205 protein-coding genes and 6 tRNA genes (2 of these 211 only partly in view) are annotated in these 230686 nt (G+C 44.5%); 144 read left to right on the top strand and 67 right to left on the bottom strand.

All coding sequences use genetic code 11. The features are described 5' to 3' along the window. The 11 genes from alaS to BM099_RS04215 form a co-directional block, all read left to right on the top strand. Positions 1-1090 carry the 3' end of an alanine--tRNA ligase gene (gene alaS / locus BM099_RS04265; RefSeq protein WP_090724881.1) on the top strand. 1502 nt of this gene lie to the left of the window's left edge, so the window shows 1090 of its 2592 coding nt (coding positions 1503-2592); the start codon falls outside the window, past its left edge; it ends in the stop codon at positions 1088-1090. Positions 1091-1157: 67 nt separating this feature from the next. Beyond that, positions 1158-2393 (top strand): aspartate kinase, encoded by a 1236-nt coding sequence (locus BM099_RS04260; RefSeq protein ID WP_090724878.1) that lies wholly within the window; start codon positions 1158-1160, stop codon positions 2391-2393. A gap of 123 nt (positions 2394-2516) precedes the next feature. Then, positions 2517-2717: a carbon storage regulator CsrA gene (gene csrA / locus BM099_RS04255; protein WP_090724876.1), complete on the top strand. Its 201-nt coding sequence runs from the start codon at positions 2517-2519 to the stop codon at positions 2715-2717. Positions 2718-2779: 62 nt separating this feature from the next. After that, a tRNA-Ser gene (locus BM099_RS04250) sits at positions 2780-2869 on the top strand. Positions 2870-2872: 3 nt separating this feature from the next. Continuing rightward, positions 2873-2949: transfer RNA gene (locus BM099_RS04245), tRNA-Arg, on the top strand. Positions 2950-3035: 86 nt separating this feature from the next. After that, a tRNA-Arg gene (locus tag BM099_RS04240) sits at positions 3036-3112 on the top strand. A 44-nt stretch (positions 3113-3156) separates the two neighbouring features. Beyond that, positions 3157-3233: transfer RNA gene (locus BM099_RS04235), tRNA-Arg, on the top strand. A 95-nt stretch (positions 3234-3328) separates the two neighbouring features. Continuing rightward, the gene (gene thiI / locus BM099_RS04230) at positions 3329-4786 is read left to right on the top strand and encodes a tRNA uracil 4-sulfurtransferase ThiI (protein ID WP_090724875.1); all 1458 of its coding nucleotides are present in this window, start codon (positions 3329-3331) and stop codon (positions 4784-4786) included. A 259-nt stretch (positions 4787-5045) separates the two neighbouring features. Further along, positions 5046-5285, top strand: coding sequence for an OadG family protein (locus BM099_RS04225; RefSeq protein ID WP_090724874.1), 240 nt, complete (start codon positions 5046-5048; stop codon positions 5283-5285). 57 nt (positions 5286-5342) lie between these two features. Beyond that, a complete protein-coding gene (gene oadA / locus BM099_RS04220; protein ID WP_090724871.1) occupies positions 5343-7133 on the top strand; it encodes a sodium-extruding oxaloacetate decarboxylase subunit alpha in 1791 nt (596 codons plus the stop codon). A 13-nt stretch (positions 7134-7146) separates the two neighbouring features. Then, positions 7147-8448: a sodium ion-translocating decarboxylase subunit beta gene (locus BM099_RS04215; RefSeq protein ID WP_090724869.1), complete on the top strand. Its 1302-nt coding sequence runs from the start codon at positions 7147-7149 to the stop codon at positions 8446-8448. An 82-nt stretch (positions 8449-8530) separates the two neighbouring features. Here BM099_RS04215 and BM099_RS04210 read toward each other — a convergent pair whose 3' ends face one another. Continuing rightward, complete coding sequence (locus BM099_RS04210; RefSeq protein WP_090724866.1) at positions 8531-9454, bottom strand: histone deacetylase family protein; 924 nt, start codon at positions 9452-9454, stop codon at positions 8531-8533. 294 nt (positions 9455-9748) lie between these two features. Here BM099_RS04210 and BM099_RS04205 point away from each other — a divergent pair, with 294 nt between their 5' ends. Beyond that, a complete protein-coding gene (locus BM099_RS04205) occupies positions 9749-11356 on the top strand; it encodes a response regulator (protein ID WP_090724861.1) in 1608 nt (535 codons plus the stop codon). 473 nt (positions 11357-11829) lie between these two features. Here BM099_RS04205 and BM099_RS04200 read toward each other — a convergent pair whose 3' ends face one another. From BM099_RS04200 to BM099_RS20385, 6 genes are all read right to left on the bottom strand, one after another. Next, positions 11830-12336 carry a hypothetical protein gene (locus BM099_RS04200; protein WP_090724858.1) on the bottom strand — a complete coding sequence of 169 codons (507 nt, stop codon included), beginning with the start codon at positions 12334-12336 and terminating at the stop codon, positions 11830-11832. 546 nt (positions 12337-12882) lie between these two features. Then, positions 12883-12978: a carbon storage regulator gene (locus BM099_RS20875; protein WP_143083729.1), complete on the bottom strand. Its 96-nt coding sequence runs from the start codon at positions 12976-12978 to the stop codon at positions 12883-12885. Between the two features lie 194 nt (positions 12979-13172). Further along, positions 13173-13361 (bottom strand): hypothetical protein, encoded by a 189-nt coding sequence (locus BM099_RS04195; protein WP_090724855.1) that lies wholly within the window; start codon positions 13359-13361, stop codon positions 13173-13175. Between the two features lie 747 nt (positions 13362-14108). Continuing rightward, positions 14109-14600, bottom strand: a complete 492-nt coding sequence (locus BM099_RS04190; RefSeq protein ID WP_090724853.1) for a LexA family transcriptional regulator — start codon at positions 14598-14600, stop codon at positions 14109-14111. 212 nt (positions 14601-14812) lie between these two features. Beyond that, positions 14813-15475: a S24 family peptidase gene (locus BM099_RS04185; protein ID WP_090724850.1), complete on the bottom strand. Its 663-nt coding sequence runs from the start codon at positions 15473-15475 to the stop codon at positions 14813-14815. Between the two features lie 533 nt (positions 15476-16008). Further along, entirely contained in the window at positions 16009-16152 is a 144-nt protein-coding gene (locus tag BM099_RS20385) for a hypothetical protein (RefSeq protein ID WP_177201081.1), read from the bottom strand. Between the two features lie 259 nt (positions 16153-16411). On the opposite strand from BM099_RS20385, the gene BM099_RS04180 reads away from it, so the two are divergent. Next, positions 16412-17008: a hypothetical protein gene (locus BM099_RS04180; RefSeq protein WP_090724848.1), complete on the top strand. Its 597-nt coding sequence runs from the start codon at positions 16412-16414 to the stop codon at positions 17006-17008. 283 nt (positions 17009-17291) lie between these two features. On the opposite strand, the gene BM099_RS04175 is transcribed toward BM099_RS04180, so the two are convergent. From BM099_RS04175 to flgA, 11 genes are all read right to left on the bottom strand, one after another. Beyond that, positions 17292-17720: a hypothetical protein gene (locus BM099_RS04175; protein WP_090724845.1), complete on the bottom strand. Its 429-nt coding sequence runs from the start codon at positions 17718-17720 to the stop codon at positions 17292-17294. A 3-nt stretch (positions 17721-17723) separates the two neighbouring features. Continuing rightward, the gene (locus BM099_RS04170) at positions 17724-18104 is read right to left on the bottom strand and encodes a hypothetical protein (RefSeq protein WP_090724842.1); all 381 of its coding nucleotides are present in this window, start codon (positions 18102-18104) and stop codon (positions 17724-17726) included. After that, complete coding sequence (locus BM099_RS20260) at positions 18101-18370, bottom strand: hypothetical protein (protein ID WP_143083728.1); 270 nt, start codon at positions 18368-18370, stop codon at positions 18101-18103. The genes BM099_RS04170 and BM099_RS20260 overlap by 4 nt, the downstream gene beginning before the upstream one ends. A 170-nt stretch (positions 18371-18540) precedes the next feature. Continuing rightward, positions 18541-19176: a Rha family transcriptional regulator gene (locus BM099_RS04160; RefSeq protein ID WP_090724838.1), complete on the bottom strand. Its 636-nt coding sequence runs from the start codon at positions 19174-19176 to the stop codon at positions 18541-18543. Beyond that, complete coding sequence (locus BM099_RS04155; RefSeq protein WP_090724836.1) at positions 19173-19358, bottom strand: hypothetical protein; 186 nt, start codon at positions 19356-19358, stop codon at positions 19173-19175. Before BM099_RS04155 ends, BM099_RS04160 begins: the two co-directional genes overlap by 4 nt. A gap of 2 nt (positions 19359-19360) precedes the next feature. Then, positions 19361-19549 (bottom strand): helix-turn-helix transcriptional regulator, encoded by a 189-nt coding sequence (locus BM099_RS04150; RefSeq protein WP_232348859.1) that lies wholly within the window; start codon positions 19547-19549, stop codon positions 19361-19363. A gap of 278 nt (positions 19550-19827) precedes the next feature. Beyond that, positions 19828-21054 carry a tyrosine-type recombinase/integrase gene (locus BM099_RS04145; RefSeq protein WP_090724831.1) on the bottom strand — a complete coding sequence of 409 codons (1227 nt, stop codon included), beginning with the start codon at positions 21052-21054 and terminating at the stop codon, positions 19828-19830. 199 nt (positions 21055-21253) lie between these two features. Continuing rightward, positions 21254-21330: transfer RNA gene (locus BM099_RS04140), tRNA-Arg, on the bottom strand. A gap of 213 nt (positions 21331-21543) precedes the next feature. After that, positions 21544-22038, bottom strand: coding sequence for a flagella synthesis protein FlgN (locus BM099_RS04135; RefSeq protein WP_090724828.1), 495 nt, complete (start codon positions 22036-22038; stop codon positions 21544-21546). Between the two features lie 5 nt (positions 22039-22043). Beyond that, positions 22044-22355, bottom strand: a complete 312-nt coding sequence (gene flgM / locus BM099_RS04130) for a flagellar biosynthesis anti-sigma factor FlgM (RefSeq protein ID WP_090724824.1) — start codon at positions 22353-22355, stop codon at positions 22044-22046. Positions 22356-22483: 128 nt separating this feature from the next. After that, a complete protein-coding gene (gene flgA / locus BM099_RS04125; RefSeq protein WP_143083727.1) occupies positions 22484-23188 on the bottom strand; it encodes a flagellar basal body P-ring formation chaperone FlgA in 705 nt (234 codons plus the stop codon). A gap of 73 nt (positions 23189-23261) precedes the next feature. On the opposite strand from flgA, the gene BM099_RS04120 reads away from it, so the two are divergent. The 13 genes from BM099_RS04120 (at position 23262) to flgL (ending at position 36891) form a co-directional block, all read left to right on the top strand. Further along, positions 23262-24203: a chemotaxis protein CheV gene (locus BM099_RS04120; RefSeq protein ID WP_090724818.1), complete on the top strand. Its 942-nt coding sequence runs from the start codon at positions 23262-23264 to the stop codon at positions 24201-24203. A 15-nt stretch (positions 24204-24218) separates the two neighbouring features. Further along, positions 24219-25067 carry a CheR family methyltransferase gene (locus BM099_RS04115; RefSeq protein WP_090724815.1) on the top strand — a complete coding sequence of 283 codons (849 nt, stop codon included), beginning with the start codon at positions 24219-24221 and terminating at the stop codon, positions 25065-25067. 170 nt (positions 25068-25237) lie between these two features. After that, the gene (gene flgB, locus BM099_RS04110; protein ID WP_090724812.1) at positions 25238-25657 is read left to right on the top strand and encodes a flagellar basal body rod protein FlgB; all 420 of its coding nucleotides are present in this window, start codon (positions 25238-25240) and stop codon (positions 25655-25657) included. Between the two features lie 2 nt (positions 25658-25659). Next, positions 25660-26094 (top strand): flagellar basal body rod protein FlgC, encoded by a 435-nt coding sequence (gene flgC, locus BM099_RS04105; RefSeq protein ID WP_090724810.1) that lies wholly within the window; start codon positions 25660-25662, stop codon positions 26092-26094. A 34-nt stretch (positions 26095-26128) separates the two neighbouring features. Continuing rightward, complete coding sequence (locus tag BM099_RS04100; RefSeq protein ID WP_090724808.1) at positions 26129-26806, top strand: flagellar hook assembly protein FlgD; 678 nt, start codon at positions 26129-26131, stop codon at positions 26804-26806. Positions 26807-26821: 15 nt separating this feature from the next. Then, positions 26822-28855 (top strand): flagellar hook-basal body complex protein, encoded by a 2034-nt coding sequence (locus BM099_RS04095; RefSeq protein WP_090724805.1) that lies wholly within the window; start codon positions 26822-26824, stop codon positions 28853-28855. 117 nt (positions 28856-28972) lie between these two features. Further along, entirely contained in the window at positions 28973-29716 is a 744-nt protein-coding gene (flgF, locus tag BM099_RS04090) for a flagellar basal-body rod protein FlgF (RefSeq protein WP_090724804.1), read from the top strand. A gap of 19 nt (positions 29717-29735) precedes the next feature. Continuing rightward, positions 29736-30521, top strand: coding sequence for a flagellar basal-body rod protein FlgG (gene flgG, locus BM099_RS04085; RefSeq protein WP_090724801.1), 786 nt, complete (start codon positions 29736-29738; stop codon positions 30519-30521). Between the two features lie 87 nt (positions 30522-30608). Continuing rightward, the gene (gene flgH, locus BM099_RS04080; RefSeq protein WP_090725256.1) at positions 30609-31283 is read left to right on the top strand and encodes a flagellar basal body L-ring protein FlgH; all 675 of its coding nucleotides are present in this window, start codon (positions 30609-30611) and stop codon (positions 31281-31283) included. 52 nt (positions 31284-31335) lie between these two features. Further along, entirely contained in the window at positions 31336-32430 is a 1095-nt protein-coding gene (locus BM099_RS04075) for a flagellar basal body P-ring protein FlgI (RefSeq protein ID WP_090725254.1), read from the top strand. Positions 32431-32432: 2 nt separating this feature from the next. Then, on the top strand, positions 32433-33488 hold the full coding sequence (gene flgJ, locus BM099_RS04070; RefSeq protein ID WP_090724798.1) for a flagellar assembly peptidoglycan hydrolase FlgJ: 1056 nt from the start codon (positions 32433-32435) through the stop codon (positions 33486-33488). Between the two features lie 72 nt (positions 33489-33560). Continuing rightward, complete coding sequence (flgK, locus tag BM099_RS04065; protein WP_090724795.1) at positions 33561-35606, top strand: flagellar hook-associated protein FlgK; 2046 nt, start codon at positions 33561-33563, stop codon at positions 35604-35606. A 16-nt stretch (positions 35607-35622) separates the two neighbouring features. Continuing rightward, positions 35623-36891, top strand: coding sequence for a flagellar hook-associated protein FlgL (gene flgL / locus BM099_RS04060; RefSeq protein ID WP_232348858.1), 1269 nt, complete (start codon positions 35623-35625; stop codon positions 36889-36891). A gap of 115 nt (positions 36892-37006) precedes the next feature. Here flgL and BM099_RS04055 read toward each other — a convergent pair whose 3' ends face one another. Beyond that, complete coding sequence (locus tag BM099_RS04055; RefSeq protein ID WP_177201080.1) at positions 37007-37315, bottom strand: flagellar protein FliT; 309 nt, start codon at positions 37313-37315, stop codon at positions 37007-37009. Positions 37316-37598: 283 nt separating this feature from the next. Between BM099_RS04055 and BM099_RS04050 the strand changes: the two genes are divergently transcribed. The 9 genes from BM099_RS04050 to BM099_RS04010 all read left to right on the top strand — a co-directional run bounded on the left by BM099_RS04050 (position 37599) and on the right by BM099_RS04010 (position 50010). Next, positions 37599-39551 (top strand): flagellin N-terminal helical domain-containing protein, encoded by a 1953-nt coding sequence (locus tag BM099_RS04050; protein WP_090724785.1) that lies wholly within the window; start codon positions 37599-37601, stop codon positions 39549-39551. A gap of 167 nt (positions 39552-39718) precedes the next feature. Further along, a complete protein-coding gene (locus BM099_RS04045; protein WP_090724782.1) occupies positions 39719-40123 on the top strand; it encodes a flagellar protein FlaG in 405 nt (134 codons plus the stop codon). 20 nt (positions 40124-40143) lie between these two features. Continuing rightward, on the top strand, positions 40144-42186 hold the full coding sequence (fliD, locus tag BM099_RS04040) for a flagellar filament capping protein FliD (protein ID WP_090724779.1): 2043 nt from the start codon (positions 40144-40146) through the stop codon (positions 42184-42186). A 181-nt stretch (positions 42187-42367) separates the two neighbouring features. Further along, positions 42368-42760, top strand: a complete 393-nt coding sequence (fliS, locus tag BM099_RS04035) for a flagellar export chaperone FliS (protein ID WP_090724776.1) — start codon at positions 42368-42370, stop codon at positions 42758-42760. Between the two features lie 220 nt (positions 42761-42980). Further along, positions 42981-44471 (top strand): sigma-54 dependent transcriptional regulator, encoded by a 1491-nt coding sequence (locus tag BM099_RS04030; RefSeq protein WP_090725252.1) that lies wholly within the window; start codon positions 42981-42983, stop codon positions 44469-44471. Beyond that, on the top strand, positions 44468-45601 hold the full coding sequence (locus tag BM099_RS04025; RefSeq protein WP_090724773.1) for a sensor histidine kinase: 1134 nt from the start codon (positions 44468-44470) through the stop codon (positions 45599-45601). The genes BM099_RS04030 and BM099_RS04025 overlap by 4 nt, the downstream gene beginning before the upstream one ends. Further along, the gene (locus tag BM099_RS04020) at positions 45601-47031 is read left to right on the top strand and encodes a sigma-54-dependent transcriptional regulator (protein ID WP_090724770.1); all 1431 of its coding nucleotides are present in this window, start codon (positions 45601-45603) and stop codon (positions 47029-47031) included. The genes BM099_RS04025 and BM099_RS04020 overlap by 1 nt, the downstream gene beginning before the upstream one ends. A gap of 213 nt (positions 47032-47244) precedes the next feature. Further along, positions 47245-49203: an acetate--CoA ligase gene (gene acs, locus BM099_RS04015; RefSeq protein ID WP_415860139.1), complete on the top strand. Its 1959-nt coding sequence runs from the start codon at positions 47245-47247 to the stop codon at positions 49201-49203. A 138-nt stretch (positions 49204-49341) separates the two neighbouring features. Continuing rightward, positions 49342-50010, top strand: coding sequence for a response regulator (locus BM099_RS04010; RefSeq protein ID WP_090724765.1), 669 nt, complete (start codon positions 49342-49344; stop codon positions 50008-50010). A gap of 75 nt (positions 50011-50085) precedes the next feature. On the opposite strand, the gene BM099_RS04005 is transcribed toward BM099_RS04010, so the two are convergent. Continuing rightward, positions 50086-54021, bottom strand: a complete 3936-nt coding sequence (locus tag BM099_RS04005) for a hybrid sensor histidine kinase/response regulator (RefSeq protein WP_090724763.1) — start codon at positions 54019-54021, stop codon at positions 50086-50088. A gap of 280 nt (positions 54022-54301) precedes the next feature. Between BM099_RS04005 and BM099_RS04000 the strand changes: the two genes are divergently transcribed. The 33 genes from BM099_RS04000 (at position 54302) to BM099_RS03830 (ending at position 89528) form a co-directional block, all read left to right on the top strand. Then, positions 54302-54562 (top strand): DUF4212 domain-containing protein, encoded by a 261-nt coding sequence (locus tag BM099_RS04000; RefSeq protein ID WP_090724760.1) that lies wholly within the window; start codon positions 54302-54304, stop codon positions 54560-54562. A 28-nt stretch (positions 54563-54590) separates the two neighbouring features. Next, positions 54591-56402, top strand: coding sequence for a sodium:solute symporter family protein (locus BM099_RS03995; RefSeq protein ID WP_090724758.1), 1812 nt, complete (start codon positions 54591-54593; stop codon positions 56400-56402). Between the two features lie 84 nt (positions 56403-56486). Then, positions 56487-58316: a DUF294 nucleotidyltransferase-like domain-containing protein gene (locus BM099_RS03990; RefSeq protein WP_090724756.1), complete on the top strand. Its 1830-nt coding sequence runs from the start codon at positions 56487-56489 to the stop codon at positions 58314-58316. Between the two features lie 98 nt (positions 58317-58414). Beyond that, on the top strand, positions 58415-58612 hold the full coding sequence (locus tag BM099_RS03985) for a hypothetical protein (protein WP_090724753.1): 198 nt from the start codon (positions 58415-58417) through the stop codon (positions 58610-58612). A gap of 7 nt (positions 58613-58619) precedes the next feature. Continuing rightward, complete coding sequence (locus BM099_RS03980; RefSeq protein WP_090724751.1) at positions 58620-61364, top strand: sensor histidine kinase; 2745 nt, start codon at positions 58620-58622, stop codon at positions 61362-61364. Between the two features lie 8 nt (positions 61365-61372). Beyond that, complete coding sequence (locus BM099_RS03975; protein WP_090724748.1) at positions 61373-61747, top strand: response regulator transcription factor; 375 nt, start codon at positions 61373-61375, stop codon at positions 61745-61747. Then, positions 61744-63990 (top strand): 3'-5' exonuclease, encoded by a 2247-nt coding sequence (locus BM099_RS03970; protein WP_090724745.1) that lies wholly within the window; start codon positions 61744-61746, stop codon positions 63988-63990. Before BM099_RS03975 ends, BM099_RS03970 begins: the two co-directional genes overlap by 4 nt. 293 nt (positions 63991-64283) lie before the next feature. Further along, entirely contained in the window at positions 64284-64637 is a 354-nt protein-coding gene (gene fliE / locus BM099_RS03965; protein ID WP_090724742.1) for a flagellar hook-basal body complex protein FliE, read from the top strand. 30 nt (positions 64638-64667) lie between these two features. Then, positions 64668-66350 carry a flagellar basal-body MS-ring/collar protein FliF gene (gene fliF, locus BM099_RS03960; protein ID WP_090724738.1) on the top strand — a complete coding sequence of 561 codons (1683 nt, stop codon included), beginning with the start codon at positions 64668-64670 and terminating at the stop codon, positions 66348-66350. Next, complete coding sequence (gene fliG, locus BM099_RS03955) at positions 66340-67344, top strand: flagellar motor switch protein FliG (protein ID WP_090724735.1); 1005 nt, start codon at positions 66340-66342, stop codon at positions 67342-67344. Before fliF ends, fliG begins: the two co-directional genes overlap by 11 nt. A gap of 9 nt (positions 67345-67353) precedes the next feature. After that, positions 67354-68166 (top strand): FliH/SctL family protein, encoded by an 813-nt coding sequence (locus BM099_RS03950; RefSeq protein WP_090724732.1) that lies wholly within the window; start codon positions 67354-67356, stop codon positions 68164-68166. Between the two features lie 25 nt (positions 68167-68191). Beyond that, positions 68192-69499: a flagellar protein export ATPase FliI gene (gene fliI / locus BM099_RS03945; RefSeq protein WP_232348893.1), complete on the top strand. Its 1308-nt coding sequence runs from the start codon at positions 68192-68194 to the stop codon at positions 69497-69499. Next, positions 69496-69945, top strand: coding sequence for a flagellar export protein FliJ (gene fliJ / locus BM099_RS03940; RefSeq protein ID WP_090724726.1), 450 nt, complete (start codon positions 69496-69498; stop codon positions 69943-69945). The genes fliI and fliJ overlap by 4 nt, the downstream gene beginning before the upstream one ends. 150 nt (positions 69946-70095) lie before the next feature. Beyond that, positions 70096-71943, top strand: a complete 1848-nt coding sequence (locus BM099_RS20255) for a flagellar hook-length control protein FliK (RefSeq protein WP_143083726.1) — start codon at positions 70096-70098, stop codon at positions 71941-71943. A gap of 82 nt (positions 71944-72025) precedes the next feature. Then, complete coding sequence (locus tag BM099_RS03920; protein WP_090724719.1) at positions 72026-72538, top strand: flagellar basal body-associated FliL family protein; 513 nt, start codon at positions 72026-72028, stop codon at positions 72536-72538. A gap of 20 nt (positions 72539-72558) precedes the next feature. Then, complete coding sequence (gene fliM / locus BM099_RS03915) at positions 72559-73539, top strand: flagellar motor switch protein FliM (protein WP_090724718.1); 981 nt, start codon at positions 72559-72561, stop codon at positions 73537-73539. A gap of 25 nt (positions 73540-73564) precedes the next feature. After that, complete coding sequence (gene fliN, locus BM099_RS03910; RefSeq protein WP_090724716.1) at positions 73565-73969, top strand: flagellar motor switch protein FliN; 405 nt, start codon at positions 73565-73567, stop codon at positions 73967-73969. After that, positions 73969-74478 (top strand): flagellar biosynthetic protein FliO, encoded by a 510-nt coding sequence (gene fliO, locus BM099_RS03905; protein ID WP_090724713.1) that lies wholly within the window; start codon positions 73969-73971, stop codon positions 74476-74478. The genes fliN and fliO overlap by 1 nt, the downstream gene beginning before the upstream one ends. Then, positions 74475-75212 carry a flagellar type III secretion system pore protein FliP gene (gene fliP, locus BM099_RS03900; RefSeq protein ID WP_090724711.1) on the top strand — a complete coding sequence of 246 codons (738 nt, stop codon included), beginning with the start codon at positions 74475-74477 and terminating at the stop codon, positions 75210-75212. Before fliO ends, fliP begins: the two co-directional genes overlap by 4 nt. A gap of 9 nt (positions 75213-75221) precedes the next feature. Then, positions 75222-75491 carry a flagellar biosynthesis protein FliQ gene (gene fliQ, locus BM099_RS03895; RefSeq protein WP_090724709.1) on the top strand — a complete coding sequence of 90 codons (270 nt, stop codon included), beginning with the start codon at positions 75222-75224 and terminating at the stop codon, positions 75489-75491. A gap of 3 nt (positions 75492-75494) precedes the next feature. Further along, positions 75495-76280 (top strand): flagellar biosynthetic protein FliR, encoded by a 786-nt coding sequence (gene fliR / locus BM099_RS03890; protein WP_090724707.1) that lies wholly within the window; start codon positions 75495-75497, stop codon positions 76278-76280. Then, positions 76273-77409, top strand: coding sequence for a flagellar biosynthesis protein FlhB (flhB, locus tag BM099_RS03885; RefSeq protein WP_090724704.1), 1137 nt, complete (start codon positions 76273-76275; stop codon positions 77407-77409). The genes fliR and flhB overlap by 8 nt, the downstream gene beginning before the upstream one ends. A 121-nt stretch (positions 77410-77530) precedes the next feature. Then, positions 77531-79648, top strand: a complete 2118-nt coding sequence (flhA, locus tag BM099_RS03880) for a flagellar biosynthesis protein FlhA (RefSeq protein ID WP_090724702.1) — start codon at positions 77531-77533, stop codon at positions 79646-79648. A 38-nt stretch (positions 79649-79686) separates the two neighbouring features. After that, positions 79687-81135: a flagellar biosynthesis GTPase FlhF gene (gene flhF, locus BM099_RS03875; RefSeq protein WP_090724699.1), complete on the top strand. Its 1449-nt coding sequence runs from the start codon at positions 79687-79689 to the stop codon at positions 81133-81135. Between the two features lie 16 nt (positions 81136-81151). Then, the gene (locus BM099_RS03870) at positions 81152-81967 is read left to right on the top strand and encodes a MinD/ParA family protein (protein ID WP_090724696.1); all 816 of its coding nucleotides are present in this window, start codon (positions 81152-81154) and stop codon (positions 81965-81967) included. Between the two features lie 23 nt (positions 81968-81990). Then, the gene (locus BM099_RS03865; RefSeq protein WP_090724694.1) at positions 81991-82701 is read left to right on the top strand and encodes an RNA polymerase sigma factor FliA; all 711 of its coding nucleotides are present in this window, start codon (positions 81991-81993) and stop codon (positions 82699-82701) included. Between the two features lie 117 nt (positions 82702-82818). Beyond that, complete coding sequence (locus tag BM099_RS03860; protein ID WP_090725250.1) at positions 82819-83205, top strand: chemotaxis response regulator CheY; 387 nt, start codon at positions 82819-82821, stop codon at positions 83203-83205. Positions 83206-83228: 23 nt separating this feature from the next. Then, positions 83229-84041 (top strand): protein phosphatase CheZ, encoded by an 813-nt coding sequence (locus tag BM099_RS03855; protein WP_090724690.1) that lies wholly within the window; start codon positions 83229-83231, stop codon positions 84039-84041. Between the two features lie 13 nt (positions 84042-84054). Next, positions 84055-86157 carry a chemotaxis protein CheA gene (locus BM099_RS03850; RefSeq protein ID WP_090724686.1) on the top strand — a complete coding sequence of 701 codons (2103 nt, stop codon included), beginning with the start codon at positions 84055-84057 and terminating at the stop codon, positions 86155-86157. Positions 86158-86184: 27 nt separating this feature from the next. Beyond that, positions 86185-87429, top strand: coding sequence for a protein-glutamate methylesterase/protein-glutamine glutaminase (locus BM099_RS03845; RefSeq protein ID WP_090724683.1), 1245 nt, complete (start codon positions 86185-86187; stop codon positions 87427-87429). 96 nt (positions 87430-87525) lie between these two features. Further along, on the top strand, positions 87526-88299 hold the full coding sequence (locus BM099_RS03840; protein WP_090724681.1) for a ParA family protein: 774 nt from the start codon (positions 87526-87528) through the stop codon (positions 88297-88299). Positions 88300-88305: 6 nt separating this feature from the next. Beyond that, on the top strand, positions 88306-89037 hold the full coding sequence (locus tag BM099_RS20380; RefSeq protein ID WP_090724678.1) for a chemotaxis protein CheW: 732 nt from the start codon (positions 88306-88308) through the stop codon (positions 89035-89037). 83 nt (positions 89038-89120) lie between these two features. Beyond that, positions 89121-89528, top strand: coding sequence for a DUF2802 domain-containing protein (locus BM099_RS03830; RefSeq protein WP_232348857.1), 408 nt, complete (start codon positions 89121-89123; stop codon positions 89526-89528). Between the two features lie 28 nt (positions 89529-89556). Here BM099_RS03830 and BM099_RS03825 read toward each other — a convergent pair whose 3' ends face one another. Continuing rightward, positions 89557-89826 carry an EscU/YscU/HrcU family type III secretion system export apparatus switch protein gene (locus BM099_RS03825; protein WP_177201079.1) on the bottom strand — a complete coding sequence of 90 codons (270 nt, stop codon included), beginning with the start codon at positions 89824-89826 and terminating at the stop codon, positions 89557-89559. Next, a complete protein-coding gene (fliK, locus tag BM099_RS03820) occupies positions 89823-91838 on the bottom strand; it encodes a flagellar hook-length control protein FliK (protein WP_090724673.1) in 2016 nt (671 codons plus the stop codon). The genes BM099_RS03825 and fliK overlap by 4 nt, the downstream gene beginning before the upstream one ends. Positions 91839-92016: 178 nt before the next feature. On the opposite strand from fliK, the gene ccmA reads away from it, so the two are divergent. The 12 genes from ccmA to BM099_RS03760 all read left to right on the top strand — a co-directional run bounded on the left by ccmA (position 92017) and on the right by BM099_RS03760 (position 102988). Continuing rightward, entirely contained in the window at positions 92017-92652 is a 636-nt protein-coding gene (ccmA, locus tag BM099_RS03815; RefSeq protein ID WP_090724671.1) for a cytochrome c biogenesis heme-transporting ATPase CcmA, read from the top strand. Further along, the gene (ccmB, locus tag BM099_RS03810; protein ID WP_090724669.1) at positions 92652-93359 is read left to right on the top strand and encodes a heme exporter protein CcmB; all 708 of its coding nucleotides are present in this window, start codon (positions 92652-92654) and stop codon (positions 93357-93359) included. Before ccmA ends, ccmB begins: the two co-directional genes overlap by 1 nt. Before the next feature lie 13 nt (positions 93360-93372). Beyond that, positions 93373-94128 (top strand): heme ABC transporter permease, encoded by a 756-nt coding sequence (locus BM099_RS03805; protein ID WP_090724666.1) that lies wholly within the window; start codon positions 93373-93375, stop codon positions 94126-94128. Positions 94129-94135: 7 nt separating this feature from the next. Then, positions 94136-94315 (top strand): heme exporter protein CcmD, encoded by a 180-nt coding sequence (ccmD, locus tag BM099_RS03800; RefSeq protein ID WP_090724664.1) that lies wholly within the window; start codon positions 94136-94138, stop codon positions 94313-94315. Continuing rightward, positions 94312-94773 carry a cytochrome c maturation protein CcmE gene (gene ccmE / locus BM099_RS03795; RefSeq protein WP_090724661.1) on the top strand — a complete coding sequence of 154 codons (462 nt, stop codon included), beginning with the start codon at positions 94312-94314 and terminating at the stop codon, positions 94771-94773. The genes ccmD and ccmE overlap by 4 nt, the downstream gene beginning before the upstream one ends. Then, entirely contained in the window at positions 94770-96758 is a 1989-nt protein-coding gene (locus BM099_RS03790) for a heme lyase CcmF/NrfE family subunit (protein WP_090724659.1), read from the top strand. Before ccmE ends, BM099_RS03790 begins: the two co-directional genes overlap by 4 nt. An 11-nt stretch (positions 96759-96769) precedes the next feature. Further along, positions 96770-97309 (top strand): DsbE family thiol:disulfide interchange protein, encoded by a 540-nt coding sequence (locus BM099_RS03785; protein WP_090724656.1) that lies wholly within the window; start codon positions 96770-96772, stop codon positions 97307-97309. A 2-nt stretch (positions 97310-97311) separates the two neighbouring features. Continuing rightward, complete coding sequence (locus tag BM099_RS03780; RefSeq protein ID WP_090724653.1) at positions 97312-97779, top strand: cytochrome c-type biogenesis protein; 468 nt, start codon at positions 97312-97314, stop codon at positions 97777-97779. After that, on the top strand, positions 97776-99029 hold the full coding sequence (gene ccmI / locus BM099_RS03775) for a c-type cytochrome biogenesis protein CcmI (RefSeq protein WP_090724649.1): 1254 nt from the start codon (positions 97776-97778) through the stop codon (positions 99027-99029). The genes BM099_RS03780 and ccmI overlap by 4 nt, the downstream gene beginning before the upstream one ends. Positions 99030-99109: 80 nt before the next feature. Continuing rightward, the gene (gene zipA / locus BM099_RS03770) at positions 99110-100630 is read left to right on the top strand and encodes a cell division protein ZipA (RefSeq protein ID WP_090724646.1); all 1521 of its coding nucleotides are present in this window, start codon (positions 99110-99112) and stop codon (positions 100628-100630) included. A gap of 70 nt (positions 100631-100700) precedes the next feature. After that, positions 100701-102770, top strand: coding sequence for an NAD-dependent DNA ligase LigA (gene ligA / locus BM099_RS03765; RefSeq protein ID WP_090724644.1), 2070 nt, complete (start codon positions 100701-100703; stop codon positions 102768-102770). Continuing rightward, entirely contained in the window at positions 102767-102988 is a 222-nt protein-coding gene (locus BM099_RS03760) for a YheU family protein (RefSeq protein ID WP_090724641.1), read from the top strand. Before ligA ends, BM099_RS03760 begins: the two co-directional genes overlap by 4 nt. Positions 102989-103074: 86 nt before the next feature. On the opposite strand, the gene BM099_RS03755 is transcribed toward BM099_RS03760, so the two are convergent. Together BM099_RS03755 and mnmC are read right to left on the bottom strand one after the other, a co-directional pair. Continuing rightward, positions 103075-103752 (bottom strand): CBS domain-containing protein, encoded by a 678-nt coding sequence (locus BM099_RS03755; RefSeq protein WP_090724638.1) that lies wholly within the window; start codon positions 103750-103752, stop codon positions 103075-103077. Positions 103753-103893: 141 nt separating this feature from the next. After that, positions 103894-105906, bottom strand: coding sequence for a bifunctional tRNA (5-methylaminomethyl-2-thiouridine)(34)-methyltransferase MnmC2/FAD-dependent 5-carboxymethylaminomethyl-2-thiouridine(34) oxidoreductase MnmC1 (gene mnmC, locus BM099_RS03750; RefSeq protein WP_143083724.1), 2013 nt, complete (start codon positions 105904-105906; stop codon positions 103894-103896). Between the two features lie 255 nt (positions 105907-106161). Between mnmC and tviB the strand changes: the two genes are divergently transcribed. The 16 genes from tviB (at position 106162) to BM099_RS03670 (ending at position 124585) form a co-directional block, all read left to right on the top strand. Next, on the top strand, positions 106162-107442 hold the full coding sequence (gene tviB, locus BM099_RS03745; RefSeq protein ID WP_090724633.1) for a Vi polysaccharide biosynthesis UDP-N-acetylglucosamine C-6 dehydrogenase TviB: 1281 nt from the start codon (positions 106162-106164) through the stop codon (positions 107440-107442). 9 nt (positions 107443-107451) lie between these two features. After that, on the top strand, positions 107452-108474 hold the full coding sequence (locus tag BM099_RS03740; RefSeq protein ID WP_090724631.1) for an NAD-dependent epimerase/dehydratase family protein: 1023 nt from the start codon (positions 107452-107454) through the stop codon (positions 108472-108474). A 127-nt stretch (positions 108475-108601) separates the two neighbouring features. After that, on the top strand, positions 108602-110515 hold the full coding sequence (locus tag BM099_RS03735) for a polysaccharide biosynthesis protein (protein WP_198064058.1): 1914 nt from the start codon (positions 108602-108604) through the stop codon (positions 110513-110515). Between the two features lie 18 nt (positions 110516-110533). Continuing rightward, positions 110534-112021 (top strand): lipid II flippase MurJ, encoded by a 1488-nt coding sequence (locus tag BM099_RS03730; protein WP_090724625.1) that lies wholly within the window; start codon positions 110534-110536, stop codon positions 112019-112021. Further along, positions 112018-112842 carry an aldolase/citrate lyase family protein gene (locus BM099_RS03725; protein ID WP_090724623.1) on the top strand — a complete coding sequence of 275 codons (825 nt, stop codon included), beginning with the start codon at positions 112018-112020 and terminating at the stop codon, positions 112840-112842. The genes BM099_RS03730 and BM099_RS03725 overlap by 4 nt, the downstream gene beginning before the upstream one ends. After that, complete coding sequence (locus BM099_RS03720; protein ID WP_090724621.1) at positions 112839-113393, top strand: sugar transferase; 555 nt, start codon at positions 112839-112841, stop codon at positions 113391-113393. The genes BM099_RS03725 and BM099_RS03720 overlap by 4 nt, the downstream gene beginning before the upstream one ends. Positions 113394-113396: 3 nt before the next feature. Further along, positions 113397-115169 (top strand): asparagine synthase (glutamine-hydrolyzing), encoded by a 1773-nt coding sequence (gene asnB / locus BM099_RS03715; protein ID WP_090724618.1) that lies wholly within the window; start codon positions 113397-113399, stop codon positions 115167-115169. A 422-nt stretch (positions 115170-115591) separates the two neighbouring features. Further along, positions 115592-116848: a UDP-N-acetylglucosamine 2-epimerase gene (locus BM099_RS03710; RefSeq protein ID WP_090724615.1), complete on the top strand. Its 1257-nt coding sequence runs from the start codon at positions 115592-115594 to the stop codon at positions 116846-116848. Further along, positions 116845-117597: an imidazole glycerol phosphate synthase subunit HisF gene (gene hisF, locus BM099_RS03705; protein WP_090724612.1), complete on the top strand. Its 753-nt coding sequence runs from the start codon at positions 116845-116847 to the stop codon at positions 117595-117597. The genes BM099_RS03710 and hisF overlap by 4 nt, the downstream gene beginning before the upstream one ends. Then, positions 117597-118199 (top strand): imidazole glycerol phosphate synthase subunit HisH, encoded by a 603-nt coding sequence (hisH, locus tag BM099_RS03700; protein WP_090724608.1) that lies wholly within the window; start codon positions 117597-117599, stop codon positions 118197-118199. The genes hisF and hisH overlap by 1 nt, the downstream gene beginning before the upstream one ends. A 9-nt stretch (positions 118200-118208) precedes the next feature. Then, positions 118209-119426: an N-acetyl sugar amidotransferase gene (locus tag BM099_RS03695; protein WP_090724606.1), complete on the top strand. Its 1218-nt coding sequence runs from the start codon at positions 118209-118211 to the stop codon at positions 119424-119426. Positions 119427-119445: 19 nt separating this feature from the next. Beyond that, on the top strand, positions 119446-120141 hold the full coding sequence (locus BM099_RS03690) for an acylneuraminate cytidylyltransferase family protein (protein WP_090724603.1): 696 nt from the start codon (positions 119446-119448) through the stop codon (positions 120139-120141). Positions 120142-120323: 182 nt separating this feature from the next. Further along, positions 120324-121358 carry an N-acetylneuraminate synthase gene (neuB, locus tag BM099_RS03685; protein WP_090724601.1) on the top strand — a complete coding sequence of 345 codons (1035 nt, stop codon included), beginning with the start codon at positions 120324-120326 and terminating at the stop codon, positions 121356-121358. After that, a complete protein-coding gene (neuC, locus tag BM099_RS03680; RefSeq protein ID WP_090724598.1) occupies positions 121355-122488 on the top strand; it encodes a UDP-N-acetylglucosamine 2-epimerase in 1134 nt (377 codons plus the stop codon). Before neuB ends, neuC begins: the two co-directional genes overlap by 4 nt. Further along, positions 122478-123098 carry an acetyltransferase gene (locus BM099_RS03675; RefSeq protein ID WP_177201077.1) on the top strand — a complete coding sequence of 207 codons (621 nt, stop codon included), beginning with the start codon at positions 122478-122480 and terminating at the stop codon, positions 123096-123098. The genes neuC and BM099_RS03675 overlap by 11 nt, the downstream gene beginning before the upstream one ends. Next, the gene (locus tag BM099_RS03670; protein WP_090724593.1) at positions 123098-124585 is read left to right on the top strand and encodes an aminotransferase class I/II-fold pyridoxal phosphate-dependent enzyme; all 1488 of its coding nucleotides are present in this window, start codon (positions 123098-123100) and stop codon (positions 124583-124585) included. Before BM099_RS03675 ends, BM099_RS03670 begins: the two co-directional genes overlap by 1 nt. A 633-nt stretch (positions 124586-125218) precedes the next feature. Here the strand turns inward: BM099_RS03670 and BM099_RS20240 are convergent. Further along, positions 125219-125713 (bottom strand): hypothetical protein, encoded by a 495-nt coding sequence (locus tag BM099_RS20240; protein ID WP_143083723.1) that lies wholly within the window; start codon positions 125711-125713, stop codon positions 125219-125221. A gap of 691 nt (positions 125714-126404) precedes the next feature. Here BM099_RS20240 and BM099_RS03660 point away from each other — a divergent pair. From BM099_RS03660 to BM099_RS03645, 4 genes are all read left to right on the top strand, one after another. Then, the gene (locus BM099_RS03660) at positions 126405-127031 is read left to right on the top strand and encodes a hypothetical protein (RefSeq protein ID WP_090724588.1); all 627 of its coding nucleotides are present in this window, start codon (positions 126405-126407) and stop codon (positions 127029-127031) included. Continuing rightward, positions 127006-128376, top strand: coding sequence for a DNA polymerase (locus BM099_RS03655; RefSeq protein ID WP_090724586.1), 1371 nt, complete (start codon positions 127006-127008; stop codon positions 128374-128376). The genes BM099_RS03660 and BM099_RS03655 overlap by 26 nt, the downstream gene beginning before the upstream one ends. Further along, entirely contained in the window at positions 128373-129842 is a 1470-nt protein-coding gene (locus BM099_RS03650; protein ID WP_090724583.1) for a hypothetical protein, read from the top strand. Before BM099_RS03655 ends, BM099_RS03650 begins: the two co-directional genes overlap by 4 nt. Positions 129843-130083: 241 nt before the next feature. After that, positions 130084-133077, top strand: coding sequence for a TrlF family AAA-like ATPase (locus BM099_RS03645; protein ID WP_198064057.1), 2994 nt, complete (start codon positions 130084-130086; stop codon positions 133075-133077). A gap of 142 nt (positions 133078-133219) precedes the next feature. Here the strand turns inward: BM099_RS03645 and BM099_RS03640 are convergent, their stop codons facing one another. The 4 genes from BM099_RS03640 to BM099_RS03625 are packed head-to-tail and all read right to left on the bottom strand — an operon-like array spanning position 133220 to position 140295. After that, a complete protein-coding gene (locus tag BM099_RS03640; protein WP_090724578.1) occupies positions 133220-136318 on the bottom strand; it encodes a type I restriction endonuclease subunit R in 3099 nt (1032 codons plus the stop codon). Then, the gene (locus BM099_RS03635) at positions 136315-137616 is read right to left on the bottom strand and encodes an ATP-binding protein (protein WP_090724575.1); all 1302 of its coding nucleotides are present in this window, start codon (positions 137614-137616) and stop codon (positions 136315-136317) included. The genes BM099_RS03640 and BM099_RS03635 overlap by 4 nt, the downstream gene beginning before the upstream one ends. A gap of 1 nt (position 137617) precedes the next feature. Further along, positions 137618-138709 carry a restriction endonuclease subunit S gene (locus BM099_RS03630; RefSeq protein ID WP_177201076.1) on the bottom strand — a complete coding sequence of 364 codons (1092 nt, stop codon included), beginning with the start codon at positions 138707-138709 and terminating at the stop codon, positions 137618-137620. 32 nt (positions 138710-138741) lie between these two features. Next, positions 138742-140295, bottom strand: coding sequence for a type I restriction-modification system subunit M (locus BM099_RS03625; protein ID WP_090724569.1), 1554 nt, complete (start codon positions 140293-140295; stop codon positions 138742-138744). A gap of 567 nt (positions 140296-140862) precedes the next feature. Here BM099_RS03625 and BM099_RS03620 point away from each other — a divergent pair. Then, positions 140863-140939, top strand: a tRNA-Ile gene (locus BM099_RS03620). Between the two features lie 139 nt (positions 140940-141078). Here BM099_RS03620 and BM099_RS03615 read toward each other — a convergent pair. The 4 genes from BM099_RS03615 to BM099_RS03600 all read right to left on the bottom strand — a co-directional run bounded on the left by BM099_RS03615 (position 141079) and on the right by BM099_RS03600 (position 143542). After that, positions 141079-142269: a tyrosine-type recombinase/integrase gene (locus BM099_RS03615; protein ID WP_090724567.1), complete on the bottom strand. Its 1191-nt coding sequence runs from the start codon at positions 142267-142269 to the stop codon at positions 141079-141081. 196 nt (positions 142270-142465) lie between these two features. Further along, complete coding sequence (locus BM099_RS03610) at positions 142466-142927, bottom strand: hypothetical protein (RefSeq protein ID WP_090724566.1); 462 nt, start codon at positions 142925-142927, stop codon at positions 142466-142468. A 54-nt stretch (positions 142928-142981) separates the two neighbouring features. Then, positions 142982-143341: a hypothetical protein gene (locus BM099_RS03605; protein WP_090724564.1), complete on the bottom strand. Its 360-nt coding sequence runs from the start codon at positions 143339-143341 to the stop codon at positions 142982-142984. Between the two features lie 18 nt (positions 143342-143359). Continuing rightward, the gene (locus BM099_RS03600) at positions 143360-143542 is read right to left on the bottom strand and encodes a hypothetical protein (RefSeq protein WP_090724561.1); all 183 of its coding nucleotides are present in this window, start codon (positions 143540-143542) and stop codon (positions 143360-143362) included. 215 nt (positions 143543-143757) lie between these two features. On the opposite strand from BM099_RS03600, the gene BM099_RS20235 reads away from it, so the two are divergent. Beyond that, complete coding sequence (locus BM099_RS20235) at positions 143758-143937, top strand: hypothetical protein (RefSeq protein ID WP_143083722.1); 180 nt, start codon at positions 143758-143760, stop codon at positions 143935-143937. A gap of 412 nt (positions 143938-144349) precedes the next feature. Here the strand turns inward: BM099_RS20235 and rpoD are convergent, their stop codons facing one another. The 4 genes from rpoD to rpsU form a co-directional block, all read right to left on the bottom strand. Then, the gene (rpoD, locus tag BM099_RS03595; RefSeq protein WP_090724559.1) at positions 144350-146194 is read right to left on the bottom strand and encodes an RNA polymerase sigma factor RpoD; all 1845 of its coding nucleotides are present in this window, start codon (positions 146192-146194) and stop codon (positions 144350-144352) included. 161 nt (positions 146195-146355) lie between these two features. Continuing rightward, complete coding sequence (gene dnaG, locus BM099_RS03590) at positions 146356-148149, bottom strand: DNA primase (RefSeq protein ID WP_090724557.1); 1794 nt, start codon at positions 148147-148149, stop codon at positions 146356-146358. Positions 148150-148181: 32 nt separating this feature from the next. Next, the gene (locus BM099_RS03585) at positions 148182-148631 is read right to left on the bottom strand and encodes a GatB/YqeY domain-containing protein (protein WP_090724555.1); all 450 of its coding nucleotides are present in this window, start codon (positions 148629-148631) and stop codon (positions 148182-148184) included. Between the two features lie 63 nt (positions 148632-148694). Next, complete coding sequence (gene rpsU, locus BM099_RS03580; protein WP_028471240.1) at positions 148695-148910, bottom strand: 30S ribosomal protein S21; 216 nt, start codon at positions 148908-148910, stop codon at positions 148695-148697. 177 nt (positions 148911-149087) lie between these two features. Between rpsU and tsaD the strand changes: the two genes are divergently transcribed. From tsaD to folK, 3 genes are read left to right on the top strand one after another with little or no spacing between them, the layout of a single operon-like run. Then, positions 149088-150116: a tRNA (adenosine(37)-N6)-threonylcarbamoyltransferase complex transferase subunit TsaD gene (gene tsaD / locus BM099_RS03575; protein ID WP_090724552.1), complete on the top strand. Its 1029-nt coding sequence runs from the start codon at positions 149088-149090 to the stop codon at positions 150114-150116. A gap of 30 nt (positions 150117-150146) precedes the next feature. Next, positions 150147-150503: a dihydroneopterin aldolase gene (folB, locus tag BM099_RS03570; RefSeq protein WP_090724549.1), complete on the top strand. Its 357-nt coding sequence runs from the start codon at positions 150147-150149 to the stop codon at positions 150501-150503. Continuing rightward, entirely contained in the window at positions 150503-151018 is a 516-nt protein-coding gene (gene folK / locus BM099_RS03565) for a 2-amino-4-hydroxy-6-hydroxymethyldihydropteridine diphosphokinase (RefSeq protein WP_090724547.1), read from the top strand. Before folB ends, folK begins: the two co-directional genes overlap by 1 nt. A 70-nt stretch (positions 151019-151088) precedes the next feature. Here the strand turns inward: folK and BM099_RS03560 are convergent, their stop codons facing one another. The 8 genes from BM099_RS03560 to lptD all read right to left on the bottom strand — a co-directional run bounded on the left by BM099_RS03560 (position 151089) and on the right by lptD (position 159676). Then, complete coding sequence (locus BM099_RS03560) at positions 151089-152204, bottom strand: tRNA nucleotidyltransferase/poly(A) polymerase-related protein (RefSeq protein WP_090724544.1); 1116 nt, start codon at positions 152202-152204, stop codon at positions 151089-151091. Positions 152205-152223: 19 nt separating this feature from the next. Further along, positions 152224-152544 carry a thiosulfate sulfurtransferase GlpE gene (gene glpE / locus BM099_RS03555; protein WP_090724542.1) on the bottom strand — a complete coding sequence of 107 codons (321 nt, stop codon included), beginning with the start codon at positions 152542-152544 and terminating at the stop codon, positions 152224-152226. Between the two features lie 5 nt (positions 152545-152549). After that, positions 152550-153380 (bottom strand): symmetrical bis(5'-nucleosyl)-tetraphosphatase, encoded by an 831-nt coding sequence (locus BM099_RS03550; protein WP_090724539.1) that lies wholly within the window; start codon positions 153378-153380, stop codon positions 152550-152552. 69 nt (positions 153381-153449) lie between these two features. Then, complete coding sequence (gene apaG / locus BM099_RS03545) at positions 153450-153836, bottom strand: Co2+/Mg2+ efflux protein ApaG (RefSeq protein WP_090724536.1); 387 nt, start codon at positions 153834-153836, stop codon at positions 153450-153452. A gap of 19 nt (positions 153837-153855) precedes the next feature. Then, the gene (rsmA, locus tag BM099_RS03540; protein WP_090724534.1) at positions 153856-154656 is read right to left on the bottom strand and encodes a 16S rRNA (adenine(1518)-N(6)/adenine(1519)-N(6))-dimethyltransferase RsmA; all 801 of its coding nucleotides are present in this window, start codon (positions 154654-154656) and stop codon (positions 153856-153858) included. After that, a complete protein-coding gene (gene pdxA / locus BM099_RS03535) occupies positions 154646-155668 on the bottom strand; it encodes a 4-hydroxythreonine-4-phosphate dehydrogenase PdxA (RefSeq protein WP_090724529.1) in 1023 nt (340 codons plus the stop codon). Before pdxA ends, rsmA begins: the two co-directional genes overlap by 11 nt. Further along, the gene (locus BM099_RS03530; RefSeq protein ID WP_232348854.1) at positions 155668-156981 is read right to left on the bottom strand and encodes a peptidylprolyl isomerase; all 1314 of its coding nucleotides are present in this window, start codon (positions 156979-156981) and stop codon (positions 155668-155670) included. Before BM099_RS03530 ends, pdxA begins: the two co-directional genes overlap by 1 nt. Further along, a complete protein-coding gene (gene lptD / locus BM099_RS03525; RefSeq protein ID WP_177201075.1) occupies positions 156974-159676 on the bottom strand; it encodes an LPS assembly protein LptD in 2703 nt (900 codons plus the stop codon). The genes BM099_RS03530 and lptD overlap by 8 nt, the downstream gene beginning before the upstream one ends. A 137-nt stretch (positions 159677-159813) precedes the next feature. Between lptD and BM099_RS03520 the strand changes: the two genes are divergently transcribed. The 3 genes from BM099_RS03520 to djlA are packed head-to-tail and all read left to right on the top strand — an operon-like array spanning position 159814 to position 162381. Continuing rightward, positions 159814-160845, top strand: coding sequence for an aminoglycoside phosphotransferase family protein (locus BM099_RS03520; protein WP_090724523.1), 1032 nt, complete (start codon positions 159814-159816; stop codon positions 160843-160845). Then, positions 160842-161546, top strand: coding sequence for an N-acetylmuramate alpha-1-phosphate uridylyltransferase MurU (murU, locus tag BM099_RS03515; RefSeq protein ID WP_090724520.1), 705 nt, complete (start codon positions 160842-160844; stop codon positions 161544-161546). The genes BM099_RS03520 and murU overlap by 4 nt, the downstream gene beginning before the upstream one ends. Continuing rightward, a complete protein-coding gene (djlA, locus tag BM099_RS03510; protein ID WP_090724518.1) occupies positions 161536-162381 on the top strand; it encodes a co-chaperone DjlA in 846 nt (281 codons plus the stop codon). Before murU ends, djlA begins: the two co-directional genes overlap by 11 nt. Before the next feature lie 3 nt (positions 162382-162384). On the opposite strand, the gene BM099_RS03505 is transcribed toward djlA, so the two are convergent. Further along, positions 162385-163557 carry a DUF3530 family protein gene (locus BM099_RS03505; protein WP_090724515.1) on the bottom strand — a complete coding sequence of 391 codons (1173 nt, stop codon included), beginning with the start codon at positions 163555-163557 and terminating at the stop codon, positions 162385-162387. A gap of 105 nt (positions 163558-163662) precedes the next feature. Between BM099_RS03505 and rpe the strand changes: the two genes are divergently transcribed. From rpe to BM099_RS03425, 16 genes are all read left to right on the top strand, one after another. After that, the gene (gene rpe, locus BM099_RS03500; RefSeq protein ID WP_090724512.1) at positions 163663-164346 is read left to right on the top strand and encodes a ribulose-phosphate 3-epimerase; all 684 of its coding nucleotides are present in this window, start codon (positions 163663-163665) and stop codon (positions 164344-164346) included. Beyond that, positions 164346-165035 carry a phosphoglycolate phosphatase gene (locus BM099_RS03495; RefSeq protein WP_090724510.1) on the top strand — a complete coding sequence of 230 codons (690 nt, stop codon included), beginning with the start codon at positions 164346-164348 and terminating at the stop codon, positions 165033-165035. Before rpe ends, BM099_RS03495 begins: the two co-directional genes overlap by 1 nt. A 339-nt stretch (positions 165036-165374) precedes the next feature. Beyond that, positions 165375-166016, top strand: a complete 642-nt coding sequence (locus BM099_RS03490) for an XrtA/PEP-CTERM system exopolysaccharide export protein (RefSeq protein WP_232348853.1) — start codon at positions 165375-165377, stop codon at positions 166014-166016. A gap of 30 nt (positions 166017-166046) precedes the next feature. Next, positions 166047-167630, top strand: a complete 1584-nt coding sequence (locus BM099_RS03485; RefSeq protein WP_090724507.1) for an XrtA system polysaccharide chain length determinant — start codon at positions 166047-166049, stop codon at positions 167628-167630. After that, positions 167627-168601, top strand: a complete 975-nt coding sequence (locus BM099_RS03480) for an XrtA-associated tyrosine autokinase (protein WP_090724504.1) — start codon at positions 167627-167629, stop codon at positions 168599-168601. The genes BM099_RS03485 and BM099_RS03480 overlap by 4 nt, the downstream gene beginning before the upstream one ends. Positions 168602-168612: 11 nt before the next feature. Further along, positions 168613-170061: a TIGR03016 family PEP-CTERM system-associated outer membrane protein gene (locus tag BM099_RS03475; protein ID WP_090724501.1), complete on the top strand. Its 1449-nt coding sequence runs from the start codon at positions 168613-168615 to the stop codon at positions 170059-170061. A gap of 194 nt (positions 170062-170255) precedes the next feature. Beyond that, positions 170256-171116, top strand: a complete 861-nt coding sequence (locus tag BM099_RS03470) for an XrtA system polysaccharide deacetylase (protein WP_198064056.1) — start codon at positions 170256-170258, stop codon at positions 171114-171116. A 95-nt stretch (positions 171117-171211) separates the two neighbouring features. Beyond that, positions 171212-172240, top strand: a complete 1029-nt coding sequence (locus BM099_RS03465; RefSeq protein ID WP_090724498.1) for a FemAB family XrtA/PEP-CTERM system-associated protein — start codon at positions 171212-171214, stop codon at positions 172238-172240. Further along, entirely contained in the window at positions 172240-173460 is a 1221-nt protein-coding gene (locus tag BM099_RS03460; RefSeq protein WP_198064055.1) for a TIGR03087 family PEP-CTERM/XrtA system glycosyltransferase, read from the top strand. The genes BM099_RS03465 and BM099_RS03460 overlap by 1 nt, the downstream gene beginning before the upstream one ends. After that, positions 173457-175019, top strand: coding sequence for an exosortase A (gene xrtA, locus BM099_RS03455; protein WP_090724495.1), 1563 nt, complete (start codon positions 173457-173459; stop codon positions 175017-175019). Before BM099_RS03460 ends, xrtA begins: the two co-directional genes overlap by 4 nt. Next, complete coding sequence (locus BM099_RS03450) at positions 175019-176167, top strand: TIGR03088 family PEP-CTERM/XrtA system glycosyltransferase (protein ID WP_090724493.1); 1149 nt, start codon at positions 175019-175021, stop codon at positions 176165-176167. The genes xrtA and BM099_RS03450 overlap by 1 nt, the downstream gene beginning before the upstream one ends. A 50-nt stretch (positions 176168-176217) precedes the next feature. Beyond that, the gene (locus tag BM099_RS03445) at positions 176218-178119 is read left to right on the top strand and encodes an XrtA/PEP-CTERM system amidotransferase (protein WP_090724490.1); all 1902 of its coding nucleotides are present in this window, start codon (positions 176218-176220) and stop codon (positions 178117-178119) included. Between the two features lie 24 nt (positions 178120-178143). Beyond that, positions 178144-179352: a TIGR04063 family PEP-CTERM/XrtA system glycosyltransferase gene (locus BM099_RS03440; RefSeq protein WP_090724488.1), complete on the top strand. Its 1209-nt coding sequence runs from the start codon at positions 178144-178146 to the stop codon at positions 179350-179352. A gap of 49 nt (positions 179353-179401) precedes the next feature. Next, entirely contained in the window at positions 179402-180589 is a 1188-nt protein-coding gene (locus BM099_RS03435; protein WP_090724485.1) for a glycosyltransferase, read from the top strand. Positions 180590-180628: 39 nt separating this feature from the next. Next, positions 180629-181912: a putative O-glycosylation ligase, exosortase A system-associated gene (locus BM099_RS03430; RefSeq protein WP_090724482.1), complete on the top strand. Its 1284-nt coding sequence runs from the start codon at positions 180629-180631 to the stop codon at positions 181910-181912. A 5-nt stretch (positions 181913-181917) separates the two neighbouring features. Beyond that, positions 181918-182871, top strand: coding sequence for a polysaccharide deacetylase family protein (locus tag BM099_RS03425; protein WP_090725238.1), 954 nt, complete (start codon positions 181918-181920; stop codon positions 182869-182871). A gap of 2 nt (positions 182872-182873) precedes the next feature. Here the strand turns inward: BM099_RS03425 and BM099_RS03420 are convergent, their stop codons facing one another. Continuing rightward, on the bottom strand, positions 182874-183572 hold the full coding sequence (locus BM099_RS03420) for a tetratricopeptide repeat protein (RefSeq protein ID WP_090724480.1): 699 nt from the start codon (positions 183570-183572) through the stop codon (positions 182874-182876). Between the two features lie 104 nt (positions 183573-183676). Here BM099_RS03420 and BM099_RS03415 point away from each other — a divergent pair, with 104 nt between their 5' ends. Beyond that, the gene (locus BM099_RS03415) at positions 183677-184930 is read left to right on the top strand and encodes a 3-deoxy-D-manno-octulosonic acid transferase (RefSeq protein ID WP_090724477.1); all 1254 of its coding nucleotides are present in this window, start codon (positions 183677-183679) and stop codon (positions 184928-184930) included. A gap of 310 nt (positions 184931-185240) precedes the next feature. After that, complete coding sequence (locus BM099_RS03405) at positions 185241-186689, top strand: oligosaccharide flippase family protein (RefSeq protein ID WP_090724473.1); 1449 nt, start codon at positions 185241-185243, stop codon at positions 186687-186689. On the opposite strand, the gene BM099_RS03400 is transcribed toward BM099_RS03405, so the two are convergent. From BM099_RS03400 to asnB (BM099_RS03365), 8 genes are all read right to left on the bottom strand, one after another. Beyond that, on the bottom strand, positions 186664-187635 hold the full coding sequence (locus BM099_RS03400) for a glycosyltransferase family protein (protein WP_090724470.1): 972 nt from the start codon (positions 187633-187635) through the stop codon (positions 186664-186666). The genes BM099_RS03405 and BM099_RS03400 overlap by 26 nt on opposite strands. Before the next feature lie 16 nt (positions 187636-187651). Then, positions 187652-188638 (bottom strand): glycosyltransferase family A protein, encoded by a 987-nt coding sequence (locus tag BM099_RS03395; RefSeq protein ID WP_090724467.1) that lies wholly within the window; start codon positions 188636-188638, stop codon positions 187652-187654. 16 nt (positions 188639-188654) lie between these two features. Continuing rightward, positions 188655-189968 (bottom strand): glycosyltransferase family protein, encoded by a 1314-nt coding sequence (locus BM099_RS03390; protein ID WP_090724465.1) that lies wholly within the window; start codon positions 189966-189968, stop codon positions 188655-188657. 9 nt (positions 189969-189977) lie between these two features. Continuing rightward, positions 189978-191045, bottom strand: coding sequence for a glycosyltransferase family 4 protein (locus BM099_RS03385; RefSeq protein ID WP_090724462.1), 1068 nt, complete (start codon positions 191043-191045; stop codon positions 189978-189980). Between the two features lie 814 nt (positions 191046-191859). Beyond that, positions 191860-192879 (bottom strand): GNAT family N-acetyltransferase, encoded by a 1020-nt coding sequence (locus BM099_RS03380; protein WP_090724460.1) that lies wholly within the window; start codon positions 192877-192879, stop codon positions 191860-191862. A 12-nt stretch (positions 192880-192891) separates the two neighbouring features. Beyond that, positions 192892-194094: an aminotransferase class I/II-fold pyridoxal phosphate-dependent enzyme gene (locus BM099_RS03375; protein WP_090724456.1), complete on the bottom strand. Its 1203-nt coding sequence runs from the start codon at positions 194092-194094 to the stop codon at positions 192892-192894. A gap of 42 nt (positions 194095-194136) precedes the next feature. Further along, on the bottom strand, positions 194137-195288 hold the full coding sequence (locus BM099_RS03370) for a right-handed parallel beta-helix repeat-containing protein (RefSeq protein ID WP_090724453.1): 1152 nt from the start codon (positions 195286-195288) through the stop codon (positions 194137-194139). A 43-nt stretch (positions 195289-195331) separates the two neighbouring features. Then, positions 195332-197230, bottom strand: a complete 1899-nt coding sequence (gene asnB / locus BM099_RS03365) for an asparagine synthase (glutamine-hydrolyzing) (RefSeq protein ID WP_218150136.1) — start codon at positions 197228-197230, stop codon at positions 195332-195334. Between the two features lie 227 nt (positions 197231-197457). On the opposite strand from asnB (BM099_RS03365), the gene BM099_RS03360 reads away from it, so the two are divergent. The 7 genes from BM099_RS03360 to BM099_RS03340 all read left to right on the top strand — a co-directional run bounded on the left by BM099_RS03360 (position 197458) and on the right by BM099_RS03340 (position 203639). Then, positions 197458-197709, top strand: coding sequence for an acyl carrier protein (locus BM099_RS03360; protein WP_090724450.1), 252 nt, complete (start codon positions 197458-197460; stop codon positions 197707-197709). Between the two features lie 17 nt (positions 197710-197726). Next, entirely contained in the window at positions 197727-199490 is a 1764-nt protein-coding gene (locus tag BM099_RS03355; protein WP_090724448.1) for a hydrolase 1, exosortase A system-associated, read from the top strand. Then, positions 199460-200737 (top strand): glycosyltransferase, encoded by a 1278-nt coding sequence (locus BM099_RS03350; RefSeq protein ID WP_090724445.1) that lies wholly within the window; start codon positions 199460-199462, stop codon positions 200735-200737. The genes BM099_RS03355 and BM099_RS03350 overlap by 31 nt, the downstream gene beginning before the upstream one ends. 170 nt (positions 200738-200907) lie before the next feature. Further along, the gene (locus BM099_RS20540; RefSeq protein ID WP_198064052.1) at positions 200908-201294 is read left to right on the top strand and encodes an MBOAT family O-acyltransferase; all 387 of its coding nucleotides are present in this window, start codon (positions 200908-200910) and stop codon (positions 201292-201294) included. Positions 201295-201320: 26 nt separating this feature from the next. Continuing rightward, a complete protein-coding gene (locus BM099_RS20535) occupies positions 201321-202208 on the top strand; it encodes an MBOAT family O-acyltransferase (protein WP_198064089.1) in 888 nt (295 codons plus the stop codon). Further along, a complete protein-coding gene (locus tag BM099_RS20530; protein WP_218150135.1) occupies positions 202201-202464 on the top strand; it encodes a hypothetical protein in 264 nt (87 codons plus the stop codon). Before BM099_RS20535 ends, BM099_RS20530 begins: the two co-directional genes overlap by 8 nt. Positions 202465-202472: 8 nt before the next feature. Continuing rightward, positions 202473-203639, top strand: a complete 1167-nt coding sequence (locus BM099_RS03340) for a hypothetical protein (protein WP_090724443.1) — start codon at positions 202473-202475, stop codon at positions 203637-203639. 2 nt (positions 203640-203641) lie between these two features. On the opposite strand, the gene BM099_RS03335 is transcribed toward BM099_RS03340, so the two are convergent. Both BM099_RS03335 and BM099_RS03330 read right to left on the bottom strand, forming a co-directional pair. Next, positions 203642-204877: a pyridoxal-dependent decarboxylase, exosortase A system-associated gene (locus tag BM099_RS03335; protein WP_232348852.1), complete on the bottom strand. Its 1236-nt coding sequence runs from the start codon at positions 204875-204877 to the stop codon at positions 203642-203644. Beyond that, positions 204874-206460: an acyl-CoA ligase (AMP-forming), exosortase A system-associated gene (locus tag BM099_RS03330; protein WP_090724440.1), complete on the bottom strand. Its 1587-nt coding sequence runs from the start codon at positions 206458-206460 to the stop codon at positions 204874-204876. Before BM099_RS03330 ends, BM099_RS03335 begins: the two co-directional genes overlap by 4 nt. 133 nt (positions 206461-206593) lie before the next feature. Between BM099_RS03330 and BM099_RS03325 the strand changes: the two genes are divergently transcribed. The 4 genes from BM099_RS03325 to pepA all read left to right on the top strand — a co-directional run bounded on the left by BM099_RS03325 (position 206594) and on the right by pepA (position 211033). Beyond that, the gene (locus tag BM099_RS03325) at positions 206594-207376 is read left to right on the top strand and encodes a S1 family peptidase (RefSeq protein WP_090724438.1); all 783 of its coding nucleotides are present in this window, start codon (positions 206594-206596) and stop codon (positions 207374-207376) included. A 30-nt stretch (positions 207377-207406) separates the two neighbouring features. After that, positions 207407-207931: a low molecular weight protein-tyrosine-phosphatase gene (locus BM099_RS03320; protein ID WP_090724435.1), complete on the top strand. Its 525-nt coding sequence runs from the start codon at positions 207407-207409 to the stop codon at positions 207929-207931. 582 nt (positions 207932-208513) lie between these two features. Then, the gene (locus BM099_RS03315) at positions 208514-209419 is read left to right on the top strand and encodes an N-acyl amino acid synthase FeeM domain-containing protein (RefSeq protein ID WP_090724432.1); all 906 of its coding nucleotides are present in this window, start codon (positions 208514-208516) and stop codon (positions 209417-209419) included. 744 nt (positions 209420-210163) lie between these two features. Further along, positions 210164-211033 carry a flocculation-associated PEP-CTERM protein PepA gene (gene pepA / locus BM099_RS03305; protein ID WP_090724426.1) on the top strand — a complete coding sequence of 290 codons (870 nt, stop codon included), beginning with the start codon at positions 210164-210166 and terminating at the stop codon, positions 211031-211033. Between the two features lie 111 nt (positions 211034-211144). Here the strand turns inward: pepA and BM099_RS03300 are convergent, their stop codons facing one another. From BM099_RS03300 to BM099_RS03285, 4 genes are all read right to left on the bottom strand, one after another. After that, a complete protein-coding gene (locus tag BM099_RS03300) occupies positions 211145-212029 on the bottom strand; it encodes a ThiF family adenylyltransferase (RefSeq protein ID WP_090724423.1) in 885 nt (294 codons plus the stop codon). A gap of 38 nt (positions 212030-212067) precedes the next feature. Continuing rightward, the gene (locus BM099_RS03295; RefSeq protein ID WP_177201072.1) at positions 212068-212889 is read right to left on the bottom strand and encodes an N-acyl amino acid synthase FeeM domain-containing protein; all 822 of its coding nucleotides are present in this window, start codon (positions 212887-212889) and stop codon (positions 212068-212070) included. A 279-nt stretch (positions 212890-213168) separates the two neighbouring features. Then, positions 213169-216000, bottom strand: a complete 2832-nt coding sequence (gene prsT, locus BM099_RS03290) for an XrtA/PEP-CTERM system TPR-repeat protein PrsT (protein ID WP_143083719.1) — start codon at positions 215998-216000, stop codon at positions 213169-213171. 36 nt (positions 216001-216036) lie between these two features. Beyond that, positions 216037-217638 carry an FAD-binding oxidoreductase gene (locus BM099_RS03285; protein WP_090724415.1) on the bottom strand — a complete coding sequence of 534 codons (1602 nt, stop codon included), beginning with the start codon at positions 217636-217638 and terminating at the stop codon, positions 216037-216039. Between the two features lie 116 nt (positions 217639-217754). Between BM099_RS03285 and BM099_RS03280 the strand changes: the two genes are divergently transcribed. Then, a complete protein-coding gene (locus BM099_RS03280) occupies positions 217755-218513 on the top strand; it encodes a PEP-CTERM/exosortase system-associated acyltransferase (protein WP_090724412.1) in 759 nt (252 codons plus the stop codon). Positions 218514-218574: 61 nt separating this feature from the next. Here the strand turns inward: BM099_RS03280 and BM099_RS03275 are convergent, their stop codons facing one another. Beyond that, complete coding sequence (locus tag BM099_RS03275) at positions 218575-218973, bottom strand: VanZ family protein (RefSeq protein WP_090724409.1); 399 nt, start codon at positions 218971-218973, stop codon at positions 218575-218577. A 2-nt stretch (positions 218974-218975) separates the two neighbouring features. Next, positions 218976-219884, bottom strand: coding sequence for a hypothetical protein (locus BM099_RS03270; protein WP_090724407.1), 909 nt, complete (start codon positions 219882-219884; stop codon positions 218976-218978). Positions 219885-220129: 245 nt separating this feature from the next. Between BM099_RS03270 and BM099_RS03265 the strand changes: the two genes are divergently transcribed. Next, positions 220130-221608 (top strand): TIGR03013 family XrtA/PEP-CTERM system glycosyltransferase, encoded by a 1479-nt coding sequence (locus BM099_RS03265; protein ID WP_090724404.1) that lies wholly within the window; start codon positions 220130-220132, stop codon positions 221606-221608. A 117-nt stretch (positions 221609-221725) separates the two neighbouring features. Here the strand turns inward: BM099_RS03265 and prsR are convergent, their stop codons facing one another. Next, complete coding sequence (gene prsR, locus BM099_RS03260) at positions 221726-223090, bottom strand: PEP-CTERM-box response regulator transcription factor (protein ID WP_090724402.1); 1365 nt, start codon at positions 223088-223090, stop codon at positions 221726-221728. Positions 223091-223110: 20 nt separating this feature from the next. Further along, positions 223111-225219 (bottom strand): XrtA/PEP-CTERM system histidine kinase PrsK, encoded by a 2109-nt coding sequence (gene prsK / locus BM099_RS03255; protein WP_090724399.1) that lies wholly within the window; start codon positions 225217-225219, stop codon positions 223111-223113. A gap of 428 nt (positions 225220-225647) precedes the next feature. On the opposite strand from prsK, the gene BM099_RS03250 reads away from it, so the two are divergent. From BM099_RS03250 to BM099_RS03235, 4 genes are read left to right on the top strand one after another with little or no spacing between them, the layout of a single operon-like run. Beyond that, a complete protein-coding gene (locus tag BM099_RS03250; protein ID WP_090724397.1) occupies positions 225648-226430 on the top strand; it encodes a hypothetical protein in 783 nt (260 codons plus the stop codon). 59 nt (positions 226431-226489) lie between these two features. Next, positions 226490-226756, top strand: a complete 267-nt coding sequence (locus tag BM099_RS03245) for a hypothetical protein (RefSeq protein ID WP_143083718.1) — start codon at positions 226490-226492, stop codon at positions 226754-226756. After that, entirely contained in the window at positions 226743-227648 is a 906-nt protein-coding gene (locus BM099_RS03240; protein ID WP_090724392.1) for an HprK-related kinase A, read from the top strand. Before BM099_RS03245 ends, BM099_RS03240 begins: the two co-directional genes overlap by 14 nt. Further along, a complete protein-coding gene (locus BM099_RS03235; RefSeq protein WP_090724389.1) occupies positions 227645-228736 on the top strand; it encodes a nucleotidyltransferase domain-containing protein in 1092 nt (363 codons plus the stop codon). The genes BM099_RS03240 and BM099_RS03235 overlap by 4 nt, the downstream gene beginning before the upstream one ends. Positions 228737-228757: 21 nt before the next feature. On the opposite strand, the gene BM099_RS03230 is transcribed toward BM099_RS03235, so the two are convergent. Next, entirely contained in the window at positions 228758-229510 is a 753-nt protein-coding gene (locus BM099_RS03230) for a GAF domain-containing protein (RefSeq protein ID WP_090724387.1), read from the bottom strand. 35 nt (positions 229511-229545) lie between these two features. Next, on the bottom strand, positions 229546-230397 hold the full coding sequence (locus BM099_RS03225) for an ExeA family protein (protein WP_090724384.1): 852 nt from the start codon (positions 230395-230397) through the stop codon (positions 229546-229548). A gap of 276 nt (positions 230398-230673) precedes the next feature. On the opposite strand from BM099_RS03225, the gene BM099_RS03220 reads away from it, so the two are divergent. After that, positions 230674-230686, top strand: partial view of an ExeA family protein gene (locus BM099_RS03220; RefSeq protein WP_177201071.1) — the beginning only. 1406 nt of this gene lie beyond the right edge of the window; the window shows 13 of its 1419 coding nt (coding positions 1-13); it begins with the start codon at positions 230674-230676; its stop codon lies beyond the right edge, outside the window.

The following is a 230686-nucleotide window of genomic DNA, read 5'->3' as shown; positions in this document are numbered from 1 at the left end:
CTGGGATCAGGGGCAGTTCTTGGTAAAAGATTGCACCAAAGAAGCGAAAAGTCACTTGCATCATGGTGAGCTTGTTGAGGGTGTTTTATCTGTCGGCGATAAAGTTTTTGCGCAGATAGATGAGCAGGCAAGACGGGCTACGGCCTGCAACCATTCGGCAACGCATCTGTTGCATGCGGCATTGAGATCTGTACTTGGTGAGCACGTTCAGCAAAAGGGCTCTTTAGTAGATCCCGAGCGCCTTCGCTTTGACTTTGCGCACTTTGAAGCCCTGACGGCTGACGAGATAAAGCAGGTGGAGTCGATTGTAAATGCTCAGATATTGGCCAATGCCGAAATTAAAACGGATGTCATGGACATGGAGCAGGCCAAACAGAGTGGTGCGATGGCACTGTTTGGTGAGAAATACGACGATCAGGTACGTGTGCTCTCCATGGCTGATGGCTTCTCTATTGAGCTGTGCGGTGGTACTCATGCGCAGAGAGCCGGTGATATAGGCTTGATGCAGATCGTTTCGGAAGGCGGGATTGCTGCAGGAGTACGTCGTATTGAAGCGGTGACAGGGCAGGGCGCTCTGGCATATGTGGCGGCTAATGAGAGTAGTCTGGCAGAGATCTCTGCGTTGGTTAAAGGTTCACGTGATAGCGTTGTCGATAAAGTGCGCGCTTTATCTGAACGTAATCGCCAGCTCGAAAAAGAGATAGAACGTTTGGCAATGATGCTAACATCGGCAAAAAGTGGTGATCTTGCTGAAAAAGCAATTGAGATTAACGGTATTAAATTACTCGTTGAAAATCTACAAGGCGCCGACCCTAAGGCGTTGCGCGATACCGTAGATCAATTGAAAAATAAGCTGGGGTCGGCCGTTGTTGTGTTGGCCACAGAGAGTGAAGGAAAAATCAGTTTGGCGGCAGGTGTTACCAAGGATCTGACCGGTCAGGTTAAGGCGGGTGACTTGGTGCGTGATCTGACCGCTAAGCTGGGTGGTAAGGGCGGTGGTCGTCCGGATTTTGCGCAGGGTGGTGGTGTGGATTGTGCCGCATTACCTGCTGTGCTTGAAAGCGTTAAAGTGTTGATAGCAAATATATAGGGCTACTAATTATATAGGGCTACTAATTATATAGGGCTACTAAGATAGCTGATGGAGGCTGATAGGCATGGCTCTATTTGTACAGAAATATGGTGGGACTTCGGTTGGTTCGGTTGAACGAATTGAAGCTGTTGCAGACAAAGTGCAACGATTTCGTGAGCAAGGACATGATTTGGTCGTAGCCGTCTCGGCAATGAGCGGTGAGACAAATAGGTTGATTGCTTTGGCAAAAGATATACAGGACGAGCCCAGTCAGCGCGAAATGGATGTCCTCTTGTCAACCGGAGAGCAGGTGACTATTGCGTTACTTTGTATGGCTCTGGAAAAACGAGGCATTGCTGCGCGCTCATATACAGGAAGTCAGGTGCGTATTCTGACCGATAGTGCACATACCAAAGCGCGTATTCAGGACATTGATGTTGAGCGTATACAGGCTGATCTTTCTGCCGGGCGTGTGGTAGTTGTGGCGGGGTTTCAGGGGGCTGATGCTGAGGGTAATATCACAACCTTGGGTCGAGGAGGTTCTGATACGACCGGCGTGGCGCTGGCAGCAGCGTTGAAGGCTGATGAGTGTCAGATCTATACTGATGTAGATGGCGTCTATACAACGGATCCCAGAGTGGTTGAGGGCGCGCAGCGTCTTGAGAAGATCACCTTTGAAGAAATGTTGGAGATGGCGAGTCTGGGATCGAAAATATTACAAATTCGTGCTGTCGAGTTTGCAGGCAAGTACAAGGTGCCTTTGCGTGTGTTATCTAGTTTTGAAGATGGCCCGGGAACACTGATTACGATAGAGGAAGAGAATACAGTGGAAAAACCAATTATTTCGGGAATCGCGTTTAACCGAGACGAAGCCAAACTTACCGTGTTGGGCGTGCCGGATATCCCGGGTGTTGCCTCAAAAATTCTGGGGCCGATTAGCCGTGCGAATATCGAAGTTGATATGATCGTGCAGAACGTTGCCGCGGATCAAACCACAGATTTTACCTTTACAGTGCACCGCAACGACTATGCTCGTGCCGAAGAGATACTGCGCAAGATCGCTGTTGAGCTTGGTGCCAGAGAAGTCGTAGGGAACAATAAGATCGCTAAGGTGTCGATTGTAGGAGTGGGTATGCGTTCGCACGCAGGTGTGGCCAGCAAAATGTTCGACTCATTGGCCAGTGAAAACATTAATATCCAGATGATATCTACGTCAGAAATAAAAGTTTCAGTAGTCATCGCAGAGAAATACCTGGAATTAGCTGTGCGCGGTCTGCATTCGGCGTTTGAATTAGACAAAGCAGATACTGTCAGTGAATGACGACGGTAAATAATTAGTCTATAGTGTGAGTTCACAGAGTCGGCCGGATCTTTGTGATCATCAGGTGGCTTATGCTGCCTGTAATGGCTGGTTGTATCTAAGGGACGATTGGGAGATCCGAACATGTTAATTTTAACTCGCCGCGTTGGTGAAACCTTAATGGTAGGTGATGAAGTCACCGTTACCGTTTTAGGTGTAAAAGGTAATCAAGTACGTATTGGTGTTAATGCACCAAAAGATGTAGCCGTGCATCGTGAAGAGATTTACGATCGTATTCAGCGTGAAAAAGATGGCGAAAAAGACAGCACTGAAACACAAGATTGATTTTTTTAGAATTATTCCTTTTCTTTTTAAAATCAGTCTTGTATAGTACGCGCCGTTGACAAGGTGAGATGGCCGAGTGGCTGAAGGCGCGCCCCTGCTAAGGGCGTATAGGGGAAACTCTATCGAGGGTTCGAATCCCTCTCTCACCGCCATTTGCGCCCGTAGCTCAGCTGGATAGAGTACTTGGCTACGAACCAGGCGGTCGCACGTTCGAATCGTGCCGGGCGCACCAGTCAACGATGTGAATCGATTTAAAGATCAGTAGACTTTTAAATCGATGTTGTAAAAGCTGTAAAGATTTACTGTTTTAGTGTTAGCGCGCCCGTAGCTCAGCTGGATAGAGTACTTGGCTACGAACCAGGCGGTCGCACGTTCGAATCGTGCCGGGCGCACCACTAAAGATATAGTGAATTGTCAGGTTGTACCATAAAGTGTAAGCGCGCCCGTAGCTCAGCTGGATAGAGTACTTGGCTACGAACCAGGCGGTCGCACGTTCGAATCGTGCCGGGCGCACCACTTTCCCTTCAGTAGTATTACTAAGTACAGATCCTCAATTAGGCAGCTGAATCAAGTTGCTCAATTAAATTCCTCAATTAAAAAAGTTCTTTGCTATGAAATTCATTGTCAAACTGTTTCCGGAAATTACCATCAAGAGTCGTCCGGTGCGGCGTCGTTTTATTCAAAGATTGCAAAACAACTTACAGATACAACTGAAGCGTATTTCAGACAATATCACCGTGAGTGGTTTCTGGGATAAGATCGAAGTCGTATTGCCGCAAGAGTCTTTGGCATCATATGAAGCAGTTTGTAGTGCTATGCAGCAAACGCCTGGTGTGGCGTTTTTTATTCAGGTAGCTGAGTATCCGCTGGGTGATTTTCAGGACGTTTTTGAAAAAACATTGCCTCTCTATGTTGATCGTATCAAGGGTAAGACTTTCAAGGTGCGGGTAAAGCGCCATGGCAAGCATGACTTTACCTCTGTCGATTTGGAAAGATATGTGGGCGGCGGTTTGTTGCAGCACTCTGAATCAGCCGGTGTCAATGTTCATACGCCAGATGTCTATGTTGATATGGAGATTCGTGAATCTAACCTCTACGTTGTTGAGAAGCAGCTTCAAGGGCTGGGCGGTTATCCGCTGGGATCTCAAGAGGCGGTGTTGTCTCTGATTTCGGGTGGGTTTGACTCTGTGGTTGCTTCATACATGACCATGAGGCGCGGTTCAAAAACGCATTTTTTGTTTTTTAATCTTGGCGGAAAAGCGCATGAAATAGGTGTTAAGCAGGTTGCTTTACACCTTTGGCAGCAATATGGATCATCAGCCAGAGTACGATTTATTTCCGTACCTTTTGATGAAGTGGTGGGTGATATATTACAAAATGTTCATCATTCACATATGGGCGTTGTGCTGAAAAGGCAAATGATGCGTGCCGCAGAGCAGGTGGCGGATTTCATGAAGATTGACGCTATTGTTACCGGTGAAAGTATTGCGCAGGTGTCCAGTCAAACGATTCCCAATCTGACCGTGATAGATCAGGCAACAAAAAAACTAATCATTCGCCCGCTGATTACCATGGATAAACAAGAGATTGTTGATAAAACAAAAATGCTGGGTTGTTTTGATATTGTTAAAATGATTCCGGAGTATTGCGGTGTTATTTCTGACAGACCAACAACGCAGGCAAAACTCAACAAAGTCCTTGAAGAAGAAGCGTGCCTGAATATGGATATTCTTAATCAGGCGGTTTTGAATTCACAAAAAATGCAGATAGATGAAATTATTGAAAATCTGGATATTCAGGACGATATTGAAGCGCTGAGTAAAGTCTCTGAGAATCAAGTGATTGTTGATGTGCGCGCACCCAATGAGCAAGAGCGGAAGCCGTTAAACATGCCTGGGTGTGAAATTATCCTTGTTCCTTTTTATGAACTTGAGGCAGCGGCTGTCACGTGGGCAGAAGATAAAGAGTATCTGTTGTATTGTGACAAAGGAGTGATGAGTCGCTTGCATGCACAAAATTTGCAGGAAAAAGGCTTTGATCACGTAAAAATATTTCGTCCGTTGGTCTAATCGACACGCTCGTTTTCTCTCTACATTTTATTATCTTATTGATTCTATTGGCTAATAATATTGTCGACAATCTAAGGATGTATCGACGAAAGTTAATCTAAAACATTGAGGTAAAGTTGCTACAGCTTGCCTTTTAAGGTTTAATTGCCTCTGTTATAAATTTTTTTTATATCGTCGTTTACTCCATTTTAAGAAGAGACTCGTCGGTATTAGGGGTTTATACATACTTTTCATTACTCAATATTAGGAGCAGCCACAGATGGATAATCTGTTATCAGAAGGCCTTACACTGATGGTCTTTGGTATGGGCTTTGTGTTTACGTTCCTGACGTTGTTGGTTGTTGTAACAACTTACATGTCAAAGCTGGTTGTGAAATATGAGCCGGCAGCGCAGCCAAAAGCCACCTCTTCTAGACCAACTCCCACTGTTGCTGTGCAGCAAGGAAGTGATGAACTAGTTGCAGTAATTTCGGCTGCTGTACATAAATATCGTTCATAAGAAGCGATACACAACTATAAAATTCGTGCACATTTATCGACAGAAGGCCTTTTACCCATGTCCGATGCTAAGAAACCGCTAGGTATTACTGACGTAGTTCTACGTGATGCTCATCAGTCGCTCTTCGCTACGCGTATGCGTATCGACGATATGTTACCCATTGCAGAGAAACTAGACAAAATTGGATACTGGTCCCTGGAAAGCTGGGGCGGTGCAACTTTTGACTCTTGTATTCGTTTTATCGGAGAAGATCCATGGGATCGTATTCGTGAACTAAAAGCGGCTATGCCAAATACCCGCCAACAGATGCTGTTACGTGGTCAAAACCTGCTGGGTTATCGCCATTATGCAGATGACGTTGTAAATAAGTTTGTAGAGCGCGCTGCTATTAATGGTGTGGATGTTTTCCGTATCTTTGATGCAATGAATGATCCTCGCAATCTTGAAACTGCGATTAAAGCAGTGAAAGCAACAGGCAAGCATGCCCAGGGAACCATCTCATTTACTACCAGCCCGGTACACACCACAGATATGTGGGTTGAGTATGCTAAAACCTTAGAAGATATGGGTGCGGATTCAATCGCTATCAAGGATATGTCGGGAATTCTGACGCCTTATGCGGCGTTTGATCTGGTATCCCGTCTTAAAGCGCAGACACATCTTGAAGTTCAGCTTCATGCGCATGCAACATCGGGTCTGTCTGATATGACGATCCTCAAAGCAGTAGAAGCGGGTATCGACCGTGTTGATACGGCTATCTCTTCAATGTCGATGACATACGGACATAGTGCTACCGAATCTGTCGTGGCTGCATTGGCAGGTACGGATCGCGATACAGGGCTTAATCTTGAAGCGCTTGAAGACATTGCTGCATACTTTCGTGAAGTGCGTAAGAAATATGCTAAATTCGAAGGCTCTCTGCGTGGAACAGACTCACGCATCCTGATTGCTCAGGTTCCGGGCGGTATGTTGACTAATATGGAAGGCCAGCTTAAAGAGCAAGGTGCTTCAGACAAGTTTGACGAAGTGCTGGCTGAAATTCCTCGTATTCGTAAAGACCTGGGTTATATCCCACTGGTAACTCCTACGTCCCAGATCGTTGGTACGCAAGCGGTTATTAATGTCCTGATGGGCGAACGTTATAAAAGCATTTCAAAAGAAGTTCAAGGCATTCTCAAAGGAGAATATGGCGCTGCTCCGGCTCCTTACGACGCAGAACTGCAAGCACGCGTATTGGATGGTGCAGAACCACTGACATGTCGTCCTGCGGATATGCTTGAATCTGAAGTTGAAAAATTGACATCGGAACTTCGTGCACTAGCTTCAGAAAAAGGTTTAACCCTGGCTAAAGCAGAAAATGAAATTGATGATGTATTAACGTACGCGTTATTCCCTCAGATTGGTTTGAAATTTTTGGAAAATCGCGGCAACCCTGACGCGTTTGAACCTGCCCCTACATTAGAGGATGCTAAAGCTATGGCTGCGCCTAAAAATACTGGACCTCAAGTTTATACAATTACTGTGAATGGCCAGAACTACGTTGTTCAGGTTGCTGAAGGTGGAGATGTTTCCTCTATCACTCCGGCGTCTGCTCCAACTGCCGCTCCTGCTGCTGCCGTTGCTACGCCTACTTCTGGTGAAGAAGTACCTGCACCATTGGCAGGTAACATCTGGAAAGTTCAGGTGTCTCCAGGCCAGGCTCTGCAGGAAGGTGATGTGATTGTGATTCTCGAAGCCATGAAAATGGAAACAGAGGTTCGCGCAGCGAGAGCAGGTACTGTTGTTTCTGTTGACGTGAAAGACGGCGATGCAGTCCAGGTCGGTGATACGCTGATTACTCTGGCGTAAGGGGTCTACCGAAATGGATAAGCTTCTCGACCTATGGCTCGCTTCAGGAATATATAATATTTCTGTTGGGCAGCTAGTCATGATTTTGGTTGGTCTGGGACTATTGTACCTGGCGATCCGTAAAAACTTCGAACCGCTATTGCTTGTACCAATAGGCTTTGGTGGTATTCTGGCGAACATTCCTGAAGCAGGGCTGGCGTTTTCTGCTGTTGAGAACGCTGTGCATTTTGCGAGTCCGGAATTATTAGCGAATATAGCGTCTGTACTCGGCATTTCTGGTATCGATCCGCATGATATTTTGCATGCTTACCATACCTCTAATACAAGTACTCATGCTGCTGCAACCTTGCTGGCAAATGATAACAACTTCAGTAATGGCATGCTGTATAACTTTTATACAGTTGCGATAGCGTCAGGTGCTGCGCCTTTGATTATCTTCATGGGTGTCGGGGCAATGACTGACTTTGGTCCATTACTGGCTAACCCTAAAACATTGTTTTTAGGTGCGGCAGCTCAGTTTGGTATCTTTGCTACTGTTTTGGGTGCGGTTGCTTTGACAAGCCTGGGGCTTATGGATTTCAGTATCCAGGATGCTGCTGCTATCGGCATCATCGGTGGTGCTGATGGCCCAACGGCTATTTATGTAGCGAGCTTGTTGGCTCCACAATTATTGGGTGCTATAGCGGTTGCTGCATACTCTTACATGGCGTTGGTCCCATTGATTCAGCCGCCTATTATGCGCGCCTTAACGACTGAAGCTGAGCGTAAAATTAAGATGGTGCAACTGCGCCATATCTCTAAGCTAGAGAAAATTTTATTCCCATTGTCGTTGCTCATACTGGTCGCTATGTTGTTGCCGGATGCTGCGCCTTTGTTAGGTATGTTCTGTTTCGGTAACCTGATGCGTGAGTGTGGCGTAGTTGATCGTCTGAGTGATACTGCTCAGAACGCATTGATCAATATCGTTACTATATTCCTTGGGCTTTCTGTGGGTTCTAAACTATCAGCAGATAAGTTCCTTGATATACAGACATTAGGTATTCTGGTACTGGGTATTATTGCCTTTGGTATTGGTACCGCAATGGGTGTATTGATGGCTAAGTTTATGAATAAACTGGCGGGGGGTAACTCAATCAATCCATTAATCGGATCAGCGGGTGTATCGGCAGTGCCTATGGCTGCTCGTGTATCGAATAAACTGGGTCTTGAGGCGAACTCTCAAAACTTTTTGTTGATGCATGCCATGGGGCCAAACGTTGCGGGTGTTATCGGCTCTGCCGTTGCTGCCGGTGTGATGATCAAGTTTGTTGGCTGATTTAGCTCAACCAGAGCTTAAGTAAATAAAAAGGCTGCTCATTGAGCAGCCTTTTTTATGTCTGTCTGGATGTTATTGCGAACTAGTAACCTGCAAGTGTTTCCACATGTGCTTCCACACTGAAAGCGAGCGCTACAGGGTTATAGCCTCCCTCTAGTACAGATACCAGGCGGCCTTGTGAGTAGACTCGGGCCACATCCATTAGCAGCTTGGTAACCCAGCGGTAATCATCCTCGTTAAGGTTAATATCAGCCATAGGATCTTCGTGATGCGCATCAAAGCCCGCTGAAATAAAAATCATATCAGGTTTATGATTTTGTAATGCCGGCAGCCATTTTTTCTCCACTATGTTTCTGAAGAAGGCGCTATCACTGTGCGCAGGCATTGGACAATTTACGATATTGGGCCGTTTAATATCACAATATCTTTCCGGGTAATAAGGGTGCTGGAAGGTAGAGCAGACTAATACTTCAGGTTTGTCCTTAAAAATATCAACGGTTCCGTTACAGTGATGTACATCAAAATCTACTACAGCAACGCGGTTTACCTGTGGGTGCTGTAAGGCCTGCATTGCGCCGATAGCAACGTTGTTAAAGAAACAAAAACCCATCGGCGTGTTGTGTTCCGCATGATGCCCGGGAGGTCTTACCGCACAAAACGCATTGTCGGTTTTTCCCGCCAGTACCCGATTAGTCGCGAGGATAGTGGAACCTGCAGCCAGGCTGGCGGCATGCAGTGAATGAGGACATAAAGCTGTATCTTCATCCGCGTAAACAATGCCTTCATCCGGGAGCTTCATTTCCAGGCGCTTCTGATGTAACGCGGCATGCGCCAGCGCCACTTGCTCAGGGGTCACATGGATAGACTGCATAGTCTCTAATTGCTGAATTAATCCCGTTCTTTCAAGCACTTTACGAATAGCGAGCAGTCTGATTGGGCTTTCCGGATGTTCCGGACCCATATTATGCAGAGCACAATCTTCATGGGTAATAAAAGTAGTCGTCATATTCCTTTCAACTCTGATTCTTTTTCTACCAGTGTACTGGAAAATGCAAGTGTGGGCTGCTTATCCGAAAGTCTACAAATACTAAAAGCGTCATTTTTTTTGATTTAAATCATGTGTGCCCGGTGTATCTGCAGATAAGATGTTAACCACAGCATAGAACTGTATTAAGCACCGCGTGTTCACCCTCGTTGGTGTTTTTTTTTGTCTGTTAGCGTGTCTTCTTCCCCCAGCCGTCATTGGCTTTTATACTAGTGTGAATATAATCGTTGTTGTTGCAAAAGGATCACCGGTTTCGTGCACCTGCCGAAAATAGATTACTCCACTAAGCGTGTCCTGTTGATTGAAAGCAGCGGTAACATGCGCTCGACTATTGTTTATATGTTGAGGCAGCTTGGTATATCTAATATTCAGGCCATCACCATTAATAGCCAGGTGTTAGAACTTATCAAGGAAGGTTCTTTCGATATCATTTTGCTTGGACATAACAGTAGTGACCACCTCACCGGAATGCAGTTGCTGGAGGAGTCGCGTTATTTGGGTTATATCAAACCCGGTGCGTGCTGGATATTCATGACCAGCGATGCTTCTCAGGAAGTGATTTTACATGCCATTGATAGCCAGCCTGATGCTTTATTGACTAAGCCGTTTACAATGGAGGAGCTCAAGTATCGGCTGGATTTTTTGATGTTCCGTAAAGACGCGTTACGCGATGTTGATGCGGCCGTATCACGTGGGCAGCTTGACCTGGCGGTTAAACTATGTGATCAGGTGGAGTTGTCCGGCAGTGACTATGATTATGTACAGCTTGTTAAAGGCCGGCTATTACTTCAAATGAACCGCTTTAAAGAAGCGGAACAATTCTTCAGGCAACATTTAAACCAACAAAATGAAAAAGAAAGTGGCTTGTGTCTGGCTGAGGCTTATGTAGGCCAGAACAGATACACAGATGCAAAAGCACTGCTGATAAAACTTAAAAAAAAATTCCCGTTATATTTACCGATATATGATTTGTTAGCCAAAGTTTTGGAATATGAAGGTGATCTTTTGCCTGTACAGGATACCTTAAGCAGCGCTACCCAAAAATCACCCCTGAGTTTGTTGAGGCAGATGGAGTTGGGGCGAGTGGCCGTCTATACAAAAACACTTCAGCTGGCGGAAACAGCCTATCGTAAATCAATTTCGTTAGGGCGTAATAGTTGCCATCGATCCCCGGAGCCTTTTCTTCGTTTGGCTAATATTAAGCGTCTGGAAATGGCTGAGCTTCCTGAGCGTGAGCAGATAGGGCTGCGTAATCAATTTGATGAGTTGCTCAATACGGCGAGCTATCAATACCCTAAGGATCGATCGCTGAAGGTAAAATCGGCTTTGTTGAGAAGTCAGATGAGTCAAGACCTCGGTGATCTGGATGACGCCAACCGTCATATGGGGGAGGCCACCAAGTTTGCTGAGCAGTTGCCTCATCCTCTTGATATTAAGCGAGAGCTTCTGGACATTACAGGTGACCGTTTGCCTATTTTGGATAAACAGGCCGAACCGCTGCCTGAAAAATCTAAGGCGAATGCTCACGATCCGGAAATGAGTAACAGAGTGAATCGACTTGGCGTTAAACATTATCTGGCGGATAAAATTCCGCAGGCCATTCGTTATTTTGGTTTAGCGATTGAGAACGATCCGAAGAACTCACGCGCTTTATTAAATCTTGCGCAGCTGTTCTTAGAGTCGGCAAAGCAAGAGACCTTGCGACGTGAAGAACGTTTAAAAATGGTGAGCCGATATTTGCGTTTGGCCGAGCGGATGAAATTAACTTCTGAAGAAATGCAGAAGCTGGCTATATTGAAAGAGTGCAGTAGCACCTCGCTGGATAACCTACCGGATGGAAGTTTAGGCGCATTGCTGAAATAGGCAATGGAGCAATTCAACCGTGATGTAAGTCCTAGCGACAAAAAAAAAGCTGCTCAATGATTGTCTGTTGGGAGTGTTGGAGGAATGGGAAGTGGTGTCCAGGCAACCGCCGCATAGGTATTTTAAGTAGCTGAATTAAAACAATTGTTTTTTATAATTATCAAGAAGTACCCCCAGAAGTACCCCCATAAATTAGGTGCTTAAAATATTAAGCGGGTTATTGGGTTTGAGCTGGTGGTTATCCAATTTCCTTGGTTTGTGGGGATTAGGAAGGTGTACGAAAGTTTCGCATACGACTACTTGGGCGCACTTTCCCGAAGGACTAGCCTATAATTGATTTGGCACCCACCTGCCTAAACGCTTGATCTTGTTCGACTCAGATCCATTTAAGTCGCTGTCGACCCGAAGCAGCCAAAACGTAAATCGTAATATATATGGTTTAACGTTTGACTGCGTGACTTACACATAAAAGCTTATCGGTTATTCAGCATTGCAATAACCCGTGGGTCATTATCCATCATATGCTTAAAATTATTTTCGAGGATATGGCTCTGATTTTTATTGATCACAGACTCATAATGTTTCTCGAAAGTGTCTACACCCGCATTTATCAGAGTTTGATGATAATTACGTCGAACAATTTCACTGTACTCGTCTCGGTACTGTTTCGGAATTTCCGCTAATTTTACGCCGTTCGTCGGTGCTACATACGGGCTATATTGGTTGATTTCGTCGAGTAACTCCATACTAGAAGAGTAATCGCCTAACCATGCAGGTACTTGAAACATTTCTAAAGGGGGATAGTTTGAACGGTCGCCTTCCATATCATATTTTGCGGCGGTTCTCCCTGCCTCAGATATTGTTACGTTATTTGATACTTTCGCTTCGTGTTGATTTGGCCTAACTGCTTCTAAGTACGCGCTCGATTTATTCGATATAGCATTGATTGAAGCCGCATTATTAACACTCGATATATCCATGATCTTGCATCCCTATTTGCTCTTGTCAATCCATCGATACCGGAAACCCGCTGCCGGTATACTGCAATTCCCTGCCGTTTTTCTCATGTATATTGAGAAAAAGTGCACTAATAGATCAGTAGCAAATTTTGTTCCACTAAAAATTTAATTAAAGAGACACGAGAGGAGGTTTTTATTATAAGAAGGTTCTCCATAAATACTTCTATGACTCCTTTTGGCACTTAGCGGACTGCCAGATCTAACTAAAATTTTCTAGTTGAGACTGTCGGTTCAAGTTTTAGCTACTACGGCGGTATCAGGAATTTCAGGCACAAAAAAACTGCCCATTAAGGCGGTGTTCTATGTTTCCTCTGCAATTGCCTTGCCCTTAAGCGAGCTATTGCCTCTATCAATTGATAAACCCTCAAAAAAACTATCCTTAGTTAGCTCCTCACGTAAAACAATGACATCTTTAGGCGCTTCAATCCTAAGGCGTGTAGATTTACCATCATCAATACATCAATACATCAATACATCAATACATCAATACATCAATACATCAATACATCAATACATCAATACATCAATACATCGATCCATCTCAATGCGGATGTCATCTCCAATGTAGAGGCTTTCACCATCTCTTAACGTTATCACCAACATGTTTGCTTCCCTGCGGTTGATTGCTGATGTCTTAACTTACAGGCTATTAAGATGAAAGGGGACAGGTTATAGGCATTTTGTGCCACGTTTCGCATTCTTAATAACCCTAATTATCATCCAAGTCACGAATGATAGACGGGCGTGACATGTCACAAACTTTAATAGTTATATTATGACTCATCAGCTCTGAGGGGTTAATGATCTCTTTCAATGCTTCGGTGTGGTATGTGCTCACCTTGGGCGGTCATATATCCATCTATCATCTGCTCTCTGAAATCGTGGGGTATTTTTAGCTTTAAGCCGGATGTTTGTATATCTTGAACACGCCAGCCGTTGAGAGCCATTACAGCGTCATGCTGGTGGTTCAATTGTTTGCTTGCCATATATCCTTTTTTAATGCTTTAAGGCTGCCTGCCTTTCTTCAATATCTTCCAATATCTAATCCCTTGCCTATTTGTCGTTTGTATAATGGGAGGGGATAGCAATCTCTTCGGTGTCTACTAGTGAACACCATCCCACTTAGACATACTCATACGTGTCTAAAATTAAAAACAGAAACCGGCTGGAACTTAATATCGTGATCTCGGTAACGATCTACTTTGATCCAATCCTTAAATTGAGTAACGGGTAATTGCCATTACTGTATACGTTTTCAAAGTCAATAAATGCCAGCAGGTAGGGCATAACCAATATAAGGTTTCGAAGCTGTGGCAATCTCGTCCTTATCTCCCGCAAGCCTTACCGTTGCCTTGAAGCTAAACCTTAGGGTGGTCTAGCAGTGATCTAGGGGTAATCAGGCTGTTACTGTTTAGCATTATCAAAAGCTAACTGGTGGATTATGCCCAAAGTGAGTTTTATTAGGGGTAGGGGGTTGTGGGTGTGTCCAAATCTGACCTATCCCTTGTCGCAACCTTGTCTCTGTTTGACCAACTTTAGTACCTTCTACCCCATATAATCAGGGTCATCTGGCGGTTATATAAACCCTATTTATTGCGCTGTTTACATGGCTCTATCGATCAGCCGAATAACCTGGCCTAGTATCTCGATCGAACCAATATCATGATCTGCTATTACTTCGTCGGGATAAAGGGCTTTATCGGCGTTATCACACACAACACGCCACAAACCCCCTAATTGTCGTATGAAACGCTTTTTACAATCTCGTCGCCTAGCATGAGCGCGTATAGATTGCCGCTTAAAGGGGTGTTAGCGGCTGTGTGAATTAGTATCGTGTCACTATTCTGCAAAGTATCGGCCATAGTGTCGCCTGATACGCTGAAAACCTTAATAGCGTTAGCTGCGACTCCTGATTGATCGATAATTAACTGGTGTACCGGATAACCTGAGTTGTTATTGAACGAATCGACTAACGCAAAGTTATCATCACCTGGCTTTATATCACCACCGGGCTGATCATCATCATCACCGAAGGCAAGCCACTTCACGCTGCACTTTAATACCTTGGCGAGTTTTTCAAGATTATTGCCCTTGGGATGACACATCGTTCCATTTACCCAGCCGCTTATCGTGCCTCTTGATACACCGATACGTCTATAGATAGCCGCTTGGTTGAGGTTTAGCTCCCTCATCCTTTTATTCAACCTATCTGAAAACTTGTCCATTCAAACACCTCAATATAGTTCGATCCACCACTATCCATAAACAGCGGAACAGACCCACCCAAAGCGGCGAAATTAGCGCCTAACGGGTTAGTTACTTAGTCTTGACTATCTAGGCTGTCACCCATCTGCAGAACGCGTTTGACAGACAAGGGCGCGATTGCTGCGATAACATTGAGCGTTACCTATTTTGTTAATAAGGCTGGGATAGATGGTTAATTATGAAAGCAGGCACTCCAAAACACCTTCCCTATCACGCGAAAATCATTAAGAGTCTCGCCGGTTATTACTTCATCGTCATAGTCTCCGTTCGTAGATCTTGCTCTAATTCCGCCAGGTATCCGGTAGAGCTGCTTTACTCGCAACATTCCGGAATAGTCAACAGCGTATAGCTTACCGTCTGTAATAGCTGTTTTAGACGTATCTATCGCCACTGTAGACCCGTCCGGCAGTCGTGGCTCCATTGCGTCACCTAGGACAAAACAGTAAACAACGCTATCCTCATTAACACCCTGGCTATCTAACGCAGCTTTGGTGAAGAGTAGTTTGTTTTCTTCGGACTGAATAACGTCGGTAACGCCTGTGCCGGGGACGCGCTCAAACTCGATAAGTTGCGATAGCTTTATATAGTCACTATCAACAATGCCCGATTCAAGCCGTGGATGTGCTGGGTTCTCATCACCACCAAACGCCAGCCACTTAGGTTCGCATCTAAGAAGAGAGGCCAACTTTACCAGGTTATCACCTGTCGGCGTGTTAAAGCCGTTCACCCACTGACTTATTGTGCCTCTTGATATGCCCATTCGTTTATAGATATCGACCTGTTTAAGGCGATGCTGGTGCATTTTCTGAATGATTCTATCTCTAATTTCGCTCATGAAGGCCTCGCCTTGTTGGTTTTGCGATCATAAACTTTTAAAGTTTATTTGTGCTTGATATGGTTTATATAGTGTAGCCAGAGCTTGTATTGATGAAGCTGACGCATATAGTCTGGATATTAAAATCGTCTTAATGGGTATTTCCTTATGATTAGTTAGCTGTAAGTGGTTTGAGCCTTCAGCTATCGTAGGTAGTAATATGAGAATGGCGTAAATTAACCGGATCATAAGTGGTACGTTTGCCTTGATTGGAACGAAGTAGGGCGTTACTGATTTTGGAAGTATTAATCGGGTTTTGGATTCGAAGGTGTTTCGGCTGATGGCTTATCAATCAGAGGATGGGGTTTTGTTGATCTACTGGAGTCATCTTTCTGTAGAGATGACTTGGGTGGATTTTGTTCCATATGAAGCTTTAATCTCTGCCCTGAGATTAGGTAGGGTGTCAGGCAATTTATTTTGCTCATAGTCAGCGCTCCCTGCGTCGTGAATAGAATATGGTATAGATTTTTTCTGTATGAATACAAGTATCAAATTTAAGCTCTGTACTTGGTCTTGTGATACTTCGCTGTTGCTTCCCGTTTTTCTTTGTCTATCTGTACCTGTGGCTTGCGCTTTAGTTCCCCGTTTTGAATCTGTTTCATCAGCTTTACTACTCGTTGTGCTTTCGCTTCATCCATTGTTATTCTCCAGCGCACCGAGCGCAACATTAATTGGTTGATCAAAGTAGACGATGGCTTATGCCGCCTGCCACTATCTAGGGGGGGGGCTTCTTCTGCATTGAAGGCAATTGATCTTAATACGATATACACCGTGAAAGTTGTTTTTTTATTCGATGGTTAAAAAACGGTCAATAAAAGCGCGTCTTTAGTGGCAGTATCGATATATTAAGGGGGATAATTGCCTAATGATTTAGGATAAAAAATCGAGAGGGCGAAGATGGGGGGTATCGGTAGTGGTAGGGGGTTTGGGTGGAATCGTAAGGCGACTACTGAAACGGTAAAGCGTCTTGATATCCGTTTTATGCGCAAGCAGGGATTCTTAGAACCCGGTGGTGTGGGAGCGTTACAGTGGCGTTTGGGTGGGCGGCTGCGTGGAGATATCTTGTTTCGTGGCTACGACGATAAGCTGGTTTTCCATTACCGGGTCGATGGAGAGGATGAGGCATATTCTGTTAAGCAAGAAGTCGCTCTAACACGCACGCCCTGCCATTTTGGTGGAACACGGTTATGGTTTAGCTGCCCTTGCTGTCATAAGCGTGTCGGGTTGTTATATGCGCCACAAAGTAATTTTAAATGTAGGCTTTGCCACAAGCTCCCTTATGCTTCGCAGCAACAAGGGGCGATGGATAACGCGATCAGCCAAAAGCATCAGTTAGGTGAGCGTATCTTTGAGAACTATAAACAGGGTCGGGGTTCCCAAAAGAGGAAAGGTTTACATTGGAAAACATTTCATAGGCTTCATATCAAGTATCAGTCCTATGAGCAAAGGTGGTGTCATTCTATGCTTAGGTATTTGGATCAGTCGGTGACGTAGCCACTGTCGGGTTTTGTGTAACATCATCTATAAAGTCCTGATATGCCGGTCAGTGTTCTGGCCTATATCAGTTTAGTTTTGTATGTTTTTAAATATAGGTAACCTGTAATTTAAAGTGTATAGGTATGGTTATATATAAGACTCTCCAATACGGGAGAAGAGAAAGTCCTAAAAACTCCTAATAGATCTCCTATATGGAATAGGTAAGTTGTTGTAATAAGGTCAGCCACTCCATATAGGAGTACTAACCGTCCAGACCTATTCCACAGTGGAGAGCATAATTCTACAAAGTTTTTTCTTTGGGCTTGTGTTTCCATGTCGATTTATCCTTACACCAATAAGCCAAGGGTACAGGGTTGGGCTTTATGTCTTTGTCATACTCAAGGCCTTTGGGCTCATCAATTCCGTTCCATGTAATAGCCACTAGTGTTGGTCGTCCTCTGACCTTCCAGCCTTGCCTAGTGACAACTAGAAAACCCTTATCCTCTAATGATCTAAATGCTCGATACAGTGAGCTAGAAGCCCAGCCTCGTTTTTTCATTAACGTTAGGCAAGGGGATAGTACGCCATTATTATGGCCATTGAATTGAAACAATAAGTCTATCAATAGCTTGACCTCTGCGGCTTTTAAAGACGCGCCTTGCTGAGATTGCAATACAGAGAAAGGAATCCCTGCAAACCGCTTCGTACTTTTCCTGTCACGACTGGCCATTCATCACCCCTTGAGTATTAGGGAGGGCGTCTTGCCTTTAAGGCCATCACTAGCCCGTATCAGCAAGTCATCAGGGGTGGGTCGATCAAGGTATTCTCCGTCTTTCTTGTCCATATCAGCAAACCAGCGTTCAAGTAGATAGGAAATTCCAAGGACTAGGGATTTTTTCTTATCGCTTTCTGTACCCGTTGACATAATATCTAAAGCGATTTTTTGAAGGAGTCCGTGGTTTTTTCCGCCCTGATTTCTGATGTGTTGCAGATAGATATATCCTAAAGCTTTGTCTGTACCAAAGCCCGGTATTTGGTCGCCAGTATATGTGCCAACAAGAAAGAGGGGGCGGTGTAAAGTGACTTTGGCTTGCGGTTTGTGAATAACAGTCATTCAGCCAGCTCCTTCACAAGTGTCCAGCTAGTGACCACCGTAAAGGCGGGTAATAGGCTTCTGGCTTCGCTTAGGCTGTAAGCGGTAACGCTGTAGCGGTTGATCAGGTTGTTGACTGAAACTGCGGTGTAGCGTTTTAAGGTGCGGGTATTAGGTGTGTACTTTGGTAAGGTGTCTAATTGTGAATTAGGGTGGGTCGGATTGCTGCGAGACAATGCCAAGCTAGGAAGGTCTTGTGGATGAGTTTTCTTTAGCTTCCGCTCCATTTTACCTAACACGATGAAACATATCTTTTTATGGGCAGTTGGTTTATGTGGTTTTGAGGGCTGATTACCTAGTTGTGTTCCAGCGTGTGGGTGCTTAGTCCAACTAATTAGGCCTACGTTATGAATCGTAAAACGAACGGGGGCGAATAGTAGGGCGTTAATCATGCTCATCATGCCGATACCTCCAGTCCATTAAAGCCGGTTGATAGTTGTTTGAGCTTGCCTTTTACCGCCTGATAGGCTTTCTTGTGATCAAATCCCTCTTGTAATGCTTGCTGATATACGCGATTAGCCATAGCCATTGCTAACCCGACCATTAGCCTGACCTCTGCTGTCTGGTGGTGGCGAGTGCCCGGGCGAATACAAAAGGTAGCATTGATTAGTTTTTCGAGGTTCATGTGGTGAATGTTTGCGGGTGTTGAGCTGCCTGATTTATCCACCAAAGTTTGGAGGCTATCATGAGCAGCGTGATAGAAGGGAATGTAATTACCGCTTGCCTCCAATGCATCACGCGCTTGATCAAACGCCTTGATTAGCTGAACTTTGAGTTCTATTGCTTCTGGGGTGTTGCGCGTAAGAGTGAGCAGGAACTCGGCTTGGGATCTATTGAGTAAAGCAAAGCGTGTGGGTTGGCCTTTAGACTTCGCCATTTGAAATGGGAGAGTTCCAAAGCGTGCAATTTGCGAGCTGTACTTATCGATTACCTGTATCGTGGCTTTATGATCTACGCCTAACTTTTCGGCAATGATGCGGCTATCAACTAGCAGTTCGTGTCCGGCGTGTTTTATCTTGATAGTGTTGGTCATAGCTTCATCTCCTTGTGATTCTTAACAAGAGGCTTGACGATTTCGAGGCTGACATTGCTTAAGGCCTCTAGTTGAACAAGTGACCTTGTTATCAGGTATTTAAGTACGATGGTCTGTTTTGGTAATGGTTTTGCTTTATTGTTGGTCACCGCTGTCGGGGTGGCTGTTAGTTCCTTTTTCATATTTAAATCCTCCCTGCTTCATCAATGCGCTCTTGGATCCACGCTTGAACTTCGCTTTCCAGCCACGCTACACGAGAGCCTCCCATGCTATATGGTTTCACGAATGTTCCTTCTTTGATTTTTTTGTATAGATTTGATTTAGAAAGAGAAGTTGATTTCTGGACTTCTTGTCGATTAATAAATCGTTTCATTGTTTTTCTCCGCATAAACGCAAAAACCCGCCGAAGCAGGTTGGTTGGGTTGGTGTGTGAATTTCAGGCATAAAAAAACCCGCCGAAGCAGGTTTGATTAAAAGGTTTTCAAATTACAGGCATAAAAAAACCCGCACAGGGCGAGCTTAATTAAAGTAACTTGTATGTTTAAGGGCTTTCATTTTGCCATACCTCGACAGAATGGGAAAATAGTGCCAAAACGGGGCATCGGTGTCAACACATAAAGGCAAAGAATAAGACCGCTGGGTGCTTACTTATTACTTAATTTTTCTGAAATTAGCAGTTATCACGTTCCCAGCTAATGCCTGGGCTTTGAGCTGATCTAGGTAGTCTGACCACCTTTGCATCATGTCTGTGCGTTGCTTTAAGTGTTTAGTGCGATTGTAAGCTCTGCCGTTTGCATCCTTTACCGCATGAGCTAATTGTTGCTCTATCCACTCTACACGAAAGCCTAAGACCTCATCGAGGAGTGTTCTTGCCATTGCTCTGAAGCCGTGGGGTGTCATGGTTTCGTTGTCGTATCCCATTGTCCTAAGTGCCACTCTTAGCGCGTTTTCCGACATACAGCGGCTCATGCCTCTAGCTGATGGGAATATATATTCACTGCGCCCTGTTATCGGATGAAGCTCTTCAAGGATTTTAAGCGCCTGCTTACTTAGTGGGATTATGTGTTGCTGGTGGGTTTTGCTGGCTGTAATCTCTATGCGTTGTTCATCATGGTTCATATCGCTCCACTTCAAGTGGCGTATTTCCCCAGGACGACAAAAGAACAGGGCTGAGAGCTGTAGGGCGGCTTTAACGGTGTGAGTGCCTTTAAAGCTATCAATGGCCACCAGCAAGTGACCAACATCTTTAGGTTCGGTCAGTGCTGAATAATGCTTTGTAGTTGTAGGTGCTAATGCGCCTTTAAGATCAGGGGTAGGATCGCGATCTGCTCTGCCGGTGGCTATGGCATATCTAAACACTTGTCCGGCTAACTGCTTGGCTCTTTGTGCTGTTTGCGCTGCGCCTCTGAGCTCGGTTTTTCTTAGTGCCATTAATAGCATTGGAGCCGTGATTTCTTGAATCGATTTACTTCCAATGACTGGAAAAAGGTCAACCTCTAACATGCGCTTAGCCCGTACTCTGTGTGTTTCGGCTTTGTCTTTCATGTGACTGGCGAACCACTCAAGAGCGATTGCTTGAAAGCTGTTTTCAGCATTTCGCTTACTGGTGGCCTTGGCTGCCTGCTTGTGAGCCTGTGGGTCAACACCATCACTTAACAATGCTCTTGATGTGTTAAGTACCGTTCTAGCTTTAGCTAAAGTGATTTCAGGGTAAACGCCGATTGATAGTAGTTTCTCTTTATCGTTAAAGCGGTATTTCATGCGCCAATACTTCCCACCGCTTCGCTTCACAAGCAAATATAAGCCCTTTTCATCAAATAGCTTGTAGTCTTTATCCTGTGGCTTTGCTGCCTGTATTTGCTTATGAGTCAGAGCCATTTTGATAACCTTTCCTTGTCGGCTGAATACCCTGTTTGGGGGTACTTTTTTTTAGATACCGAAAGTACCCCCAGAAATACCCCTTAGTTTGGGGGTATTTTGAGAGAACGTACCGGAACGCATAGGAATTGATATTAGGCTACAGGATGTGTGGTTGCAAGGGAGGTAGGACGTTATGAGCACTGTGAGGAATGCTGTATGGTGTCCCAGGCAGGATTCGAACCTGCGACCTGCCCCTTAGGAGGGGGCTGCTCTATCCAGCTGAGCTACTGAGACAAAAATAGATAAACAATTATAGCTAAAAAATGTTTGATCAAAGAGTAACGTTTAAGATCCGGTATATTAAGGGTTTTTTATTAAGCTGAAAAGTAATCATCAGTTTTTCTGGGTTTTATTTGGAAATAGACAGAAGAGTAGCGAGGTATATAGGTTACCGGTACGCTTGTATCGATAGCGGGGAGTATCCGTCTAACGTGGCTATGAATAGGATCAGGCTTTGCCAATATGAGATTGGCCGGTGTAATTCCCTTTTGCCCCTTTAGCTGTGTACAAAGAGTTGCTGGGTTTTTGTCCGCGCAAGACTGATAGTAACTTATCAAGGTTGTGGCTGTTGCGCATCAATACCTGCTCATTTCGCTGATTAGCATCCATAGTGGCTTTTAGTATTGTTTCAAGATCATTCCAGTGGCTTGTAAACTGTATGATCAGTGCTTTATTCTGGGTTTGCGCAATCAAAGAATCCAAGCCATCCTTAGAAACAGGTAGGCCTGTTTGGATCAGATGTTCCGCTCTGGAACGATTGTTTTGATCAAATTGGCTGAGAACGCCTTGTTTTTCCAGATTGATACTATGGATTAAATCAATCTCTCGTGACTTCAATGCTTCTAGCTCTTGATCCAGTAGTACTTTCAAGCGGCCTAAAATGCTAATGCCCTCGTAGGCGAGGGCATCAATGGCAGAGAGTGTAGAAGAGAGATCAGTCATACGAGTTACTCCAGCATGGCATCAAAATCAATCATCTTCTGCGCAACACTTTCAGCATCGACCTTATAACTACCACTATCAATGGCTGCTTTAAGGCTGGCAACACGTTCGCTGTTAATATCGGGCGTGTTGGCAATTTTTGCGTCAGCCGCTTGCATTACCTTGACGGTGTCGCTGAGCTCGACGGTATCTTTTGAAACAGGTTTGGCTGCGGCGTTGCTAACCGATGCCGCACCTTCGTCATTACGCTGGGTGCTAATCTTTTCACGAGCACTCAACGCTTGCTGCGAAAAGGAACTGTTAAGATTAATAGCCATTTTTCTACCCTCAAAATCTATGTATACGTTAATTAGCGGCTCTGAATTGCAAAACTTTAGGGGTAAAGTGAAAAAATTTTCTAATTAATTAATATTGGCTTAATTATAAACAGACACTCATCTAATAGCTACCGCGAGACAGAAACGACGCCTCTGCTTTTTATATAGGCGCGGATCACTTTCTGTGATTTGTTATTGATAACACGGATCTGCTCACCATACCTTCCACTGTCCAGTGCCGTGCCTTGTGTTCTGACGGAAAGAGTGCCGATAGTGGCTTCAATAATGACACTGTCATTGCGATTGATTAGCTCAGGAATCACTAATAAATTGGAGGTGAGCAGTGTACCGGTGGCTATGTTACGGCGGGCTATCAAGGTCAGCAGTTGTTCGGGTTTTGTAAAATAGCTTTGGTTTAATGTACTAATATTTTGTTGTGTAAAGTGCAGGTCTCTGGCGCTCAGGGATGCTCCTTTGAGGATGGGGCGCTTAGCAGTAGCAACCATCGAGAGTATGTCGACCCGGGCCGTTACGTAAACACTCCACGTATCAGGAGCCGTGCAGCTGACCCTGATTGATAAACGCCCTCCTGACGGTATATCAGCAGGTAGTGGAATAGAAAAGTCATAACATTTTTTGTTATTTACCTGATCATTAATGGGGTTTACGACTATATTAATATGAGATTCAGGATGCATTGCTTTGAAATGCTTATAGATCTGTGCTTCCAGGGTGGTTTGCAAAGAGTTAGCTATGCTGTGTGTGGGTAGTAAAAAAGAACTTAATATAATAATGAGCGTGCCGATAACGGGCATTATTCGAAAATAACTCACGGTGGCTCCTGAATTCGTACAGGATGGTTGTCGTGGTGTCACTGTTACAGTGGCATTAGATTTGGTATAGATGATGTCAGGTATTCTAGATACTGTAAACCTGCGTACTCAAATGGTAGGGCAGAACCGTTTAGAGCTTTTATTATTCTCGCTTGAAACCGATCAGGTATACGGTATTAATGTATTTAAAGTACGAGAAGTGCTGCAATGTCCTAAATTGACGGAAGTTCCCCGACAGACAACTTCGGTTAAAGGTATGGCACATATTCGCGGTGAAACGATACCCGTTCTGGATCTTTCTGAAGCGGTAGGGCGTATCGGTATCCCTAATGAAGAGCACCTGCAGTGCTTTTTAATTGTTGCAGAATATAATACCCGTACGCTGGCCTTTCTGGTGAGAAAAGTTGACCGGATTCTGAATACACAGTGGGATCAGATAATGGCGCCACCTGCAGAAATTGGCGGTGAAAATTATCTGACTGCGGTGTTTGAGTTTGAAGATAAATTGATTGAAATTCTCGACGTGGAGCAAATACTGGCAGACATATATCCTATGCATACAAAAGTCAGTGAAGCGCTGGCCACGCCGGAAATGAAGGTTAAAGCGAAAGCACATCATGTTTTATGCGTTGATGATTCGAGTGTAGCACGCAAGCAAATGCAGCGAAGCCTTGAAGATCTGGGTGTTAAAGTAACAACATGTAATAACGGAAAAGTTGCCTGGGACATGCTTAATAACCTGGCAGAGAAAGGCAATGATGTTACCGAGCTATTTTTAATGATGATATCAGATATTGAAATGCCGGAAATGGATGGATATACCCTCGCAGCGATGATTCGTGAAGATCCGCGAATGCATAAAATGCATATTGTGCTGCACTCTTCATTGAGTGGAGGCTTTAACGTCTCCATGGTGAAAAAGGTCGGTGCGGATGGCTTTTTAGCTAAGTTCAATGCTGATGATTTGGCGAGTGTGGTTATTGAACGGATAAAAACAGTTGAGCAACGGTCATAGAATGGAATCATAGTGATGACTGAGCGTGTAGGCGCCTTCAAAATAACGCCGAATGAGTTCGTTGTGTTTAGTCAGTTTTTGGAAAAAAACTGCGGGATACTGCTGGCAGCGCATAAACAGTACCTTGTGCAGAGTAGACTTGGGAAAATCATGCATGAGAACTCGCTGGATAATCTGATTTCCCTTGTACAGCAGCTTGAAACACCCGGGGGTCATCAGCTCAAAGATAAAGTTATCGATGCGATGACGACTAATGAAACGCTTTGGTTTCGTGATATACACCCCTACGATATTCTTAAAAATAAGCTTTTGCCTGAAATAAGGAAAAAGAAAAGCCGTCAAAAAATACGCCTATGGTCGGCTGCCTGCTCTACCGGACAAGAGCCCTACTCAATGAGCATGATTATTGATGAATATAAACGTGCGAATCCGGGCTTCTCTTTGTCGGGAGAGGAGATTATCGCGACAGATATATCGTCAAGTGTTTTGCAGCAAGCTCGCTCAGGTGAATATGAGATGTTGGCGTTGGGGCGAGGCCTTGAAAAGGAGCGGCTGCAGAAGTATTTTAAAGCGAATATCAATGGTTCCTGGACCATTAACCCTGATATAAAATCCAGAGTTCGTTTCCAAAGTATTAATCTGTTAGGTCAGTATTCCGGTTTGGGGCAATTCGATATTATTTTCTGTCGAAATGTGATGATCTATTTTTCTTCAGAAGTGAAAATAGAAATTTTACGTAAAATGCATAAACAGCTCACCCCTGGCGGCTACCTGCTGTTGGGTGCATCTGAGTCTCTGGCGGGATTAGCTGATTGTTACAAAATGATTCATTGCCGCCCGGGCATTATTTACCAGGCGATCTAGCCTGAGAACTGCAACACAAAGCGGCAAAATAAAGCGGCAATCGAGTGCCGCTTTTTTATTTTCTATCCTGGCAAATAACTTCTTATTCCTCGCGATCTCCTGTTGTACGGCGCTTTTGTGTGTTTGGCATAGACATTGCTTTAATCTATTTACACAGTATGAGGTGATGTATGGCGATCAGTTTTGACAAAGCATTAGGGATACACGATGACGCAGTTGCACTGCGCTCTACGCGTGCAGAAGTTATTGCGAATAACATTGCTAATGCTGATACGCCAAATTTCCAGGCTCGTGATATTGATTTTAAGAGTGTGCTGCAGGATGTGCAGGGTTTAAAAGGGACTCAGCAAAATCAGGCGCCACTGAAAATGGTGAATACGCATGCTGCACATAACGATAGCGTTATCCATCCTGATTTTGCGGCAGAGTTGATGTTTCGCACGCCGATGCAGCCAGCTGTAGATGGTAATACGGTGGATGTGCAGGAAGAGATGGCTCGTTATACAGAAAACGCTTTAGGTTATCAGGCTTCATTTGATTTTCTGAACCGTAAATTTAAAGGTCTAACCAGCGCGATTAAGGGTGAATAAGTATGTCATTGGCAAATATATTTCATATAGCGGGTTCAGCAATGAGTGCTCAAACCATCAGGTTGAACACAACCGCCAGTAATATGGCCAATGCCGATAGCGTTAGTTCCAGTGTGGATCAAACCTATAGAGCGCGTAAACCGGTGTTTGCATTGCAGGAACCATCGCTAGAGCAAGTAACCAATATGGATTCTGGCTTGTTACCCGGGCAGGGCGTGCAGGTTAAAGGTATCGTAGAAAGCCAGGCGCCATTGCGTACCGAATACAATCCCAGCCACCCGTTAGCCGATGAAAAAGGCTATGTGCATTACCCAAACGTGAATGTGGTTGAAGAGATGGCGGACATGATTTCAGCATCACGATCTTTCCAGATCAATGCAGAAATCATGAACACAGCAAAACAGATGGTGCAGCGTGCTCTCACGCTGGGTCAGTAATTAAATTTTAATATAAAAGAGTTGAGGTCGCGACATGGCTGATATCAACGGTGTAAATGCAACGTCGGTTTATGAGCAGATAAACAAGGCAAATCAGTCGACTTCTGACAGTAAAACGCAGTCTCAGTCAGACAGCGATATGTTTATGAAGTTGATGATTGCGCAGCTGAAAAATCAGGATCCTACCAGTCCGGCGGATACCGCTGATTTTATGCAGCAGATTTCTAACATGAGTTCAGTTGAGAGTATTAATAACCTCAACACGACCATGACGGAGATGAGTAGCGCCTTATTAACCAGTCAGGCGGCTTTACAGGCATCCTCTATGGTGGGGCAGACCGCGTTTGTGAAAACAGATGCCGCCGTGCTCGATAGTGGAGGGAACATTGAAGGTGTACTAAGCTTGCCTGATAGCGCCTCAGATGTGCGCGTGTCTATCTATGATGCAGCGGGCAGCGTAGTGGATAGTTGGTCAATGGGGTCTAAAACTTCAGGTGATCATAACTTTAGCTGGCAGGTAGGCGATCGCGATCCGCAAAGTAAGTATCGCGTCGTAGTGGAAGCAACCGATAAGGATGGCATTTATACACCGACAGAAAGCTATATCGGCCATCGGGTAGACAGTGTGACATTAGGACAAAACGGTATTGGTATGAAAGTAAATACCGGTGCAGGTTCGGTCAGTATTAATGACATCAAGCAAATAGGTTAATGAGAGGATATAGTCATGGCGGGTTTTAATATCGCGGTAACAGGATTAAAAGCATCATCGACCATGCTTGATGTCGCAGGTAACAACATTGCAAACTCAAGTACGGTTGGTTACAAATCATCACGCACTGAGTTTGGTGATATCTATACAGCATCGGTTGTGGGGGCGGGCAGCAGTAACACGCCGGGATCCGGTGTAACCGTTGCTAACATTGCTCAGGACTTTAGCTCTGGGACGTTAGAGTTTACTAACAATAATCTGGATCTGGCGATTAATGGCTCTGGCTTCTTTCAGCTGGACGATCAGCAAGGCGGTATTACCTATACGCGTGCTGGTGCATTTGAATTGGATAAAGAAGGTAATGTTGTTTCCAGTGATGGGAAGCGTCTGCAGGGTTACGGTTTGGATGAAAAAGAGAACCGTTTGCCCATAGGTGATTTGGCCGTTAATCAGAAAGAATACCCGCCAAAAGCTACCAGTGATATGGATCTGTCATTCAATATTGACGCCAGGAATGATGCAACCACATTGCTGCCAAATTATGATAAAGATGCTGCGGGTTCATACACTTATAGTACGACAGTGCGAACTTATGACAGTTTGGGTAATGAGCACACCATCAAGTACAACTTTGTCGAACAAAGGCCAGAACAAGAGTACAGCCAATATGATGCGGCTGCTGGGATAGATATCAATGTTTCTGGTGTTGCCTTGACACTGCCAGATCAAGCAGCGGGTACATTAGGTGATTTCGAAATAGCGACGGACGCTGCCGAGAATGGTGCTGTGACTATTTATAGATTAAGCGACGCCAAGCTTGAAGAATTACAAGCGGAGGAGAATGATCCAAGAATTTTTGATATTGAGTATCGGGTTGATGGCGCGGATATTACTACAGGCAAGCTTAAAGTTTTAACGGCATCTGAAGCGATTGAGTACGGGGACGTATTGGTTACTGATACAGCAGGCGATATTATTCCATCTTCTGCGACTGACTCAGAGGGCTTCGTATCGAGTAATCAGAAGCAGTATTACGAGTTTATAAGTGGAAGTTATGCTGCATCACAAGAGCATGAAGTGAAAATAGCAGGTGTTGATATCAAAATATCAACCGGTGCTGTTGGCTTGGACTCGGAGTCGATGGCGTTGGCTATTCGTGATAGGGAGTCTGATATTATTGAAGCGAACCCATTGGTACAGTCGGTAAGCTGGGATCCTGATCAGGGGGAGTTCGGTTCAATCAGAGTGGAATTTAAGCCAGAAGCGAGTGAGTCTGAATTGAGTAATAACTCGCTAACATTCGCTGAAGTATCAGGTAATGCGTTGTTCTCAGCCACGCCGGATACTGATATCTCCGCTAATTATACAATAGCCGGTGATAATTCATTTGATGGCGTATACCGCATGTACGCTTATCTTAATGGCGAAGAAGCGTTAGATATCGGTAAGTTAAACGATCCAGGGTTTGGTTCAAGTACTGAACCAGGCCCCGTGATCATCAAGTACGATCCAACCAATGGTATCCTTTCAGAAATCAATGGAGAAGAGATTCGTACCGGTGCTGCTGTGCCTGATTTGATTATTTCAGGTGCCGATCCTGCGGATCCAACTAACACGGTAACACTGAGTCTTGCAGGTTCTACTCAGTTTGCTTCTGACTCGATTATTAAAGCGTCTGATCAGGATGGATACCCTAAAGGTGACCTTATCGGTGTTTCATTTGCCGGTACAGGAGAGATGATAGCCGCATTCAGTAACGGCGAAGAGCTTAAAATTGGTGTGGTGGCTATTGCTTCTTTTGAAAACCAGGCAGGATTGCAGTCAAGCGGTGATACGGAATGGACTGCAACACTTGCCTCAGGCAGTGCGCTGCTTAATCCTCCGGGGACAGGCTTGAATGGTTTGTTAAACTCCGCTTCATTGGAGCAATCAAACGTAGACCTATCCGCAGAGTTGGTGAAGCTCATTGAAGCCCAGCGTAACTTCCAGGCTAACTCAAAAACACTGGAAACGTTGAACACAGTAACTCAGTCGATTTTGCAGATCTGATCCTTACTTTTTGTTGTTTATTTAAAGAGTCGCTTATGCGGCTCTTTTTTTTGGCATGTGGATTGCATTTACCTTGTTATAGAATAAAAACGGCAATCACTTACAGCGGATGATGTTATGGATAAAGTTATTTTTGTAGCGATGAGCGGCGCACGTGAAAATATGCTTGCGCAACAAACGCACGCTAACAATCTCGCCAACGTGAGTACCACCGGTTTTAAAACAGATCTGGCTCAGGCGCGCGCTATGCAGGTGTTTGGAGAGGGTTTGCCGAGTCGTGTCTATGCCATGACAGAGCGTCCGGCAACCGATACCACGACCGGCACCTTTATTCAGACGGGTAGGACATTAGATGTGGCAGTCGACGGCGGTGGCTGGTTGGCGGTGATTGCTCCAGACGGCAATGAAGCTTATACGCGCTCCGGTGAGCTGCAGCTCAATGCCGCTAATCAGTTGGTCACAGGCAGTGGATTGCCGGTTATGGGTAACGGCGGCATTCCTATTGCCGTACCGGAAGCAGAACAAGTTGAAATTGGTTCCGATGGCACGATCACCATCCGTCCGGCAGGTGAGTCGGCAGCCGAGCTTGCCGTGGTTGATCGGATAAAAATGGTTAATCTTGATCAGCAGTCTATCTACAAAGGGCTTGATGGTTTAATGCATGTGGATGCGAACGCTGCTCAGCCTGCAGATCTGAATCTTAAGATGCGTTCTGGCTATCTTGAATCGAGTAATGTTAATGCTGTTAATGAGTTAACCAGCATTATCAGCTTGTCACGCCAGTTTGAAATGAACATAAAAATGATGAAAACCGCGGAAGAGAACTCATCCGCCGCGACTCAAATCCTTTCTTTAAGCTAAGCAGCGTTAGGAGATAGCAATGCACGGTGCACTATTTGTCGCTAAAACAGGATTGTCAGCACAGGATACACAGCTCAAAGTCATCTCCAACAATCTGGCAAACGTCAGTACCGTTGGTTTTAAAAAAGACCGGGCCGTTTTTGAAGATCTGCTCTATCAGGTTCAGCGTCAACCGGGTGCGGATTCTGCACAAGGTACGCAACTGCCCTCAGGCTTACAGCTGGGTAATGGCGTGCGGGTTGTCGGTACGCAAAAGCTTTTTCAAGCGGGTGAGATGCAGGTTACTGATGAGGCGTTTGATGTAGCGATCAATGGCCGGGGCTTTTTTCAGGTCAGTATGCCTAATGGTGAAATCGGCTATACGCGTAACGGACAATTCCACCTAAATAGCGATAATGAACTGGTTACAGTCGAGGGTTACTTAGTCGAGCCTGCTGTGACACTACCTGACGAGGTTCAGACCTTTACGGTGGGAGTTGATGGCACAGTAACCGCCGTTGTTGCCGGCAGTGCTACGCCTGTTAATATCACCCAGTTGGAAATAGCCGGCTTTATCAATCCGGCAGGCCTGCAAGCGATAGGTCAGAACCTGTTTATTGAAACGGCAGCCAGTGGTGTGCCGGAAGTTGCCGTGCCGGGTGAAGCGGGTACAGGTATCTTACGTCAGGGGATGTTGGAAGCGTCGAATGTGAATTCGGTGGAAGAGCTGGTGAATATGATTACTACCCAGCGTGCTTACGAGATTAACTCCAAAGTTATCTCTACCGCTGATGAAATGCTCTCTTATGTATCGCAGCAGCTTTAAGCCGTAGATTTAATCAGAGGACTTTATGCAGGTGGCAATGAGCACTCTTATAACAGGATCATTATGACCGGACTTATGAAAAGCATCATGAAAAAAGTTGTTTTGTTAATAAGTGTATCTATCGTGCTGGTGGGCTGTGTAAACAAGCCCGTCAAACCTGATCGCCCTTATTATGCACCGGTAGCACCGCAGCAATTGCAACAACCTAAACCGATTGATGGTTCAATTTTTAATGCCGCGACTAATCTGGATATTTACGGTGATGGCCGGGCGCATCGCGTCGGAGACATCATTACTATTGTCCTCAGCGAAAAAACCCAATCATCTAAATCGGCGTCAACAACTGCAGACAAAACAAGCTCGTTATCGATACCCCAGCCAACGATTTTGGGTAATGCGCTGTCAGTGTTTGGTGCGCCCTTGAGTGCAAACATCGACTCTTCAAATAACAGCTTTGATGGTGAAGGCTCGTCGGATATGAGCAATAGCCTCAGTGGTGACATTACCGTAACGGTTCATGAAGTGCTGCCTAATGGCGTGCTGTCTGTCAGGGGAGAAAAATGGATGCAGTTAAATCAGGGCGATGAATATATTCAGATCAGCGGTCTGGTACGTCCTCAGGATATTGCTGCTGATAACACGATTCCCTCCACCAAGTTGGCAGATGCCAGAATTGGCTACAGTGGTACCGGCGGTGTGCATGACACCAATGTGATGGGGTGGTTAACTCGGTTCTTTATAAGCCCATTGTGGCCGTTCTAGAATGCTTTTGAACGATTGCGTTTAAATAAAAAAGGTATAAGTGATGAATCACATGATCAATAAGCTTGTTACATTGCTACTCATGACATTGTTGTTTTCATCCGGTGCAATGGCTGAGCGTATAAAAGATATCACCTCAGTAGCCGGCGTACGTAATAACCAGTTGGTGGGTTATGGCCTGGTGGTCGGCTTGGATGGTACCGGTGATAAGGCTAACTTTACATCGCAGACATTCAGAAATATGTTGAACAATTTTGGCGTAGCTATCCCTTCAACCATAGATCCTAAATCGAAAAATATAGCCGCCGTCGCTATCCATGCAGAGTTGCCGCCTTTTTCCAAACCCGGTCAAACCATTGATCTGACGGTATCCTCTATTGGTGATTCAAAAAGTCTGCGCGGTGGTAGTTTGCTGATGGCGCCGCTGAAAGGTGCTGATGGCCAAATCTATGCAATGGCGCAGGGTAACCTGGTGGTTTCCGGTTTTGGTGTCGAAGGTAAGGATGGCTCGCGCTTATCATTAAACGTGCCCAGTGTAGGGCGTATTCCTAATGGTGCGACAGTTGAGCGTACCGTGCCGAATGCCTTTTCGCAGGGTGATAGCCTGATTCTTAACCTTAATCATCCTGACTTCACGACCTCGCGACGGGTTTCAGAAGAGATCAACGCTTTGCTGGGCATGAATACGGCGGCGGCGCTTGATGCTACATCGATTCGTGTCAGAGCGCCAAGAGATGCATCGCAACGCGTTTCATTTATTTCTGTACTGGAAAATCTGGAAATCACACCGGCTAAAGAGGTGGCTAAAGTCATTATCAATTCGCGCACCGGTACGATTGTCATAGGGCAGGACGTACGTGTATCGCCGGTTGCTATTACTCACGGTGGATTAACCGTTGCCATCACAGAAAACCTGGATGTGAATCAGCCTAATGCCTTAGCGGGAGGCGATACAGTAATCGCGCCGCGTACCGGTATAGAGGTGGATGCGGGTTCAGGGCATATGTTTGAGTTTTCGCCGGGCACATCATTGCAAGAGATTATCGAAGCGGTAAACCAGGTAGGTGCTGCTCCGGGTGATTTAATGGCCATTCTGGAAGCGCTTAAGCAAGCGGGTGCGCTTAAAGCCGAACTGATAGTGATCTGATCATGGCAATCAATACGGATCCAAAACACAATCCTGATTTTTATGCCGATATGGGGAGTCTGCAAAAGCTCAAACAGCAGGCAAAAACCGATACGCCGGAAGCGCTCAAGCAGGTTGCACAGCAATTCGAGCAGATGTTTTTGAGCATGGTCATGAAGAGTATGCGCGAGGCGAATGCATCCTTCAGTGAAGATAATGTGTTCAGCGGCGGCAATGTCGGTTTTTATCAGGGCATGCTGGATAACCAGATGACACAGGAGATGTCGCAAAGTAACGGCATTGGCCTGGCAGATGTGCTGGCACGACAGTTAAGCCATCAGCTGAATGTACGTATGGGCGATGATGACGATGATAAAACCTCGCGTCCGGTTTCGGAGTCTGAGCGATTACTGAACCGCGCATTTGATCAGGGTGCGGGTGTTACTGTGTCATCGATACAAGGGCTGAATAGCACTAAAACCGAAGTGCCTCCGTCTATTACGCCGATTACTCAAACCGTTGAGCAGATATTAGCAGAGAAGGTCGCCGCATCACGTACAACAGCATCGACAGCCAATTTGCCGGATAGATTTGATTCGCCAGAAGCCTTCGTCAACGCTTTGCTGCCTTTGGCTGAAGAGGCGTCGGCTCAACTGGGAGTCGATCCCAAAGTACTGTTAGCGCAGGCCGCGCTCGAAACGGGATGGGGCAAGCATATTATTCGCGATGCTCAGGGCGACAGCAGCAATAACTTATTCAATATTAAAGCGGATAAGCGCTGGGATGGTGAGCGGGCACAGGTGAATACACTGGAATATCGTGATGGGGTGGCGCAACAGGAAAAGGCCCTGTTTCGCTCATACGACTCTTACGAGCAGAGTTTCAGAGATTATGCTGATTTCCTTCAAAGCAGCCCGCGTTACCAGCAGGCATTAGAGTTAGCCGCCGATCCACGTGAATACCTGCAGCAGCTACAAGCAGCCGGGTATGCGACCGATCCTGCCTATGCAGACAAGATCACCACCATTTTCGAAAATCGCATTCTGGCAATGGGGCTAAACACACCTAAAGAAGGTTGATCTTTAGCCGCTATAGAGAAGATAAGTATGAGGTTTTGGTGCTATTGCAGTGCCACTCTCCGGAGATAAATCATGTCCAGTTTCAATTTGTTGAATTTAGGTAATCAGGCGCTTCGATCGAATCAGTCGGCACTGTCGACGGTGGGTCAGAACATATCCAATGTTAATACACCCGGATATAGTCGTCAGATTGCTACTTTTTCCACACTGCCGGACCAAACGGGTGTGCAGGTTGATTCTGTTGATCGCATCACCAACCGGTTTCTGACTCAGCAGCTGTGGTCTGACCTATCCTCTTATAATCAGACATCAACCTATGCGGATATGTCCGGCGAGTTAGATAACCTGCTCGCTACTAACACAACCAGTGTATCTAATGCGCTGGATCAGTACTTCAGTGCATTACAAAATGTGGTGGATGATCCGGTTTCAATTGCCAATAGGGAGTTGTTTGTTGCCCAATCAGACGCCGTGGTTAAGCGTTTCAATGATTTGGATGCGCATATCAGTCGTCAAAGTGCCACCATTAACGGTGTGATGGATGATGTCGCCAGCCAGATTAATTCATTGGCGAGCAGCATCGCCGAGTTAAATGATAACATCCAGACGGCAACATCATCCGGTAATCCCGCTAACGAGCTTAAAGATCAGCGTGAAGAGCTCACCAACCAGTTATCTGAAATGGTCGGTATCAGAGTCCTGGAGCAGGGCGAACAGTTTAGTGTCTTTATCGGTAACGGCCAGCCTCTGGTGGTGGGAACTTCTGCCAGCCAGATGCAGTCGTTACAAGGGGATCCGGATAGTTCGCAGAATGACCTGGCGCTCATCATTTCAGGTCAAAAGATTACCGTTACGGATGAGCTGAGCGGCGGCAGTATCGGCGGACTACTGCAATACCGGGACGAAGCGCTGGATGATGCCCGCGATGAATTAGGACGCATGGCGATTGGTTTTGCCGAGAGTATGAATACACTGCACAGTGCGGGTATGGATCTGAATAATGAACTGGGCGGCGATCTGTTTAAAGATGTTAACTCGGCTGCGCAGCAATATAGCCGGATATCTTCAAGATCAGATAACCAATCGAGTATGCGGGCAACCAGTGGCGTATCAATTCAGGATATCTCCAAGCTACAGGCCTCCGATTACGAACTGACGTACGACAGTGATAACAGTATTACGCTGATCCGTAATAGTGATGGCAAACAGATGCGTATTAATCAACTGGCAGAAGTTAAGCCAGAATTACCTGCCACCAGTTTTGCTACTACGGCAGATGCTTTAGCCGCCGTTGATGAGGAGGGCGAGTTTTATCTGGATGCCGATGGTAAAACATTATCTTTTCAGGTAGATGGCATGAAAGTTACCTTAAAAACAGATACGCGTTTGTCCAATGGCGACACCTTCCTGATTCAGCCGGTACGCACGGGTGCAGAAGACCTGTCGTTACAGCTTCAGGATGGTCGAAAACTGGCGTTAGCGTCGCCCGTAAGAGTCACCCCTGATAGTGATAATAATGGTTCAGGTGTGGCGACAGTATCGGTAACTGATCCCGATGTTTTAATGGCCGCTAGTAATAAACTCGATCCGCCTATCGATATTGTATTTAATAACCCGGATGCGTCAGTTGCCGACTCAGTGATGACCTATACCGTTTATGACATGAGCGAACCGTCTAACCCACAGGCCTTGTCTAGTAGTGATTATGAGGTGGGCAAGACGATTGAGTTAAACGGATATGATGTTGTCGTAGAGGGATTGCCAACCCCCGGAGATCGCTTCAGTTTTAGCTTTAATAAAGATGGTGTATCCGATAACCGTAATGCGTTAGCGTTATCCGATTTGCAGCAGAAAGATATTTTTGATGGTGGCGCTTATCAGGATCTTTACGGCAGTCTGATCGAACGTGTCGGCACACGCACCTCAAGTTCACGAGTCACCATGGAGGCCAATAAAGCCGTATTGGATTCTACCGTGACGGCAAAATCGAGTGTCTCGGGCGTTAACCTCGATGAAGAAGCGGCTAAATTAGTACAGTTTCAGCAAGCGTATCAAGCATCAGCTCAACTGATAAAAACATCGCAAACATTATTTGATAGCTTGCTTAATAGCATTTAACCAGGGAGGCTGAGTGATGAGAATTTCAACCCAGCAACAGTATTTTAAATCGATAGATCAGATGCAGAATTCACAGTCAAAACTGGCTGGGCTGCAAGATCAGGTCTCGACGGGTAAAAAACTGCAGACTCCTTCGGATGACCCGGTCGCAGCGGCTCAGGTTGTGAAGCTCGAGCGTGAATTGTCGCAGTACGAAAAATATGATGACAACATCAATGTTACCGAACGCCGTTTGGCGTTAGAAGAAACGATTCTTGATGATGTTAATATCGCGCTTAACCGCATGCGCGAGCTGACACTGAACGCCGCCAATGGAACCTTGCAGGACCAGGACAGAAAATCTATCGCGAATGAGCTTGGCCAGCTAACGGGCTATGTCGCTGGCCTGATGAATACGCAGGATTCGCAAGGTGAATATCTGTTTTCGGGTAGTCAGGGTTCGACTAAGCCCTATGTTCTGGAAAATGGACGCTACGCATACCAGGGCGACGATGGTCAGCGGCAGATACAGGTAGGTTCTGAGCTGTTTATGCCGTCTAACGATTCAGGTGCGTACCTGTTTGAGTCAGTCGATGATCGCCTGAACGTGACCATGACAGGCCAGGAGGCCTTTGATTACGAAAGCGGTGTTACCACGACAGAGCCTTTTGTCAGTAATGTATCTTTTGCGTCGACCGAAGATGAAGCAAGCTTCAACGAGGCCGTCAAAGGATTGGGTGACCTTACGATTGCAGTCACAGAAGACGCTCCTATTCCTTCCGGATCATACAGTTATCAAATAAGTGATAGCGGCGGAAACGAAATAGTATCCTCAACCTCTTTTACACCGGGTGATTCGATCGACTTTAACGGAATGGCATTTGAGCTGAATGCTCCGGCGAGTGCTACAGACAATACATTGACGTTTAACGTCTCAACAGAAAAGAAAAACATTCTCGATGTAGCTATGGATCTGGCAGAGGGCTTGAATAAACCGGTGAGTAGTCAGGCAGAGCGTGATGAGTTGAGCGAGCTGGTAGCCACCAGCCTGGATCAGTTTAAGCAAGCGTCGGACCGTAACAGCGAGGTGGTCGCGACATTAGGTTCGCGCTTAAGCTCACTGGAGTTTATGAGCAGCTCTAATCTGGATTTTAAGTTGTTTACCGAGTCGGCAATATCCAGTTTGGTGGATGCCGATCTGGCCTCTGCGATTAGCCTGTTTAAATTAGAAGAAGCCACCTTGTCGGCTGCTCAGGCAACCTTCGGGCGCGTATCTGCACTGTCACTGTTTAACTATATTAACTAACGGGTCGGTTGTTACATTAAGCTGAGCTGGGTCAGTAAGCTCCTTTTTGTAAGTTCCTTTCTGTAAATTCCTTGGCGCACGCCGTTGCATTCATGCCGGTACACTCATATAAGGCTTATCGGGTCGACTGATAAGCCTTTGTCATTTTCTTCCCCTGGTTGGTCTGTTTTCTGTTCTCATTTAAGGCGCGCATCTGCTCAGCCACTTTGGGCATTATCTGTGCGTCTACCTTTTGTATTTCGATAATCAGCGCCTCAATCGCGAGGGATGTTTTTTCATCCTCAGGTGTGGGTAATTGCTCTATTTTTTTTATTAAATTCTCGCGGCTAATTTGTAGTTTTGCCACGTTATCCCACGTTTCTGATTCTGCAGAGGCTTGTATTTCTTTTGTTAAATCAAGTAGTTGCTGTGTCATTCTTAGCATAAAAAATTCCATTGTCAACATGAATTAAGTGCTTAAAGAGCGTTTAAAAAGCGCTGCACATTTTCTCTAAAAGCATTCCTAAAGCAGCGCGCAAAAGCGCCGATAGATCACGTAAGCGAGGCAGAACGCTGCCATAAAAGAAACTTAAAATAAAGTCTAAAGCAACCAAACCATTGGTCGATAGCTTAAACATACCCGGTGACGATGCCACATTTAAAGTAGCAGTACACCGGTAACGAACACAAAAACAACCAGATAAATCTGGTTGATAGGAGAAAGCCTCATGTCTATGGTAATTAACTCAAACATTATGTCACTTAACGCTCAGCGTAACCTGACAATGTCTCAGAACGACCTGAACACCTCTATGGAACGTCTGACAAGCGGAAAGCGTATCAACTCCGCTGCAGATGATGCCGCAGGTCTGTCTATCGCCAACCGTATGACTTCTCAGGTAAATGGTTTGAACCAGGCGGTACGTAACGCTAACGACGGTGCATCAATGATTCAGACCGCTGAAGGTGCATTGGATGAGTCTACCAACATCCTGCAGCGTATGCGTGAACTGTCTATCCAGTCTGCCAGTGGTACTTACGATTCGGGTAACCGTTCAACTCTGGATGCCGAGGTTAAACAGCTGGTCGCTGAGCTGGACCGTATCTCTGAGACCACGTCTTTTAACGGCCTGAATATTCTCGATGGTACGTTAGGAAAAGTTGATCTGCAGGTGGGTGCTGAAGCGAACCAGACGATTTCTTTGGAAATAGGTAAGATGGATTCTAAGAGCTTGGGCGGTGGTGTTTCTGGTGATGTGATGGGCTCTTCAATTACAGAAGCTAGTATCACCATGTTGGCAGGTGATGTACAGGTTAATGGGCATGCACTTGGAGCTTATGATCAATCAGCGGCAGGCACAAACGTTGAAGATTTAGTTGCCGCCTTTAATGCTGTTGAAGGTGTTACTGCATCTACATACCTAGAAGAAACTGCCACAAGCAAAGGCAGCGGTATTCTGGTAGCTGGTACAGATACATTAACACTTACTGCTACGATGGGAGATGGTACAGATCAGGTATATACCATTACAGGCACGGATAACATGGACGAGTTGGTATCTAAAATTAATGATACTACCGGTGGAACTATTGTTGCTTCTACTGACGATGAGGGTAAGTTGGTTTTGGCCAGTGATGGGGCAGCCAAATTGGCAGTGACAGATTCTGCTGCAGCTACAGGTACGTTGGCGGCATCAACTGAAACTAGATTGTTGCTCTCTAGTGATGACGGCAAAGCGCTGACGATTGAAGGGAACGCTACAGATTTGGCTGCGTTAGGATTGAATGAGCGTAGTTCTGCTGGTGAGGTTGAAGGTACGGCTGTTAATGCTACTGCCTTCGCTGCAGGAGACTTGATCATTAATGGCGTTGAAATAGGTGCTTCATCTTCAACAGGTGTCACCGAAAAAGTTGCGGCGATTAATGATGCTGATGCAGGTGTTACGGCTTCTGTACATGTGTCTAGAGAAATTACAGGCACAACTTTGAATACCGCCAGTGATAATTTAAGCATTAATGGTTCAGATATTGATATTTCAGGTATTACAGACCCTGCTGCTGCAACTGAGGCTGAGTTAACAACTCTGGCTTCAACTATAAATACAGGTACTAATACACACGGTGTTACTGCTGAGATTCAAGGTGGAGTCCTAGTTCTAGAGTCGAATGCTCCAATATCCTTTGGTGAAGGAGCGAACACTGCAGCTGCTTTAGCGGCTTCAGTTAATACAGGTAACACTAGCGCAATTAAGCTCACTAGTGATGATGGTAGCGATATTTCAATTAAGTTTAATCCAGATGGGTCAAGCGTTGCAGCTAAATCAGGTTTATTGGAAACCAATCAGTCTGATGCCAACTCTGTAGGTGGTTCAGTCGCGAGTATCGACATTTCTACTGCTGCGGGCGCTCAAAAAGCAATTGGTACTATCGATACAGCTCTAGAACAGATCAATTCAACCCGTGGTGATCTCGGTGCGGTGAGTAACCGTCTGGACTTTACCGTGAACAACCTGTCAAACGTATCAGAAAACGTATCGGCAGCTAAATCACGTATCATGGATGCTGACTTTGCGGCTGAATCCGCTAACCTGAGTCGGGCACAGGTATTACAGCAGGCAGGTACAGCAATGTTGGCGCAGGCTAACGCTGCACCACAGCAGGTATTGTCGCTGCTGCAGTAATAGGCTTCGGGGTTTAATCACCAGCCAATTAAAATCCCTCACCACCGCTGGTGGGGGATTCTTTATTTCAGGGTTAGATTTAAGGGTCGGTTTAAGGGATAGATTTAATAATCGGTTTAAGGGTTTTTATTAAAGGGCTGGCGTTAAATCTGGCTCAGGAGGTTAACATGTCAATTGAATCAATGAATGCCAGTAATATTGCGGCGAGTGTGCAAACGGCTACCAGCCAACAAACGAACAGCTCTCAAGGAAGTTCCTCAGTAAGCAGTGCCCAGGCAACTGGCCTGGTAAACAGTGTTAATACGCAAGCTACGCAATCCGAGTCAGTGCAGGACGCTCAGAAAATGAGTGCTGAAGAAGTGCAGAACGTATTAGATAAAATGAATGAGTTTATGGGCAAGGGCCAGCATAATCTTAATTTCAGCATCGATAAAGATACCGATGATATGGTGGTTAAGGTCATGGATACCGAAACCAACGAAGTGATTCGTCAGTTCCCGTCGGAACAAACCCTCAAGCTCGCTAAGCATATCGACGGGATGTTGGGTTTAATATTAAATGAAAATGCCTGAATAGCATCAAGGAGTAGGTTATGGATACCAATTTCGTTTCCGCACTGGGTGGTGGCTCAGGTATCGATACCACTTCGCTGGTTAAACAGTTAGTTGAGGTAGAAAAAGCCCCTCAGCAAGGGCGTCTGGATTCTAAAAAAGAGACGCTTGATGCGCAAATTTCAGCCTATGGCATATTAAAAAGCAGCCTGGCTGAGTTCCAGTCAATGTTGGAGCCTTTATCCGATAACGATACCTTCAATGCCCGCTCCGTATCCTTTCCGGAAACCGATGTTATTACGCCAGCAGCACTGGATGCTGATGCGCAAACCGGTTCTTATCAAATCGAAGTGATTGAAGTTGCACAGGCTCAGGCATTGGCAATCAACACGGCAGTTGAAGATAAAAATGCCAGTGTTAACGTGTCCGGGGCACTAACCATTAGCCTTGGCGCCTGGACATATGACGGTGTTGATAATGATAACCCGATCGCTTTTGCAGAAAACGAAGACCAAACCGCGCTGACGCTGGATATCACAAGCGACGATTCTTTGCAGGATATTGCCGATAAAATTAATGGCGCTGATTCAGATGTACAGGCATCGGTCTTATTAGTTGATGGTAACTACCAGTTAATGATCTCTGCCCCTTCTGGTGAAGACAACGCACTGCGCATTTCTGCCGACGACCCTGATCTTAATAACATGTTTGCCTTTAATGAAACCTTGCGTGCCAATGTGACAGAAACGCAGCAGGGTAATGATGCTGAGCTGAAGGTGAACGGTTTAACCGTATTTCGTGAAAGTAACGAGATCAAAGATGTGATTCAGGGGCTTGAATTTACCATCAACAAAGCAAGCCCGGGTGATAAGTTCACCTTTGCCATCTCAGCGGATAAAAATACCGCTGAAGATGCCATTCGTGGTTTTGTCGAGGCCTACAATACCTTTTATGAGACAGCGAAATCCTTAACGGGCATTAGTACTAACGCTGAAACTAATGAAACCTCGCGGGGTGATTTGGCGACAGACGGCTCAGCAAAAACTTTATTGAATAGTATCAGAAATATTATCTCTACAACGGTACCCGGTGTCAGCGAGTTCAATGCGCTGACTAATATCGGTATCCGCACGCAACTGGATGGTACGTTAGAGATAGTCGATAAAGAGTTTGATGCAGCCATTGCGGATAATTTCGATAAAGTCGCCTCCATTTTTGCACCGCAAACCTCGTCTACGAGTAGTTATGTGGATGTCAGTGTGGGTAGTTATGCGACAAATACTGTTGCGGGTACTTATAGCGGAGCAATTACCACGGCACCGAGCAAAGGTTCTGCTGTAGGCGATACTGCGCCAGCGTTACCGCTGGATACAGTCGCCTCGCCGGGAGATTATACTTTTTCGGTAACGGTGGATGGTGTGACGTCAGGTGAGCTGACCTTGTCGGGTAGTTTTGCCACCGCCGATGATCTGCGTACAGAAATGCAATCGCTGATTAATAATGATGCGACACTGAAAGAGGCAAAAGCCTTTGTTGATGTGGTGATTGAAAGCGGTGGCGAATTCAAGTTAGCCTCGCGCGAATTCGGCGCTACTTCTAAGGTCGCTATTGCAACATCCGGTGTAGAGTTCGCTGCAGCGAGTGGCTTGTCGACGGCATCAGTGTCAACCAATGGGTCGGATGCGAGCGGAACCATTAATGGCGATGCGGCTTTTGGTTCCGGTAATGTGCTGCTGCCTAAGATTGATACTGATCCTTATGGCCTTAACTTCACAGTCAGGGCGGGTGCGCCTGCAGAAGATTTCAGCTTTACCTATTCCAAAGGTTTTGCCGGGGAGCTATCCGCCTTATTTGATAGTTTTTTATCGGGTAGCGGGGTGATTAAAACCCGTGAAGATAATATCAATAACCAGCTCGATGGTATTGAAGATGATCAGGTAAGCCTTGATCGTAAAATGGACGTTTATACTGACCGTTTAACGCAGCAGTATCTGGCAATGGAACGTATTATTTCCAGTTTTCAGACTACCGGTGATTCGTTAACCGGCCTGGTAGACCGTCTGCCGTTTACGGCAACGAGTTAAATTCTATGTAAATTGTGGCTTTATTATTTTCCACAGGTTTAGAGCGGCTTTATTGCTCTGCTCAGGTTTAATCAGCTTTACTGCTGTTCCTGAGTATAGGGAGCTTTATGCTTGCTCATAATGGTTGTCCACAATCTTTTTATAGCAAACTTATAATAGTTACGCGTTGGAGTGAGTAGAAATGAGTGTCAATTTGAATGCCCTGAAGCAGTATAAAAACGTAGACCTGCGATCTGCTGTAGAAACGGCTTCGCCTAAAGAGTTAATCTCTATGCTGGTGGATGGCGCATTAACAGCGATGGCTAAAGCGATGGGGGCGATTGAGCGTAAAGAGATCAGTGCTCGCACTCAGCAACTTAACAAAGCGAACGATATTATTTTGGGTTTAAAAGACTTTTTGAATCATGAAAAAGGCGGTGAGATAGCGACAAATCTGGATGCCTTGTACGACTACATGATCCGCACCCTATTGCAGGCCAACCGTACTAATGATGCAGCAAAAGTGCAGGAAGTTATGACTCTGATGCTACAGATAAAGTCGGGCTGGAATGGGATGGAAGTGCCTGCTGCATAACATATAGGTAAGTTTGGTAATGTTGGTTTGAGCGCTTTGATGGGAACATGAAAGCGTTTTTTTATGCGTTGGTTATGGCAATGCAATTTCAACGGCCCGCCAACTATTTGGCAGTGGCTTATCGTGAGGGTCTGGCCAATAACGATTATTCTGGCGCATTTCTTGTGAAACCGCTTTCTTCTGCTAAACTGTCAAAAAAATGACATGGCTGCAGTGGTTTATGAACACACCCTCTCAGATGAATGTATTGCTTGTTGATGACGATGATCAGCGTCGGCAATCTGTCAGTTCTATTTTCAGTTTTCTTGGTGTTGCACATCAGGTGATGACCTTTGTTGAGTGGTTTCAGAATAATCATGTTCGGCCAGACCTTAACGTGGCTTTTATCGGGCGCTGCTTATTACCTGTCTCACTGGAGAAACTCATTACATCGTTTCGACAGGAAGATGCACAGACATCGTTATGCTTGTTGGAAGCCTGGGATGATGTTGAACAGTTGAGTGAGCGTTCTAAGGTGCAGCTATTGCGCGTGCTGGATGGTCCATTGACGGAACATGTCTTAACCGACCTGTTACACGAAGCACAGGTTGTGCGGGGTGTGAAGCGCTCCGGGCTGTCTGAAAAGCCCTTGTTTCCTCAGCTTATCGGACAAAGTCAGCCGATGAATAGTTTGAAAAGAACTATGATGCGGGTGGTCGACCGGGATGTGAATGTGATGATCACCGGGGAGTCAGGCACGGGTAAAGAGCTGATCGCCCGAAGCCTGCATGATTATTCAAAAAGGGCGCAAGGGCCGTTTGTGCCGGTCAACTGTGGTGCTATTGCGCCGGAGTTACTCGAAAGTGAGTTGTTCGGTCATGAAAAAGGCGCATTCACCGGGGCTATCAACGCCCGCGCCGGACGTTTTGAGATGGCGGATGGTGGCACCTTGTTTCTCGATGAAATTGGCGATATGCCATTAGCGATGCAGGTGAAGCTACTGCGGGTCTTGCAGGAGCGCTGCTTTGAACGTGTCGGCGGTAGTAAAACCATTGACGTTAATGTACGTATTATTGCCGCGACGCATAAAGATCTGGAAGAGATGATTCTCAACGGCACATTTCGGGAGGATCTGTATTACCGGCTCAACGTTTATCCTATTGAAACGCCGCCTTTACGTGAGAGAAAAGCGGATGTGGTGATGTTGTTACAGACATTGGCACAAAGGGCGGAGAAACAAGGGCTGGGTCGTTTACGCTTCCATGCATCGGCGCTGGAATCGTTGCAACGTCATCCCTGGCCTGGAAATGTACGTGAGCTATCAAATCTTATCGAACGTCTGGCTATTATGCATCCTGATGGGGTGGTGGGTGTTTCGGAACTTCCGGCTAAATGCCGGCATATTTCTGAACCTGAACCAACCCGCTATCAATCACAAAACGCGTTTCAGCTGGAGAGTGGCAGCGAGCAGGATTGCATGATGACTGCCGGTTCCTCTGGCCAGGAGGAAGTTTTCTCTGCTTTTAAAAGTCAGGAGCAAGCAATAGCGCTTCCTGATGAGGGCATCGATCTTAAGCAGTATCTGGAATCTATCGAAAAGGCATTGATTAGTGATGCGCTGGATAAAACCGGGTTTGTTGTGGCGCGTGCGGCGGCGATGTTAATGATTCGCCGCACCACACTGGTAGAGAAAATGCGTAAATATAAAATTCAACGGTTGTCAGATTCATGAGCGAAAAGCAATCCTGCGATACAGCCTCCGCGGCTGAGATTGAGCGCCTCAAACATGAGTTGGCGCAAACACGCCATGAGTTAGAGAGAATCAAACGGGGCAGAGATCGCGAAATGGCGCATGGTGACCTGTTAGCCGTGCGCATGCGTCAACTGCTTGACTTGTTACCCGCCGGGGTGATTTTGATTGATAATCAGGGGTACGTATCCGACTGTAATCCGGCGGCCGAAGACTTACTCGGCAAGCCGTTGCTGGGTGAGCTCTGGATGCAGGTGATCCAGCGTAGTTTTGCGCCGAAAAATGATGATGGACACGAGATCTCATTAAAAGATGGCCGGCGTGTCAGTATTCTGACGCGGGCAATGCTGGATGAACCGGGGCAACTGGTGTTGCTGACAGATCAGACCGGAACCCGATTGCTGCAGTCGCGTTTGTCGCAATATCAACGACTCTCTGAAATGGGACGGATGATGGCGTCGTTGGCGCATCAGATAAGAACGCCGTTATCAGCGGCGCTGCTTTATTCCAGCCATTTAGGCGCAGCCACGATTACCGATAAACAACGCGTTAAGTTTGCACTCAAAGTGAAATCCCGTTTGTTGCATCTGGAGCATCAGGTCAGAGATATGTTGCTGTTCGCCCGGGGTGAAACAAAGCTCGAAGATCAAATCTCTACTGAGCAGTTATTTCAATCAATCGATGACGTGCTGGATGTTCCTCTGGCGCAATACGATGCCGATTGTGAGCTGTTGAACAATGCGCCGGGTTATCGGCTGCAATGCAATCAGGAAATCTTAATCGGTGCTATTCTGAATCTGGTGAACAATGCGTTACAGGCAGCGGGTAATAGCCATCCTTTGCTGATAGAGGCACATGTGGACGCAGCAAATTTCATTTTGTGCGTAGCAGACAGGGGGCCGGGAATGGATGCTGAAACGGTCGCCAGTGCGCTCGAGCCATTTTTTACGACCAAGTCGCATGGCACGGGTCTTGGACTGGCGGTCGCTCAGGTGGTAGCCAAGGCGCATCATGGACAATTCACGCTCGTGTCTAAACCAGGAAGCGGCACCTTGGCTCAGTTTTGCCTACCGTATATTCAAAAACCAGAAATAGAAACAGGAAGGGAATGATGTCGTTAACGGTACTGGTGGTTGAGGATGATTTTGACCTGAGAGAGGCCTTGGTTGATACCCTTGAGCTGGCCGGGATTGACGCCATTGAAGCTGAGGATGGCGAATCGGCTATTGTGCGCTTAAAACAGACAAGCGTTGATATGGTGGTGTCTGATGTCAATATGCCTGGTATGTGCGGGCATGCCTTACTGGATTATATCCGACAGCATTTGCCGGGAACGCCCGTTTTATTGATGACGGCTTTTGGTCAGGTGGATAAGGCCGTGGACGCTATTCGTAACGGCGCGGTGGATTATTTGCTGAAGCCATTTGAGCCGGAGCTGTTTATTAATACGATTAAAGAGTACGCGTGCGGCGTGTCTGCAAACACGGCGCAACCGGTGGCGGTCGATGCCAGCAGTGTGCAGTTACTACAGTTGGCGAGACGTGTTGCAGAAACAGCGTCTACCGTGCTGATTACCGGTGAATCAGGGACAGGAAAAGAGGTGCTGGCGCGTTATATTCACGATCAGTCGCCGCGCGCCGACAAGTCATTTATTGCCATTAATTGTGCGGCAATCCCGGAGAATATGCTCGAAGCGATGTTATTCGGCCATGAAAAAGGCGCTTTTACCGGTGCTGTTGCCAGTCAGGCGGGTAAGTTTGAACAAGCCAATGGCGGTACGCTGTTATTAGATGAAATTACCGAGATGGATCTTGGACTGCAAGCTAAGTTGCTAAGGGTGCTACAGGAGCAAGAGGTCGAGCGGGTCGGTGGCAGGGGTGTGATTAAACTGGATGTTCGCGTGCTCGCTACCACTAATCGCCAGCTAGAGAATGCTGTGGCTGAAGGCAAATTCAGGGAGGATTTATACTATCGGTTGAATGTGTTTCCGTTACAGTGGCAGCCGCTTCGGGCTCGCAGAGCTGATATTGTGCCGCTTGCTAAAGGTTTGTTAGAAAAGCATTGTTTGAAAATGAAGCGTTCAGCCGTACGTTTCAGCGCGCAGGCAGAGACTGCTTTATCTCAGCATGAATGGCCTGGCAATGTGCGCGAGTTGGACAATGTGATTCAACGGGCACTGATCCTGCAGCAGGGGAATATCATCATGCCGGCTGATCTTCATATGATGTGCGGGGCTATTTCTTTGCAGGGCTCCTTAAATAGCCCTTTAGATAGCTCTTTAGATAGCTCTTTAAATAGCCCCATGCAAAGTCCGTTGCAGACAATAGCCGACACGCAAGGGCATGAAGTCGATGATGTGGGGAAATTAGGCAATGATCTGCGACAGCATGAGTTCCAGTTAATAATTGATGCATTGAAAGCCGCCGGGGGTAGTCGAAAAGAGGCGTCGGAGCGATTAGCGATTAGTCCTAGGACATTACGTTATAAACTGGCCAAGATTCGTGAGTCTGGTTTGGATCTGGATAAGTTGTTGGCAAAGTAACTAATGGATGGTTGTTTAAAAAATATGATAAATATCAATGTGTTAGTATTTAATTAGACTATTGAATAAGTCTGAATAGACCAATGTCTAATTCAGAGTTGAGGCTCCGGTTGGGTATAAATCTAGACTCTAAATCCGTATGTCGATCCCTTAGAAGATTATAATAAATGGGTAAGTAGTCGGATATATAATTAAAACAAGCAAGCTAAGGGCATCAGCATGAGCGAAAAGGTATATCCAGTCAGTCCAGAAGTGGCGGCGCAGGCACATATTGATAATGCAAAATATGAAGCAATGTATGAGCAGTCTATCAATGATCCTGATACATTCTGGGGCGAAGAAGGGAAGCGTCTTGATTGGTTCAAGCCGTACACTAAAGTAAAGAACACCACTTTTGATCCGCATAATGTTTCTATCCGCTGGTTTGAAGATGGCACCCTGAATGCATCATATAACTGTTTAGATCGTCATCTGGAGACTCGCGGTGATCAAGTCGCCATTATCTGGGAAGGCGACGATCCTAGCGAATCTGAAAGTATTACTTATCGTCAATTGCACGAGCGGGTTTGCCGTTTTGCCAATGTCCTGAAAGGACAGGGTGTTAAAAAAGGCGATGTAGTTACCTTATATTTGCCGATGATTTCTGAAGCGGCAGTCGCTATGCTGGCTTGTACGCGAATTGGTGCTGTTCACTCTATCGTTTTTGGTGGTTTCTCTCCAGAAGCGCTGGCGGCACGTATTGAAGGTTCTCAATCGAAAGTGGTTGTTACATCTAACTACTCTTTGCGTGGTGGTAAGGTTGTTCCGCTAAAAGCAAATGTTGATAAAGCATTAACGCATCCTGCAGCAGCGGCACTCGTTGAAAGTGTCATTGTTGTTAAACGTGTTGATCAGGATGTTGCCTGGAACGAAAAAGTTGACGTTTGGTATGAAGGTTTAGTTGCTGCAGCGTCTACAGAATGTGCCCCGGAAGAGATGGAAGCTGAAGCACCGATGTTTATTCTTTATACATCAGGTTCTACCGGCGCGCCTAAAGGTCTGGAGCATACGACCGGTGGTTACATGGTATATGCAGCCATGACGCACCAACTTGCCTTTGACTACAAAGACGGTGATATCTACTGGTGTACAGCCGATGTTGGCTGGGTAACAGGTCACAGCTACATTGTTTACGGGCCGTTAGCAAACGGTGGTACCTCAGTGATGTTTGAAGGTGTGCCTAATTACCCTGATAACAGCCGTTTTGGTCGCGTTATTGAAAAACACAAAGTTAATCAGTTATACACAGCGCCAACGGCTATCCGCTCTTTGATGCAGCAGGGTGAAGATGTGTTGGGTGATTCTGATCTGTCGAGCCTGCGTATCCTGGGGTCGGTTGGTGAGCCAATTAACCCGGAAGCATGGAACTGGTACCACCGTATTGTGGGTCAGGGTCGTTGCCCAATCGTTGATACCTGGTGGCAGACTGAAACGGGCGGCATGATGATTCTGCCTCTGCCGGGTGCTACAGCACTTAAGCCAGGCTCTGCTTCTCGTCCATTCTTTGGTGTGCAGCCTGCACTGCTGGATGCAGATGGTAATGAGCTCGAAGGCGCGGTTGAAGGAAATCTGGTTATTAAAGATTCATGGCCTGGTCAGAGTCGCTCTATCTGGGGTGATCATGAACGCTTTACTCAGACCTACTTCACAACCTACAAAGGTTATTACACTACAGGTGATGGCGCGCGTCGTGACGAGGATGGTTACTATTGGATCACTGGTCGTGTCGATGACGTTATCAACGTATCTGGTCACCGTATGGGTACTGCCGAGGTTGAGTCCGCGTTGGTAGCTCACCCTGCTGTTGCAGAGGCGGCGGTTGTTGGTTATCCGCATGAACTGAAAGGTCAGGGTATCTATGTGTACGTGACGCTTCAGTCAGGCTTTGAACAATCAGACGAGTTGATGAAAGAGCTGCGACTGCATGTTCGTAAAGAGATCGGTCCGATTGCTTCTCCGGATTTGATTCAGTTCTCGCCTGGTATGCCGAAAACTCGTTCAGGCAAAATCATGCGTCGTATTTTGCGTAAAATTGCAGAAGATGATTTTGATGCTTTGGGTGACACGTCTACGTTATCAGACCCTAGTGTTGTTGATGACCTGATCGAACACCGCATGAACCGTAAAAAGTAGTTTGAATTACGCTTAATGTAAGAAAACTCCCTCTCCAGTTGATCTGGAGGGGGAGTTTTGCATTTATAGGTGGTAATATCAGTAAGTATCGAAGAATAAATAATGTAGTAGGGCGTCACAGCGTCCGGGGGATAAAGCATGCAGCTAGCCAGTAAAATCATTATTGCAGACGATCATCCATTATTTCGTGCAGCATTACGCCAAGCGGTTACGCAGGCGATCGAGGGTGTTGAAATTGTAGAGGCCGATTCGTTGGCTGCCGTGCAGGAAGCTGTTGTTCAGCATAGCGATGCCGATTTGGTGTTGCTGGATCTGCATATGCCCGGAACGCATGGCTTTACTGGATTGGTATTTTTACGTGGACAAAACCCGGGCATGCCCGTGGTGGTGGTTTCAGGTAGTGAAGAGGTGAGTGTTTTAAGGCGCGCGATGGATTATGGCGCCTCAGGTTTTATTCCTAAATCTGCTCCGCTTGAAACTATTTCTGAAGCTATTGTTGCTGTTTTAAAAGGTGAGGAATGGTTGCCGCGCGATATTACCGAGAACGGAACGGTTGATGTCAGTGAAGAAGAGCGTAAGTTTGCAGCAGCATTGGTTTCGTTAACGCCGCAGCAATTCAGAGTGCTGACTATGCTTACCGAGGGTTTGCTGAATAAGCAGATTGCTTACGAGTTGAATGTTTCAGAAGCCACCATTAAAGCGCATGTAACCGCTATTCTGCGCAAGTTGCGCGTCCATAGTCGGACTCAGGCGGTTATTGCAGCACAACGACTGAGTGTAGATCCGCCGCGTACAGATATGGCATAAGCCTTTTTTAATTAAGCTTGTTGAAATAGACCAGATTAATAGCACCCTCTGCGGGTGCTTTTTTATGAGCGTTATTTATGTAACTCGGTTGGCTGACGTTAATTTGTTAATCATGGCGCGCAGTGCTGCCGGTTTTATTGGTTTGGTGAGTAATTGAGCACCAAAATCGTCTATTTCTTTTTTTACTTCATCGGTTCTATCCGCGGTGATAACCAGAGCGGGCACCTTGGTATTCCAGGTTTCATAAAGTGCAGCCAGGGCCATGATGCCGGTATCTGATTCATTAAGATGGTAATCCACTAATACGATATCCGGCGGTGGTGAATCTTCATTCAGATACAGAGCGGTAGCTGTCTCAATGGAAACGGCTGTGCAGGTCTGGCAGCCCCATCCTTGTAATAGCGCTGACATGCCTTCAAGAATTTTTGGTTCATTGTCTACGATCAGCGCTGTTGTTCCATTTAATGATTTGCTTCTGATCCAGCCACGTTGCTCGGGTTTTGATTGTACCTCTTTTTCCGGATCTCCCAGAGGTACGGTAATGCTGAATACTGTTCCACGCCCTGGCCATGAGCGAACATTGATTTTATGTTTGAGCATTTTAGCAATGCGGTCAGTGATGGCTAGCCCTAAGCCCAGACCCTGAACTTTGGAGTGTTTAGGGTTGTTGATTCGCTTGAACTCTTCAAAGACTTCCCGAAGCTTCTCTTGTGGTATGCCCACTCCGGTATCCCATACTTCGATACGTAATTTTTGATTATCGCGTCGACATCCCAGTAGTATCTTGCCATTTTGTGTATAGCGAACGGCATTTGAAAGGAAGTTCTGTAGAATTCGTCTCAGTAGTTTCTGGTCAGACACAATAACCTGGTGGCAATGAACGTAATGGAAGGACAGTGATTTTTCTTGCGTCAGTGCGGTAAATTCGGCACTGAGGTTGCTGAAAAGCGAGTTTAGCGAGAAGTGTGTGATGGCTGGTTGCAGTGCACCGGCGTCCAGTTTGGAGATGTCCAGCAGGGTAGTTATCAATTCTTCTGCGGCCTTGAGGGAGCCGTCTAAATTATCTACCAGTTGAGTGGTGCTGGGTGTGTAATGGCTTTGCTGGGCCAGCGCGGATGTAAATAGGCGTGCGGCATTCAGTGGCTGGAGTAAATCATGGCTGGCTGCCGCTAAAAAGCGGGTTTTGCCGAGGTTAGCCGCTTCTGCATCGCTCTTCGCCTGACGTAGTTCGTCCTCCATGAGGGCGCGTATCGTGTTTTCTTTGCGAAGCTCTTTGTTAACCACGGAAAGGGCGTGGGTGCGTTCTTTGACGCGTTGCTCAAGCGTTTCGTTGGTTATTTGAAGTGCAATCTCGGCTTGACGACGTTCGGTAATATCCTGGTAAAGGGTGAAGTACCCCAGTATATCGCCATATTCGCCAATATGCGGAATATAGGTGACTTCAGCAAAGCGTTTGGCGTCACTTTGAGAGGGTAGGTAGGTTTCAAATTTTTGTCGTTTACCATTGAGTGCTTCCTGAATGAAATCTTTTCGCTTGGTGTATTCATCAGCAGGCAAAACCTTATGAGCAGGCATGCCGATTATCATATCTCGTTGCATGCCAAATGCTTCTGCATAGGCTTTGTTGACGAAGAGGTAGCGGCGTTCTGTATCCAGATAGGCAATCAGTACCGGCACATTATCAGTGTAGATTCTGATGTTGTGTTCACTTTCGCGTAATGCTTCTTCAACCCGCTTGTGCTGGGTAATATCCATGTAGGTGTTAACGTAGCCACCATTAGGTGTTGGGTTGTCTCTTACTTCCAGTACGGTTCCGTCAGGGCGATAGCGTTCATACCGGTGTGGCCGGCCTGATTTGATGCTTTCCAGTCGCCTGCTGACCTGTTCTTCAATGTTGCCGGGGCCATATTCACCTTTAAGAGCGTTGTAGCGAAAAATTTCTTCAATGGAACGGCCGACGCAGATTAACCCCTCTGGATAGTTAAACATCTTTAAATAAGGGCGGTTCCAGGCGACGAGTCGAAGTTGTTGGTCTATAACGCTGATGCCAAGGCCGATGTTTTCAATGGTTGACTGGAGTAATGAGCGATTAAAACGCAGTGATTGTGATGCTTCGTCTACGATAGAGACGACATCGCCAATGTGCATGTCTTGTCCGCGAAGAGTAGAGGCGAGCACAATTCTGGCGGAAGAGGCGCCAATAACCCTGGCCAGAAGTCGTTCCGTAAAGTTGTTGAGTTCGGGAGTGGATTTTTCTCCTGCAGGAAGAGGCTCTTCGTTGCGTTGCAGTGCGTAGCCGGTAAACGCGTGCTGGGTGCGGCTTAGTCCGAGGAAGCGTTCGGTTAGCATCTGCAGGTCGCCTACAGTCACGCTGCTATGCTGACGTGAGGGTATGGTCAGGTCCTTGTTATATACATCAACAAAAGCGCTGGCTTGAATGCGGTCAGTCAGTCTCTGAGAGGTGTAAATGGAGACCAGAATGTAAAGCGTGGTATTGGTTAGTAAGCTCCATAAAACCCCGTGAGTCAGTGGGTCAAGATTGTTGATGCCAAAGAGCGCGGTAGGCGTCAGCATATGGTAGTCAAATAAGCCATTCTGAAGAAATGCAGAGGGGATGATATTAGCGTTAATCATCGTCGGGATAACCAGCGTGTAGATCCATAGTAACAGACCTGCAGTCATGCCGGTTAGCGCTCCCTGGCGAGAGCCTTTTTTCCAGAAAATGCCACCCATAATGGCCGGCATAAACTGAGATACGGCGACAAAGGCTAATAAGCCGAATGACGATAGCGGACCTTGGTTACCTAAAATACGATAGTAAAAATAAGCAGAGATAAGCAAGGCAATGATGGTCAGTCGCCGAACTTTCAAAAACAGCGCTCCAAGATCATTGCTGTGAGATAGCCTGAGGCTCGGGATTCTGAAGAGTAGCGGCATGATGATGTCGTTGCATACCATCGTTGATAGTGTGATGCTGGCAACAATAACCATGCTGGTCGCCGCTGATAATCCTCCGATAAATGCAAAAGTAGCGAGTTCCTTATTGCCCAGTTCCAGTGGTAGCATCAGTACAAAGGTGTCGGCATCAATGTTTTCTCCCTGGAAAAATATATTGCCGGCAGTCGCGATAGGCAAAACAAATACGCTGAGTAAAAGCATGTATAAGGGAAACAGCCAGCGTGCGGTACGCAAGTTTTTAATATTGGTGCTTTCAACAATGGTTACATGGAATTGTCGGGGTAGGCAAAGAACAGCGCAGCAGGCCAGAATTATTTCCGTCAAAAAACTGCCACTCAGATATTCCTGATATTTATAATCGGATTGAATCGTCTGGCTGATGTTATAAATTGTATCGAATGCACCATCAAAAACATGCATTGAAATATAGATGCCAACCGCAATAAAAGCCGTCAATTTAATAATGGACTCAAAAGCGACAGCCAGCACTATGCCCTCATGGTGTTCTGTGACATCAATGTGGCGTGTGCCAAAAAGAATAGTGAAAATAGCCATTAGAATGGCAACGAATAAAGCAGTATCGCTTCCCTTACTCAGCTCCCCTATAGCCCCTGGCGATAGCGCATTATAACTAATAGCGACTGCTTTTAGCTGTAGTGCAATATACGGAATGGTGCCCAGAACAGCGATGATGGTGACTAAAACGGCGAGTGCCTGGCTTTTTCCGTAACGGGAAGAGATGAAATCTGAAATGGTGGTGATATTTTGTTGTTTGCTGATGAGCATCATTTTTTCAATGACCCGCCAGGCAAGAGTAAAAACTATAATAGGTCCCAGGTAGGTCGCCAGAAATTCCCAGCCAGAGCTGGCTGCACGGCCGACCGAGCCATAAAAGGTCCATGATGAGCAATAAACAGCCAAAGATAACGAATAAATAATGGGATTGTTAACATAAGATTTGCCGTTGTTAGTTTTGTCTCCATAGTAGGCAATACTAAAGAGCAGGCCGAGGTACAGGAGTGAAATGAGAATTATGGACCAACCTGACAGCATGTCGACATACCTTTGGCTTTAAATGTTTAAACGTAAGTGTAACCTAATCCTGCTCAGATCCTAATACATGGCTTATACCTTTGTATAGCCTGTTGTATGTTAAGGGGTTTTCTTGTTTGCTCTGCAGCCGGCTAATTATACAGGCTGCAGCGTTGTTAGTGCTTAGTGTCAACAATGTTAGCCGACTAAAGTCGGGGATTTGTTTGCGGTGACACTCTGATAAATTTGTTAAGTCTACTTCTTTCACTTATTCCGATAAAAAAAAATTAAGGATAGTGCCATGTCAACCGTCAGTGAGAGTGCAAAAGCCTATTGGGCCGAAAATTTGCGCATAATAATGTTTTACCTTGCCATCTGGTTCGTAGTTTCCTACGGCGCTGGCATTCTGTTCGTTGATCAACTGGATGCAATTCAATTCTTTGGATTTCCATTAGGATTCTGGTTTGGTCAGCAGGGTTCAATCTTCGTCTTTGTCGTCTTGATTTGGGCATATGTTTACAGCATGAACAAGCTCGATCAAAAACATGACGTTCACGAATAATAATAACTTAACTTAGGGCGGCGTTTATATGAGTGTTGATATGTTATCGTACCTGTTTATTGGTGGATCATTCCTCCTTTATATGGGTATTGCTGTTTGGGCTCGAGCGGGTTCAACAAAAGAGTTTTACGTAGCAGGTGGTGGTGTTCATCCGATTGCAAACGGTATGGCAACAGCCGCCGATTGGATGTCTGCGGCTTCCTTTATCTCCCTTGCAGGTCTGATCTCGTTTATTGGTCGTGATGGTTCTGCCTACTTGATGGGTTGGACCGGTGGTTATGTGTTGTTGGCAATGTTGCTGGCACCCTATCTGCGTAAGTTTGGTAAATTTACTGTGCCAGACTTTGTAGGTGACCGTTATGAGTCAGACACCGCTCGTGTGATTGGGGTTGCTTGTACTATCATAATCTCCTTCACGTATGTGGCAGGTCAGATGCGTGGTGTAGGTATCGTGTTCTCTCGTTACCTGCATGTAGATATTAATACCGGTGTTATTCTGGGTATGGCGATCGTATTCTTCTACGCTGTACTGGGGGGTATGAAAGGGATTACTTACACTCAGGTAGCTCAATACTGTGTATTGATTCTTGCCTTTACTGTTCCTTCGTTCTTCCTGTCGGCTCAGGTAACAGGTCATATCCTTCCTCAGATCGGTTTGGGTGCGACTCTGGACACAGGTATGTCAGTTCTGGCTACACTGGATCAGTTGTCTTTGGATCTTGGTTTTGCTCAGTATACGGCGGGCACAAAATCCACCTTTGATATCTTCTGCCTGACAGTGGCTCTGATGTGTGGTACTGCGGGTCTTCCACACGTAATCGTACGTTTCTTTACGGTTCCTCGTGTTAAGGATGCACGTACTTCTGCGGGTTACGCGCTGATCTTCATCGCTCTGCTTTATACTGCTATTCCAGGTGTTGCTGGTTTTGGTCGTGTAAATCTGATCCAGACATTGAATGGTCCGGATAATGCTGGTGTGGAATATGCTGCAATGCCTGCTTGGTTTGCAAACTGGGAAAATGCTGGTCTGATCGGTTGGAATGACCGTAACGGTGACGGCAAAATTCAGTATGCGGCTGGTAAGGCTTACGAAGGTAAAGGTAATCCTGCATACGATGCAAACGATAACCGTGGCGAGCATGGTCAGCGTCTGGCTACCAATGCTATGGTAGGTGCGGAGTTTGATGCCGCTAAACAGCCGTTTGCTAACGAAGTCTATGTCGACCGTGACATCATGGTATTAGCCAACCCGGAGATCGCTCAGCTTCCTGCTTGGGTAATCGCTTTGGTGGCAGCCGGTGCGGTAGCAGCAGCGTTATCTACAGCAGCCGGTCTGTTGTTGGTAATCTCGACTGCGATTGCGCATGACTTGATGAAAACAGTTATCAATCCGAATATCACTGATAAACAGGAATTGATGTACGCTCGTATAGCTGCAATAGTCGCTATATGTATTGCTGGTTACTTCGGTATTAATCCTCCTGGATTTGTGGCGCAGGTAGTGGCGTTGGCATTTGGTATTGCGAGTGCTTCGGTATTCCCAACACTGATGCTGGGTATCTTCTACAAGCGTATGAACACTCAGGGTGCAATCGCTGGTATGTTAGCTGGTCTGATTTCTACCGTCGGATACATGTGGTACTTCGTATTTGGTGGCGGTGATAGTGCTGATTACTTCATGGGTGTTAGCCCAGGTGGATTCGGTGCAATCGGCATGGTACTTCACTTTATTGTTGCTTTCGTGGTTTGTTCTATGACTCCTCCTCCATCTGAAGAGATGCAGAGAATTGTTGAAGATCTACGTATTCCACGTGGTGCTGGTGCAGCTCACGATCACTAAAATATTGAGTTAAACCTTAATGTTCTGTAGGGCGTATCAGCGAAGGTTGATGCGCCCTTTTTTGTTGCGTAAGGGAGAATAGATATGCCTTCATCTTTTAATATGAATAACTTGCCTTTTGGTTTGCTGAATGAAAAAGAGCAGGCTTTGTTGCGTCAATCCCTGGCCATAAGGCATTACCAGAAAGATGAAGTGATTATGCAGGCCGGCTCAGTACCTGAGGGTGTTTATGTAGTTTTAGAGGGGAAGGTTTCAGAAAGCGAAGAGCATGATGATGAAAGTCGTCAAAAGCATGTTTTTGTTCACTATGCAAATGAAGATTATTTTGGTGGCTGGTCAGCGCTGAAGGGTAAAGCAATACATAATTTTATCGCCGATGAAGAAACCGTTTGTAATATTATTCCGACTAAAGTGGTGCTGGAACTAGTGGATGGTAACTCTCAGTTTGGAGATTATTTCCGGCAAAATCTTGCCGCTAAGACTGAGATTGTAGAGCAGCACGGGCCAACTCAGGATATGGCTGAGTTTATGCTGGCGCAAGTTGGCGAAGGCGTGATGAGCGCCCCTTTGATTGTTGAGGAGTCAACCAGCATAAAAGAAGCAACGGTCAAGATGCGTGAAGGTAAGGTTGATAGTGTATTAGTTAAAAAAGGTAATCGTTACGGAATGGTTACCGGTACCGACATGTTGAATGCGGTCGTTATGGATGAAATTTCAATACATACCCCGGTGACAGAGATAGCTTCCTATCGTTTGATTAGTGTTCATCCGGATGATTATCTTTTTAATGCATTGATTATTATGACGCAGCAACAAATTGAGCGCGTTGTGGTGATGCGTGAAAATGAGTTAGTGGGTATCGTAGATCTGACCGATGTGTTGAGTTTCTTTTCGAGTCATTCTCATGTTATCGGTTTGCGTATCGAGAGGGCGAGAACGCTGGAAGATTTGCATACGGCGGCTCAGGGGCTTAATGATCTGATTAAATCGCTTGTCTCGCAAGGCGTAAAAGCAAGATTCGCTATGGATCTCGTGTCGGCAATGAATAGCCGTATTATGGAAAAGCTATTCGATATTATGGTGCCTGATGATATGCAGCCACATGTTTGTTTGATCGTGATGGGATCGGAAGGACGTGGCGAGCAGATAATGAAGACCGATCAGGATAACGCTATTATTTATCGTGACGGACTTGTATGGGCTGAGATGCAAGAAGTTATGAATCGTTTCTCTGAGGAGTTGATGGGCTTTGGTTACCCTCCTTGTCCGGGAAATATTATGGTGTCTAATCCTGAGTGGGTTAACTCTTTAAGCAGTTGGACGCAGAAAATGGCACTTTGGTCCTCTAGCTGGACTGAGCAGGAGCAGATGAATTTGGCTATTGCTGTTGATGCCAAGCCCGTTGCGGGTAACCCGGCGTTGTTTAAAGCGGCAAGAAACTGGTTTTTTAAATCGCTTAAAAATAATGATATGTTCTATTCAAACTTTGCAAAAGTTGCGCTGGAGTTTAATACGCCGCTGACCTTCTTTGGGAATTTAAAGGAGCGTGGTCAGTTGGATGTAAAAAAAGGAGGGATTTTTCCGATTGTTCATGGAGTGCGAACTATGGCGCTTGAGCACAAAATTGTAGTGACGAATACATTTAAGCGGATAGAAGCGCTGGTTGAAGCGGGGGCTATGCAGGACAAGCACGCTAAAGATCTATCAGAAGCGCTTGGGTTGTTTATTCAGCTGAGGCTGCGACAGCAAATCAAGCGTGCAGAAGAGCAGGAACTGGGTGTAGATCTAACGCCTAATACCCTGGATTTGCAGACTATGAATAAAATGGAAAGAGATTTATTGCGTGATGCTTTTCATATTGTTAAAGGATTTAAGAAGCATCTGGAGCTGCATTATCACTTAGGGAGCCGTTAACTTTTGCTTTTCTGTCGCTGACTTTATCGGTTGAAAATAATTGTCATGCTGCTTAGTCCTTCATTTTTTTGTGTAAGGAAACAAGAGGAGGTTTATTCATGCTAAAGGCCAGAACATCTGAGCGAATGATCGTATTATTCATGCTTGGCTGGGCATTGTTGAACTTCCCACTGTTGCTGCTGTGGGATCATGAAGCGACAGTGTTTGGTGTGCCTTTGTTTGCTGCCGGTCTGTTCCTGATCTGGGGAGGGTTGATTATAGCCCTGGCCTGGATGCTGGAAAGCAACGGACAATGAGGTCAGCATGATATCAGGTTGGTTAGTCATCACCGCGTCGTTTGCTTATCTGCTGTTATTATTTGCAGTGGCTTGGCTGGGCGATAAGCGGGCGGCTGCGGGGCGTTCAATCATCGCCAGCCCTTGGGTATATGCACTGTCGATGGCCGTTTATTGTACTGCATGGACTTACTTTGGCAGCGTTGGACGCGCCGCTAATTCAGGGGTTTGGTTCCTGCCGATTTATCTGGGGCCAATGCTGGCGATGATTCTGGCGTGGCTGGTGGTGCGTAAGATGATCCGCATTGCCAAAACCTATCGTATTACTTCTATTGCTGATTTTATTGCCAGCCGCTACGGCAAGAGCCGCCTGCTGGCCAGCCTGGTCACGCTGATCACTGTGATTGGCATCGTGCCGTATATCGCCCTGCAATTAAAAGCCATCGCCAGTGGTTACGAGGTGCTGACCGCACCGGTTGGTTCAACGGTCGTAGACACTAGCTACAACCTCTGGTGGCAGGACAGTACACTGTATATTGCACTGATACTGGCCGGTTTCACGATTGTTTTCGGCACACGTCATTTGGATAACTCTGAGCGCCATGAAGGCATGGTGGCGGCAATTGCGTTTGAGGCGGTCATCAAGCTGCTGGCGTTTTTGGCGATTGGCCTGTTTGTGACTTATGGCCTGTATTCAGGGGTCGGGGATATTTTTGCACAGGCACTGGCGAATGCTGATTTAAAAGTCTTGCTGCAATTTGATCAAGGAGGGGGCTTTGCCTACCCACGCTGGTTTGCGCTGATCTTACTGGCGATGATTTCGGTGATTTTTCTGCCACGCCAGTTTCAGGTGATGGTGGTGGAGAATGTTGACGAGCAGCATTTGCGGCGGGCAGCCTGGGTATTTCCGCTGTACTTATTATTGATCAACCTGTTTGTACTCCCCATCGCGCTCGGTGGGCTGCTCTATTTTGGTGACACACCGGTTGATCCTGAGTTATTTGTGATATCCCTGCCATTAGCAGAAGGGCAACATGCGCTGGCACTTCTGGCGTTTGTCGGTGGTTTGTCGGCTGCTACGGGCATGGTCATCGTTGAAGCGATTGCGGTGTCCACCATGGTGTCTAATGATCTGGTGATGCCGCTGTTGTTGCAGATGCGACGCTTTAGCGGTCGCTCCGGAGGTGATTTGACCGGCTTATTGCTAGGGATACGCCGGGTGGCGATACTCGGCATTCTCCTGCTGGGGTATTTGTATTTTCATATCGCAGGCGATGCATACGCGCTGGTCAGTATCGGTTTGATTAGTTTTGCTGCCATTGCTCAGTTTGCACCGTCCATGTTGGGTGGTATGTACTGGAAAGGTGCTACCCGACAGGGGGCTTTATGGGGTTTGTTGCTGGGATTTGGATTTTGGGCGTATACGCTGATGCTGCCTTCATTGGCCAAATCAGGTTGGCTGGATACGGGTTTTCTGACAGACGGCCCCTGGGGAATCGTTTGGTTAAAGCCGGAACAGTTTCTCGGCTTGAGCGGACTGGATAATCTGACACATTCCCTATTCTGGAGTTTGTTCGTCAATGTCATGGCCTATCTGCTGGTGTCCGTCTGGAGTCGTCCGGATGCGCGGGAGATTAGCCAGGCGTTATTATTTGTAGACGTATTTGAACGCACTAGTGCCACGCATCCGGTATTTTGGCAGGGTAGCGCGAAAGTGCCGGATTTACAGCGTTTGACCGGGCGCTTTTTGGGCGTTGAGCGGACAGAGCAGTTATTTAACGATTATGCGCAACAGGTGGGGGCGGACTCGATTGCCGCGATTCCTGCTGATGCTAGGTTGGTGCAGTTTGTTGAAACACAACTGACCGGCGCAGTCGGTACCTCTTCGGCACGAGTGTTAGTCGCGTCGGTGGTCGAGGAGGAGCAATTGGACATGGATGATGTCCTGCGTATTTTAGAGGAAACTTCCCAGTTGCGGGCGTATTCCCAGGCGCTGGAAGAAAAGTCACGATCACTGGAGAAAGCCACGGACGAGTTGCGTGCAGCTAACGAGAAATTGAAAAGTCTGGACAGCCTTAAAGATGATTTCATGTCATCGGTCACCCATGAGTTGCGTACGCCGCTGACATCGATTCGCGCCCTGTCCGAAATTATGCTGGATGATGATGAGATGTTACTCGAGCAGCGTCAGCAATTCTTAGGCATCGTGGTGGCAGAAACCGAGCGCCTGAGTCGTCTGGTGAATCAGGTGCTGGATATGGCAAAAATTGAAGCCGGACACGCAGAGTGGCGTGAAAGCGCAGTGGATATGGTTCAATTGGTTCAGCAAGCGGTCGGCAGTATCTCAGAAAGCTATCGTGAGCGCGGTGCCGTGTTGACGGTACAGGGAGATTCGCAGGTACAAACGGTGCGGGCTGATTCAGATCGGTTAATGCAGGTGATGCTGAATTTGTTGTCCAATGCCGTCAAGTTTGTCCCTCAGGATAACGGCCGGGTTGAGGTGACCATTAGCGATACGCCAGAGGGTATCACGGTTGCGGTACAGGATAATGGCCCCGGTATTGTGCCGGAACAACAATCACAAGTGTTTGATAAATTCCGTCAGGTCGGGGATATGGATAATCACCCACAGGGGACAGGTCTGGGCTTGCCGATTAGCAAGCAGATTATTGAGCATTTTGGTGGTCGCTTGTGGCTGGAGTCGGCAGCAGGGGAAGGTGCTTGCTTTAGTTTCTATATACCCAGAGTGACAGATAATAAATCTAAGGAGTAATACCCGTCATGAGTATCAAAATACTGATCGCAGATGATGAGCCTAACATTCTGATTTCTCTGGAATACCTGATGAAGCGTGAAGGTTATGAGGTGTTGGTGGCGCATGATGGCCAAGAGGCGTTGGATATGATTATCGTCGAAAAGCCCCGGTTGGTCTTACTGGATGTGATGATGCCAAAAAAGACCGGACTGGAAGTATGCCATGCGCTGCGGGCTATCCCTGAGTTTAGCGAGATGATTATTCTGATGCTGACGGCAAAAGGACATGATACTGATGTCGCCAAAGGGATGGCGATGGGGGCCAATGATTATATGATCAAACCGTTTTCCACTAAAGAGCTGGCGCAAAAAGTAAAAGATATGCTGGGAATGGGCGCATGAGAAAATTTGATTGGCGGATTGCGGTCGGCGTTGGTGTTATTGGTGTACTTTGTCTGCTCTGGTTATTGCTAACCGGTGGGCTGATTTGGGCGGCGCTGGAGGAAACTGAACGGGCGGCAGTAGTGACAGCAGTGGGGCCGCGGGCGCTATTACTGATTATGATGTGGGCCGTATCTCTGATCGTGGTCGCGGTAGTGTTACAACGCCTTATTGCGTACTTTATGACCGCGCCGGCACGACTGGCAGAAGAAGCGCAGGTGTTGTTAGGTACGGATGTGAAACGTCAGTTAAAACCTAAAGGCAGTGCTGAAAACCAGCGTCTAACAGAAGTGATTAATCAACTGGTCGGCCAGCGTGAACAACTGCGTACTGAGATGACAGAGCGGGTAAAGGAGGCCAGTCGCAATACCGAACTGGAAAAAAGTCGTTTGGCCGCCCTGATGTCGGAACTGACCAAAAGCGTGGTGGTGTGTAATCTCGATGGGCGCATCCTGTTATATAACCACCGGGCACGTTCACAATTTCGCGCCTTATCGAAATCCCCAACGGTAGCGGGTGGCTTGGAGCTAATAGGCTTAGGTCGTTCCATTTACAGTGTGCTCGACCGGAAGCTGGTAACACATGCGCTGGAAAATATTCAGCATCGTTTAGAAGGCGGTGCGTCGCATCCTTCGGCGCAGTTTGTCACCACGACACAGAGTGGCCAATTACTGCGAGTGCAAATGACACCGGTGCGGGCCGTTTCTGAGAATAGTATCGAGCCGTCTATACCTGAATCTATAACTGAAGCTGAATCAGTGCCTGAAAGTGAAGTGCAGCCTGGCGATGCTCAGGCACAATCAGAGCTGACAGGCTTTGTCTTATTGCTGGAAAATATTACTCATGATTTTGAAGCAGACTCAGAAAAGGACCGGGTGTTATTTAGCCTTACAGAAGGCAGTCGCGCCGGGCTGGCGAATGCGCAGGCAGCCGTTGAAGTGTTGGAATATCCCGATTTGGAAGCCGATATGCGCGAGCGTTTGCTGGGCGTTATTCGTGAGGAAATACAAGGCCTAAGTAAACGGATTGATGAGTTACAGGCATCTTCAACGCATAACCTACGCTCACGCTGGCCTTTAGAAGATATGCTGGGTAGTGATTTAGTCGAGGCAGCGTCACGTCGGATTGAGGCGTCTTTACCCGTGAAAATAGCATCGACTGAAATGGATGCTGCGCTTTGGCTGAAGGTAGAGAGTTTTTCATTACTACAGGCGCTGGTGCATTTAGCCGGGCGTATTCATGAGGAATGCGGCGTTGGCAAAATGTGTTTACGACTGGGGACGGTGGATGCACGTGCCACGCTGGATCTGGTGTGGTCTGCACCAACTATGGATACTCAGGACTTGCTGAACTGGGATCAGGAACAGATCCGCGTTGGAGATGAAACTCTGTCACTGACTGTTCATGATGTGGTGAGTCGTCATGATGGTGCATTCTGGTTTGAGCGTGAAGCGCAAGAATCGCGAATGTTTTTCCGCTTCCTGCTACCGATGGCTAATCCGCAGGAAGCCCTGGCCGCCGAGACATTTCTGCACAGTGGCAGTCGACCCGAATATTATGATTTTGATCTGTTTAAAACCTCTGCACAAGGCAGTGCTTTCGAGGATTGTTTGCTCAGTGAGCTGGCCTATACCGTGTTTGATACTGAAACCACCGGCTTAAATCCGGCAGGTGGCGATGAAATTATTCAGGTGGGGGCGGTACGGATTGTGAATGGCAAACTGCTACGTCAAGAAACCTTCGAGCAACTGGTTGATCCGAAACGTCATATCCCGGCTATCACCATTCCGATTCACGGTATCACGCCGGACATGGTAAAAGGTCAGCCAGATATAACCCAGGTATTACCTGCCCTGCATGCTTTTGCGCAAGACACCGTGCTGGTGGCGCATAATGCCGCGTTTGATATGCGCTGTTTACAGGTTAAAGAGGAAGCAACGGGTGTCGTATTTGATCAACCCGTCATGGACACCTTATTACTGTCAGCCGTGGTACACCCGCAGCAAGAATCCCACGGGTTGGAGGCGATTGCAGAGCGTTTCAATGTTAATGTGATAGGCAGGCATACGGCGCTGGGAGATGCGCTGGTGACGGCTGAAGTATTTTTGCAGTTGCTGCCTTTACTGGCGGAGCAGGGGATATTAACGGTGGGACAGGCACGGGAAGCCGCACAAAAGACTTATTATGCGCGCCTGAAGTATTAAATGCCTGTTTGAATGTAAAGCATCGCCGCCGTTTCGCAGGTGTTTATTATTCGTCCTCGGGAGATGCCATGACAGTGGCTTTAATGCATGTACGTTTAAAGTATGGGAATCCACCTGAAATGGGATAACTCAGACAAAAAAACGAGCCTTTGGCTCGTTTTTTGCATTCTATAAGTATATTAAGGTGCGATAAAGAATAAGTGTCATAATAATGACGTTATATTTGTCTGATGCAGTTGTTTAACCTTTTTTGTTTTATATAATGTCAATAAATTGCCATATTGGGGCGTAAGATGATTGAGCGAACTGACATAAATAGTGTGCTTATGCAGATGAGAGCGTTGAAAGCAGACGCCCAGCAGGGTATTGGCCATGTCGGAAAACCGTCATCTTTGACATTGGATTCAGTACGCCCGGTTGAGAATGAAGGTTTTGGAGATCTCCTTAAAAACGCCATTGATAAGGTTAATGATACACAGATGGAAGCGAGCCGTATGGCAACCGCTTTTGAACAAGGAGATCCTCGGGTCGAGCTGACTCAGGTTATGATTCAGTTGCAGAAGGCCAGCGTTTCTTTTCAGGCGATGACTCAGGTGCGTAATAAATTGGTTGCCGCTTATGAAGATGTGATGAAGATGCCAATTTAATAATGATAAAAGATTTGGCTGAGCTGTTTTATGGATAACAATACTATGACGTTGCAAACAACAGGCGGTGGGATGATGTCTGGCTTTAATAAGCTGACAATCGTGCGCCAGTTTGGCCTGATGATCGGCTTGGCAGCCAGTATTGCTATTGGTTTTTCTGTTGTTTTATGGTCAAAAGCTCCCGACTATCGCGTGCTGTTCTCTAATCTGGAGTTTGTAGATGCTAACCAGGTAATAGAGCAGTTGAGGTTGTACAACATTCCTTATAAGTTCGAGGGTGATGGGCGTGCAGTGCTGGTGCCAGAAGAGTATGTGCATCAGGCAAGACTGAAGCTTGCCTCGGAAGGTTTTACTGTTGATAAAACGGTTGGCTTTGAGTTGATGGACCAGGACCAGGGGCTGGGTGCCAGTCAGTTTATGGAGAATGCCCGTTATCGGCGCGGCCTGGAGGGCGAACTGGCGCGAACGATCACCAGTATGATTGCTGTCAGGAATGCGCGCATCCATCTGGCTATCCCCAAAGATACGGTTTTTGTCAGAGATCAGCGAAAAACCAGTGCGTCTGTATTTTTAGAATTGTTTGCCGGGCGTAAGCTTGATCGTGGCCAGGTTGCCGCGATTGCTAATTTGGTGGCGTCTTCCATTCCCATGCTTGATGTGAAAGATGTGACGGTGGTAGATCAGCGCGGGCAGCTGCTTAATTCCCGGGATGAAGATGGCGATGTGGTTCTGGCGGCGAAGCAGTTTGAGTACTCGCGTAAAGTCGAAGAAACCTTGCTCAATCGCGTCAATAGCATATTGCTGCCTGTTGTCGGACAAGGGCGGTTTCGGGCAGAAGTATCTGCTGAGATTGATTTTACGTCAGTAGAGCAGACGGATGAGTTGTTTAATCCGGATTTGCCTGCGCTGAGAAGTGAGCAAACGGTTGATGAGAATAAAGTCGGAGTTGCCTCATCTGAAGGTGTTCCCGGTGCTTTGTCTAATCAGCCGCCAGGGCCGAGTGCTGTGCCCGAAGTGGCCGGGGGTGGAGTGGGTAATGGCGGAAGTTCAGTAGTACCTGGAAGTAATCGTAAACAGGCGACACGTAATTTCGAACTGGATCGCTCCATTTCCTATACAAAGCATCAGAGCGGACGTGTTGGGCGATTGTCAGTCGCAGTAGTGGTTGATGATTTGGTTGCGATCAATAGCGAAACAGGCGAGTCGACCAGAACTCCCTGGGCAGAGAATGAGCTGCAAAGGCTGAGAATACTGGTTCAGGATGCCGTGGGTTATGCTGCTGTCAGGGGAGATAGTGTCAATGTTATTAACTCTCCCTTTGTGGTTGAACAACCCTTTGTGCAGGAAGAAATCCCGATCTGGATGCAACCGTGGGTGTGGGATGTGGCAAAACAGGTTGGCGCTATTCTGTTTGTTTTATTGATGGTGTTTGGCATTCTTCGCCCTATCTTAAAAAGTTTGACCTCTACAGGTAAAACGGTTGCCGGAGCTAAGGATGAGGATGTCGGAGATGTTGCTGCTGAGCTGGAAGGGTTGGATGGTGGTGTGGTCGCCGATGATAAAGTGACTTTCGGTGAGCGTGGGGATAGTTTGCTGCCAACCCCCAATGAAAGCTTTGAATATCAACTTAATGCGGTGAGAAGCATGATTGCTGAAGATCCTGCGCGTGTTGCTCAGGCGATAAAACAGTGGCTTGGTAAAGATGAGCGCTGATACAGAGTTAACGGAAATTGAAAAAGCTGCCATCTTGCTGATTAGTCTGGGTGAGGAGGATGCGGCAGAAGTGCTGAAGCATCTGGGTCCTAAGCAGGTGCAGCTGATCGGTGAGGCAATGTCGCAGCTTGATAATGTTCCTCAATCGCGGGTGGAAGGTGTTGTTTCTGATTTTATGCATCTGGTCAGTGACCAGACCGGAATCGGCATCAATAACGACCGGTATATTCGGGCTATGCTTAATCAGGCATTAGGTGAAGAAAAAGCAAAAACCCTGCTTGACCGAATACTCATGAGTACTAATACATCCGGACTTGATACCATGCGCTGGATGGAGCCAAGGCAGATTGCAGAAACGATCCGCTTTGAGCATCCTCAAATTCAGGCGGTGATTGCTTCTTATCTTGATCCGGACCAGGCGGCTACCGTGCTGGGATTTTTTGATGATAAGGTGCGTTTAGATATCGTGATGCGTGTGGCGGCATTGGATCGTATTCAGCCCCAGGCGCTTCAGGAGCTTAATGATATGCTGGAAGGGCAGTTCAGTACGGCGCGTTCTGGTCAGTCGAGAACGCTCGGCGGTGTGAAGCAAGCCTCTGAAATTATGAATTTCATTGATAGCGCAATAGAAGCTGAGTTGATGGAGGGTATTCGCGAGGTTGATGATGGCTTGGCGACTCAGATTCAGGACCTGATGTTTGTCTTCGATAATTTAATTGATGTTGATGATAGAGGTATTCAGGTTATTCTGCGTGAAGTGTCCACTGATGTATTGATCATCGCCTTGAAGGGCGCTGAAACAGCCTTGCAGGAAAAAGTTTTCAAAAATATGTCTAAGCGTGCTGCCGAGTTGCTCCGTGATGACCTTGAGGCTAAAGGTCCGGTTCGTGTGAGTGAAGTTGAGGAAGCACAAAAAGAGATACTCACGGTTGCGCGACGACTGGCTGATGAAGGTGAGATCATGCTCGGTGGTGGTGGCGAGGAGATGCTCTAGGTCGTTCTTATGAAGTCATCAGATAATTTACCCTTTCGTTTTGATTCTGCAGAGCTGCAAAAGCCTCTGGGAAGCTGGTTGCTTCCCGAAGTTAATGGGCTGCATACCGTTGGTTTTCATACTAAAAAGGCTAAACCCAAAGCGGCCGAAATTACCGTTGTCGATGAAGAGATTTTTGCTGAAAAAGTGACATTGTCCGAGCTTGAGGAGATTCGTGAGCGTGCTTACGAGGAAGGTTTTAAAGCGGGAGAGGTCGCAGGTAATGAAGCGGGGCAGCTAGCGGGTGATCAGCGTGGTTATGCTGAGGGTCTTGAGCGAGGTAGGGTGGAAATTGATCAGCAGCTGGTGAAGCTTGAAGGCCTGCTGCAGGCACTGGATCAGCCGTTGCACGAGCAGCATGATCAGATCGCTGCGTTGGTGGTGGAGTTATCTACCCACATTGCTGAAGTAGTGACGAAACAGCAGGCGTGCGACTATAAAAGCATCATTCAGACCTCAGTAACTGAAGCTATCGCGCAGCTGCCCAAGCAATCGGGTGAGTTGCTCGTTACTGTTAATCCGCAGGATATGAGTGCATTAGCCTCGCTGGCAGAGAAGCACCAAGACCGATGGCGGTTGCTTGAGGATGCGGAGTTATCACCGGGAGGTTGTCGGGTATCTACCGATACGAGTGTGGTTGATTACTGCATGGAGTCCCGTTTTAGTGATGTTATAACACAATTGAAAAACAGACTGGCCGTACCGCATGGATTAAATGCTGAAGATGCTTCGTCTGCTGCTGATGAGCTTTTGGATAGTGAGAAGGGTGATGAGTCAGTTTGATTTGTCGCAGACTATTCGGGGGCTGATGAGTCCGGCATTGTCTGCGCCGGGACCGCGAATCGAAGGTCGAATTACCCGTTTAATTGGTTTGACAATTGAAGCGGTTGGTTTGCAGGTGGCGGTTGGCGATAATTGCTTAATCATATTGTCCTCCTCGCATGAAATTGAAGCTGAGGTTGTTGGCTTTTCCGGCGATAGAATCTATCTGATGCCTTTGCATGCGGTGGAAGGGCTTTCTGCAGGCGCAAAGGTTGTTCCTATGGGGGCGGGAAGAGGCGTGCCTGTCGGTTTCGGCTTGCTGGGGCGGGTGTTGAATGGTGTAGGCGAGCCGCTTGATGGAAAGGGTCCGCTAAACTGCCAGCAGACGGCCACACTGGCCGGTGAGATCATTAACCCTCTTGCTCGCTTTCCTATCGTTGATACACTCGACGTGGGTATTAAGTCGATCAACGCGCTTCTAACGGTCGGTAAGGGGCAGCGGTTAGGTTTATTTGCCGGTAGTGGTGTCGGTAAGTCTGTGCTGCTGGGTATGATGACACGAGCGACTGAGGCTGATATCACTATTGTAGGTTTAATTGGTGAGCGTGGCCGGGAAGTAAAAGAGTTTATAGATCACAATCTGGGGGCTGAAGGTTTAGCCCGTTCCGTTGTTGTAGCCTCGCCGGCTGATGATTCTCCATTGATGCGTTTACGAGCTTCGCAGCTGACAACCCGTATTGCCGAATATTTTCGGGCGCAGGGTAAAAGTGTTCTGCTGCTGATGGACTCGCTGACACGCTATGCGCAAGCACAAAGGGAGATAGCGTTGGCGATAGGTGAGCCGCCCGCGACAAAAGGGTATCCGCCATCGGTATTTGCTAAGCTACCCAAGCTGGTGGAGCGTGCCGGAAATGATGCGACAGGCAAGGGCTCTATTACCGCATTTTATACGGTATTAACCGAAGGTGATGATCAGCAGGATCCTATCGCTGATGCTGCCAGAGCAATACTGGATGGGCATATTGTATTGTCACGGCAACTGGCAGAGCAGGGGCACTACCCTGCGATTGATGTTGAAGCGTCTATCAGCAGGGCAATGCCGCAAATTGTTGATCAGAATCATTTGGCCACCGCGATGCGTTTTAAGCAGTTATACTCTAAATATCAGCAAAATGCGGATCTGATCTCTGTCGGTGCTTACGTCAGAGGGAGTGATCCGGGAACTGATTTTGCGATTGAGAGAATGCCAACGATGAATCAATTTCTGCAACAGGGTTTGACGGATGCTTTTGCTGTTGATGAGAGTCTTAAAATGCTGACAATGGCACTACAACCCAGCGAGCCGCCCAGATGAGCCAGAAGAAACGATCAAGCCGTTTAAAGGTTGTGTTGGATCTGGCCGAGAAGCGTAAAAAAGACGCCGAGCGTTTTCTTGCCGAGCATATTCAGAGAATTGAGTCGGATAAGCAGCAGTTACTACAGCTAGAGCAATATTTGTCAGAGTATCAGCAGTCCTATCGACAGGCGAGTGCGCAGGGCCTGTCTGTTGATAAATTACTTAACTACCAAGCATTTATGAATAAAATATCGGTTGCCATTGAGCAACATAAAAAATCAATGTTAATGAATCAGAAGCAGTTAGCGCTTGTGAAACAACATTGGGCGCAAATGCATGGTAAATATAAAGCGATAGACTCTCTGATCGTTAAGGCGCTCGATGCTGAGGCTAAAGTGGTCGACAAGGCGTTACAGAAACAGTTAGATGAGCGTTCGCAGCTAAATAAGATTAACTATATCTAGGCTTCTATAGCTAGGCTTCTATATATCTAAGTGCCTCGTTCGCATTATAAATTCATTGTTGTTTTATCGGCTCCTGTTTAGTTGGCCTTGATCTTGCTGTAGTTGTATTAATGTCAATATCAGTATTAGATTTGAATGGTGGAAAATGGAATGGCCTCTCAACTGACTCAGCTCAATATGCTTCTTCAGCCGTCCGGCGGACCTGTTGGCGGTACCGGTATAGGTACAGCTGCAGGTATAAAAGGTTCGCTCTTATCTGGCGGGGCTTTAGCTAACGGCTCACTACCTGCTGCAGTATCCTCCGAATTCAGTGCCTTGCTGAAAGAGATGGGCCTGGAGGAGCGTTTGGGAGAAAAGTTAGGGCAGAATTTAGGAGAGAGTTTGGGAAACAGTTCAGGCGAGAGCGGCTCGGTCTTGCCGGTCTCCGGTGAAGGCATTAATTTGCCTTTGGAAGGACAGGAGTTGCCATACCTGGCCGCTGTGTTGCCGTATTCACCTCCTCCGTTTGATATCATTGGCGCAGCTTCTGTTTCTGTTTCTTTGCCTGAAACTCTGAGCTCTTTAGTCGAGCCCGGATTGGCAAATAGTGTTAAGAGTGTAGCTGATACTGCTGCTAAGAGTGGTGCGTTAAGTAGTGCTTCGGGTGATGCTTTGGCAGCTCCTGTTTTAAGTCTGAAAGAGCAACCGGCTTCTCTGTTGGAGCCTGTCGTTAGCCAAGCTGGCAGAGCGGCAGCTCAAGACGCTCAGACAGCTCAGACAGCTCAGACAGCTCAGACAGCTCAGACAGCTCAGACAGCTCAGACAGCTCAGGCCGCTCAGGCCGCTCAGGCCGCTCAGACAGCTCAGACAGCTCAGCCAGCTCAGACAGCTCAGACAGCTCAGGCCGCTCAGACCGCTCAGACCGCTCAGACCGCTCAGACCGCTCAGACAGCTCAGACAGCTCAGGCCGCTCAGGCCGCTCAGGCCGCTCAGGCCGCTCAGACCGCTCAGACCGCTCAGACAGCTCAGGCCGCTCAGGCCGCTCAGACCGCTCAGACCGCTCAGACCGCGCAGGCCGCTCAGGCCGCTCAGACAGCGCAGACCTCTCAGACAGCGCAGACAGCCCAGACCGCTCAGGCCGCGCAGGCAGCTCAGACAGCACAGCAGGTGCCGTCGGCTGCGCAGGTTCAAAGTGAAAATGCTCAGGCTAAAAGTGCCGGCGTGGAGTCGATTATCAGTCGATCTGTTGAGGAGGCTCAACGTAAAGGTGATCGAATTAGCAAAGCTGAGTCCTCCATGACATCTGAAGGGCTAAAGGTACCTGAGGGATTGAAAATGAGTACGGGGCAGGAGCGGAGTGTTACCGCTGCGGCTGCTCCGATAGTGTTGCCTGTTGATGATGGCGTCAGTGAGAATCAACCGGTTTCATTACAAGTACCGTTAGCGCAGAAGAAAGAGTTACCGTTCGGTAATTCAGCGTTAGCCACTGGGGCCTCTGAGCCGCAAGAGGCGACTACGGCAAGGGATCGGTCTAATGACCTGCATTTGTTGGGATCGACACACCAGCCTACATTGGTTAAACCGGCTTCTGGTGTCCAGGTTCAGATGCCGGCCGGCATGACACCCGTGCATCCCGGATGGCAGCAGGCGATGTCGGAACGAGTAATGTGGGCGGCTAATCAGAATGTTCAATCGGCGACGATTCAACTGGATCCTCCGGAATTGGGGTCTTTGATGGTGAAGCTGCATATTTATCAGGATCAGGTGAGTGTGACCTTTACCTCGCCGCATGCGAATGTCAGGGATGCGGTTGAACAAAGTATGCCAAGATTGCGTGAAATGATGGCAGAGCAGGGGTTGGATCTTGGTGAGTCGTTAGTTAATGATCACTCGTCTGAGCAGGGCCGCAGGCAGCGAGAGATGTTTACCGATAATGGTTATGAGTCAGTGCCTGAGCAAAATGTAGAGATGCCAGAAAAAAGCAGTGTCGGATTATCTTTGGTAGATTATTATGCATAAGCGATAGTCATCCTATCTATATGTTATATTTAAAGTGTTCGTTTGGTTAACGTGTTAATGGCTAGTATAAGCAGGAGGTAGGATGGCAGAGGAGATAACAGCTGAAGGGGCGGTTGAAGGCGGTAAGTCGAAGAAGAAGCTCATTATATTTGCAGTGATCGGGGCCTTATTAGTCGCTGCATTAAGTGCGGGAGCTGCTTATTTTTTATTGGGACCTTCTTCTGACAATTCTGCGGCTGAAACGGAGCCGGTCCGTAAACAAGCGATTTACTCAAAAGTGCGTACATTAGGCGGGAAACCTTCATTTGTGGCAACGTTAAAGTCTGCCGATGGAAGACGCCATTACCTCAGAACTTTTGTAGAAGCTAAAAGCAGAGAGCAGGATGTGGTTGATGCGTTAACGCTGCATATGCCTTTAGTGGTTTCGCGTCTGAATGAACTATTTAGTTCTCAGTCTTTCGAAGACTTGCAATCTATTGAGGGTAAAGAGAAGTTGCGTCAGGAATCGACCCGATTGGTTCAGGAGTTTTTACAAGAAAAAATTGGTAAACCGGGCATCGAGAAAATTTTATTTACTGATTTTGTAATGCAGTAGAGTCGGGAGACTGAAGCTTAATGTCGGTTAAAGATCTTTTATCTCAAGAAGAAATTGACGCGTTGCTGCATGGTGTTGACGATGGAGATGTTGACACGGCGGAAGAGCCTGAAGAGTATGAGCGCGGTGAAGTTCGGCCTTACGACCTGGCAAGCCACGAGCGCATTGTTCGTGGCAGGATGCCAACGCTTGAGATGATCAATGAGCGCTTTGCGCGCTTCACTCGTACCAGTTTGTTTAATTTATTAAGAAAAACAATAGATGTCACCGTGGGTGGTGTGCAAGTCATGAAATATGGTGACTACATCCATACACTGTATGTCCCGACCAGTATGAATTTAGTGAAAGTTCCTCCGTTGAGAGGGACTGCTTTGTTTATTATGGATGCCAAGCTTGTGTTCAAGTTGGTGGATAATTTTTTTGGTGGCGATGGGCGTCATGCAAAAATTGAAGGGCGCGACTTTACCCCAACGGAAACACGCTTGGTGTATAAAACACTGGATCTGTTTTTTGCCGATTTGGTGGAAGCATGGAAGCCCGTCATGGAGTTGTCGTTTCAGCGGGTAGGTCATGAAATGAATCCAGCCATGGCAAATGCCGTCAGTCCATCAGAGGTCGTGGTTGTCAGCACTTTTCAGGTGGATCTTGAGGGAGGTACAGGTGAGTTTCATATCACCATGCCGTACTCAATGCTAGAGCCGATACGTGATCTGTTGATATCAGGTTTTCAGCGATCAGAAAATGAAAAAGATGATCGATGGGTGAAAGCCCTGAGAAGAGATATTGTGCTCGCTCCTCTGAATATCAGCTTGCGCGTTGCTGAGCGAGAGCTTACCCTGCGTCAGGTCTTGGCGCTTCAGCCGGGTGACATTATTCCTATTGAAATACCAGAAAACTTAACGCTGAGAGCCAACTCAGTGCCTGTCTTCAGTTGTAAAATGGGAACATCGCGTGGCAATCTTGCTGTTAAAATCGTAGACCAAGTCGCAAAGCATGAATAATGCATAAACTGCCAGAGTTATCTGTATGAGTAATGAAAAAGATAATACTGAGGTAGATGCCGATCAGCAGGCAATGGCTGATGAGTGGGCTTCTGCTTTAGAGGAACAAACGGGGCAAGCTGCCTCTGTTGATTTTGATGAGTTGAAAGACGATTCTGTACCGATATCTGATCCGAAATTGGATGTGATTCTTGATATTCCGGTGACTTTGTCGATGGAGGTAGGAAATACTGATATTTCCATCAGAAGCTTATTACAGCTAAGTCAGGGATCGGTTGTAGAGTTGGATAGGGTTGCCGGAGAACCACTGGATGTGATGGTTAATGGTACCCTGATTGCTCATGGCGAGGTTGTGGTCGTTAATGATCGCTATGGTATTCGGTTGACGGATGTTATTAGTCCTCAAGAGCGTATTAAGCATCTTCGCTAATGAAAAATTACTTATATGGCTATTACGTGTTTGCCGGGCTCGCGCTGTTTTCCAGTACGCTTATTGCAGCTGAAGAGTCGGCTGGAGAGTTGGCTGGAGAAACAGCCAGGGAGACGACCAGGGAAGCAGTTAAAGAGGCGGCTATAGAGCCAGCAGCGCCGATTAGTCAGGATGTTTTGACATCTCAGGCAATTATGCAGATGTTGCTTGGGCTGGCATTGGTTGTCGTCGTTATTTTATTACTCGCCTGGGCTTTACGTCGGGTATCCAATTTACATCAGTCTCATCAGAAGATGAAAATAGTCTCTTCCTTGTCCCTGGGAACTCGCGAACGGGCAGTGCTGATCGAGGTGGGAGATCGGCAATTGCTGCTAGGGGTGGCTGCCGGGCATGTTTCTTTATTAGAGTCTTTTCCTGAAAAAGTGATATCGACAGCGCCCAAAAGCGAATTTGCAAAGACGCTTAAAGACAGTATGAAAGAAAGTATTGTTGCAGGAGACTCTAAATGAGGGGTGTCTTGCTGATAATATTGTTTCTGTTTTCGGGTATTGCCATGGCGGCTGATGTCGGCATCCCGGCTTTTAACCTGACAACTAATGAGGCCGGCGCTCAAACCTACAGTGTGACGATCCAGATCCTTGCATTGATGACCATGCTGACATTCCTGCCAGCCATGATCATGATGATGACGTCGTTTACGCGAATAATTATAGTATTTGCTATATTGCGTCAGGCATTAGGCTTGCAGTCAACACCCTCCAATCAGATTATGGTTGGGCTGGCATTATTTCTGACATTTTTTATTATGACGCCCGTGCTTGAAGAGGTAAATCAGGTGGCGGTGCAGCCCTATCTGAATGAAGAACTTACTACCCTTGAGGCAGTTGAAGCTGCAGGTCTGCCTTTTCATCGTTTTATGATGCATCAAACCAGAGAAAATGATCTGAATTTATTTTTGCGTCTGGCGCAATCACCGCCTGTAGAGTCGTCCGAGGAGGTGCCTTTTACTGTGCTGGTGCCTGCTTTCGTCACCAGTGAGTTAAAAACAGCATTCCAGATAGGCTTTATGCTTTTTATTCCTTTTCTGGTGATTGATTTGGTGGTTGCCAGTGTGTTGATGGCGATGGGTATGATGATGCTTTCGCCGGTTATTATTTCATTGCCATTTAAAATAATGCTATTCGTTCTGGTGGATGGTTGGGCTATGATTATCGGTACACTGGCGGCCAGTTTCGGAATCTAGGAGTTCTGCATGACACCTCAACTATTACTGGATGTATTCGGCGAGGCAATATGGCTGATTATTACCCTGGTGTTGGTAATTGTTGTGCCAAGTTTGCTGGTAGGGCTATTGATAGCAATTTTTCAGGCAGCCACTCAGATAAATGAGCAAACATTAAGTTTTTTGCCGCGCTTAATGGTGATTTTGCTGATTATTCTGGCCATGGGGCCATGGATGATTACCAAACTCATGGATCAATTTAATAAAATTTTTGAAAGTATACCGATGATGATCGGGTAGCGTATGCTGGATATAAGTCTGCTGCAGATTGAGCATTGGGTATCCGCTTTTTTATTTCCTTTTTTTCGTATAGCGTCATTTTTAATGGCGATGCCAATGATTGGTACTCAGTTGGTGCCTGCCCGTATCCGTATGGGTTTGGCCATGGGTATCACTGCCGTTCTGGTTCCGGTACTGCCTGCTCCCCCTGTTGCTGATGGTTTAACCTTGCATACCTACGTTTTGATTGCGCAGCAGATTCTGATCGGTGCAGCGCTTGGGTTTGCGTTGCATATTATGTTTGAGATTTTTGCTGTGGGTGGGCAGTTAATTGCAAACCAGATGGGGTTGGGTTTTGCGTCTATGACGGATCCGGTTAACGGCGTCTCTGTTGTTGTGTTGGGGCAGTTCTATCTGATGTTGACAATGTTACTGTTTCTTGCAATGAATGGGCATTTAGTCATGTTAAATGTGATTACTCAGAGTTTTGATATTATTCCGGTGACAATGATTAACTTTGCGGCCATCAAGTTTATGGATATTGCGTTGGCCGGTACCTGGATGTTTAGTGGCGCGTTGTTGATGGCGTTGCCGGCAGTCACCTCGTTGCTGGTGATTAATCTGTCTTTTGGCATCATGACTAAGGCGGCGCCTCAGTTGAATATTTTTGCAATTGGCTTTCCTTTTACTATGGTGATGGGGTTGCTGATTACCTGGATCAGCCTGTCTGGCTTTTTGGGGCAATTTGAATTAATTGCTGATCATGCCTTAGGTGTGATCGCGCAATTGATCGAGGTATCTGATGGCTGAAGAAACGGGGCAGGAAAAAACAGAAGACCCCACACCCAAGCGCCTTCGCGAAGCTCGCGAGAAAGGCGATATCCCCCGCTCTAAAGAACTTAATGCTACGGCCTTGTTGTTGGCTGCTGCCGGAGCGATGCTGCTTTTTGGAACCAGTGCTGCGCAACGAACGGCGGCTATGATGGCTGCGAATTTTGAACTTAGCAGAGAAGAGTTGTTTGATAGTCGTTTAATGTTAATCCATTTTGGTGCTTCAGTTCAGGAGATGATCTGGGCGGTGCTGGGGTTTATGGTGATGGTGGCTCTGGCTGCGTTGATTGGGCCTATAGCGTTAGGTGGGCTTAACTTCAGTGCGGATTCAATACAGCCAAAGATGAGTCGCCTTAATCCATTAGCGGGCCTTAAGCGTATGTTTTCTGTGAAAGCATTGGTTGAGTTGGCTAAGGCGTTCGCGAAATTTGTCTTGGTTGCTGCATTTGCTATTACTGTGCTGACTATTCTCACACCAGAGCTTTTTGCATTAGGCGGGCAAGATGTACGGGTAGCGATAGCCCACGCTGTTGAATTGGTGGGTTGGTCCTTTCTGGTGATCAGCAGTAGCTTGATCCTTATCTCCTTGGTTGATATCCCTTTTCAGTTACATGATTATTCTGAAAAATTGAAAATGACGCTGCAGGAAGTTAAAGATGAAATGAAAAACACCGAGGGAAAGCCCGAAGTTAAGGGGCGGATTCGCCAGATGCAACGTGAGATAGCGCAACGCCAAATGATGACAGAAGTGCCGACTGCTGATGTCGTGATTACGAATCCAACGCACTATGCCATCGCTTTGAAATATGTTTCAGGTGATCGTGATGCGCCTATCGTTGTGGCTAAGGGGGCTGATTTTGTTGCCCTGAAAATTCGTGAAATAGCTAAGGAGCATGATGTTCCGGTTTTATCCACCCCGCCTCTTGCCAGAGCCTTGTATTACAGTACGGAGATAGATCAGGAAGTGCCTTCTGCGCTTTATAAGGCCGTCGCTCAAGTGTTGGCTTATGTTTTTCAGCTTAAACGTTTTAAGGCTAATCAATCGGAGAAACCGGTTCCTTTGCGTGATAAAGATATTAATATTCCTCAAGATTACCAGCACGAGTAAATCGCGGCTCGAAAATTGCATATATAAACGCTAAACGTGTTATTTATTTGGATATAAGTTGTTATTCCGCCAAATAAATGGCGTTATTTTTTTTGTGCTGTTTTTTTGACGCGAGATCGTATTGGATAAGGCTGTCTTTCTTAGTAATGCACGAGGTTTTAGCCAGGGTAACCTTGGCGTGCCGTTCCTGTTGCTGATTATTTTGGCGATGGTGACATTGCCCGTGCCTACCTTTCTGCTCGATATGCTATTTACCTTTAACATTGCTTTATCGATCGTCGTTCTTTTGGTCGGTATTTATGCTTTACGTCCGCTGGATTTTGCCGTTTTTCCTACTATTTTGCTGGTCGCAACGCTGATGCGTTTGGCGTTGAATGTTGCTTCAACACGCGTTGTTCTACTTCATGGGCATGAGGGCGGAGATGCAGCAGGGAAAGTCATTGAGGCATTTGGTTCCGTTGTTATTGGCGGTAACTATGTCGTTGGTATCATAGTATTCCTGATACTGGTGATTATTAATTTTGTAGTAGTTACCAAAGGCGCGGGGCGAATCTCTGAAGTGAGTGCCCGATTTACCCTGGATGCTATGCCCGGTAAGCAAATGGCAATTGATGCTGATCTTAATGCGGGTCTGATTAATCAGGATGAAGCTAAAGTCAGACGCCAGGATGTTACTCAGGAAGCCGATTTTTATGGTTCTATGGATGGTGCTTCAAAGTTTGTGCGAGGTGATGCTGTTGCCGGAATATTGATTTTGGTTATCAATATTCTGGGTGGGTTGATGATTGGAATGATTCAGCATGACCTGTCTTTTGAGGTGGCCGCTGAATACTATGCGTTGTTGACTATCGGCGATGGACTGGTTGCTCAGATCCCTTCCTTGCTGTTGTCTACAGCAGCCGCCATTATGGTGACACGTCAAAATAGTGCTCAGGATATGGGTAAGCAGATTATCAGCCAGCTGTTTGCCTCGCCTAAGGCACTGATTGTGGCCGCTGCTATTCTCGGGATTATGGGGAGCGTGCCGGGAATGCCGCATGTGGCTTTCTTGTCTCTTGCAGCTGTCGCGGGAGGGAGCGCCTGGTGGATGATTAAAACTAAAGCGCAAGCAGATGCGCTGGCGAGCGAAGAGGAAAAGCAGTCCAGGCCCGCAGCGGATTCAGAATCAGTTGCTGAACATAAAGAGTTAGACTGGGCAGACGTTATGCCGGTTGACATGATAGGGCTGGAAGTCGGCTACCGATTGATTCCGATGGTTGATAAATTGCAGGGCGGTCAGTTACTCAACAGAATAAAAGGCGTGAGGAAAAAACTTTCTCAGGACTTGGGCTTTTTGGTGCCGTCTGTTCATATAAGGGATAATCTTGATTTAATGCCGGGAGCTTACCGGATTACTTTAATGGGTGTTATTGTAGGTGAAGCTGAAATATATCCTGATCGGGATCTGGCAATTAACCCCGGACAAGTTTTTGGTACGTTAAAGGGTGTTGATGTGAAGGACCCTGCTTTTGGTCTGGATGCAACCTGGATCGAGTTAGGGCTGCGCGAGCAGGCCCAGACGCTGGGTTATACGGTGGTGGATGCCAGTACAGTGGTCGCGACGCATTTAAATCAGATATTGCAGAGTCATGCGCATGAATTGCTGGGTCATGAGGAGGTGCAGCAGTTATTAGATATGCTGGCTAAAAGCTCGCCTAAACTGGTTGAGGATCTGGTTCCGGCTAAGCTATCGATCAGTAGCCTGTTAAAAGTATTGCAAAACCTGCTGATGGAGCAGGTGCCACTGAAAGACTTCAGAAGTATTGCTGAGGCTTTATCTGAAGCGGTAGCCAGAACACAAGATCCTGTAGCGTTAACAGCAGCGGTTCGCGTGGCAATATCGCGATTGATAGTCCAGACTATCAACGGCTCTGATATGGAGATTCCTGTGATTACTATGGATCCGCAACTAGAGCAGTTGCTGCTAAATTCAGTGCAGCAGAGTCAGCAAGCAGGAGAAAGTGGCATGGTGCTTGAGCCGGGTATGGCTGAGCGTTTGCAAAGTTCATTGGTTGATGCAGCGCAAAAGCAGGAGATGATGGGGCAGCCTTCTATTTTATTAGTCGCTGCGCCTGTCCGGCCACTTATGTCGAAATTTGTTCGTTATAGCGAACAGTTGATACATGTGCTCTCTTATCAGGAAATACCTGAAAATAAAAAAATTACCATCGTGGCAACAGTAGGCGGCCAGAATGCATAAGTTGGCGATGTTAATTGCTCATCATAGGTGGGTTATCTATGAAAGTTAAACGTATATTTGCCCCTGACATGCGTCAGGCTATGCGTCGGGCACGAGAAGAAATTGGTCCTGATGCTGTGATTGTTTCAAACCACCGGGTCGCGGGTGGGGTCGAGGTTGTGGCTGCGCATGAGCATGAATTTGAAGCCGCTCAGGCTGAATTTAAACGCGAATATGAAAAGAAAAAACGTAAGGAAGATCAGGTACGTGTTCTGACCGCAGATCGAAGCCGGCAGGCATTGGACGATGAGCTGAAACAAGCCCGGATGCGTATCGCCGAAGCGAGTGAGCAGGCTGAAAAAGAAACCCCCTATCATGCGGAAGGTAAACGTAACCTTCAAATCGAGCAGGATGATGAAGATGATCTACAATCAATACTGGCATCATTAAAAACCCGTCAGGAAGCAAGAAAGGCTGAATTGCTCGATGATGAAGATCCGTTAGAAGCGCCGGACAATAAACCAGATGTTTTGTCGCAGGATCACTTAGCTATCGAGAGCATGCAACAGGAAATTCAGCAACTGAAGGCTTTACTTGAGCAACAGATGCAGACCCCTTCCCGAAAAATCTGGGTAGAAGAGGCGCCGCAACGAAAGCAGGCTGCTCCTGTTGGTGTAGAGGGGAAGTTGATTAAACGATTCGAAAGAATGGGTCTGAATGATACCTTGATTGCTCAGCTGATCCGAGGTCTTGAAAGCGATCTGGATATCGCCAAAGCATGGCGCATTACCTTGTCTAAATTAACTGATGCTGTGCCGGTTATGAGTGAAGATTATATCGATCGCGGAGGCATGATTGCTTTTGTTGGTCCGACAGGTGTTGGAAAAACAACTTCAATTGGTAAATTGGCAGCGCGCTATGTACTTCGTCATGGTAGTGCAGGCCTGGCGTTAGTCACGACTGATACCTATCGTATTGCTGCACACGAACAATTAAAAACTTTCGGGCGGATATTGGATGTACCGGTACGCGTAGTTGATGAAAATAATACATTGGATGAAGTGTTGTTGTCGTTGCGTGGTAAGCGCCTGGTACTGATAGATACGGCTGGAATGAGTCAGCATGAGGGCCCGAGTGAGGCTCAGAAAGAGATGTTGAGCGGCGTTTCGGTAAGGTTGAAAAAACTACTGGTGCTTTCGTGTTCAAGCCAGCGGCAAGTGCTTGAGGATGCCTACGATAATTATCAGAGTATTGGTTTGAATGGTTGTGTTCTCAGTAAGTTGGATGAATCCGGAAGTCTGGGTGAGGCCTTGGCTTTGGTGGTAGAGAAAGCTTTGCCTATTGCTTATGTTACTGACGGGCAAAAAGTGCCTGATGATATTGAAGTTGCGCAACGGAACGATCTTGTGAGCCGTGCAGTGATTACTGCACAAAAAACACTGGAAAGAGAGCGTACTCGTGCGTTGTCGGCAACAGGAGGAACATCTGCACTTTCGTCGGCTGGATAAGGGCAGAGCATAAACAATGAAGAAGCAGCACTCAGTTAAAGTGATAGCGGTCACCGGTGGTAAAGGCGGCGTTGGTAAAACCAATGTGTCAGTTAACCTATCTATAGCGTTGGGCGAAATGGGACAGCGGACTGTGCTGATGGATGCCGATCTTGGTTTGGCTAACGTCGATGTTATGTTGGGCTTGCGTCCGAAAAAGAATATTAGTGATGTTCTTTCAGGTGAGTGTAATCTAACCGATGTCATGCTGGATGTGACAGAAAATGTGCGCATTGTTCCTGCCTGCTCCGGCACACAGGAAATGACATCGTTAAGTGCACATGAACACGCAGAATTGGTCTATGCTTTTAATGAGGTTGCCGAAGAGATCGATGTTCTGGTAATTGATACGGCTGCAGGTATTTCTGAATCGGTGATTAGCTTTGTACGTGCGGCGCAAGAGGTGCTGGTGGTGGTATGCGATGAGCCTACCTCTATTACCGATGCGTATGCGCTTATCAAGCTATTAAATCGTGATTATCGGATGACTCGTTTCAGGGTGTTGGCAAATATGGTGGAAACAGATACAGAAGGAAGGAATATGTTTAACAAACTTTCGACTGTTACTGATCGCTTCCTGGATGTAACGCTTCAATACGTCGGCTCAATCCCTTATGATGAGCATGTTCGCAAGTCGGTGCGTCGCCAAACTCCTGTTTTAAAAGCTTTTTCTAAATGCAAAGCGGCACTTGCTTACCGGCAGCTTGCTAAAAAAGTAGATGACTGGCCAGTCCAGGATGCTCCGCGAGGGCATCTCGAGTTCTTCGTTGAACGGCTGGTTCAGGGTGTTTAATTCCGGGTCTGGAAAGGGGCTCCATGTATAACCCGCTAAATATTACGTCAAGTCACGATTTGATTGAACAGTATGCACCGCTGGTAAAGCGTATCGCCTATCATTTAATGGGGCGCTTGCCTGCCAGTGTTATTGTCGATGATCTCATACAGTCCGGCATGATCGGCTTACTTGAGGCCGCCAAGAAGTACGATGCTTCTAAGGGTGCCAGTTTTGAAACCTATGCTGGAATTCGTATTCGGGGGTCAATCATTGATGAAGTGCGCCGTGGTGATTGGACGCCGCGCTCTGTGCATCGTAATGGTCGCCGTATTACACAAGCTATTCAGACAATTGAAGCTGCACTGGGGCGAGATGCCACCGATAGCGAAATAGCAGCAGAAATGGATATCAGTGTAGCGGATTATCATGACCTGCTTAAAGATTCACACGAAAGTCGCCTCTTTAGCTTTGAAGAGATGACCAATGATAGTGATGATCGACCGGGAGAGCAGTTGGCTGGAGTTGAGCCAAGTCCGGTAGCTCATACGGAAAAAAACGCCTTTAAGCTGGCGCTGGCGAGTGCTATCGATTCGCTGCCTGAGCGGGAAAAACTAGTGCTGGCACTTTACTATGATGAAGAACTGAATCTTAAAGAAATCGGTGAGGTGTTGGGTGTTAGTGAATCAAGGGTAAGTCAAATTCACAGTCAGGCAGCTCACCGGCTTCGTGGTCGGCTGAGAGATTGGCAATAAAACTCTCGAAAAAAATGCCCGAATTCTCCATTTTCTGAAAAAATGGTCTAAATTCTAATCAGGATAAACGTTAAATCAGATCCATTCTCTTAATGTTTCTGAATGGGGGATATCGTCTTGAAAAAAGACATCAAAATTCTTGTAGTTGATGACTTTTCAACAATGAGACGAATTATAAAAAATCTGCTTCGTGACCTGGGTTTCACCAATGTTGTTGAAGCCGATGACGGTAAAACAGCAATGCCTATTTTGCAGCAGGGTGAGGTTCAGTTTCTGGTTACGGATTGGAATATGCCGGGTATGACAGGCATTGACTTGGTTCGCGCTGTTCGTGCTGACCCTAAGATGGCGGGTATGCCTATCTTGATGGTGACAGCAGAAGCTAAGCGGGAACAGATTATTGCTGCTGCCCAGGCTGGCGTTAACGGTTATGTTATAAAGCCTTTTACTGCGGCTGTCCTGAAAGGAAAAATAGATAAAATATTTGACCGCATCGGAAGCTAATCTGTTTAAGGAAGTGAATTATTATGTCTGAAGCAGATTGTTCTCAGGGGCTGGATGGCTTTGAGGCGTTATTGCAGGCTAAAGCGAATGAGCTGGTGTCTGTGCTGGATAGCGGCGATATAAATAGTGGCTTGAACATTATTAACGAGCTTCAGCAGGTGAAGCATCTGGCTTTTTATAATGAGGTCGGCTATTTGACCCGTGGATTACATGAGGCCATTAAATCTTTTTCTGATGATGCAAAAGTCCATACTGAACCAGGCAACGGGAAAGCTGATTCCATTCACGGGATGGCAGATGCCTCTCAACGTTTAAGCTATGTTATTGAGCTGACAGAGAAGACTTCTCACGACACTATGGATCGTGTTGATAAGTCATTAGCGCTAGTGGATAAACTGGATCAACAGAGCGGCCGTTTTGTGGATCTGCTTTCGTTGGTCGGGCAGCTTGAATCTGAGTTTGAAGGTTTACATGGTGTCTACGATCGGACGAATCAGCTTTCTAAAGAATCAGAAATGGCGGTAAAAGATTTACGCCATGAGTTAACTGAAATACTGGTTTCTCAAAGCTATCAGGATATTACCGGGCAACTTATCCGACGTGTAATCACACTGGTAACTCAGGTTGAGGGTAGCTTGGTTCAATTAATGGATATGGCTGCCAAGGTTGAGCGAATTAGTGGCTTGAATGCCGGCCAATCCCAGGTTGAGACTAAAGAAAAAGCGAAAAAAGATCCGATTGAAGCAGAAGGGCCGCAACTGGCTGGAAAAAATAACCCGGGTGTGGCTGCTGATCAAGATGATGTTGATGATTTGCTTTCCAGTCTGGGTTTTTGAATAGGAGCTTCCAATGAGCTTGGATGTTGACCACGAGATTCTCGAAGATTTTCTTGTTGAGGCAGGAGAAATACTGGAGCAACTATCTGAGCAGCTAGTTGATTTGGAAAAGTGCCCTGAGGATAAAGACCTTCTTAATTCTATCTTTCGCGGATTTCATACGGTTAAAGGTGGTGCTGGTTTTTTGCAGTTGGACGCAATGGTGGAATGTTGTCATAACGCCGAGAACTTGTTTGACCTGCTTCGTAATGGCAGTGTTAAGGTCAGCCCTGAGCTCATGGATGTGGTATTACAGTCGCTGGATGCTGTCAATGTCATGTTTAGCAATGTGCGTGCTGGTGAAGAACCTGAACCGGCCTCTCCGGCATTATTGAGAAGCCTTGCTGATTTCGCGGCAGGGAAAGCGAGTACCTCTCTTAGCGTAGCGCGAAGCGAGCCTGTTGAGTTGCTTGCAGAAGCCGCAGTAGAGAAGGACGTAGTTGACACTACGCTTACGCAAGAAAAAAATTCTGTGCATGCCTCTGCAAACGAAGAGTTTGATTTATTACTGGATGATGTGCTGCCGGAATTGGGTAGTAATTTGCCATCAGCAGATGATGACTTAATCACTGAAGATGAATTTGAAGCCTTGCTGAATGATCTGCATGGAGAGCATGGTACGCCAGGGGTTTTCGTAAAACCTGATGTAATAGAGAGCGTATCGTCTTCGGTTAATGATCTGATTTCTGAAGACGAGTTTGAAAACCTGTTGGATGAGTTACAGTCTCATGGTCAGGGTGCGTTCGTCAGTACTGATAGTCCTATAGCCTCTTCTGTTGCTGCTCCTGCTCCTGGTCCTGTAGCTGTGGAGTCTAAGGTTGCTCCGGCTGTTGAACCGGAAGCGATCCCTAAGGCCGCACCGCTCAGTACTGCGCAGCCACCACAATCGGTACAGGCCAGTAAACCGGTGGCGGCTGAGAGCAACGTTCGTGTTGATACGCGTTTACTGGATAAAATCATGAATATGGTAGGTGAGCTGGTGCTGGTGCGTAACAGGCTGGTTCGCTTGGGTGGTGCCCGTGAAGATGAAGAGATGGGCAAAGCGCTTGGCATCTTGGATATGGTAACCGCTGATTTACAAATGTCTGTCATGAAAACCCGTATGCAGCCGGTTAAAAAGGTTTTTGGTCGTTTTCCCCGGTTGATTCGGGATTTGTCCCGAAATTTAAAAAAAGAGATTCGTCTTGAATTACACGGCGAAGAAACGGATCTGGACAAGAATTTAGTAGAAGCTCTGGCTGATCCTCTTATCCATTTAGTCCGGAATTCAGTAGATCACGGTATAGAGTCGCCCGAAATTCGTGAAGCCTCAGGGAAGTCGCGAGAAGGTCAGGTGATACTCTCTGCGGAGCAGGAAGGTGATCATATTCTATTGATCATACAGGATGATGGCGCCGGCATGGATCCTGAAAAATTACGTAGCCTTGCCGTTAGCCGTGGAATGCTTGAACAGGAAGCCGCTAACCGTCTCACTGAGCAGGAGTGTTTTAATTTAATCTTTCAGGCGGGTTTCTCGACTAAGACCGAAGTTTCTGATGTCTCAGGTCGTGGCGTAGGCATGGATGTGGTTAAAACCAAAATTACGCAGCTGAATGGTACGCTACATATTGATTCTGTGATGGGACAGGGGACGCGTATCGCAATCCAGGTGCCGTTAACTTTGGCCATTATGCCTACCTTAATGGTCATGCTTGAAGATCAGGCGTTTGCATTACCTTTGGTAAACGTAAATGAGATTTTCAATCTGGATCTGACAAAAACAAATATTGTTGATGGGCAGCAGGTTATTATTGTTCGGGATCAGGCGTTGCCTTTGTTTCATTTGAAACGTTGGTTGGTGGCAGGTCAGGAAAATGCCGAATTACCTGCGCAGGGGCATGTTGTTATTCTTACTGTAGGTACGTTACGAGTTGGCTTTGTCGTAGATCAATTAGTGGGTCAGGAAGAGGTGGTCATTAAACCATTGGGCACTATTTTGCATGGTACACCAGGCTTGTCTGGCGCTACGATTACAGGGGATGGACGCATTGCGCTTATCATTGATATTCCAAATCTACTGAAACGTTACGCGTCTTAGTGTGTTTCTGCCTGTGCAGGGGTTCTCATGCCGGTAAAAGTATTAATCGTTGATGACTCCAGCTTTTTCAGGCAACGCATAACTGATTTTCTATCAAGCGATAAGCGACTGGAAGTGATCGGCACCGCGTCTAATGGCCGTGAAGCTGTAGAGCTGACTAAGCAGTTGAAGCCAGATGTAGTTACTATGGATGTGGAAATGCCTTTGTTAAACGGCATTGATGCTGTACGTATCATTATGCGTGATAACCCAACCAATGTGTTGATGCTGTCATCCCTTACTCATGAAGGGGCGCAAGTTACTTTACAGGCGCTTGAGGCTGGGGCGGTAGATTATCTGACAAAAGATATCCGCTCTTGGGTTAATAAATCTAATTCGATGCAAAATGATTTAGTTGAGCGGATTGTCGCGCTTGGCAGAAGTAAGCATCGGCATGATCGGTCTGCGTTCGCAGTGCAGCCCCCCAAAGCGGACCCGCCTTCAGTTGTTCACTCTCCCAGGACGGCAGCCGTTCAAGCTGACAGTCTTTCTCAACAGCAACAAAACCCAAGAGCGATTCAGAGAAAAAGCACCTTTACCAATACCGGAGCTAAGTCTGGTGTTAGCAATGGATCTGCTGCTAGCAATGGATCTGTTGTTAGCAGTGGCGCTGCAGAACTACTGGCCAGAAAGCGTGGAGGTAAAAAAGCTAGTTTTCCAGATAGCTGCAAGTTGGTCGTTATTGGCGCTTCAACCGGTGGTCCTGCGGCGTTACAAACGATTCTGACGGGCTTGTCAGCATCATTTCCATACCCTCTGCTGCTTGTGCAGCATATGCCAAAAACCTTTACCTCCGTTTTTGCTACCCGGCTGAATCAGCAATGTAGCATTGAAGTAAAAGAAGCAGAAGATGGCGATAAGCTGAAGCCAGGATGCGCATTATTAGTACCGGGGGGGCATCAGGTGATGATAGACAGCCGTCATTCTGACCGTGTTAGAATTTTACCAGGTGATGAGCGAATGACGTATCGCCCGAGTGTCGATGTGGCATTTGGCGCAGCGGCAAAAGTATATGCTAATAAGGTGTTGGCCATTATCTTGACGGGTATGGGAGCAGACGGTGCAGAGGGTGCTCGTTTACTTAAGCAGGCAGGAGCAGTTATGTGGGCTCAGAATGAAGCTAGTTGTACTATCTATGGAATGCCGCAAGCAATTGTAAAGGCAGGATTAGCTGACGATATTTTAGATCTGAACGATATAGGTCCACTTTTGATGAATCGCGGAAAGCTCTGAGGCAGTTGTTACTGAGTATCCGTGTAATAGGGTTCTAATTGATAGCGTTATCAGTTTTTGTCGTTAATCTAGACGCAGTCATAACGGGAATAGGCTATGCAGGTTTGGGCAATTGCCAATCAAAAAGGTGGGGTTGGAAAAACAACGACTGTCGTTACATTGGCGGGATTATTAGCCGAAGTTGGATACAGTGTTTTGATGGTTGACCTTGATCCGCATGGCTCATTGACCAGTTATTTTCATTATGATCCGGATGAATTGGATCACAGTGTCTATGACCTGTTTGTAACGCAGAGTGATGTGACGGCTAAACAGGTTGATTCACTGTTGTGCAACACGTCAGTCGAGCAAATCCAGTTGATGCCGGCCTCTACGGCGATGGCTACATTAGAGCGGCGTGCTATACAGCATCAGGGCTTGGGGTTGCAGGTAGCTAAAGCATTACGCCATTTGAAAGGTCGTTATGATTATGTGCTCATCGATAGTCCACCCGTATTAGGGGTGCTGATGGTGAATGCGCTTGCGGCTTGTAATCATCTGATAGTGCCTACACAAACTGAGTTTCTTGCTTTAAAAGGGCTGGAGCGCATGATCAGGACGATCAGCATGATTAATCGGGCCAGAAAGAAAAAATTAAGTTATACGATTATCCCTACTTTTTATGACCGCCGCACGCAAGCTTCAGTGAGTTGCTTACGAGAACTTAATAAGTGCTACCCTAATGAGCTTTCAAGCGCGGTCATACCCATTGATACTAAGTTCAGAAATGCCAGTATGAAGGGAGTGGTGCCTTCCTCACTGGATGCCGGAAGTCGTGGCGTGCATGCCTATGCGCGTTTGTTGCGCTCTTTGATAGAGCAAAAGAGGTAATCGGCTATGGGAAATAAAAAACCGTCCGGTCGCCAGCATCAGGTTGTTTTTGAGTATTTAGAAGCGCTCTTAATGGATTCCGCTGAGGTTGACGAAAGTGCTTTGTCGAGCGAAACGATCGAAGATGAAGATATTGTATTGATTGAAAAAGTACTTGATCGTAACGGTAGAACCCAAACACTGAAGCCAGAGCCAGAGCCAGAGCCAGAGCCAGAGCCAGAGCCAGAGCCAGAGCCAGAGCCAGAGCCAGAGCCAGAGCCAGAGCCAGAGCCAGAGCCAGAGCCAGAGCCGCCTTTAATTATGGGTGGGGAGCTGAATTGTGTGTTGGTGAATGTCTGTGGGCTTAAGTTGGCGATACCCTTTGAAAGCATAGAAGGAGCCTTGTCTTTGAGCACAGTGACATTGCAGCTGGAAAACAACTATGAATGGTTACTGGGTAGCTTTGCGCGCGGTTCTATTCAAAGCCAAATAGTAGATACAGGTTGTTGGATATTGTCCGATAGGTATGATCCTGCTAAGTCACGTTATGCAGAACTGCTGGTACTTGAAGGAAAACGCTGGGCGTTGACGTGTGATGTTGTTGAAAAGTCGGTGCGTATACCGCACAGTAGTATTAATATTAACGCCGAAAAGCAGAATCGACCTTGGTTGCTCGGAACCTATATGCAAGAGCGTTGTGCAGTTGTTGACGTAGATGCGCTGATTAAACAGTTGGAGCTGGCGTCAGGCAATCGTTGAGTTGAGTGATGTGCAGTTATGTGTGGTTATCTTCAGTTATATAAGTATCTTGAAATGTTGTTGGTGTGAATAAGGGCAATGTATTGGCAGAATCTAGTATGTGGGTAGTCTCTTTCTTAAGTGTCATGGTCATGTTGTTTGCAGGACTAAGTATTTATACTTTCTTCCGCCAAAAACAGCACGAACGACAATACAAAGCCTTGGTTACTGTATTACGTAATGAGATACGTTCGATAACCGGCAGTTCAATTGGTATGGGAAAGCGCTTGGTCGATATCGAGCAAAAGCTCAATATTACTGTCGAAAAGCAGTTAGAACTTGAGAATAGGGATCCGGGTGATTTAGCCTATAATCAGGCGGCTCGTTTAATGGAAATGGGCGCGGATGTTGATGATCTTGTTAAAGATTGTGGTATCGGGCGGCCGGAAGCGGAGTTAATGGCCTTGTTGCATAAAGAATTACACACGCATCAAGGTATTGAGCATAAGTAATTATTAATACTTATTGAAAGTCTATGCGTCATTTTTTCTTTTTAAGATTGTATGCAAATGCAATTACTTCGGCGATAGCTCTATACAAGGCTTCAGGGATCTCGTCACCTACCTCTAGTCGAATAAGCACTTCTAATAGCTCTGGGCTTTGGTGAATATGGATTTCGTGCTCCTTTGCCAGTTCGAGTATTTGTTTCGCTATATCTCCTTTTCCTCTGGCTACCACCGTCGGAGCAGATGAAGACCCATGGTTGTATTTTAAGGCGACGACTGAGTCGATTTCATCTTCTTGATTCATGTTTTTATATCTATTAATTGTTTCTGCAGAGGAGATTGTTGTGGCCCTTGTTCGCCTTGCCTGCAGGCCAGAGCCGGCACTGTTAATCCGAGTGCGGTGAGTTGTGTTTTAAAGCTCTCCAGTTGGCTTCTGACGAAGCTGGCCGTGTCTTTATTGGCGCAAGTGAAAGCGGCGGAAATCTCATTTTGTTCTTGGTTTAAGCTGAGTTCTGCGTCGATACTGCCGGATTCTTCCAGGTCAAAATGTAGCCTGACTTTCCATATGGTTTCAGGTTCTTCACGGCTGTTTTTCTGACTTCGCTGGCTTATGCGTAACTCAACATTTTCAAGTGAGTTTTGATTCTGAACGGGTAGGTCCAGCTGAAAAAAACGTTCATTTGTTTCTACTTTTTCTTGCCGGTGTTGCAAACTATGTAATTGATTTGAGGTAATGCGTGCGAGCATTTTTTCAATCGTTGTTTGGATGACCTGCTTTTGCGCATCAGGGAGTTGCTCGGCTAATGCCTGCATTTTTCCCAGAAACTGCTTCATATCTTTAGCCGGAGCTTGATTGTTGGCCAGTTTGTTTTCTGTGAAAAGCCCACCATAACCAATATTTTGTTTAATGGCTTGCTGTGCTTCTGCTGCACCCGGCTGTACACCAAATAGCAGCATTAATGATTGAACTACCTTGTCGATCTGGCCTGCAGCGACGGCAGTGCTTGCCTGTGTGCTGTTGAGTATTTGTTGCACGCCGCTGGTTAGCGTGATCTGCTGAGGTAGTAATTCACGCATGCTGTTTTCAACGGTCTGGGTTTGGCTTGAAGTGAGTGTTAGCGCAGCTGTGGTGGGGGGTGATGAAATAGGTTGTGACCAGCGGATTAAGAGTTGATCGTTAGTGCTACGCGATACCTGGACTTGTTGTAATGGCGGTAGATTAGCCGATGTTTTCAGTGAAACGGTTTCCCCTGTTATTTTAAGCGTCATTATATTGGCAGCGGGGTCGGCACTGTATTTTGTCGCTGCTGGCTGGGGCTGGGATGGAGTTGTTAGAGTTGTCAGAGACGTTTGATTTACCAGAGGTGCCTGGGTTGGCGCTGTTGTAGTAACGGGAGTATTAACATGAGTAGTGACAGCAGCACTAGCAGTGGCAACAGGAGCAGGTTGGGCGCTTGATGGTGCTTGAGCTGTTGTAGCTGTCTGGCTTGCTGTTTGGGGCGTCTGAGTCGGTTGAGACGTTAGCGGTGTCTGTGATGCTGCAGGCGTTGTTGGGGTGGCGGCTGCAGTTGTAGTTGTTGTTTGAGTCGTTTGAGAAGTCGTTGCTAGCGGCAGAGGCGTCGCTGAAGCCTGTGCCGGCGTTTGAGCGGGCACTGTTGGGCTTTGACTAGGTATTGTTTGGCTGGGCATTCCTGGACTAGGCACTGTTGGGTTAGGTGCTGTTTGAGGCGCTACTGTTTGTAATGGTGTGTTCGCTAACAAAGGCGGTTGGGCTTGTTGGGAAAGTGTTGTTTGAGGTTGAGCAGATGTCTGCAGTGGCCCGTTAGTCTGGGGTGTGAGGGTTTGTGATTGCAGAGTCGGAATCGTTTGGCCCGGCGTTTGTGTGACTACCTGAGCACTAATAGTTTGGCCAGTGGGAATAAGGCGATTCAAACGGCTTGAATCATCGGCAGTGCGGATGACCGGCGTTGCTGTTGTCTGATAAGTCCGGTTATTTTGAGGTTTATCTGCGCCGTTAGAGTTATCTGTCTTGGCGGTGTTTTTAGCATGTATTGTAACCGAGAGCTGTCCTTCAGTGGATCTTGCCAGAGTTACCTGGCTACCCTGCGTAATGGGTTGTTGCACTTTGAGTTCCATTAGTACGCTATTGGCTTCTAACTTAAGTCTGAATACATTAGGGCTGAGCTGATCTTGGGAGACCTGTTTGACGGTGGCTTGTAAAGTTCCCCCTGCCGGTATTAGCTTTTCACTGCTTGTGGTACGCGAATTCCCTGAAGAATCGAGCAGGGTCAGTGATTGTGGTGTGATAGTGCTCATTAATAGACACTTTTTATATGAAATCTGCTCAAGAGCAAGCCCCTGCTTAGTTTAATTTGTATATAATGCCCTGTTTATGCATCGGCCAGTAATTAATAAAGTGTAGCGTGAACCTTTTTTATATGCAGTTCATATACAGTTTATATGTAGTTAATACGCAGATTTTGAGGGGAAGTTGTTGTCGCAGCCATTATTAAAAGTTGTCGATCTGTTTTGTGAGCGAGATGAGCGCACCTTGTTTGATGGGCTGGCATTTACCTTGGCTGCGGGCGAACTGATGCAGATAGAAGGGGCAAATGGTAGTGGGAAAACCACACTGTTAAGAATACTCAGCGGTCTCTCTAATGATTTTGAAGGTGAGATATACTGGCGTGGCGAGCTGATAGCGAAGATGAGGGATGAGTTTTTATCCTCCATGCTCTATTTTGGCCATCAGCCAGGCGTTAAAGGTATGTTGACACCTGTTGAGAATTTGCAATGGTACAGTGCTATTCATCCGGCATTATCTGAAGAGAAAATTTTAGCCGCACTTGATGCTGTGGGTCTTAAAGGATATGAAGATGTGCCTTGTCACTCATTATCAGCAGGGCAGAATCGTCGGGTAAGTTTGGCTCGTTTATATATGAATACCGCCAAGCTGTGGATTTTGGATGAGCCGTTTACTGCAATAGATAAGCGTGGTGTTGCTGCTAAAGAAAAGTGGCTGGCAGGTCATGTGGCTGCAGGCGGGAGTGTTATTTTAACGACACATCATGATTTAACTTCATGTGGGCCCGTGACAAAGATTAATCTTGACCAATTAATGGGAACTTGATGGCTGAATTGTGTACTAACTCTGCGGAAATATCGCTGGGCCAATTGTTCTCTGCTGTTTTAAAAAGAGATTTGTTGCTGTCTTTCAGACGTAAAAGTGATTTGGTTAATCCTCTGATCTTTTTCTTAATGGTGGCAACGTTATTTCCGCTTGGGGTAAGTCCGGAACCGACTTTTTTAGCGGATGTAGCGCCTGGTGTCGTCTGGGTCGCGGCATTATTGGCAACACTTTTGTCACTGGATGGCATATTCCGTTCGGATTATGACGACGGTACTTTAGAACAGGTGATTTTAAGTCCCCAGCCGCTTATGGTTGTTTGCCTGGCAAAAGTAATGGCGCATTGGATGACTACTGGATTACCTCTGGCCTTAATGTCTCCGCTGTTGGGTGTGATGTTGTTTTTACCCATGAGTGCGATGTTCGGCTTGGTTGTTAGTTTGTTGATTGGCACCTTTGTGCTAAGCCTGATCGGTGCCATTGGCGCGGGGCTGACGGTTGGTTTGAAGCGTGGTGGCGTGTTGATCTCCCTGCTAGTGCTGCCATTGTATATTCCTGTGCTTATTTTTGGTTCAGGAGCAGTGCAAGCCGCAGTAGCTGGTTTGCCTTTGGCGGGTTATCTGGCGTTATTAGGCGCCATGTTGGCTTTGGGTATTGTTTTAGCACCGCTGGCAATTAGCGCGGCTGTACGAATTTCTGTGACGGGTTAAGAGATGATGATATATGGCAGGAAGTAATTGGTTACCGCGCTGGTTCTATCAACTGGCGTCCCCTCGTTGGTGTTATGATATTACCGGTAAATTGCTTCCGGGCTTTTTAATTGCTGCTGTTTTGTTACTGGTGGCGGGGCTTGTCTGGGCTTTAGCTTTTGCTCCACCGGATTATCAGCAGGGCAATAGCTTCCGAATTATGTATATTCATGTGCCCTCGGCCATATTAGCGCAATCCTGCTATATGTTAATGGCAATTGCCGGTGCTGTAGGCCTTATCTGGAAAATAAAAGTAGCAGATATGGTGGCTTTTGCCTGTGCACCCATCGGTGCCTCCATTGCTGTTATGGCGCTGGCAACGGGTGCTATCTGGGGGAAGCCGACCTGGGGATCCTGGTGGGTATGGGATGCACGTCTGACATCAATGTTGATCCTGCTGTTTCTTTATATGGGTGTGATGGCCTTGTACGCCGCGATGGATAATGAAACGACAGCCGCGAAAGCTGCTTCTGTTTTATCCCTGGTCGGTTTGGTTAATATTCCTATTATTAAGTATTCCGTAGAGTGGTGGAACACACTGCATCAGCCAGCGACTTTCACTTTAACAGAAAAACCAGCCATGCCTGTTGAGATGTGGTTGCCCCTGTTAGTGATGGTATTGGGGTTCTATTGTTTTTTTGGCGTGTCTTTGATGCTGAGGCTACGCAATGAGATTATTCGTCGAGAGCGTCGCTCTGGTTGGGTGCGTGAATTGATTACTTCCCGGTGAGGTGACTGTGCAGTTCGAAACAATTTCTGAGTTTATTAAAATGGATGGCCACGGGCTTTATGTCTGGTTGTCTTATGCGATCGGAGTGTCGATTCTTATCGGTAATCTGATTTTGCCGTTATTTACACGTAAAGAGTTAATAAAAAATTTAGCTCGACGTCTGCGTAGGGAGAACAATGCTCAATGAATCCGAAACGTAAAAAGAGGCTTATCCTCGTTCTCTTTCTTGTGTTTGGTGCCGGTGTGTCAGTGAGCCTGGCGCTCTATGCTCTGAATCAAAATATTAATCTGTTTTATTCGCCGCTGCAGATTGTCAATGGCGAAGCTCCCAAGGACACGCGCATTCGTGCCGGAGGCATGGTAGTCGAGGGCAGTGTAGTGCGTGACCAGCAAAGTTTGCATGTTAAGTTTGAGATGACAGATTACGCCAAAACAGTGCCGGTAGAGTTTACCGGGATTCTTCCTGACTTGTTCCGCGAGGGTCAGGGTATCGTCGCTCAGGGTTCGCTGGATGCTCAGGGCGTATTCCAGGCAGTAGAGGTATTAGCTAAGCATGATGAAAACTATATGCCGCCAGAAGTAGCCGATGCATTGGAAAAGTCAGGTAAAATGCCGACTCCACCTAAAGAGGCGTTCAATAAATGATTCCTGAACTTGGGCAATACTCACTTATTCTGGCCTTGAGTCTTTCTGTGCTTTTAGCTTCAGTGCCGTTAATTGGTTCTTACACCGGCAATCAGCTCTGGATGAGTTATGCGCGGCCGTTGGCAAAATCGCTTTTCTTGTTTTTACTGATCAGCATGCTCTGTCTTGGTTATGCTTTCATGACTGATGACTTTAGTGTCGCTTATGTGGCGAATAATTCAAATACAGCTTTACCGGTCTACTATAAATTCAGTGCTATCTGGGGTGGACACGAAGGCTCCTTATTGCTTTGGGTGTTTATTCTTAGCGCCTGGACGTATGCTGTCGCCGTAAAAAGCAAAGAGTTACCTCTGGATGTAGTGGCGCGTGTATTGTCAGTGATGGGTATGATCAGTGTCGGCTTTACCTCATTTACCCTGATGACTTCCAGTCCTTTTCGTCGGTTATTAACGAATACTCCGTTGGAAGGCGGCGATCTCAACCCTCTGTTGCAGGATATTGGTCTCATCATTCATCCTCCCATGCTTTATATGGGATATGTTGGTTTTTCTGTGGCGTTTGCTTTTGCCATTGCCGCATTAATGGGTGGCCGCCTGGATTCTGCCTGGGCCCGCTGGTCACGTCCATGGACTAATGTTGCCTGGTCTTTCCTGACAATCGGTATCGTGCTGGGGAGTTGGTGGGCATATTATGAACTTGGTTGGGGCGGCTGGTGGTTCTGGGACCCTGTTGAAAATGCCTCATTTATGCCTTGGTTGGTCGGAACAGCATTAGTGCACAGTCTGGCGGCGACCGAAAAACGTGGTGTATTTAAAAGTTGGACGGTTCTGTTAGCGATTTTTGCTTTTTCGCTCAGCCTCTTAGGTACTTTTTTGGTTCGCTCCGGTGTGCTCACTTCGGTTCACGCTTTTGCTTCAGACCCTGAACGTGGCTTTTTTGTTCTGGTGTTACTGGCCATCACTGTCGGAGGCTCCTTTTTGCTGTACGCCATTAAAGCCGCGCATGTAAAAAGTGAGTCCTCATTCGAGTTGGTTTCCAGAGAAAGCTTTTTGCTAATTAACAATATACTGTTAGTGATTGTCTGTCTGATGGTGTTGTTGGGTACCTTGTATCCATTGATTATCGACGCGATGTCGCTCGGTAAAATTTCTGTAGGGCCTCCCTATTTTAACGCCTTGTTTGTGCCGCTTATCGGTGTGATGGTGGTGTTTATGGGGGTTGGATCTATTTCTCGCTGGAAGAAAACTGAACCTCATTATTTGCTTAAGCAGCTGGGTATTCCTGCGGTGGTGGCATTGTCCCTTGGAATGGCTTTCCCGTTGATGTATGCGGGTGCGTTTGAGCTGAAAACTGCTTTGGGGATGGTGCTGGCTTTTTGGGTTGCCATCTCTGTACTCCGCGATATTACCAATAAAATTAAGCATAAGCGTACCCTGGCCGAAGGTTTGGGTGGTCTTTCACGAAGTCATGTCGCCATGATGTTAGCGCATTTGGGTGTGGCTGTTTCGATCACCGGAGTGGCTTTGGTATCAATCTATAATGAAGAGCGTGATCTTCGTATGATGCCGGGAGATACGTTGGCATTTGAGAATTACACCTTTATTTTTGAAGGATCAAAGCATGTAGAAGGACCAAACTACACATCGGATATGGGCGTACTCACTGTTTTGAAAAACGGTAAGCCATACTCTGTCATGCATCCGGAAAAGCGTCTCTACACAGCGCGGGGAAGCGTGATGACAGAAGCTGATATAGACCCTGGATTGTTCGGCGATCTGTATGTGGCGATGGGTGAGCCGCTGGAAGGCGGCGCCTGGGCTATCCGGGTTCAATATAAGCCGTTTGTTCGCTGGATATGGCTGGGTGGAATAATGATGGGATTGGGTGGTGTATTGGCAGCAAGTGATGCGCGTTATCGGAAAAAGCGGGTTGCCAAGCAAGCGGTTAATGAAAACATGCTCACTCGTGAAAGTGTGACGGTCTAAAGGTAGTTAACATGCGTCGATTTATACTTTTTATCCCTTTGATCATATTTGTTGTGATGGGGGCGTTGTTCTGGAAAGGTCTGGGTCTTGATCCTACTGAACTGCCGTCAGCACTGATTGATAAGCCGGTACCCGACTTTAATCTTCCTTCTCTGGTTGATGATAACAGGATGCTGACGCAGAACGATTTGAAAGGTAAACCCGCGCTGTTGAACGTCTGGGCTACATGGTGCCCAACGTGTAAGCAAGAGCATGCGCAGCTGAATAAGATTGCACGAGAAGAGGGCGTTACTATTTATGGTATTAACTATAAAGATGAGCGGGGGGCCGCTAAAGAGTGGTTACGTCGCTACCGTGATCCGTATGTAGTCAATATTTTTGATGAACAGGGCGCGCTCGGTCTGGATCTTGGTGTGTATGGTGCACCTGAAACATATGTACTGGATGCTAATGGTGTGATTCGTTACAAGCACGTGGGCGCTGTTGACGAGAAGGTGTGGTTGAAATTAGAAACCATTTTACAGCAAATATCCACAGAGTCTCAGGGGTAAGGATGAGATCAATCATTGTTGTATTCATGTTATTTTTATCATTGGCTGCCAACGCCACGATTGATACTTACGAGTTTAAGGATGACGCTAATCGCGAGCGCTTTCAGCAGTTAACTAATGAGCTTCGCTGCCCAAAATGTCAAAACCAGAATCTTGCTGGTTCCAATTCACCGATAGCATCTGACTTGCGTCGTGAGATCCACCGAATGGTTGAAGAAGGCAAGCAAAATACAGAAATTACTGATTACATGGTGGCACGCTATGGCGAGTTTGTCCTCTATCGACCGCGAATGTCAGCAAGTACATGGATTTTATGGTACGGACCTTTTGTGTTGGTAGCGGTTGGTTTTGCGGTTGTTTTGCTGATAACCCGAAAACGCAAGCGAGTTAATGAAAAACAAGAAGATTCGTTAAATGATAAAGATAAAACACGATTAGCTACATTGCTGGATAAGGGAAAGGCTGAATGATTCAATTATGGGTTGGTATTGCACTTCTGACATTATTGGCGTTGTCGTTTATATTTGTCCCTTTTATACAGGCCAAAAAAGCTCAATCGACAGCGATAAATACTGATCGTACGCGTAAAAATATAGAGATTTTTGAGGAACGTTTATCTGAGCTGGAGGCTGAGCGAGTGGCCGGGAATCTCCAGCAAGAGGATTACGAAGAATTAAAATTAGAGCTTGAGAAAAACCTGCTTGAAGATGCCAGTGATGAAGTGCTGCCAATAACCTCTTCGCCTATCGGATCAAAACAGCTGATCATTGTTGTACTGATGGCTTTACTGATTCCGGTTACCGCTTTTGGGTTGTATTTTCAGCATGGCAGTGCGCGTCAGTTACAAATGAGTATGGCCCATCCTGATCAGTTGCGTTTCGAAAATGGTGAGCAACCGACAGTAGAAGAAGCTATCCAGATGTTGCTGAATGAGTTAGAAGAAAATCCGGGAAATGCCGAAGGCTGGTATATTCTGGCGACAACTTATATGAATTTGGGGGAATTTGATAAAGGGGTTGCCAGCTTTAAGCAGGTACTCGACGTTTTGCCTGAGGATGCTACACAGTATGTTGGCGTGATGGGTCAATATGCACAAGGGCTGTATTTTGCTAAAGGTGGCAAGATGGATGAGGAAGTCCGACAGCAGATAAAGCTGACATTGGATCGCGAACCCTTAGAAGTGACCGCTTTGGGCTTGCTGGGCATTGATGCTTTTGAGCAGAATCGCCTCGAAGATGCAGTAGGTTTTTGGCGTAAAGCGTTACAAAATGCAGAGCCTGGTGCAGCGGACTCCCTCAAAGCAGGGATTCAACGCGCGTTAGAGCAATTGGCACTGCAAGGTAAACCGGTTCCGGATGTTCCTGAGCTGGCAACCGCTGGCATACAGCTGAGCGTTAGCATTGACCCACAATTAGGTGACAACATCGCAGCGGATCAGGTTGTGTTTGTTTTTGCCAAACCGGTAGGCGGGCGTATGCCAGTGGCAGCGGTTCGCTTAACCGTAGGCGAGTTGCCAACAACAATTTCGTTGGATGATAGTATGGCGATGACGCCGCAGGCGAAACTGTCGTTGCATCCCAATGTTGAAATTGGTGCGAGAATATCGATGAGTGGGCAACCTCAGGCCGCTTCTGGTGATTTGCAGTCGGCAACAGTGCTGGTTGCTGTAAAAGAGGTGTCTGAGCCCGTTAATCTGGTTATTGATCGGATTGTTGACTAGATACTTGAGTAGATTGTTCAGTAGAGTCGTTCGGTCTATAGTATGAATAAGTTCACGTTTTCTGAGGCAAGTGTTTAAACATGGATATCGGCTTAAGAGAGTGGTTGATAATTGGTGGGATTCTGGTTATTGGCTTGATTATTTTCGACGGTTGGCGCCGTATGAAAGGCCAACGGAACACACTGAAAATTGATATAGACAGAAGTCTTTCGGATGATGTAGAAAGTGCACCAAGCGCGGATGCTCATAATCCTGAACTACCGAATGGTGGTGCCAGAACGCAGAGCAGAACGCAAACCAGCTACAACAGTCAGCCGTTCGAATCGCATGCTGCCGATGTGGCGGGTACAGGCGCGCGCATTGATCCTGGTTTTGAGCATCTGAATGATTATCTTGAGACGGGCACTTCAGGCCAGGCGCACGTTGGTAAGACTAACGATGCGAGGCCTAATGCTGGAAGCTCTAGCCTCGGAGCTACTGCTGGGAAAGCGACTTACAATACAGAGCATGCAGTTACCCAGCAAGAGGAATTAGATCCGCTTTTTGATGATATTCCAGAAATACTCTCGCCTGTCAGACGGGCTGTCGTTGATGAAGAGGCTGTAAAAAAATCAGATCAGGCATCTGAGCTTTTTGATCTTGAGCAGCCTATTACTGTCTTAATGCGACAGGCATCAGAAAAGCATGATGAGGAGAGCGTTTCGGCGGCTCAGGAAGAGATGTTTTTTTACCCAGAGAAATCCGCCACAGGTGAAGCCGAGGCTTCAGATACTGATGCATATAGTACCCCTGATTATAGTAATAAGAGCGGTGATCAATCTGTAACTGATGATCGTTATTCTAATGAAAGTGATATGAGGGCGGTTCACGCTGAAGCAGAAGATGTCCGGGAAGCGTTTATTGCTGAAGAAAAAATTGATTCAGAAGATAAAGTGCCTGCCGCTGCTGATGTGAAAGTTTTTGAGGCACCTGAAGATGAACGTCAAGCGACACAGGACGACACTGCTGCGTCATCAGCTCACCATTTTAAATCGGAGGGCAATGCTGCACACTTGCCTGAGCAGGATTCCTTGTTTGAGAACGATACCTCGTTTGATAAAGACCCCGCGTTTGATAAAGATAATTTGGAGCATGCCCGCAGTGATCGTAAAGCGCGCGAGCATGCACCAGAGCCCGAAGAAGTTTTGGTTATAACCGTGGTGGGTAAGCAGCATCAACTGGATGGGCAAACTCTTCTGCAGGTAGTCTTGGCTTGCGGTATGCGCTTTGGAGATATGAGTTTGTTCCATCGTTTTGAAGAGGGAATTGATAAAGGCGCGGTACAGTTTAGTATGGCGAATGCTGTTAATCCTGGAACATTCGATCTGGAGCATATGGACGAGATGACAACGCCGGGTGTCAGCTTTTTCATGTCTATGAGCGAGCCTGCTGATGTGAAAAATGCGTTCGAGTGTATGCTGGCGACAGCGGAAACTGTATCCAAACACTTAGGTGGGGATCTGCTTGATGAAAACCGCTCGGTGATGCGTCCTCAGACTAAAGCACATTATCGTGAGCGTATCCGTGAATATGAAATGCATAACCGGCATCGTCGTAAGTGACTTTTGTAAATCATCAGTGTAAATAGCTCTCGTAAGTAATTTGTCATCTTTTATAGTCTGAAAAAACTCCATGTCCAGCGATACTGTGTTACCCAAAGATGCTCAGCCTTCGGCTGAGCTGTTAAAAGAAGTCGTGCAACTACGCGCGATTATTGATCAGCACAATTATCGTTATTATGTGCAAGACGAGCCGTCTGTTCCTGATGCTGAGTATGATCGTCTTTTTCAGAGACTCAACCAGATTGAGCGAGAATATCCTGAACTAGCTACCCCTGACTCTCCTACGCAGCGTGTCGGCAGCAAACCGATCAGTAGCTTTGATGAAGTGAAGCACGAGAAGGCGATGCTGTCGCTGGATAATGCTTTTTCTGAGGAAGACCTGCGGGATTTTGATCGCCGTGTTCGCGAGCGTTTATCGAACGAAACATTGCCTATATCTTATGCCTGCGAGCCTAAATTAGACGGTATAGCCGTTAGCCTATTGTATGAAAATGGAATATTAGTCCGTGGTGCAACAAGGGGTGATGGCGCTACCGGTGAGAATATTACGCATAATGTCCGCACGATTGCTTCGATTCCTCTACGTCTTTTAGGCGAAGGTATACCTCAACGACTCGAGGTAAGGGGTGAAATCTATATGCCAAAAGCTGGATTTCAAGCATTAAATGAACGCGCCAATGCCAAAGGTGAAAAAGCCTTCGTTAATCCACGTAATGCGGCTGCAGGAAGCCTGCGCCAGTTAGACGCTCGCATTACGGCAACACGCCCACTGGAGATGTGCTGTTATGGAGTGGGCGTTTTTTCGGGTGGTGTTATGCCGGATGCTCATGTAGACAGTATGCAGCAGTTGCATCGCTGGGGCTTTAAAGTCAGCCGTTATCTCGAATTGGTTGAAGGTGCTGACGGTTGTCTGGATTACTATCAACGTATGGCAGAACTGCGTAATAACCTGCCTTATGAAATCGACGGTTTGGTTTTTAAGGTGAATGACTATTCACTTCAACAACGCCTTGGATTTGTGTCTCGTTACCCACGCTGGGCGATTGCGCACAAGTTTCCTGCACAGGAAGAGATCACTCAGGTTGAGAATATTGAATTTCAGGTTGGCCGGACGGGAGCCATTACACCGGTGGCGCGGTTAAAGCCGGTTTTCGTCGGAGGAGTTACGGTAAGCAATGCAACCTTACACAATATGGACGAAATTACGCGTTTAGATTTAAAGATCAAAGATTGGGTGATTATCCGTCGGGCTGGCGAGGTGATACCTAAGGTAGTGAGTGTTGTTGTAGAGCAGCGCCCTGATGATGTAGTTGATGTCGTTTTTCCTGAGCACTGTCCGGTGTGTCATTCTGATGTGGAGAGAGTCGAAGGGGAGGCGATAGCGCGTTGTAGTGGAGGGCTAAGTTGCTCTGCACAGAGAAAAGAAGCGCTACGTCATTATGCATCACGCAAGGCGATGGACATTGAAGGCTTAGGAGCGAAGCTTATCGACACCCTGGTAGATAAGGATCTTCTGAATTCCATCGCTGATATTTATCAGTTGAAACGCCAGGATATCGCAGGTCTGGAGCGGATGGGTGAAAAGTCAGCAGACAATCTGCTGGCGGCTATCGATAAGTCAAAATCAACCAGTTTGGCGCACTTTATCTACTCTTTGGGAATTCGTGAGGTTGGCGAAGCGACGGCGCGTAATCTGGCGAAGGCTTTTGGAGATCTTGATGGTTTGATTGAAGCCAATGAAGAGCAGTTATTAGCGGTATCCGATGTTGGAGAGATTGTAGCGCATCATATCCGTACTTTTTTTCAGCAGCCGCACAATCTTGAAGTGATCAGCGCATTAAGGGACGCGGGTGTTCATTGGCCGGTGATAGAGGTTGCAGAACCACAAGCGCAACCGCTGTTGAATAAAGTCTATGTGCTTACCGGCACGCTGGAACACATGGGACGTGATGAAGCTAAAGAAAAACTGCAGCAGTTGGGCGCTAAAGTATCAGGCAGTGTCTCGAAAAAAACAGATTGTGTTATTGCAGGACCCGGTGCAGGCAGTAAACTGGCAAAAGCGGAGTCTTTAGGCGTGGCCGTTTTAGATGAAGCAGGTTTTATTGAATTGTTGTCATCGTTCGGTGTGCCGGTCCTATGATTATTCCGGCAGAGGCGATTTCAGCAGAGGCACTTGAAGGCTTGATTGAGGAGTTTGTGACCCGGGACGGCACAGATTACGGTTTTGAGGAAACATCGCTGGCTCAGCGGGTCGCGCAGATAAAGCGTAAGTTGAAGAGTAAAGAGATCGTCATTCTTTTCAATGAAGCGACCGAAGATGTCAATCTGGTGCTGTATGAAAAGCTGCGTGAAAAATAACGTGAAAAATTAACGGATCAGACAAGCAGCGAAAGCGGGATTCAGGTGTGCTGGGTTCTAAGTGTAGTGGCCGTTAAGTATAGATATCAGGCCCAGCTTTCGATATGCGAACCGCTTATTAACAGTCTTAAAAGATCAGACCGGCAGACAATTCCAAGCAGTTGATTGTTGCTATCAAAAACGGGCATCGCATTGATCTCGTACTCAATAAAGCTCGATGAAATCACTGATATATCAGTGTCAGGTGAAGCAGCTATCAACTGTTTAGTGTAATAGTTAGCGATGCTGACAGGCGACTCTTTACCGTGTTCAATAATATCTATGTGCGAGATAATGCCGACAGGTTCTCCATTGTTTCCCGTGACCATCAAGTGGCTGACATGTAATTCCTGCATCCTCTTCCATGCGGTATTGAAGGTTACTTCGCGTGCAATAGTATGCACCGGGTGGCTCATGACTTGAGCGACTTTAAGTCTGTTCGCTCTTGGTTTTAGTTTTTCAGGGTTGATGGCACTGTAGGTATCGTCGGTGCTATAGGGGTTATTGGGGTTGTTAGTCTGTGACGAACTGTCTTTAAGTGGCTGCTTTGTTTCATGCTTCAGTATATTGGTGAAGCTCTCGCCATCGGCGTGTACACGTTTTTCTAGTCCAGCACTGTCATGTATCGCTTTAGTCGGGGATGTTTGTTCAACCCCCCGGGCTGGGAATAACGACTTCACCGGTGTTTCAATCCGGTTGCCGTGATCGATTACAATTAACGACATATGCAGTCCTCCATATGTGCTATATCCCCTGAAACCGGGGTTGCTATATAGATGCTCTAATTAGATGGCTTAGTTATCTTATCCTGTTATGGCCTATCTATCGGCTAATTTGAGTGAGTCTTAAGTACCCTCGTTGTCTGCTTATCCTTTTCTGCGGATCAGTGATTTGATAATAAAGCGCGCAGGATGTAATGCATAACTAATATCCTGAGGTAGCGGGCTAGGCTCGCCGCAAATTGATGAAGCCAGATGTTCGGCCGCCAGCGGTGCGGTGATCAGGCCTTTTGAGCCGTGGCCTACATTGACATACAGTCCGGTGTGCAGCGGCGCCGGCTGGTTGTCGAATTTCCAGTTTTTATCCTTTCTGAGTTTTGCATAGCGCTTAATATATTCATTAAAAATAGGCGCAGGTCCGGCAATCGGCAGGTAATCAGGCGTTGAACAGCGATATCCCACTTTGCCTTGCCACTCATCAATAGGCGGGAGCGTGCTGGCAAAATCAGGAACAGCGTTAGACAACATCGTCAAATTACTTTTATGGTCAGCCTCTCTTAATTCCGGCGATTGGTCATGCAGATCAAACGTTGCGCCGAAGCTATAGAAGCCATCCAGTGATGGCGAGATATAGCCTGCTCCACAAACGACGGTTTTGAGTTGAGGCGTGTCGCTGGCTTTGGGTGAAGAAACTTTAGCCGAAGGAGCTTTAACTGAAGAGACCTGGCCGCGAATAGGTTTGATGGGCAGGTGGTTCAAATGATCGAATTTTTTTGCATGCGAGGCCGATGCGACGACGACAATATCGGCATTATGCTGTTGGTTGTTTTGATCGGTCACACACCACTGCTTAGCTGTCGTTTGGGTTAGCGAAGTAATGCTGGTGGATAATGTTAGCTTGATATTTACATGTTTGATCAGTGCTTCGCAAAAACCTTTAGGGTAGACCCAGCCAGCCCGCGGAAAGTGTAGTGCCTGATGATCAATCTTGGTGCCGGCAATGTTTGTCGCTTCTTCAGCAGAAACCAGTGATACGACCTCGCGGCTGTAATAGCCTCCGGAGGTAATAGCCTGTTGTCGGTCAGCTTCTTTAACAGAGGTGGCTAATTGCAATACACCGCACTGTGAGGCAGTTTGGTTGTCCAGGCAGCCATAGATGTTGAGCAAGCGTAATGTGTACTCCAGGCCGCAAAGGTGCATCTCACCTCCCAGTGTTGGTAATGTGGGGAGCTTGGCATACAGGGCTCCCTGGCGGTTGCCTGAGGCCTCCGTACAAATACTATCCTGCTGGTCAATGAGTTGTACTTTAATGCCTCTGCGAGCCAATGCTTCAGCGGTAGCGCAGCCAGCCAATCCGGCACCTATGACGATCGCGGTTTTTGCTTTCGTTAATTCCGGCTCAGATATTGCCGAGGGGGCAAACCAGGGCGCGTGCGACGTTGTTACTGTCGGCGTGTCTGCTTGGAACTGACCGATTAGCATATCGCGTTTTTTACCAAATCCTGGTCTTTTTTTAATAGTAAAGCCCTGCTCTATGAGCCCTTTTCGGACAAAACTGGCCGCTGCATAGGTGGCTAATGTGGTGTTTGGCTTACTTAAACGCGCCATTTGCTGAAAAAGCTGAGCACTCCACATATCTGGATTTTTCGCGGGGGAAAAACCGTCTAAATACCAGGCGTCAACGGGTGTGTTTATGCGTGCCAGGCTCTCTGTCGTATCTCCGATGCACAGGGTTAAATAAAAGCGCCCCTGATCGAAAATAAAGCGATGCATGCCTTTAATAACGGGAGGGTATTGTGAAAGTAATTGATTCGCAAAGTGGCCGAATTGCGGCTGTTTGGATAAGACGTTTTGTAGGTCGTTATAAGAGACTGGGTAAAGTTCAGTTGAAATAAAATGCAACCCATAATGCGAAGTAGAGGATAACTCGTTGAGTAAGGTGAGCGTGCAGAGCAGATTTGTACCTGTGCCAAATCCGCTTTCAGCGATAGTCAGGCGGGTCGTCGGATGCAGCGCAGCGCGTTGTGTAATCTGGTTGCCATCAATAAACACATAGCGGCTTTCAGCTATAGCATCGACGCAGCTACTGTAAAAATCACCGAATGATTCAGAAAGAGGAACACCTTTAGTCCAGATGAGCTGGGCATTGTAAGGTTGCATGAAATTAACTCGCAAAAATAAAAGCTTATTGTAAGGCAAGGAGCGCTCTGGATCGAATATATGAATGCCTCGTCTCGTAGTAGACGTACATACACTGTGCTAATATTCAGGCAGATTTATATTTATTTTTTAGCGCTTTTATCTCAGGGAAAGAGTTTTCGTCTATGTTTATATTCTTCTCTTTGGTAAAAGTTAATAAATTATCTGAATAAAATTTTTGCTCTTTTTATGGGCTTTTAATCGGTAGGCACGTTAATGAACTTTTCTCTTCAAGACACTAGTATTGCAATTCTTGGTTTAGGTTATGTCGGGCTTCCTCTCGCCGCTGAGTTTGGAAAGCATTTTCCAACAGTCGGCTTTGATATCAATAAAGCCAGACTAGAAGAGTTAAAGGGCGGTGTTGATAGTACGCTTGAAGTGAGTGGTGATGAACTGGCAGAAGCCACGCTGTTGACTTACAGTGCTGAAATTGGAGCACTACAAGAATGCAATGTTTTTATTGTAACGGTTCCAACCCCCATCAATGAGCATAAACAGCCCGACCTTACGCCCTTGCTTAAAGCCAGTGCTGTGATCGGCAAGGCGCTGAAGCAGGGTGATATTGTTATCTATGAGTCGACTGTCTATCCAGGCGCAACAGAAGAGGAGTGCGTTCCTGTTTTAGAGCGCGAATCCGGCCTTAAATTTAACGTAGATTTTTATTGCGGTTATAGCCCTGAGCGCATCAATCCGGGCGATAAAGAACACCGCGTCACCAGCATCCTAAAAGTGACTTCTGGCTCAACGCCCGAGGTTGCTGATTTTGTCGATAGTCTTTACCGTTCAATTATTACCGCAGGCACCTATAAAGCGAGCTCTATCAAAGTAGCTGAAGCCGCTAAGGTTATTGAAAATACTCAGCGTGATGTCAATATTGGCCTGATTAACGAACTGGCGGTTATTTTTAATAAGCTGGGTATCGACACAGAAGAAGTACTCAAAGCAGCCGGCACAAAATGGAACTTCCTGCCTTTTCGTCCGGGCTTAGTGGGTGGTCATTGCATAGGCGTTGATCCTTACTACCTCACTCACAAAGCACAGTCTGTTGGCTATCATCCTGAGATTATACTGGCAGGACGTCGCCTCAATGATGGAATGGGTGCGTATGTGGTTAGTCAGTTGGTTAAATCTATGCTGAAAAAACGAATTCAGGTAGATGGTGCGCGTGTATTGGTGTTGGGGTTAACCTTTAAAGAAGATTGCCCTGATCTGCGTAACACCAAAGTGGTCGATATCGTTAATGAGCTTTCGGACTATGGGATACATGTTGATTGTTATGACCCTTGGATTAATGCCGCCGATGCTGAACATGAATATGGCATTACACCGGTCACTGCACCAGAGCAGGCGGCTTATGATGCGGTCATTATTGCGGTCGCACATAAGCAGTTTAAAGAGATGGGTACCGAGGGTATTCGCTCATTTGGTAAGCCGGAGCATGTACTCTATGATCTTAAATACATTTTGCCCGCAGAAGCTACTGACCTTCGCCTTTAAGGAAAAAATATGACTCGTTACGAACACATCAAAGCAGAGCTTCTGGCCAGCCCGAAAACCTGGCTGGTAACAGGTGTGGCAGGTTTTATCGGATCTAACCTATTAGAAACGCTATTGGGACTAAATCAACGTGTTGTGGGCTTGGATAACTTTGCGACAGGCTTTCAGCATAATTTAGATGAAGTACAGTCACAGGTGACAGCCGAACAGTGGGCTGCGTTTAGATTTATCGAAGGTGATATACGCAAACTCCAAGACTGCCATAACGCCTGTGCGGGTGTTGATTATGTATTGCATCAGGCAGCACTTGGCTCAGTGCCTCGTTCTATTAACGATCCTATCGCTACCAATGAAACAAATATCAGCGGCTTTTTAAATATGCTGGTAGCGGCACGCGATGCTGAGGTGACAAGCTTTACCTATGCCGCCAGTAGCTCCACCTATGGTGACCATCCGGCACTTCCTAAAGTAGAAGAGAATATTGGTAACCCGTTATCGCCGTACGCCGTTACGAAGTATGTAAACGAACTGTATGCCGATGTGTTTGCGCGCACCTATGGTTTTAACACAATAGGGCTGCGCTATTTCAATATTTTTGGTAAGCGTCAAGATCCGGATGGCGCTTATGCAGCAGTGATACCTAAATGGACCGCTGCTATGATTAAAAATGAAGAAGTCTTCATCAATGGTGATGGTAAAACCAGCCGCGACTTCTGTTTTATAGAAAACGCTGTACAGGCTAATTTACTCGCTGCTACCTCTGATGACGCAGCAAAAGGTGAAGTGTATAACGTTGCTGTCAGTGGTCGTACCGATCTCAATCAGCTGTTCAACGCTATTAAGTTGAGCCTTGGCGATAATCAAGTGCGCTACGAGAAGCCGCCTGTTTACCGCGATTTTCGTGCAGGTGACGTGCGCCATTCTCAGGCCGATATCAGCAAAGCGCAACGATTGTTAGGTTATGCTCCAGCGTTCGATATCGCAGCAGGGATAACCAAAGCAATGCCTTGGTATGTAGGTTCTGTTAGTTAGTAGGGCTGCGTATTTGTTGATGAACATATCGATGGGCTCTTGCTTAATTCGGAACTCCTCATGTTGTTGAATACTTCTGTAAAAAAGAGACTTGTGTTTCATGAGGAAAAATAGAGCCCATTCTTATGTGTCAGGTAAATTGCTTCCTTTTTCTTTTATGTCAAGAAAGAGTAAGCGATATATATTGATGCTATGTGACTTTGTCGCGCTTACCATTGCCCTTTGGGCGGGCTATGCTATTCGTCTGTCTGAATGGTGGCCATCTGCTTATCTTAAAGAAACTGCATGGTTTTTCGTTGTTGTTCCTGTTTTGGGAGTAGTACTTTTTTATATTTTTGGGCTCTATAGGACGGTAATTCGTTATATGGACTTGAGTGCGTTCTGGGGCGGAGTGTATGGGGTTCTGATATCAGCCGCATTTTTATTTTTTGTAGATATTTGGTTGCAGTACCCTTTGTTTCCGCGCTCAGTGCCTATTGCGTTTGCTCTAGCTGCTTTGGTTTTTGTCGCCGGAAATCGTTTCTTGATTGCAAATCTATATAGGTGGTTACAGCAGCACTATGTAGATAAAGACAGTGTTATTATTTATGGTGCAGGAGCGGCCGGTGTTCAATTAGCAACGTCATTACTTGATTGCCGCGAATACTTTCCATTAGCTTTTGTTGATGATGATAAATCACTTCAGGGAAGTAGGGTGGCGGGTATCAAAGTATTTCCTGCCGACAGTATTGCGAAAATTATTGAAATGGGTGGTGTAACAGATATTTTATTAGCCATCCCGTCTGCCAGTCATGCAATCAAGAAGAAAATCTTAGATAGATTAGAGGTTTTTCCTGTTCACGTTAAGACATTACCGAGTGTCGATGAAATAGTAGCTGGAAAAGTAGATCTCAACCAACTAAGAGAAGTTGAACTCGAGGATTTGCTCGGTCGAGATTCGGTCCCTCCCATAAAAGAGTTGGTAGATATCAGTGTTAAAGGAAAGGTGATCATGATCACTGGGGCGGGGGGCTCTATAGGATCGGAGTTGTGTCGGCAGGTGGTGTATGCAAAGCCGAAATCGATTGTGTTATATGAATTAAGTGAATTTGCGGTATATCAAATCGAGAAGTCACTAGAGCAATTAATGATACAGCTGCAAATTCAAATTCCTGTCTATGCACTGTTAGGTAATGTTGGCGATAAATCCAGAGTCGCTGAAGCTATTCAGCGGTTTGGTGTGCAGACGATTTATCATGCTGCAGCGTACAAGCATGTTCCCATCGTCGAGCAAAATGTATTAGAGGGAATTAATAATAATGTGTTTGGTACTTTAACCGTCGCATTGCTCGCCAGGAAACATAATGTTGAACGTTTTGTTTTGGTTTCTACGGATAAAGCTGTGCGGCCAACAAATGTTATGGGAGCTACAAAACGGCTGGCTGAGTTGGTCTTGCAAGACTTGGCTGTGGAGTCCAAAAATACAGCTTTTTCAATGGTACGATTTGGCAATGTTTTAGGTTCTTCCGGATCAGTTGTTCCATTATTTCGGCGTCAAATCAGCGAAGGAGGCCCCTTAACGGTTACTCATCCAGATATCACGCGCTTTTTCATGACTATTCCTGAAGCTGCTTCTTTAGTGATACAAGCAGGTTCTATGGGGCAGGGCGGCGATGTATTTGTATTGGATATGGGCACGCCCGTTAAAATAAGTGATCTGGCAGAACGGATGATTCGCTTAAGCGGTTTGGAGCTTAAAGATGAAGCTCATCCTGAAGGCGACATAGAAATACACTATACAGGCCTTCGGCCAGGCGAAAAGTTATATGAAGAGTTGTTAATTGGGGAAGATGTTGTAGCTACTTCACATCCCAAGATCATGCGGGCACATGAAGAGATGTTAACAGCTACCCAGCTGCGATTTGTATTGGAGCGTTTGAAAAATGCTATTGAGACAGGAGATAGTCGAGAGGGGAGGGATGCTCTACAAGAAAGTATTAAAGGGTTCTTACCTTCTTCATGTTTAGTTGATCTGTTGTCTGAAGAGGTTGTATTGCACTGATTAGGTCACAGATTTTTTATGCTTAAGGCTATTATTTTTTCTTCATTGCTTCTGAATATCGGGCTATTAATTGGCCGTTTTTCGGGTTTCCTGAGGGAGTCTTTGTTGGCAGGAAGCTTTGGCATCAGCGCTCAAGCGGATGTTGCCGTTATGATGCTTTCGGTGCCTGATTTACTGATTAATATACTCGTTGGCGGGGGGCTGGCTGCTGCCTTGATCCCTGAATTTGATGGAGATAAAAAGAGATCTCTACGATTGTGGTGGCAAGCGTTATTGTTCTTTACTCTGTTATTTGCATTGTTGACATGCGGATTGGTTTTTTCAGTTGCCCCATTAATTAAATTGTTAGCCCCAGGATTTGATGAAAGCCAAATCCTGTTAAGTCTGGTCCCAATGCAATATGTATTATGGCTGGTGCCGATGACCGTCGCCACTGGTGTTATATCGGCTTACTTACAAGCTTACAATCGCTTTGGTGTGGCTGCATTGGGAACGCTAACAATTAATATAGTTATTATTATGGGGTTAGTGTTTATATCCTTCTATGATGGATCATTGATCACTCTTGCTGTGTTTGTCTTATTAGGTGGTTTGTTACGTTTGGCTATTCAGTATGTTGCCGCACAAGGTATCGCTGGAAAGCCAGTAATGTCGGTGTCGCCCTGGATAATTAATCAGCCATTGATTGTTCGTTTTTTTCAGGTAGCCGGCACTGGCTGTGTCTTGCTTTGTTTTCCTGTCATTATTCGTGCGTTTGCTTCATATGATGGAGAAGGAAGTGTTGCCCAAATTAGTTACGCTATAAAGTTAGTTGAGTTGCCTTTAGCTGTTACTGTTACTTTCTTGGCAACGGTTTTATTTCCTCGATTGAGTCATTCCTATAAAGAAGACTTCTTGCTGTTTCAGCAGTTAGTTGTTTGGGGTATTCGCGCTACACTTTTCTTATCGTTAATGTCGGTTGCTGCCTTGGTGCCAGTATCAGCTGTATTGACGTCATTAGTATATGGCTATGGAAGTATGACAGATAGTGATATTTCTAAGGTCTCATCATTGTTAACTATTGGTTTGCTTTATATTCCTTTTATGGGGATGGCAACTTTTGCAACGGTAGTGCTGAATGCTCAAAAAGATACCAAAACCCCTTTGTTAATTAGTCTGGCGGCATTGGGAGGGCTTTTATTATTAGCTTTCAATGCTGAAAGCAGCTTGTTGGTTTTGATGAAAATACTTGTTATCGCTTATGCTATTGCTGGCATCGGAAGTTTTATTGCCTTGTTAGTTAAATTTCCGATCATTAGGCGTGATGTGTTTGATCCCGGTTATTTATTCGTAATTTTATTATTGCCTCTTAGCTTGTTTTGGTTGCTTAAAATATCGTTCATTGAGCCTTTTGGGTTTATAAGTCTGCTGATAGCTTTTGTACTTGCAGGGCTGGGTTGTTTGTTAGGCTTGTTAGCTGTGCCAATTTTTAGAGATAAATTAATGAGAAAGTTAAGGGGCCTATGATTAAGTTTATTTTAATAACGAATGACCTTGATTTGGCGGTTTTTGCTGAAGCGTGCGGAGTCGAACGTATTTTTGTGGATCTGGAGCGGTTAGGGAAAAAAGAACGGCAAGGGCACCTGGATACCTTAATTAGTCAGCATTCAATTGGTGACGCCAAAAAAATTAAGAAGAAGTTGAAAACTGCCAAACTAATTGTGCGCCTGAATCCTCTTAATACTGAAAGCCTGGCAGAAGTCGACGCGGCAATAGAGGCCGGTGCTGACTACATAATGCTTCCGATGTTTCGTAAAGCAGAAGAAGTGAAAAGTTTTTTGTCATTGGTGAATGGGCGCGCAGGTGTGATTCCTTTGGTGGAAACGAAGGGTGCTGCAGACTCATTATCAGAAATTGTGACTTTACCCGGTGTTAGTGAAATCTATATAGGTCTAAACGACCTTCATTTAGATATGGGTCTTAGTTTTATGTTTGAGCCGTTGGCTAATGGTTTATTAGATTCTATGGCAAGCACTATTAAGGCTGCGGGAAAATCATTTGGATTTGGTGGTATAGCGCGGTTTGGAGAGGGATTAATACCAGGAGAAATGGTTTTAGCTGAACATGTGCGTTTAGGCTCAGAATCAGTGATTTTATCTCGTACATTTCATCGAAAGAGTGAAGGTATGAGTACTTTTAAAGTAAATCTCGATTTAAAAAAGGAGCTGTTTAAATTAAGGGAAGAGGAAGTCCGGTTAACCAAAGCGCCAGTTTCTGAATACCAGAAAATTCACAAAGAATTACAGGATGGGGTTCAACAGATCGTGGCCGGGAAAGGAAATAAATGAAACGTACATTTGATGTTGTGTTGGCATTTATCGTCTTATTACTTTGCTTACCTTTAATGCTGGTGGTTGCATTGTTTATTAAGCTGGAGTCTAAGGGGCCTGCTCTGTTTAAACAGCAGCGAATAGGTAAAGACGGACGGCTATTCTCTATTTATAAGTTTCGAAGCATGGTGGTAGGTGCTGAGAAGGTTGGTCCTCATTTTACAAGTGATTATGACCCGCGAATAACAAAGGTTGGCCGCTTTGTCAGAAAAACGAGTCTTGATGAGTTGCCTCAATTATTGAATGTGTTGAAAGGCGATATGAGCCTGGTAGGCCCTCGTCCCAACGTGCCTGAGCAGCGTAGCGAATATACAGAAGAAGAATGGGCGGAACGAAATAAGGTACGTCCAGGGATTACCGGCTTGGCGCAAGCAGTTAAGCGTTCGCAAGCTACCCCTGTAGAGCGAACACAGCTGGATCTGGAGTATGTAAGAAAGTCATCATTTTTGTTTGACGTATATGTCATCTTGTTAACGGTCAAACAAATAGTACTTAAAGGCGGTAACTGATTTATGTGTGGGATTTTTGGGTATTTTGATGCCAATAAACGTCAGTTGCCGGAGTCATTGTTTTTAAAAATGGGTGAGGTTATTACTCACCGGGGCCCTGATGGACGGGGCACATACCACGATAAATTTGGTGTCGGGTTAGGTAATCAGCGATTAGCTATACTGGACTTAGAGCATGGAGATCAGCCATTTGTTTCTGATGATGGCCAGATAGTCGTAGTGCAAAACGGTGAGATTTTCAATCATCTTGAGTTAGCTGAAGAGCTGGCTTCTTGTGGCTACCCCTGTAGAACACACTGCGACACTGAAGTGATTCTAAGGCTTTATGAGAAAGAAGGAATAGATTGTGTTAGCAAACTGAATGGCATGTTTGCTATTGCTATCTATGATAAACGTGAAGATGCACTCTATCTAATACGTGATCGTGTTGGTGAAAAGCCGCTGTATATTTATCAAAATGATGGGCGCACCCTGTTTGGTTCCGAAATTAAAGCCATATTGCAAGCAGAGCCGATCAAAGCTACTAACCCGAAAGCACTCAATCAATTTTTAGCCTTTAATTATGTCCCGCCCCCTCTGACAATGTTTGAGGGCGTAGAACATGTTCTACCGGGACATTGGTTAAAAATTTCACGAACGGGTACAGAGCTAAATTGTTGGTGGGATTTAGCTTGCATAGAAACAGAGGATAAAAGTGAAGAGGAATGGATCGATAAATTTAATACGGTGTTGGATGATGCGGTAAGAATACGTTTACGTGCAGATGTACCTTTTGGTGCTTTTCTGTCAGGCGGTGTTGATTCCAGCTCAGTTGTAGGCCTGATGAGTCGGCATCTGGCGAGCCCGGTAAAGACGTTTTGTATAGGCTTTGACGATCCTAAATTTGATGAGTCACCTTACGCACAGAGTGCCGCAGATCGCTTTGCTACAGAGCACTCGATGCAAAAAGTAGCGCCGAACATGATAGATCTTTGGCCTATGGCTACCTACCACTGTGATCAGCCTCACGGCGATGTTTCTTTTCTGCCAACTTACAAAGTAGCGTGTCTTGCTGCTGAGCATGTGAAAATGGTGTTAACGGGAGATGGAGCTGATGAACTATTTGCCGGTTATGACAAGTACAAAAATTTCTTTAATGTAAACAATCATGATATGAGCGAAGCTGCTTTTAGAGAATCGTATAATGATAATATTTCACTGTTTACTGAAGAACAGCGCCAGACTCTGTTTTCGCCAGAGTTCCGTCAACAGCTAGCCAGTTTATCCGTTAATGATGTGACCGATCCTCTTTATGAGAAATCCAAAAAAATGGATCGTATCAATCAAGCGCTGTATATCGATACGATGTTATTACTACCAGGCAATAACTTAGTTAAACCTGATCGTATGGGAATGGCTGTATCGCTTGAAAACAGGGCTCCTTTCCTCGATTACCGCATGATAGAACTGGCTTTTTCTATGCCTGGTGGTTTGAAACTGCATGATGGCGTGACTAAATATATTTATAAAAAAGCAGTTTCTCCTTTGATCGGTGAAGAGTTGGCTTATCGAAAAAAACAAATGTTCACGGTTCCTGTTGGTGAATGGTTTAAAACGGAACTTGCGGATATGTGCCAGGATCTATTGGTGTCGGAAAAGACTAAATCACGAGGTTTGTTCGATTATAACTATGTACATCAGTTATATGATAACCACTGTGCTGGAGTTGAAAATAATACTAGGGAACTCCGGGCTTTGATGGCCGTTGAAATTTGGTTCAGAAAGTTCGTGGATTGATTATTGTTAGTTGGTGTTTTTTTCATCGCTTTTATTAAAGGGATAGTCTGTATGTTTACTGTTGTAGGTGGTTGTAAGATTTCTAAACTCTGCAATTTGATTGAAAAATTAAATGAAGATTAAAGGCTAAGTTTTATCGACATATTACTTACATTGCTTAAGGCGCCATTATTTTATGTCTGTTCTGAGATATACATTATTGAATGTTACATGTGGATCTGTCAGTGGTGTATTTTTTAGAGATAATTTTTTACTTAATATGTGTTGAAATTGAATCTAGGTCGTAAGTGTTATTGTTAAATATAATACTCTTTTATGAGTTTTTACTCTCCTTTATTTAATACGCTTAATGTCGTTATTATTGGTTGTTAATATGCTTGTGTTTTTGAATTTTTGTTTTTTTACTAGCAGTGAGTTTTCTTATGAGTAAGATAGTGTTAGCTGCCTATGGTGGTGGGCATATTAATATGCTTTTGCCTATTATCAAAAAATTGGATAAATGTGGACATCAACTGAAAATATTGGGTTTAACTACTGCGGGTTCTGTTCTTAAAAATAATGCTATCGATTATGTAGGTTTTAATGACCTTCTGTTTTTGTCTGATGAACCTGATTCAGTATTGGAGAAAGGCCGAGAACTGGTTGGACTTTCTAGTGCGAGCTCTTTGATCTCTTATGAGGAGTCAGTTGCCTATATGGGCCTGTCTTATAGTGACTTGGAAGTATTCTATGGTGTTGAACAGGCTAAGGTTGTGTATGTAAATAAAGGAAGGCAAGCCTTCTATCCTATTTTTTTAATGGAGAAGTTCCTTAGAAACGAACAACCTGATTTAGTGATCGCGACTAATTCGCCTAGAGCCGAAAGAGCAATTATTGACGCAGCACGCAAAGTAGGTATTCCTTCACTTTGCATCGTTGATCTTTTTGCTTTGCAGGAGGTTCATTGGATAGGTCAACAGGGATATGCGGATAAAGTATGTGTATTATCTGATTATGTGAAACAAACGTTTGTGTCTGCCGGACGAAGCAGTGATGAAATCGTAGTAACTGGCAACCCTGTTTTTGATAAACTTGCTGACTTACGGACCGAGGTCAGCAATAGACAGTTGCAAGAAACCCCAAGTTGTCGCCACACGATTTTATGGGCTTCTCAACCAGAGCCGGAGAAACACCCCTTCACAGGTAAGTGTGGAGATAGCGAGCTACCAAGGAATATTGATGCTGCATTGATTAAAATAATGAAAAAGCATCCGGAATGGGAGTTGGTGATTCGTTTTCATCCCAGTGAAGAAGTACATTTAGATGTGCTACCTGCTAATGTTCGAATAAGTCCTAAAAATGAAGATCTTTATAGTTTGCTTCAAAATGTGGATCTTGTTGTAACCATGACATCAACAGTAGGCTTAGAAGCAGCGTTATTGGGGCTGCCCGTAGTGACTATTGATAGGTCTGTTTTTACAGACGATGCTCCCTACTCAGCTATGGGGATTTCTACTGGTGTGTCTGATTTAGATAGGCTGGAGGCCACTATAAACGAAGTTGTCGGTTTTAAACAAGTTGCTGAAATAGCATCTCTGCCACAGGTAGGACAGGCTACAAATAAGATTATTAATGTTATTCATGATTTGCTTGATGAAAAACACGTAAGTAAATCAAACCAGATAATGAGGGATTTATGAGTTTGCGAATTATAGCCAAGCTGGACGTCAAACCGCCTTATGTGGTCAAGCCTGTCCATTTTGAAGGCTTGCGAAAAATTGGCTTGCCGGCCGAACTGGCAGAAAAGTACTATAAGCAGGGAGCAGACGAACTAATTTATACTGATATAGTTGCTTCACTTTATCAGCGGGAGATTTTATTTGCAGAAGTGGAGAAAGCTGCTAAAGAAGTATTTATTCCATTTTCGGTAGGCGGTGGGGTTAGAAGTATTGACGACTTTTCTAAATTATTTCATTCAGGAGCGGATAAAGTTGTAATCAATACATATGCTGTTCAGAACGACCCTCACATCATTAAACAAGCCTCAGAAATATTTGGCTCCCAATCTGTTATCGTTAATATAGAAGCTAAAAAATGGGGTAGTAGTTGGGAATGTTATACAGATTGTGGGCGCGTTCGCAGTGGAAAATCAGTTTTAGATTGGGTGAATGAAGTAGCTGATTTAGGGGCTGGAGAAATTATGTTGCAGTCAGTTGATTGTGATGGTCGCCAACGAGGATATGATATCGATTTAGTGTCTAGTGTTGTTGAAAGTGTAAGTATTCCAGTGATCGCTGCAAGTGGGGCGGGTAACCTTGAAGATGTGTTATCTGTTGTCCAGCAGGCGAGACCAGATGCAGTCGCCTTGGCATCAATTCTTCATTATGAGAAAACGACTATTCGTGAAGTTAAAGACTTCCTCAGAAAAAATGGCGTGGAGGTTTCATAATGGGTCCTGTTATTGGTGTGGTTAATTACGGTGTCGCTGGAAATATATTTAGTATCGTGAAAGCGCTTGAAAAAATTGATGCTAGAGTCAAAGTTGTGAATAGTTCAGGTGACTTTGAAAAAGTAGATAAGATTATTATACCAGGCGTAGGTAGTTTCAAAGATGCCATGTCGGAGATACATGAAGATGGAATATATGACGCGTTAGTCTCAAATGTATTATCGAAGCCTACGCTTGGTATTTGCCTGGGTATGCAGATTCTATCGAAAATTGGTTACGAATTTGGAGAAACGAAAGGGCTGGGCATATTTGATGCTGAAGTAAAAAATATTTATTGCTCTGCACCAATTCCTCATATGGGTTTTAATAAAATAAATGTTCAAAAAGATTCGTTATTATTAAGAGGTGTTGAGGATGAAAGTTTTTACTTTATGCATTCTTACGAAGTAGTTAACTATACAGATATATTGTCTTTAACTGAATACGAAGGACATCAGTTCGTTTCAGCTATTTCCAAGGGTAATATTTACGGGGTTCAGTTTCATCCTGAGAAAAGCCGAGAGGCTGGATTGGAAGTATTTAAAAACTTTTTAAATGTTTGAGGTGTTGAAATGTCTTTAGGTACAGGTAAATATGGACTTCCGTTGGATGTGCTTTTCTGTAAAAAATGTACGATGAATAATCAGCGACCTTCATCGACAGTTGAGTTTATGCAAAAAGCTGATGAAAAGAAAAGAACTCTTATTTTTGATGAAGAGGGAGTTTGTGAAGCTTGTCGCTATGCTGAAAAGAAAAAAACGATCAATTGGGAAGATCGGCATTTAGAGCTTGAAGAATTGTGTAATCGATTCCGTCGTAATGATGGTCGTTATGATGTTGTGGTGCCTGGTAGTGGCGGAAAGGATAGTGTACAAGCAGCGCATATGCTGAAGTACAAATATAATATGAATCCAATCTTAATTACTTGGCCACCGGCATTATACACGCAAATTGGCAGGCAGAATTTTGATGCTTGGTTGGATGCAGGCTTTGCTAATTACACATATAATCAGAATAAAAAGTTGCATCGATTCTTAACTAAAAATGCTTTCGAAAATTTAGGACATCCTTTTCAGCCGTTTATTCTTGGCCAGAAGAATCTAGCTCCCCGTCTATCTGTTTTGCTAGATATACCATTGGTTATTTTTGGTGAAAATGAAGCAGAGTATGGTAATGCTATAGAAGATAATGAAAAACCAACGCGCGATCCTAAATATTATTCAGCAGAGTTGTCGATTGCTGATCTTGTATTGGGTGGTGTTCCTGCTGTTGATCTTATAAATGATTTTGGCTACAAGCTTTCTGATTTAGAAGCGTATTTTCCTGTAAGCCCATATGCATTGGAGAAAACTGGAACTGAAGTTCATTATCTTGGTTATTATGTTAAGTGGCACCCTCAAGAAACGTATTATTACTCAGTCGAAAATAGTGATTTCATGCCTAATTACCATCGTACAGAGGGTAGTTTCAGTAAATACAGCTCCCTGGACGACAAGATAGATTGGCTTCACTATCATACGACAACTATTAAGTTTGGGATTGGGCGCGCGACTTACGACTCCGCTCAGGAAGTACGTAATGGCGATATTACTCGTGATGAAGGTATTGCATTGATTAAGCGTTTTGATGGTGAGTTTCCTCAGCAGTACATTCAGGATTGTTGTGAGTATATGGGGATTACACTTGACCGCTATCACGAGATTATTGAGAAATTCCGTAGTCCTCACCTTTGGGAAAAAAGGAATGGTGTTTGGGAGTTAATAAAGCCCATTTGGAAAGAAGGTCTGTAGCACTACTGGAAATAGCAATATGCTAAATAATAAAAAGTTTATAGCTATAATCCCTGCCCGCGGAGGGAGTAAGCGCCTTCCACGAAAAAATATGTTGCCGTTTTCCGGTAAGCCGCTTATTCAATGGACAATAGAGGCTGCACAAAAAAGCCGATATATTGATGCGGTGGTTGTCAGTAGTGATGATGACGAAATACTCAGTTTCTCAGAATCATTGGGTGTATTGTGTCAGGAACGTCCATCAGATTTAGCTTCAGATACAGCCTCTACAGCTGATACTGTGTCTTATGTTATGGGCGCATTAGGCTCTTTGTATGATTACATTGTGTTATTACAGCCAACCAGCCCGCTTCGTCAATCAATTGATATTGATACGGCTATTGAAGAACTCTTTAGCCGGGAAGCTGATGCAATTGTCTCTGTAACGGAAGTAGAACATAGTCCGCTTTGGTCCAATGTGTTGCCTGAATCACATTCTTTAGATGGCTTTATTCGAGAAGAAGTTTTAGGCAAGCGCAGCCAGGATTTGGCAACATATTATCGTTTGAATGGAGCTGTTTATGTAATTGATAGCTCTGTTTTTTCTGCGGTACGAAATTTTATGCCGAAGAAATCATATGCTTATGTAATGTCTTCATATAATTCATTTGATATTGATACAGAGGTAGATTTTCTTTGTGCTGAAGCTATTTTTAATAAAATTTCAACCCGTTAGATATGTTAATCAATGTCACAGTAAATTAAATACCCTGTTGTGCTAATGTTCGCTAATTCGTCTTTTTGCAACGCTTATAGTTTTCGCTTGCGGGCAGTGTTGTGGCGGGTTTAATAGGTATGCATGGTGTTCTATATTAAAGCTTTTTAAAACAAATATGATAGGTAATAGGAGTAAGTATTATGGGTTGCTACGTTATTGCAGAAGCCGGAGTAAACCATAATGGCTCCGAAGAGCTTGCGCTACAGTTAATCGAAGTGGCCGCTAAGGCTGGCGCGGATGCGGTCAAGTTTCAGACGTTTAAAGCTGAGTCATTGGTTGCTAAAGGTACTGCTACCGCGGCGTATCAAAAAGCTCAGACAGGATCTGATGACCAATTTGCTATGTTAAAAGGCTTAGAAATATCGCCTGAATTGCATATTTTGCTGTTAGCGCATTGTAAATTGCATGGCATTGAATTCATGTCGACACCTTTTGATCTTGAATCCGCTGAATTTTTAGTAAGCTTGGGTATGCGTATTATCAAAATTCCATCGGGAGAGCTTACTAACTTACCCTTGATTTCCAAGCTAGCAGAATACGACCTCCCCATGATCCTTTCCACAGGTATGGCAACCCTTGACGAAGTTAAAGAGGCAGTCGATGTTGTGAGATCGGTACGTGAGGAATTATCCTTTGAAAAGCCTTTAGATAAAGTGTTAACGATTCTGCATTGCACATCAAATTATCCGACAGCGGATACTGATGTTAATTTACGTGCGATATATACACTTGGATCTGAGTGCGGTTTGCCCGCTGGTTATTCAGATCATACGTCTGGTATTGTGGTGTCTGTTGCTGCTGTTGCAATGGGAGCTCAGGTGATAGAAAAGCATTTCACATTAGATAAAAATCTACCAGGACCTGATCATAAAGCATCACTGATGCCTGATGAGCTTGTTGAAATGGTTTCCCAGATACGGCGCGTTGAACGATGTTTAGGGGACGGTATAAAAGAGCCTAGATCTAATGAACTCCCTATAAGAGCGTTAGTAAGACGCAGCGTGGTGCTTGCCAGAGATAAGAAAATAGGAGATACATTGCAGCCTGATGATCTTGTGCTGCTTCGTCCAGGAACAGGGATACCGCCTAAAGATTTACATGCGTTATTAGGTCGAAAACTAAACGCCGGTAAGTGTGCGGGAGAGCTTTTGGCTTGGGACGACCTAGTGTTATGAGGCATATCTGTTATGTGTCGGGCACGCGTGCTGATTATGGCCTCATGGAAGAAGTATTACATGCTATCGAAGCTTCGCCTGAACTATCGTTATCTATTCTCGTAACAGGAATGCATCTTTTATCTGCTTATGGAGATACCTACAAAGAAATTGAAGCGGCAGGATTTGATATTCACGCCAAGGTACCGGTTAATTTATCGGGTGGTGGCGGTGCTGAGATGGCTCACGCTGTTGGAGAGGAAATCATAGGTTTCACTGCAGCCCTAAATGCAAGGCGTCCTGATCTTTTATTATTGTTAGGTGATCGTGGTGAGATGTTAGCCGCGGCCATTGCTGCGATACACTTAAATATTCCAATAGTGCATCTTCATGGTGGGGAACGATCTGGAACCGTGGATGAATCCATTCGTCATGCCGTCAGTAAATTATCACATTACCATTTTGTCGCATCTTCTGATTCGCGTACGCGGTTGATAAAGATGGGCGAGCAAGCAGACAGCGTTTTTGTGACAGGTGCTCCTGGTCTGGATGCAATTTATTCAGCTAAGTTGCAGGGAAAAGAAAACCTTGCCAAAAAATATCAATTTGATGCTGAGCGACCCTTTCAGTTGATCTTATTTCATCCTGTTGTACAACAGGCATCGATTGCCGAAGAGCAAACGCAGACCTTGCTGAAAGCAGTATTGGAGACTTGTGAGCAGCCGCTGATTATTATGCCGAATGCGGATTCAGGTGCATCAGGAATCGTTTCCGTTATTAATCGCTTTTGTCTGAAGGAACGGCATTTTAAATCTGTGCTTCATATCCCAAGAAATGACTATTTATCGCTGGTGGCGGGTGCTGATGTACTTATCGGAAATTCTAGCAGTGGTATCATCGAAGCGGCATCGCTACAAACACCTGTTGTGAATGTTGGTGATCGACAAAATGCCAGAGAGCGAAACGCGAATGTAATAGATGTAGCTCCTGCCTTCGAGTTAATTAAAGAGGCTATTTTGGTTGCAAAACAAATGAAAGGTAAGCATTGGGATAACTGCTATGGTGACGGTAATAGCGCAGAAAGGATAGTGCAGTATCTTCGATGTATTTCTCTTGATGCTAAAATCATGGAAAAGCTTAATGCATATTAATGTGGCTATTCTAGGTTCTGGTGGGCACGCAAAAGTAGTTATAGATGCTTTGCTAGCCGCAAATCAACAGGCACGCATAAGTGTATATGATGATAATCCGTGTCGTGTTGGAGAATCGTTATTGCAGAAATTTATAGTCAGTTGTACTCCAACTGATACATTTACAGAGCAATATTATCATATTGCTGTTGGTCATAATAAAACGAGGGCGTCCCTAGCTGGGCGCTATGCTGGCCGTGACAAACTCTTTATGTCGATAATACATCCTGATGCATCAGTATCTTCCTTCGCTGTATTGGCCGATGGCGTGCTAGTCGCTGCAAACGCAGTTATTGCGGCCGAATCCAATGTTGCTCAAGGCACTATTATCAATCATGGCGCTGTTGTTGATCATGAATGCGAGATAGGAGAGTTCTCACATGTGGCGCCGAATGTAACATTGGGTGGTGGTGTTGTTATAGGCGCAAGAAGTATTGTTGGTGCAGGTGCAGTCGTATTACCCGGCATAAAGCTTGGCTGTGATGTGACTGTTGGTGCGGGAGCTGTTGTGACTCGTGATATAAATGACGGGCAGGTTGTTAAAGGCATACCTGCGAGGTGTTTTCAGTAATGATCAGTGTAACAAATATCGTTATCAGCCGGGATAAATCTATTCGGCAATGCTTAGAGATTTTAGACCAAACAGGCATGTCTATTTTGCTGCTGGTGAATAAAAAGGGATCGTTACTAAGAACTATTACTGATGGTGATATGCGTCGTTTGATTCTTTCCGGAGCCGCCCTGGATGATGATTTGTCTGGCATGCCTGAGAAAACTCCAATCAGCATTTCGCAGAATATGACAGATGATCAAGTGCTTGAGTTGATGGACCTGCATCAAATAAATCAACTTCCACAAGTGGATGTAAATAATAAGCCTATAGGTTTACATTCAAGACATATGCTTCGCCCTCGTATACAGCTCTCTATTCCTCATATGGGTGAGCAAGAATTGATATATGTGAAAGAAGCCTTTGATACCAACTGGATTGCTCCGCTGGGGCCTAATGTAGATGCTTTCGAGTCTGAGCTAGCTGAATACGTGGGTAGTAAGCATGCAGCTGCCGTAAGCTCGGGGACAGCAGCCATTCATTTGGCGCTTCGCTTGCTGGACGTAGGCCAGGGAGACAATGTGCTGTGTTCAAGTTTTACATTTGTTGCCAGTGCTAATCCTATACTTTATCAGGGCGCGACTCCGGTTTTCATCGACTCTGAGCCTAATACCTGGAATATGTCTCCGATTGCTTTAGAGCAAGCAATATTAAGCTGTATTGGCAATGGTCATAAACCGAAAGCGATTCTTACCGTACACCTTTATGGGCAAAGTGCTGATATGGGTGAAATCATGAAGATTGCTGAGAAGTACGAAATTCCTGTTATAGAAGATGCGGCAGAATCTCTGGGTGGTCGTTATAAAGGCCAGCACACAGGCACATTCGGTAAGTTTGGCGTTTTTTCATTCAATGGAAATAAAATCATCACTACTTCTGGTGGTGGTATGCTCGTGTCGGATGACGTCGAGTTAATTGAGAAAGCCCGCTTTTTATCAACACAGGCACGCGATCCTGCTCCTTATTATGAGCATACAGAAATTGGCTATAATTACCGAATGAGTAATGTGCTTGCAGGGATAGGGCGCGGACAGCTAAAAGTATTAGATGATCGTGTGCAGGCCCGTAGGGACGTTTTTCACCGGTACCGTGACGGCTTAAAAGAGTTTGAGTGCCTGGAATGGATGCCAGAACCATCCGGTGATGTCTCAAATCGCTGGCTCACGGCAGTTAGTATTAAGCCAGGGTATAGTGTAAGTGCGCCTGATTTAATTAAGGCATTAACTAGTGAAAATATTGAGGCCCGTCATCTATGGAAACCAATGCATCGTCAGCCATTATTTTCTGGTTGTAATTATTTTCCGCATAGCCCTGAATTGAGCCTGAGTGATTACTTATTTGAGACAGGCCTGTGTTTGCCTTCAGGGTCTAATATGACTGTTCCTCAACAGCAACGCGTCATAGATCAATTAGGTGAAGTGCTTAATTCAGGACGTTGGATTAAGTAGAGTTGTCTATGGTTTTTGAAAAGTCTTTTCGTTGCGCAAGTGGTTAAAACACCGCTATTTTTGCAATTAAAACCGAGCTGGTTTTTCATCGAGGTACAGAAGCAGCCAGAGGGTTATTTTTGTATTCTCTGTGCCTGGCGTAAGTTGTCAATTCCTTGCTTTTAATGCCGGTATGCGATCTGAAATTAGCATTGAGCAATTGCGTATTTAATAGAAGAATACAAGCAGAGTTGAGCTTACAACGAATGGGGATCTAGTATGCAGGGGAGCACTGAGATTAATATTTAGGATAATTAATCTCAGGTCTAACGGGGTAAATATGGTGGGCCCACCAGGACTTGAACCTGGGACCGACGGATTATGAGAAGAAGTGACAGTAGTGATTTTTTCTATAAAAATCAAGCATTGTAACGAAGTTCCAATCAATGCTGACCCTATATAAGGGGCAAGGAAGTCCACGTAGTGAGCCGCAACAGCCCATACAGCGTAAGGTGAAATTCAAAGGACCGGCAAAAGACCGGAGCTATCTCTGCCCTAAAAATGGTGACAAGTCGTCGAATGTACCGAGTCAACGGCTTGAATGTCCTGCACCCTATTGATCGAGCTTCGATGCCCACGGTATGAATTATCCCTTCATGACCATCCTAAACCAAGGAAGCCATCAGCCTCCCAATCAAAGTATCCAGAACCATGTAAATCTTGCCGCTGATCTCCTCCTAGGCGGCTTAAGGCTTGGTTATTACCTTTAGAGAGCCAGCGACGCAAATGCTTAACGAGTGTTTGTCTCTGCATGGCGTCTTCAGAATAGGATAATTGAACGACACGCTCAACGGGGAGGGCTGGGCTGGTGCTAAAACGGATGTGTGGTGGCGACCTTCTAGGCCCGAATGTGAACCCACCTGTACGATCTATCTCGTCCTGCTGAAGCTTCCGTAGGTGTTTGCAGAGGGAGCTGTCTATCAGTAAATCGTGGGAGGCTTCTTGCTCGGAATTCTTTTTGCTAGATGCAATAGGGACTGCCGGTACCTTAAGGGTAATTCGATCTATTGAGATTGACCCTTTTGGTATCAAGATACGCTCGATAGGCACACCTCGTTGTTTGCCCAGCTTCAGGTTTGCCATTATCAATCCTGATCTTCCAATGAAATCTTGGAGCCACTGTCTATCCGGGTAATAGCCAGGGTGATACGCGTCATCATCACTGGTCAGCTGGGCAATAGTGAGCTGTGTGTTGTGATCGAAGCACAGAGCTAAATAGAAGTGTCGTAGCGATGGAGGTGGATCTGGCTCATCTACCGCTCTCGTCTTAGCCTCTATCCTTAAGTAACTAATGGCCAGTACTCTCAAGCTTAAGTGCGCCATTAGTCCACCGTCCCGACGCCTAGTGTCTCCTGTCTTGAAACGATCTGGGAAGCCTGCTCCGAGACTGCTTCGTATTAAGGAGCGCTTTCTCGTATCGCTATCAAAGTATTCATGAAATTTTGCCCTCTGATCCTTCGTGGTTAGAACCAAGGGGGCGATGTAGTCAATGAATCTTGGCGCTGATAATCGAGTAAGAAATGCCAATTCCATAGCGATAGAGTGATTGTGGTTCAACCAATGACCGAACTGAGTGCATCTAAGACTGCTTCGTCTTTGAGAATTAGTTGCATTTGCACTTTTGGCGCATTTGTTGGGCATGTTTAAGGCACCAGCTCCTTGCTCGTTTTGGTTAATTTAGCAGTAACTTGTTGCTATAAATAGTTTTTTTATCTAAATGAGGGGGCGCCGTTAGGGGCGGTATGCTACGGACATCTTTAACCAACGAGGTCCGAATATCATGACTAACGATAACACCAACACCAACCGTAACGCCAGTATCAATAGCGCAATCTCTGGCTGCGGAGTTAAGCCCAACCTCAAGTCCCGCCCAGCGCCACTATCAGATCTGATCAATCGTTACAGCGCCAAAGATATGTTCTGCTTCTCAGGGAACAGCTTCGAAGCCGCCACTATCATCGATAAAGTTCAGAGCGGGGGGCGGTTCGCGAAGGAGGAGTATTACCTTCTTGTGGAAGAAGTCCAGGAGTGTCTCGTCGATCAGATTAGGCCGATGACGTTTCATCAAGCCGTATCAACCACCGGTGCGTATCGGCTGTATCCACAGAAGCTACCTCTGCTTAACGGCGATACCAATTCCTGGTTCGAGTCTATGGAGCCAATTGTCGAGGCGGCCCTAGACGACTGGATCACCGTCAAATCGAACATGCAGACCAGCGAGTACGAGTATTCAGTTTCTAGAACGAAGCGGCCGCTACCCAACGATTGGCCCGACTTTGACGAGCAGCTCGAAACGGCCTTCAAAGGCAAAGTCATCGATAGTCTGGATCACCCAGTCCTGAAACGCCTAGGGATCGATATCACCAACGAGATCGACTTTGATGATGACTGTCTTGATGAGCTGTAACGAATATCTGGGCGATCTGTCACGGGGCTTCGACCCCGTGGCTGAAGCCCGGCTCCTGACCAATGGCCTAACGAGTGATGCGCTGACCTACGATCTGCGCATCCTCAAGAGCCTGTTAGATGCGACGGGGAACGGCTTGCCAGAGCGCTGGGTATTAAGGGCGTTGGAACGGCGGCTGAGGGGATGCTTCGCAGAAAATGCTACTACAGCACGAAGGTTCTCCTTTGTGGATGACTGCGCTAAGCGTTACCGGCGAGGTATCCCTATTGATACAGAGGCCCTAGCCAAGGCCAAACAGGCGTGGAAGCTCAGAGGTAAAGAGTTGATCTCCCAACTTCCTGCTGGACTGATCGATGGTAAGGGAGAAATTAATCAAGCAGCGCTAAGGTGCTGCCTATCAACCCAGGCAGTAAAGAGTTGGCCGAAGGGATCTGATGGTGATCTTCTGCTTGATAGCGGTTCGCTGGCTCAGTCTGAGAATGAGTTGGCAGCATTACTACTGGAAGCAAAGGCACAGCATCGCAACCGGATCATTAACCGTTTCGAGGTTGATGATGACGGACGCCATCGTTCATGGGCGAGGCCGTTCAGCACGGTATCGGGGCGAGAATGCCCTCGTGGCAGTTCATTCATTTACCTGCCAAAGGATTATCGGACCCTGATCGTTCCACCTTCGGGGCGGCTTGTGGTGCTAATTGATTTTCAGGCACAAGAGCCCGCTATCCTAGCTGCGGCTAGCGGCGATGTGTGGATGGCTGAGGCTTATCTCAATGATGGTTTGTATGAGCAACTCCATCAAGAGCGAGCATGGCAGCACTTAAACCGTAAACAGGTAAAACGGTTGGTGATCGCCTTCCTTTATGGGGTCAGCATACAGGGCATCGCAAAGGGGTGGATGATCAGTTTGAAGGAGGCTGAACAATGGTTTGGCCTGCTGGAGCACTTGTTCTCCGCCCCACTTAAGTGGATGCAAAAGAAAGCCGAATACGCCTACCGAATAGGCCACATCGAGTGTCTGGACTGGCGCATGTGGGTAACGTCTGCCACCTCCTTACTCACTCTGAGGAACTGGCCCATACAGGCAACCGGGGCCGATATTCTTCGGCGCTCTTGCTCGGCATTAGCCGCCGCCCAGATCGATGTCATTGGGTGTCTACATGATGCGATCCTGATTGAGATACCGATTGCGAGCTACCAAGCAACCATCAACAAAGCAGAAGAGGTGATGCAAGACGCTAGTGCCAAGGTGTTAAGCGGCTTCCGCCTTAAGACAAAGGTTGAGCAGTTATTCTGGTCGCACGACCTGCGCCAGTGCAAGTGTGATAGTGAAGGAGAATACAAGTGAGCAGTGAAGAAGATTATACCGGAGAGAGTAAGGTCGAACGGGTCGTCAACTATGTCATCGCTAGTGCCAGGTTGGGCGTAGATTCACATGAACGTCCCTACGCAGTCCTCGACGGAACTACGGGTAATCCTGTTGCGCTATCAGTTTACGGTAAAGAATTTGCCAGCTGGGTCAGGCACTCAGCTTATACGCACGGTGACCTTCTGAAGAAAGAAGACGTAGGTGAAGTACAGAGTAGCCTGGCCGCCTACGCCGAGTTTGAGGGTGAAGAGATGGTGATCAATCAGAGGGTCGGTCGCAGCAAATCCGGCGGTCTGGAGATCGATATTGCTGACAAGGACAATACACGGGTTGTTGTTGAGCCAGGGAGTGTCAGAATCGTATCTGATGGGTCAGGCATGCTGTTCAGCCGCTCCAACACTACGATGGCTCTGCCAATACCAGCAGAGGGCGGCGACTGGCGTCAGTTACTTCCCTTTCTGAACATGACAAAGGATGACAAGCTTCAGTTCATCGGTTGCATGACCTACATACTCAGCCACCCAAGGGATAAGACCGTAGGGTATCCGATCATGGTCATTAAAGGTGAGCAAGGAGCTGGGAAAAGCTTCCTGTGTAAGTCGATCTTACGGGCGCTTGTAGACCCCAATGCTAATGGGATTCAGATGATTCCTTCAGATCCCAAAGAGTTGGCAATCAGCAGCTTGAACCGATATCTGTTGGTGCTGGAAAACATTCGGGAGCTCAAGAATACATGGAGCGATGCGCTCTGCGTAGCTGCCACTGGGGGAACACTCTTCGGGCGCAAGCTCTATTCCGACCACGAAGAAGCATCAGTTAACCTGCACGCTCCAGTGGTACTGAACGGCATTCACAACTTCATTCAGGAGACAGACTTGGCGAGCCGCTGCGTCACGTTTAACCTACTGGTGATGCCACCCGATCAGCGTCGGCAAGAGAAGCAATTGCTGACTGAACTCAACCGATTACTACCCACGATCTTTCGGGGTTTGCTCGATCTAATCGCGGATATTATGGAGGTACAGGATTCGGCCAAAGTGATCTATCCACAGCGTATGATCAGCTATGTGCATTGGCTTGCAGCCATGGAGTGTGCGCTGGAGCTACCAGCAGGGCAAATCCAGAAAAGCTATGCGAAGAACCAGCAGCGGACAATGCTTGATACGATCCAGGAAGATCAGCTTGCGTTCGCTGTACTAAAGTTCGCGAAACAGCATAAAGAACAGGCTTGGTCCGGATCTCCTACCCAGTTACTACAGCAGCTAACTGTAACCGTACCCCCCAGGGTAACAAACAGCACGCGTACTTGGCCTCAGAGTGCCATATCGTTATCTAAGCGCCTGGCCACTCTCCAAAAGGCTCTCAGTGCCCAAGGGGTTCTGTTGCAGCTGGGTGAACGTGGTAAACACCGACGCATAGTTGTTGGGATGGAGGCTGGAGACTGATCGACGCAATCGACGACCCGTCGCTGCAATAGCGACGGGTCGTCAGTACGTCGGTTGGAATCAGGAATGCTTGTTCTGACCTCCGAATAGTTGTTGTCTGAGCAGGTCGAGCATCATTGCCTGGATTGGTGTCAGCTGCTGGCCAAAGTGGATTTCGTTAGGGGAGATAATTGGAAGTGGCTAGATACCAGACTTTCACTTAGAATCTGTAAGCTTTAGGAGATATCACTAAGGACTAATAATGACTAATGGAGTAAGGATGATAAGTCGAGGTTCGCAATGGCGACGCTGGGAACCACATATTCACGCCCCTGGAACTATTCTCAACAATCAATTCAAAGGCGATGACCCTTGGGGGGAGTACTTAACGGCACTTGAGGAACTTACTCCAAGAGTAGAGGCTATAGCGGTCACCGATTATTATGTGACTGACACCTATGAACAGGTATTGAAGTACAAAGTAGATGGCAGGCTACCTGACGTTCAGTTGATATTCCCAAATATTGAGCTTCGGTTGGATGTCGCTGCTAAATCTGGATTTGTGAATATTCATCTCCTTGTTAGCCCTGAAGACCCAGAGCATGTCACTGAACTACAACGAATACTTACTCGTCTGCAGTTTCTGGCTTATAGCGATCGGTTTGATTGCACACGAAGTGAATTGATAAGGCTTGGGAAGCGCGCAAACCCCAGTATCATTGACGACCATGTGGCGCTACAGCACGGCGCAACACAATTCAAAGTCAATTTTACGCAGCTACGAGAAGTCTATCATCAGAGTGAATGGGCTAAAAATAACATCATCATAGCCGTGGCTGGGGGAGTGAGTGATGGAACATCTGGCGTACGTCAGGCTGCTGACACCACTATGCGCCAAGAAATAGAGACGTTTGCTCATATAATATTCTCTAGCAGCGCCGCACAACGGGATTTCTGGATTGGGCGGCGTAGCGTTGATGCCGAGGAATTGCGTGAGCGATATAATGGCTGTAAACCTTGTCTTCATGGCAGCGACTCGCATCACCTGAAGACAGTTGGGCAGCCTGTTGAAAACCGTTTCTCTTGGATTAAAGGTGGCGTGGAGTTTGATGCTTTACGTCAAGCATGTATCGACCCAGAGGGACGAGCATTCGTTGGGGCTGAGCCACCACCTTCTGCTATGCCATCTCAAGTCATTTCCGATGCTTCGATAGCTGACGCGACTTGGGCACAAACGCCCCAAATACCTCTCAATCCAGGCTTGGTCGCTATTATAGGCTCCCGAGGCTCCGGAAAAACTGCTCTTGCAGATATGATTGCTGCAGGGTGCGATTCCATTTCGCCGATTGTGTGGAATGCAAGCGAAAATACCAGCCCGTCCTTTTTATCTCGTGCAAAACCACTTATTGGGGATGCGACGATTACTCTTACTTGGGGAGTTGGAGGGGAGGCTACGCGGGCATTGGATGGGCGAGATGCCAACGGGCATCTTTTATATCCTAGAGCTAGGTATCTGTCGCAGCAGTTCGTCGAAGAGCTATGTTCGTCAAATGGTGTCTCGGATGGGCTTATAAAAGAGATGGAGAGGGTAATCTTAGAAGCTCATCCTCTTGATGAGCGTGAGGGTGCTATTAATTTCGAAGAATTTCGAGAGTTCCGGACCAGCCGTTTCCGACAGGCTAGAAATCGGGAGTCTGAAGCTATATCTGATCTTTCTGATCGAATAGCTATCGAACTAGAAAAAGAGAATTTGGTGAGCACGCTTCGGACCCAAGTTGCTCAGAAGAAAATATTGATCGATAACTATAAGACGGATCTTGCCAAACTTGTTGTTAAGGGTACGGAAATACAGGTCAAACGCCATGAGGAGCTTGGGAAGTTTGCTGAAGCTCTTAGGGAGAAGATTCAAGCCTTTACAAATCAACGCCGTACTTTCATTACAATGCAGGATGAGGTCTTAAGCACTCGCGCAACAAAGGCTCCAGAGCTACTTCGTCAGGCACGGGATCGACATAGTCAAAGCGGGCTTGATGATAGTCAGTGGGAAGATTTCTTACTTATTTATAAGGGGAATGTAGATGCTAGTCTGGCCGGATATGTGGCATGGGCCGACAAAAATATTGCCGAACTTAACGGCATGCCTATGCTGCCTAGAGATCCAAGCACTCCTTTCATAGCAGATGATGTTGATCTTGGAACGCTGAACCTAACAACGATCGTAACTGAGATGACTCGATTAGAATCGTTGTTCAGTGCTGATAAGGTGGTTCGGGACCAGTACGCAGCACTGACTAAGCGTATTGGAAAGGAGGCTGCCGTTCTTAAGGGGCTTGAAGCAAAATATATTGATGCGGAGGGGGCGACTCATCGTAAGAAAGGTTTACAAACTGAGCGTGACGATGTGTATGGACGAATTTTTGAGGCTGTTATAAACGAGCAATCTGCGCTCGCTGAGCTCTATGGGCCTTTAATGGAGAGGTTAGCAGCTTCTTCCGGGACATTAGGCAAGCTTGGTTTTTCTGTTCGAAGAGTAGTTGATGTCAAGAAGTGGGGGACATTTGCCGAGGAAAATCTTCTCGATCGACGTAAATCCGGTCCCTTCAATGGTCGTGGATCTTTAACTGTTCTAGCGGAAGAGAAACTTAAGCCTGCGTGGGAAAATGGTGATGCTGCCGTGATACAAGGAGCAATGACAAGCTTTATATCGGCCTATATACAAGACTTGCTTGCCCATGCGCCTTATGCGCCTGAACAGCAGACAGAATATAAAACGTGGTTGAAACAATTCGCTCATTGGCTTTTTGGAACTGATCACATCTCAGTTCGGTATGAAATTCTATATGATAGAACTGATATTCGTAAGCTTTCGCCCGGGACTCGGGGGGTTGTATTACTTCTACTATATCTCGCCTTGGATGAAACTGATGACCGGCCACTGATAATTGATCAACCAGAAGAAAACTTGGACCCTAAGTCGGTAAATGATGAGCTTGTGCCGCTATTTATAGCCGCAAAAGCCAAACGACAAGTCATTATGGTCACGCATAACGCTAATCTTGTAATCAACACCAATGCTGATCAGATTATTATTGCTGAAGTAGGGGCGCATCAAGAAGGAGGACTGCCTCCTATCACGTATCGAGCAGGAGGATTAGAAAATTCGCATATTAGGAAAGCTGTATGCGATATTCTGGAAGGTGGGGAGTCAGCATTTCAAGAGCGCGCTCGACGCCTTCGCGTTCGCTTGGAACGATAAATATACACTCTGAGTTTGATGTGCTTTTGCTGCAATCCCGACGACTCGACGCTGCAATGGCGTCGGGTCGTCGGTACGTCGGTTGGAGTCACTACATCCAAGTTGTTGGTCATACTCTGTAGCCAGCAAGCCTCTACATTTTCTAGATTTTCCCACCCACCCCTTTAAACTTTTCGACAAACGCTGCGATCTTTTGAAAAACGCTTTGTTTCTTAGTCAAATATTGCGGGTTTAACGGGCTCATCTTCGGCAGTATCGCGTTGAGTTCTGTACCGGCGTCGCTGGCATACTCACGCTTGAGTGAGTTAGTTATATAACGTTTGGCAGCTTCTGTATTCAGCTTTTCGGTGTTAATTAATTCTTGTGCCTCACGCTGCTGTTCGGCTTGGGCGAAAATAAAGAAGGTCTCAATTACGTTAGCTTTATCACCAATTTGCTCCAAGTTGGTCCGATTTATGAAATCCACCAGCAAGCTTTCTTTGGCGCGATTGCCAAGGCTAGCACGAATGACTCGACGTACTTCGTCAATTAATTCAGCTTTGCTTTTGGTTTTTTTGTTGTGCTCAAAGATCAGTTCCAGGATGTAATCCAGGTTAATCTCTTGGGATTTCAGCAGGTCGACCTCAAATACCACATCATCCCAATCGATCGTCGACTTTGTATCGTCGCCAGCGCTCTTCTGACTGCGTAACCAGTCACGAATGTCGTTGTAGGTAGAGCGATAATCCTGAATCTTCCGCTCGGCAGGGAGGCGGATCGTTTGCAGTACTGCTAGATCGTCATCATTCAAATAGTGCTCTGCTTTAAACTCCTCGACAGCCACCGAGTCATTTATATCCACGCTTTGTAGGGCCTTGAGGCTGGCAAATTCATCGTAGTTTTGTAGCACATTCTCCATGCGCAGGTATTCGCCAAAGAGTTTGGCGAAGTCTTTCTTGTCAGACTCTTTTTCGATGGAGGAGGGATCAGGAAAAGACTCTTCCAACTTTCGCACTACCTCCATAAAGCCGCGTCTGGTTTCACCGGTGACGATATCAGTAAAACCTTCCATGTATTCCTTGTAACTCTTTTCCAACACTACGTTTTTGGTGTTTTTGTCGCCAAACAGTGTGATGGCATCCACAGTCGCCTTTTCCAGATGGCGGAAGGTGACGATATTGCCAAACGTTTTGGTGGCATCATAGATGCGGTTGGTGCGCGAATAAGCTTGCATCAGACCGTGGTAACGTAGGTTTTTATCCACAAACAGGGTGTTGAGCGTCGGTGCGTCAAAACCAGTGAGGAACATGCCCACCACAATCAGTAAGTCGACTTCCATCGATTTAACCCGTAGGGCTAAATCGCGGTAGTAGTTTTGAAAACCGTTACTATCCACACTGAAGTTGGTTTTAAAAAAAGAGTTGTAGTCGCCAATTGCTGCGGTTAGAAACTCTTTGGCGCTGCTGTTCATAGCCGAAACATCAAAGCTTTCGTCCAGAATATCGCCTACCGCATCTTGCTCTTCATTGGCGGCATACGAGAAGATTGTGGCAATTCTTAGAGGTTTGTCGCTTCCCGCCTGTAATGTATTCAACGATTCATAATATAGCTTGGCCGCATCCACGCTGCTCACAGCAAACATGGCGTTAAAGCCCTTAGCATTGGCTTTTAAACGATGGGTTTTATGGCGAAAGTTGTTCAGAATATACTGAGATACTTCGCGGATCCGCACTGGATGCAACAGTGCTTGTTTATTTTCTGCTGCGTTAAGCTTTTTCTCGTCCTGCTCGGTTTCAATATCTTTAAACTTCGGGCGCACATCGTTGTAGTCTACCTTGAACTTGAGCACCTTTTCATCGCGTATTGCATCGGTGATCACATAGGAATGCAGTTCCCGGCCAAATACGCTGGCTGTAGTTTCGGCACCTAACGCGTTCTGTGGAAAGATGGGGGTGCCGGTAAAGCCGAATTGATAAAATCTTTTGAATTTCTTCTTCAGGTTTTTCTGTGCTTCACCAAATTGGCTGCGATGGCATTCATCAAAAATAAACACCACTTGCTTACTGTAGATGGGTAAGTCCCCTTCGCCTTTCATCAGGTTGTTAAGTTTCTGAATGGTAGTCACGATGATCTTGTTATCGTCTTTATCCAGATTGCGCTTTAAACCTGCGGTACTGTCGGAACCATTGACACTATCAGGCGAAAACCGCTGGTATTCCTTCATTGTCTGGTAGTCGAGATCTTTCCTGTCGACCACAAAGAATACCTTATCGACGAACTCCAGTTCGGTCGCCAGACGTGCCGCTTTAAAACTGGATAAGGTTTTACCAGAACCGGTAGTATGCCAAATTAACCCGCCACTTTCTGGCTTGCTCCAACTTTTAGACTCGAAAGAGCTTTTCACCTTCCACAAAATACGTTCGGTGGCGGCAATCTGATAGGGGCGCATCACCAATAGGGTATCGCTCACATCAAACACCGAATAATGCAGCAATACATTCAGCAAGGTGTTTTTCTGAAAGAAGGTGACGGTAAAGTCTTTTAAATCCTTAATCAGGCTATTATCAGCCTCCGCCCAGTTCATGGTGAAGTCGAAACTGTTTTTGTTGCGCTGTGTCGTATTGGCAAAATAGCGGCTATCGGTGCCATTAGAGATCACAAACAGCTGTATATACTTATACAGAGAATGCTCGCTGTTAAAGCTTTCTTTGCTGTAACGGTGTACCTGATTAAAGGCTTCACGTATGGCGACGCCGCGTTTTTTTAGCTCAATTTGCACAAGCGGCAAGCCGTTGACCAGAATGGTTACATCGTAGCGGCTTGCATGGCTGCCAGTTTGCTCAAACTGCTTGATCACCTGCAACTTATTGCGGGCAATGTTCTTTTTATCTAGCAGGTAGATGTTTTTAATACGACCATCGTCAAACACAAAGTCGTGAATATAGTCATCGTGGATTTTGCGGGTTTTATCTACGCTGCTGTCACTGGGTTTATCGAGATAGGTCTCCACAAAACGCTGCCATTCTCCCTCAAGAAACTGCACGCTATTCAAGGTTTGCAGCTGCACGCGCACATTGGCCAGCATCGCCTCGGGGTTATTCAGATTGGGTAGGTATTCATAGCCTTGGTTAGCTAAATCCTGAATTAGCTCCCGTTCTAGGTCATTTTCGCTCTGGTAGCCTTCTGCTACCTGCCATTCCTTGGTGTATTTATCGAGTACGATAAAGTTATTGGATTCAGCGATTGTTTTGTAGTTGGTCATTGTGCTTCCTGCTTCTTGAAACCATAGGTTTGGATCAAATATTTCAGTAACTCATCCAGTTTTTCTTTATCTTTCTCTTCAACATCTGCGACCTCCTCTCCGGCATGGGCAGAGTGACTGGATAGATTTAAAATTCTATTAGCAAATGGATCGGGCTTATCTTCGGCTGTTTTCGGCAGTAGCGCAGGCCAGTGGTTGTAACCAAGGAATGTGGCCATCTTCTCCAGAATATTCCTGACGAAGCTGAAGTGATATTTTCTAATTTGTCCGCTCTTGATGGCATTCTGAAGTTCGGATAACAGAAATAGGTGATAAGAGAAAGGGGAATCAGTTGGCTGCTCTAACAGCTCAAAATTGCCATCCGCCTTTTCTAGTCGGTACTTTTTAAACTCCTTGTTTGCGTTATAAGATAGCTTGTATGTACCGTCAGCCTGCTTTTCATAAGCTTTGTTGCTCAACTCATTGCAGAGCACGTTATAAAAAAGCGGACTATGCGTTGTGACGACAAACTTAAGATCGGATTTGCTCGACTTGATCAAGTTTGCCAGATCGACCGCCAATTCAATTAAATGGCTGTCATCCAAAGAACTTACTGGATCATCAATAAATACGTATTCTAGGCCATCAAATTTATCAGTTATCCTGTTTGTGGCATCAGACTCATTAAGCGTAGATATCACCTGCTCTAAAAGTGTGTATATAACACTCCAAACAAAGTTACTCTCCTCGCCTTTGGAGATTTTTATTCTTTCGTATTGTCCTTGAATAACTGCGCTATCGTCGCTGGTTGTTACATTGGGGCTGTTAGATTCAACAGGTTTATGAGCCGCTACTAGGAAGCTAACCTCAGAAAAAGTAGGGATAGTGATTTCCACCTCCTTCCCACTGTAATCTTTGGTCTTGTGCTTATACACTTCATTAAAGGTCGGGGTGGCTTTGCTTCCCGTATATCGCTGAAAGTTCGTGACGATATTGCCATCTTCGCCCAATTCTTGGAGCAGTGTAATTAGCCAGCCTGTGAACGTATTTGGCTGTATCTTCAACTTAGGCTCTGAATCAGCCTCTAAATCGTTATCCCAGTAAAACAGGTCTTCGGTATTGGCGTTGTAATACAGAATTTTGCTTCGGGACAGCTCGGCTTCGTTACCGCTCTGGTCATTGGTGCTTTTGGGGGCGATTAATTCCTTAAAGGCACGCGACAGGCGTGTTTTTCCCATACCATTGAAAGCATAGATAAGCGTTGCCTTTTTATCGTTCTCATAAAGCTCTAAAGCCAATTCATCAAGAGATTTTCTCATATCAAGCCGCTACCTCGGCATCCGGCTTGGGGAAGCTCAGCAGCAAATCGCGGTAATACTCGTATTGCTTTTGGCGTAGTTCGATTTCGCGAGGTAAGCCTTCGGAGATGGAGTTGGTCAGGGTGTCGAATTTATCGAGGATGGCAACGATGCGGGCTTGTTCTTCTGCTGAAGGGATAGGGACTATCATTGCTTTCAACTGGCCAGCAGTAAGTAGAGGCTGGCCAGCGCCTTTAACGAAACGATTTAAGTTCAAATTCACAAGGTAATAAAATAAATACTTCAAACTAATATTGTCTTTCACTTTAAGCATCAAAGTATTGTCGGAAACATCGTATTTGCCGTTTGCAATATTTACACGTCCTGCATTAGCACCGACCCTTGCAACCAAAATCTGTTCAATTTCGTAGACCTTATTATCTGTTCTTCCAATGATCCCGGTTGATCCATAAACGGGAAATTCACCAACTTCCGATTTATCTTTGTTCTTTCCTGATGAAATGCTTTCGCACACATCCCCCAGCGTCTTCCACTCCACTTCCTCTTCTTCAAAACTCAACAACTGGTCGCGATAATAGTTGTATTGTTTTTTGCGCAGTCTAAGCTCGGCGGTCAGCTCGGCGGTCATGGCGGTAAATGCGTCCAGAATGCAGACGATTTCGGCCTGAATTTTCAGAGATTTTTTGGAGTTGTCTGGGCAGGGGATTGGGATAAAGAGACCTTTCAGTTGTCCCCCTGTTATCAAGGGCTGGCCAGCTCCCTGAGCAAATTGGTTTAGCCCTATGTTTACAAGATAGTAATACAAGTACTTCAGAGCGACACCTTCTTTGTTTTGCACAATTAGCGTGTTGTCGGACACGTCATACTCACCTTGAGCTATATATACTCGCCCAGCATTGGCACCAACCCGCGCAACCAAAATCTGTTCGGTTTCATATACTTTGCTATCTGTTCTTCCAATTACACCGGTAGAACCGAAAACTGGATAAAGGCCATCGTCACTTTTTTTCTTGTTTTTACCAGATGAAATCTTTTCGCAAAGATTTCCCAATTCAGTCCACTCTACCTGAGCCCCATCCAGCAGTTTTTTCATTATGTGCCCTTTAGAGTAAAAACTCACGAAGCTCATACGTCCTGCTCCTCGCCTTCAATTTCCGCCACAATCGCATCGATGTCTTTGCGCAACAGGTCAATCTTGGCGACTGTGGTTTTTAGTTCGGCATTGAGTTGCGTTATATCCACCACTTCGCGGGTGTCTTTGACTTCCACATAACTGCTCACCGACAGGTTATAGTCTTTAGCTACCTCTTCATAGGATACGGATATGGCGAGGTGATCTACTTTCTTCTTGCTATCGAACACCTCCATGATCTGCTTGATATGTTCGTCTGTCAGAGTGTTGTTATTGGTTTCTTTTTTAAATAAACCGCTGGCATCAATAAACTGCGTATTGGTGTCTTGTTTGTGTTTGGAGAGCACCAGAATATTAACGGCAATGGTGGTGCCAAAAAACAGATTAGGCGCGAGCGAGATCACTGTTTCTACATAGTTGCTATCCACCAGATATTGGCGGATTTTCTGCTCGGCACCGCCACGATAGAAAATGCCGGGAAAACAAACAATGGCTGCTCGGCCTTTGCTGGAGAGGTAGCTTAGTGCGTGCAGCACAAAGGCAAAATCAGCTTTGGATTTAGGTGCGAGTATACCGGCTGGGGCAAAACGATCATCGTTGATCAGGGTTGGGTCATCGCTGCCTTTCCACTTAACCGAGTACGGTGGATTGGAGACGATGGCATCGAAGGGCTTATCATCACCAAAGTGCGGGTCGGTTAATGTATTACCTAGCTGAATATTGAACTTGTCGTAGTTGATGTTGTGCAAAAACATGTTCATTCGAGCGAGGTTGTAGGTGGTGTGGTTGATCTCTTGTCCCCAAAAACCGTCTTCAATAATGTGGGCATCGAAGTGCTTTTTGGCTTGCAGCAGTAGGGACCCGGAACCCGCTGCCGGATCGTAAATCTTATTGACGCTGGTTTGTTTGTGCATGGCCAGTTGGGCAATTAGCTTGGAGACATGCTGCGGGGTGAAGAACTCTCCACCGGATTTGCCGGCGTTGGCCGCATAGTTTGAGATAAGGAATTCGTAAGCATCACCGAATAGATCGATGTTGCTACTATCAAAATTACCAAAATCCAGCCCTGCTACACCTTTGAGGACGTGGGCCAAGCGGAGGTTTTTATCCTTTACCGTATTACCCAGGCGATTGCTAGTGGTATCAAAGTCGGTAAACAGGCCTTTGATGTCACCTTCCGAGGGGTAGCCACTGGCCGAGGCCTCAATGGCTGCGAAGATGGCCGCTAGATCAGTATTTAAGCTTTCATTGTTGTTGGCGTCTTTAACAATAGTCGTGAACAGTTGGCTAGGGTAGATAAAGTAGCCTTTGGTTTTGGTGGCATCGTCTTTGATGTCTGGCGTGATGACGCTATCGGATAGCTCGGCGTATTTAATGCTCTCGTCATCGGCTTCGATATAGCTGGAAAAATTTTCACTGATAAAGCGATAAAACAGGGTGCCGAGTACGTATTGCTTGAAATCCCATCCATCGACGGCGCCGCGTACATCGTTGGCAATGGCCCAGATCTGGCGTTGCAAGGCGGCGCGTTGTTGGGTGCTTGTCATGTTGTTGTTCCTGATTTAGTAAGTGCTATGAAATGTGTTATCGAGAGACCTTTACCGCTGACTCAGATGATAAATCGAAGTGTTTGTATCTAGGGAAACATTATTCTCAGGAGATATGGGTTCATCCTTGTGTGGAGGCATCGTTCAGAAAAACGAAAATTAACTATCCACTGTCAATTGTTAGAAAGCTATTGAAATCCATAATAAAACACTGCACTCGTAAGTAGAAGTGATTAGGGATATTTCCTCTTCAAACTGAGTGACGTAACCGACGCCCTGTCGCTTGGAAAGTATGTGGTCGTCACGTCGTCTCTTCGTCAGACTAAGGGTAGACCATTCACGTTAGGACTGTTATCGGGCAATAAGCAGAGGCAGCCCGTAGCACCGTATTTTGTGACTACGGGTATCAATCCAGGTTCAGTTGTTTTGATTAACCGGCAGACTTCACGAAGTAGATCAGGCGCCAGAAATGGACAGCTTTCAGTACTTGCTGTTTTTTAAGTATTTTTCTGAATGTAATACTTGGCTTATTTATCCGATCTAGGTATGATTTGCGCTCTTCGGTGGGGGCCTTTAGCTCAGTTGGTTAGAGCGCTCGACTCATAATCGATCGGTCGCAGGTTCAAGTCCTGCAAGGCCCACCATTTCTTACCCTATCAGCGCCACCTTTTATTGCTCTCATATTTGCTGCCCTTTGCTTGTTCGTACAAAAAAAGAACGTATAGCAGGGAGCTCCGGTAGAGCTCATTTCCTTTAATTCCCCCCGCTATTCACTAACTTTAACTAGCCTGCTTTAGCCTCCTGTACGAAGTCGTTTACGTGGCTACTGACGTTTCGAAGTCGATCAGAGGCTAGGTGAGCGTATCTTTCCGTTGTCTGTGAATTGTGATGTCCTAGCAAATGTTGGACGTCGTACAGTGTGGCTGACCCGCTGTTGATCAGAATGCTTGCGAAGGAATGTCGTAGATCGTGAACTCGTAGCTGATCCATCCCGCCCGCTTTCTCCTTGATGCGAGCAAACGCTTTCTTCGGATGTGACATTGGTTTGCTACCCGCTCGACCTGGAAAAATGTGGGGATTTCCTGCCCGTTTGTTCTGCTTCTGATCTTCCAAAATGGCTACCGCACCATCATTGAGTAGCACCGTTCTGGATTGACCTGCTTTGGTGTGTGGTAGAAAAAGACAGGCTCCTTGATCGGTGTACTCTAGTTCTTTCCATTTGGCACTCAGAATCTCACCGATGCGCATTCCGCTCAACAGTGCCAATTTCAGTGCGTTTTTAGCGGTTGCGTTGGGCTCTTCATCACATGCTTTCAGAAAACGAGCCACTTGCTCTTTACTGAGGAAGACATTGCGTTGATTGTTTTCCTTCAGCTTCTTGATCAGAGATGCAGGATTAATTTCTAGGTAGCCCCACTCGCACGCTAGACGGAACATTCGATGAATCAGGGATAGCACTCGATTGATTGTTGCTGGCTTCAATTGACCCTTCTTGCTGTCTAGGACTTTCTGTACGTCTTGCTTACTGATGTCAGTGAGTCGACGGTCTTTCCAGACGGGGTACAAGTGATTGTTGAAGATTCCAATGTCACTTTGGACCGTACGTTTGTTAGCGTGGGCGTAGGGTAAGTAGTGCTCTTCTGCAAACTGTTCGAGAGTGAGTACCGCCCGTCGTGTGCTTCGCTCTTCCTGCGGATCAATGTCGTTGGAAACCATCTTCTTGAGTTCATTAGCCTTGAGGCGGGCATCCTTCACATCAAAGGGACCATGCTCACCGATTTGGATGGCTTTCTTCTTTCCAAAAATGGAGTAGCGCAGTAAGTATCGTTTTCTACCCGCACGGTTCACGATCAGGCGGAGTCCGGTACAGGCTTCATCGGAGTACTCTGTTTCTCGGCTCGCACTGTCGGAAGGTGTGGGGGGAAGTTCATCAATCAGTTTTTTACTGAATTTGAATCGGCATGAAGAGGACATGTTCGGCTCCTTAGCGTGTGCTTGGCGCACTCGCTGATTATGCACGTTGGGAAAATGCGCCGGAGTCAGACCGGCGCGTAGTGTGTCAGGCTTTAATTGCCTTGCAATGAATTGTTAGAGCAGTCCTAGACCAAAAAACTATGCGAGATTGATCTACCCGATTGATCTGGCGGATGGAAGAAGTTGTGAATGGGCCTCACTCTACTTGTTCTGATGCCTTGCTCGATTTCTTCGGTAGCTCAGAAATAACTTGATGCTTCCACTTGTCAAAGTCCCCTGTTAGTAGGTGCTGGAAACAATTGCTCTCGTGAGGGCTGATTAGTTGCTCTTGCCTCAGTACGGCTGCCAGGAAACCCGCATTGTTGGCGCTCTTACCCTGTGCGAAGACGGGACGTAGACGTGTAGAGCTGAAGGGTTTTGCTTTGTTGAATGTGGCATCAAAACATTTCTCAATCGTTTCTACTGGAATCCATTCATCCGAGAAATAACCACCAGTCCCATTGGAGGCGATTCGTAGATGTAGTTGTTTGGTTTCAGCGTGGATGCCGATCTCGTACGTCAGTTCGTCGGTACTTTTGGGACTTAGTTTCGGAGCTGATCTTTGACGGATCTGATTGATTGGTAGGTTTTGATGTTCTTCTTTCTTTTTCGTAGACATAGGGGCTCCTTGAGCATCAGCTCAATTGGAAATTAATTGTGGTGAATTAGTGGGTCAGTCTAAAGAGGGGAGCAATTGGTCCAGTCGGTCATCAATACCGGTAGGGAAAACTAAGTAGTAGCCACCGCCGCCATCTGTCGTGATGGTCAATGCTATTGTCCAGTGAGCATTTAATGGGATGACAAACTCTGGCGTGTTCAAGATGCTGGTAAGTTGAGGGTTGTCGATGAAGATCTGATTTAGATTGTCGTTTTGTTCGATCAAGAACAGGTGAGTCGTTTCCTGTTTCCAGAATTTAGCGGCGCAATCGACGCTTCCGAAGGGAAGTTCAATCAACTCTCGGTGCAACTGTGTCAGTACTGTCGGGTCAAGTGGCAACTCTCCGACATTCTCAGGACTGGAAATCTGTTTCATGGCTCATCTCCCTCCCGGCTAGTCAGTTGGGCCAAGAATGACACCTAGCACTCCGCCGACGATGCCGCCAGCAGCAGTCCCGACGACGGGGATGAACGATCCGAGCCGTGCGCCTGCTAGCATGCCAGTAATTCCTCCGCTGATGCTTGGTTCAACACTGTAGGAAGCGTTGTTTTCTGTTGATGTGTAGTGAATTGACATGGGCTGTAACTCCTAGTGGTTAAGGAACATAGAAAATGATCAAAGACCTACGAGGGGCTTTGATCTTCTGCTTAGTTTTTATATCTGTTTGTACTAGGGTTTGTTACGGAGGGCAGATTGGTGGATGCATACCAGTTGGGTGCTAGGTAGGTGTGTTGGATGATCTGTCTAGAGTAAGCGTATGTACGGAGTAGTGATGGCTTGAGGAGTGGTTGATGAGTTGTTTTTGGGGCTGTTTTCTTGCTCGTGAGATGCCGTATCGCTGGGTCTCGTTGGGCAGTATCGAGAAAAGAAGTCCATTACTCACCGTCAATGCTGCGTCGAATCGTCAAGTCGTCGGTAGCGGTATTGTCCGAAGAGAAGCCTGCCGGTTCATGGCCGGGGTGTCGTTGTAGTTTTGGTAGCTAGGGAAGGAGTTTGTAGTCTGATTTGACGTCCCGACGCTTCGACGCAAACTTTGCTCTATGGTTCTACGCATCATGTATGACGTTTTCAGATCTGGTATCGCTTTTTCGCAGCCGTCGAAAAGCCGTCAGTAGTCTGTGTTGTGCCGCACTTGGTGGTGGATTGTGTCAGGTTTTATAGGGGTGATTCTAGAGTCCGGAGACGGACCGGAGGGGAAAGGTCAGTACAAATTGAGATGTTAGAAGTGTGTTGAAAATGAAGGTAAAAACAATAAAACGGACGCGAACGTCCGTTAAATTATGAGTCCGGCGCTCTAACCAACTGAGCTATAGGCCCTAAAAGAGTCGCCAATAATACAGATTCTGGATCATTGGCGCAATAGATTGATATGCAAAGAGAAAACTATTCGTCCAAGAAGCTGCGTAAGTGATCAGATCGGCTTGGGTGGCGTAGTTTTCTGAGTGCTTTTGCTTCAATCTGGCGGATACGTTCACGTGTTACGTCAAACTGTTTGCCTACTTCTTCAAGAGTGTGATCAGTATTCATATCAATACCGAAACGCATTCTCAGAACTTTGGCTTCACGTGCAGTGAGTCCGGCCAGTACTTCTCGAGTCGCTTCACGCAGGCCTTCGCCAGTTGCAGAGTCGACAGGGGAGGTGTGGTTACCATCTTCAATAAAGTCACCGAGACTTGAGTCTTCATCGTCACCAATCGGCGTTTCCATCGAAATGGGTTCTTTAGCAATTTTCAGGACTTTCCGGATTTTATCTTCTGGCATTTCCATGCGTTCTGCCAACTCTTCAGGGAGTGGCTCGCGCCCCATTTCCTGAAGCATCTGGCGAGAGATACGGTTCAGCTTATTGATCGTTTCGATCATGTGAACCGGAATACGAATGGTGCGCGCCTGATCGGCAATCGAGCGGGTAATTGCTTGTCGAATCCACCAGGTAGCATAAGTTGAGAATTTGTAACCGCGACGATATTCGAATTTATCGACGGCTTTCATCAAACCAATGTTGCCTTCCTGAATGAGGTCGAGGAATTGCAGGCCACGGTTGGTATATTTTTTGGCGATAGAAATAACCAGACGCAGGTTGGCTTCCACCATCTCTTTTTTGGCGCGTCGGGCATGCGCTTCACCGATGGATAAACGACGGTTAACGTCTTTAATATCGGCAAGAGAGATCTGGGCTTCTTCTTCAAGTTGAATAAGCTTACGTTGGGCGCGTTGTAGGTCTGGCAAATTGATTTTGATTGCGCGTGAGTACTCAGCGCCTGATGAGGCCATTTTTTCTAGCCAAGCAGGATCTGTTTCGTTGCCAGGGAACTCTTTGATGAAGAATATTCTCGGCATTTTACAGCGTTGTACACAAATACGCATGATGGTGCGTTCTTGCAAACGAGTACGTTCGATAAATTTTCTTACTCGCGTGACGAGTGTTTCGTAGAAGCGAGGAGATAGTTTGATCGGAGAAAATGAAGTAGCCAGCTCTTGCATTGCTTCGTTAAAAGCCTGGCTGTGACGACCTTCTTTTTCTATGGCCTCATAAACAGCCAGTAAATTATCTTTGATCAGAGTGAAACGTACGCGCGCTTCTTCTGGATCCGGGCCGCGATCACCTTCTTCTTCGTCATCGTCGCTATCGTCGTCATCACTATCGTCGTCATCACTATTCTCATCAACTTCGGGTGCATTTTTTAATGCCTCTTCAGCTAATGCGAGAATGACGCTATCAGGGTCGATGTAGCCGCTGAATATGTCGCTGAGGCGCCCTTCTTCCTGAAGTACTGAATTGTACGCTTCAAGAATGATTTCCACTGATCCTGGGAAGCATGAAAGTGCCGACATGACTTCACGAATGCCTTCTTCGATCCGTTTGGCAATGACAATTTCGCCTTCGCGTGTCAGTAGCTCAACCGTACCCATCTCGCGCATATACATGCGGACTGGATCGGTAGTGCGGCCGGCATCAGACTCCACTGCGGCTAGTGCGGCAACCGCTTCTTCATCAGCATCTTCTGATGAATCGCCTTCTTTCATCAGAAGGGTTTCAGCATCGGGTGCTTCTTCAGACACAGGAATACCCATGTCATTGATCATGCGGATTATATCTTCGACCTGATCGGGATCAGCGATATCTTCAGGCAGGTGATCATTCACCTCAGTATATGTAAGATAGCCTTGTTCTTTACCGCGAGCTATCAGTTCTTTGAGACGAGATTGCTGCTGAGAGATGCCAGTCATAGATGTCCTACGATGATGCGATTTGAACTACAAAAAAAGTGAGCGCGACATTATAACGTTGAGCCCATGTCAAAGCTAGTTTTAACCCGTGTTGAGCGTTTTACAGGTATAACCTTAGTCTATTTATAGATTGTTGGGATGAAATATAAAAAAACAACTGCTTATTTTCTGGATATTAGATATGTCAGGCGCTTTTTTTCATCATGACTCAGGGTTGAAAGTGATTTCTTTTGTAATTTCTCCAGTTCTGAGTCGTGCTGGCGTGATAGCAGTTTATTCCAAGCTTCGTCAAAGAGCTGATTTGGATCGCCACTTAAAACAGGATCCAGATGGGATATTTCGCTCAGTGTTAAAAGATGTTTGTTGAAATTGGCATCATCCCGCCAGTCGATCAGAAGCGGGCCCAGCGAGACTGTTTGTGTCTGCTGGAGGTATTGGATCAATAAAGCGAGTAGTTCAATATGCGGCTCATTCAATGAGGAGAGCGCTTCTGAATTTTTGACTTTCGAGGCCAGTGCAGGGTGGTGCAATAATAAGGATATTATATGGCTGCACAAGCTGGCTGTTTCTTTTGGTGCTGTGTTTGGAAATGTTTTTTGCGGCCTGAAAGTCGGTCTGCTGGCTGATTCGTTCGGCGTTGCGATAGACGGTGTGCTTTGAGCAAGGTTGATCGTGCTGTTTATTTGCTCAAGGGTAAGGCCGGTTACTTCGCATATTTTTTCCAGCATCATTTGTTGTAACAGGCTGGTTTTCATCTGCTGAATCAGGGGGAGTGCTTGGTTGCTGAATCTTGCCCGCCCGTCCATCGATGTCATGTCTACCTCTTCGGACAAGGATCGGAAAAAGAAGTCACTTAACTGCGGGGCTTCATTCAGGCGCTTTTCAAAACCTTCTTTTGATTCCTGGCGGATAAGCGTGTCTGGATCTTCGCCTTCGGGAAGAAAAAGGAAGCGTGCTTGCAAGCCGTCTTTAATGATAGGTAAGGCGGCTTCAAGTGCGCGTTCGGCAGCTTTTCTGCCGGCATTGTCGCCATCGAAACAAAAAATGATTTCTGGAACGGTTTTAAATAAACGTTCCAGATGCTGGGCCGTTGTTGCTGTACCCAGCGTTGCTACCGCATAGGTGATGCCAAATTGCGCCAGGCTGATGACATCCATGTAGCCTTCAACAATGATAATGCGTTCCAGTTTTGCTGATAGCTTGCGTGCTTCGTAGAGTCCGTAAAGCTCACGGCTTTTATGAAAAGTATCCGTTTCCGGTGAGTTCAGGTATTTAGGCTTATCATCGCCGAGAACGCGTCCGCCAAACGCTATAACGCGGCCGCGCATATCGCGGATGGGAAACATGATGCGTTCACGAAAGCGGTCGTATAGGCTATCTTTTTCTTCATGCCTGATGAGCATGCCGCTGGTTTCAAGTAGCTGTTGTTCTTGTGGTGTTGTGCCGAGTACTTTTAGTAAATTATCCCAGCCGGGAGGTGCGTAGCCGATACCGAATATATGCGCAATTTTTCCTGTCAAGCCACGTGACTTCAGGTAGGAAACGGCCTGATCTCTATGTTGGTGGGTCTTCAGCTGTTGTTGGTAATATGAGGCAGCGGCATCAAGAATGTTGTACTGTGCTTTGTATTCGTTGCGCTGTTGTTCCTGTTGCTCATCTCGTGGTACGTCAACACCGACTAGTTTGGCGACCTCCTCAACGGCTTGGGGGAAATCAAGGCGATCGTATTCCATCAGGAAGCCGATAGCATTGCCGCCTGCGCCACAGCCAAAGCAGTAATAGAATTGTTTGTCGGGGCTTACGGAAAAAGAGGGAGATTTTTCCTGATGAAACGGACAGAGTCCTGAGTAGTTCTTGCCGGACTTTTTTAGTTTAACGCGACCATCAATGAGGTCGACTATATTGACACGAGCTAAAAGGTCGTCAATAAAATTTTGCGGTATGCGCCCAGCCATATTTTACTCAATCATGGGTAATGATGAGGATCTTAACGTGTCAGACGCTCTTTTACGAGCTTCGAAACCATGCCCATGTCGGCGCGGCCTTGTAGTTTTGGCTTTAATTCTGCCATCACTTTGCCCATATCCTGAGCTCCGCTCGCACCGGTGGCGACGATAGCTTCTTCCAGGGCAGTCTGTATTTCTTCATCATTTAGCGATTGCGGCAAGTAGGTTTTAATCACCTCCAGTTCTTGTCGCTCGATGTCCGCCAGGTCAGTGCGGTTCGCTTTGTCATATTGTGAGATTGAATCGCGTCGCTGTTTAGACATTTTGTCCAATACAGTAATAATTCTTTGATCATCCAACTCAATACGCTCATCGACTTCGATGCGTTTGATTTCTGCCAAAATTAAGCGAATAGTTCCCAGCAGTGCTTTGTCTTTTGCACGCATTGCTGCTTTCATCGCTTCAGTAATCTGTTTTTTGAGTACTGGCATTATGGCCTGGCCTGTGTTGGATAATGGTTAAATCTCGAAAAGGTAACGCGTTCTAGCTAAATGCTAGTACATGCGTACGCGACGAGAAATATCACGAGATACTTTCTTAGCGTGACGTTTTACAGCGGCTGCTGCTTTACGTTTACGAACGGATGTTGGCTTTTCGTAAAATTCACGTTTACGAACTTCAGCAAGAACACCTGCTTTTTCACAAGAACGCTTAAAACGACGAAGTGCTACATCAAATGGCTCGTTATCTTTTACTTTTACTGCAGGCATGTTTACTTAAACCTAACTTAAATGAATGATAAATATCTCAGTTGAGATCAGTTCCCAAATGAGGCGATAAATTTTAAGGCCAAGAGTGACAATTGTCAAAGTGATATTCGTGTAATTGAGAGGTATATAAGCGATAATGTCGGCGTTTTCAGATATTAAGTGAGTGATACAGTAAAGATGAAAGTTCTGGGGATCGAGACCTCCTGTGATGAGACTGGGGTCGCCATATATGATAATGACCACGGGCTGCTGGCGGATACGCTATATAGTCAGGTTGCCATGCATTCTGAATATGGAGGGGTAGTGCCTGAGCTGGCGTCGCGTGATCATATTCGTAAACTGTTACCTTTGATAAGTGAAACATTAAAACTGGCCGGTCTAAAAGCATCTGAGATTGATGCTGTCGCCTATACTGCAGGGCCTGGTCTGGTTGGTGCACTGATGGTGGGTGCGGCTACGGGACGCGCCTTAGCCATGGGGTGGGATGTGCCGGCGATTGGTGTGCACCATATGGAAGGCCACTTGCTGGCACCGATGCTGGAAGAAAACCCACCAGATTTTCCGTTTGTGGCTTTGCTGGTGAGCGGAGGGCATACGCAACTCGTCAAAGTGACGGGTATTGGTCATTATGAGTTATTGGGCGAGTCGCTCGATGATGCCGCCGGTGAAGCGTTTGATAAAGCCGCTAAAATGCTGGGTCTGGATTATCCGGGTGGCCCTTTAATCGCAAAACTGGCTGAAAAAGGAGACCGTACGCGTTTGCGCTTTCCCCGCCCTATGACGGATCGACCCGGGTTGGATTTTAGTTTTTCAGGTTTGAAAACTTTTACGATGAATACCATTAGCGCTCATAAAGTTGATGGAATCCTCTGCGAACAGGATAAAGCCGACATCGCGGCAGCCTTTGAGGAGGCAACCGTTGATACGCTGACTATTAAATGCCGCCGTGCACTGCAGCAAAGCGGATTGAAACAGTTAATTATTGCCGGTGGGGTAAGTGCTAACCAGCGTTTGCGTGATGCATTGGAAAAGATGGTTAAAAAAGAAAAAGCTCAGCTTTTTTATGCACGTCAGGCATTCTGTACAGATAATGGTGCGATGATTGCCTATGCGGGTTGTCAGCGTTTGCTGGCAGGCCAGTCGAGTGATCTGGTAATAGAAGCCAGGCCTCGTTGGGCTATGGACCTGTTAGATGCGTGCTCTTAAATAAATATTTTGTGATTAGGTGGTCGTTGAGTGGATATTGTTTATATCAGTTCTCTGCAAGTAGAGACAGTTATTGGTATTTATGACTGGGAGCGTGAAGTTCGCCAACTGGTGACCCTGGATCTGGAGATGGGCACTGATATAAGACAGGCTGCCTTGACAGAAGATATCGATAGTACGCTGAACTATAAAAGCGTTTGTGATCGTCTGATTGAGTTTATACAAGAGAGCGAATTTTTATTGGTTGAAACTATGGCCGAAGAAATAGCCACTTTGGTCATGCATGAATTTAATGTGCCGTGGTTAAAGTTGCGCTTAGGTAAGCCGAATGCGATTTCACAAGCCGCAGATGTCGGCGTGATTATCGAAAGAGGGAAGCGTATCTGATGCCATGCGTTTATTTGAGTATCGGTAGTAATATTGAGAGATATAAACATGTAACCGCCGGTTTAGATAGACTCAATACATGCTTCTCTCCATTGGTTATCTCGTCTGTTTATGAGAGTGAGTCGGTCGGCTTTAACGGCAACCCCTTTTTAAATCTGGTGGTTGGGTTGGAGACCGATCTTGAGATTGGCGCGTTATCGGCCTTACTAAAAGGTATTGAGGACGATAACGGCCGGGTTCGTGGTGGGCCAAAATTTGCTCCGCGGACGCTGGATGTTGATATTTTGACCTGTGGCGATCAAGTGGGTTGCTTTGCTGGTGTTCAGATACCAAGAAATGAGATTTTGACCAATGCTTTTGTGCTTTGGCCGTTGGCTGAAGTGGCTCCGCTTGATATGCACCCTGTTGTTGGCAAAAACTATCAGACGCTATGGCGTGAGTATGATAAATCCACTCAGAAGTTGCGTCCGGTGAATTTTAATTGGCAGGGTCGTTTGATATCACAAGGTGCCTGATAGGCCCATAGTAAGCATGCATGGGCTTTGCCATTTAGTATTTGCATCTTCTTGACGCTTTACTTGCGCTTTAGTCTTGACACATCTCTAGCTGCAGGCGCTTTATCTCATTGCCCAGTGCTGCGCCTTTAAAACCTTTCTGAATCAGATGACTTGGATTAATCGCTTTAAGTCGCGTTAATAAGGCTTCAATTTCTTCGGTTTTTAATGTTTCTTGATAAAGTGCGCGGCTTAATAAACAGCAGGCATCAAGTATGCCGCAGAGACGTTCCGGGCGACGAATCAGATCCAGCGCCTGAATTAAACTCAAACGTTGCCCGGCTGTTGCTCCCTGCCAGGTATGTAACACTCCAATCGCTTTAACTGTATGCGTGCTTAGGTCTCTGTATTGGTTCGGTGTTTTTAATCGCTGGCAGGTAGTGAGTATTGCGGTCTCGGCGTTGGGTGTATCCATAAAACAAAGCGTGCAGAGTGTTGCAAAGCGTACTTCATTTCCAATTTCATCAGTAAACAGCTGTTGCAGTGAGTCGGCGGCCGGTGAGTTTATCAGCGCTTTGAATTCAGGGAGAAGCTTCGTAAGCGCATGACTGCTTTCCAGAACCAGGAAAAAAGTCAGAGGAGATTTTTCTCCTAAGGCTCGATCCAGTTCTTGCCATATGCGTTCTTTGGTCAGGTGTTCTAGTTCGTCAGTGTCTGAAATTTCCTGCATGAGTTGCAGTGTCTCTGCGGCCAGAGTAAAGCCAAGATGAGCATAGCGAGCAGCGAAACGCGCGACTCTTAAGACACGTAATGGGTCTTCACTGAAGGCTGGTGATACGTGGCGTAATATCTTTGCCTGTAGGTCGTGTTGTCCGCCATAAGGATCAATAAGTTGTCCATCATTGGATAGCGCCATCGCGTTGATGGTTAGGTCTCGCCTGGACAGGTCTTCTTCCAGAGTAACATCCGGGCTGGCGTGGTATTGAAAGCCGCTATAACCTTTTCCGCTTTTGCGTTCGGTGCGGGCAAGCGCATATTCTTCACCGCTTGTCGGATGAATAAAAACAGGAAAATCGCTGCCGACGGGTTTATATCCCAACGTAAGCATGGCTTCGGGCGTTGCGCCAACCACCACCCAATCTTTATCATAAACCGGATAGTTGAGCAGTGTGTCTCTGACGGCTCCACCGACAAGATAGATATCCATAAAAGATCTTTAAATCCCGTTATTCAGATTCTATTTTTTCTGGCTGAGATGACGTCCAGGCTTCGAAGCCACCATCAAGACTACTGACACGCTCAAAACCTTGGTGTACCAGATATTGTGCGGCCGATTGGCTGCTGATGCCGTGATAACAACAAACAATCAAAGGGGTTTCAAAGTTTGCTGCCATCATGAACTCATGCAAATTGTCATTCGACAAATTAAAGGCACCGGGTATGTGGCCTTGTCGAAAGCTTTGAGTATCTCTGATATCGACAACAACGGCACCCTTTTCAAGCCAGTCGATTGCTTGAGTAGAGTCGATGCAAGTATATTGATCCATAGTGGTTATCCTGTCGCAAAAGCTGATTTTTGTAAGCTGGGTGTACGATAGTAGCTTAAGTCATCTAGCCGCAGGGCGGTAAGCTTTACGCCCCAGATGCACCCAGTATCCAATGCGTATACGTTTTGAGTGTCTGCAGCGCCTTGCAGTGCTGCCCAATGTCCGAAAATAATATTTTCCCCGGCAGTCTTGCGGTGCGGGTGTTTATACCAGGGAAGAAAACCATCCGGTTGCGTTTCAAGGCCCCCTTTGGAGGCAAACTCAAGTTTACCCTCAGGCGTACAAAAGCGCATCCGGGTCAGATAATTGGTGATCGTACGCAGGCGCTTCCAGCCTTTCAGATCGTTACTCCATTTCTCCGGTTTGTTGCCATACATATGCTCAAAAAAAGCTTGAGCTTTAGCTGAGCGTAAGATGTTTTCGACTTCTTGTGCTTTTTTTTGTGCATTATTGATTGACCAGCCTGGCGGTATGCCGGCATGGACCATGGTAAAGTTTAATCGGCTATCGGTGTGCAGAAGCGGTTGTTGCTGTAACCATTGCATCAGCTCTTCGCGATCAGGGGCGCAGAGTATCTCGTCCAGCGTATCACTCTTTTTTTTTCGTGTTATATCGTAATGAACCGCGAGGAGATGCAGGTCGTGATTGCCAAGCACCATATGGGCCTGAACACCGAGTTCTTTAATGAAGCGCAGTGTTTGTAGTGATTTAGGGCCGCGGTTAACCAAGTCACCACAGAGCCAGAGCTTATCATTTTGACCAAAATTAATCAGTTCAAGCAGGTTTTGAAACTCATCAAAACAACCCTGAATATCACCGATAGCATAGGTGGCCATAAGTCATCCTTTTCTTGCCCAGTTACGTTTTATAGTTACTTACTGGTAGTTACTTTTTTTAGCTACCAATTAATGCAGGGCGTTGGGTTGTGCTAATGTGAATGCAGGGATAGGGGCATTGAAGCGCTCACCTTCCGCTGTTTCCATGGTGTAATGACCGAACATGCTGCCGACGCGTGTGGCCAGAACGGTGCCGCTGGTATATTTGTAGCTGTCATGTGCCGGTATGACAGGTTGTTCGCCAACAACGCCTTCTCCTTCAATTTCCTGTACATGTTCATTACCGTCGGTAACGACCCAGCGACGGCTGAGTAGCTTTACGGCTTGGCTGTTATCATTAGTAATTGTGATCTCGTAAGAGAATACAAAGCGATGCGATTCCGCATCTGACTGGTTCGGCAGAAAACGTGTCGAGATCTCGATTTTGATCAGGGTGCTGGGGTCAAGGTGATCCATGTCGGGTTTGTAGTCTCTATTAGGGTGTCAAAAAATCGGCAATGCTGATGAAGTCTTGCACTGATAAACGTTCCGGTCGCAAAGACGGATCAATCTGCAGCATTTCAAGTTGCTCTGTACTGATCAGTTCTTTTAAATTGTTGCGCAGGGTTTTGCGTCGATGCGCAAAAGCTGTTTTGACAATTTGTTTCAGAACCAGTGGGTCTTTGGCGATAAAAGGCAGCTCTTGATAAGGGGTGAGCCTGACAATCGCTGAGTCAACTTTGGGTACCGGGTTGAAGGCTTCAGGAGGAACAATAAATAAAGGTTCAACCTGGCAATAGTATTGAGCCATAATGCCGAGGCGACCGTAGTTGTTTTCTCCCGCTTTGGCGGCGAGCCGGTCTACCACTTCTTTTTGTAGCATAAAGTGCATATCGACAATATCACCGGAATGGCTCAGCAGGTGAAAAATCAGTTGTGTCGAGATGTTGTAGGGCAGGTTGCCAACAATTCTGAGCGGGCGGCCATCTTCACGTAGGCTTTTGAAATCGAATTTCATAGCATCGGCTTCAAAAATACGAAAGCGATCTTCGTATCTGAAAAATTTCGTGCGCAAAATCGGTGGCAGATCGCGGTCGAGTTCGATAGCGTCTAAAGCGCCGGCTTCAGCCAGAATCTCTTCCGTTAATGCGCCTAATCCGGGGCCAATTTCGACCATATGATCGGAAGGGTGCGGCGCAATTGAACGAATAATCTGTCGGATAATTCCTTGATCCTGCAGGAAGTTCTGACCAAAACGTTTTCTGGCTTTATGCATAGCGGGTTGTTTATGACTCATGAATACTCTTTGAGTTGCTGCAGGTTGACTTGTTGCGGGCCATGTCGCCTGCGTAGTGAATGGCTAATTTGAGACTACCAAAACTGGCATTCCCTGTGCCGGCCAGATCCAGCGCGGTCCCGTGATCAACCGATGTTCGTATAATCGGCATGCCCAGCGTAATGTTGACGGCGTTACCGAAGCCTTTGTATTTCAATACGGGTAAGCCTTGGTCATGATACATCGCTAGCACAGCATCGCAATGGTCGAGATATTTCGGGGTGAATAGTGTGTCTGCCGGAAGCGGGCCTTGTAACTGATAGCCTTGAACACGTAATTCATTAAGCACGGGCTCAATGGTGTCAATTTCTTCGCGTCCCATGTGGCCGCCTTCGCCGGCATGGGGGTTTAAACCAGAGATGATTATTTTCGGGACGGCAATACCAAATGTATGTATAAGGTCATGCTGCAGTACTTCAATCACTTCACGTAGAAGCGATGGTGTAATGGCAGCGGAAACCTGGCTTAATGGAATGTGAGTGGTGACGAGTGCGACTTTCAACCCTTCGGTTGCCAGCATCATCACGACTTTTTTGCTAGCGGTAATCTCTTCTAAGAACTCAGTATGGCCAGAAAATGGAATGCCGGCATCATTGATGATCCCCTTGTGAACCGGTGCCGTAACCATGGCGTCAAAAAGACCATTAAGACAGCCATTGGCGGCTATCGATAAAGTCTCCAGAACATAATGGGCGTTTTTAACATCCAGCTCTCCTGTTGTGACCGTGCGGCTAAGCTGTACCGGAAGTACTTTAATAGTACGCGCTAATGTGGGAGAGGGCGGCTCTTGCGCATTGAATTTCTCAATGACAATAGGTAGGTCTAACTGACGCGCACGCGCATACAGCAATTCCGGATCGCAAACAGCTATTAACTCGTCAGGATGAGAATACTGCACCATTTGAATAATCAGGTCAGGTCCGATTCCGGCCGGTTCACCGGCCGTTATGGCTATCCGCTTACATTGTTGCATTATGGTTTGATCTCATCTTTGATCTCAACATAGGCAGCCGAACGCATTTCGCGTAACCAGTTTACCAACTCTTCAGAAAACTTACGCTTACTGATGGTAGATCTGGCCTGAGACTCCATGACCTGATCGCCCATGTCCTGAGTTCTGCGGTCCTGCACTTGTAGTATGTGCCAGCCAAAACGTGACTCAAAGGGTGCGCTTAGCTCGCCAATCGGAGTGCGTTCCATCTCTTGTTCAAACTCAGGAACCATCTGTCCAGGCGAGGTCCAACTCAGGTCTCCACCTTCTGAGCCGCTGGCTGGATCATCGCTGAGCTCTTTAGCGAGTTCTGCGAATGATTCACCTTCTTGCAGGCGTGTATGAAGACGTTCTATGAGTCGCTGAGTTTGGGCTGGTGATCGTATCTCACTGGGTTTGAGTAAAATGTGACGAACTTTAGTTTGATTCACCAACTGAACCGCTCCACCACGTTTATCTCTTAGCTGGGTAATATAGAAACCGCTGGCTGCTTTGACTGGCTTACTAATGTCTCCCGGCTTCATATTTCCGACAACGGCTGCCAGTGCTTCCGGCAATTCAGCCATTTTCCTCCAACCCAAATCCCCGCCATTCAGTGCGTTTGGTGCACTAGAGGTCGCGATGGCTGTTTCTGCAAAGTCAGCATTATTATTAATAAGGGTTTGGTAAATTGAGTTTGCTTTTGCCTCAGCGGCCTGGATTTGCTCCGAAGATGCTTGTTCCGGAATAGACGTTAGAATAATGCTGAGCAATAATTCAGACTGATTAGCCAGGGCGGCATCTGATTTCAGGAAGTTTTTGATCTCCTGATCTGATACTCGGATGCGGCGGCTGACATTGCTTTGCTGAACCTGAGCAATTAGCATTTCGCGGCGAATTTGCTCGCGGGCAGTCGCATAATCCTGACCTTCTGCAATGAGGGCTTGACGAAACTGTACCAAACTCATGCCATTTCGGCTGGCAATGTTGTTGATGGCATCGTTGAGTTGACGATCAGTGACTTTGAGACCTTGTTTTTCTGCCAGCTGCAGCATCAGGTTGTCGAGTACTAATCGATCCAGGACTTGTGGTGCGAGGATATTATCCGGCGGAATGCGTTGGTTGCGAGCACTTAGCTGGTCTCGAATGATTTGCAGGCGTTGCTTAAACTCTGACTCCAATACGATATCATCATTGACGATAGCAACCACTTTATCCAGATGCAGTGGGGCTGCATGTAGTTGGCTGCTAAGTATAAGTGAGGCCAGCGATGCCAGGCCAAATTGACGAATTTTCATAAAATTAGAATTAATCATTTATCTCTTCGCGTTGTTCAAAACCGGTTATTTTTTCGGCGAATTCGGATCCGCCGCTACGTCCAAAGCTACCTAATCCTTTGAGGACAAACTGCAAGTAAAGTGCCGTATCTTTTTCGTCTTCATCTGTTAACCAATGACGTGTGACTATCCGTGTTTTCCAACAACAACTTTCATATTCCAGACCAATAGCCGTGTCAATACTATCATTAGTTAGCCAATCATATTGCCAAACACCCAAAGCTGACCAGGTTTTACTGACTGGCCATATGAATGCTGCTGTACTTTGTTCTCGAATATCTTCTGAGAAACGATAACTGAGGCTGACGATACGATTGATATCGTCTTGATAACGGACGGCCACGTTGTGCTCGGTGGCTCGAATATCTTCGTGATCGAAATTCGCATTGAAATTGATGTTTAAGCGCTTATTTGGACGCCAGATGACGCTGGTAGCGATATCTGAAAAGTCTGAGGTGCCATCAGTGAGGGGGCTGTCGTCAAGCTCAACTGTGCGATCATCATAGTAAATGGCCTGGCCAATACTGGCAGTAATCGCCTCGCGTCCTTTTTGGTCTATCAAGCGGCTGGAGACGCCGAGTGATAGCTGTTTAGTGTCGCCGATTCGGTCATAACCACTGAAGCGATTACTTCTGAACAAGGAGGCGTAATCAAAACTATAAGCGGTAGTATCAAAATCAGGGATAGCCGATTGGTCCTGTTCTGGTACATAAAGAGCATATAGGCGTGGTTCAAGTGTTTGCTGGTAATGCGTGTTAAACAAAGAATAGTCACGATCGAAAAATAATCCGGAATCGATGCTGATGACGGGTACGCTTATTGATGGCGAGTCGTTCATGCCAGCTACCTGATCATTTAAAGAGTATTGTGAGTGCCATAGCTTAATGGCGGGTTTAATATAGCCGCTTGCGTTGCGCAATGTTGCAGTTAGTTCAGGTGCGATATGTAAGCGACTACCTGTAACACGATCGCTGTCCGTCAAGCCGGTAATATTCCTGTCAAACTGAGTGAGCTGCAATAAATAGCTGGCAGATAACCAGTCGGGGCCAAGGGTTGGGTCGCCGGATACTTGCAGCTGAGGCAGGCGACGATAAGGAGTGATGTTGTCCTCATCAATGGTCTGGTAGCTTTGCAATAAAAATTCCGATTGCCATTGATTTCCGTAATAGGCAACTGAACCGCTACGATTCAGATGACTTTCTTCAGCAGCATCTAATGTTGTACCAAGGTCGTCAAAGTAATCATCGTCACTGACGCTAAGGTAGTTGATTTTAGTTAGCCAGCGATCAGCAGGTTTCCCCGTGTGCTTAATGCCAAGTAACCATCGGTTTTGGTCTGTTACACGGTCGTTGGGTAGATAAGCGGTGCTCAATGAATTGGTGGAGTATGCATTCATGTATCTGAATTCATTTTCCAGCAAAATACCTCGCTTTTCCAGAAAGCGTGGTGTCAGTGTATCATCGATATTGGGCGCGATATTAAAGTAGTAAGGGGTGCTTAAGTCGAGTCCTTCGGTGTCGGAATAGCGGATTGAAGGGTAAAGGAAACCGGTGTGGCGTCTGTCATCTATAGGGAACTCAAAATAAGGCAAATACAGCACGGGAATGTCTGACACTTTAAGTGTTGCGTGTTTAGCCCAGCCAAATCCACTGTTCTTGTCTAAATGAATCTCTTTTGCGGCAAGATTCCATGTGTTGGCGTCTGGAGGGCATTGAGTGTAGTTGCCTTCTTTTATTGTGATAGTTGCATCTTCGTTACGGGATATCTGAGCGACTGACCCTCTGATATTATTTTTGAATAAAACATATTCGGCGTCATTTAACGTTGTTTTTTTTGTATTAGTATTTGATTGAGCCGTTTTACCTGTGAAGAGTAAACCTGGTTCTCGGTAAGTTGCTCCGCCGGAAATGTTGATATCCCCGGTTTCTTGGTTGATAGTGGCCGAATCGCTGTAAAGACTTCGTGAGCCTTGTACTATTTTAACGCTGCCAGTTAATTCTGTACCCAGACCAAGCTCCGTTCGTGCCTCAGATGCATCTACTGTAATGGGCTTGAATTGGAAAGGTGTGCCATCATCTTCAGGTAATGCTGGTTCTATATAGCGTCCGCTGCAATGGTTGGGGGATTGCCCCTCCGCATAAGGGTACCAACCAAGATGTGCATACGCTGATTGAGGGAGTGCAGGTGCTTTCTGTGCCTGAGTGCTGTTGTCTTTTGAGGGTACCAGGTCATTTCGTGATGCACCCGGAGTTTCTGTAGATGGAGCTTCTATAGATGGAGTTTCTATGGGTGGCGCTTCTCTATGCAACGCTTTTGTAAGAGGCTCAGCAACGGTTTCAGTTGGGGCTTCAGCTTGAGTCGCCGTTGCGATCGCAGGCGATGTAGCAGAAACCGTTTTCTGCGTCTGTTTTATTGTTTCTGCATTCGTGTAACTTGATTGTGTTAGCCTCTCGATTTGCTCCGCTGAGTTATCGCTGGCAGGATGTTTCGCTTCTGCTGCTGTAGTCGTCGAGCTTAAATCACCAGAGCTTGGTTCACCCGAGCAGTCCCATTTGTTATTGACCTGCTGACAGTTCCAGTTATTTTGATTGGCGAATGCGGGTTGGTACTGCACAAGTAAAGCGGTGGCGATGGCGGCAGTTAATCTGTGGGACGTGTGTTTTAGAAATGACATTCCAGGATTTCCAGTAGCGGATAATTGGCCAGTGTAGTTAGCAGTGTGAATAGGCTCGACTCTATATTCATTTGTGTAACTGGCAAAGTCTGGAATAATAAACATTCAAACGATGATGCGCTAGGGGAAACAGCAGAATGGGGCAACGCTTATCTACTTTATTGGGTTGGATTGAAGAATTACAGGCTGCTCGGGTCATAGATATCGAAAAAGGCTGGGAATTAGTGCCGGTTTCCGGTGATGCGAGTTTTAGACGATATTTTCGCGTAAAAACAGAGTGCCAGTCATGGATCGCTGTGGATGCGCCGCCTGAAAAAGAAAATAGCCAAACATTTGTAAGGATCGCCCGGTCTTGGCTTGATCAGGGAGTCCATGTGCCGCAAGTGATTAGTGTCGACCTTGATCAGGGTTTCATGTTGTTGTCTGATTTTGGTGATCAATTATTATTGCCGGCACTGAAGGAAAAAAGTGTTGATCACTTGTATAAACTTGCAATGGCCGAGCTTTATAAAATCCAGAGCTGTGATGCTGAATCCCTTCCTTTATATGACAGCAGTTTGTTACAACGTGAAATGGCATTGTTTAAGGATTGGTTCTTGGTGTCTTTGCTGAGTATTGACCTGAACTCAGATGATCAAGAAAGCATTAATACTGGATTTTCTTTATTAGAGGCGAGTGCGTTGGAGCAACCCGCAGTCTGTGTTCATCGGGACTATCATTCACGTAACTTGATGATCACATCTGAACATACTCCCGGTGTGATCGATTTTCAGGATGCGGTAAAAGGCCCGATAACCTATGATCTGGTTTCGTTGCTAAGAGATTGTTATATCAGTTGGCCGGATGAGCAAGTGTATGAGTGGGTTGGTTGTTTTCGAACCGAACTTGTTAGGAAAAACCCATTATTGGCAGAAATAACCATGGAACGTTTTGAGCGCTGGTTTGATCTGATGGGGATGCAAAGGCATTTAAAAGCCATAGGGATTTTTGCGCGATTAAGCATTCGCGATGATAAGCATAGTTATTTGCAGGACATTCCCAGAACCTTGCAGTATGTGAATCAGACCTCTGCTAAGTATCCTGAACTGGAACAGTTTAATCTGTTAATCAATGAAAAAGTCCTGCCCACTATGCGTGATGTCGCGGCTTTTGCTGAAATAACACAATGAAGGCAATGATATTAGCCGCAGGGTTAGGGACGCGCTTACGCCCATTAACCTTGAGTACACCAAAACCACTGATCCTGGTGAGTGGTAAACCTTTGATTGTCTATCATATTGAAAACCTGGTTAAAGCGGGTTTTACAGAGATTATCATTAACCATGCTTGGTTAGGTGAGCAGATCGAAGCGGCTTTGGGTGATGGATCTCAGTGGGGTGTTTCGATCACATATTCGCCGGAAGAAAAACCTTTAGAGACGGGAGGTGGGATTTTTCGCGCACTGAGTCGACTTTCTGAAAGAGGTGAGTCGTTCTTGGTTATTAATGGCGATATTATGACTGACTTTGATTTTTCTGTACTATCCGATATTAATCCTGCTGTTGCTCATTTGGTGCTGGTAGCCAATCCGGAACATCATCCCGAGGGGGATTTTTCATGTCTATCGGACGGTACACTGTCTTTGCAGGCTGATAAGCTGACTTTTTCAGGGATTAGTGTGTTAAATCCTGCGCTGTTTGCCGGTTGTGATGACTCGGCCTTTGCGTTGGGGCCGTTATTGAAAAAAGCGATATCTTCAGGGCAGGTTAGCGGAACGATATATACGGGTGCCTGGATTGATGTCGGTACCCATGGCCGTTTGAAACAGGCTGAACAATTAATACAAGAACAAAAACAAGTCATACAAGAGAAAAAACAAGATGGCAATTGATGCGCAGGCAACAGGGCAAAGTATAGGGGCTTCATTGTTGAAGTACCGGGGTGGAGTGATCGTCGGCGCTTTAATAGGTTTGATGAGTGGAGGTTTTTGGGGATTAGTTTTTGGTGGGGTAATCGGTGGATTAGTCAGCAAGGCTATTGTCAATGTGTTGACAGGTGGTGTGTCTCCTCAACTAGCATTTTTCAAAGCGACCTTTGCTGTGATGGGCAAAGTGGCAAAAGCGGATGGCCGGGTTACTGAGAATGAAATTCAGTTTGCGCGTGATGTAATGGCGCGAATGAATTTATCAGAAGAGCGTAAACGTGAAGCGATGGGGTACTTCTCTGAAGGTAAGGAGGCTGATTTCAATATCGCTGATGTGTTATCGCCTTTATCGCGTGTCATTCAGTCGCAGGCGGCTGTGAAAATCATGTTTGTTGAAATTCAACTGCAAGTCGCCATGGCAGATGGGCAGATGTCTCCGGCTGAGTTGGCAGTAGTACAAGAGGTGTGCACCTTATTGCGTATGTCAGGCGTGGAAATGGCTGCGCTTATGTCAAGAATGCAGGCGCAACAAGCGTATCAACAGCAGAGCTATCAGCAGCACCAGCATTTTCAACAAGCATCAGAACAGAGTTTGCTCAAAGAGGCTTATGGTGTGTTGGGTGTTAAAGAGGGTGATGCTGAGGCAGACATCAAAAAAGCCTACCGTAGACTAATGAGCCAGCATCATCCGGATAAATTGGTTGCCAAAGGCTTACCGCCTGAAATGATGCAGCTTGCAAAAGAGAAAACCCAAGAGATACAGGCGGCATACGATCGTGTTAAAACCGCCAGAAAAAACTAATGTTTATATAGGATTTGCTTGTTTGTTTTGAGGTGGTACAGGCGTGCCTGGTGGCTGATTTATTGAAGGGGCTGGAGTTGAAGGGATTGAAATAGCCTCTTTTTCGGCTTTTACAATATAGGTTTCAAGCAGGCCGCGCGTGTAGCGAATCAGCCATTCTTGTCCTTGAAGTGTGTTGCTGGTCGCGGGTAAACGACTTTGGTGATAGTTGTTTATGTTAGTTAAGTTATTACGTCGTGCTGTTTCAAGGCGTAATCTTGAATAGCTTTTGTGAGAACGTGAAGAGCTTCCTGGGTTGTCAGTGTAAATATCCAGTGTTGTGAGTTCGAGTTCAGGAATCAGATCTAAAAGTTTTGGTGCGCTGATATCAGGTGACTGTTGCGCATTAATGATCAATAAACTCATGTTGGCTTGTGCCTGAAGGTCTAGTGCCAGTGCGGTTGCCCATGTTGCTCCGGTTCCGGCCCCTGCCAGTATAAATCTATCCATGCCTTTCTGTTGTAATGCCTGCAAGGCAGTCATTCCGCGTTGTAATATTTGTTGGTAAGCTTCTGAGCTCTGTCTTTCCACTTCAGACTCAGACTCAGACTCAGACTCTTGGCTTGCGGGGAGTGGCGTGGTTGGCGTTGTGTTTGCAGTCGTGTTTTGTTCTATAGGTGTGGTTGATTCAGGGGTGGCCGTTGAGTCTTCTGTGTCTGTCGATGGTTGTGAACGGATGGCTTTGAGGCTAGGGAGTGTTCGGATTGGGTTTGCCCGTGTTACAGGTGCAGGAAGTGGGATGGCTAATGTGCTCCAACCAAACTCGGATAAACCGGTTCTTAAAGGCTCAATAAAAATTGGCCAGTTCGGGTGGGTGTAATCATCCGGAAAAAAAATTATCCCCCCGTGGGATAGTGCTCCGCTCCTGTTGCGATAATAGGCTTTAAAATTATCTTCGCCGGCATTTAAATCAAGAATTTCTGTTTCTGAGCTCATTAGTTCTTTAGATACGTCTGCTAACAGCGAAGCTTGTTTGTCCGGCACAATTCGGTTTGCTTTTATAGTCTCGGTCGGAGGTGCGGGGGTTTGTGTATCGCCTGCAGGCGTTTCTTCAGCAAACGATGAGGTAACGCCGCCGCTGATGAGCCAGAGGAGCGACAGAATCATAAGGCGATAATTCGGTGTTTTGATTTTCATAACGTGATTATCAGGGAAAAAAAATATCCTGCAAGTCTGACGCTGTTTAAATCATTAGGCTTGGGTACAATGGGGCCTCTTAATCATGAGATGGAAAGCTAAGTTATGTCCGATTTTAAAATAGCCCCTTCAATTTTGTCTGCAGATTTTGCCCGTTTAGGTGAGGAGGTTGATAACGTTCTGAGTGCAGGGGCTGATATCGTGCATTTTGATGTGATGGATAATCATTATGTGCCTAACTTAACGATCGGTCCCATGGTGTGTAAAGCGTTAAGAAATCACGGTGTTACAGCGCCTATCGATGTTCACCTAATGGTTAAGCCTGTGGATAGAATGATCGCTGATTTTATAGCGGCGGGTGCCACCTATATTACTTTTCATCCGGAAGCGTCTGAGCATATTGATCGCTCATTGCAGATGATTCGAGATGGCGGTTGTCAGGCTGGTCTGGTTTTTAATCCTGCGACGCCATTGCATTACCTGGATTATGTAATGGATAAAGTGGATATGATTTTGTTGATGTCCGTGAACCCCGGTTTTGGCGGGCAGTCGTTCATCCCTGCAACTCTCGGCAAATTACAAGAAGTGCGCAAACGAATAGATGCGAGCGGTCAGAGTATTCGCCTTGAGGTTGATGGTGGAGTGACTGTTAACAATATAGCCGGTATAGCAGCGGCCGGTGCAGATACATTTGTCGCCGGTTCTGCAATTTTCAATACTGATGATTATGCAGATACGATTGCACAGATGAGAGCAGAGCTGGCAAAGGCAAAAGGAATAACTTGTTAATGAGGTCATTGTTTAATGGTGATCTGCCAAAGCTGGTGATGTTCGATCTGGATGGAACGCTGGTGGATAGTGTTCCTGACCTCGCATTTGCGGTGGACGATGCGTTTCGCAGTGTAGGCCTGCCTGAAGTCGGAGAGGCTAATGTGCGTTTGTGGGTTGGAAATGGTGCTGAGGCTCTGATAAGGCGAGCACTGGCTTATGTTTCAGCCGAAGCAGGTGCTGCTTTTTTTGAGCAGGTTTTTTCTGGATTTCTCTCAGCATATAGTCATTGTCTGGCCGATAAAAGCAAGCTATACCCTGGCGTTTTTGAAACATTGGAAGCGCTGAGTAAATTAAATATTCCCATGGCCGTAGTGACTAATAAGCCCATTGCTTTTACGTTACCCATGCTATCTGAATTGAAGCTATCGCATTTTTTTGCAGAGGTACTGGGTGGTGATTCGTTAGAAAGGAAAAAACCTGATCCAATGCCGTTGGAAACAATAATGTCACGGTTTAGTTTGCAGCCTGAGCACGTTCTGATGGTAGGCGACTCGAGTAACGATATTACTGCAGCCAAGTCCGCAGGCTGTTCCGTTGTCGCTGTTTCATATGGATACAACCATGGGGAGAGTATTTATGAGGCCGGGGCGGATAAGGTGGTGTCCTCGTTAAAAGAGCTGTTGCGAACCGATTCGTTCTCATCGTAAGCTGTATCGGATTTTTGATCAGATGATGCCTGATTTCTCAAGAAGTTTTGCCGTCTATTGTTCATTGTTAATGATCTCTTTGGTCTTATGTGCTTGCCCGTCACGCAAATAAAAATTATTCTCCTATGCATTGGTAAATAGCCTCATCAGACCTTCAAGTATATATAGCTTTTGGTTATGTTAATTTTGGATTGTGACTGTTGCTCGCACTATCTTTTGCTTAGAAGTTATTTAATGAGAGATGTTATTCGTAATGTGAAGAGTTTATGCTAGATTTAATACCATCAAGGCGCAGTGAATCAAAAGTTGCGTATCTATTAAGGAGTTAGGGGACTACATATGCTTGTCTTTCCAGGGAATATGTCAAAAAAAATCAAGATTCTTGTGGCCGCATCACTTTTCACTGTGATTTCAGGCTGTGCAAATAATAATTCATACCCTCCCGTTGCTGAAGAAGATCGTTTTGTTCAACCAGAATATAATTATGTTATTGGTGCCGGGGACTCTGTACAAATTTTTGTCTGGGGGAATGCTGAACTGTCAACTTCTGTGACGGTACGTCCAGATGGAAAAATTACGACAAATTTAGTTGAAGATCTAGAGGCTAGTAGTAAAACTTCAACTGAATTAGCAAGAGAAATTGAAACTATATACTCAGAATATATTAAAAATCCGGTTGTAACAGTGATCGTTAATGGGTTCGTTACTATTCCTGATCATCGAATTAGGGTTGTCGGTGCGGGTGCTGAGCCTCTTAGACTTCCTTACAGTAAACATATGACTTTATTGGATTTGATGATCGAAGTCGGAGGTCTTAATGAGTTTGCCGATGGAAATAAAGCAGTATTGGTGAGGCGTTTTGATGGAGAGCAAAAAACGTATGGCTTACGTCTTGATAGTCTTTTAAAAGACGGCGATATAACCGCTAATTTAGCGCTTAAACCAGGTGATATTGTAATCATTCCTGAAGCGTGGTTTTAGTCTTAATAATAACTTGGCGTGTTATAACTTATGCGTGAAATTTTAAATCAGTTATCTGAATATATCTGGGGTATCTGGCGTTATCGCTGGATTGGTCTTCTCGTTATTTGGCTTGTAGCAATGGGTGGCTGGTTTTTTGTATCCCTGACACCTGAGAAGTATTTAGCAACTGCTAGAATGCACGTTGATACTAATACTGTTCTTCGGCCTTTATTGAGAGGGCTCGCTATTCAGCCTGATGTTGATCAGCGTATAGCTTTGATGAGCAGGACTTTGCTTAGTCGTCCGAATTTAGAGAAGTTGATGCGTATGGCTGATATGGATCTTTATATTAAAAATGATTCGGATAAAGATAAGTTACTCGATGAAATCTCAAACTCCATTACATTGGCTGGTGACCGAAGAAATTCCTCTTTATATTCCGTTTCGTTTAAGCACGAAAATCGTGATACTGCAAAAAAAGTTGTGCAGTCGCTTATTACTATTTTTGTTGAAAACGCCTTAGGCGATAAGCGTAAAGACAGTTCGGGTGCGCAGGAGTTTTTAGATAAGCAGATAGCTGATTATGAGCAGCGCCTGGTTGATGCAGAGAAGCGTTTGGCTGAATTCAAACAGCGTAATGTGGGTGTTTTGCCCGGGCAGACCGGTGGTTACTATCAGAGGCTAGAAGCTGAAAAAGCTCAGTTGGGGATGGCGCAGTTGCAGCTTCGTGAACTACGCAATCGTCGCGATGAGTTAATGCGGCAGATTGAGGGTGAAGAGCCTGTGTTTTTAGCGAGTCAAATCGAAAGCTCTCCTGAGATAAGAGCGCTTGAAGGACGTATATCCTCTCTTGAGGGGTCGCTTGATAGCTTATTATTGAAATACACAAGGCGGCATCCTGTTGTAGTGCAGACGAACGATATGATTGCTGCTTTAAAAGCGAAAAAGAGAATCGAAGAAGCTCGTGTTAAGGATACAATATCCGATCAGTTCTCTGGTTTGCTGGATAGCCCCGTTTATCAGCAGATGAGAAGTATGCTGGCGGAAACTGAGGCGAATGAAGCAGAACTGCGTACTCGTGTTGAAGAGTATCAAAGACGAGTTAATGAGTTAGAAGCAAAAGTTGATAATATTCCATTAATCGAAAGTGAGCTTCAGCAACTTGATCGTGATTATGGTGTTATTTCTCAGCAGCATAAAACTTTATTAAGTCGACGCGAATCGGCTATGATCTCTGAGAATGTTGGGCAGCAGGCCAATGATGTGAAGTTCCGCGTTATTGATCCACCTTTTGTCCCTAAGAAACCTAATGAGCCTAATAAGGCGCTGATGAATGCAGCAGTTTTAATACTCGCAATGGCGGGCGGCGTAGGTAGTGCGTTGTTAACTTCTCTATTTCATCCTGTTATAAGCAATCGTACGACATTAGCTCAAGTAACGGGTTTGCCCGTGCTGGGTACAGTAATGAAAATTCAGTCTCCTATAGATAAACGCAGAAAGTTACGAGGAAATATGATCTTCTTTTCGTTACTGGTTAGTCTATTTGTAGTTTATGTGGGTATATACGTATTTCATGGCATGGACTTCATTATTGCAGGGGTAGATGGATACTTTAGGATGGTGTTTGTATGAGTATTATAGAGCGTGCAATACAAAAGCTTGATCCTAAAAGTCATGCTGATAAGGTAAAAAGCCGCACTGAGAAAAGTGCTGAGAACCGTGTTGAGAGAGCAGGCAAGGATAGTGAAGCAGTCACTACTCAAAGTAAATTAGCGGTAGGTGTTTCAAGACCTCAAGTCGATAACTCCAGAGCTTTGTCTGGGGATCCTCTTCATATACCGTTAGCAAGATTGAGTGCTTTGGGTATGGTGACCCCTAGTGCGCCTCGTAGTGCTATAGCAGAAGAATATCGTGCTATAAAGCGCCCGTTATTACTTAACTTACAAGGCGGAGGGGCGTCACAGGTAGATCATGCAAACCTTGTGATGGTCGCAAGTGCTTTGTCCGGAGAAGGTAAAACTTTTTCTGCCATAAATCTAGCCATGAGTATCGCTATGGAGCAGGATAAGTCGGTACTTTTTGTCGATGCAGATGTCTCTAAAGCCTCTGCTGGTGGTTTGTTAGGCGTTCCTGATAAAGCCCCTGGCTTGATAGATCTCCTTGAAAATAAAGGCATGCGCTTTCAAGACGTCGTGCTAAAAACAAATATTCCTAATCTTAGAATCTTACCTGCCGGAAATTTACATCAACGATCGACAGAGTTATTAGCCAGTGAGAGTATGCGCGCGCTGATGTTGGATATATCCCAACGTTATTCAGATCGAGTTATTATCTTTGACTCTCCGCCATTGCTTTTAACAACAGAGGCAAGAGTGCTATCGAACTTCATGGGACAGATAGTATTTGTTGTTGCTGCTGAACAAACTTCTCAGGATGCCGTAGTCGAAGCTTTGCAGCACCTTAGTAGTGATAGCATTGTAGGGATGCTATTGAACAAGGCACAGCTCAAGGCATCTGGAAGCTTCGGTTATGGCTATGGCTATGGCTATGGCTATGGCTATGGTGGCAGGCATGAGACAAAAGTAGAAGATGCTGTAAAATAAAGGATAGTTAAATGCACCTCAAGTTTGATAAAAAGTTAGTGTTATGCGTTTTTGTTTGTGGGCATTTTGCTACGACGAGTGTTTTTGCAGCAGACTGGCAGGTGAGCAAATCGCTGACTGTATCAGAGGTATATACCGATAATGTTGATCTAACGCACGATAATAAAACAAGTGAGTTTGTTACGACGTTCACTCCAAGTATTTCGTTGCAAGGAAGCGGAGCACGGGCGAATGTTAGTCTTAACGCTTCACTGGAAGCAAGCTCTCTAGACGGAGAGGGGGATACAATAAACCCTCGTTTAGGTGCAAATGCTGATGCAGAGCTTCTGGAAGATTTTCTTTATGTCGATGCTTCAATAAATATAATCCAGAACTCAGTTGATGCATTTACGCCTAGTGGCATAAATACGCTAAGTAATACTGGTAATACAACCAATACCTATAATTATCAGATCAGCCCTTATATTACTCAGCGTTATAAAGGAATAGCAGAAGTAGTCGGCCGTTATACTTATAACAATCAGTTAAATAGTAATAATAATACCAGTGACAGTGATAGCCAAAATTTTGAATTAGATGTGAATAGTGGAGATGATTTCCAACGTTTAACGTGGGGAGCATCGGTAAACTATAAAGATTCTGGCAGCGATAATACAAGCAGTGAGTTGCTTTCAACTGATGTGAGTTTGGGCTATCGCTTTAATCGAGCATGGAGTGTAAATAGTTCGGTTGGGGTTGAGTCGAATGACTTTGAATCAACGCGAAGTGTAAATGACGGCTCTCAATGGAGTATGTCAGCGATTTGGACACCTAATAACAGAACATCATTGAATATAGGTTATGGTGATCGTTTCTTTGGGAGCGTACCGACTCTTGATTTTAGCCATCGGAGTCGTAGGAGCTTATTGACTGCAAGTTACTCCAGAGAACTTACAGATTCAGCTACGCTGCTAAGTCAGCAAAGTGCTTTTCAGACAACTGATGCTTTTGGCAATCCTATTGATCCTATTACAGGTGATCCATTATCGCTGGCTAATTCGACTATTAACATAACAGAAGGTCTTTTTATTAATGAAGTATTTGAATTGTCATACACCCTAACGGGAAAGCGAAGTTCCATAACCATTGGTGGTAGTCATTCGGTTCAGAAATATGAAGATGGTCGCGCAGATGAAACATTGGAAGAGTACAATGTTTCAGTGGACAGACGTCTTTCCAGCAGGCTGACAGTAGATGCCGGTTATTCGTTTAGTCAGCAGGAGCGAACTGGAATTGCTGACGCATTTCGACCGTCTCAGGCGTTGATACAAACGAATGAATATAATTTAGGGTTAACGCGTAAGATAGGCGTTAATAGTAACCTGAAGTTTACATACTACTTTACTGATAGTGAATCGGACGATCTGGCCAACGACTATCAAGAAAATAGGATGCAATTATCATTTACTACAAAGTTATAGATGCAGATGGTTTTTTCATCATGGCGCAATTTTTATTTTCATAGTGTGATCCTTCATTAGCCTTATTACTGGATTCAACTATCTGTTAGGTCAAGCTATAGGTTGGGTTTGTTTATGGCTTTCTTAGTTGTATATAGCCGTTTCTCCGTGTAAAAACTTTAATTTTCTAAGTGCCTGAATATAGAGTGTTATTTATGTCAGAAGTTGATAGGTCGGTCATCAATGCGATGACTGTAGATGTCGAAGACTATTTTCAAGTATCAGCTTTTGAAAAGCATATCACTCGAAATGATTGGGCGAACCATGCAAGCCGGGTAGAGGAAAATACAGATCGAATCCTGACATTATTTGCAGCACATAATACTAAAGCGACGTTCTTTACATTGGGTTGGCTAGCTGAACGTTATCCTTCAATGATAGGAAGGATTATTGAGCAAGGGCATGAAATAGCCAGCCATGGTTGGGATCATCAGCGTGCTACAAGCCAGAGTAAAGATGAATTCAGAGAAGATATTAAACGTGCTAAAGCAATACTCGAAGATGTGGCGGGTTGCGCTGTAAAAGGGTATCGAGCCCCGAGTTATTCCATTTGTGCAGAGAATCTTTGGGCACTGGATATACTTGCAGACGAAGGTCATTTGTACAGTTCCAGTATTGTGCCGATTAGGCATGACCATTATGGAATGCCTGACTCATCTCGTTTTGCTTTTCCAGCGGCGGGTGGTCGGTTATTGGAAATTCCTGTTACAACAATCCCTGTTTTTTCTCGCAATATTAATTGTGGGGGAGGGGGCTGGTTTCGTTTATTTCCTTATGAGTTTACTAAATGGGCTCTTACGAAGGTTAATAAAGATGAAAAGATGCCGTGTAATTTTTATTTTCATCCATGGGAAATTGACCCTTATCAACCAAAAATTGATAATATTTCGCTGAAGACTCGATTCAGACACTACCTTAATTTAGGCAAAATGCATGGCCGTTTAGAAAGCCTCTTACAAGATTTCAGGTGGGGGCGGATGGATGAAATATTTCTCGATGAAGTGTCTAAACGCTAGTGATTCCATCTGTTCAGTATCGAACTCTCGGTTTTGATTAATATGTGTAGTGCCAGGTAACAATACCTAATAGAAAATTTTGTAATGGAGTACCTATGAGTCTCACAGTCTTGGAATTGAAAAATAATGATTCATCAAGATGGGATGCATTTGTTGAGAAGAGCGACGATTCCACTTTTTTTCATCGTGCAGGCTGGAAAATCGTTCTTGAAGAGGCCTATGGACATAAAGTTCATTTTCTTTATGCAGAAAGAGAGGGGCTCATTGAGGGCATTTTGCCTTTAGCTCAGGTTAAGAGTCTGTTATTTGGTAATAACTTAGTGTCGCTTCCCTTTTGTGTCTACTGTGGTGTTGTTGCAGATAATAAAGAAGCAACTGATGCCCTCATAGAGGCCGCCTGCAAGCTTGCTGATGGGCTAAAAGTTGATTCTCTTGAGTTAAGAAACTCAAAATGTTCCGGCAGAAACTGGCCAGAAAAATCTCTTTATTATACGTTTCGACGTTCTATTTCTGAGGACAATGACGCTAACATGAGCGCCATCCCCAGAAAACGTCGAGCGATGATTCGTCAGGGAATTAAAAATGGATTGTTAAGTGAATCAGACGATGGCTGGGAACGTGTTTATAACACCTATGCTGAAAGTGTTCGAAACTTAGGAACTCCCGTTTTTTCTGCGAAATACTTTCGCACTTTACGTGAAGTCTTCAAGAGTGATTGTCGGGTTCTGATGATTACTCATGAAGGGCAGGATGTTGCTGGTTTGATGAGTTTTTACTTTAAAGATCAGGTATTGCCTTACTATGCAGGAAGTTATGAGTCCGCTAAGTCACATAAAGCGCATGACTTTATGTATTGGGAGTTGATGCGACGTTCCAGTGAAGAAGGTATAAAGCTTTTTGATTTTGGCAGGAGCAAAGCGGATACCGGACCTTATTTGTTTAAGAAAGGCTGGGGGTTTGAGCCTGAACCTTTGCATTATGAATACTACCTGGTAAAAGCGGATGCCATACCAGAACTCAATCCTAATAACCCAAAATATAAATTTTTTATTGATGTATGGAAAAAGCTTCCTTTACCTGTAGCAAATAGACTTGGCCCTCTTTTGTCGAGGAGCTTAGGTTGATGAAACCTGCTATGTTGTTACTATGCCACCGAATTCCATATCCTCCTAATAAAGGAGATAAAATTCGTGCTTACCATTTACTGAAATTTCTAACAGAGCATTATCGGGTTTGTTTAGGTGCATTCGTTGACGATCCATTGGATTGGAAATATGTATCGGACTTAGAGGGAATTTGTGAAGAAACGTTTTTCGTTAAGCTGGATCCCTTAAAAGCCAAGCTGAAATGCATCAAAGGTTTTGTTACAGGTGATGCACTTTCTGTACCTTACTACCAGAGTAACGAATTACAGAAATGGGTGCGTTCAACTATTAAAACGCACAAAATTGAGAAGGCCATGATTGTATCTTCTGTTATGGCACAGTTTTTAGCAGATAAAAACCTTAAGTTGAGCAAAAAAATTATTGATATTGTCGATATCGATTCAGACAAATGGCAACAATATTCAGCTAAGAAATGCTGGCCGATGAGCTGGGTTTATCGTCGTGAAGCACGCACATTATTAGCGTATGAAAAACAGGCCGTCGAAGCGTTCGATGCAAGTTTATTTGTTTCGTCGGCAGAAGCCGCGATGTTCAGGACTAAATTTCCAGCATCACAGGATAAGATTGGTTACTACAATAATGGCGTAGATAGTCATTACTTTTCAGCCTCTGATAGCTATTCTAACCCCTACGCAACTGCAATTATTCCTCTTGTCTTTACCGGTGCCATGGATTATTGGCCTAATATTGATGCGGTTAGTTGGTTTGTTAAAGAGGTTTTTCCTCGTTTACGGCAAACAAATCCTGCTATACATTTTTATATTGTCGGTAGTAATCCTAATGATGAAGTACTTAAATTGGCCCTCACTGAAGGCGTCATAGTGACAGGTCGTGTTGAAGATATAAGGCCCTATTTGCACTATGCATGTGCATCGGTTGCTCCCATGAGGATTGCCCGAGGAATTCAGAATAAGGTTTTAGAAGCGATGGCTATGGAAAAAACTGTCATTGTCAGTGCTCTGGGTCTGGAAGGTATAAATGCTGAAAATGGATTGGAGGTAGTCGTCGCTGACACTGCCGATGAATATATTAAGGCAGTGAATGAGGTGCTAAATAACTCATTCGATAAAATGGGTACAGCTGCCAGGCAGCGGGTTGAAAATGACTTTAATTGGGCTGAAAGTCTCCCCACCGTAATAGATTTGCTGGAAAGCAATAATCAGGAAATACAACGATGACAATGGCCGCCAAAAATAACATGGATATTTCGAAACAAACGGGTTGGCGCTATTTTCTGCCAGTAGTCGTCATTTATCTGTTGCTGTATACAGCCTTATTTTATGAAACGCTTGGATCGATGCTGTCTATTTGGATGCGTTCGGAAACCTTTACACATGCATTTTTAATACTACCTATTTCTATTTGGTTAGTATGGGAAAAAAGAGAGCATTTGCAATACGAGCAGCCAAGACCTTCATGGTTAGGCATGACTGCGCTTACTGGTTGCGGCTTTATTTGGTTATTTGGCTATTTGGTTGATGCACTTGTCGTTCAGCAGTTCGCATGGGTGGCAGCATTTATATCGGGTGTTTGGGCCATTCTGGGTAATAGGATCGCGTGGGCGATTGCGTTTCCGTTAGCATTTCTCCTGTTTATGATCCCTTTTGGTGAAGATTTAGTGCCCGCGATGATGGAGTTTACCGCTGATTTCACGGTTGCTATGGTCAGACTGACAGGAATACCTGTATATAGGGAAGGGCTTTTTTTTACTCTGCCCTCTGGTAACTGGTCCGTAGTGGAGGCTTGTAGTGGTATCCGTTATCTGATTGCATCGCTTACATTAGGTTGCTTGTATTCCTATCTTACTTATACAAGTCTCAAAAAGCGTCTCATTTTCATAGCCTTCTCCATTATTGTACCTATCATCGCTAATGGTTTAAGGGCATATATAATTGTAATGCTTGGTCATGTCAGCGATATGACAGTGGCAACAGGTGTTGATCATCTTGTTTATGGTTGGGTATTTTTCGGTATTGTGATTTTTATATTAATTATGATTGGTTCCCGGTTCAGAGATGAGGATATAGACAACAAACCAAATTCAAAACAAATGGTAGTGCAATCAAAACAAACTAGTGGTCTTAAGCAGGCGATACAAAGCTGTATTGTAGCCATTGTATTGATTGGATTTTGGCCAGTTTTTGCTTATGAGATCGAGAAACAGGAAGTTAATCAAACCACTTCTGGTATTGAACCTGTCACTGCTTCTGAAAACTGGACAGTGATAGAGAGCAGACATTGGGAGTGGGAACCAGTTAGTGTTGGTGCAGACAAACTGAATCAGTATTTTCGAAAAGAAGATACAAATATTGGATTGTACTTGCAGTATTACTTTACTCAAGAGCAAGGTGCCGAACTTATTAACTGGAGAAATGTCTTATTAGATCCTGATTTGGATGATTGGAGAATAATTCATCAACAGAAGGTGAATATAAATATTGCTTCCAAACAGGTTAACGTTGACGAAACTTTTATAAAAGGCCCCGATGTCCAATTACTGGTGTGGTCGTGGTACCGTATAGGTGAATATTATACGGCCAATAAATATGTGGCTAAGTTGCTTGAAGGTGTGGCAAAAATTTCATTCAGTCGTTCAGATGCAGGGAAAATAATCGTTGCTATTCCTTATGATGAAAAATTAAAGGAAACTGAACGTGCAGCACTTCTACAAAATTTTATTAGCGAAATCATGCCTGATGTAGAAAGAAGTATCGACAAAGCAGCCGGTCCTCAGTAATGGCTATAGGTAAAAGGCCCGCGCTGGTTGTCCACATCATCTATGCATTAGGAACGGGTGGTTTGGAAAATGGGCTTGTTAATATTATTAATCGCATGCCAGCTGACAGATATAGGCATGTGATTATCTGCCTGACGCATGCTACTGATTTTGCCAGCCGCATTGCCGCTCCCGATGTAAGCGTGATAGAGCTGAATAAAAAAGAAGGGCATGATCTGGGTGTTTATTGGCGTCTTCAAAAACTGCTTTGGAAGCTTAAGCCTGATATCGTGCATACGCGAAATCTGGCCGCGCTTGAGATGCAAGTATTAACATTGATATTGCCAGGTGTTAAACGAGTGCATGGTGAGCATGGCCGTGATATCTATGACTTGCATGGGCAAAATAAAAAATACAACCGTTTACGTAAAATGATGAGCTGTCTGATTCATCGTTATATTGCGGTAAGCCAGGATCTTGAGGGTTGGTTACTGGAAACGGTTAAGGTGCCTAAAAAGAAGATCCGGCAATTGTATAACGGAGTTGATTTAACGCGTTTCCATCAGTCATTTGGCGACACGGGAAAGGATATATTACCTCCGAAGTTTGCTGATGAAGATTGCCTGATAATAGGTACAGTAGGACGAGTAGCAGCAGTAAAAGATCAGGTATCTCTCATCAACGCATTCAATGTTTTAGTGAAGAAAGAGATAAGTAAATCCGATAAATTGCGCCTTGTTATTGTCGGGGATGGACCTCTTTATCAAACACTAAAGGAGCGAGTCAGTTTATTAGGCCTAGAATCAAAGGTATGGTTGTCTGGAGATAGGAAGGATATCCCTGACTTGCTTAGAACAATGAATATATTTGTTCTGCCTTCACTAGGTGAGGGAATTTCAAATACAGTTCTTGAAGCAATGGCGACCGGGTTGCCGATTGTTGCGACGCGAGTTGGCGGAAACCCCGAATTGGTTGATGATAACCGCACAGGTTGTTTAGTGCCGGTAGGTGATGTTGATGAGTTGGCTAAAGTTTTACAGGGATTGATAGATGCCCCCGAAGAATTATCTGCAATGGGGACGGCAGGATTAGAAAAAGTGAATAACCAGTTCGATTGGGATGTAACTGTAACGAATTATTTGGCCGTTTATGATGAGTTACTTCAGTAATTCTGATTAAGTCGTTGTGCCTGAGTGATATAAAAGGATATTGATAATCGATGTGTGGAATCGTCGGCGTTTTTGACTTAACAGGCAAAAGAGAGTTCACGCGTGAATTAATATCACGTATGAACGAAACCCAATATCATCGTGGGCCAGATGAGGGGGGCATTCATATTGAGCCTGGAGTCGGGCTTGGGCATCGTCGACTCTCCATTATAGATTTGTCCAGTGGTCAACAACCGTTGTTCAATGAAGATGGTTCTGTTGTCGTCACCTATAATGGTGAGATTTATAACTTTCCTTCATTGTCTGAAGAGCTCAAAGCGTGTGGCCATGTTTTTAAAACACACTGCGATACCGAAGTCATAGTGCATGCATGGGAAGAGTGGGGTGAGGCTTGTGTAGAGCGTTTTAGAGGAATGTTTGCGTTTGCTATTTGGGATAGGAATCAACAAAGCCTGTTTCTTGCACGTGATCGTTTAGGCATAAAACCCCTCTATTATTCCGCATTAGCAGATGGTATCTTCGCGTTCAGCTCAGAGCTTAAAGCACTGAAAACGCTCGACAACCTTCCTCGTGAGATTGATCCTACCTCAATTGAAGATTACTTTACGTTTGGCTATGTCCCTGAGCCTAAAACAATTTTCAAACAGGTTTACAAGCTTCGTCCAGGTCACACTTTGCTTATTAAAAGTGGCTCTGTGCTTCCACAGTCCAAAGAGTATTGGGACATTCCTTTTATTCCAGTCGAGTACACCTCAGAAGTAGCTTTAAAAGCAGACCTTGTTGAACGCATGAGAGAAGCAGTTAAGATCCGAATGGTAGCAGATGTGCCTTTAGGTGCTTTTTTATCTGGCGGTGTCGATTCTAGCGCGATAGTAGCCATGATGGCACAGTTACAGGATAAACCCGTTCATACCTGCGCCATTGGATTTGATGTAAAGCAGTTTAACGAAACTGAGTTTGCTAAGCAGGTCGCTAATCAGTATAAAACCGATCACTATGAAGGGCTGGTCAGCAGCGATGACTTTGACCTACTGGATACGCTGGTCGATTTATATGACGAGCCTTATGCAGATAGTTCAGCCATACCAACTTACCGCGTATGCCAATTAGCAAAGAGCCAAGTTACCGTAGCGCTTTCAGGCGATGGTGGCGATGAGAATTTTGCTGGTTACCGTCGCTACCGTTGGCATATGAACGAAGAAAAAATACGAGCGGCAATTCCTCTCAGCATCAGGAGGCCAGTGTTTGGGTTATTAGGTAAGTTTTACCCTAAGGCTGATTGGGCACCGCGAGTGTTCAGAGCAAAAACTACATTCCAGGGTCTAGCCCGTAGCTCGGTAGAGGCTTATCTGCATACTGTTTCTTTGTTATCAGAAGAGCAACGTAATTTGTTATTCAGTGACCAGCTAAAAGCTGCTTTGAAAGGTTATAAATCAATTGAAGTCTTTAATCATTATGTAGCGAAATCACCAACCCAAGACCCTTTATCACTTATTCAGTACCTAGATATGAAAACCTACTTGGTCGGCGATATCCTAACAAAAGTAGATCGTGCCAGTATGGCGCATGCACTGGAAGTTCGTGTCCCTTTGCTTGATCACAAGTTTATCGAGTGGGTCTCAGGCTTACCTTCTAACATCAAATTAAAAGGACAAGAGGGAAAATATATTCTGAAATCCTCGCTTGAGCCTTACCTGCCTAATGATGTGTTATACCGGGATAAAATGGGCTTTGGTGTCCCGTTGGCAAAGTGGTTTCGTGGACCTTTAAAGGAAAAAATCCATCTCAGCCTGCTCGGTGAGACCATACGACAAAGCGGTTTTTTCAATATGGAATATATTGAAAAAGTGATTAGGCAGCATCAGAGCGGTGCCCGTGATTATAGTGTGATTATTTGGTCACTGTTGATGTTTAATGCCTTTCTAGAGCGTGAGCTTGAATCAGCGGCTTGATGTAGTGATAAGGAAAGATAACACGTGAAAATACTACATATTCTAGATCATTCAATTCCATTACACAGTGGTTATACATTCCGAACGCGGTCTATTTTAAAGCAGCAACGTGCAATGGGGTGGGAAACAGAACATGTTACTTCAGGTAAACACACAGTTGCATCGCCGCCCATAGAAAAAGTAGAAGAGTTTCTTTTTTATAGAACACCGCTTAAGTTATCGATAATGGATAAACTTCCGTTTCTCAATCAACTCGCGATTATTAATCAGTTAACAAAACGTGTTGGTGAAGTTATAGAAAAAACGAAGCCGGACATCTTGCATGCGCACTCACCTGCCTTAACGGGGTTAGCGGCGTTACGCGCAGGACGCAAATATGGAATACCTGTTGTCTATGAATGCCGGGGTTTTTGGGAAGATGCAGCTGTCGACCACGGTACATGCAAAGAGGATGGTATCCGCTATAAGCTGAGCCGTGCATTGGAAACCTATGTCTTTAAACATGCTGATGCGGTCACAACCATTTGTGAAGGTTTGCGCAAAGATATAAAAGGACGAGGTATCCCAAATAATAAAATTACCGTTATACCTAATGCTGTGGACATCGATACCTTTAGTGTGATCACATGTCGGGACACTGCACGTCTTGACGAACTTGGCCTGCAAGGTAAAACAGTCTTGGGGTTTATCGGTTCCTTTTATGCATATGAAGGCTTGCTACTACTGCTAGATGCTCTCCCTGAGATTATTCGAAATAACGCGGATATACGATTGTTATTGGTAGGTGGCGGTCTGCAAAATGATTTAATACACGAAAAAATCAAAGCCCTTAATCTGCAAGATTTTGTAATAACCACCGGGCGTGTGCCGCATACCGATGTACAGTCATACTACAGCTTGGTAGATATTCTTATTTATCCACGTTTAGCCATGCGTCTTACTGAATTAGTAACACCATTGAAACCATTGGAAGCCATGGCGCAAGGTAAGTTGGTTATAGCGTCTGATGTAGGCGGACATAAAGAGCTGATTAAGGATGGTATAACCGGCCGCTTGTTTAAAGCGGGCGATCCAATGGTCCTGGCCCGTGTTGTGCTGGATCTGCTAGATCAGCAGAGTGATTGGACATCTTACAAGCTACAAGGTCGAAAATATGTTGAAGAGCAGCGTAACTGGCCGGTCAGTGTAAATTACTATAATGATGTGTATCCGGCATTAATGAAAAAGCAGTAATAAATTAAATAATATGTTTTTATTAATTAGTATGTGAAGGCGGAAAGTATTGAAAATACTAACGATATCAACATTGTATCCAAATAATATGGATCAGAAACATGGTATTTTTGTTGAAAATAGATTGTGCAAATTAAGAGAAAAATTTTCAGAAATCGAATCAGCAGTGATAGCGCCTGTTCCATGGTTGCCTTCTTTTGTAAAAGGAGTCGGTGGCTATGAGAAATTTAAAGGGGTCTCAGAAGAAGAAGTTAGAAATGGAATTAAAATTTACCACCCTAAATACATCGTCATACCAAAAATCGGAATGTTATTAACCCCATTTTTTTTGGCATTTACATTAGTGATGACAATAAGACGTTTGGAAAAAAAGGGTATGATTTTTGATTTAATTGACGGTCATTATTTTTATCCAGATGGTGTGGCAATAGCAGTCGCTAATATTTTCATTAAGATCCCCTTTGTTTGTACGTCCCGCGGGACGGATATTAATTTAATACCGAAAGATTATTTTCCCAGAAAACTTATTCAATATGTATTTTCAAAATCAAAACATATGATGGCAGTTTGCCAAGCACTAAAAGATGAAATGGTGGCGATTGGAGCGGATGAACAAAAAGTTACAGTGCTGCGTAACGGTGTTGATGTGGAGAAATTTAAATTCATTGATGAGAATGCACAAAAAAAACTGAAAGAAAAGTACGAACTAATAGGAAAAGTCATATTGTCAGTTGGTGGGCTGGTGGAGCGTAAGGGTCATCATTTGATCATAAAAGCAATCACAGAAATAGAAGACGTAACCCTTATCATCATCGGTGACGGTCCTGATCTGAGGATTCTGAAGCGGTTAGTAACAGATTTAGAACTAGAAGAAAGAGTACTATTTACGGGAGCATTACAACAAGAGGCTCTTATTGAGTATTATGGGCTAGCAGATTTGATGGTTCTAGCTTCAAGTAGAGAAGGATGGGCCAATGTATTGCTTGAGTCTATGTCTTGTGGGACGCCCGTCGTTGCAACTAAAGTTTGGGGTACACCAGAAGTAGTTACTTCAATTGATGCAGGGATACTGGTTGAGAGAAATATCGAAGGGATTAGAGATGGAATTGTAGATGTATTGAATGCACCAAAAACTAGAATTACTACAAGATTACATGCTGAAAAATTCACATGGGATAGTACCTCTGATGGCCAGTTTAAGATATTTCAAAAAATAATAGAAAATACTAATCATTAATTACCGTGATTAGTAATATAAGAGAAAAAGTATAATTAAATGCGCGATATCCTTATAGCACTTATAGTATTCGGAAGTATACCATTCATATTAAAAAGGCCATATATCGGTATTTTGATGTGGGCATGGCTTAGCTATATGAATCCACATCGTCTCGCTTATGGATTCGCGTACAATATGCCATTTGCTCAAGTGATAGCTGTCGTTTTGTTTGCAGCGATATTTTTTAATAGGAAAGATCTACAAAAAATACCAATAGATGGGTTAATGACAGCATGGATATTCTTTTTTCTATGGATGACATTAACAACATTTTTCGCAATTTATCCAGATTTTGCCCAAGATTATTATATACGAGTATTAAAAATTCAATTATTAACGTTTCTAACATTAATGTTGATAAATACTCAAGAAAAAATCAACAAATTAATATGGGTTATAGTATTCTCTATCGGTTTTTATAGTATAAAAGGTGGAGTTTTTACTATTATAAGCGGTGGAGGTTACCGTGTGTGGGGACCAGCGGGAACATTTATTGAAGAAAATAATGCGTTAGCTTTATCGACTTTAATGATAATACCATTAATGTATTATTTATTTTCAAAAGAAAAAAATAGGTGGATCCGTTATGGGCTATTAGGTTGCATGTTTTCAAGTTTAGTTGCGGTTTTAGGTTCCCAATCTCGTGGTGCATTTATATCGATCATTTCAGTGGCTGTTTTTTTCTGGTTGAAAAGTAAAAGTAAAATATTAACCGGTTTTTTGATTATATTTCTTGCTATTGCTGGATTAAACTTTATGCCAGAAACTTGGCATGATCGGATGAATACTATCCAAGATTATGAAGAAGATCAATCGGCAATGGGGCGTATTAACGCTTGGATTTATAGTATTAACATAGCCAATGATCGCCTATTAGGTGGTGGCTTTAACTCATGGTCTACAAATACATATGAAATTTACAGTCCAGACGCTGAATTAGTAGTTGTCGCACATAGTATTTATTTTAATGTCCTGGCTGATCATGGCTGGATAGGATTGATTTTATTCATACTAATTTTAATGCTAGCTTGGAAATTTTTAAGCGATGTTATAAGTATTGCGAGTAAAAATTCTATAAGAAAAGACCAAGTGATGCTTGCAAAAATGTTACAGGTTAGTTTGATCGCTTATTGTTCAGGTGGAGCATTTTTAAGCTTGTCCTATTTTGATTTACCATGGCATATAATTGCTTTAGCTTTTCTTTTGAAGCATCAAGTTGTTAATAATACAGGGCTAGTAAAACAACAGGTACGAAAAGAAAATAAAGGGGTTGCACATTGAATCATATGATATGTTTGGGTTTGAAATCGGTACTGCCAATTTTATTGAGAACTAGAAGTAAACAAAGATTATCAATTTTGATATATCACCGTGTTTTACCATCTTTTGATTTTATGAGGCCAGATGAGCCGACCATTGAACAGTTTGACTGGCAGATGGAATTACTAAGTCGCTATATGAAACCATTATCATTAAATGATGCGCTTACTCTGTTGGACGACAACCGGCTTCCTGATAATGCTGTTTGTGTTACGTTCGATGATGGATATGCTGATAATGAAATACATGCTTTACCTATATTAAAAAAATGGGATATCCCAGCGACGGTATTCGTGTCAACTGCTTTCCTTGACGGAGGTATCATGTGGAATGATTCTGTAATAGAGGCAGTGAGGCTATGTGGAAATAGTTTAGATCTTACGATGTTAGGGCTTGATATATATGAGTTGCCAACAAATGAATCTCGTCAAAAAATAGCGCATGAAATATTAAAAAAGATCAAACACATAGATAATAATAGAGATGAATATGTATCTAGCGTAACTTCACAAGCTCTTACTTCTTTACCCACTAATTTAATGATGACCAGTCAACAAGTTGTTAATATGTATAAATCAGGTATAGATATTGGTGGGCACACCTTTAGTCACCCAATCCTTGCTAAATTGAATGCCCAAGATGCCGAAAAAGAAATTATCAATGGGAAGAAGTATCTTGAATCATTATTAGGTAGTCCGGTCAAATTTTTTGCATATCCCAATGGACAGCCTAGCAAAGATTATAATAATAACCATGTAAAAATAGTAAAAAATTGTGGTTTCAAAGCTGCTGTAAGTACATCTTGGGGGGTGTCCTCTACTAGAACTGATAAATATCAACTTGCTAGATTTACACCCTGGGATAAAGTACCTGAAAAATTTCTATTACGTCTTTTTATAAATCAAAGAAATATAATTTAACATTACCAGAAACCAGCGCTTATGAGCCTGTTTTTAAGTCCTTTGAACGGGTAATTTTTATTATAAACATCGATAGCGTATTTTTTGGCTTCGTTGTATTTTTTCATGTCGCACAGTAAAAGCCCGATATTATACTTTGTTTGTATATCATTGGGTGCTAGCTCTTCAGCATGAAGGTACTTTTCTAATGCTTCATCATATTTATCCAGTTTATGAAGGTATATTCCATAAAGTGAATATATGGTAGGGTCGTTAGGTGTAAAACCGATAGCACGATTTAAATAACACTCAGGTTGTAGAAGTAATTGTTTTTTATTATATGGTCCATCTAATGTGCGAAACCGTATGACTGTATACAATGCTCTAGCATGATTAGGAAATGCTCTAAGTGTATAATCAATATCACCATAAAGATTGTATTTATGCTTAGCACCTTCTTTTAGGTTTTCAACCTTTGCATTGAAGTGAGCTCCTTCAACCATGCTGATGGCTTCAGGTACTCTATCTCTGTATCTATAGTCAAAGGGACCAAAAGTAGTATCTTTACCTTTGCATGGTGCTCCAGATAGCGTGTAGCCAACCCAAGGTGCTGATTTAATTATAGTAGCCGATTCCGCAGGTTTAGTTGGGAAAAAGACAGAAAAAATAAGGAAAAAAATTGAAATACTACTTAGGCACTTGTGATTAAGAGTGGTAAACATAAAATGCTCCGGAATCTTTACATTCTATAATAAACGTGAAGTTATTAAATGGCAATGATGTTAGGCTGTATATAAGTTTTGATTTTGTGTAAGGACAATTTTGAATGAAAATTTTGAGAGTGGTATTAGAACACTTTTTTTGGTATGTCTATATTTTTATGGTAAAGGCAAATAATTTAATACGAGGTGTAGGCAAAGACGAAATTTTAATAAACAACCAAAATGGAAATGTTATAGATGGTTGTGTGTGGGTTTTTTGTTCAACGATCGGTGAGTTTAATGCTTGTAAATTATTCTTAACTAAATTTATAGATAGTAGAGATGTATTATTTATCACCGATCGTGGCTGCTATAGTGAAGCCTTTAAACGTGAATTTCCAAATGCCTATGTAGTTAATATTAGCGGTAATCTTGAAGAAGTTGATTATTTAATTAAAAAATATATCCCTACTTTGTTTATTGCATGTGAAATACCTTGTTCTCCAAATGATGCTCCATGTAGATTATCATATGCTTTAATTAGAAAATTAAAGGAAAAAGGTATCAAATTATATTTAGTTAATGGCTGGCTATACGAGTATGCTGCATCTTGCATGCAAGATAAAGTTGAGCGGTTTTTATTTCAAAAATATTATATAAATTCATTTGAGATTATAACGGTTCAAACTGATAAAATAAAACAACTATTAATAGAAAAAGGAGGGGATAGCAATAAAATTCATGTTACTGGAAATATGAAGTTTGATGCAGTAATAAATAACGATTTTAATATTGATAGCTATGTTCTGGATTATTTTAGTAAAAATTTAGAGCGTATAGTAACAGCTGGTTGTGTTACTGAAGAATGGGAGTATGAAATTGTTTTGGATGCCTATACTAAAGTTCTTGTTAGCAACCCAAATACAAAATTAATAATTGCTCCACGCCACCCAGAAAAAAGTGATCAATTAGAATTGTTGGTCAATAAGATTATTGATTTACAGTTAACATTTATGTATAGGAGTATGTGGAATGATCTATGTCCTTTCGATACGCAAATATTAATTATTAATACTTTTGGCGAATTAAAAAGCTTTTACGCATATGCGGATGTATGTTACGTAGGGGTGAATCATAATGTACTTGAGCCTCTATCCTTTAATAAGCCTGTTATTGTTCTTGATAATTGGAATAAGCAATACCCTAGTTTTCCTGTATTCGATGTTTTGTCTATAGAGCGTATGATTAATGTATGCCACTCAGCACAAGAAATATCTAATACTATTATCAAATCATTTAACAATGAGCTGATCGTTAATCAATTAAATATAAGTAATTTTTCGGGTGCATTAAATAAAAATCTGGAACTTATAAAGTGAATTTTTCTTAAACAGAGGTAGAATGAGTACTCGCTTTTATCTGGTAGTGGCGGAAAATTATGGCATATACTTAGTAAGAAAAGATGGGTATTACATTATTAATTTTTATTTTAAACGGCTTGATCAATTAAAATATGTATTGAGTGAGTTGGCTAGACAGGCTATCATAACAGGCACAAAAATTTCAAATAATTATGATACAATTTTTTTGATACCTAAACTAAATATACGGTCGAGTTATTTTATTTTTTGAGGCGATTTCAAACTTTATAATAATTAAAACGATTTCTTTAATGGGTACACGTATTATATGGCCTCCTTAAATAGCTCTTTATTTTTTTCTTTTGTAGGAAAATACTCATCAATGCTGTTGCAGTTTATTTCTGTAATGGTTATATCTCGAATTCTTACGCCAGAAGATTTAGGCGGATATTCTCTTGCATTAGGTAGTATTGCAGTTGGTCAGGTTCTACGTGACTTTGGTCTTTCTCTTTATTTAGTCAAAGAAAAAGAAATAACTGATGAGAAAGTACAAGGATGTTTTACAATCTCTATTATTGTTTGCTGGATCTTGGCTTTTATTTATTTTATATCAGCCAATTATATTGGGGTTTTCTTTGAGCAAGAATCTATAGTTGTTCTGACCCAAATTTTAGCATTTAATTTCCTTATTATTCCTTTTGGAACGTTTACGCTTTCACTGTTAAGGCGGAATATGTTATTTGACAAAATAATGTTTATAGATATTTTAAGTTCAATCGTTTCAACAGTTGCTTCAGTAATTCTTATCATTACCTATAAAACGGTTGAAGTTTTAGCTTTAGCAAGTGTTTTTGGGACGTTAACAACTGTGTTACTTACATTTAAATATACATCGTGGCGATACTTTAAGATAAATTTCAGAAAAATAGTCGTAATAGCTAAGTTTAGTGGTTTTGTGAGTGGAGCGAATATCTTAGACGAGCTAAGGAGTGTTGTTCCTGAGTTTTTGATAGGTAAGTACTCTTCGGTTGAAGACGTAGCATATCTCTCTAAAGCTAATGGAACAATTAACCTTTTTTCAAAGCTTATTACAGGAGTAATCGCTCCAGTCATACAACCATTTCTTTCAAAAATACACAACGAAAGTGGCAGTATTGAAAAACACGTATATCAAATCACTCATTATATGCTGGCTTTTCAATGGCCATTTTGTGGTTTTGTTTATGTATACGCTGAAGAAATAATATTTTTGTTATATGGGCCTCAATGGGAAGTGGCTATCCCTTTAATTAAGGTATGTTGTGTCTTGTTTTTAATAGATGGGCTAGCTGTTTTAGGCATTCAAATGTTAAATTCAGTAGGAGATGTAAAGTATGTTTTGAGTGTGTCTGTAATTATGACACTCATGCGAATTACTTTTGTAATGATTTTTGTAAAATTTGGTTTATATGTGCTAGTGCTTTCATTTATACCACTTGCTATTATCAGATCTACTCTATTACTATATCGATATAAAATGTTTTTTAAAGTGTCATTTCTGCAATTATTCATTGTTTATCGATTGAATGCAGGGATTGCAATAATTACGTTTATGATTTGTAATCTAAGTCATAATCTATTTAAAGACTTTTCAAGTGATGTTATTCAGTTGGCTTTTGCTGCTTTGTTATTTTGTTTATCGTGGCTAATTGCTTTGAGTATGTTAAAGCACCCATTAAAAGAAAAAATCACTGAGCTATATAGAAAGGTTCTCATGAAAATAAGCTCTGTAGGATGAATTTGACGCTTGCTAACCTGGTTTTAAAAGATACCTTTGCGTTTGATAAATATGAAAAATGTACAGTGTTTGGTTTACTTTCAAAATGTTTATTAATAAATTCTAATCCTTCCGTATTTGTATTTTGTAGCGCTAAAAAACGTTCAACTTGTTGCTCTACCTCATTTTGAGTTCCAGCATACCAAATAGCTTCTAAATTTTTATTGTTATGAATTACATACTTTCCGCGGCTTAACGCTTCATAAATCATACGTGGCGTACCGTCATGCTCAGTAATTCTGATCAAAATGCCAACATTGTCCCAAATACTCTCCATTTCAGTGCTAGTTACCCAGCCATGACTGATAACATTTTCAAAGTGAGAAAAATAGTGTTCATCATCTCCTATTATAGAAAATTTTACGTCGTGAAATTTTTCAATCAAGCCTTTGATTATTTGTGCTCCATAAAAATTTCGACGCTCAGCGGGTAAATACGCAAGAATAGTTCTACTGCTTATGTGTTTAGGGATATTAGCTTGTAGATTCAAATTATATATTATTTTTGGCAAAGAGTCGCATAATATATTTGCTGTTGAAAGTTCTTCTACTAACCCTTTATGACTATCTGTTACGTTAAAAGATACAAATTTATTAATAACTTGCGCATCTCTTTTAACTATATCACTTTTGATAACATTCAGCACATCAGTACCCGCCCAGTTTCTTATTAGAGGTGTTCCCAATAAGGGCGCAATGGCCAACTGTCGTTTATCATAGTCACCCAGTTTGCCGTAGTGCTGTAAAACAACTACATCAGCTTTTAAGAAATGAGAGATTAACTCTTTTGTAGATAATTCACTAAAGTCTATAAAACTTACCTTTGCGCCTAACTTGATGAGATCTTGGCTAAGTGAAATTAACGGAGAAGCCTTACTCATTTTTTTTTCAATATATAGTACATTCATCGTATCTTCTCAGACTTTATGTAATATTTTTCTTGAATTTATTCAAAAAAATATTCTTAAGATATAAAACTAGATTTATTGGTAGTATCAAAAATAATATAGGATCTAATACTAGAATTTTTTTACACGCAGAAACCTCTAACGGTTTTTTATTGATAACTTTATGCATGATGTTTTGAGCAAAGTACATTCTAAGCTCTTTTATATGTTCTTTGACTATGATGGATTGCTGTGGTGTTAAAGAAAATTGATTAGGGATCGACTTTTTGAAAAGCAAATCATGATATATTCTAGTTATTGCTCGGCTAGACCCCCAGGAAGAGCTTGAAAATATATTAATACCCTCTCCGCATAAAGCTTCTACATTTGTTGAGAAAATAGTTTTTTTAGAATATTGAGATAAAGCCATCCAAAATAAGTGATCTTCTCCCGCATACCTGTATTTATTTTGGAAGCGAAGATTTTTCGCTATTTCAAGTTTATAAGCAACTGTAGGTGTAGCAACAACATTGTACTGGAGTATATCTGTTAGTAAGTCACCCTGATGCAGGTACAGAGTGTCAAATAGCTTCAAATGAGGTCTCGTAGAGTATTTGTTATTCTCAAAGCGAGAGTTACTTACTTCTAGTGTTTTGATGTCAGAAAAATAAAAATCTGCACCTAATTCGAAACTTTTACCTGCATTACGTAAGTGATCTTTAGTCCACATATCATCAGAGTCTAAGAATGCGATATATTGAGCTATATTCAAAACGAAATTTATTCCTGTGTTCCTTGCAACAGCTGCGCCCTGGTTTTCTTGATGTATTATTTCTATTTTATTATCGTGCTTCTCCAATAATTTATTCAACTCCGTCGCTGCTGAAACAGGTGATGAGTCATCAATAATCACTATTAAATATGTATCTGATGTGTCTTGTTCCAGTATGGAATTGACTGCATTGATAAGTATATTGGGGCATTCCTGATAATAAGGGATGATGCAAGCAAACTTATATAGCATTATTTTCTCCCCAATTCTAACGCGATGTTTGTTGAACAGTGTTTAGCAAAGAGAATAGTTTTTTCGCCATTTCTTTTCTAGTATGATTTTTTAACCAATCTATTCTTTCTGCATTTTCATCACATTCATGATTATAGTAAGTTAAGTTCTCAATGACTTTGATAAACTTATCTGTATCTCCTTGTTGAATGAAATATCCTGCATTTAAAGTTTCAACAATCCTCGCAGCTTCTCCGTATACACCATGAACAATAATAGGTTTATTTGATGCTAAGTAATCAAACAATTTTCCTGGTATATATCGTTCCATGTTCCTATCTGTAAATAAAACTAAAGCATCTGCACTTTGCATTTTTAAATGTGCAATGTTCCTTGGTTGAAAGTCCTCTAAAAATATCTTTTCGGTATATTTGAATTCATCAATCTGTAACTTTGCTTTTTTTGAACACCCACCCATTATGTTTAAAATAAAATCAAAATTAATTGGGAAATCTGGAAGTGAAGTTAATGTTTTTTCTAGGTCTACTAGAAAATCTTTAGGGAGGGTAGCATCTGTAAGCATACCGCAGTACATCAATGTGATTAGATTATTTCGAGGCTTTATTACTGATTTTTCAGATGCAGTAACATGTTCGCTAAATTCCCAGCCGTTAAATATAACACAGGTCTTAGTAGGTTTTATGTTAAATACATTTATTTGGTGTTGTCTCATACTTTCTGTTGTGAAAATAATGTTGCTCGCCTGTTTTAAGCAACGGTTTTCCCAAAATTGATCAGAGTTACCTAGGGTAACAAAAGAAAAAGGATTTTCTGACCACTCGTCACGATAATCAAGTATTAAGGGAACTCTAAGTATTTTTGAAAGATAATAACCTGCGATAAACAGATCAAAAGAAGGTCCGGTGGCTATTATTGTTGAGGGTTTTTTATCTTTATAAAGCTCCAGAGATGTTTCAATTGCGTCTAGTGCGGAAATTATATCTCCATCAGTTCTAAATGAAACCTTCCAACTAGGATTTAAATATTTTCTTTTTATGAAATAAATAGAGCAGCTTTGAGGTATTTGATTTTTCAAGTGCATACCAGCTTCTGAATACGGTGGAGGGGTTTTTATGGTTAAAAAATCTATAGACCAGTTGTTCTCTGCTGCGTATTTCGCCCAAGAAATTGGTCTATAAACACCACCAGAAACATATGGAGGTAGTCTTGGTGCAAGTACCAATACTTTTTTATTTATAGACTTTCTAGTTTTACAAGGCAGAATAGACTTTGCTTCATACTTAAGTATCTTTTTATAAAATTGGAAAGTATCTATTAATATTTTCATCATAGTAATTATTTATTTATTGCCTATTTTGGCATAAACGCTGAGTAGTTTTTCAGCAGTTCGAGGAATGGAAAATTGTGTAACTGCTTTATCCCGATTATGAGCAGCCATTTTTTTTACTTTACTAGGGGAATTGAGTAATGTGACAATATTTTTAACTAGATGCATCAAAGGTTGCTGCGGGTCAAACATAACCGCCCCCTCAGTATCAATATAATCACTAATGCCGCCTACATCCGAGCATACAATTGATACTCCACAGGCCATCATCTCTAATATTGCATTATTAGCAGTACAATCTTCTAACGGCATAAAACCAATAGTTGCATTCTGATATACTGTTCTTAATTCTTCATCTGTAATTCTAGAGTGCAACACGACATTGCTAAAATCTTTGAATATTTCATTAAATTCTTTCGGAATTAAAAAGTCAAAAAATACTTTTTCATCGCCCAATTGATGGGTTAATTCCCTAACGACACTTAATAATAATTCCATATTTCTTAATATGCCGCCTACACTTACTATACGAAAATTATTATTGTTGGGTCTTTTTTTGGAAGGCCTAAAAAAATCAGTATCGACGTGATGTTGTACTACAAATATTTTATCATCGGACAAATATTGCTGGAAATAAGGTTTTTGATTGTTTGCCATTAAAATTACAGCATCTAATGTTTTAACTACCGGAACACTAACACGTTCAATAAGGAGTTGCGGCGGGTAATGATATGTTGCAATGATTTTTTGCTTGTTTCGCTTCCAAGTGGGGGTGTAAAAATAAGTATCTTCCCCGTAAATAAAGTGGCAAATCCCCGGCTCTTTAGAGCGAGTGGTCGGTAGAGCTAGGAGTTCCGGAATTAATCCTTCATCACCAACTGCTTGGGGCCTTAAAAGATGAAGTCGCCATTTTAAAGCCATAGGTAACCATTTTATGATTCTGCCCATTAATTTGGAATGTGCTTTTTTAAGGTCTAATGCCTCAAAAACTGTATTGTAGCCAGAGTGAGAAGCGTGGTGACCTATTCTGCGATGTACATAGGAAACATTAAGTTTTGAAACAGAATTAGTATTCTCCATGCAGTTATTGCCTTAATTATTGATAATCTTTTATGTATGTTATCGGTTTATAATTTCAATTGCTATTCGTTGCTATGATTAAATTTAAATATTTCTATGTTTTCCGAGATGGTCTATCGTTACGTTAGTCAGCGATATTCAATGTTTAGTATCTTCTTTTTTTATTACTAAGTATCGCAATCAAGTATTGCAAGGAGATGTTGGATTTCGATTGCGGGATTAGATCTGCAAAAGTGCTAAACTTTTGAATTTGAGATATTAAAGGGTTTTGTTAGCGAAGGTTACATCTGGGGCCTAGATTCCGGACTTTTTTATTAACCGCGATACCCTATCTTTTCAAAGTATTAGTTACATTTGATGATGAAGTACAGAAAGAATGCTCAACTTTTGCTCGGATCTTAGCCTTCGTATGCCCAATACTCATTATCACTTTATTGACTTTTCTTCCCTTAAGATGTCGGCTATATGCCAATCCACCTTAATTTCTTTTTTTACCAATGCCTTTTTAGTCTTAGTCTTCAGTTGCATATTCTGTCTTGATTTCAAAAGTATTTTGACCGATTGATTATTGTTCTTACTTGTTTTTAGGGCTTTTTTGTTTTTATACTGCCCTGGTTTTTAATGTATTTTTAATAAAGTGGACATCTAAAAATATTATTACTGTTGTTACAATGATTTAGTCCCTTTTTAAGAACTAAATAATTCTGAATATCATGATTTTGTGGATTAAATATTGTAAATATAAATAAATCCTATTGCCATAAGAGGTCTCATTATTTTTATTTTTTCATCTGTTTTTCTAGATGATTTCATTTTACTTTCTAATGATTTTTTTGATTTTCCTAAAAAAAGTACCAGCCATTGAGTAACTATTGATATGATACATTTGTCGCACCTCATCACTCCATCGCGTATGCCATTCCATTACTTTTCCGTAAAACTCTACTCGTTGAATATATTTTATTTCAAATAGTTCTCTAAAAGCATCCTGACGCATAAGTAATGCTGGTGAAGATATCTTTATTGTCTCGTCATAAGTGGTTTTTAAAATAATAATAGCGCCTCCACCCGTGATGCACAAATCAGTTGCTACAAGGTCCTCATTATACCAATATTGATACACCATGCATTTTTTACGACTAGCAAATCTAGTGAGCATATCGACATAAAACTGTCCTTGTACGTTGTTAATACTGATGGCTGTATTACCTTCTGATTTCCATCCTGCGCTTTCGAGGTTTCCATAGGCTTCAATCGAAGCGTTAATATCTTCTGCTTTAGTTAACGTTATTAGCTTCGTAGAAAAGCCCTCCCTCGTAAGGCGGTTACGTTGTTTGTTAAGGTTTTGCCGCAGGTTCTTGCCGCGTGATCCCCAGTAGTCGTCAAAGGTCCCCGTCAAGCTCACACGGGCCGTTTCTATATAGGGGATGGTTAGTAACTTACTCTGTTGTGGTTTTGCGAGGATATCTGGATCCTGCTGTGTGATGCTGAAGCACAATGCAGGGAATGGCAATTCTTTGCGTAGTGACTCCATGTAAAACTCAGTAGTTTTGTTTCTGTTTTGTAACCAGCAACCGATAGGGGCTTGAGATGGCTGAAATGTACTCCAGTTTCCAATACTGGATTCAACAATTATGGCCATTGCTTCAGGTTTACTATCACTACCATGAATAGCAATTTTCTCTTTTCCAGTCGAAAATGCACTAATTAGGGGTAAGATGAAATCACTATCTAATAAGGGAGTGTAATGTGTCTGTTTATTGAGCAGATCCCATTGATTTATCCAAGAATTAAATTTATCGATTGGATAAAATTGCCAGTGTGCCTCTTTCATTTCATCCAATCCTTATTTGATCGTTTTCTTAATGGTGATGATCATCCAATTTAACTCTTGATTAGTTAGTTCCTGATGGCAAGGGAACTGAAAAACATGCGCCGACAGAGCTGTGCTGTTTGGGCAAAACGCTTCAGTAATTTGTTTATCCAGATACTCACCAAAACGCCAGATAGGAATTCCTTGTTTTTTTAGCACATCAAAAGACTGTTCAGGTGCGTCTACATACAGAGGGAACACTAATGGAACAAAGCCATTTTCTATTTTTGTAAATAATGGGTGCGCAGTTGTAAGGCCGGATAGTGCTTCATGTATTTTTTGATAATTTTCTACACGTTTTTCGATGATAAGCTTCGTATTACTTTGCTTGATTATAAGATTGGAGGCTACTGAAGTGCTTTTATGAATCCAGTCTTCTTCCAGTCCGTAACCACCATCCGAGGAAGCAGGGCTGTTACACGTGTAGTGCTCGCCACTAACCGATTTAATATTGTTCCATAACCACTCTTTCACTTTCAGTAATGCATTAATCCCTTTGCCTGCAATACCGAAGCGTTTATAGTAGATAGCACGTTCGATGATGTTAAAAAAAGCTTTGATTTGGAAGATAAGTGTAGGCTTCTTTAGGTTCACATTACCTAATGGGCGAGTCGACGATGCTAGTATACCTCCATCATAGCATGGGAAAAACTTCATACTACTTGCGATTGCATAATCTCCGATACTGCCTACAACCTGGTTATTTAATGACCCAAAAAAAGCGTGTGCACAATCCTCTATTAATATTATATTGTGTTCATTGCAGACTGCTCTGATAGAAGTCAACTCCTGAAGAAAACCAAAGTAATGCGTTACGATTATAGCCTTGGTTTTGGGTGTTATATTTAAAATAATATTGTCGACATTTATCGAAGTGTTTATATTTATTTTATAAAATACTGGGGTAGCGTTTCTCCAGTGAACCGGAGAGATCATCGATTCACAGTGGTAGGCAGGTACTAATACTTCGTCGTTTTTAGCAATACCGGCATGTTCTAATGCTATCGCAATGGCTGCTCGGCCACTCGTTAATTGCAATTTATTGCTACACCCTAATATTGATTGTTGCTTCTTAGTTTTGGATGTGACAAATGATAACGATTTTACTGATAACACCGGAGCCAAAGGAATTAGCGGAGTGAGGTACTCGGTAAGGTTGCTTTTATTATCACTCATAATTGAACGTTACTTTCCTAATAGTTTTATTGCTACGTAAATTTAAGGCTGGCTGAGTCTTTTTGGTAACATTGGGTATTCCTCAAGTCCTGCCTCTTTACGTGTTTCAAAGATCAGATTGAAGCCTGGTAACTCGGGTATTTTTTCGGCCACTATTAAATTGTTTCGTAATTCGGGTATCTGTGTGTTTGGATGCCTGTGCAATAGTGTATTTGAGCCGATACGCTCAAGAATAAATACATTATTCACCAGCTTTATCGAATTTATAGGGTATCTTCTCTTTTCTAACGCATAGCCTATCATGTCACCATTAGCCGAGGTTGGCCCTTGCTGCAGGATTGAATCTGATATTTCCAGAATGCCGCCGTCCGATATATCGATTAAGCGACTGTCAATCGATGAAAGTGACGCGATAATGCTATCGGTAATACGTGTAATCGCTGCTCTGGATTTGATTTCGTGTCCCTCGCTCTTGGCTGCAACAAATAGGCTTTTATCAATGCTCAATTCACCACCACCTATGTAAATTCCATGCGCCTGTCCATTTTTCCCAAGTAGTTCAAACCGACTGTCTTTTATGATTACAGAACCAGGGTTTGAACCTGTTAAGAGACCTTGTTGGCTGTTATGAAAATATACATGTTTGAGTATTAAATTTTTTCCTTCGAGGCGGACACAGGCTCCATTATTGTCGCGAACCTGTATGTTCTTGCACTCGATATTATTAATGGTGGTGTTGTTTCCTTTAATGACGATGGCGCCTTTGCCTTCTGCCGCAGCCTTTTCTATGACGACATGTCCGTTACCGATTACGCTTATATTATTTGCTCTTATCACTAAGGGCTGAGTATATACTCCCGCACCAATGATGAGTGTTTCTCCATCTTGTAGTGACCCTGCTGCTTTAGTCAGTGTTTCGTAGGAACGATTACCGATATGGATACCGCTGGATGTGAGTTTCTGGGTTTGGTTGGGTAACCATTCAGGGAAATTAACGCCTAGCTCTGTTTCTAATGAATATTGAATTTTCTCCGCCGCTAAAATTGGAAAACGCTGCACCACTTTATCGCTTATTAATGCACAGGCTTTACGCACAAGGTCAGGTTTTAACAGGTAAGCGGAAACAGCGGCGAGGTGCATCACTAGCCCGGCCGCTGCAAAGTATAAAAGTATCAGTGACGAAATGCGTTTCATTTTGACCTCATTATGTATAAAAGGACTTGCAATTGATTCTTGCCTAAGGCCTTTCACCATGCGCTTCTAGCCACAGTTCCAGTACTGTCAGAATCCAGATCAGCTCACCGTAATAGACGGCATGGCCTTCACGATGTAATTTTATCAATTTATCTAAAAATTCAGCTCTGAAATAGGGGCGGTTTTTTAATTTAACCAAACTATCATAAGCCAGTTCCTGTAAGGGTTTGTGGGTTTGCATCCAGACCCCAAACGGTAATCCAAAACCTTGCTTTTTCTTGGTAATAGTTTCCTGCGGTAGCCATCCGGTTAATGCTTGTTTGTAAAAATAGCGTAGCTGTTGCCCTTTAAGCTTCCATTGGTCAGGTATTTCGCCAGCGAGAGTCAATAGTGAATCATCCAACATAGGGTAGGCGACTTCTACACCCGCCAATGCGCACATATGGCTGACTTTACATAAATCATTATCGGCCAGTGTGAATTGCCAGTCCAGATAAAGCATCCGGCTTAACGCGGATGCATTTTCTGGTGCCTGATAAACCGACTCAAGCAGCTCTAACGGGTAATCTGTTGATATTTGGTTAATAAAAGCATCATTAAATATCTCATTAGGCGCATGCTGATTAAGGAAATTATAGTTTTGCATTCGGCCGGGAAGAGAAGTATTCGCCTGATTAACGTAACTGCGTGCTTTATTTACCAGGGGTATCTGGCCGGGAATCATGCGCAATACTGGTTCGAAAAGCGCTGTTCGAAGAGGTTTGGGTATGCAACTGTATTGCTCAAACACTTTTTGCTTCGCGTATCTCTCATTACCAGCAAATAATTCGTCACCTCCATCACCTGCAAGCAGGCGTTGCACACTATCTTTGGCTGCTTCTTTTGCACAAAAATAAGCAGGGAGTGCTGAAGAGTTACCAAAGGGTTCATCATAACTGGTGGCTATGCTTGGCAGGGCGGCGACAACATCTTCAGGTGTTACATAGTACTCATGTAACTTTACCCCAAAGTGTTTTGCTGTAATGCGGGCGAAGGCCATTTCATCGTAGCCTTCAGCCGAAAAACCGATTGAATATGCATGTGCTTCGCTATCGCTCAGTTCGCTCAGCATGCCGGTCACCGTTGAGCTGTCTAACCCGCCGCTTAAAAACGCTGCTGTTTTTACGTCTTTATTAATCGCTTTTTTAACTGAGTCTTTTAGGGTACGGCGTAGCTCATTACACATATCATCGAAACTACGTTGTTGCGTCTGTTTAAAGCTGGGTGTCCAATAGCGTTCAATGCTGCTTACACCGTCCTTCAGGTGCAGCGAGTGGGCCGCTTGCATCTTTTTGATATTCTCAAATGTTGATACCGGGCTGGGTACCATATGGAAGTACACATAGTTATACAGAGCCTGCGGGTTGAGTTTTTCATCGATAGCATCGTGGGCCAGCAGTGCACCCGCAGAGGTGCCAAAAATAATTCCTTGTTGCATATGCTCGGCGTAATATAACGGTATGCTGGCTAATCGATCGACGCCAGCCGTCAGCGCACCTTGGATGCTATCAATGATGACAAATGCAAATGATCCATGAATAAAGTGGCTACATGTCTGGCCGTGTTCTCCGTATGCGTGAAGCAATGCTTCTGCGTGCCCTTTCTCGTTAGCTAGATGGGCTAATGTAGTGTCGTACCATTCTGGTTTACCAATTATTGTGACAAGTAAGTTGTCCCGCGCTAACAGATAGCTGTTAGACCCCAAAAAACTGTTGTTGCTATGCTCTGAAACAAAGTTTGCTCGTGTGTTTAATGCTGTCCGCATGTTCTGACTATTTCGAGTTACTTCATCAGAGTGTTGCGTGCTATTAGCGTTATACAACCAGCCGTAAAAAGCAGGGGTCAGCAGTGAGTTGTGCATTAAAGTTGTTTTTGGTACTCCTGAGGAGGCATTCCTTGTCATAAAATTTTCCGCTTGCTGCATCGCATCAATTAAAAAGCTCATTAGAGAGTAGGGTCGGCAAGATATTAAATGTATTTAATAAGTGTATCGTCCTTTTTTTGATTGTCGTTAAGCTTGTACCTCTATAATAGCGTTTTATTACGAAGTATTTTGTGTGCTTCCTAGTAGATGCTAACATGGCGCACTATTTATATTTAAGCTCAATGTTAAATTTTTAGGGGGTTTGTGTGGTTACGCTGAATGAAGTGAAAGAAATAGTTGGTGAAGTGTTACAGTTAGGCGATCGTATTGATGGCTTTGATGAATCAACGCCATTATTAGGCAGCGTGCCTGAGTTTGATTCTATGGCGGTTGTTATGGTATTGACCGCTATTGAAGAAAACTTTGGAATCTCTGTTGATGATGATGAAATCAGCGCTGAAGTGTTTGAGACGATGGGTGCACTCCTTGAGTTTGTTAATGCAAAAGTAAGCGCATAATTCACGATACTAATTTTATGATGCCTCAATTTGTTTCAGGCCCCGCTGGTCAGCTATTTATTACACTCTATTCGTCTAAAAATACCGGTCTCTCAGATGAGTGGGTGATTCATCTGCCTGCGTTTGCAGAAGAGATGAATAAGTCTCGCAAAATAGTGCGGGATCAGGCTGTCGCACTCGCTGATAAAGGCGCTACAGTGATTGTTCCTGATCTATTCGGCACAGGCGATAGTGAGGGTGATTTTGGCCAGGCAGATTGGGATATATGGAAACAGGATGTCCGTTTTTTAATCCAATGGGCTGTTCACCAAGGTGCGAGGCTAGTGACTTTATGGGGGTTGCGTGCCGGTGCTTTATTGGCATTAGATCTGTATCAGGATAGCGCATTATCTATTCATCGTTTACTGTTATGGCAGCCTTTCCACAGTGGTGAGCAATTAATGACGCAATTTCTGCGATTACGGATGGCAGCAGGTATCTTGTCTGGCGAGCCGCAGACGGTCACTCAATTGCGTGAACGTCTTTATGGTGGAGAAACCATAGAAGTAGCTGGGTATGATGTTTCGCCTGCATTGGTAAAGCAACTCGACCAGATAAATCTCAAGCAGTTTACATTTCCCTCGAATGCAAATATTGACTGGTTTGAAGTGGTTAATAAAGTCGATAAGCCTTTATTACCGGTTTCACGTAAATTGATTGAGGAGCTACTCGCGCAAGGTCTTGATGTTCGTGCCACTACAATAGAAGGCGAGCCATTTTGGGCAACCCAAGAACTGGTCCGTGCCCCTTTATTGATCGAACGAACTACAAATGCGATAGCCGAGGTAAATAGTCGCTTATCTTCGCAGCTGGTTTCACCCTCATGTAATAAAGATCATCCTGAACAGACATTTCTCTTTGATTGTAAGGGCGATCTACTGTCTGGGATTTTGCATCCTGGTGGATCCGACGTCAAAACAGGTGTGTTAATTGTCGTCGGTGGTCCGCAATATCGCGTCGGAAGTCATCGTCAGTTTGTTCATCTATCTCGTGCGTTAGCGGCGCAAGGTCTTCCCGTGATGCGTTTCGATTATAGGGGGATGGGAGACTCATCGGGTGAATTGCTGGGCTTTGAGCATATTCAGGCAGATATTCGAAGCGCAATTGATGCATTTATAAATAAGCAGCCTGAAATACATCACGTTGTGATCTGGGGGCTGTGTGATGCAGCTACGGCCGCTGGTTTTTATGCAGAGCAAGATGAACGGGTCGCGGGTTTAGTCTTATTGAATCCCTGGGTACGCAGTGAAGAGGGCGAAGCAAAAGCTTATTTAAAGCACTATTACCTACAGCGCCTCATATCTAAACAGTTTTGGCAAAAAGTGGTTTCAGGTGACTTGAATGTCGGTGACTCTATCGCTTCATTGGTTGATAAGGTTCAACAGGTTGCAGGTAAAGTAGAATCGCAATCAGTAAATCAGCCAGTTAGCGAGTCAGAAAATCAAACATCAATGTTAGCTAATGCGGCTGCTGGTATTACGCCATCTTCTGTTAATCTGGCTGAAAAACTACAAGCATCACTAAAAGCTTATCAGGGGCCTGTGTTATTGATTATCAGTGGGAAAGACCTGACGGCCGCAGAGTTTGATGATGCGGTAAATGCGTCCAGACCATTTCGTAAGTTATTAAGTCAGAAACGATTCTCACGAGTCGACTTGAAGAGTGCTGACCATACATTTTCACGGCGTGAATGGCGCGATGAGGTAGCTGTATGGACAGTAAACTGGGTACAAAAGCTCTGAAAGGTGTATTAATGATCGCTTATCATTACCCACCGGTTCAGGTGAGTAGTGGCTTGCAGCGCACCTTGTCTTTCTCACGATATCTGCCTGACTCAGGCTGGCAACCATTGGTATTAACGGCTTGTGAAAGTGCATATCCAACAATTAGTAATGATCAGCTTCAGGATATTCCTGTAAGTCTTAACGTACAGCGCGCTTTTAGTTTGGATACTGCGCGGCATTTTTCGTTCAAAGGGCGCTATTTTAACTGGATGGCATTGCCTGACCGTTGGATTAGCTGGTTGCCATTTGCTGTGATTGCCGGGTTGCGAATGATCCGCCAGGAAAGGCCTTCCGTTATTTGGTCAACCTATCCATTAGCCACTGCACATTTGATTGGTTGGGTTCTACACCGGTTAACCGGTTTGCCCTGGATCGCGGATTTTCGTGATTCGATGGTGGATGATGTGTTTCCTTCCCCTGGGATTCGTCGTCGAGTCTACCAATGGGTAGAAAAGAAAGCAGTTGAAAGTTGCGATTTGGCTGTATTTACTACGCCAGGTGCTGTTGAGTTATATAAGCAGCGTTATCCTCATCTTTTCTATGATAAATGGCATATCATACCTAATGGATATAATGAAGAGATCTTTCAGGAGGTTGAGCAGCAAAGTGTTCAACCAAATGAGGTTGGCAGTCCATTGATCTTGATTCATAGTGGTGTCTTGTATCCGTCTGAACGTGATCCTGTAGCCTTTTTTCAAGCGATTGCTGAGTTGAAGGCGAAAGGCCAATTGTCGGCTCAACGGCTGTGTATTGTGCTCAGAGCTACCGGCCACGATGAACTGTATAGCCCTCTCTTGAAGGATGCAGGAATTGATGATGTTGTGAAACTGGCTCCGGGAATGCCGTACAGGGAAGCATTGTCTGAAATGATACAAGCAGATGGTTTGTTGATTTTCCAGGCCTCTAGCTGCAATCATCAGATTCCAGCTAAATTGTATGAATATTTTCGTGCGCGGCGTCCTATTCTTGCGTTTACTGATAAGCAAGGAGATACCGCAAAAGCTCTGTTAGAGGCTGGCATAAAGACAGTGGTGGCCTTAGATGATAAAGATGCGATTAAAGCTGAATTTATGCATTTTATATACGCTTTAGAGGAGGGCACAGGATCGGTCGTTTCAAAAGAAAAAATTGATCAATACTCCAGAAGGTCTGCCTCAAAAAAGCTGGGTGAGTTGCTCGACCGTATATGTTGTGAAGGCAAATAATACAGTTGCATAACTTAAGGAATTTTTAGTTGTTATTTAATCATGAATGTTATTAATTGTTTTTTGTAAATATATAGAGTTTTTTGTTAAGAGTTTTTATTTCTTGCTGATATTGTAATCAAAATTTAGTTTTATATGACGAACGGAATTGATGATGATAGATACTGCTTATGCTCTTTAACTCTGCTGAGTTTATTTTTGCTTTTTTCCCTATCACACTGTTTGGTTTTTTCTGGTTAGCTGGACGCTTTGGAAATGAAGTGGCTATCTTGTGGCTAGTCATAGCGTCTCTTTTCTTTTATGGTTGGTGGGATCCTAGTTATCATCTGATTATTTTGATGTCCATGCCCTGTAATTATTTCCTTGGCAGGCAGATTTATCAGCAGCAAAGTAAATTGTTACTTATTATCGGTATTGTAGGTAATCTTGCTGTATTGGGGTACTTTAAATATGTTAATTTTTTAGTTATTAATGTTGCCTTGTTGAGTGGCAGCGATTGGTCAATAGAGAAATTGTATTACCGCTGGCAATTTCATTTTTTACTTTCCAGAAAATAGCTTATCTTGTTGATTCTTATGAATAAATAACTGAAGAATATCGATTTATTCACTATGCATTATTTGTAACCTTTTTCCCTCAGCTTATTGCTGGACCAATTGTCCACCATAAAGAGATGCTGCCTCAGTTTCAAAGCTCTAGTGCGTTTCGTATTAATAGCCATCACCTGGCTATAGGAATTGGTATCTTTGCTATTGGGCTTTTCAAAAAAACGGTAATTGCAGACGGCATAGCCGTTTATGCTAATCCTGATTTCAATGGTGCTGATGCGGGCAGTAGTCCAGACTTTTTAGTTGCTTGGTCTGCTGCATTGGCTTATACCTTTCAGATATATTTTGATTTCTCCGGATATTCAGACATGGCCCTCGGTTTAGCGCGTATGTTTGGTATTGTTTTGCCGCTTAATTTTTATTCTCCTTATAAAGCCTGTTCAATTTCTGAGTTCTGGCGTCGCTGGCATATGACCCTTTCTCGTTTTCTCCGGGATTATATTTATATTCCTCTCGGGGGTAATCAAAAAGGCTCACGCAATCGTTATCTTTTTTTAATGACCACTATGTTACTGGGAGGTTTATGGCACGGTGCAGGCTGGAACTTTTTTATTTGGGGGGCATTACACGGTAGTTACTTAGCGATTAACCATATTTGGCGCCAATACAGTTTGCAATTCACTTATTTAAAACTTAATAAGATGGTTTCTTGGTTGCTGATTATGCTGGTCGTTGTTATTGCTTGGGTGTTCTTTCGGGCAAATACATTTGATGGAGCAATGAATATTATACAAGGTATGGCAGGCATGAATGAATGGTGTGGCATTACCTATTGCAATCTTGGCTCGCTTAGGCGAAATGGGAGAAATTTTAAAATCGTGGGGTGTTATTGGTTTCCACGGTGGTGCTACCCAATTGGTTAAAGTCTGGATATGCTGCCTGTTACTCGTTCCTGTTGTTATTTTTCTTCCTAATGTTCAGGACCTGTTTAGCCATCATCAACCATCACTTTCAAAAATTGATGCGAAAACTGATGCGGCTTTTTGGCCCTGGCCTGGTGTTTTTCGCAAGCTGACCTGGCAACCTACTTTAAGGTGGGCCAGCTATTTATCAATTTTATTAGTTATTGGCGTGATGACCTTAGGTCAGATCAGCGATTTTTTATATTTCCAATTCTGAGAGATTTCATGGTTACTTATTTAAAGCAATTTTTTGTTGTAGTAACTTTGTTATTTGTATCGGTCGCCGTTATTAATTGGGGGGTAGACCCTTTTGCAATCTGGCATAACAAGTGTTTAAAAAATATAAACGGTCATAAAACAGAGGCCGGAGACAAAATATATCTTACCAAGGCATATCAATGGCACCATATTCAGCCAGAAATTATTGTTTTAGGTAATTCTCGTCCTGAGTTAGGTTTAAATCCTGAAAGTCCGTATTTTAAGGAGCAGAATGTTTATAACCTCGCTATAAGGGGGGCTGGTATTATAACTCAGGTTGAGTACTTGCTTTATTTATTGGAGCAAAAAAAAACTAAGCGAGTGATCATGAGTGTGGATTTTCTTGATTTGATTCAATCTGCCGATGGTGTTGTGCAATGGCCGCCAAATGTTGAGCGTAGCTCTAATCTTCCAATGACATTGATGGGTGAGAAAAACACTTATTATCCTTTAAATAACGCAAAATCTCATTTGAGCTCCTTGTTTTCTCTGGATTCACTATTAGCCAGTTTGAAAACAGTTGTTTATCAGCAAAGTAAGACAAATTATACAAAACTTGATGGTTTTAACCAAGCAGATGGATTTATACCCATAGTTAATAATGAAGGTATTTGGGCTCTCTTCGAGGAAAAAGAACAAGGTTTGCGTCAACGGCTAACGGGAAAAGATTATGCGCTGTATGATTCAACAGGCGTATCAACTGGTTTTAATACTTTGTTTTTGTTAATCAAAGAGCTAGAAAAGCAAGGTATCCAGCTGGATCTGTTTGTTAGCCCTTTTCATCAGCAGTATCTGTATATCTTAGAGAGTACCGGGCACTTTAATTTGTATCTGGAATGGAAAAAGGGGTTGGTAAAGCAGCTATCAGAAGCTGGGTTTTTCTCAAAAAATCGGTTGCTAGATTTTAGCGGTTTTAATCGTTATAGCAGTGAGGTTGTACCAACAGAACGGGGTGTTTTTATGAAATGGTACTGGGAGCCTTCTCATTATCGCGAGGAGCTTGGCGAAGTTGTTATTGAGCATACTATGACAAAGAACGCCGAATTTGAACTAAGTCCTGAAAATGCCGATGAGCGTCAAGTAAATGAAAAAGCGCTATTGAAGCGCTTTAATGTACAGGTAGGTAATAATTGAAGTTAAACCAATATCTCCAATGGATGCGGGTGACTTAAAAAATCCCTCGGGCTTGCGGTAAATCCATAGGCACCCGATTGATAAACCGCTATCAAGTCTCCGATTACAACCACAGGTAGCAGCATTTTATCTGTAATGATATCCAGCGGAGTGCATAGAGGCCCTACTACGCTGACTTTTTCCAAGCTATCACTACTTACATTGTTGGCTACGCAGACGGGGTAGTTTTTCCGAATAATTTGTCCGAAGTTGCCTGAGGCTGAAAGGTGATGATGCAGTCCGCCATTGGTGATAGCGAATTTCTCTCCCCGTGATTCTTTACATTCGACCACCTCAGAGATATAAAGCCCGGCTTCTCCGACAAAGTAACGACCTAACTCCATGACGATTTCCGCGTCAGGCAGGCGTGCCTGTGCTTCAATTATTAAAGGCTTCAGGTTGTCGGCAATCGCATCTAATGGCAGCGTTTCTTCACCGGGAAAGTAAGGAATCCCTAAGCCGCCACCAATATTCAGCCAGGTGATGGGTTGTGGAGCAAACTCTGCGAGCCGGTAGGCTAATGCAAACGTTTTTGTCTGTGCTTCTATGATGGCTTCAGGCCGCAGATTTTGTGAACCGCTGAAGATATGAAATCCTTTGAAATTCAGGTTTAACTCGCCACAGCGCTTTAGCATCTCTGGTACGCGTTCGGCATCGACACCAAAAGGTTTTGGCCCGCCGCCCATCTTCATGCCCGATGTTTTTAATTCGAAATCTGGATTAACGCGAATCGCGACGTGTGGAAGGATTTCTAGTGATTCACCGATTTGCGCTATGCGCTCCATCTCGCCCTCTGATTCCATGTTGATAATGATGCCGGCTGCAATGGCTGATCTTAGCTCTGCATCATTTTTACCAGGGCCGGCAAAACTTATCGTGAGTGGATCGATACCGGTGTTCAGCGCTACCTGCATTTCTGCGACAGAGGCGACATCAATACCATTCGTCAGTTGAGATAGATGCTGAACGACGGCAGGCATTGGGTTTGCTTTCATTGCGTAGTGAAGATGTAATCCCTGAGGAAGCGCTTCGCGTAGCAACTCGACTTTTCGCGTCATTATGTTGCGATCGTAAACGTAAAAGGGTGTTTGACCTACGCGGGCCGCCAGACGGGTAATAGACTGTCCGCCAGCGTGCAGGCAGTTATCAATGACCGGAAACCAATCCATATGGGCATGTTTAGGGGCTTCTTTTTTCAAGACGCTGTCTCCTGAAAGATGTCTTTATGTACAGTAGAAAGGCTTTTACGGTCAATTTTGCCGTTCTGGTTGCGTGGCAATGAGTCTACAAACAGGATTTTTTTAGGCAACATAAAGTTGGGTAACTGTTTTTGGCAGTGCATAAGTAGATCTTTATCGGTGATGGTTTCGTTTTGAACCGCAACCAGTAAAATGGCTTGGCCTAATAAAGGATGCGCAATACCGAGCGCGGCTACCTCTTTTATCAATCCTGAACTATACAGTACCTCTTCTACTTCTGTAGGGCTGACGCGATAACCAGAAGTTTTGATCATCTCGTCTTTGCGGCTGATAAAGTATAGATAACCTTCTTCATCTTTGCGTACCTGATCACCCGACCAGACGGCAATCTCGGTTAAAGGCAGTTCGGGATGGCGTCCGGGAATGGCTTTAAAGCGTTCAGCCGTTTTTACCGGGTCATTCCAATAGCCCATGGCCACTAATGAGCCACGATGCACTAACTCGCCGGGTTCGCCCGGTGCACATTCGCTGCCATCTTCTCTGAGTATCAGGATCTCCGCGTTTGGAATCGCCTTTCCCATCGACTCTGGCCGTATCGATACCTGATCGGGTGGCAGGTAAGTGGAACGGAAGGCTTCGGTTAAGCCGTACATCAGGTAAAAGTCGGTTGTTGGCAGTGATGCCGTTAACTTTTGCGTGGTTGCTACGGGCATAGCGCCACCGCTGTTGGTTAGATAACGCAGTGATTGTTTCGCTTCAACGGGCCATTCCAGCTCAGCGAGTTGATTCCAAAGTGGGGGTACCGCCGCTAAACCGGTGACTTGGTAGCGCGCTGACGCCTTAATCACATCTCTGGGCAACAGGTAATCCATTAATACAACCGATGCACCGACAGAGAATGCAGTGGTGAGCTGGCTCAGGCCATAATCAAAACTAAAAGGCAGTACGGCTAACAAACAGTCGTTAGCGTTGTTATTCAAGTAACTGGCGACGCTATGTGCGCCTGTCAGCATATTACGATGGGAGAGTACAACGCCTTTGGGGTTGCCGGTACTGCCGGATGTATACAGAATAGACGCTATGTCTGTATCAATCCTGCGAGGGGGCGCAGCAATGAATTTTTCGGATAAAGGCGCACTGCAGCGAGTAACCGATACCTGAGGTAACAGGTAATCAGCAACGTCGCCGTCATCAATCAGAATGACTGAACGCAGATCATGGCACTCTTTAAGCGTATCTTTAAGTAATTTCAGCCGATCTGAAGAGGTCACTAACAGCCGTACATTGCAGTCCTTGAGGATATAGGAAACTTGTTGGGGCTTTAATAAGGGATTAACCGGAACAAAAACACCGCCGCATTGTGCGGTAGCGAAAATAGCGAATATTGATTCAGGTACTTTGGGCAAATAGATAGCGACTCTTTCGCCGCTGAGTAAACCTGACTGGAGCAGCTGCTGGCTGCGATGGTTAATCTGAGTCTGTAGTTCAGAATACGTAAAAATCGACTCTTTATGCAGCAAAGCGTTGGCATCAGGAGAAATAACAGCGTGTTGATGAATCAGGTCGTTTAATAATTCCGGCATGTTACATCCTTATTCGCAGGGAATGGTATTAATAACTGCATTAGCGGCTCTATTATAGCGTTTTACATTCGGCTGTATATCTTGGCTCGTCAGCTTGTATACTGGCGCAGATGATTGATATCAAGGAAGGGATATGTTGATACGAAATTTTTTTCTGGTTTGTGGCACTGTTTTAATGGTTGGAATGGGGCCTGCTATAAGTTATGCGGGGTTGCCAGATACCATTGATCAGATTCGCGGTAGTATTGTGGCGGTAGGCAGTATCTTTCCCAATAAGCGTGTAACCGCTAATATGCCAAAGGCTATTTATAGTGGTACAGGATTTGTTGTTGGTAATGGGCGCCAGGTCATTACCAATTATCATGTGATCACAGCTCGAGATCTTGATGTGGAGAAAGGAGAGAAGTTCGCTATCTTCAGTGGCAGAGGTAAAGCAGCGAAAGCACTCAGTGTTAAGGTGATGCGTATAGATGAAGAGCGCGATTTGGCGCTACTTGAGTTTGATGGTCCGGCATTACCTGCCATGGCGCTTGCTGGTTCTGCTTGGATTCGCGAAGGATCTGAGGTGGCGTTTACCGGTTTTCCAATAGGCATGGTTTTAGGGTTATATCCCGTCACCAATAAAGGAATTATTGCAGCGGTAACGCCGATTGTTATTCCTGCCCAATCTTCAAGACAACTGACTGCTGCCCAGATCAGACGTTTGAGATCCCCTTTGCAAGTTTACCAGCTCGACGCTATCGCATATCCGGGTAACAGCGGCAGCCCGCTTTATGATGTGGGCAGTGGACACGTAGTCGGTGTAGTAAACAGTGTCTTTGTTAAAGGAACAAAAGAATCCGTATTAGAGCACCCCAGCGGTATCAGTTATGCGATACCTGTAAAATATGTGCATCAACTATTACAAAGTCGTTGATCGTTAGCGTCGGATTTACGAGGTTTGAGTGTGCTGGCTGAGCTAATTGAGCGTTTTACTAAAAAAAAGCCTTCTGTAAAAGTGTTGGTGGTTTGTATGGAGAACGTGTGTCGTTCTCCTATGGCGGAAGGTGCATTAAAACAGGCTGTGGCAAAACATGGTCTGGCAGCTGCTGTTGAAGTTAAGTCGGCGGGAACGCTTGTGTCACAACCGGGCAGGAGGCCTGATGTTAGGGCAATAAAGGTAGCGCAGGCTCGGGGAATTGATATCACAACAACCCGGTCGAAAATCATAAAACCAGCGGATTTCACATATTATGATTATATATTAGCCGCCGATAAAGATGTCTTATCAAGCCTTCAAAAAATAAATAAACCTGATGCCTACGGTAAAATTTTGTTGCTAATGTCATTTGTAAAAAATCCTGACACGCTTGAAATACCGGATCCCTATTTTGGGAATATAGCAGGTTTTGAGCGTGTGATGGATCTTGTTGAGCGGGCTGCTGAAGAGATGGTAAGTACTTTAATAAGCACTAACTCAATACATGACTAGCTTAAATTTATTGAGCTTATATTAAAAACAAAACGTTGCTTACTGAGAGGATTAGCTGCCTACTGATGAGGGTTGTATGCTCTAATTCGTCGTTGGAAAAGGTTTATGCCATACGTGTTGTATCCAAAAAGTGACACGCTATATTTCTGTTTTATAAAGAATTTTTTTGTTCTTGGTTAATAGTGTCTGTTTTTTGATTCAATTTATCTGATTGAATCATTTAGTTTCCCAGCATCTTGTTTAAAAAGTTAGTCAAATAATTTATTACGGGCTAATGAACCTGCGCTTAAGTTCCATTTGCGTCGTTGCAGATGCTATGTAGCAGTCATGTTTGCCCAGTTTTATACTTGTTCTTGCTTTCCCTGGTTGGCTTGTTTGATACCGCAGGATTGAATAGTGGCACGAATCTAGCATATAGGAATAGGAATATGTATAGACTCAAAACATTGTGATGTGAGAGCAAGGTGATTATGAGAACTTTTTATTCCTGTGAAGATAAAATTTATTTAGAAGAAGCACTTTATTTATCAGCGCCGTATAACGGGAATGGACTCTCGCTCACTGCTTCGGTGAGGTTCTAAGATGCCAAGACAATTACTGAAAGTAAAGCCTTCGCTAGATTCGGAAAAAGTATTCGACAACCCTAAAGTAACTTATGGACTGGCAACCACGCGAGATGAGCTTGAACAGGCATTTGAGTTGGTGTGGCAGGGTTATATAAAAGTGGGGTTGCATCCTGACGATAAAGCGGGAAAGCGTGTTACAAAATACCATTTGGACCCCAGATCAAAAGTATTTATAGCCTCCGTGAAAGAAGAGAAAGAAGTAGATGGCAAGCTACGTACCGTTAGCCGGGTGATAGGTACGCTAACCGTGGCTCACGATGGTTGTTTGGGGTTGCCGGCGGATGAGGTATGTAAAGCTGAAATAGACGAGTTGCGGCAAAATAACCCTAATCAGGTCGAAATAATGGGGTTTGTCTGTAATAACGATGGTGAAGATAAGAGGGTTTTTTTAAAGCTTTTTCATCTGGCATATGAATACTGCGAGTTGGCTAATATTACAGGGGTTGTCGTTTCGTTAACCCAGAGGCATATTGGTTTTTACCGCCGCTTCTTTGGCTTTAAACCGTTGGGTAAGCTATCTGAGTATACGATGGGAAACGGAACGCCTGTTCAGGTGCATCATGTATCCGTAAAAGAAGGCCGGGCGTTATTTAATAAACGAACAAGTACGTTGTGTGAGGATGATGAGTGGTGTTACTTTTTAGAGACAAAGGCAATGTGCTTGTTGCAGAACTCTCTTAAAACGAAACCCTGGAGTAAAGATCGGATCAATCATTTTATGACTAGCTGCTCTAGTCTTCAGTCTCAGATTGATATTGATGCAGCGAATAGTTTGAAAGCAGAGTATAGGCGCTACGGAGTTGAGTTGGCTTTACCCTGCCTCCATCTTGATAATAACGTCAACAATATGATGCAAGTTTGAACAGATGATGCAAATTTAAAAAGTGAGTAGTGATGCGTGAATTCAAAGCATAGGCGCAACACTCGCCTATGCGGCCTGACAGGGTTTATGCAAAACCTTCTGTGGCAGCTACAGCCAAGACACTTTCTATGTCTTATATTTAATCGAGTTTGTAGCTGTTTTACTTGTTCGTCGCTTATGCCGCGATAATGGATTCTTTTGGAATATATATTGACTGAGCAGGCCGTTGATGTTTTTGTTCTAGTCACGCCCTCAGGATGAGTATGGATCATCAAAATAAATATTAACTTCAAGTTGCTCACCGAATTTTCCAGCGTTATCAAAGGGAGAGGTGATGATAAGCACATTATCTCTGTTCGGCAGTCGCCTATCGATAATCGCCGGAGTGGCTGTTTCTGCATGCTTACAGTCTGCTGAATAAGTTAAAATCAACTTTTTCTTCGGTAAGCGTTAACAGGCCCTAAGTGCCTTAATTTACCTGACACGGTATCCGCTTCCCAATCGCCTACACGTTCTGTACATCAATAATAGACGGTCATTCATCAATAGAGCAGCTATATATCTGGAATTACGATTTAGGTTTTTTGTCAGCTTTTTTTACAAAGTCTAGTCGTTGTAATATGTATGAATTCGTAACCGCATGATAAACAATCTTTTTTTATAAGTGGCACGAAGCATGCTTTACTTAGATTACAAGAGTTATAAAGACTCATTTGAACAGATTGAGCGGAATGGAGATCTAAAATGAAAAAATTAACTAAAGGCTTGTGTTTATCTACTGCAATCGTTGCAGCAGGAGCAATGTTTAGTACAAGTGCAATGGCGGGAGGAATTTTTACAGTAAATGAAGGAGTTGTGCCGGGTACAGTGAATGCGTTGAATCCTGTGCCTAATTCAGTTACTGCAGACGAAATAATAGGTAATTATAGTGAAATTGTAGAGTTTACATCAGCTACGGATTTTACTGTATCTATAAAATTTAGCTTAGTTGGTTTTGAGTTAGATAATGTTCTACAGCCTGCTTATTTATCTACGCCACCTGTAGGTACTTCAGGACAGGATTATGGGATGTATGGTACGTTCTTAGGGTCGGGTACTTATAGCCCTAGGGTTGGAGATCCTACAGTTACCGAATTTATGTTTTCGGGTGGTAGCTATTCGTTATGGATAGATCCAGAGTATGACACAGTTTTCACATCGCCAGGTCTCGGCTTAGGTGCAGGTTCAACGCTATGGGGTACAGCTTCTGATGCTGATGATTTTAAAATAGCAACAGGCGCGGTTGTCGGTGGTACTGGTTCACTAGACCCCAATCAAGGTGGATCTAATGCTGGTAGTTTCGGTACAGATCTTTCAGTTTCGTTGACTGATGATCTTTTGTCTGATAAAGATGGTGTAGGATATTTTGTAGCTCCTGATCCATTTTATAACTTAGCATTGACCTCCGGAGATTTTGAGAAATTTACGGTGGAAGCCGACACAAGGCAAGCAGTTTCTGGTAAAATCGGGATCGAGTTTAATAAAGTTCCTGAACCAGCTACTTTAGCGCTGTTCGGCCTTGGTTTGGCTGGTATGGCAGGTGTGGCTCGTCGTAAAGCAAAAAAACAGGCTTAAGAAAGATCGCTCATTAAAATCTTAGTCTAAAAAATAAAAACCCTAAAGAGAAATCTTTAGGGTTTTTAGTATCTGTCTCTTAAGTTTTTATACAGAGTTTTGTTAAGTGGCTTAATTGTTGTTCAGTGCCTCTGCTTGGTCTCTGAACTGACGTGCGACAAGCCAACGCTTTAAGCGTTGTAGTGGTCCTCGATTTCCAAATCGCAGAGTGCCAGTACGATATATCCTGCGGTAGGGGTCATACTGAGTGTAGTAAGGAACCGGTTTAGCGGCTCTATCGGCTCTATTAAGTAGCAGGCAAAGGGCTTCTGTCGTTAATAAGCCAGAAGCGATATTACAAGCACTTGATAATGACGGGCCGGATTCAGAGGTTAGGTCAACTTTTGACGAGTCCATGTATTTCCAGTGTGTGCCTCGGGGACAGAGTCCGACAGCAAAGGCTACGAGTTGGTCGTATCTTGTCATCGAATCATTAATATCAAAATACTCATCAAAGCTCATCGAATCTGGTGTAAAGACATGTAGTGTGCCAGAAAAACCTAGCGGGGCAGCAAATACGACAGGGATTTTTAGCTCTCGTGCGGTTTTGTATAATAGACGCCTGGCATTCATCTGAAAAAAATCAATACTGTCCACGATGACATCTACATCTTTAAGGAATTCGTATACGTTTTCTGGCTGAACTCCTATATCAAAAATGTTGATGGGTAGGTCAGGGTGTATATCTTTTGCCATTTCGGCTAAAACATCGGTTTTTTTTCTGTCGACCGTGCTGCTGGTTGCTCCAATTTGTCTGTTGGAGTTTGCGGCCGAAAATTCATCCAGATCGGCGATGTTAAATGCACCTATACCCATTCTGACTAATGTCAGTAGGTTAATACCTCCAAGCCCGCCGAGTCCTGCAACGGCTATGCGGCTGGATAAAAGTTTTTGTTGTTCATCCGGGCTGATAAGGCCCAGGTTCCTGCAAACAGCAGTGTCGTAGTAGGTATTCATTATTCGGGTGGCTCCCTATAAAGCGGATATTGCTTTAATCAGAAAGGAAAAACAGAGGCGATTTTCTTATATTCATCTCTCAAAATGAGCTTAGTTGCATCATCTAAATCTAGAGTATCTTTGTTGAGGAAGTATGTTAATAGCTCTTCTGATAAAGGCGTTCCTTCACCCTTCAAACGATTGGCTTCCGGTGTGTCGGTAAAGAAAAATGTAAACAGGTTCGCGTCAAAGTTGTCAGCGTTATAAACCGCTTCTGCTGTCGTCTCTGCTTCTTTAATATTGAGTATATGGCACTGGGTCTCTAATTTGTTAGCAGCAGAGTATTCTTTGATCTCACCTAAGGTTTTAAATAATAGCATTCTGCGATAAAAGCTCAAATGTTTCTTCGTTACAGAGCATGCAACATCAGTTATGTCTTTGTGTCGTACAAACTGGAACATCAGCTTATAAAGATACATAGCAATATTATATTTGCGGTAGTCTGGGTTAATCGCAAGCCCTACAATTTCAACTAATTTGTGCCCATCTTTCCGTAATTGCATGACATTATTGCCACAAATCTCCTCCATTGGCAGCCCTAAAGGAGAGTCCTCTATTATTGATAGCGTGCCAACAACAATGCTTTGCTCATGGAGTTTTGTGTAATCTGGTTTTTCTTTGTCCAGTTCTGGGTGGTATATGGCAATTAGCACTCTTGTTGTGGGCAATAGGTGATATTTAGTAAAACGAATGCCTTCGCCTGAATTATGTTGCAGCCCTGTTGCAACATAAGCCTGCCAGACTAATTTGAAAGCACTTTCTAGTTCTTCTTGCGATTGGGCTATTTTAAAAGTGATTGAGCTACTATCCATTTTGCTCATTAAGTTACTTCGGCGTAGCCTAACCTCGCGTCGTCTCTCAATATTGTTTGTAGGTGTGGTTGGCTTCATAGATGGACACTCATCTAGTGTGTTAAGTCAAGCTAAATGCTTTACTGTATTTGATTGATGCATTTAGTGTAGGACAACTTAATTCAGAATCAAGTCAGTGGGTTTTGATAAGCCTAAGGAGCTATGTAATCGAGGTATCTAGAAGTGGGTGTTACAGCGCTTAATTAAAGAGCGAGGCATGCATAAATGCTTATATGCATGCCTCGTTACTTATTTACTGCTCTGAATAGCGTTGAGCATTTTTTTAGCGTCCTCACGCTCACTAAATGCTGCTGTTGCGTGTTTTTCACTCAGAAGTTCTATTAAAATGACTTCTGATTGTGTCTTTTGTCCAGCTTTAAAATTGACCTGTGCAAGATGAAACAGTATTTCCGGGTTTTCAGGTAGAAGCGTAGAAGCATCTGCCAGCAGCTTCTCGGCTGCCAGTAACTCTCCTTTCTGCATAAGTATTGTACCGAGAGTATCCATTATCAGCGGGTTATTAGGGTTGAGTTCATTTGCTTTTTTGGCGTGATCCTCAGCTGCCGATATATCATTACGTTGGAATAATAACCAGGCCAGATTGTTGTGGGCTGTTGAGTTGTTAGGTGTGAGCTTAACAATTTTTGTGAATTCTGAAATAGCATTGTCTGTTTGTTTGTCTTGCAAATACAAGGTAGCCAGTACATTGCGGGTTAAGGTATCGGCAGGGTTTTTATCAAGCCATTGAGTGAGTAAAGAGGTTGCTTCTTCTTTTTTGTCGGGTTGCTGCCAAAGTACGGACGCTAATTGTATATTGAGTGCCGAATTTTTCCGTTCGCTAAGCACTTTTTTATACAAGGTAGCTGCAGTGTCCAGGTCTTTCTCTGCGTAAGCAATCTGGGCGTGAAGCTCTGTAATGTATGAATTTTCTGGATCAGCTTCTTTGAGTTGCGTTGCGATGCTTTTAGCATTTTCAAGATTGCCTGATTTAAGATTAAGCTGTGCTTTTATAAGAAGGGCACCCAAGTGATCCGGCATAAGGCTCAGTGTTTTATCAATAGTTGCTTCAGCAAGTGTTAGCTGGTTGGTTTGTTGATACAGTTGGCCAAGTAAGTAATGAGGCATAACGGCTTCAGGGGCAACGGCGATGGCTTTTGTATAGTAATCAGTTGCGGTGTCATATTGGCCACTCATTTGTTGTGCTTTGCCTGCTAATGTGAGGAATCCGGGGTTGTCAGGGTTTATTTTGAGTGCCTGTTCGCTAACAGCCAGAGATTGTGCGAGTTTGTTTTGCTGAAGGTAAAGAGTCGATAAGATCAGGTAGGGCCGGGGTGCGTCAGGGGTGGTCTTAATGGCATGCTCAAGCCGTTGAGTGGCATTATCATGTTCGCCAGCGCTCTGATCAAGTATTGATAATTCAATAAGAGAATTAAGATTATCAGGATGTAGCTTTAATACATTTTCATGAATCGCGCGGATTTTTTTTGTATCGTTATCCTGGCGTTTTATGATTGACGCCAAGTTATGACTGGCATTAGGGTTGCCGGGCTCTATAGCAAGGGCCGCGTTGAAAGCCGCTGCAGCTTTAGAGAAGTCTTTAAGCATAACGTAGCTCAGGCCTTTGAAGGTTTCCCCATTGGGGTTTTTGGGATGATCCAGTGAAAACTGTATTGCCCGCTCAAGCGCTTTGTCGAACTGTTTGTCTTGCAGATAGGTTAAAATCAGCGCTGTTTGGGCTTGCTGAGAATCAGGTGATTTTTCTATTGCTGTTTCAAGAGCTTTAATGGTTGCGTTGTGATCACCTTCTATGGCGGCAATTGTTGCCTGGCCTAAGCTCACTCGTGGATCGGCACTTTGTAAGTTTGACGCTTGGTCGAGGAGTCTTTTGCTGGAAATGTAATCTTTATCCTTTAATGAAGCGATTCCTGTTGCAATAAGTAATTGATCATCACTTTCTTTAAATGATTCATTATTAATTTGCGATAATGTTGCAGTGGCTTCATTTATTAAGTCTAACTTTAATTCAATCGCGGCTTTTAGCTTAAGCGATTCTACATGGCCGGGATAGCGCGCTAAAACCTTTTTAATTTGGGCATAAGCAATCTCGTAACGATCGGTCGCATAATAAGATGCTGCTGCAATATAGACCAGCTCAGTGTTTTTCTCTGACTGTGATAAGCCTGCTTCGGCGTATTGTGTAGATTCTCTAAAGCGTTTGTTTGTAAATTCTATCTTTGCTTGTAAGGCGTTTGCATCAGGATGCCCGGGGTCTATGTCTAAAACTTTTTGTAGTTGCAGGGTCGCTTTTTCGAGTTGATTATCTGCTATGAGGGCTTGGGCTAAGCTGATGTTCGCGATGCCAATGTTAGGTTGTTTTTTACTTGCTGATTCGAAAGTTTGGATGGCAAGCGGGTAATCCTGTTTGGCCATTGCCAATTCGCCTACTAGCATTAGTCCCTGAACATGATCTGGCTCTGTAGCGAGTAGCTGTTCTAAATATTTTTTTGCATCATCAGGTTGGCGACGTTGGATTTCTAGGACTGCTTGGCTAAATAATACGATAGGTTTATTGGGATCCAGTTGTACTGCCTGATCCAATTTTTTTTCTGCCTCGGCAATATTTCCCCGGTATACGTTTGCCTGAGTTTGTAATATATAAGCTTCGATTAGCTGTTCATCAGACCAGCCTTCGGTATTGGATAGAATGCTTTCTAATTCTTTTAATTTATTGTTTTGTAGAAGAAATTTTGAATAAGCTATACTTGTATCAGGATCATCTGGATTTAAGGTGTGCGCTTCATTAATCTCTTTTTCGGCAGCAGGGATGTTGCCTTGTGCTCTATAAATATTACCTAATATCAGCCTGGCACCGGCATCTTTTGGATCTTTTTGGAGTACGTTTTTAAGCACTATGATAGCCGCATTGCTTTTCCCTTGTTGTAAGTACGAATTAACCTCTTGCATGTACACGGCGTCTGAATTTGCTTGAGTGCCTTGTGCTATGGGTAATAATAGAATACTGGTTACGGTGATAGCTGTTGCAAGATGTTTGCATTTCTTATTCATGGTTATTGCTTTCAAAATCCATCTCCTTTTTTTATAACGGTACTAATTATGCTATTCATAGCGGCCTGGTGCGATAATGTGCTCAGGATCTAAAGCATTCTTAATGCTATTCATTAACGTTAGGTAACCTTCATCAGGTGTAGGTAAGTTCCCCATGGCATAAGTAGATAGCCTATAAGGGTAGTAGCCTTTGTCTGTCAGTTTTTTCAATAGTTCATCATGACACAGAAGTGCTCTTTCTTCTTCCTCTGGTACGTCTCGATCATAAGTAATTGCAACCACGCTATCAATGCATCGTTCAGTTAATAATGTCATTGATATTTCTGGTTCAAAGCTAAACTGTAATAGTGTGCTTTCTATTATCTCTTCAAGAATAGCTGCATGCATGCCTGTCATCGGTGCTATGGGCGCCAACCATAAGAGCCCACATCGATCCTTATTGGGATCGGCTTCGTCGCCAGCAGGTGCTGGGCTTTTTTTTCGCCAATAAGTACTTGGTATAAAGACATTACTGGGTACTCCTCGCTTTAGGTTGATGACAGGCACCACCATTTCTAATGCTTTTTCTAAATCTACGCCAGTCATCCATTGGTAAGGTGTTTTGATCAGTTGGGCAATCTTTAGGGTTCTGTCATCAATAAAGTGTAATTTCTTAGACTGAATATGGCGTAATGCTCTTTTAAGCTTTTTACGAGCGATTGATACTTCGCTGCGAGATCCGTAAAGGGCGCCTGATGCATTCCAGCCTCCGAGATTTTTTGTTTTGCTTTCACGTTCTAGCCATGCTCTGGGTAGTGGTGTTATCTGGTTGACTTCTTTCCAGGGATATTGACCAAAAGCTGCAATGGCCTTGTCGGCATTGACTATATGCATGGCACTTTTGAGCGTGCCGTCTAAGCGTAAGGGTCTAAGAGAATCTACTAGTTGAGGAAGGGCATCCTTATCAACACTGCAAAAAAATGCTTGGGAGTATTCGGGTTTAGGCATCAGCCAAATAGTCATTTCAGTGATGACACCAAAGTTTGATTGGCTAAATAGTCCGTCCAGATAAGCGCCGACACCCCAATGGTAGACTTGTGAAGAGAGGGCATTAGGAAAACGACCAAATCCTGTTTTAAAGCATTCTCCATTCGCTAAGACCACTTCTAAACCCGATACATGAGCAAAATGATCACCATATGGCGTATGGCCAAAACCTCGTTCTATTGTGTTGCCTACAATGCTGCAATCAGCAGACGCGCCTGTAGCATCCATCCATAAAGGAGCATTTTCTTTTTTAAGAAACTCATACAACTGCTTTTGGGTAACCCCTGGTTCGAGAGTAACATAAGCCAAGTCAATATCTAGCTTTACAATCTTGTTCATCGAGCTAAGGTCAAGAATTACGCAATTGTCTGCTGTGGGTGCGCTTGATCCATAACCCCAGTTTTTTCCTGAGCTTATTGGGTAAAGAGGGACTTTATAAGTGTTAGCAATTCTTACGATTTCTTGTACTTGTTTTCTATCGTCAGGCTTGAGGATTGCTGAAACCTGATGTGTTGTTTTGTAAGTGGCGGTGCCGTATTGTTGTAAAATATCAGGATCAGTAATAACTTGATATGTAGCAAGATTTAAGCTCCATTGTTGAATAGCATTCTTCAGGTTATGTGTCATTGCTATCTCCAATGTGGTTTGTAAACGTCAGTCGTATTTCGATGTATGAGCTTTTGAACTCATTCGTAATTCTTTGTGAAAATGCTTTCCTAGCTAACATAGGGTGGTTGTGCTGCATGCAGAAGAGTTTAGCAGAAAACTTTCAGAGGTATTTTACAGTTGAGTTAGCTGCTGAAGAAGCTTTGAAGAGAGAGATTTTTCATACCCGGTTCAATGTTTACTGTAAAGAGTTTGAATATGAGTCAATAGAGCATTTTGTTGAAGAGCAAGAGTCGGATGAGTTTGATATTTATTCATTTCACTGTCTTATCAGGCATAAAGAGTCAAGACAGGTAGCGGGTTGCGTACGGTTGGTGCCAGCTGATCTTAATAAGCAAGATATGATTTTACCTTTTGAAAAGTATTGCATTGATAGCTTGGATATTAAGTTTATTGAAGAATTAAAGCTTAATAGAGCAACGCTGTGTGAAATTTCGCGACTTGCCGTTGATGGGGCTTTTAGGAGGCGGTCAAATGAGGCGTTAGATCGATTTGGTAATGTGCAGCAGTTAGCATTTGCAGATGAGGAGCGGCGGGTTTTTCCTTTAATCGCGGTGTCTGCATTTCTAGCGTCAACTTCCTTAACTATGCTAACCGGTAGAACTAACGTATTTGCTATGATGGAGCCTTTTCTGCCACGGTTGTTAAAACGCTCGGGCATTGTTTTTCATCGAGCAGGTTGTGATGTTGATTATCATGGTATCCGCGCACCTTATTTTATTACCACCCAATCTGTATTAGATAATATGAAACCCGAATTGAAAGAACTGTACGATGCGATCAATGCAAGAATTTGTGCTGAGTATCGATCTTGTTGTACGTCTGACGCAGTTTAGGATGATGCTAGTTTTATTCGCATTCTGATGTAGGGCGATTTACATTTTCTGTTTGAATACGCTACTCGATTATCGAGCCTTTGTTGTAAATGATTTTTTTTATCAGAGGCGTGAGAAAAATTAAAACAGCACCGAGTGCATCTAATAGCAGATCTGATATTGATCCATATCTGCCGGGTACTTGAATTTGGTGGAATTCGTCAAAAATGCCATAAAGCATAGAAAGGGCAAATGCTGTCAATAAGGTTAGATAATTGCTTTTTATGTGTTTTTCTAAAGCATATATCCATGTTAAGGCAAGCCCAAAAAATAAGGGTATGTGTAGCAAGTTCTGAAAGCCTGGTGAGATCCATATCAAGGATCGCTCAAGGAATGTTTCTGGGTTTATGTTGTTGCCAGGAACTGATGATAGTAAGAAAATAAGTCCCATGTAGATAAAAGGGGCGGTTAGTCTGCTCATTATCAGGGTGCTCCGTCCAGTGGCACGAGTGTAATGAGTGATCTGAAAAGTAAAGATGAATGGTTAACAACCCCGTAGCATTCGTGTGTTTGCATAAGAGGGGATGCGTTATCGTCGCCGTTTGAATATGGCCGAACTAGTAAGTGCAAGCTGTCATTGCTTTTGAGGTGAGTCAGCTGATTTCGGTCAATACTTATCTTGTGTGAAGTATAAACCATTGGATTGCGTTTGAAATCTAACTTCTCTTTGATGGCTTTTTCTAAAAGGGCGCATGAGATGAGCGCACAAGGAAAAATTTCAGGGAAGTTTGCTTTGCTTTCAATCTCGTCAAAAAAGTCTGATTGCTCAACCAGAGAGCCCGATAAAAAATTTTTTGCATTGCTTGTGTTCATGAACTTTCGTTTAACAAAAAAGCCTGTATCGCCTAAAAATTCCCTATCAACTGCATCTTTAAGGGTACTTAAATCGGGTAAGCTAAGGTCAGGTAAAAATAGAGGGAGCATAGACTCTTTTTTGTAACCTATTACACTGAGTTTTCCGCCAGACTTTATGTTAACTCTATTGCTTAGCGTGGGGGTGTTTTGCTTCTCGGAAAAAATACTTTTGTTGATTTTTATTTCAATCTCTTCATCCGGTTTGACTGGATTGGTAAATGTAAATTGATAATTACTATATTGCAACTTGTGCTGATCAATGACTTTATTTTCGCCGTTTGTGATTCTATGATCAAGGATGGCCCCTTCGATAAACTCCTCTATTTGAAAGCCTAAAGCAATAGGTCCGTTGAACGGGTTTCGATGGATTTGGTGCCATTTCTTCTTGTCATGAAAAAGATTGAAATCATCAGTAGAGTTTCGTGCGATATCTATATGTAATGAGCTAAAGGTGTAGGTTTTTTGTGCTGATAGCATCTGGCTGTCCTTTGGGCTCACCTTATCAGGTGGCAACATCATGATAAGGTAAATGTAGTCTATACATGAAAAAATGCTGCTTCTGGTGTATATTTAGCATTTAGGTTTAGGTTATTTTTGAGGGGTATTATAGCTTTTTTTATTAATATTTGGTCTATACTCATAGCCTGAAATCTTATGTTTGATTTCACAGTGAAATATTGCTGATTTCAAGTCTGTCGCGTCATTAATTAGGAAAGCTGTTCATGGATAAAGTTAATGCTCGTTATGATTCGACTCCTGAAAAGAAGGAGTCAAAAGCGTCTACTCAACGAGCAAAGCTACACTTTGGTCATGGAAAATTTAGGATTTTTGGGCATTATGTGCATGCTCAGTTCTTATTGTTAGCCGTGTTTGAGTTCATGCTGGTGACGTTGATTAGTTATCTGGTTCATCTGACTTTTGTGAATCTTGAGCAGTCGGCTATGGCGTATGCCGCAAGTATATTGTTACCGGCTGTGCTGTTGTCATTCAGTTTAGCGGCTATGGGGTTATACGATACCCGCCAAAGACAATGTTTGGTGGGCGTGCTATCTCGCTTGATCGTGGCGGTTATTTTTGGGATTTCAATAACTATCGGTATCAACTTTTTGTTCCCTCATACCTATGGTGGATATGCTGTATTGCCTGTCACCGCCTTGTCATCACTTGCGGGGTTGATGTTAATTAGAGCCTTATTTTATGGGTTTGTTGATGGGAAGCTTTTGCAGCGTCGTATATTGGTTTTAGGGGCAGGGAAAAGGGCTTCATATATCGATAAACTGCGCCGTAAAGCGGATATGAGAGGCGTTGATTTATTCGGGTTTATACCTCTGGATGCTGCAGAGAAAAGTCGTGTTTCTAAAAGCCGTCTTGTTTTTTCTAATGGTTGTATACGTGACTTTGCGATGAAGCATGATATTGATGAGATCGTTATCGCATTAGATGATCGTCGATTGAAACTGCCTATTAAGGAGCTGCTTGATTGTAGGATGAGTGGAATTGATGTTATTGATATGCTGGATTTTTTTGAGAGAGAAAGAGGTTTGATCCAGTTAGACTTACTGCAGCCTGGCTGGTTGATTTTCGCGAAAGGATTTTCGCCCGACATGTTTCGGGCCTTTAAAAAGCGTACGGTCGATATCCTGGTAAGTTTGGGTTTATTGGTGATTTTTTCTCCTTTGATGTTGTTAACTGCTCTTGCCATTTTTGTCGAAAGTTTGGGGCGCGGTGGTGTTTTGTATCGACAGCAGCGTGTTGGACGAAACGGTTGTCCATTTGATGTTATTAAATTCAGAAGCATGCAAACAGATGCAGAAGCGGACGGTAAAGCGCAGTGGGCTCAGAAGGATGATGCCAGAATAACAAGAGTGGGTAGCTTTATTCGTAAATATCGCTTGGATGAGTTGCCTCAGTTATGGAATGTATTGTCAGGTGATATGAGCCTTGTTGGCCCTCGGCCAGAGCGGCCTGAGTTTGTTTCTAGGTTAAATCATTTGAATGTGTTGTACGATGAGAGGCATCGCTTAAGTCCTGGTGTAACAGGGTGGGCTCAGCTATGTTACCCCTATGGCGCTTCGGATGAGGATTCGATACAGAAGCTTCAATATGATCTTTATTATATAAAAAATCACAGTATCTTTCTGGATATGTATATTCTTATCCAAACAGTTGAAGTGGTTTTGTTTAAGAAAGGTGCTCGCTAAGAAGTATATTCTAATGGACTTAGATCGCACAGAATAGAAAAATAGGGGCGTGATATGCCCCTTTTTAATGTGGATTTCGTCTGGTGGCCAAGCCTAGGTACCTTGGTAGGCTTAAGCTTAATCTGTTTTAGGGTGTAGATTATACTTATCGAGCATGCTGTAAAGTGTTGGTCTGGTTATTCCAAGAGCCTTCGCTGTCTCGGATATGCTGAAATCTGAATGATTGAGCGCTCTTTTAATTGCCTTCTTCTCTGCCTCTTCTCTTATCTGCTTTAAGTTTAATGGGGCGGATTCTGTATTCGTTAGGTCTAGCTCCAGATCTTCAGTCGTTATAAGGGCGTTGTCTGCCATGATGACGGCGCGTTTTATGCGGCTTTCAATTTCACGTACATTGCCCGGCCAGTCATAAGACTCAATGGCTGTCATGGCCTCAGGATCAAAATTGCGAATGCTCTTGCCATACTCTTTATTAAGACGGTTTAAGAAGGATTTTGCGAGTAAAAGCGCATCGCCTTCCCGCTCTTTTAAAGAGGGAATCTGGATGGTGATTTCACTGATTCTGTAATATAAATCTTCACGGAAGCGGCCTTCTTTAATATGTGTGGTTAGATCTTGGTGTGTTGCACAGATAATGCGTACATCAATAGGTATTTCTGCTCTTCCGCCAACGCGCTCGATGACTCGTTCTTGAAAGAAGCGAAGTAGCTTCGCCTGGAGTTCAAAAGGCAGATCTCCTATTTCATCAAGAAAGAGCGTGCCCCCATTGGCAAGTTCAATTTTTCCTATAGTTTGTTTTGTTGCACCCGTAAAGGCACCTTTTTCATGACCAAATAACTCGCTTTCGAGCAATGTGTCGGGGATAGCCGCACAATTTATAGCCACTATTTTTTCGTTGGCGCGTGGACTCAGTTTGTGAATGGCTTGAGCAAATAACTCTTTGCCTGTCCCGCTGGCGCCTAGCAATAACGTGGTAATGTCAGACGGGGCTACCTTTTCAATGGTGCGGCACACTTTTAGCATGGGGGCGCTGGACGCAATAATGCCGTCCAAAGGCATGCTGTGTTGGTTGTTCTGGAGTTGTTTGTTTTCTATTTCAAGTTCGTAGACTCGGTAAGCTCTTTCTACGATAAGTGTCAGTATTTCTGGGTCAGCAGGTTTCTGATAGAAGTCATAGGCGCCAAGCGCAATGGCATTAACCGCATTGGTACGATCATTATCACCGGTAACTACAATGACTTTGCACTCCGGTGTCAGAGAAAGGATTTCTTTTAGCGCAGCAAAGCCTTCCGTTACGCCGCCTGGATCAGGAGGAAGGCCTAGATCTAATAACACCACACCCGGTTGAAGTCGTCGCAGTTGTGTAATAGCTTCGGCTCTTGTTCCGCATATGGCTACATCAAAACCGTCAAAGCACCAGCGTAACTGACTCTGTAGGCCTTCATCATCTTCAACGATAAGCAGGTTCTTCTTTAATCCATTCATTTCTATTGATAGTCCTTAACTTACTTTGATTGGGATGCTTCGTTTGGGATGTTATTAGCTGTTGTTGGCGCGTAGTGTAGAGGAAGGGTTACGTAGAAACTAGTTCCAATGCCAGGTGAGCTTTTAACCTGAATGTCGCCACCTAATGAGCGAACTACTTCTCGGCTTTCGAATGCGCCTACACCCATTCCAGTGAGGCCTTTGGTTGAATCAAAAGCCTTAAATAGTCTGTGTTGTATGAAGTTCTCATCCATACCTTTTCCGTTATCTGTGATTTCTATAAGCGCCTCATGAGGAGAACAGGTCAACTGTACATCTATCCTGCCATCAATGTCAGTAGCTTCTTGTGCATTTTGGATAAGATGGCCAAAAACATTGGCTAGTTGTTCATTGTCAGCAAAGACAAAAGCCTGATACTCAGGCTCACTATATACTGGGGCAGGTGAATGTTTTTCGTAGTGTTTACAAACTGTTTTTAGTAATAATTTTAAATCGACAGGTACTGGTGTTGTGCCGCGCATGCCGTTTCGCATTTGCTCCATAAGGCGTGTCATTCTGTTTACAGAGTTACGCACCGTCAGAATAACATCGTCAACAAATTCTGGCTTATGCTTGTGTTTCTCTGCATTGGAGATAATCAGTGATTGTTGAGCAAGGATGTTTTTCAGGTCATGGACAATATAGGCAGATAGTCGATTGAATGCTTCAAACTGCTGGGCTTGAATGAGAGCCTGGCTGGCTTGGTATTGTGCTAAAAGGCTGGCAGCTTGTTTTCCGGCGATTTTAAGTAAGTCACGATCTTCCCAGTTAATGTTTTTTTGAATATCGGAATGTTTAACGAGGACAAATCCGTATACCTCTGCATTAAATAATAGTGGAATCATTAGCCATGCATTAGGGATTTCCAATAAGGAGGAGGGGATAATAAGATCGTCGTATATCCCGGGAGTGAGTCGATATTCATCAAAATCGATGACCCATTCAGTTCGTTCAAAAAAATCGCCGATGCTTTTTAAGTGCGACGGAGGTAGCTCAGGTGGAGCCATCTCCCAATTAGTTAGAAGTTGATAGTTCAGGTGTTCGTCTCTTCCCCAGATAATCCCCCCTTTGCTTTGGACAAGCGAGCCGATAGCAGCACAAATACGTTCGGGTGTGTTCTGTTCGTATTCGGAGAGTAGGTGAGTGAATTTTTGCCACTCTTCTCTGTAGTCGTATTTGTAACTGAAAAAATGTTTGCTTAGTAAGACACGTATGCTTGATCGAATTTTGTCTGAAAATAATAGGATGAAAAGAAGTAGCCCTGCCCCAAAAAGGAAGGTGATTTGTAGTATTGATCCCCATGTGCCGCCATAGTAACGGATGAAATATCCGGCGCCTGACATAAGAACAAGATAAATACCCGCTCCTGTTAGTGTGGCTGTGTGAAATACGACTTTACGTGAGACTTGAATATTGAGTATCCAACTGGGATTTCTGATAAGTGATGTCATAATCAGCGGTGCGGCAATACCATTAATAATGCCTCGAGCATCCCAAAGCTGGTTATCAAGGTGTTTAAAAAGTAAGGCGTCAGCATACATAAAAAAATCATAGGCAAAAATACTGCCTAAACCCAGGCATAGGTGTTTAAGAAACCATCGCTGGTCTTTGTTGGAGTTTCTGTAAACTTGCTCTATGAGGAGGAGGCCCGTGATAGAGAGTAGCATCCAGGCAATTAAAGGTATGTCGCTTGCTGGGTCGTCGGAAGGTGTGTTCTGGGTGGCGTTATTTCCAAAGAGTATCATTGAGCTGAGGATCGCTATGGCTGTTGCCAGAATTAATGGAGAATAAGCAAGTTTTTTGATGAGAGTGTTTTGTTGAGGGCTTTGTTTGGGTGAAATGATTTTTAATATGAAAAAGCACCATGCCAGATTGCGAATAATTTCAACAATTTGTATGACTTGTGCCGGTATGGCAGATGATGAGTAGGAAGCGGTTATTAATATAGCCCAGCTACATGTCGCTATGACGGCGACTTTAATGGGTGTTCCAGAGTTATCGATTTTTGTGGATGAGAATAAAGCAATGCCAGTCACCAAATAGGCTATAAATGCAAATAAGTAGCTATACAAGCCAGCATGGTCAAACATAGTGGTTAGTCTCTTTGAGGTTTACTGTATGAGTGCAGTAAGTATGTTACGTAATCATTGTATGGAAGCAAGTCTAGTTAAAGGTGTTGTCGATTGTAAGCCTCGAGTAGGTGAGGGCTAATTTCCTATAAATCGAGTATGAGTATAATATGAGCAAAAGGGGTTCTATAATTGAGCCGTAAAGAGAGCTAGTTAGTGTTATAATAATTTCAATAATGTAGGATTGTTTTTTAATAAAAGTGGGTCTGATTGATTGTCAGTTTTTTTTACACTGGTGTGCTAAAGTGTCTTATTTAGAATCGCAGGCCACTGAAAGTTACTTAGATATCAAACAATATTTTTTTTTGGCGTATTATTTGCATCGTTTGAATTATATGATTTTACGCATGTAAATGCGTTACTTAACAGGATAAAGTAGGGCTACTCAAATGAAGGATAAAATGGATCGTCCGAAAAATGATGAGCTGCTTACAGAGCAGCAAGAGTCTACTGGTAAAAAGCCATCAGATGTTGATTCGTCACGTCGTCGTTTATTTGGGGCGGGGATTGCAGCACCCGTCATTCTTAGTATGTCAGGTCGAACCGCTTGGGGTGGTGCGCTGTGTGCCGCATCGGCACATAATTCGGCTACATTCATATCGCATCACCCTAAAGAAGCCCCAGACTGTGATGATTTGGCAGGCTTGAGTCCATCAACCTGGGCTGAATCACCGGGCATGTGGCCTTCTACCGGATATATATATGATAGTAGTATTGGGCAGGAAACTGATCCTGGTGATATAGCGACAAAGTGCGAAGCTGCTGCTACTGCCGCTTCGTATCCATCCCCGTATGCAGGCACCTATGAAGATAGCTTGCAAAATGTATACTGCCGATACCCGCAAAGCTTCGATACAATTTTTGGGGTATCGTTGTTTAATGATGGTACTACTTTGTTGGAAGTTTTGTTAACAAGTCCTGAGAATAGTGTTGAGAGGCATGCTGTAGCTGGTTTGTTGAATGCTGCATCAGGGCAAATCACCTTAGGAAGGGTGCTCGGTGCTATACCAACCCCTGCAACTGTTGTTACTAAAGTTATTGATGTGTTCCAAAGTCTGATCAAAAATGGTTATTACACGTTACCCAGTACTCAGCAGCATGCCTATTGGAATACAGATCCTGAAAATATTGGTTTTACCATGTATGACTACTTTAATACATACGCGGGTTAATGTGCTTAATTAATATGGTGGATGATAGCTCGTCAGTTTTTTACAGCTCAGTAATTAATATGTCTACCGCTTTGGTTTCAATATTTGATGATATGGCGGTAGTCCACGAGCCAGAATGTGATAAAGTTAGAGTTTTAAGTAAATCTGTTGTAACAGTCCTTGATTATCTTAATAGAGGAAATAAGGCTGAAGACCAGATGCTTGAGCTAATAGGTAAGTATTGTCTGAGCTTGTCAGTCCATGAAAAAAATCAAGACGAAAGTAAAGCATATCTGCAGCATCTGATCGAACAAGGGATTATTAAAAAACTCCATGATAGTCTCTGATTTTTCAGCTCAAGAATGTGCTAATCAACTTAGTGGTTCTGGTTTGGCGTTGAATATAGGTCCTTTTTGGTGCCATATCCAGTCGTCACTTTCCTCCGTTTCATCTCATATTTATCAGCTCTATCCTGATGCTCTAGTCACTAAGGATAGGGAGTTTATCGATTTCCCGATCAAAATCGCACGAAAATCCGGTTTGCGTGGGTGGGTTAAGCCGCTGGCTGAGTTTACCTTTAATGGAGATGTGCCTTTTACTCCTCTATCGTTGAATCAGTCACCTGCTTTAGCTGAGTGGGGTATAAATTGGTGTGTATCGGCACATGCCCATCACTATTTGATTCTTCACGCAGCGGTGGTTGAACGCAACGGTAAGGCGGTTATTATGCCTGCGCCATCAGGATCAGGAAAAAGTACCTTGTGTACTGCTCTGGTATCGCGTGGCTGGCGTTTGTTGTCAGATGAGTTGACCCTTATATCAATTGAAGATTCTATGTTGCAACCATTCGCCAAGCCGATGAGTCTTAAGAACGAATCTATTCAGGTTATTAAGGATTTTTGGCCTGAAGCAGTTTTCGGGCATTTGTGTACTGATACCCTTAAAGGCTGTGTCACTCATGTGAAACCCCCTGCTGAGAGTGTACGTTCGACTTCGCAAATGGCGAAAGCTGCTGTGGTTGTTTTTCCACAATATAAGCAAGGTTCAGAGTTACAGTTGGTTGAAAAAGAGAAGGCGTATGCATATATGTCTTTGGTGGAGAATGCCTTCAACTATCACCTGTTGGGAGCGCATGCGTTTCATGCTTTATCCAGATTGGTTAAACAGTCTGATAGCTATGATTTTGTTTACAGTGACCTGGATGAAGCGATTGCTCAGTTGGAGTGGTTAGTGAGATGAGTTTAACTACTTTTCAGCCGCTTTGTGCTTTGCTTACGGGTGATGTTAAGGTTAAAGACCTGTCTCTCGGTGAATGGAACCTTATTGTCCAACAGGGAAGAAGTGCGCATGTGTTAGGTATGCTTTATTCAAGATTGTCTCTTCGCGGGCAGTTGGCTGATGTGCCTGTCTCAGTGCAGTGGCATCTTGAAGCAGCATCTATTGTTTCTGACAAGTATCTTCGGGATACCTGGTCTGAAATCAAATATTTTCTTCCTGTATTTTCCTCTTTGGGGCAGCGGCTAATCCTGCTTAAAGGGGCTGCCTATGTTACTTCTGATAAGTCGTGTGCTGTAGGTAGAACGTTTTCTGATATTGATATTCTGCTTCCCAAAGAGTCTCTTCAGGCATTGGAGTCGGCGCTTCAGTGGCATGGTTGGGTGGGCACCAATCAAAGTGCTTATGATCAGCGTTATTACCGGGAGTGGATGCATGAAATACCACCTCTGATACATGTTAAACGTCACACTGTTATCGATATCCATCATACTATTTTACCTTTGACTGCGGCCCTTAAACCGGTTGCCAGTAAATTATTTGAAAGCGCTCAAGAGGTTGTTGAAGGTGTTTGGACATTGTCAGATATAGATATTCTCTTACACAGTGCAACGCATCTGTTTATGGATACGGAGTTTGATCATGCTTTCAGGGATCTGTTGGATTTCGATGGCTTAATCAGAAGCTCTTTGGAGCAAGAGTTTGATTGGCAGGCTCTACTTCGCCGGGGAGCAGAGATGGATCTGATGCCGCCCTTGTATTATGCGTTAAGGTATAGTCATCGTATGTTTAATACGCCGATCCCTAAAGAGGTGCTGGTTGATTGTGAGCATCGATGGCAGCCTGTTTTGCCTATTCGATTCATGGATATGTTGTTTGATAGGGTCATTATGCCTCCGCATAATAGTGCAAAACGCAAAGGCACTGTGTTAGCTCGCAAATTACTCTTTGTGCGTGGTCATTATCTGAGAATGCCGTTCGGGCTATTGGTCAGGCATCTGTTTCACAAGGCGTTTATCTCGCCATACGAAAAAGAATCTACAGCCAAGTGATTGCTTATATTATAGGTGAAACTAGATTATTTGATCCTTTGTGTCGCCCTCCAATTGCGCATTCAGCAGTGTAATAATTTCTGACACGGCGACAATAATATGGTCAGACTCTATGCCTGCATTGCATAGTTCATGATAAAAACCTTTCGCGAGAATTTTGGCTACCTTCTCCGGGCTTCGGGTGAAATCTCCGACATTTTGATTTTTTGAGCGCTGCTCTCTTTCCATAGCGACGATGGCAAATTTAGATTTAAGAATATATTGCAGATGAAGTAGTTGAATGGATTTTGACAAAAACATGCCAAGGATAGTGGCAAGCTCAAGGTCCTGTTCGGCAAAAGTACGACCATCGCTTGGTTTGCTGATATTGATCACACCGATGACTTTATCATCTGTCCAGATAGGGAGAGAGATAAAGCCTCCACTCTGGTGGGCTGATGCTGCAAATTGGCTATCAGTGATATCAGGTACCAATAAGGGTTTACCGGAGCGAGCTACATATTCGGCAATTCCGGATGCGGATGTTGGCTTTGTGTAAGCGCTGTCAGGTAGGGCTCCAGAGTGTGCGTGGATGCGTAATGGGAATTCATCTTCAGCATGCTCGTCTTTGAGTAGCATGATAGAGCAATTTTCGGTTTTTAATGTCTTGGCTAACAGGTTCGCTAATTCATTTAATGAGGCATCGATATTTTCATGGTTATGTAAAAAGCTCGATAAGCTTAAGATACTCTCTATGAAGCCAGTATCTGCTTCTATTTCTGTTCGTTCTGCCATAGTTTCATTCCTTTTTATTGTTTATAACTTATGGTTTATAGCGCTCGTGCATTGGTAGCAACTCTATGTATCGGCAGAAGTTGTTCTTGTATTAGTTCATGAATAATAGTATGTAGATCCTGAATTGCAAGGTTGTGCCGTTTGGTTAGCCAGCCGTGAAGAAACATCCTGCTACAAATTAAATTTATGATGCGGGGTATGCCATGACTAAAACGATAGATATAGTAAAACACTTTGTTATCGATCGTGGGATTGTTGTTCCAGTTGCATTGAGTGAGCCGATAAAGGATGTATTCGCGAGTATCCTTCTCGCTCAAGGGTTGCAAATGATAGCTGGCCGTGATTCGCTGCTTTAGCTGAATCTGGTTGGGGGCGGTAATCGTGGTGCGGAGTTTATCCTGGCCGATCAGAAAAATTTGTAATAGTGGCTTATTTCCCTTCTGTAGAGTGGTGAGAAGTCGTAGTTCCTCTAAGGCTTTTTCAGAAAGGTTTTGCGCTTCATCTATAATCAGAAGTGTGTGTTTACCTGCTTGCTCTTGGGTTATTAGGTAATGATGGAGCGAGTGGAGAAGTTTAACAGTATGTCCTGCCGTTGGATTGAGGCCGAAGTTTAGGCAAATGAGGTGCAGCAGATCCTCAGGAATCAATTGTGAGGATGTTATTTGGATAAATGTGATGTTTTTGGGCAAGTGGGCTGTAAGGTCGCATATCAGTGTAGATTTTCCGGTTCCTGGTTGCCCGGTGATTAAAACGAAGCCCTCCTGTCTCATTAGGGCGTAATTCATCGAGGTTCTGGCTTTTTGGAAACCCGTATGTAAAAAACACAGATTTGCATCCGGTGTAAGGCGAAAGGGATCAGCGCCCAGTTCATAGTGTTCTTCGTACACATGATCTCCAATACAGGTTTTTACAAATCCATGAGGCTGTATATATTCGAGTGGGTTACTTTTTTTCTACATAATGCCTAGCTATTATATAAACAGATTCGTCTATTAAGTGTCGTCAATTTCACATAATGCTATGCTAAAGAGTAACCGTTAGGGCTGGGAGGCTCAAGAGTGAAGAGTGATTCTTATTTGAGTTAGGATCTCTTATCAGACGGTAGAGAAATTACATGCAGCAATATATCGCTAATAATGTTTTCAGGTTATGGAATAATACGGATGTATGATACTT

It is taken from the genome of Neptunomonas qingdaonensis (genome assembly GCF_900113275.1).
Lineage (GTDB): Bacteria > Pseudomonadota > Gammaproteobacteria > Pseudomonadales > Balneatricaceae > Neptunomonas > Neptunomonas qingdaonensis.
Note: the sequence above shows the minus strand (reverse complement) of the source record. Positions and strands in the feature narration are given on the sequence as shown.

Bases quoted from the DNA above. Each gene is read 5' to 3' on its own strand.
- BM099_RS04260 (WP_090724878.1), top strand. From the start codon at position 1,158: ATGGCTCTATTTGTACAGAAATATGGTGGGACTTCGGTTGGTTCGGTT.
- csrA (WP_090724876.1), top strand. From the start codon at position 2,517: ATGTTAATTTTAACTCGCCGCGTTGGTGAAACCTTAATGGTAGGTGAT.
- thiI (WP_090724875.1), top strand. From the start codon at position 3,329: ATGAAATTCATTGTCAAACTGTTTCCGGAAATTACCATCAAGAGTCGT.
- BM099_RS04225 (WP_090724874.1), top strand. From the start codon at position 5,046: ATGGATAATCTGTTATCAGAAGGCCTTACACTGATGGTCTTTGGTATG.
- oadA (WP_090724871.1), top strand. From the start codon at position 5,343: ATGTCCGATGCTAAGAAACCGCTAGGTATTACTGACGTAGTTCTACGT.
- BM099_RS04215 (WP_090724869.1), top strand. From the start codon at position 7,147: ATGGATAAGCTTCTCGACCTATGGCTCGCTTCAGGAATATATAATATT.
- BM099_RS04210 (WP_090724866.1), bottom strand. From the start codon at position 9,454: ATGACGACTACTTTTATTACCCATGAAGATTGTGCTCTGCATAATATG.
- BM099_RS04200 (WP_090724858.1), bottom strand. From the start codon at position 12,336: ATGGATATATCGAGTGTTAATAATGCGGCTTCAATCAATGCTATATCG.
- BM099_RS20875 (WP_143083729.1), bottom strand. From the start codon at position 12,978: ATGTTGGTGATAACGTTAAGAGATGGTGAAAGCCTCTACATTGGAGAT.
- BM099_RS04195 (WP_090724855.1), bottom strand. From the start codon at position 13,361: ATGGCAAGCAAACAATTGAACCACCAGCATGACGCTGTAATGGCTCTC.
- BM099_RS04190 (WP_090724853.1), bottom strand. From the start codon at position 14,600: ATGGACAAGTTTTCAGATAGGTTGAATAAAAGGATGAGGGAGCTAAAC.
- BM099_RS04185 (WP_090724850.1), bottom strand. From the start codon at position 15,475: ATGAGCGAAATTAGAGATAGAATCATTCAGAAAATGCACCAGCATCGC.
- BM099_RS20385 (WP_177201081.1), bottom strand. From the start codon at position 16,152: ATGGATGAAGCGAAAGCACAACGAGTAGTAAAGCTGATGAAACAGATT.
- BM099_RS04180 (WP_090724848.1), top strand. From the start codon at position 16,412: ATGGGGGGTATCGGTAGTGGTAGGGGGTTTGGGTGGAATCGTAAGGCG.
- BM099_RS04175 (WP_090724845.1), bottom strand. From the start codon at position 17,720: ATGGCCAGTCGTGACAGGAAAAGTACGAAGCGGTTTGCAGGGATTCCT.
- BM099_RS04170 (WP_090724842.1), bottom strand. From the start codon at position 18,104: ATGACTGTTATTCACAAACCGCAAGCCAAAGTCACTTTACACCGCCCC.
- BM099_RS20260 (WP_143083728.1), bottom strand. From the start codon at position 18,370: ATGGAGCGGAAGCTAAAGAAAACTCATCCACAAGACCTTCCTAGCTTG.
- BM099_RS04160 (WP_090724838.1), bottom strand. From the start codon at position 19,176: ATGACCAACACTATCAAGATAAAACACGCCGGACACGAACTGCTAGTT.
- BM099_RS04155 (WP_090724836.1), bottom strand. From the start codon at position 19,358: ATGAAAAAGGAACTAACAGCCACCCCGACAGCGGTGACCAACAATAAA.
- BM099_RS04150 (WP_232348859.1), bottom strand. From the start codon at position 19,549: ATGAAACGATTTATTAATCGACAAGAAGTCCAGAAATCAACTTCTCTT.
- BM099_RS04145 (WP_090724831.1), bottom strand. From the start codon at position 21,054: ATGGCTCTGACTCATAAGCAAATACAGGCAGCAAAGCCACAGGATAAA.
- BM099_RS04135 (WP_090724828.1), bottom strand. From the start codon at position 22,038: ATGACTGATCTCTCTTCTACACTCTCTGCCATTGATGCCCTCGCCTAC.
- flgM (WP_090724824.1), bottom strand. From the start codon at position 22,355: ATGGCTATTAATCTTAACAGTTCCTTTTCGCAGCAAGCGTTGAGTGCT.
- BM099_RS04120 (WP_090724818.1), top strand. From the start codon at position 23,262: ATGTCAGGTATTCTAGATACTGTAAACCTGCGTACTCAAATGGTAGGG.
- BM099_RS04115 (WP_090724815.1), top strand. From the start codon at position 24,219: ATGACTGAGCGTGTAGGCGCCTTCAAAATAACGCCGAATGAGTTCGTT.
- flgB (WP_090724812.1), top strand. From the start codon at position 25,238: ATGGCGATCAGTTTTGACAAAGCATTAGGGATACACGATGACGCAGTT.
- flgC (WP_090724810.1), top strand. From the start codon at position 25,660: ATGTCATTGGCAAATATATTTCATATAGCGGGTTCAGCAATGAGTGCT.
- BM099_RS04100 (WP_090724808.1), top strand. From the start codon at position 26,129: ATGGCTGATATCAACGGTGTAAATGCAACGTCGGTTTATGAGCAGATA.
- BM099_RS04095 (WP_090724805.1), top strand. From the start codon at position 26,822: ATGGCGGGTTTTAATATCGCGGTAACAGGATTAAAAGCATCATCGACC.
- flgF (WP_090724804.1), top strand. From the start codon at position 28,973: ATGGATAAAGTTATTTTTGTAGCGATGAGCGGCGCACGTGAAAATATG.
- flgG (WP_090724801.1), top strand. From the start codon at position 29,736: ATGCACGGTGCACTATTTGTCGCTAAAACAGGATTGTCAGCACAGGAT.
- flgH (WP_090725256.1), top strand. From the start codon at position 30,609: ATGAAAAAAGTTGTTTTGTTAATAAGTGTATCTATCGTGCTGGTGGGC.
- BM099_RS04075 (WP_090725254.1), top strand. From the start codon at position 31,336: ATGATCAATAAGCTTGTTACATTGCTACTCATGACATTGTTGTTTTCA.
- flgJ (WP_090724798.1), top strand. From the start codon at position 32,433: ATGGCAATCAATACGGATCCAAAACACAATCCTGATTTTTATGCCGAT.
- flgK (WP_090724795.1), top strand. From the start codon at position 33,561: ATGTCCAGTTTCAATTTGTTGAATTTAGGTAATCAGGCGCTTCGATCG.
- flgL (WP_232348858.1), top strand. From the start codon at position 35,623: ATGAGAATTTCAACCCAGCAACAGTATTTTAAATCGATAGATCAGATG.
- BM099_RS04055 (WP_177201080.1), bottom strand. From the start codon at position 37,315: ATGCTAAGAATGACACAGCAACTACTTGATTTAACAAAAGAAATACAA.
- BM099_RS04050 (WP_090724785.1), top strand. From the start codon at position 37,599: ATGTCTATGGTAATTAACTCAAACATTATGTCACTTAACGCTCAGCGT.
- BM099_RS04045 (WP_090724782.1), top strand. From the start codon at position 39,719: ATGTCAATTGAATCAATGAATGCCAGTAATATTGCGGCGAGTGTGCAA.
- fliD (WP_090724779.1), top strand. From the start codon at position 40,144: ATGGATACCAATTTCGTTTCCGCACTGGGTGGTGGCTCAGGTATCGAT.
- fliS (WP_090724776.1), top strand. From the start codon at position 42,368: ATGAGTGTCAATTTGAATGCCCTGAAGCAGTATAAAAACGTAGACCTG.
- BM099_RS04030 (WP_090725252.1), top strand. From the start codon at position 42,981: ATGAACACACCCTCTCAGATGAATGTATTGCTTGTTGATGACGATGAT.
- BM099_RS04025 (WP_090724773.1), top strand. From the start codon at position 44,468: ATGAGCGAAAAGCAATCCTGCGATACAGCCTCCGCGGCTGAGATTGAG.
- BM099_RS04020 (WP_090724770.1), top strand. From the start codon at position 45,601: ATGTCGTTAACGGTACTGGTGGTTGAGGATGATTTTGACCTGAGAGAG.
- BM099_RS04010 (WP_090724765.1), top strand. From the start codon at position 49,342: ATGCAGCTAGCCAGTAAAATCATTATTGCAGACGATCATCCATTATTT.
- BM099_RS04005 (WP_090724763.1), bottom strand. From the start codon at position 54,021: ATGCTGTCAGGTTGGTCCATAATTCTCATTTCACTCCTGTACCTCGGC.
- BM099_RS04000 (WP_090724760.1), top strand. From the start codon at position 54,302: ATGTCAACCGTCAGTGAGAGTGCAAAAGCCTATTGGGCCGAAAATTTG.
- BM099_RS03995 (WP_090724758.1), top strand. From the start codon at position 54,591: ATGAGTGTTGATATGTTATCGTACCTGTTTATTGGTGGATCATTCCTC.
- BM099_RS03990 (WP_090724756.1), top strand. From the start codon at position 56,487: ATGCCTTCATCTTTTAATATGAATAACTTGCCTTTTGGTTTGCTGAAT.
- BM099_RS03985 (WP_090724753.1), top strand. From the start codon at position 58,415: ATGCTAAAGGCCAGAACATCTGAGCGAATGATCGTATTATTCATGCTT.
- BM099_RS03980 (WP_090724751.1), top strand. From the start codon at position 58,620: ATGATATCAGGTTGGTTAGTCATCACCGCGTCGTTTGCTTATCTGCTG.
- BM099_RS03975 (WP_090724748.1), top strand. From the start codon at position 61,373: ATGAGTATCAAAATACTGATCGCAGATGATGAGCCTAACATTCTGATT.
- BM099_RS03970 (WP_090724745.1), top strand. From the start codon at position 61,744: ATGAGAAAATTTGATTGGCGGATTGCGGTCGGCGTTGGTGTTATTGGT.
- fliE (WP_090724742.1), top strand. From the start codon at position 64,284: ATGATTGAGCGAACTGACATAAATAGTGTGCTTATGCAGATGAGAGCG.
- fliF (WP_090724738.1), top strand. From the start codon at position 64,668: ATGGATAACAATACTATGACGTTGCAAACAACAGGCGGTGGGATGATG.
- fliG (WP_090724735.1), top strand. From the start codon at position 66,340: ATGAGCGCTGATACAGAGTTAACGGAAATTGAAAAAGCTGCCATCTTG.
- BM099_RS03950 (WP_090724732.1), top strand. From the start codon at position 67,354: ATGAAGTCATCAGATAATTTACCCTTTCGTTTTGATTCTGCAGAGCTG.
- fliI (WP_232348893.1), top strand. From the start codon at position 68,192: ATGAGTCCGGCATTGTCTGCGCCGGGACCGCGAATCGAAGGTCGAATT.
- fliJ (WP_090724726.1), top strand. From the start codon at position 69,496: ATGAGCCAGAAGAAACGATCAAGCCGTTTAAAGGTTGTGTTGGATCTG.
- BM099_RS20255 (WP_143083726.1), top strand. From the start codon at position 70,096: ATGGCCTCTCAACTGACTCAGCTCAATATGCTTCTTCAGCCGTCCGGC.
- BM099_RS03920 (WP_090724719.1), top strand. From the start codon at position 72,026: ATGGCAGAGGAGATAACAGCTGAAGGGGCGGTTGAAGGCGGTAAGTCG.
- fliM (WP_090724718.1), top strand. From the start codon at position 72,559: ATGTCGGTTAAAGATCTTTTATCTCAAGAAGAAATTGACGCGTTGCTG.
- fliN (WP_090724716.1), top strand. From the start codon at position 73,565: ATGAGTAATGAAAAAGATAATACTGAGGTAGATGCCGATCAGCAGGCA.
- fliO (WP_090724713.1), top strand. From the start codon at position 73,969: ATGAAAAATTACTTATATGGCTATTACGTGTTTGCCGGGCTCGCGCTG.
- fliP (WP_090724711.1), top strand. From the start codon at position 74,475: ATGAGGGGTGTCTTGCTGATAATATTGTTTCTGTTTTCGGGTATTGCC.
- fliQ (WP_090724709.1), top strand. From the start codon at position 75,222: ATGACACCTCAACTATTACTGGATGTATTCGGCGAGGCAATATGGCTG.
- fliR (WP_090724707.1), top strand. From the start codon at position 75,495: ATGCTGGATATAAGTCTGCTGCAGATTGAGCATTGGGTATCCGCTTTT.
- flhB (WP_090724704.1), top strand. From the start codon at position 76,273: ATGGCTGAAGAAACGGGGCAGGAAAAAACAGAAGACCCCACACCCAAG.
- flhF (WP_090724699.1), top strand. From the start codon at position 79,687: ATGAAAGTTAAACGTATATTTGCCCCTGACATGCGTCAGGCTATGCGT.
- BM099_RS03870 (WP_090724696.1), top strand. From the start codon at position 81,152: ATGAAGAAGCAGCACTCAGTTAAAGTGATAGCGGTCACCGGTGGTAAA.
- BM099_RS03865 (WP_090724694.1), top strand. From the start codon at position 81,991: ATGTATAACCCGCTAAATATTACGTCAAGTCACGATTTGATTGAACAG.
- BM099_RS03855 (WP_090724690.1), top strand. From the start codon at position 83,229: ATGTCTGAAGCAGATTGTTCTCAGGGGCTGGATGGCTTTGAGGCGTTA.
- BM099_RS03850 (WP_090724686.1), top strand. From the start codon at position 84,055: ATGAGCTTGGATGTTGACCACGAGATTCTCGAAGATTTTCTTGTTGAG.
- BM099_RS03845 (WP_090724683.1), top strand. From the start codon at position 86,185: ATGCCGGTAAAAGTATTAATCGTTGATGACTCCAGCTTTTTCAGGCAA.
- BM099_RS03840 (WP_090724681.1), top strand. From the start codon at position 87,526: ATGCAGGTTTGGGCAATTGCCAATCAAAAAGGTGGGGTTGGAAAAACA.
- BM099_RS20380 (WP_090724678.1), top strand. From the start codon at position 88,306: ATGGGAAATAAAAAACCGTCCGGTCGCCAGCATCAGGTTGTTTTTGAG.
- BM099_RS03825 (WP_177201079.1), bottom strand. From the start codon at position 89,826: ATGAATCAAGAAGATGAAATCGACTCAGTCGTCGCCTTAAAATACAAC.
- fliK (WP_090724673.1), bottom strand. From the start codon at position 91,838: ATGAGCACTATCACACCACAATCACTGACCCTGCTCGATTCTTCAGGG.
- ccmB (WP_090724669.1), top strand. From the start codon at position 92,652: ATGGCTGAATTGTGTACTAACTCTGCGGAAATATCGCTGGGCCAATTG.
- BM099_RS03805 (WP_090724666.1), top strand. From the start codon at position 93,373: ATGGCAGGAAGTAATTGGTTACCGCGCTGGTTCTATCAACTGGCGTCC.
- ccmE (WP_090724661.1), top strand. From the start codon at position 94,312: ATGAATCCGAAACGTAAAAAGAGGCTTATCCTCGTTCTCTTTCTTGTG.
- BM099_RS03790 (WP_090724659.1), top strand. From the start codon at position 94,770: ATGATTCCTGAACTTGGGCAATACTCACTTATTCTGGCCTTGAGTCTT.
- BM099_RS03785 (WP_090724656.1), top strand. From the start codon at position 96,770: ATGCGTCGATTTATACTTTTTATCCCTTTGATCATATTTGTTGTGATG.
- BM099_RS03780 (WP_090724653.1), top strand. From the start codon at position 97,312: ATGAGATCAATCATTGTTGTATTCATGTTATTTTTATCATTGGCTGCC.
- ccmI (WP_090724649.1), top strand. From the start codon at position 97,776: ATGATTCAATTATGGGTTGGTATTGCACTTCTGACATTATTGGCGTTG.
- zipA (WP_090724646.1), top strand. From the start codon at position 99,110: ATGGATATCGGCTTAAGAGAGTGGTTGATAATTGGTGGGATTCTGGTT.
- ligA (WP_090724644.1), top strand. From the start codon at position 100,701: ATGTCCAGCGATACTGTGTTACCCAAAGATGCTCAGCCTTCGGCTGAG.
- BM099_RS03760 (WP_090724641.1), top strand. From the start codon at position 102,767: ATGATTATTCCGGCAGAGGCGATTTCAGCAGAGGCACTTGAAGGCTTG.
- BM099_RS03755 (WP_090724638.1), bottom strand. From the start codon at position 103,752: ATGTCGTTAATTGTAATCGATCACGGCAACCGGATTGAAACACCGGTG.
- mnmC (WP_143083724.1), bottom strand. From the start codon at position 105,906: ATGCAACCTTACAATGCCCAGCTCATCTGGACTAAAGGTGTTCCTCTT.
- tviB (WP_090724633.1), top strand. From the start codon at position 106,162: ATGAACTTTTCTCTTCAAGACACTAGTATTGCAATTCTTGGTTTAGGT.
- BM099_RS03740 (WP_090724631.1), top strand. From the start codon at position 107,452: ATGACTCGTTACGAACACATCAAAGCAGAGCTTCTGGCCAGCCCGAAA.
- BM099_RS03730 (WP_090724625.1), top strand. From the start codon at position 110,534: ATGCTTAAGGCTATTATTTTTTCTTCATTGCTTCTGAATATCGGGCTA.
- BM099_RS03725 (WP_090724623.1), top strand. From the start codon at position 112,018: ATGATTAAGTTTATTTTAATAACGAATGACCTTGATTTGGCGGTTTTT.
- BM099_RS03720 (WP_090724621.1), top strand. From the start codon at position 112,839: ATGAAACGTACATTTGATGTTGTGTTGGCATTTATCGTCTTATTACTT.
- asnB (WP_090724618.1), top strand. From the start codon at position 113,397: ATGTGTGGGATTTTTGGGTATTTTGATGCCAATAAACGTCAGTTGCCG.
- BM099_RS03710 (WP_090724615.1), top strand. From the start codon at position 115,592: ATGAGTAAGATAGTGTTAGCTGCCTATGGTGGTGGGCATATTAATATG.
- hisF (WP_090724612.1), top strand. From the start codon at position 116,845: ATGAGTTTGCGAATTATAGCCAAGCTGGACGTCAAACCGCCTTATGTG.
- hisH (WP_090724608.1), top strand. From the start codon at position 117,597: ATGGGTCCTGTTATTGGTGTGGTTAATTACGGTGTCGCTGGAAATATA.
- BM099_RS03695 (WP_090724606.1), top strand. From the start codon at position 118,209: ATGTCTTTAGGTACAGGTAAATATGGACTTCCGTTGGATGTGCTTTTC.
- BM099_RS03690 (WP_090724603.1), top strand. From the start codon at position 119,446: ATGCTAAATAATAAAAAGTTTATAGCTATAATCCCTGCCCGCGGAGGG.
- neuB (WP_090724601.1), top strand. From the start codon at position 120,324: ATGGGTTGCTACGTTATTGCAGAAGCCGGAGTAAACCATAATGGCTCC.
- neuC (WP_090724598.1), top strand. From the start codon at position 121,355: ATGAGGCATATCTGTTATGTGTCGGGCACGCGTGCTGATTATGGCCTC.
- BM099_RS03675 (WP_177201077.1), top strand. From the start codon at position 122,478: ATGCATATTAATGTGGCTATTCTAGGTTCTGGTGGGCACGCAAAAGTA.
- BM099_RS03670 (WP_090724593.1), top strand. From the start codon at position 123,098: ATGATCAGTGTAACAAATATCGTTATCAGCCGGGATAAATCTATTCGG.
- BM099_RS03660 (WP_090724588.1), top strand. From the start codon at position 126,405: ATGACTAACGATAACACCAACACCAACCGTAACGCCAGTATCAATAGC.
- BM099_RS03655 (WP_090724586.1), top strand. From the start codon at position 127,006: ATGATGACTGTCTTGATGAGCTGTAACGAATATCTGGGCGATCTGTCA.
- BM099_RS03645 (WP_198064057.1), top strand. From the start codon at position 130,084: ATGACTAATGGAGTAAGGATGATAAGTCGAGGTTCGCAATGGCGACGC.
- BM099_RS03640 (WP_090724578.1), bottom strand. From the start codon at position 136,318: ATGACCAACTACAAAACAATCGCTGAATCCAATAACTTTATCGTACTC.
- BM099_RS03635 (WP_090724575.1), bottom strand. From the start codon at position 137,616: ATGAGAAAATCTCTTGATGAATTGGCTTTAGAGCTTTATGAGAACGAT.
- BM099_RS03630 (WP_177201076.1), bottom strand. From the start codon at position 138,709: ATGAAAAAACTGCTGGATGGGGCTCAGGTAGAGTGGACTGAATTGGGA.
- BM099_RS03625 (WP_090724569.1), bottom strand. From the start codon at position 140,295: ATGACAAGCACCCAACAACGCGCCGCCTTGCAACGCCAGATCTGGGCC.
- BM099_RS03615 (WP_090724567.1), bottom strand. From the start codon at position 142,269: ATGTCCTCTTCATGCCGATTCAAATTCAGTAAAAAACTGATTGATGAA.
- BM099_RS03610 (WP_090724566.1), bottom strand. From the start codon at position 142,927: ATGTCTACGAAAAAGAAAGAAGAACATCAAAACCTACCAATCAATCAG.
- BM099_RS03605 (WP_090724564.1), bottom strand. From the start codon at position 143,341: ATGAAACAGATTTCCAGTCCTGAGAATGTCGGAGAGTTGCCACTTGAC.
- BM099_RS03600 (WP_090724561.1), bottom strand. From the start codon at position 143,542: ATGTCAATTCACTACACATCAACAGAAAACAACGCTTCCTACAGTGTT.
- BM099_RS20235 (WP_143083722.1), top strand. From the start codon at position 143,758: ATGAGTTGTTTTTGGGGCTGTTTTCTTGCTCGTGAGATGCCGTATCGC.
- rpoD (WP_090724559.1), bottom strand. From the start codon at position 146,194: ATGACTGGCATCTCTCAGCAGCAATCTCGTCTCAAAGAACTGATAGCT.
- dnaG (WP_090724557.1), bottom strand. From the start codon at position 148,149: ATGGCTGGGCGCATACCGCAAAATTTTATTGACGACCTTTTAGCTCGT.
- BM099_RS03585 (WP_090724555.1), bottom strand. From the start codon at position 148,631: ATGCCAGTACTCAAAAAACAGATTACTGAAGCGATGAAAGCAGCAATG.
- rpsU (WP_028471240.1), bottom strand. From the start codon at position 148,910: ATGCCTGCAGTAAAAGTAAAAGATAACGAGCCATTTGATGTAGCACTT.
- tsaD (WP_090724552.1), top strand. From the start codon at position 149,088: ATGAAAGTTCTGGGGATCGAGACCTCCTGTGATGAGACTGGGGTCGCC.
- folK (WP_090724547.1), top strand. From the start codon at position 150,503: ATGCCATGCGTTTATTTGAGTATCGGTAGTAATATTGAGAGATATAAA.
- BM099_RS03560 (WP_090724544.1), bottom strand. From the start codon at position 152,204: ATGGATATCTATCTTGTCGGTGGAGCCGTCAGAGACACACTGCTCAAC.
- glpE (WP_090724542.1), bottom strand. From the start codon at position 152,544: ATGGATCAATATACTTGCATCGACTCTACTCAAGCAATCGACTGGCTT.
- BM099_RS03550 (WP_090724539.1), bottom strand. From the start codon at position 153,380: ATGGCCACCTATGCTATCGGTGATATTCAGGGTTGTTTTGATGAGTTT.
- apaG (WP_090724536.1), bottom strand. From the start codon at position 153,836: ATGGATCACCTTGACCCCAGCACCCTGATCAAAATCGAGATCTCGACA.
- rsmA (WP_090724534.1), bottom strand. From the start codon at position 154,656: ATGAGTCATAAACAACCCGCTATGCATAAAGCCAGAAAACGTTTTGGT.
- pdxA (WP_090724529.1), bottom strand. From the start codon at position 155,668: ATGCAACAATGTAAGCGGATAGCCATAACGGCCGGTGAACCGGCCGGA.
- BM099_RS03530 (WP_232348854.1), bottom strand. From the start codon at position 156,981: ATGATTAATTCTAATTTTATGAAAATTCGTCAATTTGGCCTGGCATCG.
- lptD (WP_177201075.1), bottom strand. From the start codon at position 159,676: ATGTCATTTCTAAAACACACGTCCCACAGATTAACTGCCGCCATCGCC.
- BM099_RS03520 (WP_090724523.1), top strand. From the start codon at position 159,814: ATGGGGCAACGCTTATCTACTTTATTGGGTTGGATTGAAGAATTACAG.
- murU (WP_090724520.1), top strand. From the start codon at position 160,842: ATGAAGGCAATGATATTAGCCGCAGGGTTAGGGACGCGCTTACGCCCA.
- djlA (WP_090724518.1), top strand. From the start codon at position 161,536: ATGGCAATTGATGCGCAGGCAACAGGGCAAAGTATAGGGGCTTCATTG.
- BM099_RS03505 (WP_090724515.1), bottom strand. From the start codon at position 163,557: ATGAAAATCAAAACACCGAATTATCGCCTTATGATTCTGTCGCTCCTC.
- rpe (WP_090724512.1), top strand. From the start codon at position 163,663: ATGTCCGATTTTAAAATAGCCCCTTCAATTTTGTCTGCAGATTTTGCC.
- BM099_RS03495 (WP_090724510.1), top strand. From the start codon at position 164,346: ATGAGGTCATTGTTTAATGGTGATCTGCCAAAGCTGGTGATGTTCGAT.
- BM099_RS03490 (WP_232348853.1), top strand. From the start codon at position 165,375: ATGCTTGTCTTTCCAGGGAATATGTCAAAAAAAATCAAGATTCTTGTG.
- BM099_RS03485 (WP_090724507.1), top strand. From the start codon at position 166,047: ATGCGTGAAATTTTAAATCAGTTATCTGAATATATCTGGGGTATCTGG.
- BM099_RS03480 (WP_090724504.1), top strand. From the start codon at position 167,627: ATGAGTATTATAGAGCGTGCAATACAAAAGCTTGATCCTAAAAGTCAT.
- BM099_RS03475 (WP_090724501.1), top strand. From the start codon at position 168,613: ATGCACCTCAAGTTTGATAAAAAGTTAGTGTTATGCGTTTTTGTTTGT.
- BM099_RS03470 (WP_198064056.1), top strand. From the start codon at position 170,256: ATGTCAGAAGTTGATAGGTCGGTCATCAATGCGATGACTGTAGATGTC.
- BM099_RS03465 (WP_090724498.1), top strand. From the start codon at position 171,212: ATGAGTCTCACAGTCTTGGAATTGAAAAATAATGATTCATCAAGATGG.
- BM099_RS03460 (WP_198064055.1), top strand. From the start codon at position 172,240: ATGAAACCTGCTATGTTGTTACTATGCCACCGAATTCCATATCCTCCT.
- xrtA (WP_090724495.1), top strand. From the start codon at position 173,457: ATGACAATGGCCGCCAAAAATAACATGGATATTTCGAAACAAACGGGT.
- BM099_RS03450 (WP_090724493.1), top strand. From the start codon at position 175,019: ATGGCTATAGGTAAAAGGCCCGCGCTGGTTGTCCACATCATCTATGCA.
- BM099_RS03445 (WP_090724490.1), top strand. From the start codon at position 176,218: ATGTGTGGAATCGTCGGCGTTTTTGACTTAACAGGCAAAAGAGAGTTC.
- BM099_RS03430 (WP_090724482.1), top strand. From the start codon at position 180,629: ATGCGCGATATCCTTATAGCACTTATAGTATTCGGAAGTATACCATTC.
- BM099_RS03425 (WP_090725238.1), top strand. From the start codon at position 181,918: ATGATATGTTTGGGTTTGAAATCGGTACTGCCAATTTTATTGAGAACT.
- BM099_RS03420 (WP_090724480.1), bottom strand. From the start codon at position 183,572: ATGTTTACCACTCTTAATCACAAGTGCCTAAGTAGTATTTCAATTTTT.
- BM099_RS03415 (WP_090724477.1), top strand. From the start codon at position 183,677: ATGAAAATTTTGAGAGTGGTATTAGAACACTTTTTTTGGTATGTCTAT.
- BM099_RS03405 (WP_090724473.1), top strand. From the start codon at position 185,241: ATGGCCTCCTTAAATAGCTCTTTATTTTTTTCTTTTGTAGGAAAATAC.
- BM099_RS03400 (WP_090724470.1), bottom strand. From the start codon at position 187,635: ATGAATGTACTATATATTGAAAAAAAAATGAGTAAGGCTTCTCCGTTA.
- BM099_RS03395 (WP_090724467.1), bottom strand. From the start codon at position 188,638: ATGCTATATAAGTTTGCTTGCATCATCCCTTATTATCAGGAATGCCCC.
- BM099_RS03390 (WP_090724465.1), bottom strand. From the start codon at position 189,968: ATGATGAAAATATTAATAGATACTTTCCAATTTTATAAAAAGATACTT.
- BM099_RS03385 (WP_090724462.1), bottom strand. From the start codon at position 191,045: ATGGAGAATACTAATTCTGTTTCAAAACTTAATGTTTCCTATGTACAT.
- BM099_RS03380 (WP_090724460.1), bottom strand. From the start codon at position 192,879: ATGAAAGAGGCACACTGGCAATTTTATCCAATCGATAAATTTAATTCT.
- BM099_RS03375 (WP_090724456.1), bottom strand. From the start codon at position 194,094: ATGAGTGATAATAAAAGCAACCTTACCGAGTACCTCACTCCGCTAATT.
- BM099_RS03370 (WP_090724453.1), bottom strand. From the start codon at position 195,288: ATGAAACGCATTTCGTCACTGATACTTTTATACTTTGCAGCGGCCGGG.
- asnB (WP_218150136.1), bottom strand. From the start codon at position 197,230: ATGACAAGGAATGCCTCCTCAGGAGTACCAAAAACAACTTTAATGCAC.
- BM099_RS03355 (WP_090724448.1), top strand. From the start codon at position 197,727: ATGATGCCTCAATTTGTTTCAGGCCCCGCTGGTCAGCTATTTATTACA.
- BM099_RS03350 (WP_090724445.1), top strand. From the start codon at position 199,460: ATGGACAGTAAACTGGGTACAAAAGCTCTGAAAGGTGTATTAATGATC.
- BM099_RS20540 (WP_198064052.1), top strand. From the start codon at position 200,908: ATGCTCTTTAACTCTGCTGAGTTTATTTTTGCTTTTTTCCCTATCACA.
- BM099_RS03340 (WP_090724443.1), top strand. From the start codon at position 202,473: ATGGTTACTTATTTAAAGCAATTTTTTGTTGTAGTAACTTTGTTATTT.
- BM099_RS03330 (WP_090724440.1), bottom strand. From the start codon at position 206,460: ATGCCGGAATTATTAAACGACCTGATTCATCAACACGCTGTTATTTCT.
- BM099_RS03325 (WP_090724438.1), top strand. From the start codon at position 206,594: ATGTTGATACGAAATTTTTTTCTGGTTTGTGGCACTGTTTTAATGGTT.
- BM099_RS03315 (WP_090724432.1), top strand. From the start codon at position 208,514: ATGCCAAGACAATTACTGAAAGTAAAGCCTTCGCTAGATTCGGAAAAA.
- pepA (WP_090724426.1), top strand. From the start codon at position 210,164: ATGAAAAAATTAACTAAAGGCTTGTGTTTATCTACTGCAATCGTTGCA.
- BM099_RS03300 (WP_090724423.1), bottom strand. From the start codon at position 212,029: ATGAATACCTACTACGACACTGCTGTTTGCAGGAACCTGGGCCTTATC.
- BM099_RS03295 (WP_177201072.1), bottom strand. From the start codon at position 212,889: ATGAGCAAAATGGATAGTAGCTCAATCACTTTTAAAATAGCCCAATCG.
- BM099_RS03285 (WP_090724415.1), bottom strand. From the start codon at position 217,638: ATGACACATAACCTGAAGAATGCTATTCAACAATGGAGCTTAAATCTT.
- BM099_RS03280 (WP_090724412.1), top strand. From the start codon at position 217,755: ATGCAGAAGAGTTTAGCAGAAAACTTTCAGAGGTATTTTACAGTTGAG.
- BM099_RS03275 (WP_090724409.1), bottom strand. From the start codon at position 218,973: ATGAGCAGACTAACCGCCCCTTTTATCTACATGGGACTTATTTTCTTA.
- BM099_RS03270 (WP_090724407.1), bottom strand. From the start codon at position 219,884: ATGCTATCAGCACAAAAAACCTACACCTTTAGCTCATTACATATAGAT.
- BM099_RS03265 (WP_090724404.1), top strand. From the start codon at position 220,130: ATGGATAAAGTTAATGCTCGTTATGATTCGACTCCTGAAAAGAAGGAG.
- prsR (WP_090724402.1), bottom strand. From the start codon at position 223,090: ATGAATGGATTAAAGAAGAACCTGCTTATCGTTGAAGATGATGAAGGC.
- prsK (WP_090724399.1), bottom strand. From the start codon at position 225,219: ATGTTTGACCATGCTGGCTTGTATAGCTACTTATTTGCATTTATAGCC.
- BM099_RS03250 (WP_090724397.1), top strand. From the start codon at position 225,648: ATGAAGGATAAAATGGATCGTCCGAAAAATGATGAGCTGCTTACAGAG.
- BM099_RS03245 (WP_143083718.1), top strand. From the start codon at position 226,490: ATGTCTACCGCTTTGGTTTCAATATTTGATGATATGGCGGTAGTCCAC.
- BM099_RS03240 (WP_090724392.1), top strand. From the start codon at position 226,743: ATGATAGTCTCTGATTTTTCAGCTCAAGAATGTGCTAATCAACTTAGT.
- BM099_RS03235 (WP_090724389.1), top strand. From the start codon at position 227,645: ATGAGTTTAACTACTTTTCAGCCGCTTTGTGCTTTGCTTACGGGTGAT.
- BM099_RS03230 (WP_090724387.1), bottom strand. From the start codon at position 229,510: ATGGCAGAACGAACAGAAATAGAAGCAGATACTGGCTTCATAGAGAGT.